Raw genomic sequence first — 167907 nt, 5'->3', positions numbered from 1 at the left:
ACTTCGTTTACGGAGTGCTCAAGTCAGGACTGCCATATGACCCGAAACTTGCGCTTGCCCGGTGAGGCTCAAGACGGTATCTACATCGGAATTTGCGTTTCCCTGTAGGAGCTGCCGCAGGCTGCGATCTTTTGATCTTAAGCGCGGAATTGTCCCAGGCTAGCCTTCAATTGCGCAGCCAGGCCATCCAGCACCTTGCCACTGGCCGTGGTCTCCACCACTGCCTGCGCCGCTTTCTCGGCCTGTGCATGAATCGTCTCGACCCGCCCACGCACTGCCTGTGCACCCTGCGCCTGATGCGCTGCTGCTTGCGTCGCCAGACCGATCGCCGCATGCACCTGCTCAACCGAAGCCTGCACCGACTGCTGCAACCGCGCACTGTCGCGCAACACCAGCAAACCTTCGCTGGCCTGCCGTCCGGCCTGACCAATCGCCTCGACCGCCTCACGTGCGCCCTGCTGCAGAGCGACGATGTGCGCTTGAATATCACCCGTCGAGCTCTGCGTTTTGCTCGCCAGCGCACGCACTTCATCGGCGACCACGGCGAAACCACGCCCGGTCTCACCGGCCCGCGCCGCCTCGATCGCAGCGTTCAACGCCAGCAGGTTGGTCTGTTCAGCGATGCCATGAATCACCGTCAACACCACCTCGATTTGCTCACTCTGCTGCGCCAGTCGCTCGATGACCTTCGCCCCGGTATCGACCTGCCCGGCCAGCGCTTCGATCAGGCTGCCGACCTTGGCGGAAGTACGAGTGTTCTCATCGGTGGCCTGACGAATATCGACAACCTGCTTGAGCGCCGCCTGCATCGCCTGACTTTCCGACTGCGCCTCGTCTGCCATTTGCGACAGCGCGCGAAGGCTTTCTGCAACTTCATCGCGCTGCATTCCGGCAGCGGCATCGGCGCCAGCGTTGCGCAAAGTCATCGCGCCGATTTCCACGCCAGTGCGCTGAGCGACATCGCCGGCCTCGCGTACGATCGGCTGCAACTTGTCGACGAAGCGATTGACCGCCGCCGCCATGTCGCCGATTTCATCCTTGCTGTTGATCTGCACACGCTTGGTCAGATCGCCCTCGCCTGCCGCCAGATCGTCCATCGCCGCGTTGAGCATTTTCAGGCGATTGACTACACGATGACCGAGGACCACCGCCAGCAACAGCAACACGCCGCAACCGACCAGCGCCAGGCCAAGGCCGATACGCCAGCGCAGTGTCGCGGCAGCGTCTTGAACGGTTTGTGCGGTGTTGGCTTTCATTTCACCAGCGGTGCCCTGCGCCGATTGCAGGCGCGCCTGCATTGCCTTGGCGCTGTCCGCCGCTGCGCCTTTGAGGCTGTCGCCGACCAATTGATCGCTGCTGGCAATCAGCGCGAGGAAGCGCTTGTCGAGCTCGGCCAGATCGGTTTCCACCGAGGCCGTGGACACGCCCATCAGCACTTTGCCGATTTCCACGCCATTGGGATTGATCGAGGCCTCGAGGTAGTAGACCGAAGGATCATTCTTCGCCGCATCCAGCACCTTATCCAGCGCACGCTCGCCCTGACCCTTTTCCAGCAAGGCCTTGTTGATCGGGTTTTCACGGTTGAGATAACGGGTCAGGTGCTGGCCGGTGGCGTCGTCATACACCACGAACAGCACGTTGGGGTTGCGCTGGGCGCGACGAGCGAACTCCGACAGCGTCGGCACGTCGCTGTCCCACATCGCACGCGGCGCTACGGATGCAAGCAACTGCGCCATGTCGTTGGCCGAATCCTTCAGATCCTTTTCCAGCGTCGCCCGCAGTTGCGCCTGCTCATCTTTGAGGCGTGTGGACAGGCCAGCCGTGAGGCGCTGACGAGTACTGGCTGACAGCGCATCAAGACTCGAAGTGACTTCACGCCCGGCCTGCTCCAGCTCACCGGAGAGTTTCTGGCTGTCGGCACCCAGGCGCACGGCCAGATCGGCTTCCAGCGCGGTCACCGTGCTCCGCGTCAGGGCAACCGCCACCAACACCTGCACCAAAAGGGCGATACCAAGGGTAACGAACACCGGCCGCAACAAACGGCTTTGTAACAGTGAGAGAACGGCTGACACTTTAAATCCCTCTACTTCTGACGCCATTAATTTGATGGCACTCTTGTAGACAGATTCACAGCAAAGGTCATGCCGTCCAACAGGCATAAACGACAAAGGCCCCGATTAAGGGGCCTTTGTTTTTTACATCAACGACTTATCAAGCGAACGGATGACGCAGAACGATGGTTTCGTTGCGGTCCGGGCCCGTCGAAATAATGTCGATCGGCGCGCCGATCAACTCTTCAACGCGTTTGATGTAGGCACGAGCATTGGCCGGCAGCTCTTCCAGGGTCTTGGCACCCACGGTCGATTCGCTCCAGCCCGGCACTTCTTCGTACACAGGCTGCAGGCCGACATAGCTGTCAGCGTCGGTCGGCGCAACGGCGTTGCCCTGCGCATCTTTATAGCCAACGCAGATGTTGATGGTTTCCAAACCGTCGAGTACGTCCAGCTTGGTCAGGCAGATGCCCGAGATGCTGTTCACATCGATAGCGCGACGCAGGATGACGGCGTCGAACCAGCCGCAACGACGGGCACGGCCGGTGGTGGCGCCGAACTCATGGCCTTGCTTGGCCAGGTGTGCACCGACGTCATCGAACAGCTCGGTCGGGAACGGGCCGGAACCCACGCGAGTGGTGTAGGCCTTGGTGATGCCCAGGATGTAATCGAGGAACATCGGACCAACGCCCGAACCGGTCGCCACGCCACCAGCGGTGGTATTGGAGCTGGTCACGTACGGGTAGGTGCCGTGGTCGATGTCGAGCAACGAACCTTGCGCGCCTTCGAACATGATGTCCTTGCCGGCACGACGCAGGTCGTGCAGCTCGGCGGTCACGTCGAGCATCAGCGGCTTGAGCAGCTCAGCGTATTCCTTGCACTCGGCCAGGGTCTTTTCGAATTCGATGGCCGGCTCTTTGTAGTAACCGACCAGCATGAAGTTGTGGTAATCCACCAGTTCACGCAGTTTGTCTTCGAAGCGCGGCATGTTCAGCAGGTCGCCGACACGCAGGCCACGACGGGCAACTTTATCTTCGTAAGCCGGGCCGATGCCGCGACCGGTAGTACCGATCTTCAGCTCGCCACGGGCCTTTTCACGGGCCTGGTCCAGCGCAACGTGGAAGGACAGGATCAGCGGGCAGGACGGGCTGATACGCAGGCGCTCGCGCACCGGTACGCCTTTCTCTTCCAGCTTGGTGATCTCGCGCAGCAGGGCGTCAGGCGCAACCACCACGCCGTTGCCGATCAGGCACTGTACGCCTTCGCGCAGCACGCCCGAAGGAATCAGGTGCAAGACGGTTTTCTCGCCGTCGATCACCAGCGTGTGACCCGCGTTGTGGCCACCCTGGTAGCGCACTACGGCGGCAGCATGTTCGGTCAGCAGATCAACGATCTTGCCTTTGCCCTCATCACCCCACTGGGTGCCCAGGACTACGACATTCTTACCCATAACACTTGTCCTCATTCGCGCAAACTTGGTGCCGGCGATGGCCGGCAGGAAAACTCAAGAAGCCAGTGGCGATACTTGCCAAAGCCCGTTCTGCTGAATCAATTGCCGGTCGCAGTCCGCATCACGGGCGGCGGCCAAAGGTTGTCCAGGCAAGGCCTGAACGACACGCTGACCCTCACTGCGCAACTGGCAAACCTGCTGCCAGAGTGCCGCATCCGTACTGTCAGGCATCCAGATACCGCCAGACGGTAGCTCGATCTCAGCACGCCCCAGGGTCACCAGGGTTTTCAAATCGGTAGAGAAACCAGTCGCCGGACGGGCGCGACCGAAGTCGGCGCCGATGTCATCGTAACGACCGCCCTGAGCGATGGACTGGCCAACGCCGGGCACGAACACCGCGAACACCACGCCAGTGTGGTAGTGATAGCCGCGCAGTTCGCCGAGGTCGAAATACAGCGGCAGCTGCGGGAAACGCACGGACAGACGCTCGGCGATCGCCAGCAGATCTTCCAGCGCCGCCAGCACCGGCGCCGGCGCATTGGCCAGACGCTCGCGGGCAGCGCTCAACACTTCCCGGCCGCCGCACAGATCAACCAGTGCGCGCAGCATGCCCGACAGGTCGGCCGGCAGGCCTTCGGTCAGGGTAATCACTTCATCGATGGCCTTGCGCTGCAGCGCGTCGAACAACTGCTGCTCGACTTCACCGGACAGACCGGCGGCGCGCGCCAGACCACGATAGATGCCGACATGCCCGAGGTCCATGTGCACATCCGGCACGTCGGCCAGTTGCAGCATGGCCAGCATCAGGCTGATGACTTCGACGTCACTGCTCGGACTGGCGTCGCCGTACAGCTCGGCGCCCAGCTGGATCGGGCTGCGCGAGGACGACAATGCACGCGGCTGGGCGTGCAGCACGCTGCCGGCGTAGCACAGACGGCTTGGGCCTTCGCGACGCAGGGTGTGCGCATCGATGCGCGCGACCTGCGGCGTGATGTCGGCTCGGAAACCCATCTGCCGGCCCGATTGCGGGTCGATGACCTTGAAGGTACGCAGATCCAGGTCCTGGCCCGCGCCGGTCAGCAGGGATTCCAGGTACTCGATATGGGGAGTCACGACAAACTCGTAACCCCAGCTCTGGAACAGATCCAACACCTGACGACGCGCGACTTCAATGCGCGCCGCCTCCGGTGGCAGTACTTCTTCGATGCCATCTGGCAGCAGCCAGCGGTCTACCGTTGCCATTACGCCATTCCCCTTTGATCCGGGCGGCCAGCACGAGGGCGAGCCTTGAGTGAAGCAGAAAATGACCGGGGCGTTCAAAACGCACGCGCATGAACGACGCAGCGAAAGGCCTTACCGGCTTCGCCCATCACTTTCCTCGAAAAACGCTCGGGCCGTACAAACCCGAAGCCTGCAACAAAAACAGCAATCAAACGTGCAGACGCAAAAAAGCCGGGAATTTCCCGGCTGCCGCATCATACACACGTTTTCCGAAAGGATCACCCCGCCCGAGGTTTTAGCCGCCGGGCGGACTGATTCAGGTCAACGTCGTATCAAGGTTTGGCTTTTTCCAGATAACGGAAAAAGTCGCTGCTTGGGTCGAGGACCAGGACGTCGGATTTGTTCGCGAAGCTTTCACGGTAGGCACGCAGGCTACGGTAGAAACCGTAGAACTCCTGATCCTGGCCGTAGGCCTTGGAGTAGATCGCAGCAGCCTGGGCGTCACCGTCACCGCGAACCTCTTCGGATTCACGATAGGCTTCGGCCAGCAGCACGCGGCGTTGACGATCGGCGTCGGCACGGATGCCTTCGGCCAGCTCGTTACCCTTGGCGCGGTGCTCGCGAGCTTCACGCTCACGCTCGGTGCTCATACGTTCGAACACGCTGCGGTTCACTTCCTTCGGCAGATCGATGGCCTTGACCCGGACATCGACCACTTCGATACCCAGCTCTTTTTCCGCCATCTTGTTCAGCGACGCAGTGATGTCAGCCATCAGCGCGTCACGCTCACCCGACACCACTTCGTGCAGGGTGCGCTTGCCGAACTGGTCACGCAGGCCCGATTCGAGACGACGGGACAAACGCTCGTCGGCGATCTGCTTCAGACCCGAAGTCGCGGTGTAGAAGCGCTCGGCATCTTTGACCCGCCACTTGGCGTAGGCATCGACCATTACGGCTTTCTTTTCCAGAGTCAGGAAGCGTTGCGTCGGTGCATCCAGCGTCAGCAGACGCGCGTCGAATTTGCGCACCTGGTTGACGTAAGGCACTTTCACATGCAGACCCGGCTGGACATCGGCCTGAACCACACGACCGAATTGCAGCAGCACCGCGCGCTCGGTCTGAGCGACGATGTAGAAGCAATTCCAGCCCACCAGTACCACAACGACGCCAACGATCAGGGCGATCAGCGATTTATTGCTCATCAGCGGGTCTCCCTTGTACGCGTCTGCGGCACGTCGGTGACATGCGGCGTGACGTCCGTGTTGTTGCTGGCGGCCGAACCGGTCACCGGTGCATTACCCGAACTGTTCTGGATCATCTTGTCCAACGGCAGGTAGAGCAGATTGCTCTGGCCGTTCTTGTTGCCGGTCACGAGGACCTTGCTGGTGTTGCTGAAGACTTCCTGCATGGTGTCCAGGTACAGACGCTCGCGTGTGACTTCAGGTGCCTTGCGATACTCGGCGACCAGTTTGGTAAAGCGATCGGCCTCACCCTTGGCGCGCGAGATGGTCTCGTCGCGATAACCGTTGGCATCTTCGATGATGCGCTGGGCCTGACCACGGGCTTCCGGCACCACGCCGTTGGCGTAGGTTTCGGCCTGGTTGCGCGAACGCTGCTCGTCTTCACGGGCGCGGATCACGTCATCGAAGGCTTCCTGTACTTCACGCGGTGCCGCTGCGCTCTGTACGTTGACCTGGGTGACGGTGATACCGGTGCGATAGGTATCGAGGAAACGTTGCAGACGCTCCTTGATTTCGCTGGCCATCAATTCACGACCTTCAGTCAGCACCTGGTCCATGGCGGTGGAACCGACCACGTGACGCAGCGCACTTTCAGTCGCGTGCTGCAGGCTGATTTCCGGCTGATCGACGTTCAGCACGAAGTCCTGCAGGTTGCTGATCTTGTACTGCACGGTCAGCGGCACTTCGACGATGTTCTCGTCTTCAGTCAGCATCTGGCCCTGCTTGGTGTACGCACGCTCACGCGTCACGTTCTCCATGTACTTCTTGTCGATCGGCGGGAAGTAGATGTTCAGGCCCGGGCCGACAGTCTCGTAGTACTTGCCGAAGCGCAGCACCACGGCTTGCTCCTGCTCGTCCACCACGTAGACCGCGCTGTACAGCCAGACAGCCGCCAGCACCACCAGGCCGATGCCGAGCAGACCGCCGAAGCCGCCACTGCTGCGCCCCGATCCGCCGCCGTCATCACCGCGTTTCTTACCACCACCGAACAACCCGTTCAGGCTTTCCTGCAGCTTTCGGAAGGCCTCGTCGAGATCCGGTGGTCCCTTGCGGTCGCCGTTATTGCGGCGCTTGCCACGCCAGGGATCCTGATTATTCGAGTTGCCACCCGGCTCATTCCAAGCCATAGCGCTCTCCATCTGATAAAGCAAAGACGCACCCACGGCGCGCCGACCAATGCTACAGAATGCCTGCCGTTGCGGCACAACCGCTTTGTCAGGCTTTTATTGCAAAGTGTGTTGCTCGATGAATTCCATCGGCTGCAATCCTTCGCGGCTTACCAATCGATTCAGCTCGATCCGGGGCAAACGAACGGCCAGCAGGCTGACACCTTCTTCATCGTATTCTTCTTTCTGCACCGCACCGAGTTCGAAGAACTGCGCACGCAGTCGAGCGAAGCGTTGCGGCAAGCGCAAGGTACCGACGAACAGATCACTGCCGAGCAACTCGGCGATGGCCTGTTCAAGCAACTCCAGACCGCTACCATCACGCGCCGAGAGCCAGACCCGTTGCGGCTTGCCATCGGCATCGCGCTGGATCTGCGGCTCGACGCCCTCAAGCAAATCGAGTTTGTTATAGACCTCGAGGATCGGCAAGTCCTGGGCACCAATCTCGCCCAGCACCACCATTACCTGCTCGATCTGCAACATGCGATCCGGTTCGGCCGCATCGATCACGTGCAGCAGCAGGTCGGAATTGCTCGACTCTTCGAGCGTAGACCGAAATGCCTCGACCAGCTTGTGCGGCAGGTGACGAATGAACCCCACGGTGTCGGCGAGGACAATCGGACCGAGGTCGTCAAGCTCCAGCCGGCGCAGGGTCGGGTCGAGTGTGGCGAACAGTTGATCGGCCGCGTACACGTCGGATTTCGTCACGTTGTTGAAGAGTGTCGACTTGCCGGCGTTGGTGTATCCCACCAGCGAAACGGTCGGGATATCCGCGCGGGACCGGCCACGGCGCGACTGCTCGCGCTGACTGCGCACCTTCTCCAGCCGCCCCTTGATCTGGCGCAGGCGAACCCGCAGCAGACGGCGGTCGGTTTCCAGCTGGGTTTCACCCGGACCGCGCATACCGATACCGCCACCCTGACGCTCAAGGTGAGTCCAGCCGCGAACCAGGCGCGTGCTCATGTGGTCAAGCTGGGCCAGTTCGACCTGCAGCTTGCCCTCATGGGTACGGGCGCGTTGGGCAAAAATATCGAGAATCAGCCCGGTACGGTCAATCACGCGACACTCGAAAACACGTTCGAGGTTGCGTTCCTGACTGGGCGTGAGGATGTGATTGAAAATCACCAGATCGGCTTCTTCAGCCTTGACCAGGTCGCGCAGTTCTTCGACCTTGCCGCTGCCGATCAGATATTTGGCGGTTGGCCGATGACGCGGCACGTTAAAAAACGCGACGGTCTCGGCGCCAGCCGAATTTGCCAACTCCTGAAACTCCTGCGGATCTTCGCGCGCCTCAGGGTCCTGTCCATCCAAGTGAACGAGGATGACTCGTTCACCACCACCGTGGCGCTCAAAGAACAAAGGAGACTCCTATCAGGCGTTACCCGGCGCTGCATCGGCATCGCCCTGTTCGTTTTCGGTTGCGCTAGGCAGACGAATTGGACGAACCGGCACGACGGTCGAGATAGCGTGTTTGTAGACCATCTGGCTTACGGTGTTTTTCAGCAGGATCACGAACTGGTCGAACGACTCGATCGTCCCTTGCAGCTTGATACCGTTGACCAAGTAGATGGAAACCCCGACTTTCTCTTTACGTAAAGTGTTCAGGTAAGGGTCTTGTAGCGAATGCCCTTTTGACATGTGCCGCACTCCTTTAAGGATTCAATAATGAAAAACAGGTGAATTCAGATGGCTTCGGCCGTCACACCCCCAAGGATAGACGGCAATTGCAAGGACTCAGCTCAATATGGAGATGGTCCCAAGGTATTTCAAGGCGCGTGGCAGATTGTCGCAATCAAGACTGTCCAGCCAGTGCAAATCGTCCCAGCTGCGCAGCCAGGTAAACTGGCGTTTGGCCAATTGGCGCGTGGCGATGATGCCCCGCTCCTGCATCTGGGCCAATGTCAGCTTGCCGTCCAGGTAATCCCAGACTTGGCGGTAGCCTACCGCACGTATAGACGGCAACCCCGAATGCAGGTCACTTCTCTTACGCAGGGCTACGACCTCGTCGATGAATCCCTGTTCCAACATCTTTGTGAATCTTTGTTCAATTCGCTGGTGCAGAACCTGGCGATTCGCCGGAGCAATGGCCAGGTTCGCGACAGTATAGGGCAATTGTTGGCGTCCCGAAGCGGCTGCTTCAGTACTTTGCGCAGATTGTTGCTCGCGCAGGGCGGTCATGCTCTGCCCGCTGACTCGATACACTTCCAGCGCCCGACTCAAGCGCTGCGGGTCATTGGGATGAATGCGCGCCGCCGACACCGGATCGATTTGCGCCAGTTGATCGTGCAGGGCTTGCCAGCCGAGGCGTGCAGCTTCTTCCTCGATCTGCGCACGGACCTCGGGATCGGCCGCCGGCATGTCCGCCAGACCTTCGACCAGAGCCTTGTAATAGAGCATGGTGCCGCCGACCAGCAGCGGGATCTTTCCTCGCCCAGTGATCTCGGCCATGGCCTGCAACGCGTCGCGACGAAAATCGGCAGCGGAATACGCTTCAGCAGGATCGAGAATGTCGATCAGCCGGTGCGGATATTCGGCGAGCAGTTCTTTCGAAGGTTTGGCCGTGCCGATGTCCATGCCGCGGTAGACCAGCGCCGAATCGACACTGATCAATTCGCACGGCAGCACCTTGGTCAGCTCGATGGCCAGATCGGTCTTGCCCGCAGCGGTCGGGCCCATCAGGAAAATCGCTGGAGGAAGCTGGCTCATCAACGACCGCGCAGGAACAGTTTGTCCAGATCGTCCAGGCCCAACTGGGTCCAGGTCGGTCGGCCATGGTTGCATTGACCGCTGCGCTCGGTGTTTTCCATGTCGCGCAGCAGGCCGTTCATTTCCGGCAGGGCCAGACGCCGGTTGGCGCGGATCGCGCCGTGGCAGGCCATGGTGCCGAGCAGTTCGTTGAGGTGCGCCTGGATACGATCGCTGGTGCCGTATTCCATCAGATCAGAGAGCACGTCGCCGACCAGTCGATTGGCTTCGGCTTGCTTGAGCAAGGCGGGAATCTGCCGGATCGCCAGGGTTTCCGGCCCCAGCCGCTGCAATTCAAAACCAAGACGCTGAAACCACGCGGCGTGTTCTTCAGCACAATCGGCCTCGCGCTGACTCACGGCCAGCGACTCCGGCACCAGCAACGGCTGGCCACTGAGACCTTCGCTGGCCATGGCGATTTTCAGGCGCTCATACATGATTCGCTCGTGCGCGGCATGCATGTCCACCAGCACCAGGCCATGGGCGTTCTCGGACAAAATATAGATGCCCTTGAGCTGCGCCAGTGCATAGCCGAGCGGCGGGATATCTTCCTGACCGGTCGGCAGCGCGCTGGCATTGGCTTCAGGCAGCGGCGCGAAGAACTCCTTGTAAGCAGCTTGCGCCTCGGCAGCGGGCACCACCGATTGCGGACGCGGCGTGTATTGATACTGATAAGCGCCGCCAGCGCTGGCACCAGACGCAGTGTTGAACGCCGGTTGCGCCTGCGGCTGCTCCAGCAGCGCATTGGCGGCCAGACGCATCTCGCCTTGCGGGCCGAACTCACCCGCCTCGATGCCAGTTGGCCGAACAATCGCCGTGGTGACCGAGCCGGCCAGTTGATCTTCCGGACGCACATCGCCCAACGCGCGGTGCAGCGTGCCATACAGGAAATCGTGGACCATGCGCCCGTCACGGAAGCGCACTTCGTGCTTGGTCGGGTGCACGTTGACATCTACCGCCGCCGGATCGACCTCGAAAAACAGCGCGAAGGTCGGGTGCCGGCCATTGAACAGCACATCGCGATAAGCCTGACGCACCGCGTGGGCGACCAGTTTGTCGCGCACTGCCCGACCGTTCACAAAGAAATACTGCAAGTCAGCCTGGCTACGGTTGAAGGTCGGCAAACCGACCCAGCCCCACAGATGCAAGCCATTGCGTTCGATCTCGATCGGCAACGCCTGCTCAAGAAAACCCGAACCGCAGATCGCCGCCACCCGCCTTGCGCGGGCTGCATCATCGTGGGCCTCGTGCAGGCTGAGGATGGTCTTGCCGTTGTGGCGCAGATGAAAAGCCACGTCGAAGCGCGCCAGCGCCAGACGCTTGATCACTTCTTGCAGGTGATCGAATTCGGTTTTTTCGGTCTTGAGGAATTTACGCCGGGCCGGAGTGTTGAAGAACAGGTCGCGGACTTCCACCGAAGTGCCGACCGGATGCGCCGCCGGCTGCACGCGCGGCGCCATGTCCCGGCCTTCAGTCTCGACCTGCCAGGCCTGGTCGGCATCGCGGGTACGCGAGGTCAGGGTCAGACGCGCCACGGAGCTGATCGACGCCAGCGCCTCGCCCCGGAAACCCAGGCTCATCACCTGTTCGAGGTCTTCGAGGTTGCGAATCTTGCTGGTGGCGTGACGAGCCAGGGCCAGCGGCAGGTCATCGGCGGAGATGCCGCTGCCGTCGTCGCGCACGCGCAGCAACTTGACGCCGCCCTGCTCGACATCGACGTCAATACGCTTGGCGCCAGAGTCGAGGCTGTTTTCCAGCAGCTCCTTGATCACCGAAGCCGGGCGCTCAACCACCTCTCCGGCGGCGATCTGGTTCGCCAGCCGTGGGCTGAGCAGCTCGATGCGCGCCGTGTTCATTACCTGGTTCATTCTTTCGACGCCAGTTCGGTGCCGGGAATGGTCAGGTGCTGACCGACTTTCAACTCGTCACTTTTCAGGTTATTGGCAGCACGCAAGGTGGCCGGCGAAACCTGATAGCGCACGCCGATCATCGCCAGGGTTTCACCCGGGCCGACACGGTGGTCGCGCGGGCCTTGGGCAATCTTGCCGGAATCACGCAGCCAGGCGATGTAGGTGCCCGGTGGCGGATTCTGCTGGAAGAACTGGCGCACGCCGCTGCTGATCGAACGGGCCAGCGCCTGCTGATGGCTCGACGCGGACAGTTTGTTCGCTTCGTTGGCGTTGGAAATGAAGCCGGTTTCGACCAGGATCGACGGGATGTCCGGCGACTTCAGTACCATGAAGCCGGCCTGTTCCACGCGCTGTTTATGCAGCGGCGTGACGCGACCGATGTTGGTCAGCACCTTTTGCCCGACATTGAGGCTGGAAGTCAGCGACGCGGTCATCGACAGGTCGAGCAGCACGCCGGCGAGCATGCGGTCCTTGTCATCAAGGCTGACGTTGCCGGCACCGCCGATCAGGTCGGAACGGTTTTCACTGTCGGCCAGCCAACGGGCGGTTTCGGACGTAGCGCCACGATCGGACAGGGCGAACACCGAAGCACCGAACGCGGCTGCGGACGGCGCGGCGTCGGCGTGGATCGAGACGAACAGGTCGGCGCCCTTCTTGCGTGCGATTTCGGTTCGCCCGCGCAATGGAATGAAGTAGTCGCCGGTACGGGTCAGCTCGGCGCGGAAGCCTTTCATGCCGTTGACCTGACGCTGCAACTCGCGAGCGATCTGCAGTACCACGTCTTTCTCACGCTGGCCGCGCGAACCGGACGCGCCCGGGTCTTCACCACCGTGGCCGGCGTCGATCACCACAATGATGTCGCGCTTGCCGGCCGGGGCTGGCGGCAACTTGATCGCCGGCTCAGTCGGGGTAACCGGCACTGCCGGCACAGTCGCCACCGACGGCGTCGGGGCCGGCGGCGGCGCGGCATCGGCCGGGTTGTCGAACAGATCGACCACCAGACGGTTGCCGTACTGCGCGTTCGGCGCCAGCGAGAAGCTTTTCGGGGTGACGGCTTTTTTCAGGTCGATGACCACGCGCAGGTCGGTCGGTGTGCGCTGAGCCGAGCGCATCGCAGTGATCGGCGTGTTCGCGGTCTGCACGTTCAACGGCGCGCCGAGGGTGGCGCCGTTTATGTCGATGACCAGCCGGTCCGGGGCTGTCAGGGTGAAAACGCTGTGCTGCACCGGGCCGCTGAGGTCAAAGACCAGTCGCGTGTTGTCCGGCGCCCGCCACAGGCGCACGCTGTTGACCTTTGAATCGGCCACAGCGTTGACGGTTACTGCCATCAACATCAGTCCAGCGGCAGCCACCAACGCGCGAAAGCGCATACCAAACCCCATCATTTAATTGGATTCCAATGCCAAAGCGGCACACCAGGCCTCGCCACGCGAGCCCTGGGCTAAAATTTTCAGCGAACGCCCGCTGTCTTGCGGGCCAATGGTAATGGTCAGGTCAGGCTTTGGCAAAAAGCCTGCACCTTTATCGGGCCACTCGATCAGGCACAGGGCATCGTCTTCGAAGTAGTCGCGGATACCGAGAAACTCCAGTTCCTCGGGATCGACCAGGCGATAGAGGTCGAAGTGGAAGGCACGAATGTCACCGATCTCGTAGGGCTCGACCAATGTGAAGGTCGGACTTTTTACCGCGCCAACATGCCCCAAACCGCGAATGATGCCCCGCGACAGCGTGGTTTTGCCCATACCCAGATTGCCTTCGAGAAAAATCAGGCCATGGCCCTGGGTGACGCGGGCGATCCGTGCGCCAAAGTCGCTCATCGCCTGTTCATCGGCCAGGTACAGGGTTACTTCAGACACGGTGCTTGCTCCTCCAACAACTGACGAATGGCTGGAATCAGATCACTGGCCGCCAGCCCACGGCCGAATTTGCCTTGTTGCATACCCGCGTTGGCATGCAGCCAGACGGCCAGGCATGCCGCATCGAACGCGTCCATGCCTTGGGCCAGCAATGCGCCGGCCAGACCGGCCAGCACATCGCCGAGCCCGCCCGTGGCCATCGCCGGATGGCCCTGATGACAGAGGGCCAGACGCCCGTCTGGATGGGCGATCAGACTGCCGGCACCTTTCAGAACCACTACCGCTGAATACTTTTTGCTCAACGCCAGAGCAGCGGCCGGGCGATCGGCCTGCACCTCGGTGGTGCTGACGCCAAGCAAGCGCGCCGCTTCACCCGGATGCGGGGTGATCACGCAATCCTTGGGCAACTGGACAAATCCGCTGGCCAGCAGGTTCAACGCGTCAGCGTCCCACACTTGCGGCAACGTGGCATTGGCGGCTGCCGACAATAGGGCACGGCCCCAACTGGCCTGACCGAGTCCCGGCCCGACCACCAATACCGAAACCTTTTCCAGCAGACCCATCAGTTGATTGGCTGACGAGGTGCCGAGAGCCATCGCCTCCGGCACGCGGGTTAGCGCCGCAGGGACATGTTCGGGACGGGTCGCCAGCGAGACCATGCCCGCGCCGCCGCGCAAGGCCATTTCCGTGCTGAGCAGAATCGCCCCGCCGAAACCATGATCGCCACCGATCAGCAGCACATGGCCAAAGCGGCCCTTGTGCGAGGTCGCCGCGCGCGGCGCAAGTGCTGGAAGATTAGCGGCGCTCAGGCGTTGAGCGCAGACGGGAATGTCACTGAAAATTTCGTCGGTGGCTTGCAAGTCGTTGAACACCAGTTCGCCGATATGATCCGCCGCATCGCCGGTCAACAGCCCGACCTTCATACCAATGAATGTCACCGTGAGATCGGCGCGGACCGCGACACCCAGTTCACGCCCGGTATCGGCACATAGCCCGGAAGGAATATCGACCGCCGCTACCGGCAAACCGCAGGCGTTGATCGCCTTGATCGCCGATGCATAGGGCTCACGCACTTCGCCGCTCAGGCCTGTGCCGAGCAAGGCATCGAGGACGACACCGTGCAGCTCGCTTTGCGCCTGCCAGCCTTGCACCACAACACCTGCGGCCACCGATTCGACATGGGCCAGCGCGGCATCACCCTGCAAACGCTGCGGATCGCCGACGGCGAGAACGCGCACCATCCAACCGGCCCGCAGCGCCAGCCCGGCCACCAGATAACCGTCGCCAGCGTTGTTGCCGTGCCCGGCGAGCACGGTCAGTTCGTTCGCTGCCGGCCACTTGCGCACCAGTGCGCGCCACGTCGCGCGGGCGGCGCGTTGCATCAATTCGAAGCCCGGCGTGCCGGCGGCGATCAGCCGCGCGTCGAGTTCGCGCACCTGCGCGGCGCGGTACAGCGCGTCGGGTAATTCATCTTTCGTCTGCGGCATGCGTCTTCGGGCTCCGATGTCTGGCAGAATTATACGCACCTCAGCTCCGGTTTCTCTCGCCTCATGTCCGCCATCACCACAGACCTGCCCGCCCTCGCCCAATCGATCAAGGATTGGGGCCGCGAGCTGGGCTTCCAGCAAGTCGGCATCAGCGGTCTGGACCTGGCCGAACACGAGCAGCATCTACAGCGCTGGCTTGAGGCCGGCTATCACGGCGAAATGGACTACATGGGCGCCCATGGCAGCAAACGCTCGCACCCCGACGAACTGGTGCCGGGCACGTTGCGCGTGGTTTCCCTGCGCATGGACTACTTGCCGGGCGATACCGAAATGGCCAAACGCCTGGCTGAACCGGAAAAGGCTTACGTGTCGCGCTATGCCTTGGGCCGCGATTACCACAAATTGATCCGTAAACGTGTTCAACAATTGGCCGACAGGATCCAGGCAGAGATCGGCCCGTTCGGTTTTCGTGCCTTTGTCGACAGCGCGCCGGTGCTGGAAAAAGCCATCGCCGAACAGGCCGGGCTGGGCTGGATCGGTAAAAACACCCTGGTCCTCAACCGCAAGGCCGGCAGTTATTTCTTCCTCAGCGAGCTGTTCGTCGATCTGCCGCTACCGGTGGACGAGCCGCATAGCAGCGAACATTGCGGGCGCTGCACCGCGTGTCTGGATATCTGCCCGACCAACGCTTTTGTCGGCCCGTACGTGCTGGACGCCCGACGCTGCATTTCCTACCTGACCATCGAACTGAAAACCGCGATTCCCGAAGAATTGCGGCCATTGATAGGCAATCGGGTGTTTGGCTGCGATGACTGCCAGATCGTCTGCCCGTGGAACCGTTTCGCCAAGCCTTCCGGGGAAAGCGATTTCAAGCCACGGCACAACCTCGACAATGCCGAACTGGCGGAGTTGTTTTTGTGGGATGAAGATAAGTTTTTGAGCAGCACCGAAGGTTCGCCGTTGCGGCGGGCGGGATATGAGCGCTGGTTGAGGAATCTGGCGGTGGGCCTGGGCAATGCGCCTTCAACGATTGTGGTGCTGGAAGCGTTGAAGGCGCGACGGGATTATCCTTCCGATCTGGTGCAGGAACACGTCGAGTGGGCGCTCAGGCAGCATGCCGAGCGTCAGGGCGCGTCGTTGTAGACAAACTTGGGCATTTCCCAATGAAAACGGATCGCCAGCAGGCGTAGCAAGAACCCACCGAACAGCGTGATCAGAATCGCCTGCTCGCCTGGCACGTTCAGGTACAGGCAAAGCATGTAGCACCACGCAGCGGCAAACGAAACGCTGGCGTAAAGCTCACGACGAAAGATCAGCGGAATGTCGTTGCAGAAGATGTCACGAAGGATGCCGCCGAACACCCCGGTAATGACGCCGCTGACAGATGCCACCAGCATGCCGTGGCCCATCTCCAGAGCGGTCATGCAACCGATCAAGGTGAATGCCACCAGGCCCACCGCGTCGAGTACCAGAAACAACGAGCGCAGGTGGCGCATCCAGCGTGCGGTGAACACGGTAAACATTGCCGCCACCGACGTCAGCACCAGGTATTCCGGGTGCTTGACCCAAGTCAGCGGGTAGTGCCCGAGCAACACGTCGCGCACTGAACCGCCACCGAGCGCGGTGATGCAGGCGATCAGCACCACGCCAAACCAGTCCATGCCGCGTCGCCCGGCAGACAGCGCGCCAGTCATGGCTTCGGCGGTGATGGCGATCAGATAGAGCATCAGCAACATGATGGCAGTCCAGGCAGGAAGGCGCGCAGTCTAGCCATTTCGGTGCCGCACCAGAAGAGGGCGCCTCAGCAAACACAACTCCCTGCAGGAGCCGCCGAAGGCTGCGATCTTTTAGTTTTGCTTTTTAAGGTGCAAAACCAAGATCAAAAGATCGCAGCCTGCGGTAGCTCCTACACAGGGATCGCGTCAGAACTTGATGAAGTGCTTGCGGTAGTGCTGCAGCTCGGCGATCGATTCGCGGATGTCGTCCAGCGCCAGGTGGGTGCTGCCCTTCTTGAAGCTGTCGCGCACGTCCGGCGCCCAGCGCGCGGCCAGCTCCTTGAGCGTGGAGACGTCGAGGTTGCGATAGTGGAAGTAGCTTTCCAGCGCCTTCATGTGGGTATAAAGGAAGCGGCGGTCCTGGCAGATGCTGTTGCCGCAGATCGGCGATTTGCCCTTCGGCACCCACTTTTCCAGGAAGGCGATGGTCTCAGCTTCTGCCTCAGCCATGCTGATGCGGCTGTCGCGTACACGCTGGGTCAGGCCGGAATTGCCGTGGGTGCGGGTGTTCCACTCGTCCATGCGCGCGAGCACTTCGTCGCTGTGATGGATGGCGATCACCGGGCCTTCGGCCAATGTATTCAGCTCACTGTCGGTGACGATGGTGGCCATTTCGATGATGACGTCGTTGTCCGGGTCCAGACCGGTCATTTCCAGGTCGATCCAGATCAGGTTCTGCGGGTTTTGCATATTCGGGCTCCTAGGCAATGCTGCGCAGTTTAGCCTAGGCCGGTGGCCGGGCGTGCTAAACTCGCGGCCGTTTTACCTAATCGCTGCATTCTTCAGACGGAACACCCATGGCCAAACGCCAACTCAATCGTCGTCAAAACTGGCGCATCGAAAAGATCCAGGGCGAGCGCGCCGCACGCGCCGCCAAACGCGAGTCCTCGGCGGTCGAAGCCCTCGAGGGCGGCGACCTTGGCCCAGAGCAACACGGCCTGGTGATCGCCCACTTCGGCGTGCAGGTCGAAGTCGAAGCCGTTGACGGCGAACTCGCCGGTCAAGTGTTCCGCTGCCACTTGCGCGCCAACCTGCCAGCGCTGGTCACCGGCGACAAAGTCGTCTGGCGCGCCGGCAACCAGGGCATTGGCGTGATCGTCGCGCAACTGCCGCGCAGCACCGAGCTGTGCCGCCCCGACAGCCGTGGTCAGCTCAAGCCGGTTGCCGCCAACGTCGACATGATCGTCATCGTTTTCGCGCCGCTGCCCGAGCCTCACGCCAACCTGATCGACCGCTATCTGGTCGCCGCCGAACATGCCGGCATCCGCCCGCTTCTGCTGCTGAACAAATTCGACCTGATCGACGAGCAGAACGCCCCGGCGCTGAACGCGTTGCTGGCGGTGTATCGCACGCTGGGTTATCCGGTGCTGGAAGTCTCGGCTCACCACGGCGATGGCATGGAGCAGCTGCAAAAGCAGCTCGACGGGCGCATCAGCGTATTCGTTGGTCAGTCCGGCGTCGGCAAGTCGTCGCTGGTCAACAGCCTGCTGCCGGAAGTCGAAACCCGCGTCGGGCCGTTGTCCGAGCTATCCGGTCAGGGCACGCACACCACCACCACCGCGCGCCTGTTCCACTTCCCTGGCGGCGGCGAACTGATCGACTCCCCGGGCATCCGCGAATTCGGTCTGGGCCATGTCAGCCGCGCCGACGTCGAAGCCGGTTTCATCGAGTTCGACGACCTGCTTGGCACCTGCCGTTTCCGTGACTGCAAGCACGATCGCGAACCGGGTTGTGCGCTGCTCAAGGCACTCGAAGACGGACGCATCCAGCAGCAGCGGATGAACAGCTATCGCTCGATCATCGCCAGCCTGCCTGAAAACGGCTATTAAACAGTCACGCCGGCGGCCCTGCACTATGGGCCGTTGGCTGTCGTACTGCATCTGACTCACGCCTCTCGCTGTTAAACATCAGTCTCTTCTGTAGGCTTTTGCGCACCTGCTCGCAGGACCTTTCTGTTTTGCCACGCAGACCTTGTAGGTCTGCGCCAGCGGCCTACATTCGCTTCCTCCTTCGCTTACCGCGATCTCAGAGGAATCCAATGCAAAGCTGTCATTCATTCATCAGCCATTCGTCTCGCTGCGCCCACTTGCGTTATCCCCACAGAATCGTCAGCGCGTTCAGCCTGCTCACGGTGGTGTAACCATGCGCAAGGCACTGTTCATCGGCATCAACGATTACACGCATATTGGCGGGCTCAGCGGCTGTTGCAACGACGCCATGGCCATGGCCTCGGTACTGAAAACCAACGCCGATGGCGACCCCAACTTCAAGAATCTGATACTGACGTCCGCCGAGGATTACCTGAGCCGGCAAAAACTCGAAGACCAGATCCGCGAGTTGTTTTCCGGCGACTGCAACGTCGCTCTGCTGTATTTCGCCGGTCATGGCGGTTTCGACGCCGACACTGACGAAGGCATGCTGATCCCGCAGGATTACCGCAACGCCAAGGACGGCATCCGCATCAGCGACATTCTCAACTGGGCGGACAAAGCCACGCGGATCAAAAACAAAATGATCATCCTCGACTGCTGCGAAAGCGGTTCGGCCGGCGAAGTGCGCGCCTTGCGCAGCGAGAGCAGCATGGTCAGCGAAGGCATGACCATCCTCACCGCCTGCAAAAAAGCCGAGCCGGCACTGGAGGGCGCGCAGCACGGCGTGTTCACCGGCCTGCTGCTGCAAGCGCTGCATGGCGGCGCGGCGAATATCCTCGGCAAAATCACCCCCGGCAGCCTGTACTCCTTCGTCGACAACGCGCTCGGCCCGTGGGAGCAGCGTCCGGTGTTCAAGACCAATGTGTCGCAGTTCATTTCCCTGCGCGAAGTCTCGCCGCTGATTCCCAAGGAGATCCTGCGCAAATTGCCGAACTGGTTCGCCGAAGCCGAATCGGTCTTCCCGCTCGACCCCAGCTACGAACCCACCGAAATGGCGTTCATACAGGAGCACGGCGAGATCTTCGCCCAGTTGCAGAAGTGCAACCGCCACAGCCTGATCGAACCGGTCGACGCCGAGCACATGTACTACGCCGCCATTCACTCCACCGGCTGCCGCCTGACGGCACTCGGTGCCTATTACCGCGAACTCGCCCTCAAAGGACATTTCTGATGCCAGTCTTTATCAGCTACCGCCATGTGGATCGCACTCATGCGATCGCCATCAACACCCGTCTGACCCAAGCGAAGATCAGGACTTACCTCGACGTGCTGGATCCGGAATCGCAGACCACCGACGACATCACCGGGGTCATTACCCGCAACATCACCGAGTGCACGCATCTGCTGGCGGTGGTATCGGAGAAGACTGCACTGTCGTGGTGGGTGCCGTTCGAGATTGGCGAGGCGACGATCAGCAACCGGCGGATCTGTACGTTCAAGACCGGGCCGGCACAACTGCCGATCTATCTGGACAAGTGGCCGAAGCTGAGCACGGCCAGCGACCTGGATTTCTTTATCGATGCGTATCGTGATGAGGTGTCGAACAAGCGGTCGATGGCGCTGGATTCGATCAGCGAATCGGTCAAGGGGGCTTACAAGCGCGATGCGGAGATGTTTCATGAACAGTTGAAGAACCGGATTCGTCGCGGGTTTTAGAATTTTGTCACTTTCGAAAAGCCCCTCACCCTAACCCTCTCCCAGAGGGAGAGGGGACTGACCGAGGTGAATGTTCCAAGTACACCGACCTGAAATACCGAGTCGAACTCGAATTCGAAAAGCACACAAATCGGCTCCCTTTCCCCCTCGCCCCCCTTGGGGGAGAGGGCTGGGGTGAGAGGGGGTTGTTCTTGGCAACGCACCAAATACAAAGCCGAAAATCAGCCCAAAAAAAACCGACATCACTGTCGGTTTCTTTTTAAATCACTGCTTCGGCGCTGGCGCTGCCCCACCCGGCTCAGCCGGCTTCGGCGCAGCGTCATCAAAGAGATTCAAGCGTTCGCGCAACTCATGAGCCGGCACTGGCTGCTTGTCCGCCGGCAACGCATCCGGATCAACCGGGGCTGCCGGAGCAGCACCGTTCTGCCCCTGATCCGCCGGTTTCGCCGCCTCAGGGCCCTGCGCACCTTCAATCGCCGCCTGGGCTTTTTTGGTCAGCACGACAATGTCGATCCGGCGGTTAACCGGGTTGAACGGGTTTTCCCGGTCGAACAACGCCGACGAGGCATAACCGACCACCCGCGCCACCTGCGCGTCCGGATAGCTGCCGGCGACCAATGCGCGACGCGCGGCGTTGGCACGGTTGGCCGACAGCTCCCAGTTGCCGTAGTCGCCAGTGCCGATATACGGCTTGGCGTCGGTGTGGCCGCTGATGCTGATCTTGTTCGGCACCGCTTTGATGGTGTCAGCCATGGCCAGCAGAATGTCTTCGAAGTACGGCTTCAGGCGTGCGGAACCTGAGTCGAACATCGGTCGGTTCTCGGCGTCCATGATCTGGATGCGCAAGCCGTTCGGCGTAATTTCGAAGAGGATCTGATCCTTGAACTTCTGCAGTTGCGGGTTCTCGTCGACCTTGTTCTGCAGTTCTTGCAGGAGCAGTTCGAGACGCTCCTTCTCGACCTGCTCGGCCATGCCTTCAACCTGATCGGTGTCGACCGTGACCTTGTCCGGCTGTGGCTGCGACTTCACTTCCGGGTTGAGGGTGTTTTCCGGCGCCAGGGTCGGCGTGCCACCCAAGTCGATGATGTACGGCGTGCCGCTTTCGGAGAAGCCGACCGGGTCCTTGAAATAACCGGCGATGGCGATCTTCTGTTCCGGCGTAGCAGTGGACAGCAGCCACAGCACCAGGAAGAACGCCATCATCGCCGTGGCAAAGTCGGCGAAGGCGATTTTCCATGCCCCGCCGTGGTGCCCGGCGGCAATGCGCTTGACGCGCTTGACGATGATCGGCTGATTATTTTCCATGACTTAGCGACCGCGAACCGCTTGTTCCAGCTCGGCGAAGCTTGGACGGTGCGCCGGGTACAGAACCTTGCGCCCGAACTCGACCGCCAGCGACGGCGGCATGCCGGACGCCGAAGCCACCAGCGAGGCCTTGATGGCTTCGTAGACGTTGAGCTCTTCCTTGGCATCGTGGGCCAGGGAATGTGCCAGCGGACCAAAGAAACCGTACGCCGCGAGAATACCGAAGAAGGTACCGACCAGTGCCGCACCCACGTGCAGACCGATCGACGCCTGGTCGCCCTCGCCCAACGAAGCCATGGTCACCACGATACCGAGTACCGCCGCAACGATACCGAAACCGGGCATGCCGTCGGCGATGCCGTTGACTGCGTGGGATGGGTGCTCGAGGTCTTCCTTGAGGCTGTACAGTTCCATGTCGAACAGGCCTTCCAGTTCGTGCGGAGCCATGTTGCCGGAGGACATGATGCGCAGGTAATCGCAAACGAACGCGGTCATGCGTTCATCCTTGAGCACCGCCGGGTACTTGGCGAAGATCGGGCTCGCGGCGGCATCTTCGATGTCGCCTTCGATGGCCATCATGCCTTCGCGGCGGCTCTTGTTGAGGATCTCGTAGATCAGCCCGAGCACTTCCAGGTAGAAGGTGTGGGTGAAGCGCGAACCGAACATGCTCAGGGATTTCTTGAGCACGTGCATCGTCATGTAACCGGGGTTGGCCTGAAGGAACGCGCCGAGGGCCGCACCGCCGATGATCATCACCTCGAAGGGCTGGATCAGGGCGGCAATCTTGCCGTGGGAGAGCACGTATCCGCCGAGCACGCTCGCGAATACGACGATGATGCCGATAATTTTAGCCATAGGTAGAAGGTACTTGTTTAAGTCGGGTTCAAGGTCATATTCGGAAGTTAAAAAATCTCTTCTTCTACTTATCGGCAAAACTGCGCCAGACTATAGCCAGTTCAGGCGAAAAGCCAATTTAGCCCATGCCGGGCGCGTCTACAGTCAGTGAAGATCTCGTCCAGACATGGCTAATGAAACGAACGTCCCACACGCAAAACCGACCACCCTCGACGGCTGGGTCAAGCTGCTCGACAGCGTCCGCCTGCCCGTACCACAAGAGGCTCACGACAAAGTCTGCCGGGCGATCCGCGACAACCGCAGCTCGCTGCGTGACATCGCCGATCTGATGCAGGACAGCCCGGCGCTGGCCTTGAGCATCATCCGTGAGGCGAATCGTCATACCCACGGCACCATGGCCGCGCCGGCGGAAAATCTCGAGGTGGCGATCAATCGCCTGGGCCTGGCGCGAACCGAAGAACTGCTCGCGCGCCTGCCCGCCGAACCGCACCGGCAGATCCCCAAGGCTTTGCGCCAGTTGCAGCTGATCAGCCAACACGCGACACAGCAGGCCAACGGTTTTTTTGCCAGTCGTCTGGCGCGACTGTGGCAGGACATCCACTGGGGCAGTCTGCTGTTTTTGTCGCCGCTGTGGCCATTGGCACTGACCTATCCGCAGTTGCTTGAGGAGTGGGAACTGCGGGTGATCCACAAGGGCGAGTCGGCGCGGGTGGTCGAAAAGCAATTGTTCGGCGTGCGCTTGCTGAAGATTGCCGAGGCTCTGGTCGAGGCCTGGCATCTGCCGATCTGGGTCGAGCAAGGCTACAAATTGCTGCTCGGCGAACAACGCGAACTGGTCAAAGTGCTGCGGATTGCCCGCGACAGCGAACACCCGCTGCGCCAGCAGAATCGCCTCGACGATGATCCGACGCTACGCCGCTGGCTCAACCAGCCGGCGAATACCGTGCTGCTCGCCAACGGCCTGGCGCTGTCGGCGCAACAGGCCTGGGACAGTCCGCACAGTAAGCGCTGGCAGTATCTGACCAGCCTGTATCTGCAGATTTCCATGGACGAAGTGCAACAACAGTTGCACCAGCAAGCAGCGAACAGCGCGCGTCAGCATGCGATGCCCGATCTGTGGCACCCGGCGGTTTCGCTGATCTGGCCTTGGGGCGTTCGTCGCTTGCCGGCCGGCATGCTCCCGGCAGCAGCGCCGAATGCAGATGATCTGGGCCAGTGGCGTCGGCAATGCGCCGAACTGCTCGCCGAGCCCAGCCGCTTCACCAATGCCATGAGCCTGACCGTCGCCGCTCGCGAGGCACTGGTGGCCAGCGGCATGCGCCGGGTGATGATTCTGATGGCCGACCGCACGCACTCGACCCTGCGCGTGCACCAGACCGCCGGTTTGCCGAAGGATGCGGCGGCGCTGAGTTTTGTCGTCAGCCAGAGCAAAGTCCTGCAACGCCTGCTCGCTCAGCAGGCGCAGGTGCGGATCACACCGGAGAACAACGGGCAATTCTCTGCCTTATTGCCAGCGAGCCTGCGCACGCTGTTTCGCGGTGAAAATCTGTTCCTGCGTTCGCTGGTCAACAACGGCCGGGTGATCATGATCGTCGTTGCCGATCAGGGTGGCGGGCCGTTCGCCGACATCACTGTGCAAGCCTTCGGCAAAACTGCGCAGTGCATCGAAAAAGCCCTGCACAGCTTTAGCAGCCGCGGCCAATGAGCCTGCGCTACAATCCTCCCCTTTGTGCTCTGGAGACCTCACATGTCTGACTTCTCTGGCTTGCCGCTTGTCATCGAGCCGAGCGACCTGCTGCCGCGCCTGGAGTCCCCGGAACTGATCCTGGTGGACCTGACCAGCCCTGCCCGGTATGCCGAAGGTCACTTGCCCGGCGCACGTTTTGTCGACCCGAAACGCACCCAGCTCGGCCAGCCACCGGCGCCGGGGCTGATGCCGGCGAAGGCCGATCTGGAAGCGTTGTTTGGTGAGCTCGGTCATCGCAAAGACGCGGTCTACGTGGTGTATGACGATGAGGGCGGTGGCTGGGCCGGGCGCTTCATCTGGTTGCTCGATGTCATTGGCCACGACAAGTACCACTATATAGACGGTGGTCTGCCGGCCTGGCTGGCGGAGGGTATGCCGATGTCGATCCAGGTGCCCCCCGCCGTCGGTGGCCCGGTGGCGCTGACCCTGCACGACGAACCGACCGCCACCCGCGAATACCTGCAAAGCCGTCTCGGCGCCGCCGATCTGGCGATCTGGGACGCGCGTGGGCCGCTGGAATATTCCGGCGAGAAAGTCCTCGCCGCCAAGGGCGGCCACATCCCCGGCGCGGTCAATTTCGAATGGACCGCCGGCATGGACCAGACTCGTCAGTTGCGTATCCGCAGTGACATGCCGCAGATCCTCGAAAACCTCGGGATCACCAAGGACAAGGAAATCATTACCCACTGCCAGACCCATCACCGGTCGGGCTTCACTTATCTGGTGGCCAAATCCCTCGGTTATCCGCGGGTCAAGGGCTACGCCGGTTCCTGGGGCGAATGGGGCAACCACCCTGACACGCCAGTCGAGATTCAAGGTTTTTAAGGACAACTAATGAAAGAGCGTCTGTTTATCCTCAGCCAGTACCTGCTGCCGCATCACCTGCTGTCGCGCCTGGCCGGCTGCATCGCCGAATGCCGCGTGCGCTGGTTCAAGAATGCGTTCACCCAATGGTTCGCCAAGCGTTATCAAGTGGACATGTCGCAAGCACTGGTCGAAGACCTGACCGCTTACGAGCACTTCAATGCGTTCTTCACGCGTGCGTTGAAAGACGGCGCGCGTCCACTGGACGAAACTCCGGGCGCGATCCTCAGCCCGGCCGACGGTGCGGTCAGCCAGCTCGGCCCGATCGAGCACGGTCGCGTGTTCCAGGCCAAGGGCCACAGTTTCAGCGTGCTCGAATTGCTCGGCGGTGATGCGGCCAACGCAGCGCCGTTCATGGGCGGCGATTTCGCCACGATCTACCTGTCGCCGAAGGACTACCACCGCGTGCACATGCCGCTGGCCGGCACCCTGCGCGAAATGGTCTACATCCCGGGCCGCATTTTCTCGGTGAACCAGACTACTGCCGAAAACGTCCCGGAGCTGTTCGCCCGCAACGAGCGCGTGGCGTGCATTTTCGACACCGAACGCGGGCCGATGGCCGTGGTGCTGGTTGGCGCGATGATTGTCGCTTCGATTGAAACCGTATGGGCCGGTCTGGTCACACCACCGAAGCGCGAGCTGAAAACCTTCCGCTACGACGAAGCCGCACGCGCACCGATTCATCTGGAAAAAGGCGCGGAACTGGGGCGCTTCAAGCTCGGTTCAACGGCGATCGTGCTGTTTGGTCCGGATCAGGTGAAGTGGGCCGAAGAACTGGTGGCCGGCTCGCCAGTGCAGATGGGCCAAGGTCTGGCACTGCCAAAAGCGTGACCCTGTTCGCGGAAGCAGCCGAGGCTGCTTCCGCAAACTGCGGCATTTGCTGCTATGGTTTTGGTCATGAGCCAGACCCTCTTCTCTCCCAAGCTGCGCGCTCCGACTCCCACGCAAACACGCCTGTCGTTTTGCGATGCCAGCCCGCGCGACCTCAAGCGCTGGATCGCCGGCCTGCCCAAGGCCAACATCGGCGAAACCGCCCGCCTGCTCTATCAAGGCCTCGGCGAACTGAACCTGTTGCTCACTCCCAGCGACAATCGTCTGCAATTGTTGGAGTTGCTGCGGCCCGAGGTGTATTTCGTCTGCCAGCACCTGGAACGGCACTTTCTGCATCAGGCGATCATGCTCGACGAGCGCTCGCGCAAGGTCAGCAACCTGTGCCAGGCGCTGCAAGGTCAGCTGGCCATCGGCTATAAACAGATCGTTCTGCGCATCCTGCCCAAATACAGCAAGGATCGCGCGCCACTGGTCAGCACCGCTTTGCAACGTGCCGCGCACGCGCTGAAGGCGCAACTGGTGCGTGCGACGCAGTTGTACAGTTCTCCACCCGAGCATGTGTGGTTCGAATTGCACCAGCTGTATCGCAGCGCGGCGCAATTGCAGCTGCAACAACGGCGGCTGCGCGATGATCTGGCCTTTTTGACCAGCGAACTGAGCGTCGAACAGACCTACATCGCCGCACTGCTATTGGGCAGTGCCCGTTGCAATCAATTGCGTCAAAGCCAGATTGCCCGGCTGGCCGAGGTGATCGAGCCGTGGAGCGCCCTGCTCAAACTGCATCCCGGCAGCGCCGACGACGGTTTGTTCGCCATCAGCCCGGAACTCGATGTCGGCCCGCGCTACCGCAAGATGTTTCGCAGCGAACAACAGAACGGGCTGCTGGGCTTCGATCCGCAACCGCTGGTCAAACAGCTCGAAACGCACTTGCTGCACCAGTCCACCTCGACGCCCCTGCCCGTTTCCGCCGGCCTCAGCGTCGACACCCTGCAACATCTGCACGCTACCTGGGGCCAGGCTGCGGAACGCAGCTTTCAGCGCATCGCCGGCCAGGGCACGCTGACCGTGTGCGTTGGCATGAGCGCCCTGCACTTCTACCTCGGCGGCGAACGCACCTTCAGCGAGTTGCTCAAACATCCCGGTGCTCGCGCGGCGAATTTCAGCAGCGTGGTGGCCAACGGCGAAAAGGACAGCTGGAGTCAGGCGTTCGACGCTGCGCCGCAAAATAACGATGAGCTGTTGCCGTACGAGGAAATCCAGTACGACCAGTTGAGCGAAGAAGAAGGCCCAGGGAACGCGCCGAATTATCCGACTTACGCCTTGCCGGTGATCAACCATAGCCCCGGCGGCTATTGCCTGGCCTGGCCGAGCGAAGTGCCGGCCGAATTGCAGGCCGGGGAAATGCTCGGCATTCAGGACAGCGAGGGCAAAGGCTGGAGCATTGCGGTGATTCGCTGGATCCGCCAGGTGCGCGGCAGCGGCACGCAGATAGGCATTGAACTGGTCGCGCCACACGCGCAGCCGTGCGGCTTGCAACTGGTGCGAACGAAAGATGATCACAGCCAGTATTTGCGCGGTTTGCTGTTGCCGGAAATCAGTGCGATCGATTTGCCAGCGACCGTACTTGCGCCGCGCCTGCCCTTTCAGGAAGGCAACAAGGTGTTGATCAACACCCAGGGCGAAGAACACCGCGCCGGGCTGGATCGGCGGGTGGCGAGTACGCACAGCTTCAACCAGTTCGCCTATCGCTCGCTGGATCCTGCGCAGAATGGCGGGGGCGAAGAGGATTTTGATTCGTTGTGGAATTCGCTCTAGACCGAGGCGCGGCCTTCGCGAGCAGGCTCGCTCCCACATTCAAATGCAGTTCAAATGTGGGAGCGAGCCTGCTCGCGAAGAGGCCAGATCAGCTTATGGAGATCTCAGAGCTGCCCGTCGCGATCGCGGAAGCCCAGCAGATACAACACGCCATCCAGCCCCAGCGTTGAAATCGCCTGCTTCGCCGACTGCTTGACCAGCGGCTTGGCGCGGAACGCCACGCCCAGCCCGGCAATCGCCAGCATCGGCAAGTCGTTGGCGCCATCGCCGACGGCAATGGTCTGCTCCAGACGCAGACCTTCCTTGTGCGCCAGTTCCTTGAGCAAGTCAGCCTTGCGCTGCGCATCGACAATCGGCTCGATCGCCACGCCGGTGCACTTGCCGTCGACCACTTCCAGCTCGTTGGCAAACACGTAGTCGATGCCAAGCCTGGCTTGCAGCTGCTTGGCGAAATAAGTGAAGCCGCCGGACAGGATGGCGGTTTTGTAGCCGAGGCGCTTGAGTTCGGCGAACAGGGTTTCGGCGCCTTCGGTCAGGCGCAGCGAGGCGCCGATCGAGTCGAGCACGCTGACGTCGAGGCCCTTGAGCAGCGCCAGACGCTCCTTGAAGCTGGCGCGGAAATCCAGTTCGCCGGCCATGGCGCGCTCGGTGATTTCCGAAACACGATCACCCACACCGGCCGCCTTGGCCAGCTCATCGATGACTTCCGCTTCGATCAGCGTCGAGTCCATGTCGAACACGGCCAGTCGCCGGTTGCGACGGAACAGCGAATCTTCCTGGAAGGCGATATCGACGTTCAATTCCTGGGCAACGCTGAGGAATTCGGCGCGCAAGGCCTGCGGATCGGCCGCTTCACCGCGCACGGAAAACTCGATGCAGCCCTTGCCCTTGTCGGCCGGTGTGTCCAGCGGCATGCGCCCCGACAGACGGTCGATATGGTCGATGTTCAGGCCATATTTGGCGGTAATTGCGCTGACTGCCTGCAATTGGCCGGCGGTGACTTTTCGCGTCAGCAGGGTAACGATGTGGCGCTTCTTGCCCTGATTGCCCACCCATTGCTGGTAATCCTCTTCGGATACCGGGGTGAAGCGCACTTGCTGATCCAGTTCGTAGCCCTTGAACAGGATGTCCTTGAGCACTGACTTGCCCTGTTCGGAATCGGGAATTTCAACCAGGATGCCGAACGACAGGGTGTCGTGGATCACCGCCTGACCGATGTCGAGAATGTTCACACCACCTTGTGCCAGAACACCGGTGATGGCCGCCGTCAGACCCGGACGGTCGACTCCCGTGATGTTTATCAGGACGATTTCGCGCAACGCGCACCCCCGCAACTGGAAAAAAACCGCATTCTACCCACTTTCAGTGACCATCGGGCACCGCGAGCGCTTTGCCGGTCTGGGGCCTGTCGCTATACTGCGCGTCAACTTCACGGACAAAGAGCCGAGCTCAAGTGAACCGGCCCACGCCAGTCAAAACCGATAACTTCTTCCTGCTGATCTTCCGTGCACTGCGCCATCGCCGTGTACCGATTGCATTGCGCATTGCCAGCCACAACGTGATCCTGGTCGCTCTGGCCCTGGTGATCTATGCCGGGGTGATGGGGCTGCAATTCAAGCAGGCCATGCACGAGCAGGCCGATGCGCTGGGCGAAAGCCTGACCACGCAGACCGCCACCTCCGCCACCGAGCTGCTGGTGTCCAACGACATCCTCAGCCTCAACGTGCTGCTCAACAATCTGACCAAGAACAAACTGGTCGCCCACGCGGCAATCTACAGTGTGGACAACCGCATCCTCGCCGAGTCCGGTCAGCGTCCCAAGCACAGCCTGCTGGGCGAAGCGGAGGGCATGTACGAGAGCAAGATCACTTTCCAGGACGTGACGGCCGGGCAACTGCGCATCAGCCTGGACATGGATCAGTTCCAGCAGCCAATGACCATCAGCCTGCAAAGCATGGGCATTCTGAGCGCGATTCTGCTGGCACTGTCGCTGGCCCTGAGCCTGCGCATGGGCCGTTATCTGTCGACGCCGTTGCTGCAATTGCGTGTGTGGCTGCGCCGCATCGACGCGCATACACCGGGCATCGATCGCCAGGATGAAATCGGCGATCTGGCGCGCCAGCTGCACGCCAGCTACGCCCCGGAACCGGAGCCTGAGCCCGAACCCGAGCCGGAATTCGCCGAGGAAGAAGACGAGCCGGAATTCGAAGTGCGTAACCTGCGCGATCCAAGTTTCGACGAAAGCCGCCCGCTGGCCGCGAAGAAACCGGCGCCGCGTCATTTGGTCAGCACGGTCGAAGACGATGACGATGATGACGCCTTCGCCGAGCTGCGCGACGAATCGCTCAATGGCGCCGTCCAACCGCTCACGCGCAAACCGAGCCCTGACGTGCCACAGCACACTGCCGTACTGGCCGTGCAACTGGGCTCGCAGGAACAATTGCGTCGTTTGCCTCGCGCACGTCTGGAAGAATTGCAGGAACGCTATCGCGACTGCCTTGAGCAGGCTGCTTCGCTGTATCAGGGCGAAATCGAAACCCTCAACGATGGCAGCACGCTGTTGCTGTTCCACACCGAAGATTGCGGCGACGATTACCTGACCAATGCCATCTGCTGCGGCGAACTGCTGCGCGCGCTTGGGCACCAGTTGCAGATCGAGGTCGCGGACAGCGGCATCACCCTGCAATTGCAGTTGGGCCTGACCTTGGGCGATGAGTTGTTCGGTCTGAGCCAGATTGATCTGCTGCTGACCGATTCGGCTCAGGATGCACTGGCCTTGTCGCAACACAGCCGCAATCTGCTGCTGGTTGAACGCAAGATCAGCGATGACGCGTTGATCCGCCAGCGTGCGCGGATCCGGCCGATCGCCAGCCCTGAGGGCGCTTGCTGTGTGGAGCGGTTGATGGAGCCGTATCCGTCGATGCTGGAACGGCAACTGGCGCGGATGCATGAGCGCCGGGCGTAAGGCTTAGGCCCGTACGCAAAAGCCCGCAGACGAGTGATTGTCTGCGGGCTTTTTTGTGCGCGGTGTTATTGGAATCGTGCGCATCCCTGAAAAGCCCCTCACCCTAGCCCTCTCCCGGAGGGAGAGGGGACCGACCGAGGTGTCTGGCGCCATATGTCGACCTGACAGATCTTGGCGATTATGGATTCACCTCCGCGCGTTCACGTCGGTGTAGCTCTCGAATATCCCCCAATCGGTCCCCTCTCCCTCCGGGAGAGGGTTAGGGTGAGGGGCTTTGGATCTTCCACCCCACCTCCAGACACAACAAAGCCCGCACAAGGCGGGCTCTGTTCTGACGCGTTCCAGCCTCAGAAGCGAAACACTTCCATATCGGTACGAATCGGCGAGGCCATCGGAATCTTCGGCTGCTTCTCGGCATCCGCCGCTGGCGCTGCGGGTTTCGGCGCGGCCTTGCGCGGTGCCTCGGCCACTGGCGGCTGGTTGGCCAGTGGCTTGAGCGCCACCGACAGCTGCTCGGCCAGACGCTGCAACAGAATCCCCTGCGCCTGCACCTGGGACGCGGTGCTGCCGGCGTGCGTTTCCTGCAGGTGAATGATGCGATTATCTCGCACCTTGCCGCGACGATCGATCAAACGCCACTGCGCATCGAGAATCGCCGGCTGTTTTGCCCCGGAATCCAGACGGGTGATGGTCAGCAACACCTGCACATCCGGCGTGAACCCGGCGGTAGCAGGCGCCAGTACCACACGCTGGCTGTCCAGGTGACCGGCGACCTGACGCATCAGCAACTGATCGATATCCGACGAAAGGCTGCCAGCCCAACGACCGTCGGTCGCCGCTTGCAGGCTGCCGTCCGGTTGACGTTGCAGCAGGGTCTCACGCTGAAGGTAATCGGCAACGACTACCGGCCCCAGCAAAACCGCCATGCCCGCGCTTTGCGCAGGCTGAACCGGACTTCCGCTGTCCAGTTGGTACAGCGACACCGGCTGGTGAACGCTGCAACCCGCCAGGCCAAGAACGCCGGCGAGCAACAAAATAAGGGGGCGTAGAGCAGTCATCATCCCGTCCAGGTGGCCGCCACAAGGCTGACCACAGTGAAAATACTCAATAAATATGAAGAACGCTCGGCCACGCCGGCGCTTGAAAGGCCATATCATCCGTGAATATGCGTTCCGACTCCAGCGCCAAAGCGTCGATCTACGCGTTTAATCGCAGATCGAACGCTCTAGTAAGGCGTTCTCGTCTAATTGAGGTTTTCGACGAGCAGCGCATCCACCCTCTGGAAGCCCCGCGGAAGTTTGTTTCCGCGCCGTCCACGCTCACCTTTGTAGTGCTCGAGGTCGTCGGCTTTCAGTGACAGGGTCCGTTTGCCAGCCTGCAACACCAGGGTGGCGCCTTCCGGCAGGACGGCGATGTCCGTGACATATTCTTCGCGACTGGCCACGCGCTCACCGGATATACCGATGATCTTGTTGCCTTTGCCCTTACCCAATTGTGGCAGATCGCTGATTTTGAAGATCAGCAGGCGACCTTCGGTCGTGACCGAGGCCAGCCAGTTCTGCTCACGATCGGCCACAGGGCGCGGCGCGATGACCTTGGCGTTGTTCGGCAAGCTCAACAGCGCCTTGCCAGCCTTGTTCTTCGCTTGCAGGTCTTCGCCTTTGACCACGAAGCCATAACCGGCATCGGAGGCAATCACGTACAGCGCATCGTCTTCAGGCATCAGCACGCATTCGAACGAGGCGCCCGGTGGCGGCGTCAGACGGCCGGTCAACGGTTCGCCCTGACCACGGGCCGACGGCAAGGTATGCGCAGCAACCGAATAGCTGCGGCCGGTGGAGTCGATGAACACGACAAATTGGTTGGAGCGCCCCGCCGCCGAGGTCTTGAAGCCATCGCCGGCCTTGTACGACAGACCGGTGGCGTCGATGTCATGGCCCTTGGCCGAACGCACCCAGCCTTTTTCCGACAGCACGACAGTGACTTTCTCGTTCGGCAGCAGATCGTGTTCGCTCAGCGCCTTGGCTTCGGCGCGTTCGACGATTGGCGAACGACGGTCGTCGCCGTAGGTTTCGGCGTCTTTGAGCAGCTCGGTGCGCACCAGTTTTTTCAGCTTGGCTTCGCTGCCCAGCAGAGCTTGCAGCTTGGCTTGTTCCTTGAGCAGTTCATCCTGCTCATCGCGCAGCTTCATTTCTTCCAGTCGCGCCAACTGACGCAGGCGGGTGTCGAGGATGTAGTCGGCCTGAATCTCGCTGAGGGCGAAACGCTCGATCAGTTTGGCTTTCGGATGTTCCTCGGTACGGATGATGTGGATCACTTCATCCAGGTTGAGGTAGGCAATCAACAAACCGTCCAACAGGTGCAGACGACGCTCGACCTTGTCGAGGCGGAATTGCAGGCGGCGGCGCACGGTCAGCACGCGGAATTCCAGCCATTCGACCAGCAGCGCGCGCAGGTTTTTCAGCTGCGGCTTGCCGTCCAGACCGATGATGTTGACGTTGACCCGGTAGGTCGACTCCAGCTCGGTGCTGGCGAACAGGTGCTGCATCAGCGCTTCGTGATCGACGCGGCTGTTGACCGGAATGATTACGATGCGGCAGGGGTTTTCGTGGTCGGATTCGTCACGCAGATCGGCGATCTGCGGCGCTTTCGACGGTTTGGCCTGCATCAGCGCGGCAATCTGCTCCAGCACTTTGGCGCCGGAGACCTGATGCGGCAGCGCGGTAACGATGATGTCGCCGTCCTCGACGTGGCACACGGCGCGCATGCGCACCGAGCCTTTGCCGGTTTCGTACATCTTCAGTAGGTCGGCACGCGGCGTGATGATTTCCGCTTCGGTCGGATAGTCCGGGCCTTGAATATGCTCGCAGAGCTGTTCGACCGTGGCTTTCGGCTCATCGAGCAGACGCACGCAGGCGGTGGCGACTTCACGCAGGTTGTGCGGCGGCACATCGGTGGCCATGCCCACGGCGATACCCGTGGTGCCGTTGAGCAGAATGTTCGGCAGGCGCGCCGGTAATACCAGCGGCTCCTGCAGGGTGCCGTCGAAGTTCGGCCCCCAGTCAGCGGTGCCCTGGCCCAGCTCGCTGAGCAGCACTTCGGAATAGCGCGACAACCGCGCTTCGGTGTAACGCATGGCGGCGAAGGACTTGGGATCATCCGGCGCACCCCAGTTGCCCTGGCCGTCGACCAGCGTGTAGCGATAGCTGAACGGCTGCGCCATCAGCACCATCGCTTCGTAGCACGCCGAATCGCCGTGGGGATGGAACTTGCCGAGCACGTCGCCGACGGTACGCGCCGATTTCTTGTGCTTGGAATCGGCGTCCAGCCCCAGCTCGCTCATGGCGTAGACGATACGCCGCTGTACCGGTTTCAGGCCGTCGCCGATATGCGGCAAGGCACGGTCCATGATCACGTACATGGAGTAGTTGAGGTAGGCATTTTCGGTGAAGTCAGCCAGCGATCGGCGTTCTACACCGTCCAGGCTGAGATCAAGGGAGTCGCTCATGCGGGCCTCATCGGTTCGTTGTCTGGCGCAGCAGCATGGTGCCACCGCGCTGGGTAAATTCAAGTTTGTTCAGAGCGCTCATGCCGAGCAGCACCTGATCGCCATGCAGCCCCGGCGCCACCAGTGCGCGGACATCGCGCAGGACGATGTCGCCCAATTGCAGGCGGGCAATCTTCGTTCGATAGCCCTGGCTCAGGCCGTTGGCCGTGCTCAGGGTCACGCCGAAACCTTCTTGCAGCTTCAAACGCTTGGCCAGATCCGCCGGGATCGCCACATCGGTCGCGCCGGTGTCGAGCATGAACTCGACCGGTTCGCCGTTGATCTGGCCGCTGGCGACAAAATGCCCTTGGGCATTGCTCGCCAGTTTCACTTCGATAAAACCTTCGCCCTGCTCCGACGTGACCACGATATTCGGGTTCTGCTGGCGCTGTTCCCACTGACCGAAAAACCGCGTCGCGAGAAACAGCGCCGCGCACCAGGCGAGGATCATCAACACCCGACCGGCACGCTTGCCCGGCGGTTGCTGGCTCATGGCCTGGCACTCCAGCCACCGTCCGGCGCGGCAAAGCGCCAGACCACCGGGCGGACTTCGCCATCAGCACGCGGGCCAAAATTGTTGTCGACGCCGATCCACGCACCTTCGGCATCAATGATCAGCGCTTCCTCCAGTCCGTAGTTCTGCGAGTAGCGACGTTGTTCCTGCAACAGTTCGCCGGCATACGACCAGCATTGCTCGACTTTGGCCGTCTGTGCATCGCGACGGCAGATCTCGAAAGCGTTGCGTTCAAGGGTAAACAGCTTGCCGTTAAACAACGAAATGTCGGAAAAGTCGCGATGAACCGCTTTCGCTTTCGGAAACTGTGGCGGCTGCATCTCCTTGCCGCCCTCACTGAGCAGCACACAGCGACCGTCACAATCCCACACCGTCTGCTGGCGCTTGATCAGCAGCAAACCGCGCTTTTGCCGTTCGGCGGCCAGCCATATCTGATCACCGGCCGGGTTGATCGCCAGGCCTTCGAAGATCGAATTGAACTTCAGCAGCAGGCCGCTCGCCCGCGCTTCGCGAACCAGCAGCGGCGAGATTTTCAGCCAGTTCGCCGGGCCACTGACCGGCACCTGCAACACCGCCGCATGGGCCTCACTGACGATGTAGCGATTGCCTACGCTGTCGCAACTGATGCCCTCAAAATCCAGATCGCCACCGCGAATGAACGATGCAGCCCAGGTGCGCGAACTCAAACCCCACGGCAAGCCGCTCTCCGGCACGGGCGGCACGTCGATGTGCACGGTTTGCGCCTGCCAGACCGGATCACGGGTATCGAGCCGATAGATCTGCTCGTCATCGCGATCGGAAACCGTCCACAGCTCATTGCCGCACATGGCCAGACCCGACAGGTTACCGCCGCGCATGCCTTCGACCGGGTGTTCGGAAAGCAGCCGCAATTGTTGCAGCGGCTCGGCCGACACGCTCAGCGCACTCAGCAGCAACGCACCCGCCAAGGCCCAGCCAAACTGCATCAGGCCAGCACCTCGGCGAGGTTGCCTTTGGATTCCAGCCAGGATTTGCGGTCACCGGCGCGTTTCTTCGCCAGCAGCATGTCCATCATTTCCGAGGTTTCGGCGAAGTCTTCGCCCAGCGTCAACTGCACCAGACGCCGAGTGTTCGGGTCCATGGTGGTTTCACGCAGTTGCGGCGGATTCATTTCGCCCAGACCCTTGAATCGGGTGACCTGCGGCTTGCCGCGTTTCTTCTCGGCCACCAGGCGATCGAGAATACCGTCGCGCTCGGCCTCGTCGAGGGCGTAGTAAATCTCTTTGCCGAGGTCGATACGGTACAGCGGCGGCATCGCCACATAGACGTGACCGGCATCCACCAACGGGCGGAAATGCTGGACGAACAGCGCACACAACAAAGTGGCGATGTGCAGACCGTCGGAGTCGGCGTCGGCGAGGATGCAGATCTTGCCGTAGCGCAGCTGGCTCATGTCCGCCGCGCCCGGATCGACGCCGATGGCCACGGCGATGTTGTGCACTTCCTGGCTGGCGAGCACTTCGCTGCCGTCGACTTCCCAGGTGTTGAGGATCTTGCCGCGCAACGGCAGGATCGCCTGGAACTCCTTGTCCCGCGCTTGCTTGGCCGAACCGCCGGCGGAGTCACCCTCGACCAGGAACAGCTCGGAACGCATCGGGTCCTGCCCGGCGCAGTCAGCCAGTTTGCCCGGCAATGCCGGGCCTTGAGTGACGCGTTTGCGCTCGACTTTCTTGCTCGCCTTGAGGCGACGACCGGCGTTATTGATCGCCAGTTCGGCCAGGGCCAGACCGGTTTCCGGGTTGGCGTTGAGCCACAGGCTGAAAGCGTCTTTCACCACACCGGAGACGAACGCCGCCGCTTCACGGGAAGACAGACGCTCTTTGGTCTGGCCGGAGAATTGCGGTTCCTGCATCTTCATCGACAAGACGAAAGCGATGCGCTCCCAGACGTCTTCCGGCGCGAGTTTCACGCCGCGCGGCAGCAGGCTGCGGAATTCGCAGAACTCGCGCATCGCATCGAGCAGGCCCTGACGCAGACCGTTGACGTGCGTGCCGCCCTGCGCGGTCGGGATCAGGTTGACGTAGCTTTCCTGCACCGCGTCGCCACCTTCCGGCAGCCACAGCAGCGCCCAGTCGACCGCTTCCTTATTACCGGCGAAAGCGCCGCAGAACGGCTCGTTCGGCAGACGTTCGAATTCGCTGACCGCATCAACCAGATAAGAACGCAGGCCGTCTTCGTAATGCCACTCGACTTTCTCGCCGGTGCCTTTGTCCTCGAAGCTGACCAGCAGCCCCGGGCACAACACAGCCTTGGCCTTGAGCACGTGCTTGAGGCGGCTGATGGAAAATTTCGGTGAGTCGAAGTATTTCGGGTCCGGCGCGAAGTACACGCTGGTGCCGGTGTTGCGCTTGCCGACGGTGCCGACGATTTCCAGCTCGGAGGCCTTGAAGCCGTCCTTGAAGGTCATCTGGTATTCGTTGCCGTCACGTTTGACGCGAACGCGCACTTCGGTGGACAGCGCGTTGACCACGGAAATACCCACGCCGTGCAGACCGCCGGAGAACTGGTAATTCTTGTTGGAAAACTTGCCGCCCGCGTGCAGCTTGGTGAGGATCAGCTCGACGCCGGACACACCCTCTTCCGGGTGAATGTCGACCGGCATGCCACGGCCGTCGTCGCTGACTTCCAGCGAATGGTCGGCGTGCAGGATGACCTGCACCGATTTGGCGTGGCCGGCCAGGGCTTCGTCGACGCTGTTGTCGATGACTTCCTGGGCGAGGTGGTTCGGCCGACTGGTGTCGGTGTACATGCCGGGGCGTTTGCGCACCGGGTCGAGGCCCGAGAGGACTTCGATGGCGTCGGCGTTATAAGAACTAGCGCTGGGAGTGGCCATAAGGTCTCGTCGTCAGTCATTCATGAAAGAGGGGCAAGACTTCACAGCGTGGTGAAATCGATTGCCTGATACATATCGGCAGCCATGCCGGCAAAACTCAGCAACGCCGGTAATTGCCCGGCAAAGCCCTGAAAACTGTGGTCGCCGCCAGCCTGGATGCGCAAGGCACAGGCGCGGTAATACTGTTGGGCGAGGCGATAATCCAGCGTTTCGTCGCCGGTTTGCAACCAGACCTGATAACGCTGCGGATCCTGCGGTGGTGGCACTTCCAGTTCGGCCAGCGCCGTGACGTGGTCGTGGGTCAGTTCCCAGGTTTCATCGGTGTAGAGGTTCTTCTGCGTGCCCAGATAACCATCGAACATCCGGTGCGGGCTGACCGCCGGATTGACCAGAAGAGCTTTCAGGCCATGGCGCTCGGCCAGGTGAGTCGCATAGTAGCCGCCGAGCGAACTTCCCACCAGCAGCGGCCGGCCCAGCTCGGCGATTGCCTGCTCGAGCTGACCGATGGCTTCACGCGGATGGTGATGCAGCGCCGGCACGCGCAATTGCTCGCTCAAACCCAGCCGCTCCATGACCGCGACCAGCTGACAGGCCTTCTTCGAGGCCGGCGCGCTGTTGAAACCGTGGATATAGAGGATCGAACCGGACATTTGAGCTCCCTGGCTGTCGGCGAAAGATAGCGGAGTTTACAGTGAGAAGAGCCGGATTGGGGGTGGGCTCGATAAATTGGTGTAACAGCAAGAGCAGCCCTCACCCTAGCCCTCTCCCGGAGGGAGAGGGAACCGATTGGGGGATATTCGAGAGCTACACCGACCTGAACGTTTTGCTGCGAATCCATAATCGATATCGCTGTTTCAGGTCGATGCACAGCCAAAGACACCGCGGTCGGCCCCCTCTCTCCCGGAGGGAGAGGGGACCGAATGGGGGATATTGGAGAGCTACACCGACCTGACGTTTTGCTGCGAATCCATAATCGATATCGCTGTTTCAGGTCGATGCACAGCCAAAGACACCGCGGTCGGCCCCCTCTCTCCCGGAGGGAGAGGGAACCGATTGGGGGATATTCGAGAGCTACACCGACCTGACGTTTTGCTGCGAATCCATAATCGATATCGCTGTTTCAGGTCGATGCATAGCGCAAGACACCTCGGTCGGCCCCCTCTCCCTCCGGGAGAGGGCTGGGGTGAGGGTTTTTGATTGTCAGTTCAGTAGCCGTTGGAGCCGTAATCGACGGTGAACTCGAAGTCGCTGACCCGCTCGACGCCAGTTTCCAGTCGCCCATCCGGCAACAGCCGCAACCACCGATACCCCGGCGCCTGCTCGCCCACTTTGAAATCCGCACTCCCCGGCTCGAACTGGATGCACGTCGAAGGCGAGGCCATCAAGCGCACGCCATTGCGTTCGCGATCGATTTGCTGATGCACATGCCCCCACAACACCGCGCGAACCTGGGGAAAGCGATCCAGCACTTCAAAGAACGCTTCCGGGTTACGCAGGCCGATCGACTCCATCCACGCGCAGCCGATCGACACCGGATGATGATGCAGGCACACCAGATGATGACGCTCCGGCGCCTCGCTCAGCGCGCGGGCCAGCAGTTGCAATTGATCATCCTGCAGATAGCCCGGCACCGAACCCGGCACCGCCGAATCCAGCATCGTCACCCGCCAATTGCCGATATCGACTACCGATTCGAGCAAGGTGCTCTGCACCGCCGCCTCGGCCATGACCATCGGCTCGTCGTGATTGCCGGGAATCCAGCGCGCCGGGGCATTGATCTGCGCGCTCATCTGGCGGAAGGCCCGATACGACTCCAGCGTACCGTCCTGGGAAATATCTCCGGTCGCCAGCAGCAGGTCGATCCGCGCCTGTTGCGCCAACACCAGGTCGATGACCTGTTGCAGGCTCTCGCGGGTCTTCATGCCCAGCAGCTTGCTGTGCGCTTCAGCGAACAGGTGGCTGTCGGACAACTGCACCAGCAGCGCCGGGTCGGCGCTGGTCAATGTCGATACGCTGGGCAAGGCGCTCTCCCGGGGCTAGGCACACAATGGATGGGTGCGGCAATTATGCTGGGGGATGACAAAAAGGGGAAACCGCCGAAGCGGACGCAGTTCACAACTAGCGAACGACTTCGTACTCGTGCCCCAACGCCAGGCAATGACTCAGCCATTCGCCCAGAAACACATTGAGCTGGGCCTTTTCATCGGGCTGGTGCATGGCGGCGTTCGGGTAAGGATAGATGCCGCGAAAGCGTCGTGCATGTTCGGCGCTGACCACTTCGGCCATGCGCGCGTCGTGGTAGACCTGCACTTCCAGTTGCGGCACCGGCAACCATGGCAGGCTGAGCTCCTGGCGTACCTGCAAGGTCGTGGTGTACGGGCAGGTCTGCAGCACTTCGAGGGCGAGCACGCCGAGCATCTGCTCGCCCTGGGTCACAGCGATACGCCGCGCTTCGGGTTCGTTGCGCATGTCCGGCAGCAGTCGCATCAGGCGCGCGTAGTTGGCCTCGCAGGCGGCTTGCAGCCCCACAAGGTCAACCCGATAACGATCGCGCAGCTTGTTTACGACCATAGCCCCCTCACTTCGGCGCAATTGAGCGCCAGCCACTGCAAGGCGATAATGCTCGCCGCGTTGGCAATCCGACCGTCACGCACGGCCTGCAAGGCATCTTCAAATGCCCAGACCGTTACGCGAATGTCTTCGGCCTCTTCTTCCAGCCCGTGCAGACCGCCGACACCGTCGGTGCTGCAACGCCCCAGATACAAATGCACGAACTCGTTGCTGCCGCCCGGCGATGGAAAGTACTTGGTCATCGGCCACAGGGCCTGGAAATTCAGCCCAGCTTCCTCCTGCGCCTCGCGGTGAGCAACTTCTTCCGGTTGCTCATCCTTGTCGATCAGACCGGCGACCAGTTCGACCAGCCACGGGTTATCGGTCTTGCCCATGGCGCCGACGCGAAACTGCTCGATCAGCACCACTTCATCGCGCTGCGGATCGTAAGGCAGGACGCACACGGCATCGTGGCGCACGAAGATTTCCCGGTTGATCTCGCGGCTCATACCCCCGGCGAACAGCTCATGGCGCAAGTGCACACGGTCGAGCTTGTAGAAGCCCTCGTAGCATTTTTCACGCCGCACGATATCGACGACGGTCGGAATGGCGTTGGCAAAATCAGTCATGATCATCCTCTTTACTGCATATCCTTTACGGGGTTTCCATGTACAACCGGCAACCTCGACTTCGCGCCATCCTAACGCGCCCGCACCGTTTGATGCAGCCCCTTTACCGTCAGCGGGATGGACGGTGACGGTGAAACACACTCTAATCAGCTTAGTGGCGAACTGACTGCTCCGTTGAGAGTCGAAGCGGTATCTTTTTGCCTTCCCCTGCTTTCGAAAGGACGCCCATGTCGCTTTTCAAAATTGCCTCTGTGGCCGCTATTGCCCTGACTCTGGGCGCCTGTGCCAGCCTGTTCCAGCCCAACTATCGCACGCCGCTGGAAGCCACCCGCGACGCCTCGGAACAACTCAAACCCGGCTGTTCCAATCCCGATTGCCCGCTGGTGAACATCGACACCCTGCGCTTCCCGGACGAGCCGGCACTGGACGGCATCATCGAAAAACGTCTGCTGCAAATGACCCGCACCGAGAAGAACGCACCGGTCGCGCCAACCCTGGCCGCCTACCGCGAGCAGTTCCTCGCCAGCGCCGGCCCGCGCAACAGCAGCTATCTGCAAGCGAAAGTACGCGAGCAGCATGACGGACTGGTGATCATCGAGCTGTCGAGCTACCTCGACACCGGCGGCGCCCATGGCACGCCGGGTCGCGGTTTCATCAACTATTCGCGCCAGCAGCACAAGGTGCTGAACCTGTCCGACATGTTGCTGCCGGGTCAGGAAGAGGCATTCTGGAAAGCCGCGCAAGTGGCGCACAACAGTTGGCTGATCAGCACCAAGCTCGATCAGGAGGCGGAATTCGTTGCGAACTGGCCGTTCGTGAAAACCCCGCACGTGGCGCTGACCTACGGTGGCGTGATCCTCAAGTACGACGTGACCACCATCGCGCCCTATGCGCTGGGCCACGTCGAACTGAAGATTCCTTACCCGCGCCTGAACGGCATTCTCAAGCCTGAGCTGTTTCCCGGCCGTAACTGAAGGCCCGGCCCAGCACCAGTTGTAGCAACCCTGCCAGCACCAGCGCCGGCAGGGTTGCGCCGACATCCGGATACAGATTCGCCAGCAAGTGGTAGGTGCTCACGCCACCCAGCCACGCCAGCAACGCCGGCCAGCGCAATGCGGCTGAGGCGACCTGAGCACTGCGCTTGCGCAGGATGAAATGATCCACCAGCACCACGCCGAACAGCGGCGCAAACACCGAGCCAATCAACAGCAGGAAATTCTGGTACTGCGCCAACGGCGCCAGCAGTGCGATCAGCGTGCAGATCACGCCGATGGCCAAGGCCAGATGCTCGACTTTCAGACGCAACAGAATCCCGCTCGAGACCGCTGCCGAATGTATATCGGCAAAAGCGTTTTCCGACTCGTCGAGCAGAATCAGCAACAGCGGAATGCCCAGACCGGCACCAGCCAAGGCCAGCAGCAACGCATTGACTTCACCGCTCGGCGCAAACGCCAGGGTGTAGGCCACGCCAAGGCTCATCAGCCAGAAATTACCGATGAAAAAACCCACAGCCGTGCCACCAAACACATTCTTCGCGCGCTTGCCGAAACGCGAGTAGTCGGCAATCAATGGCAGCCACGACAGCGGCATGGCGATGGCAATGTCGAAGCCCACCGCGAACGGCATCGAACCGTCACCGGCGCGCGCCCACAGCGCCGCGAGGTCGGCTTTGGCAAACAGGTTCCAGGTTAGCCACAGGCACGCCGCGAGCAACAGCCAGATGCCCCACTTGCGCAGGATCTGCCGCACAAATGTCAACGGCCCGCTGACCGCGAGCAACGTTGCCAGCGCGCCGAAAAACAGCGTCCACAACACCGGGTTCGACCACAGCGAACCTTCGCTGAAGGCGCGGGTGCCGAGCAGGCTGGCGGCGTCGCGCATGACGATGATTTCGAACGAGCCCCAGCCGATCAGTTGCAGCAGATTGAGCAGCGCCGGCAGGCTCGCGCCTTTGCTGCCAAGGCTGAGCTTCAGCGCGGCCATTGATGACAGGCCGGTGTCGCTGCCGATCACGCCAACGGCGGCCAGCAACAGCACGCCGACCAGCGTGCCGAGGAAAATCGCCAGCAAAGAACCGGACAGACCCAGACCCGGCGCGAGCAATGCACCGGTCTGCAAAACCATCAGGCCGATGCCGAGGGAGAACCACAGGGAAAACAGATCGCGACCGCCGAAGACACGCTTGTCAGCGGGCACGGCGAGGTCGGGGGAATAAGTGCCGGGTTGAATGCTCAAGGGTGTTATCTCAAAGAGGAGCAGGAAAAAGCTGCAAGCTGCGAGCTGCAAGCTGCAAGTTAAAAGCGGTACGCGGACTGCTTCTGATCTCGCAGCTTGTAGCTTGTAGCTTGCCGCTTGTGGCTAGACTTTCTTGTACAGCTGACTGCCTTCCTTCTTGAACCGCTCGGCCTGCTCCGCCAGACCTTTGGCGACGTCCACGTCGACCGCGTCGATGCGCTGGTTGGCCGCATACTCGCGGACTTCCTGGGTGATCTTCATCGAGCAGAATTTCGGCCCGCACATCGAGCAGAAATGCGCGACCTTGGCCGAATCCTTCGGCAGGGTTTCGTCGTGATAGGAGCGCGCGGTGTCCGGGTCCAGGCCGAGGTTGAACTGGTCTTCCCAGCGAAATTCGAAACGCGCCTTGCTCAGTGCGTTATCACGAATCTGCGCGCCCGGATGTCCCTTGGCCAGGTCCGCCGCGTGCGCGGCGATCTTGTAAGTGATGATCCCGGTTTTCACGTCATCCTTGTTCGGCAGGCCCAAGTGTTCCTTCGGCGTCACGTAGCAGAGCATCGCGCAACCGAACCAGCCGATCATTGCCGCGCCGATACCGGAAGTGATGTGGTCATAGCCCGGCGCAATGTCGGTAGTCAGCGGGCCGAGGGTGTAGAACGGCGCCTCGTCGCAGCATTCGAGCTGTTTGTCCATGTTCTCTTTGATCAACTGCATCGGCACGTGGCCCGGGCCTTCGATCATGCATTGCACGTCGTGTTTCCAGGCGATCTTGGTCAGCTCGCCGAGGGTTTCCAGTTCGCCGAATTGCGCTTCGTCGTTGGCGTCGGCAATCGAGCCCGGACGCAGGCCATCGCCCAGCGAGAAGCTGACGTCGTAGGCCTTCATGATTTCGCAGATTTCGTCGAAGTGGGTGTAGAGGAAGTTCTCTTTGTGGTGCGCCAGGCACCACTTGGCCATGATCGAACCGCCACGGGAGACGATGCCGGTCACGCGTTTGGCAGTCAGCGGTACGTAGCGCAGGAGCACGCCGGCGTGAATGGTGAAGTAGTCGACGCCCTGCTCGGCCTGTTCGATCAGGGTGTCGCGGAACAGCTCCCAGGTCAGGTCTTCAGCGACGCCGTTGACCTTCTCCAGCGCCTGATAGATCGGCACGGTACCGATCGGCACCGGCGAGTTACGAATGATCCACTCGCGGGTTTCGTGAATGTGTTTGCCGGTGGACAGGTCCATCACCGTGTCCGAGCCCCAGCGAATGCCCCAGGTCAGTTTCGCCACTTCTTCTTCGATCGAAGAACCCAGGGCGCTGTTGCCGATGTTGCCGTTGATCTTCACCAGGAAGTTACGGCCGATGATCATCGGTTCCAGTTCGACGTGGTTGATGTTGGCGGGAATGATCGCGCGGCCGCGAGCGATTTCTTCGCGGACGAATTCCGCGGTGATTTCTTGCGGAATGCTTGCGCCGAAGCTGTGGCCGGCGTGTTGCTGCTTGAGCAGGCCAGCCGCGCGGGCCTCTTGCAGCTTCATGTTTTCGCGGATGGCGACGTATTCCATCTCGGCAGTGATGATGCCTTTGCGCGCGTAGTGCATCTGGCTGACGTTGGCCCCGACCTTGGCGCGGCGCGGGTTGTTGACGTGGGCAAAGCGCAGTTTGGTCAGTTCGGCATCGGCCAGACGCTGCTGACCGAAGTTCGAACTCAGGCCCGGCAGGCGCTCGGTGTCGCCACGGTCATCGATCCACGCCGAACGCACATCGCCGAGGCCTTTGCGCACGTCGATCACCACGTTCGGATCGGTGTACGGGCCGGAGGTGTCGTAGACCGTGACCGGGGCGTTGATCTCGCCGCCGAAATCGGTCGGGGTTACATCGAGGCTGATTTCGCGCATCGGTACGCGGATGTCCGGGCGCGAACCCTGAACGTAGACTTTTTGCGAACGGGTGAACGGCTTGACCGATTGCTCGTCGACCTTGGCCGAGTCACTCAGGTTGATCGCGTTTTTTTCTTTTGTTGTCATCACAGGCTCTCCAGACAGCATCCAGCAGTGGATTGTCGGAGCAGAACCTGAAAGGCACGGACGCACCAGGACCGGTGCTGTGCATTCGTCATGGCGTTCGATTGTCGAACAATATCCCGGACGAAGCACAAGAGGACTCGCCGGGTGACGAGAAATCTTGTTCCCTACGCAGGCGCTAACCTGATCAGGTTCAACGGGATCCGAAATTATTCGATCTCAGCCTCATAGCAAGGCACCCCGACAAGAACCCGGCCAGTCTAGACACAACCACCGAGGAACGCCAACACCGCAGCAAACGCCATGATGAATGGCGTAAATACCCAGGCTGGCCGATTGTTGCCGGAGCAATGCGCAACTACACTCGCTTGGCCTGCTCAGCCTTGACGCTGTGCGGGCTGCGCCTTACCTTTGGCGCCCGGATTACTTCCATAATATTCATGCTAGGGATCGCCTCATGCTGCGCAAACTTTCACTGGCTGTTGCCGTGTCCTGTGCGTCCAACACAATGGCCTGGGCAGCGGAAGCACCCTTGTCGACCAAAACCGATCTGGTCAGCGTCTACCAGGAAGCGGTCGACAATAACGCCGACCTCGCGGCGGCCCGCGCCCAGTATGGCGCGCAAAAAGAAGTGGTGCCCCAGGCCCGCGCCGGTCTGCTGCCGAACCTGTCCGGTGGCGCCGAAGTCGCCGACGTGCGCACCTCGATCGACCAACCCTCGGCCATCGCCAACCGCAGCGCGCATTCCTACCAGGCGACACTCGCGCAGCCGCTGTTCCGCGCCGATCGCTGGTTCCAGTATCAAGCAGCCAAGGACGTCAACGAACAGGCCGCGCTGCAACTGTCGGCGACCGAACAGAACCTGATCCTGCAATCGGCCGAAAGCTACTTCAACGTGCTGCGCAGCCAGGACAATCTGGCCTCGACCAAGGCTGAAGAAGCGGCGTTCAAACGTCAGCTCGACCAGTCCAACGAGCGTTTCGATGTCGGCCTCTCGGACAAGACCGACGTGCTGCAATCGCAAGCCAGTTACGACACCGCGCGAGCCAACCGTATCGTCGCCCAGCGTCAGGTCGATGATGCGTTCCAGGCGTTGATCACCCTGACCAACCGTCAGTACAACTCGATTCAGGGCATCGTCCACACGCTGCCGATCCTGCCGCCGGCGCCCAACGATGCGAAATCCTGGGTCGACACGGCGGCGCGGCAGAACCTCAATCTGCTCGCCAGCAACTACGCGGTCAGCTCCGCCGAGCAGACGCTCAAGCAGCGCAAGGCCGGCCACCTGCCGACTCTCGACGCCGTGGCGAAATACGAGAAAGGCGACAACGACGCCCTCGGCTTCGCCAACCCCAACTCGTTCGGCGCGCCTTATGGCGGTAACGTCGAGCAGAGCACCCTGGGCCTGCAACTGAACATCCCGATCTACAGCGGCGGGCTGACCAGTTCGCAAGTGCGTCAGTCCTATGCGCAACTGGATCAGAGCGAACAGCAGCGCGAATCGCTGCGCCGGCAAGTGGTGGAAAACACCCGCAATCTGCACCGCGCGGTGAACACCGACGTTGAGCAGGTGCAGGCGCGCCGCCAGTCGATCATCTCCAACCAAAGTGCGGTGGAAGCCACGGAAATCGGTTATCAGGTCGGCACACGCAACATCGTCGACGTGCTCGACGCGCAGCGCCAGCTGTACACCTCGGTGCGCAACTACAACAACACCCGCTACGACTACATCCTCGACAACCTGCGCCTGAAGCAGGCGGCGGGGACGCTGAATCCGGGTGACCTGGAAGATCTGCGGCGCTATCTGAAAGCCGACTACAACCCGGACAAGGACTTCCTGCCGCCGGATCTGGCGTCGGCGGCTGAAGCGCAGCTCAAGGCCCGGCCATAAACAATCTGGATGAATCCCCTGTGGTGAGGGGATTTATCCCCGTCCGGCTGCGCAGCAGTCGTAAATCCTGCTTGTCAGATCTGACTGAATCACCGCGCTGAATGGTTTCGGGGCCGCTTCGCAACCCAGCGGGGATGAATCCCTGTGGTGAGGGGATTTATCCCCGTCCGGCTGCGCAGCAGTCGTAGATCCTGTTTGTCAGATCTGACTGAATCACCGCGCTGAATGGTTTTGGGGCTGCTTCGCAACCCAGCGGGGATAAATCCCCTCGCCACAGTATGGCCCGGCCATAAACAATCTGAATGAACCTCTGTGGTGAGGGGATTTATCCCCGTCCGGCTGCGCAGCAGTCGTAAATCCGGCTTGCCAGATCTGACTGAATCACCGCGCTGAATGGTTTGGGGCTGCTTCGCAACCCAGCGGGGATAAATCCCCTCGCCACAGTAAGGCCCGGCCATGAACAATCTGGAATGAACCCCTGTGGTGAGGGGATTTATCCCCGTCCGGCTGCGCAGCAGTCGTAAATCCGGCTTGCCAGATCTGACTGAATCACCGCGCTGAATGGTTTTGGGGCTGCTTCGCACCCCAGCGGGGATGAATCCCCTCGCCACGGTAATATTCCAGGCGATTATTGGATCAGCCGCGCCAAGCCATCCACCAGCCGCTGTAACGCGCCCTGATTGCGGCGCATCACCGCCAGCCCGGCCTCGGCCATGCGCTGCGCATCACGCGGCAGTTCGAACAAGCGCTGCACCTCGACTGCGAGGCCTTCGGCATCATCCACTTCGGCCAACGCCCCGGCTTCGCGCAACTGCGCGGCGATGTCGAGGAAGTTGAACAGGTGCGGGCCGCTGAGTACCGGTTTCGCCAGCGCGGCGGGTTCGAGCAGGTTGTGCCCGCCATTCGGCACCAGACTGCCGCCGACAAATGCGCTGTCGGCCAGGGCATAGAGAAACAGCAACTCGCCCATGGTGTCGCCAAGCAGCACGCGCGTCTGCGCATCGACATTGGCCCCGGTCGAGCGACGTACCGTGGCGAAACCTTCGCGCTGGCACAGGTCGAACACCGAATTGAAGCGCTCGGGATGACGCGGTACCAGAATCAGCAACGCATCGGGATGGCTGGCAAGCAATCGACGATGGGCGTCAAGCACCACTTCGTCTTCGCCTTCGTGAGTGCTCGCGGCGATCCATACCGGGCGATCCTGCGCCTGCCATTGGTTACGCAGTTCGGCTGCGCGTTGCAGCAGTTGCGGGTCGATGGTCAGGTCGAACTTGATCGAGCCGGTGACTTCAACCGTCTCCGGCCGGGCGCCCAGATCACGGAAGCGCTGGGCCTCGGCTTCGGTCTGCACGGCGAACAGGCTCATCTCATCCAGCATCGGCGCGGTCAATTTACTGAAGCGGCCATAACCGCGTGCCGAGCGCTCGGACAGTCGCCCATTGGCCAAGGCCACCGGAATTCCGCGCTTGGCACATTGATGAATATGGTTGGGCCACAGCTCGGTTTCCATGATCACCGCAAGTTTCGGCTGCACGCGATCAAGAAAACGCGCCGCCGCACACGGCAAGTCGTACGGCAAATAACAGTGCTGCATGCGCGGCTCGTTGGCGAACAGTGCCTGAATCCGCTCCGAACCGGTCGGGGTCATGCAGGTCACGGTGATCGGCAGCGTCGGATAGCGCTCCAGCAGCGCGCGGATCATCGGCGCGGCAGCAATGCTTTCGCCGACCGACACCGCGTGCACCCAGATGCCGCCGGGCTGCAAGGTCGGCATGCCAAGAGTAAAGCGCTCGCCAATGCGCTTGGCATAGGCCGGCGCCTTGCGTGCGCGCAGCCACAGCCGAATCGCCACCAATGGCAGCCCCAGGTAAAACAGCGCGGTGTAGAGAGTTCTATTCATGGCGGCGGAGTTTATCGGCTTTTGTCGCCGATCGCCCGCAAGTGCACGGCAAAACGTTCCGCCAGCCAGCGCGCGGCCGGGCCGAGCGGTTCGTCGCGGCGCCAGACCAGTTCCACCACCAGCGCTGGCGGCGTCCATTCGCTATCGAGTTCAACCATTTGGCCCTGATACGCCGAGTACTGCACAACGTGGCGCGGCAACCACGCCCAGCCGAGATCGCGCACCAGCCATTCGGACATCACGTAAAAGCTGTCGGCGCGCCACACCTGCGGGCTGGCCGGCTCGTTGCCGGGATAGACGCTGGTCTGCGTCGACATCAGCAATTGCCGGTGCTGCGCCAGTTGCTCGCACGTCACGTAAGCCTGCTGCGCCAGCGGATGATTGACGCCGCAGACCGTGACCATTTCCACTCGACCCAGCACGCGGCGCTCAAGGGCTTCGGGGATTTCATCGTGATAGAACAGCAGGCCGAGGTCGGCCCGACGCTCGACCAGTTTGCGTGCAACTTCACCTTGGGCGGCGCTAGTCAGTTGCACTTCCAGGCTGGGAAACTGCTCGGCCAGTTCACCGAAACTTTCCACCAGCGCCTGATACGGCATCGCCTCGTCCTGAGCCATTCGCAATTGCGCCTCCTGGCCGCGCAGCATGGCCATGGCCCTGCCGTTGAGGCGCTCGCACTGGCGCAACACTTCGCGGGCTTCTTCCAGCAACGCCGCGCCCGCCTCGGTGAGCATCGGCTGCCGACCGCTGCTGCGCTCGAACAGACTCACGCCCAAATCCTCTTCGAGCATCGCAACAGCACTGCTGATCGCCGATTGCGCCTTGCGTTGTCGGCGCGCCACGGCGGAGAACGAACGCTGCTCGGCGACGTCGACAAATATGCGTAGCTGCTCAAGATTCCATTGCATGCGCGCTTTCGACCTATCTCTAGAACAGATAGGTAATGACTTTACCCCATCTGAGCAGTCCCTAGAATGTCACCTCAGCAAGCAACGTTTTATTTGAGGATCACAACCATGAACGCCTACGTCTATCTGGCCATCGCCATCTGCGCCGAAGTGATCGCCACCGTTTCGATGAAAGCGGTCAAGGGCTTCAGCACGCCGCTGCCGCTGATTCTGGTGATTGTCGGCTACGGGATCGCATTCTGGATGCTGACGCTGGTGGTGCGCACCGTACCGGTGGGCGTTGCCTATGCCGTCTGGGCGGGGATGGGCATTGTCATGGTCAGCGTCGCCGCTCTGTTCATTTACGGGCAGAAGCTCGACGTACCGGCGATGCTGGGGATGGCGTTGATCGTGCTGGGGGTCGTCGTGATTCAGCTGTTTTCGAAAACCGCCGGGCATTAAAAAGCAGCAGCAAGCTTCAAGCGGCAAGCCGCAAGCATTGCTGATTTGCTGGTCCGGGTTGCAGCTTGCAGCTTGAAGCTTGAAACTTGCGGCTTCTTCAAGCTCCGAGGTCGCTGCATGCCATCCGTTATTTCCACCGACATTCTGATTGTCGGCGCTGGTGTCGCCGGCCTCTGGCTGAATGCGCGCCTGCGCGGTCAGGGTTTTTCGACCGTGCTGGTGGAAAGCGCCAGCCTCGGTGGCGGGCAGAGCGTGAAGTCCCAGGGCATCATCCATGGCGGCGCCAAATACGCGCTGCACGGTGCGCTGACTGGCGCCTCGGAAGCCATCGCCGACATGCCGCGCCGCTGGCGCGAGGCGTTGGCCGGCAATGGCGAGCTGGATCTGTCCGGCGTGCGCCTGCTGTCCGAAGCGCATTACCTGTGGTCGCCAGGCACACTGGCCGGCAATCTCACCAGTTTCTTCGCCAGTAAAGCCGTGCGTGGCCGGGTCGATCAGGTCAAGGGCGATGAACTGCCGCCGGCCCTGCAAGACAAGCGTTTCAAGGGCAAGGTCTATCGCCTCGCCGAACTGGTGGTCGACGTGCCGAGCCTGATCCAGCGTCTGGCCGAGCTGGCCGGCGACGGTCTGCTCGCCGGTCAGGTCATCGAGCCGCTGCTGGAAGCCGGTGTGCTGGTCGGCCTGAAAGTCGATGGGCGGGAGATCCGCGCCCAGCGCATCGTCCTCAGTGCTGGCGCCGGCACTGCCGAACTGCTCGAAGCGTTGGGCCTCAGTCGTCCGGCCATGCAGCGCCGACCACTGCACATGATCCTCGCGAAGGGCCCCGGCTTGAAACCGCTGTACGCGCACTGCCTGGGCGGCGGCACCAAGCCGCGCATCACCGTGACCGCGCACCCGGCCGCTGACGGCCAGTGGGTCTGGTACATGGGCGGCGACATTGCCGAAAGCGAAGGCGTGGCCCGCGAGCCGGCCGAACAGATCGCCACCGCGCAAAAGGAAATCGCCCAGCTGCTGCCATGGATCGACCTCAGCACCACGCAATGGGCAACCCTGCGCGTCGACCGCGCCGAGCCGCTGCAAAGCGGCCTTACCCGCCCGGACAACGCTTTCCTCGCCGAGGAGGGTCGCTTGCTCGTCGGCTGGCCGACCAAACTGGCACTGGCGCCAGACTTCGCCGACCGCGTTATCGCGTCGCTGCAACGCGACGGCATCCAGCCGCAGGCGACTGAACCGCTGCCGCCATTGCCGAAACCGCCGCTCGGCGTACCCGCGTGGGAGCAACTGCTGCCATGACCATCGCCACTCTGCACGAACTGCATCGCCCGCTGGGCAGCACCGGCCTGTCGGTTTCGCCGTTGGGCCTGGGCACAGTCAAACTCGGCCGCGATCAAGGGGTGAAATACCCCAACGGCTTTCAGATTCCCGGCGATGACGAGGCGCGCATGCTGCTGCGCCAGGCGCGGGATCTGGGCATCAACCTGATCGACACCGCACCGGCCTATGGTCGCAGCGAAGAACGCCTCGGCCCGCTGCTACGCGGCCAGCGACAGGATTGGGTGATTGTCAGCAAGGTCGGCGAAGAGTTTGCCGACGGCCTGTCGCGCCACGACTTCAGCGCTGCGCACACGCGAATGTCGGTCGAACGCAGCCTGCAACGTCTGGAAACGGATTTTATCGACCTGGTCCTCGTGCACTCGGACGGCAACGACATGGCCATCCTTGAGCACGAAGAGGTGTACGTCACCCTCGCGGCGCTGAAGGCCGAGGGCAAGATTCGCGGCTTCGGCTTTTCCGGCAAAACCGTCGAAGGCGGCTTGAAAGCGCTGGAGCAAGGCGACTGTGCGATGGTCACCTACAATCTGAACGAACAAAACGAAAAGGCGGTCATTGACTATGCTGCTGCCCACGGCAAAGCGATTCTGGTGAAAAAAGCCTTGGCCAGCGGTCATGTCTGTCTGAGTCCGGGAGTCGATCCGGTGCGCGCCAGCTTCGAGTTGCTGTTCACTCAGCCCGGCGTCGCCAGTGCTATTGTCGGCACCATCAATCCGCTGCACCTCGCCCATAACGCCGCGACCGTTGCCCAGGTCCTGCGTGGTCACTGACGCCGCCCCGCGGCCTTAAGCAGGAGCCGATATGCCGCGCACGCTCATCCGCAAGAACCCGAGCAACTTCAAGACGCTGCCGCTGTTCGTCGAAGCCACACCCGAAGGCCTGAGCTATCAGAGCGTCGGCATGCCGCTGAACTTCGCCCAGACCCTGCAACGGCGTAAACCGGTCAGCGTCGCCGACAGCGAGCGCTTCGCCCTGGAACTGGCCAACCTCGGCGTGTCCGTGCGCCTGACCCTGCATTGGCAGAATCGCGATTACTGGGTGCTGGTGCGCCAGCGTCGGCAGGATCGCGGCGACGTGGTACTGAAGCTGATTTCCGGCTACGTGCCGGCCCACGAATTGAATATTCCGCTGCACACAGCGATTCAGGAAATTGCCGAAGAGTGTCTGCTGGAAACCCCGGAAGGCTGGCTCGGCGGGCGTTTCAACGACACCTGGCTGCCTGCGCCCTACTCCGCCGCGCTGCATTACCGCGAAGCGCTGCCGTTCCGCCTTACGCCATTGTCCGGATCCGCACGGCCGGTGCGCTGCGCCAACCTGCAATTGCTGGAGCGGCCACGGGCCTACGTGCATTTGCCGACGGCATCACTGCAATTGATCTATGACTTGCGCCTGGACGTACCCAAGGAAGCGAAATCCCTGAGCCTGTTTCATGTCGATGAGCGTCTGGAAGGCGATCAACTGGTGGCGCGGCTCGATCGCAAACGGCCTGACCTGTACTTGATGCCATTGCACGACGGTCAGCCGCTGCCCGAGTTGTATACGCTGAAAAAGGATCAACTGTATCCGGCGAGTACGCGCGGTCTGTATCTGGCTGAAAGCTTTGCCCGACAGGATGGCTGGCTGGTGCGCGATGAGCGGATTCGCTGGAAGGACTGGTTGCGCCAACAGGGCCTGACGCCACCAGAGAAGGCCACTGGACTGGCACGCCTGCGCGGCAAGGCCAGGCAGTTGCTGAAGAAAATCGTACCGCGCAAGAAAGTGAATTCCTGAAAGCAAAAGATCGCAGCCTTCGACAACTCCTGCATTGGAATGTATTTCCCTGTAGGAGCTGCCGCAGGCTGCGATCTTTTGATCTTATCGGCCGCGGATCTTTTCCACGATCGCTGTCGTCGAGCTGTTTTCCACCAGACCCAAAACTTTCACGGTGCCGCCGTAAGCGGTAACGATATCGGCGCCGACTACCTGATCGATGCCGTAATCGCCGCCCTTGACCAACACATCCGGTTTGACCTCGCGCAGCAGGTTTTCCGGCGTGCCTTCAGAAAAGCTGATCACCCAGTCCACCGCGCCGAGACCGGCAAGTACCGCCATGCGTCGATCAACGCTGTTGATCGGCCGGCCCGGCCCTTTCAGGCGGCTGACCGAGGCGTCATCGTTGACCGCGACGATCAGACGATCGCCTTGAGCGCGGGCCTGCTCCAGATAGGTCACGTGGCCGGCATGGAGGATGTCGAAGCAGCCATTGGTGAAGACAATCCGCTCGTTGTGCGCACGGGCATCGTCAACCGCCAGCAGTAGTTGCTCAAGACCCAGCACACCTCGCTCCGAACCCTCTTCGCGCTGAATGGCGCGGCGCAGCTCCGGGGCGCTGATCGCTGCTGTACCGAGCTTGCCGACGACGATACCGGCCGCCAGATTGGCCAGCGCCACCGCGTGCGGCAGTTCTTCGCCAGCGGCAATGGCTGCCGCCAATGTCGAAATCACCGTATCGCCGGCACCGGTCACGTCGAACACTTCGCGGGCGCGGGCCGGCAGGTGCAACGCCGGATGATCCGGGCGCAACAAGGTCATGCCGTGTTCGCCGCGGGTCACCAGCAGTGCGCCGAGGTCGAGTTCCTGCATCAGCACGGCGCCTTTGCTCACCAGCTCGTGCTCGTCGGCGCAACCACCGACGATGGTTTCGAACTCGCTGAGGTTCGGCGTGATCAGGCTGGCGCCGCGGTAGATCGAAAAATCCTTGCCCTTCGGATCGGCCAGCACCGGAATGCCCTTGGCACGGGCGGCCTGGATCAGCGTCTGATGATTCTTCAGCGCGCCTTTACCGTAATCCGACAGCACCAGCACTTTGATGCCTTCCAGCAGCTCGTCGACCTGCGCGGTCAATGCCAGCGCATCGGTGGCAAACACTTCTTCAAAATCGATACGCAGCAGTTGCTGATGCCGGCTCATGACCCGCAGCTTGACGATGGTAGGTTGATGGGCGATGCGCTGAAACAGGGCTCGTACGCCCGCACCCTTGAGACTGTTGCTCAGGCTGTCGGCGGCTTCGTCATCGCCGGTCACGCCCACCAGCGATGCCGGTGCGCCCAGCGCGGCAATGTTCAGCGCCACGTTGGCGGCACCGCCCGGGCGATCTTCGATCTGCTCGACCTTGACCACCGGCACCGGCGCCTCAGGAGAAATCCGTGAGGTTCCGCCATGCCAGTAACGGTCGAGCATGACATCGCCGACCACCAAGACAGGGGCTTGATCGAATCGCGGCATCGACAATTTCATGGAGCAACCCACATACAAAATGAACAGGGGCGCGATATTAACAGGATCGCGCACACCGGGAATACACGAGGGTGAGGCTGGCTCACCCTGGTCTGCAGATCAGGCAATGTCTTCGGCCGGGGCATCCAGGCCCATCGCATGCAGACGCGCATAGTAGCCATTGTGGGCAAGCAGTTGGGCATGCGTGCCGCGCTCGACGATTTCGCCCTGATCCATGACCAGAATCAGATCGGCCTTCTCGATGGTCGACAAACGGTGGGCAATCACCAGCGTGGTGCGGCCCTTCATGACATGGTCGAGTGCCGCCTGAATGTGCCGCTCTGATTCGGTATCGAGGGCCGACGTCGCTTCGTCGAGGATCAGCAGCGGGGCATTTTTCAACAGCGCCCGGGCGATCGCCAGACGCTGACGCTGTCCACCAGACAACAGCACACCGTTCTCGCCGACCTGGGTATCGAGGCCCTGGGGCATCTGCGCGATGAAGTCCATGGCGAATGCGTCCCGCGCGGCTTTCTCGATATCTTCCCGAGGCGCGCCTGCCAGATCGCCGTAAGCGATGTTGTTGGCGATGGTGTCGTTGAACAGCGTTACATGCTGAGTGACCTGCGCCACATGGCGACGCAGATTGCGCAGGCGATAATCTTCGATCTCGACATCATCGAGCAGAATCTCGCCGGTCTCGTGGTGATAGAAACGCGGAATCAGACTGGCCAGCGTCGATTTGCCGCTGCCGGAACGCCCGACCAGGGCGATCATCTGACCTGGCGATGCGGTAAAGCTGATGTTTTTCAGCACTTCCCGTTCAGTGCCCGGGTAAGTGAAGCTGAGGTTGTTCACCGCCAGATGGCCACTGACCCGATCACGCTCGATCGTGCCAGTATCGATTTCCGGTTCAACGTCGAGTTGCTCGAAAATGCTTTCTGCACCGGCCACGCCTTTCTGGATGGTCGAGCTGACTTCGGACAATTGCCGGATCGGTTTCGGCAGCAGGCCCGCGGCCGTGATGTAGGCCACCAGATCACCGGCCGTTGCATCACCGCGCAGGAACAGCACCAGGAACATCAGCACGGCCATGGCGGTATAGATCACCAGTTGCAGCATCGGCGTATACACCGCGCCGGTCTTGGTCATACGCAATTGTTTGTCGGTGTTGCTCTGGCTGGCCGCGGCAAAACGCTGCTGCTCATAAGCCTCGCCACCGAAACTGCGCACAACGCGATAGCCTTGAATGGTTTCGGAAGCGACGTGGGTGACATCGCCCATGGCCACTTGAATCTTCTTGCTCTGCTTGCGGAATTTCTTGCTGGTGTTGCCGACCATGAACGCGATCACCGGCAGGATCGCCAGCATCACCAGGGTCAGCTTCCAGTTCATCCAGAGCAGATAGGCGAACAGGAAGACCACGGTCAGGCCTTCGCGGATCACCACTTTGATGGCATCGGTAGCGGCGCCGGTGACCATGGTCACGTTGAAGGTGATGCGCGAGATCAGATGACCCGAGTTGTGGGTATCGAAATAGCGGTTGGGCAATACCAACAGCTTGTTGAACAATTCGATACGCAGGTCATGCACCAGCCCCAACGAAACCCTCGCCAGGTAATAGTTGCCGAGAAACGAGCCGAGGCCTTGCCACGCGGCGATCAGGATGATCAGCAACGGCACAGCCATCAACAGCTGCACGTCTCGCAGATAGGGCACATTGGGGAAGAGCACCGCTTCAGGGTTGCTCAGGCCATCGACGAAATACTTGAGAATCCCGGCCAGCATCGGTTGCGTGGAGGCAAAGATCACGAAGCCCACGATACTCAGCAGGAAAAGACCGATATAGGGTTTTACGTACCCCAACAGCCGAAAGTAGATTTTCAGGCTGGATTCCTGTTCCGCTTTGGGCGGTGCGTCAGTCATCGTAGAGCTCACTGGTTAAGAAGAACGCGAAATTTTATCACAAGCGCCGCCATTGGCCCGCGCCCATACCAAAACGCTGGCAAGCCCCAACGGCAGCCAGCTGATGAACCACTCGGCACGAGGGGTGCCGGTCAGGCTGGCAGCGTCGAACTGCATCGCCAGTGTCGAGAACAGCCAGATACCGATAACCCCACGGGCATAAAGGGTCTCGCGAACTTTCCAAGCCTGGAGAATCACGCCGAACCAGACGGCAGCCCATAACAGCAGTCCCGGCAGACCCAGCACGATCGCAACATGCGTGAACAGATTGTGGGCGTGGTCGAAAGTCATGCCCGACCAGAAAACCCGATAGTCCCCACCCAGGCCCAACCCACCCCAGGGATGTTTGGCGATCATATCCAGAGAGGCCATCAGAATCTGCGGACGATACGAGACCCCGCGCGCCAGCACCAATGGTTCGAAAAACCACAGCGCAAGCATGGCCACCACCAGAGCTACGGCCGCGACGATGCGACTGTGGCGGTCACGGCACCACATCGGCATGGCCAGGATGGTGAGAAACAATGCCAATCCCGCACCACGACTCTGACTCATCAGCACAAATGTGCCCAGCACCGCCAGCGCCAACGCATAGATCACTTGCCATATCACACCGCGGGGCGCCCACAATGCCAGCCACACAGCCGCCACACCGATCACATAGCCACCGAGGATCGGATGCGCCAGCTCACCCAGCCCTTCCACCCGGGCGGACCAGACGTTGCCTTCTATGCCGTAGAACTTGACGATAGCCACCAGCGCAGTCACTGCCAGCCCCAGCCCGCCCCACTGCATGATGCGGATCAATCGCTCGGGACGCCCATTGGCAAACACCGGAAAAAACAGCAGAAACACCACGATGTACAACAGGCGCTTGGCTTCGCGGCCGGGCTCAGGTGCGTTTGTCCATGCCAGACTGATCAGCGACCAGATCAGCAGACCGAGCATTGGCAGGTAGATCCAGCGTTGCTCATGGAGCACTGCCATGACGCGATGGCGCGCCGGCCAACACAGCAACAGCGCCGGCAACCAGACGAGAGCGACCAGCCCTTGTTGGTAGACCTTGTTGGTGGGCGCTACGGCAATGGCCAGTAGAAACCACAAGAGCCCTGTCGCCATCCATAGTTGCGCCCAGCGTGTTTCCTGCATCAATCTGCTCCTGACAAGGGTTCGCCCATGCGACGCGGCATGGTTAAAATCGAAACTTTTCGGCATCATTGCCCGCTACAACACCCCGCACTTTCGACAAGGCTTCCTACGATGCGATGCTCCCGGCTTTCACAAGCCGCTCTAGACCAAATGATCGACGCTGCCAAAGTGCTGGAAGCGGACAGCTACGGGCCGAAAGTCTACCTGCTGCAGGATGGAAAAATTCTTAAACTGTTCCGTCGCAAACGGTTTTTTTCATCCGCTTTGTTTCGCCCCTATTCGAAGCGATTCATCGACAATGCCGTCGAACTGCAAAAGCTCGGCGTACCGACGTTGCAGATTCTCCAGTTCTTCCGCCTCGAGAAACCCGGCATGACCGCCGTGCTGTATCAGCCTCTGCCAGGGCAAACGCTGCGGCAGATCGCCAGCGAGCAAGGGTTCGACTGGAAGCAGGCATTGCCGGATCTGGCCGCCCTGATACGCAGCCTGCACCGCTCGGGCATCTATTTCCGCTCCCTGCATCTTGGCAATATCGTCGTCACACCAGACAACCGCATGGGCCTGATCGATGTCGCCGACATGCGCTTTACCCGTGGACCGTTGCCCGAACGCTTGATCAGACGCAACCTGCAACATTTCGCCCGCTATATTGCGCGCGAGAAGCTGAACGACAGCTTTCCGATGCAAGCACTGGAGCGCGCAGTGTTGTCGTCATGAAAACAATGCGCGGGCAGCCTGGCTGAAGCTCGACCAGGCCTCGTCCGGCGCAAGCATCCGGTATTGCTCGGCATTGATCGCCCGAGATGAGGCACTGAAGGCTCGGCCAATGGCCTCGGACCATGCTTGCGTGTCATTGACCGGGGCATACCAGCCAGCGCTGCCCAGCTGTTCGCTGAACACTTCCAGATCGCTGCACAGCACCGGTACGCCGGCCATCACCGCCTCCTGCATGACCAGCCCCAAGCCCTCTTCCAACGAAGGTATGGCAACCCAGTCGAATGCACGATAAAGCTGCGCTGCTTCGTTCAGATGCCCGGTCAGCAAGACCTTCCCATGCAAGCCAAGCGCTTCGATGCGCTGCTCCAGGGCCGTACGTTTGGAGCCCTCACCAATAATGACCAGGCGCAAGTCCGGGCGGGTGTCGAGTGCTGCAGCAAAGGCATCAAGCAGATAGCCGAAACCCTTTTCGGAGACCAGCCGCCCCACCGCGCCCAATACCGGCGTATCGCCTTGCGGCAATCCCAACCGTGCCCGGGCTTGCTCGCGGGTGAACAGCTCAGCGCGAAATGCCTCCGGATCGAACGCACTTCGCAACGGAGTGACAGGCATCTGCAGATCATGAGCCAGCGAATCGGCAAGGGTGCTGGAGACAGCAACCAATGTCAGCCGGGACGCCGGCAATGCCTGAAAAAGTGCCTGATCGCCGGCATTCAGACGTGCCGAGCCATGGAAAATCACCACGACGCGGATGTCTGGCAGACTCTTGAGGACCGGCAATAACGTGCGTGCCACCCCCATGCCGTCCAGCAGCAGCAATCGAGCGTCACTGTCCACTAGCGCCTGGCGAAACCTCGCCCGCATCAATGGCCTGGCGAAGCGCCAGAAATGCCGGCCTTTGAGGCGGGCCGACGATAATTGCCACTCCCGCACCTCGCCGACGTCCACGCCGCACTCGGTTCCTTGCCCCTGGAGCAGCCAGGTCTTGACCTCCGCCGAAGGCGAGGCCTGAGACAATATCTGCTGGTGCACTTTATGGATTGATGCGAACGGAGCACCACCGGCCCACATGATATTCAGGATATTCATCGGGCAGAAAGCCGTTGCATGGATTTGCGGGGACAAGCTGCGGCGTACTCGAACTCAGTTGATGAACCAGCCAATGCAGACTCCCAGCAATAGAAACAGGGCGAACTTGATCTGTTCGCGGCGATTGCGGCGCGCTTTGCGTTCACGCTCGACATCCGTTTGCACATGCAGGCCGAAACCGGTGTGCATGACCGCGTCTGCCTCGAGGATCAAGGCGTCCCTGTTCAATTGCGAGTAGCGCTGTGACAAGGCCTTTTCGCCACCGTGCCCGGCGAAAGGTGCACACAACCGATAGTCCTCGAGTCGGCGCAACCCCGGGTTCAGCGAGAACCCCTGCCACTCCGGCTTGTCGGAAATCAGCGGATAACACGCGACGCCATCGACAATCTCGCGCGCGCCCAAATGGATATAAGGGCTGTGAACACGCAGATCGTGATTATAGCTGCGCAACCAGATCTGCAGAATTTCCGGCCGGGCCTCCAGAATAGTCATGGAGTCTTCCACGAACCCCGGACGGTAGAACTCCCAGTCGTCTTCGCAATGGAAGATATAAGGCGTAGTGACCTGCCCGTAGGCCAGGTCGATCGATGCCAACTGGCCCAGCTTCGGACGATTGACGAAGATCGTGCAATGCTCTTTCCAGTGCGCAGGCAGAATCCCGGCAACGCCTTCGTCGCCGGCATCTTCGGTGATGAACACTTCACGAATGGGTGCCGTGTTGTATCGGTCGAAGCTGTCGAGAGTGGTCTTGAGCAGATCGAGTCGACCGCAGCTGGTAACCACCAATGTAATCTGGCTTTCTTTGGAAAATTGCACCGAAATCTCGTTAATCAGAAGTCGCCAGCAATATCACTGGCTATATGACACTTGTCAAATGCCCAGTTTCAGGCGGATTTTTTCCAGCAGACTCAGCGGCGCCCGCTCACGCAGCGGTTGCTCAAGCTCTTCAACGATGCGCTGACCGATCCGCGCAAAACTGAACTGACGTACCGCCAGCTCACGACCATTGTCAGCGATGCGCTGCGCCAGTTGCGGATCTTCGCGCAGCCTGGCCAGTTTTTCCTGCAACTGCGTGATCGTCTGATAGAACACCACGTTGTGCATGTCCTGCAAACCCAGCGCCGCGCCTTCGGCGGCGCCTTGATCATAGGCCAGCAGGACGCAGCCGCAAGCCATGGCTTCGAAGTTCTTGATCATGAACTCGCCCATGCCCACGTCCGCGCTGACAAAAAAGCGGATACGGTTGAGCGTTTCCAGATATTCAGCCCCTGACTTGGTCCGCGTTACCAGCAGCGGCTCGACCTGACCCAATTCATCCAGCAGTGCCTTGCGACCGCTGTAGGCCACACTGTTGGTACTGCCGACGAAGGCAAGTTCGATATCCCGCTCGCGCCCCAGGTCTTGCAATTGCGTCTGATCGTAGCCCTTGGGCACGAACACGGCGTCGAAGCCCTCCGAGCGCAGGCGCTCGGCAACCACGAAACCGGAACTGATCACGCGTGCCCACGGCAAGCGGCGGTAGTGCGCGCTGAACTTGCCAGTGTATTTGCAGGGGATGTAATTCTGATAGGCGTCGTGCTCCAGAATCACCAGATTGGGGATGGTGCGGATAAACCCGACTTGACGGATCTCCTGCTTGAAGCGCAAGAAAAACACGATGCGGTCATAGCGCGAAACGTCGACTTCGCGGCGGAAATATCGACGCAGATTGCGCTGCTCGTCACCACTCAACCAGCGCAAATCGCAATCGCAATGGGCTGCAACACCCTCGTACAAACGATCGAGTATGGCCCGTTGATCTTTCTGCACCAGAAATAGAACTTTCATTGTCTTCCTTGCCGCAACAGCAACCCGAGCAAACCTGAACATGCCCGCCCGCAAGAAGGTCTTGCGCGGGCGCCTGTGTCGTTACAAACGCCAGAACAGTTCATGTCGCCGAACCGCCTTGCGGAAAAATTCGTTCTCGCCATAAGGCGAACCGGAGCGCCCTGCCAGCAATCGCTGCAAGCCACGACGCAAGCGGCGCTTGAACGGCGCGGGCGGCTGCAGGTCATGCATCATCCCCAGGGCCATGGCCTTGTCACGCTGCTGCGCCACCGACAACGCCAGGCATACAGGCTGCACCGGCACGCCAGCATCAAAGGCCGGCGGCAGCGCCACGCCATCACCACTGTTACCCATCGGCCACCGATCGTTATCGTGCAGGTGGTTGGCATAACCGAGCAGCGTCGGCTGCCAGTCCAGACCTTTCAACACTTCAAGCACAGCCTGCTGCGCGCAGATGTGGTCAGGATGCGGGTCGAGCGCCGGATGCGGCAGCACGATGACCTCTGGACGCGCGCGCAGCATGGTTTCGCGCAGATCGGCCAGCAGATTGTTCCAGGTCGGCGCGCCGTCGGCGTCACCCGGGAGCACAAATGGATTGAATTGACGGAACAGGCGGGTATCGCTCAAATCCGCTTCGCGCGAGCCCACCGGTTGCTCCGGCTTGTCACGCATCGCGGCCAGTTGCAGGCAGAAATACCCGAACTGCACGCAACGCTCTTGGGCGACACCGGCCCACTGCGGAACCGTGAGACTGTCCCAGGCGCGCAAACGTCCCTTGAGCCGTGCGGCGTCGACCTTGCTCATGCCCATCTGTTGGTAATGTTCGGCCTCGATTTCGCCAGCGGTCAGGGTGACGATCCAGGCCTCTTCGGCCTGACTGTACAAGCCGAACGCCGCCAGTTCCGCATCATCCGCGTGAGGCGCAATGACCATGACCCGCTGGTGACGATACTCGGCGTGCTCCAGCGCCCACAGCACCGGCTCTCCCGATACGCGACAGAAGCGTCCGCGCAGGCGCAACACGCCTTCGGACAACGCTTGCGCCTGCCCGCTGAGGTTCAGGTAGCGCAGGCCACGGACACCGCGCTCAAAGGTTTGCACGTCAGGATTGGCGCCGCCCGACAACTCGACCCGAGGATCGAAGAAGCGTCCCAGCCAGGTGCCTTTGACCCGCACCGCCAGGATCAGCGTCGCGTCGTCGGCCAGCATCACACCTTCATCCAGACGCAACTGCTCGCCGTGCAGATGCACCTTCGGCTGCGGCGTATACGCCGGGAAGCTGTATTGGTAATCGTCGCCGGGCGCGTAGAACAGATGATCGGCAAACCACGCCTCATGAGCGATCCAGCCGCCAATCAGCAACACCGGGGCCAGCCACCAGGCAACCAGTACGCTCAGTGCGATGATGGCGGCCAGCGCAACCAACACAGCCACGCGCTTGTTGCGTCGATGGCGCTTGAGCAATTGCTGTTTGCGGCTCATGGTCTGGCTCATACGGTGAACACTGGCACAGGGTTGCACCAGCGGTCCTTGTATTCACGATCAGCGCGACCGAATGAAAAACGCAGCGGCTTGCCGAGTGCCCGTGCATGTTCCCAGGCGCTTTGCGTATTGAGAAAGCTCAGCACGCTGCCGGGGCTGAACTCACGGGTCTCGGGATCAACGCCGCCATTCACATATTCGACACTGATCCATTCCGGCGCCTCGACGCGGTAGACCAGTTGAATCGCAATCGGCGCATCGTTGAGGAAAATGACCGAGCCGATCAGCAACTCGCGCAGCAACTCGATGACCTCGGCCATGCGCGCCGCGCCGGTGGCCGGAAAACCCCAGCGGCGCTGGAACAGATCGCAATACATCGCGGCCAGCTCGACGCTGGAGAACTCGCTGACCGCTCGCACCACACCGCCCGCTTCTTCCAGCAGGCGCAATTCGCGACGCTGGTTGTAGCGGAACTTTTTCGACAATTCTTCCGGGGTGCGCGCCATGGCAAGCTGTTCTGCCTGCAACTTCAGGCCACTGAAACGGCCTTCGTTGAGTGCCGACAGATAGCGCGCCCGATGACGCAGCGGTGCCTGGGCATCAACGGCACCCGGCAGGATCAGCTCGGCATTGCCGAGGTCGAACAGGCCTTTCTTGCCATGGCGCTTGAGCGCGTCCTTGGACAGCGCCAGATCGCGACCCCAGGTAGCGATGGAGGCTTTGATGTCGCCTTGCTGCTGCCAGGCCAGATAACGCACCGGGATCCCGGCCAGGTCCGCCAAGCGCTCGATGACCAGCGGATGCGTTGCGACACTGCCGCCATAACGCTGCCAGGCAGTGGCATAGGTCGAGGCGTCAACGGGCGACCAGCCACGTTCGCGCCAGCCTTGAAATCGGTTGAGCATCAGCCCCTCGTTGCCAGATCGGTAACTGGCGGCAGGCGCCAGAAGGTCTCGCGCACCGCACGGTCGGAGAAACGCTCATGCAGTCGCTCGAGCATCATCTGCGCACATTGACGACGCTGCGGCTCATCCATCGCGGCCAGGTGTTGCAGCCCTTGAGCCAGATGTTCGGCATCGCCCAGCGGAAACAGAATGCCCACACCCTCCACCACTTCCTTCGCCCCGCCGCAGGCGGTGGCCAGCAACGGCACGCCGGCAGCCATGGCCTCCAGCAACACCATGCCGAACGGCTCGTGATCGGAGCTCAGGGCAAACACATCGAAGGCGCGAAAGTAGTTGCGAGCTTCAGGCACCTGACCGAGAAACAGCACTCGGTCGGCAATCCCCAGCTCACGGGCCAGCTCCTTGAGATCCTGTTCCAGGCGACCGCTGCCGAGAATGACCAACTGACTGTTGGCCGGCAGGCCTGGCAGCGCTTGGGCAAACCCGCGCAGCAACGTGGCCTGATCCTTGTCCGGGTGCAGGCGGCCGACGTTGCCGACAATCCAGGCATCCGGCGACAGCCCGAGGATCTGACGCGCTTCTTCAGCCGGGATTTGACGGGCTTGCAGTGCAGGCACATCGATGCGGTTGTACAGCGTCTGGATTCGGCTCGTCGGCCACTTCGGCAGGCAGTGACGCATGTCGTCACGCACCGCATCCGACACCCCGAGCAGGCTCAGGCGCTTGCGGAAAATATGCGCGAACAACTTGCGCGTGCCGCGCTGGTAATCGCCGAATGCGTGGTGCACGCCAATGACCGGCAGCGAGGTGCCGAGCAAGGCGATGTAGATCGGTTTGAAGCGATGGGCGATGCAAAGACTGAAATTGCGTGAGGCGACGATCTTGCGCAAATCGCCGATAGCCCCCAGTTTCAGGCCACGGATGGCCTTGGAGCTGTACTCCATGAACAACACTTCATCGGAAGCACACGCTGCGGCCACCTCGCTATCGGCCGCCCCGGTCAGAAACACCGTGGTCACCCGATAGCCGGTGCCGGCAAACAGGCTGGCGTACTGCCGTGCGCAGTCCAGGAACGGCCCGTCATAGCCGTGACAGAACTGCAGCACATGGCGTTCAGCCGAACGAGTCATAAGCGTTCGCGCCCTCTTTCACCACCAGGATGTCTTCCATGATCAGGTACTGCAGATCCGAGCCGAAAAACATGTTCAGCGCGTCGGTCGGCGAGCAGATCATCGGCTCGCCACGGCGGTTGAGCGAAGTGTTCAGCGACACGCCGTTACCGGTGAGGTTTTCCAGCGCCTTCATCATGTCGTAGTAGCGCGGATTGTACTCACGCTTGAGCACTTGGGCCCGGGAAGTACCGTCTTCATGGACGACTTCCGGCACGCGGGTTTTCCATTCTTCGGCGACTTCGAAGGTGAAGGTCATGAACGGCGCCGGGTGATCGATCTTGATCATCTGCGGCGCGACGGTGTCGAGCATCGACGGGCAGAAAGGCCTCCAGCGCTCGCGGAACTTGATCTGGTGGTTGATGCGGTCGGCGACACCGGCCACGCTCGGGCAACCGATGATCGAACGGCCACCCAGTGCACGCGGACCGAACTCCATGCGCCCCTGAAACCAGGCGACCGGATTGCCATCGACCATGATCTGGGCGATCTGCTCCGGCATGTTGTCAAGCTTGCGCCAGGTCGGCTTGTTCTCGTGGCGGGCACACGCAGCAATCACGTCTTCGTTGCTATAGGACGGGCCGAGGTAGACGTGTTCCATCTTCTCGACCGGTACGCCACGGGCATGCGACACGTAAGCGGCAGCGCCGACTGCGGTGCCGGCATCGCCGGACGCAGGCTGCACGAACAGCTCTTTGATGTCGTCGCGCGCGATGATTTTCTGGTTGAGCTTGACGTTCAACGCACAGCCACCAGCGAAAGCCAGCTTGCCGGTTTCCTTGAGGACGTCGCCCAGATAGTGGTCGATCATCTGCAACGCCAGCTTCTCGAACAGCGCTTGCATACTCGCGGCGTAGTGAATGTATGGTTCATCAGCGATGTCGCCTTCGCGCTTCGGACCCAGCCACTCGATCAGCTTCGGCGAGAAGTAGAAGCCTTTGCCCTTTTCTTTATAACGACGCAGGCCGATGACGTTGGCGTAGTCGGTATTGATCACCAGCTCGCCATTTTCGAACGAGGCCAGACGGGAGAAATCGTATTTGCTGGCATCGCCGTACGGCGCCATGCCCATGACCTTGAACTCGCCGTCGAGCATCTCGAAACCGAGGAACTCGGTGATCGCACCGTACAGACCGCCGAGGGAGTCCGGATCGAAGAATTCCTTGATCTTGTGGATCTTGCCGTTTTCGCCATAACCGAAGAACGTCGTGGCGTATTCGCCTTTACCGTCGATGCCGAGGATCGCGGTTTTCTCTTTGAAACCGGAGCAGTGATAAGCGCTGGAGGCGTGAGCCAAGTGATGCTCGACCGGCTCGATCTTGATTTTCTTCGGATCGAAGCCCAGTTGCTCGAGGCACCAGACGATCTTGTTGCGATAGCGCTTGTAGCGACGGTTGCCCATCAGGATCGCATCGAGAGCACGATCCGGGGCGTACCAGTAGCGCTTGGCGTAGTGCCAGCGGGCCTTGCCGAACAGGCTGATCGGAGCGAATGGAATCGCTACCACGTCAACGTCGGACGGCTTGATGCCGGCTTGCTCGAGGCAGAATTTCGCCGATTCGTAGGGCATGCGGTTCTTTGCATGTTTATCGCGTACGAAGCGCTCTTCCTCAGCCGCCGCGACCAGCTTGCCGTCGATGTACAACGCTGCGGAAGGATCATGGCTAAGGGCGCCGGACAGGCCAAGAATCGTCAATGCCACAGGGGTCTAGCCTCTTTAGTCTGCATGCAGGCGCGATGCGCCTTGAAAATTGATGTGCCCTCGCACAGGGCGAGTGGCAGCTAAAGGGCGGGATTATAGCGTAAACATGACGGGAATTACCTTGTGCGAATTGCCACCTGCACGATTGGTCCGAATCAACAGGTTCAACGACTCAATAGCCGTCTCTGCGCCAGTAAATACTCAGATTTGAATCGGTAATCTGCCGATATACCGTGTAAGGCAGCGAAAGCGTATCGAACACGGCGGACAACGGAAGATCGAACAAAACAAACGGCACCAGCATTCCCGTAGGATCAGGCGGCGCATTCAGAGTGCAAAAATCGAAGGCCAGACCACTGTAGATGCGCGGAATCGATTGGCAGTAGGTCTTCTTTTTGCGCAGGTCACGGGCAGCATCGGCGTCGCCCTGTAAAACGGTCGAGACACTGCCACAGCCTGAGAGAACTGCAGATATTACGCCCAGCGTCAGAAATTTCTTCATGTCCAAGATTTGCCCTCCGAGATCGTCAGGCAAATTAGCATCGAGCCCGAGCAGGGCACAGTTCATGGCTTCTGGAGAAGTTGTAGGACAGATCGCTGTATTTTGTCCGTTACTGCCCACAGACTCCGTTTCGCAGTGGACCAGGCCCATTGCAAGAACGAGCCTGCTCGTGAGAAGAACTCACCCTGCGCTGGAGACTTCCTTCGGCAACCGCTGATCAATGACTTGGTACAACGCGCTGCTTTCAGGCCAGTTACGCATGAACCGCGCGCGATCGCGGGCGTAGGCCTGGGCAAAACTGCCGACCGATGAGTGCTGACACATCGAGTCGAGGTCGATCAGCGCCCAGCGATCCGTCTGCCAGAACAGGTTGTGGCCCTTGAAATCGCCATGGCTGATGCGCTCGGCGATCAATCGGGCAAACAGCTGATCAAGCGCCAGCAACTCGGCTTCCGGTGCCTGGCCATTTTCCACGTACGGCGCAAAGCGCTCGATGATGTCCGGCCCGGGCAGGAATTCGGTGACCAGATAGGCACTGCGGCGCAGCCACAAAAAGCGTTTTTCCAGTACCGCCAGCGGTTTCGGCGTGGCGATGCCCAGGAACGCCAGGCGATTGCCTTCACGCCAGGAATGCCAGGCCCGGCTCGGGCGCCAGAAGCGTTTGAGCCAATGGGCGAAATTCTTGATGTTGTAGCGCTTGATAACCAGAGCCCGCCCGGCTATCTCGACTTTGCCAACGCTGGCCGCGCCGCCGGTCTTGTACAGGTGCCCCTGATCAAGCAAGGCGTCAGCCTGCTCAAGCACCGGCAGCATGGCCGCTTCTTCTTCACGGCGAACCGCGCGCAGGGCAAATGCGCCGCGCTGCACCGCAAACAATGTGCAGTCTCGGCCGACCTTGTTCAGATAATCCCTGAGTCGCCAGTTGCGCACCTTGTCGATCTGTTTTTGCAACGCCTCCAGCGGCAACGCATGTTCGCTGTTGCTCAGCAGGTAATACACCAGCAGCTCTTCGGTGAACGGCTCGAGTGATTTCGGTAGCTGGGCGAAAAACACGCCGAGGTTTTCCAGCACTTTCTGCCGGGACAAGGGCTGCCCCGCCGTTTCCCCACGAACGCCGGCGCCATCGATCAGATACAGCTGACCGCCGTGGCGCAGCAGATTGTCCAGGTGCAGATCCTCCTGCCAGAGTCCTTTGCCATGCATCCGTCCGATAGCATCCAGTGCTTCGGCCAGCACGGCGGTCTGCTCGTCGGCCAGCGCCGGCAGCGACTCGACCTCCGCCCAGGCATCACCGAGACTTTTGGCGCCCTCAAGAAATTCGAACAGCAGCCAGCCACCCTCGCCGTCCTTCAGTCCATCGGCCAACAGCAGCGGCGTGGTCAGGTTTTGCGCAGCGAGCAGGCGCACACCGTCCAGCTCCCGCTGGAAATGCCGGGCGGCCTTGCTGCCGACCAATAACTTTGCCAGCACCGGCCGACCGCGCCAGACACCTGCGCCAACGTAACGCTGCCCGGGCAACACCCGCAGCAGACTGAGCAACTGCAGATCCGCCGCACCGGCGGCGTCCGCGAGGGTTACGGTCAGTGGCAGTGAAGGTGCGCGCCCGGAGCGGGCCAGCTCGGACAATTGCATCAACGAGTCTCCTTGTGACTGCGCCGCGCGGTCAGTCGGCTCAGCCAGCTGTCGAGCAGCGAGCTGTCAGTCGGCTGATCGAGATAAGCCGCGAGCAATTGGCGCAAGTCGGCCTCGCTCCACTGCGGCGCGCGACGTTGCAACGGTTCCAGATCCTTGACCCGATCACGCATGCCGAACAGCAGCGGGCGGGTTTTCTCCAGATCGATCAGTTGCGCCTCATAGCCGTCGCCGGTGGCGCGCAGGAAAATATGCTTGGGATAGAAACAGCCATGCACCTGACGCGCGCTGTGCAGCCGCCGCGCCAGCAGACCGCAAGCCCTGAGGATGGCCGAATGTTGCGCGGCACTGAGCTGTGCCCAGCGCGCCAGCAACGAATCCAGGTCGCTCCAGCCATCGAGTGCGCGGGTGAGCAGAATGGCGCGCACTTCCCCGGCGACCTTGCGCTCACCGAAAAACGCCGCCTGCAACGCCGGAATGCCCAACTTGCGGTAACGGCTGATGTTGCGAAATTCGCGGGCAAAGCTCGGTTCGCCAAACGGCGCCTGCAAGGTCCGCGTCAGGTAATTGCTCTGTCGCTTGAGGTAATAGCCCTGGCCTTCAAGATCCAGGCGGAACACGCTGCTCCAGCCGCCACCGGCGGTGTTGGGCTCATCCACAGCTTCAAGCTGTTTAGCCCACAGTGCGTCGAAGTTGCCGAGACCGTGGCGCTCCAGCAGTGCGCGGTCCTGTTCGGCAAGAAAATCAGTCATTCGCGCCCCTCAAAAAATCTCACCACGTGGCGAATCCGTTTCTTGTCGGCGACATCGAGCCGATCACACTGGCGATACTGCTTGTAGAAGCGCAGGCGCTGGGTGTTGGACAGGTGATATTTAGCCAGCTTGTCGAGACAGGCGAGGTCCTTGGTGATCCGGTACTTGAGCCAGAAGCCGCGCCAGAATTCGCCGTTGGGGCAGTCGATGAGGAAGATGCGCGCCTGATCGTCGATCAACAGGTTGCGCCATTTCAAATCGTTATGCGTAAACCGATGGTCGTGCATGGTCCGGGTGTAGCCGGCCAGTTGCTGGCTGACACCGTCGACCCAGGCGCGATCCTTGAGCCTGGGATCCTTGCGCTCGGCCAGCGCCGAGAGGTCTTCGGTATTGGGCAGTTCACGGGTGATCATCGCACCCCGATCGTAGGCCGCGCCCCGCCGCTCCAGCCCCCAGGCCACCACCTCGGCAGTCGGGATGCCCCACTTGGCGAAGCGCTTGAGGTTCTGCCATTCCATTTTTACCCGCGGCTTGCCGAGGTAACGGCGCAGGCCCTTACCGGCGCCAACGTAGCGTTTGACGTAGTAATTGACGCCGTCGCGCTGCACGCGAAGGACCTCCGACAGCGGGTCGCGGGTCAGGCGCTCGCCCTGCAACGCAAACACCGCTTCGAGACTGCCGAAATCTTCGGCGAGGTCGCTGTACTGCGGTTCAAGTGTCCAGCCCGCCATCAGAGCGCATCCCCGTAACGCTGTTTACGCGCGTAGAGCTTGTCGGCCTTGCCTTGCAGCCAGCTCAGCAACGACGCCTCTTCTGCCAGAATCTGCCGCAGCGGTTGCTGGAAGTAGCCCTTGAGGAAACGCAGCTTGTCGCGGCGGGTCAGGCCGATGTCCAGCGCGGAGAAGTACAGCGCTGCCAGATCCTTGTTGCGCCAGCGCTGAGTGATTTTCGCGCGGGTCTGGGCACGGTGCAGATCGATCACCGAGAGTTTGAAATCCTGCGGCGTGACCGGTTTGTCGGTGTGCAGCAGGAAGTGGCAGATATAGCAGTCGCGGTGATTGACCCCGGCGCGATGCATCATCCCGGTCATCCGCGCGACTTCGGCAATCAATGCGCGCTTGAGTGTTGGCTCCGGCGGCTGTTTGACCCAATCGATGCTGAAGTCTTCAAGGCTGATGGTCGGCGCCAGTTCTTCGGTGACGATGAACGAATGCTGATCCGCCGGGTTGCTGCCCTTCTCGCCGTAGGCGACGGCGGTCATGGTCGGCACGCCGACTTCCTGCAGACGCTGGATGGCCTTCCACTCTTGCCCGGCGCCGAGCACGGGCAGCTTGGCGGTCAGCAGGTTCTTGAAGATTTCGCCCCAACCGATGCCACGGTGAATCTTGACGAAAAAACCATGGCCGTCGACTTCCGTGCGCAATGTCCGGCGCGCTTCCAGCTCGCGGTATACCTCGCCCTGCAAGCCCTCGACTGCGGCGAACGGGTCGCGTCCGGCCCAAAGGCTTTTGAACGGTTCAGCCAGCATCAACTTCATTAAGCGTGCTCCGCCAGAATCACATCCGCCGCGTGCTGCGGCATGCTGTAGAGGTCGGCCGTCTCGGCGAAGGCCAGACCGTTGCGGCTCCAGGCCGCACGTGCAGCGTCGTTGCTCAACATCTCGGTCAGGTATCGGGTCAGTTGCGCCTGCTCGAACGGCTCGTCCAGCACTCGCCCGGCATCGGCCTCGGCAATGTAATGGGCGTAACCGCAGACCGCGCTGACCAGCACCGGCAACCCGGCCACCAGCGCTTCAAGCAGCACGGTGCCGGTGTTTTCGTTGTAGGCCGGGTGGATCAACAGGTCGGCGCCGAGCAGGAAACGCGGGATATCGCTGCGCCCTTTGAGGAAGGTCACATTGTCGCCCAGGCCCAGCGTCGCACTCTGCATCTGGAACAATTTGGGGTCATCCTGGCCGATTACAAACAGGCGGGTGCGTTTGCGCAATTCGGCGGGCAGTGCGGCCAGTGCCTTGAGGCTGCGATCGACGCCCTTGGTCTTGAAGCCGGAACCGATCTGCACCAGCAGCAGCTCGTCGTCCTTGAGATCGAATTCGGCGCGAAAACCGGCGCGAATCTCATCGGCATTCGCCGGCCGCCGACGATCCTGGGCAATGCCCGGTGGCAGCAGGTGAAAGCGCTCGAGCGGCGTGTCGTAATGCTTGATGAACAGCGGTTGCTGCACTTCGGAAATCATCAGCACTTCGGTCTTCGCGTCCTTGGCGAACACCGCGCGCTCGTACTCGGCGAAATGGCGATAGCGGCCCCAGCGGCGATACAGCGAGTTGCGCAGGTTCTGCGCCTTGTCTTCGAAGCAGCCATCGGCGGCGTAATAGACGTCAAGGCCCGGCATTTTGTTGAAGCCGATCAAGCGATCGACCGGACGCTTGGCCAGATCCGCTGCCATCCACGCGCTGAGTTTTTCGTTGCGGCGGTGATTGAAGAACGCCTTGACCGGCGCCACCAGCACCTCGAAACCCGGGGGCACGTCGCCTTCCCAGATCAACGTGTAGACGCGAATCTGGTGGCCGCGCTTCTGGCATTCAAGGGCGATGCGCATGAAATCGCGCTGCAAGCCGCCGAACGGGAAATATTTGTACAGGACGAATGCCAATTGCATCAGCGCAGCTCCTCAGCCATTAACAACGTGCTCAGTCGGCTGGCGACACGCTCGGGGTTCACACGCGTGAAGCACAAAGGCTGCTCGCGTTTCAGGTCAAACTGACGGGCATCCTGCTCGGTCGGTTGATAGGTACATTTTTTCTGCATGCAGGGCGCGCACGGGAAGTCGCTGGCCAGATGAATCTGCAGCTTGCCGTAGGCGCCGGTGAGGCCCGGGTTGGTCGGGCCGAACAACGAAATCGTCGGTACATCCAGCGCAGCGGCCAGATGGCCGAGCCCGGTGTCCACTGCCACGCAGGCTTGCGCGCCGGCGAGGACTTTGCCGACGCCGGCCAGATTGAGTTTCGGCAGCACTTCGGCGTGTTTGAAGCCGGCAGCGATGCGTTCGGCGCGGGCCTTTTCCTGCGGGTTGCCCCACGGCAGCTTCACGCCAACGCCGAGGTAGCCGACCCGCTCGGTCAGCTCGCGCCAGTAGATTTCCGGCCAGTGCTTGGTGTCCCAAGTGGTGCCGTGGAGGAACACAACATAGGCGTTCTTGCGTGGCAACTCGACCAGGCGCTCGACGTTGAGGCCGTAATCGCCGAGGCCTTTGGGCAAGTCGTAACCCAGAGCGATGGCGAATAACTGGCGTACGCGCTCGACGGCGTGCTGGCCTCGGGCGACAGCGAGTTTACGATCGTAGAAGCGCGCAGCCATCGGCTCGCGCGCGGAGGTTTTATCGAGGCCGGCCACCGGGGCTTTGACGTAGCGGGTCAGCCAGGCACTTTTCAGCAGGCCTTGCGCGTCGATCACCAGATCGTATTTATTGGCGCGCACGCTTTGCTTGAAGCGTTTCCACTCGCCGCTGGTGATGGTTTGCCACAGATTCTTGCGCCAGCGGCGGATCGCCACCGGAATCACTTTATCGACCGCCGGGTGCCAGCTCGGAATCTCGGCGAAACCCTCTTCCACCACCCAGTCGAACTTGATGCCCGGGATCGCCCGCGCGGCGTCGGTCAGCGCCGGCAACGCGTGAATCACGTCGCCCAGCGATGAAGTCTTGATCAGCAATACCCGCAAGTTAATGAACCTCGACCACGGAGCCCTGCAACTTCTGCAAGGCATCGTTGACCGCGTCCGGCATCAGCTGGCGCAGGCAGTTGTAATGGCCGAACCGGCAAGTTCGATCGAAGCACGGGCTGCATTCGATGCCCAGGCGCACGATCTCGACCTGCTCGGCCAGCGGCGGGGTGAAGCCCGGCGAGGTCGAGCCGTACACCGCGACCAGCGGACGATTCAATGCAGCAGCGACGTGCATCAGGCCGGAATCGTTGGACACAACGGAATCGGCGCATGAGAGCAGGTCAATGGCCTCGGCCAGCGAGGTACCGCCGCTGAGGTTGACCGATTCTTCACGCAGGCCCGGGATCAAACGTGCGCGGATATCTTCGCCGACCGCGTGATCGTTTTTCGAGCCGAACAGCCACACCTGCCAGCCTTCGCGGATGCGCGCTTCGGCGACCTTGGCGTAGTGCTCGGACGGCCAGCGCTTGGATTCGCCGAACTCGGCGCCGGGGCACAAAGCCAGGACGGGGCGATCGAGAGTCAGGCCGAATTTGGCCAGTGCCGCTTCGCGGGTCACCGGGTCGATTTGCAGACTCGGGCGCGGGTACGGCTTCGGCAGCTCGGCGTTCGCTTCATAGGCCAGCGCCATGAAACGCTCGATCATCAGCGGGTAGCGTTCTTTGTCGAGGGTACGCACGTCATTGAGCAGGCCATAGCGAAACTCGCCGCGCCAACCGGTGCGTTTCGGGATGCCGGCGAAAAACGGCACCAGTGCAGATTTCAGCGAATTGGGCAGCAGGATCGCCTGATCGTACTGACCGCGCAGGGACTTGCCGATGCGTCGGCGCGTCGCCAGTTCCAGCGCGCCGTGGCCGAGCGGGAAGCTCAAGGCCTTGCGCACTTCGGGCATGCGCTCGAGGATCGGCCGGCTCCACTCGGGCGCCAGCACGTCGATTGCGCATTGCGGGTGGCGCTGTTTGAGACACTGAAACAGTGTCTGCGCCATCACCATGTCACCGACCCAACTGGGCCCAACGATCAGAATATTCATGTGGTTTCCAAAAACGAACCGGGGAGGCATTTACGCCTCCCCGCCTCGATAATTCTACAAACACTGTAGATCTACTGTGGGAGCGGGCTTGCCCGCGATGGGGTCTTCACATTCAACACTATTGTCGTCTGATACTCCGCTATCGCTGGCAAGCCAGCTCCCACAGGGTTTTGCATCTGTTTCAACATCTGCATTTCAGCGCAGATTACTGTGGGAGCGAGCCTGCTCGCGAATGGGCCAGTACATTCAAAACAAATGCCGACTGACACTCCGCCTTCGCGAGCAGGCTCGCTCCCACCTTTTGAATCTCATTGTCTTCATTGGCGCTTTTTCAGCTTAGCCCCATCTCTTTCCATATCCGCAAAACCTGCCGACGTTCGTCGGCAAACTGGTCGCCCGGTATCACCCCGGCGTCCTTCTGCAAGGCCTGCCGGTGGGCGGCGGAGCGGTAGGCCTTGTAGGCCTCGCGCAACAGACTGGCATCTTCGGCGGGCATCAGCCGTTCGTGTTCCAGCTCTTCCAGAATGCGGATGTTATCAGTCCAGCGCAGCAGCGGCGGATGGCTGTGCGACCACGCCAGGGCCGCGTATTGCACCATAAATTCAATATCGACGATACCTCCGGCGTCCTGCTTGAGGTCGAACGGCACGCCCCCGTCGAACGCATTCGCCGCCGTGCCGGCCGCGGTGCTGCGGGTGCCGAGGTTGTCGCGCATCTTCGCGCGCATCTCGCTGACTTCCTGTTGCAGTTTGGCCAGATCCCTAGGTTTGCCCAATACCTGCGCGCGGACTTTCTCGAAGGCCTGGCCAACATCCTGACTGCCCACCAGCACCCGCGCGCGCACCAAGGCCTGATGCTCCCAGGTCCATGCTTCGTTTTCCTGATAGCGCGCGAACGCGCCGAGGGAACTCACCAACAGCCCGGAAGCACCGGACGGCCGCAGGCGCATATCCACTTCATACAGCTGGCCGGAGTTGGTCTGCGCCGTGAGCAAATGAATGATCCGCTGCCCCAAACGCGTGAAGAACTGCGCGCCGTCGATTGATTTCGGCCCGTCGGTTTCCGCCTGCGGATCGCCGTCGTGGATGAACACCAGATCCAGATCCGAACCATGCCCCAATTCCAGGCCGCCGACTTTGCCATAACCGACAATGATGAAGCCGGGATCGCACAGCGTGCCATCGGTGCGCAGCGGCGTGCCGTACTTGGCCACGGTCTGCCGCCAGGCCAGGGCGAGCACCTGTTCGAGAATCGCTTCGGCCAGCCAGGTCAGGTAATCGCTGACTTTCATCAGCGGCAGGCTGCCTGCAATTTCCGAGGCGGCGACGCGCAAGCGGTGCGCCAGTTTGAAGTGGCGCAGGGCTTCCATTTGCTGCTCGAGGTCGTCTTCGGGAATTCGCGTCAGGCGTTCGCGCAACTCGGCCGCCAGTTCCGGCGCCAGCGGCGGCTTGAACAGCCGACCTTCGTTGAGCAATTCGTCGAGCAGCAGCGGGAAGCGCGTGATCTGCTCGGCAATCCACGGGCTCGCCGCACACAGGGTCAGCAGGCGGCGCAGCGCACCGGGGTTTTCCGTGAGCAACACCAGATACGCCGAGCGCCGCGCCACCGCTTCCACCAGCGGCAGCACGCGCTCGAGTACCAGATCGGGATTGTCATGCTCCACTGCTTGCGCAAGCAGTCGCGGAATGAACGCATCCAGACGTTCGCGTCCCAGCCGCTGCATCGCGCGCAGTTGCGGACTGCCGCGCAAACCGGCCAGCGCTTTCAGGGCTTTGCCGGCATCGACGAAACCGCCTTCCTGCAACTGCCGGCACGCGGCCTCCTCGTCCTGTTCTTCCTCCCACAGCGGCAGCCACTCACCACCGACCACCACTTCGCTTTCGCTGCCCTCTTCCTCATCGGGATCGGCGATCACCTGGGCGAAATGCCAGGCCACGCGCCCGCGCCAGTACATCAGTTGTTCATGGAACGCCGACCAATCGGCGAAGCCCAGCATGAAGGCGATCCGCGCCTGATCCTGAGCGCTGTCCGGCAGCATCTGCGTCTGGCGGTCGGCAATCGCTTGAATGGCATGTTCGGTGTAACGCAGAAACTCGTAACCCTCGCGTAACTCACTGACCACCGCCGGCGGCAGATAGCCTTGCCCTTCCAGCGTGCTCAGCACCTTTAATAGAGGACGCTGTTGCAGGCTCAGGTCGCGGCCACCGTGGATCAGTTGAAAGGCCTGCGCGATGAACTCGACTTCACGAATGCCGCCGGAGCCGAGCTTGATGTTGTCGGCCATGCCCTTGCGCCGCACTTCCTGCTGGATCAACTGCTTCATGGTGCGCAGCGCTTCGATCGCCGAGAAGTCCAGATAGCGCCGATAAACGAACGGCCGCAGCATATCGAGCAACTGCGCGCCGGCAACCTGATCGCCAGCCACCACCCGCGCCTTGATCATCGCGTAGCGTTCCCAGTCGCGGCCCTGATCCTGGTAATACTGCTCCAGCGCATTGAAGCTGAGCACCAGCGCACCAGAGGATCCGTATGGACGCAGGCGCATGTCGACGCGGAAGACGAAGCCGTCGACCGTCATCGGATCCAGCGCCTTGATCAGACGCTGGCCGAGGCGGATGAAGAATTCCTGATTATCCAGCGAGCGTTTCACGCCGACGGTTTCGCCGCCTTCGGGGTAGGCGAAGATCAGGTCGATGTCGGAAGACAGATTCAGCTCGACCGCGCCGAGCTTGCCCATGCCGAGAATGACCATCTGCTGCGGCTCACCGCTGCGCCGGCCGGTGGGTGTGCCAAATTGCTCGCAATGGCGGCTGTATAGCCATTGATAAGCCTGATCGATGGTGGCGTCGGCCATGTCCGAGAGGTCGCGGCAGGTCTGCACCAGATCGGCCTGACGGGTCAGGTCGCGCCAGATGATCCGCACCTGATGGCGTGCGCGCTGGCGACGCAAGGCGCGGCCGAGTTCTTCTTCGCTCTGCGCGGTGTTCACAGCGGCGGCGATCTGTGCGCACAGCTCCCCGGGCGCAAACGCTCGATCAAGTTCGCCGGACGCCACCAGCGACAACAACATCAAAGGGTCACGAATGCTCTGTTCAATGACAAATTCGCTGGCGGCGCTGACACGGGCGAATTGCGCCCAGCGCTCCGGCGTCCAGTTCGACAGGCCGTGATCGTCTTCAAGGGCGGCGACAGACGTACGGAACGACTGCTCGGATCGGCTGACCAACGGCAGGAGAATGGCGGGCAGTTCGGCAAGCACGGGCAGGGTCATGGTCTATCCTTGATCGGCGTATTGAGGGCCGCTTGTAGTGAATGATGAAAACCCGCTACGTGAAGGACTGTCGAACAAAAGTTAGAAATAGCTGAAATTTCTTCTTCTTTGGCATCCAGCATCAAACTTTCACCTTATTCGGATGGAAATCGACCCGCCTTAACGATTATTCTCACAACGCAGTCGGAGGCCACAAGCCTTTCATCTGTAGTTTTACTACTCGTCTATACATTCGAAAGGCTGAAATGCCGGAAGATTTGTAGTAAAACTACACGCCGCCGGAACAACCTGTCGGCAATCCAAGAATTTTAAATCGTCTGCCCACAAGGCCAGTCGCAAACTCAGGCAACCGATTCTGGAAGCCTTTCCGCCCTGGAGCAAGCCATGCAAGACCTCGATCCCGTCGAAACCCAGGAATGGCTGGACGCCCTGGAATCGGTTCTCGACAAAGAAGGCGAAGACCGTGCTCACTATCTGATGACCCGTATGGGCGAACTCGCGACCCGCAGCGGCTCGCAGCTCCCTTACGCGATCACCACGCCTTACCGCAACACGATCCCCGTTACCCACGAAGCACGCATGCCTGGCGACCTGTTCATGGAACGCCGCATTCGCTCGCTGGTACGCTGGAACGCGATGGCCATGGTAATGCGCACGAACCTGCGAGATTCGGACCTGGGTGGTCACATCTCCAGCTTCGCTTCCAGTGCGACCCTGTATGACATCGGCTTCAACTATTTCTTCCAGGCCCCGACCGACGAACACGGCGGCGACCTGATCTACTTCCAGGGCCACACCTCGCCAGGCGTTTACGCCCGTGCATTCATGGAAGGCCGCATCACCGAAGACCAGATGAACAACTTCCGTCAGGAAGTCGATGGTCAAGGCCTGTCGTCCTATCCGCACCCTTGGCTGATGCCTGACTTCTGGCAGTTCCCGACCGTATCGATGGGTCTGGGTCCGATCCAGGCGATCTACCAGGCGCGCTTCATGAAGTACCTGGAACACCGCGGTTTCATCCAGCCGGGCAAACAGAAAGTCTGGTGCTTCCTGGGCGACGGCGAGTGCGACGAGCCGGAATCCCTGGGCGCCATTTCCCTGGCCGGCCGCGAGAAGCTGGACAACCTGATCTTCGTCATCAACTGCAACCTGCAGCGCCTCGACGGCCCGGTTCGCGGCAACGGCAAGATCATCCAGGAACTCGAAGGCGTGTTCCGCGGCGCTCAGTGGAACGTGACCAAAGTCATCTGGGGCCGTTTCTGGGACCCGCTGCTGGCCAAGGATGTCGACGGCATCCTGCAACGTCGCATGGACGAAGTCATCGACGGCGAGTACCAGAACTACAAAGCCAAAGACGGCGCGTTCGTTCGCGAGCACTTCTTCAACACGCCTGAACTCAAGGCGATGGTTGCCGATCTGTCCGACGACGAGATCTGGAAACTCAACCGTGGCGGCCACGACCCGTACAAGGTCTACGCGGCGTACCACGAAGCGGTCAACCACAAGGAACAACCGACCGTCATCCTCGCCAAGACCATCAAGGGTTATGGCACCGGTGCCGGCGAAGCGAAGAACACCGCGCACAACACCAAGAAGGTCGACGTCGACAGCCTGAAGCTGTTCCGCGACCGCTTCGACATCCCGGTCAAGGACGAAGAACTGGAGCATCTGCCGTTCTTCAAGCCAGAGCCAAACAGCGCCGAAGCCCGCTACCTCGCCGAGCGCCGTGCCGCACTGGGCGGTTTCGTGCCGCAGCGCCGTGCGCAGAGCTTCAGCGTACCGACCCCGGATCTGGACACCCTCAAAGCCATCCTCGATGGCTCGGGCGACCGTGAAATTTCCACCACCATGGCTTTCGTGCGGATCCTCGCGCAACTGGTCAAGGACAAGGAAATCGGCCCGCGCATCGTTCCGATCATCCCGGACGAAGCCCGTACCTTCGGTATGGAAGGCATGTTCCGTCAGCTGGGTATCTACTCCTCCGTCGGCCAACTCTACGAGCCAGTCGATAAAGACCAGGTGATGTTCTACAAGGAAGACCAGAAAGGTCAGATCCTTGAGGAAGGCATCAACGAAGCAGGCGCCATGAGCTCGTTCATCGCTGCCGGTACTTCGTACTCCAGCCACAACCAGCCGATGCTGCCGTTCTACATCTTCTACTCGATGTTCGGCTTCCAGCGCATCGGCGATCTGGCCTGGGCTGCCGGCGACAGCCGTACCCGTGGCTTCCTGATCGGCGGCACCGCTGGCCGTACCACCCTGAACGGTGAAGGTCTGCAGCACGAAGACGGTCACAGCCACTTGCTGGCCGCGACCATCCCGAACTGCCGCACCTACGATCCGACCTACGGCTACGAGCTGGCGGTGATCATTCAGGACGGCATGAAGAAGATGACCGAAGAGCAACAGGACATCTTCTACTACATCACCGTGATGAACGAGTCGTACCAGCAGCCAGCCATGCCGGCCGGTGCCGAAGAAGGCATCAAGAAAGGCATGTACCTGCTTGAGGAAGACACTCGCGATGCGGCGCACCACGTTCAGCTGATGGGCTCCGGCACCATCCTGCGCGAAGTGCGTGAAGCGGCGAAGATCCTGCGTGAAGAGTTCAACATCGGCGCTGACGTGTGGAGCGTTACCAGCTTCAACGAACTGCGTCGCGACGGCCTCGCTGTAGAGCGCAGCAACCGTCTCAAGCCTGGCCAGAAGCCTAAGCTGAGCTACGTCGAAGAGTGCCTGAACGGCCGTAAAGGTCCGGTCATTGCTTCTACCGACTACATGAAGCTGTTCGCCGAGCAGATCCGTCAGTGGGTACCGTCCAAGGAATTCAAAGTCCTGGGCACCGACGGTTTCGGCCGCAGCGACAGCCGCAAGAAACTGCGTCATTTCTTCGAAGTCGACCGTCATTTCGTGGTGTTGGCAGCCCTGGAAGCACTGGCTGACCGTGGTGATATCGAACCTAAGGTTGTGGCCGAAGCCATCGCCAAGTTCGGCATCGACCCGGAAAAACGCAACCCACTGGACTGCTGAGGAGACATTTTGTGAGCGAACTCATTCGCGTACCTGACATCGGCAGCGGTGAAGGTGAAGTAATTGAACTGTTTGTGAAGGTCGGCGACCGCATCGAAGCCGACCAGAGCATCCTGACCCTGGAATCGGACAAGGCCAGCATGGAAGTGCCGGCCCCGAAAGCCGGCGTCATCAAGAGCCTGAAAGTAAAGCTGGGCGACCGTCTGAAAGAAGGCGACGAACTGCTTGAGCTGGAAGTCGAGGGCGCCGCTGAAGCGGCCCCTGCACCTGCCGCCGCACCTGCTGCGAAAGCCGAGGAGAAACCGGCTGCCGCCCCTGCTGCTGCCGCTCCTGCCGCTGCTCCTGCTGCTGCCTCGGTACAGCAAGTGCACGTGCCGGACATCGGTTCGTCGGGCAAGGCGCAGATCATCGAGATTCAGGTCAAGGTCGGCGACAGCGTCGAAGCTGATCAATCGCTGATCACCCTGGAGTCCGACAAGGCGAGCATGGAAATCCCGTCGCCTGCCGCTGGCGTGGTCAAGGCCATCAGCGTCAAGCTCAACGACGAAGTCGGCACTGGCGACCTGATTCTGGATCTGGAAGTGGCGGGTGCTGCGGCCCCTGCTGCTGCCGCTCCGGCTCAGGCTGCTGCGCCTGCTGCTGCCGCTGCGCCAGCCCCGGCGGCGGCTCCGGTGGCACCGGCCGCTGACACTGTTCAGGACATCCATGTCCCGGACATCGGTTCGGCTGGCAAAGCCAAGATCATCGAAGTGCTGGTCAAGGCCGGCGACACTGTCGAAGCCGACCAGTCGCTGATCACCCTGGAATCCGACAAGGCGAGCATGGAAATCCCATCGCCTGCCGCTGGCGTGGTCGAAAGCGTTTCGATCAAGCTCGATGACGAAGTCGGTACCGGCGACCTGATCCTCAAGCTCAAAGTCAAAGGCGCGGCCCCTGCTGCTGCCCCGGCTGCGGCTGCTGCACCGAGCGCTCCGGCACCTGCCGCTGCTGCTCCGGCTGCCGCTGCACCTGCTGCCGCTCCAGCCGCCGCACCGGCCAAGCCGGGCGCGAAAGTGCATGCTGGCCCTGCCGTGCGTCAATTGGCCCGTGAGTTCGGCGTCGAGCTGAGCGCCGTTGGCGCCAGCGGTCCGCACGGTCGCATTCTCAAGGAAGACGTGCAGGTTTACGTCAAGGCGATGATGCAGAAGGCCAAGGAAGCACCGGCCGCTGCTGGCGGCGCTACCGGTGGCGCGGGCATTCCGCCAATCCCGGTGGTCGATTTCAGCCGTTTCGGCGAAATCGAAGAAGTGCCGATGACCCGCCTGATGCAGGTCGGCGCTGCCAACCTGCACCGCAGCTGGCTGAACGTGCCACACGTCACGCAATTCGACTCGGCGGACATCACCGAGCTGGAAGCCTTCCGTGTAGCGCAGAAAGCCGTGGCCGAGAAGGCTGGCGTCAAGCTGACCATCCTGCCGCTGCTGCTCAAGACCTGCGCGCATTTGCTCAAGGAGCTGCCGGACTTCAACAGTTCGCTGGCACCAAGCGGCAAGGCGATCATCCGCAAAAAGTACGTGAACATCGGCTTCGCCGTCGACACCCCGGATGGCCTGCTGGTGCCGGTCATCAAGAACGTCGACCAGAAGAGCCTGCTGCAACTGGCAGCCGAAGCGGCTTCGCTGGCTGAAAAAGCCCGCACCAAGAAGCTGTCCTCGGACGAGATGCAGGGCGCCTGCTTCACCATTTCCAGCCTCGGCCACATTGGCGGCACCGGCTTCACGCCGATCGTCAACGCGCCGGAAGTGGCGATCCTTGGTGTTTCCAAGGCAACCATCCAGCCAGTCTGGGACGGCAAAGCCTTCCAGCCGAAGCTGATGCTGCCACTGTCGCTGTCCTATGATCACCGTGTGATCAACGGCGCTGCAGCTGCACGCTTCACTCAGCGTCTGGGCAGTCTGTTGGGCGACATCCGCACCATCCTGCTGTAACTCAAACGGCCCTCCGGCAACGGGGGGCCGCTTGCTGCACCCTTTCGAGCGCCACACGCTCGTACCTCAACCCCGCCAGTCTGGCGGGGCTTTTTTTTGCCTGAATGAAAGCGGCGGGCGTCTTTTTCCCACAACTATCGCTGACATCGGCCACAAACCCTGTCCACTTAGCGCCAATATTTTCCGCCGCTCGGCAACTAACCTCTGCTCTGGAAAGTTGCTTCAACGCGCTCCGATTATTTAACTCTTACTTCTCTGACTTTCGAACGGAATCGATCATGTTCAAACCGACCATAGGCCCCATTGTGGGCCACACCACAACTAACGAAGTGCGAATTTTCATTCGCGGTGAACAGCAGGACAGAAAACGTGTATTTGCCGGAGTCCGCGCCCGTAAAAGCGGTGCGGAGAAATGGTCGAACAGCGTATTTGCACTTTTGAATCCAGCCAATGATATGTCGGGTGTGCTCGTATTACAGGATCTGGATGCCGATTGTGAATATGAATACCAGGCTGGCTGGTTAAGCCCGATGAATCCAGTGCACACCGTCGACACCGTGGTGGAGTTTCCACTGCAATGGCCACGGCAGCTCTATCGCTTTCGCACCCGCACTGCGCAAGCGAGGCAGCCTCGAGGCTTTATTGTCGGTTCTTGCCGTTATCTGCGGATCACCGCTGGCATCGCCTCCTTGCCGCAGCTGGGCGACCGCATCTTTGGCTCGATCAATCAGCTCGTCGAGCAAAGTCATTTACCGGTCAGTGCGGTGATCATGACCGGCGATCAAGTTTATGTAGATGACTTGAATATCATTGCACCGGATCGCGCAGCCAAGGACATTCTGAAAAAGTACCGAACGGCATTCTCGCAACCGAATATTCAAAGACTGATGTCCAATACATCGACTTACATGATGCTCGACGATCATGAAATCGAAGATAACTGGCCCGCCAATGCCAAAGCAGCAGACAAGGACTTGTATCGCAATGCCATGGCCGCTTATGAACTTTATCAAGCCAGCCACAGCCCGGTTTACGCATGTAATGGCAAGGGCCAGCTAGACCGGAATACCTTGAAGCATTACTGGTATCAGTTCGGCGACAGCGATATCGCCTGGTTCGTCACCGACAGTCGCACCCGGCGCAACCTGTCGAAGGATGACCGGCGCATTCTCGACGCTGAGCAGGAACAGGCGTTGCTTGACTGGCTGATCCACAGCCCGGCACGGGTGAAGTTCGTGGTGACCAGCGTGATGTTCTATCCCGATCGCAAGTTCAACGGTGACGATGCCTGGAAAGCCTTTCCCGAACAGCGCCTGCGCCTGCTGGAAACCATTCGCACCCATCGGATCAAGAACGTGGTGTTCGTTTCCGGCGACGTTCATGGTTCTCTGACCAGTCGCCTGTCTCACAGCGAGGACGCCGGATTCGAAGTGCACACCATCGTGTCCTCGCCGCTGCACAACAGCAAATTGCTGCCGTATGCCAGAGCCTCGACATTCATCCTCAATCAACCGCTGGTGCGCACGGCGGCCGGGGATTATCGGCACGAGCTGACCAGTGCCGTAGTGAGTCAGGACAATTTTGCTCATGTGGTCGTTGAGGCTGATCAGATATTGGTCAATTACCATGACCGCGATGGCAAGCAGCTGCAGTCGATCAGTATGAAATTGCGTTGAAACACCCAAAGATCGCAGCCTTCGGCAGCTCCTACATGGCTACGTGGCGCCTGCAAGAGTTGTTCAAGGCTGCGATCTTCTGCTCATTTCAGTTGTGCACTGGAGAAATGTTCACTGCAGCCGACATATTCTTATAGCACTTGGCCTTCATCTCTCTTGTCAGTCGGTGCCGCAATGATGCAACCTTGCCGCAGCCAACAGACAAGAGGGCGAGAGCCCGGCGCATTCAGCATATTTCCAAGCGAGTTCCATTCATGAAGAGCCAACCCGATGCCGCCAGCCGTACGGCGGCCGAGGTAGTGACGCAGTTGCCTGTGCCCTCGCGGCTCGGCATGCTGCGTTTCGAGCGCTTGAATGAAGCCAGTTGGGCGATGTTGTTCCTCGACCCCAACTGTGAACGCCAGTTCGGCCAGCCCGCCGTCGAGCTCTGCGCGCTGGTCGGCTCGCCCTACGCCAGCCTGATGGAGCCGGAAGCGCGCTATCAACTGCATGACGCAATCCAGCAGCAACTAAGCAAAAGCGCGCATTACGTGGTGCGCTACACCCTGCACACCGCCGCCGGCGCGTTGAATATCCTCGAATTGGGTGAAGCCTACAAACAGCACAACCGGCATTTGCTGCGCGGCTACCTGCTGGCCGTCGACGAGGTGTTCGACCAAGCCCAGGCGCTGCCTTCGGTGGATCTGGAAACCCAGAACTCGCGCCTGCAAATCGCCCTTGAGCTGAACCAGCGTGCCCAACAGGAACAACTGCAGCATCTGGAGCGCGTGCGCGCCCAGCAGGATCTGATTCTGTTGCTCGCCCGCCAGCGCTACAGCACGCACAACTCGCTGCAGGAAGCCGCCGAACTGATCACCCGCTGCGCCTGCGATATCTACGAAATCGACTGCGCCAGCCTGTGGAACCTCGACGGTCAGCGCTTGCTGCCGATCTCCGCCTACCATCGTGCGACCCAGGAATACATCCTGCCGGAGCCGATCGATATCAGCGGCTTCCCCGACTACATGGAAGCGTTGCACAGCAGCCGCGCCATCGACGCAAACAACGCCATGCATGACCCGCGCACCCGCGAGATGGCCGAGGCGATGCGTCCGCGTGACGTCAATGCCATGCTCGATGCCAGCATCCGCGTCGACGGCCAGGTGGTCGGCGTGTTGTGTCTGGAACAGACCGGCGTCACTCGCGCCTGGCAGTCCGACGAAATCGCCTTTGCCGGTGAACTGGCCGACCAGTTTGCGCAGGTGATCAACAATCACAACCGGCGCACCGCCACCAGCGCCCTGCACCTGTTTCAACGCGCGGTCGAGCAGAGCGCCAACGCCTTTTTGCTGGTCAACTGCGACGGCGTGGTCGAGTACGTCAATCCGAGCTTCACTGCGATCACCCAGTACACCACCGAGGAAGTCCACGGTCAGCGCCTGTCGGAATTGCCGGCGCTGGAAAACCTCAGCGAATTGCTGTTCGACGCGCCCTCGGCGTTGGCCCAGAGCAACAGTTGGCAGGGTGAATTCAAGAGCCGCCGCAAGAATCTCGAACCGTACTGGGGCCAGTTGTCGATTTCCAAGGTCTATGGTGACAACCGAGAGCTGACGCATTACATCGGCATCTACGAAGACATCACCCAGACCAAACTCGCGCAGCAACGTATCGAGCGCCTGGCCTACACCGACAACCTGACCAACCTCGGCAATCGTCCGGCATTCATTCGCAATCTCGACGAGCGTTTCGCCCGCGACAGCGATACACCGATCAGCCTGTTGCTGGTCGACATCGACAACTTCAAGCGGATCAACGACAGCCTCGGCCACCAGACCGGCGACAAACTGTTGATCAGCCTCGCCCGGCGCCTGCGCAACAGCCTCAGCCCGAGTGGCAGTCTGGCGCGTTTTGCCAGTAACGAATTCGCCGTGTTGCTCGACGACACCGATCTTGAGGCCGGGCAGCAGATTGCCAGTCAGTTGCTGATGACCCTCGACAAGCCGATGTTCGTCGACAACCAGTTGATCAGCGTGACCGGCTCCGTGGGCCTGGCCTGCGCGCCGCTGCACGGGCGCGATCCGCAAACCCTGATGCGCAACGCCGGTCTGGCACTGCACAAGGCCAAGGCCAACGGTAAACACCAGTTGCAGGTATTCACTGAAGCGCTGAACGCCGAAGCCAGTTACAAACTGTTCGTCGAGAACAACCTGCGCCGCGCCCTGACCCAGAACGAGCTGGACGTGTTCTACCAGCCGAAACTGTGCCTGCGCAGCGGTCGCCTGCTGGGGATGGAAGCGCTGTTGCGCTGGAACCACCCGGAGCGCGGCATGATTCGCCCGGACCAGTTCATCAGCGTCGCCGAGGAAACCGGCCTGATCATTCCGATCGGCAAATGGATCGCCCGTCAGGCGTGTCGCATGAGCAAATCCCTGACCGCTGCCGGCCTGGGCAATCTGCAGGTGGCAATCAATCTGTCACCGAAACAGTTCTCCGATCCGGATCTGGTCGCCTCGATCGCCAACATCCTCAAGGAAGAAGCGCTGCCGGCCAGTCTGCTCGAACTGGAGCTGACCGAAGGCCTGCTGCTGGAAGCCACCGAAGACACGCACTTGCAACTCGACCAGCTCAAGCGCCTCGGGTTGACGCTAGCCATGGATGACTTCGGCACCGGGTATTCATCGCTGAGTTATTTGAAGAAATTCCCGATCGACATCATCAAGATCGATCGCAGCTTCATCCACGAAATTCCCGACAACCAGGACGACATGGAAATCACCTCTGCGGTGATCGCCATGGCCCACAACCTGAAACTCAAGGTTGTCGCCGAAGGCATCGAAACCGCCGAGCAACTGGCGTTCCTGCGCCGGCATCGTTGCGACGTCGGCCAGGGTTATCTGTTCGACCGACCGATTCCGGGTGATGAACTGATCAAAGCGCTCAAGCGCTATCCCCGTGGGCCGCTTTGCCTCTAACGCCTGCCTCTATGAAGATCCCTTGTGGGAGCGAGCCTGCTCGCGAAGGCGATAAAACCGTCGACATCTTCGTCGCCTGACACACCGCTTTCGCGAGCAGGCTCGCTCCCACAGTTTTGATAGTGCGAATTCCGGCATCATTCGGCACACTGGCGGTCTGACTTTTTACCTCCAACCTGACTGAGAGGAACGCTCATGGTTCTGCGCTCGGAAATTCTGGTGAACAAAAACGTGCTTCCAACCAAAGAACAAGCCCTGCCCGGCCGCGAAACCCCGATGACCCTGCCGGAGAAACACTTCGTCTTCGAAGACACCCCGCTGCTCGGTCCATTCTTTCAGGACGTCGATTTTGCGATCTTCGGTCTCGGTTGCTTCTGGGGCGCGGAACGACGCTTCTGGCAGCGCGAAGGCGTGGTCAGCACCGTGGTCGGTTATGCCGGTGGCTTCACGCCGAACCCGACGTACGAAGAAGTCTGCTCGGGCCTGACCGGCCACGCCGAAGTGGTGCTGGTGGTGTATGACAAAGCCAAAGTCAGCTACGAAGAACTGCTGGCGATGTTCTGGGAACTGCACAACCCGACTCAGGGCATGCGTCAGGGCAACGACATCGGCACTCAGTACCGCTCGGTGATCTATGCGACCACCCCGGAGCAGTTGGATGCGGCACTGAAAAGCAAAGACGTGTATCAGGCGGAACTGGCCAAGGCCGGTCTGGGTGAAATCAGCACCGAGATCGACCAGGCGCCGACGGTGTACTTTGCAGAGGCTTATCACCAGCAATATCTGGCGAAGAACCCTGAAGGTTACTGCGGGATTGGCGGCACCGGTGTGTGCATGCCGAACTAAAAGCTGCTAGCGGCAAGCTTCAAGCTGCAAGCGCTGTTTTCGCTTCAGCTTGTAGCTTGTAGCTTGTAGCTTCATTCCGCTATTAACCAATCCATCTGCCAGCCACCCTGGGTCTGCCCCAGCTTCTTAGACAACCACGGCAGCAACTCACGCAACTCTTCCTCAAGCCCCCACGGCGGATTGGCGATCGCCAGCCCGGAACCGTTCAGGCTGTTCGGCGTGTCCAGCGGATGCACCAGCAGCTCCACACGCAGCAACTTCGGTGCACCGGTGCCTGCCAGGTCCTGATAGAAACGCCGCAGTGCACGCTGATCCTTCACCGGATACCAGATCGCTGCCACAGTCTGGCGCATGCGGCCGATGGCTTCTTTCATCGACGCCGCGCAACGCTGCATCTCGTCCAGTTGCTCGAACGGCGGATCGATCAGCATCACCGCGCGCTTTTCCTGCACCGGCAACATCGCCCGCGCCACGTGCCAGCCCTCGCCCAGATGGACTTTCACTCGACGATCGCCGGCCATGTTGTCCTTGAGCAACACGCCATCTTCGGGGTGCTTTTCGTTGAGCATCACCCGATCCTGCGGCCGCGTCAGGCGCCGCGCCAGCTCCGGCGAACCCGGGTAATAGCGCAACTGGCCATCCGGGTTCATCTCGTGCAGCACCTTCATATAGTCGGCAGTCAGCGCCGGCAGGTCCGGCTGATCCCACAACCGCGCAATGCCTTCCAGGTACTCGCCGGTGCGATTGGCCTGATCGCCCTGCAAGTCATACAGACCGATGCCGGCGTGCGTGTCGAGATAGGCAAACGGCTGCTCCTTGCGCGACATCAGAGCGATGAGGCGTGTCAAGGTCAGGTGTTTGAACACATCGGCGTGATTGCCGGCATGGAAGGCGTGACGATAATTCATGGCTGCTCCTGCGAAGGGCGCAAAGTTTACCTTTTACCGGGCGGCAAGTCAGGGGTTCGCAGCCGAGTGGGCCTCAACATCAAAAGATCGCAGCCTTTGGCAGCTCCACGGGATAGGCGCTCACTCTGCCGGAGGCTGCGATCCTCTGATCTTCAGGCGGGCAAGCTGCGCAGGCGCTTGCCGATGACGTCCAGCACATCACAGCCATCCCGCAATGGAATCGCGCACAGCAGGGCAAAGTCGCTGAGGATCACGGAGTCGCATTCGATCGAGCCGCGCATGCACATGTTTTCCAGGACCTGGACCACGGCGCGGATGCGGTGGTTGGCAGCGTCCATGAGGATATCGAGGGGCACATGGGTGTCGACGAACAGGCTGGGCATGTCGCTGCAATTGCCGGTGAGGGCCATGAAGCGGTTGTCGGGGTGAGGCGTGATTTTCTTGTAGGGCGGATCATGTTTTGTCGTTGTCATTCTTGGCATCCCCGAAGTTCTGAGTGGAGCCGCCATTGACCTTCCTACGGGTTTGGGTGGCAGCCATGTGCGGGAGTAGGAACTGAGAACTCCAAATCAGCCACGTCGAAACGTGTCCCGCACAAAGCCGCCGTCAACTTGTCATGAATACGCTTTGACCCTTGTATTCAGCCTGCGGCAGTTATGCACTTCAGAGTTCGGGATCCTACCCCCTGCCACCGCTCTCGCAGTGACAACGAAAAGACTATCCCTGCAACCTACCGCGCACCAGTTCATGAAAACCGCCGCGATTCGAAGGAAACGTCCGAAGCGCTTGCCCCGAAATTTCACTCTGCCTCTGCCAGCAAAAACTCCAGAAGCGCCGATCGTGACGAATCTTCCGACATCGATAATTTGAAAAACTGCCCGACCTTGCAGCGCAAAACAGCCTCGGGAAACACCTCGAACACGGCCGGTTGCTCCTCGCTCAGCCATTGCAAAGCATTGGCGATGCGTACGCTTGCATCAGTCTGCGCCAACACTGATTTCGGCACGTTCCACCACGGAAAGATTCGCCCCGAAACCAGCGCACGGCCCCCGATTTCAATGGCTTGGCCATTGATCAAGGCTCGTGAAACGACCGGCAGCAATTGCGCGGGATTGACCTCGCCAGACTGCAAAACAGGCAGCAGAAAACGACCATCCCAAAAGCGAAAAAACACCGCTTTACCGTCCGGCATCAGCACTTGAGTCAGGCTGCGGAAATGTTCGACCAGCACGTCAAGATCCGCCGAAGACACCGCCAGCCACCCCCAGTCCCGCGAGTCGGTTTCCATCACCCAGCGTAAAAACTCACTGTCTGCAGCGACAATTCCCACATAGGGCATCACCGCGTCCCACTCGGCATAAATGGTCTCGGCCCAGACCGGAATCGCCGTGCCCTGCCAGGCTTTGAAAGCATCGGCATCGCTGGCGCGGCTGAAAATTGCGAACAATTGCTCCGACGCGTGCAGCGGCTGCCGCGCCAGCCAATTTTCGGGGGTCAGTACTTCAGGCTGCACAAACACCGTCCTTGCACCGCTCACACTCTTCGCAGAAAGGCGCATCACCTTTGAGACTCATGATCTGTGCGGCGGTGAGAACCGCCGCCGACGCAGCGATCAGTTTCTCCGGCAATCCCGGCACCACCGGTGCCGCACTCGTTGCCGCCATTGGCGAGCCACCCACAACAATCGGCACGCTGCTGAAAATTCCGCCGGGGCCGATGTTGATCCACTGCCCGCCAGCCTGAATCGTCGCACTCGCCCCGCCGTCGATAACCACCTGCTGACCAGCGCTGATGTGGATCTGCGCCGAGGCGCTGGTGGCCTGGCTGTTCACCCGAACCTGCTGATCGCCAAGCACGGACAAATGGTCATCCTGCCTGACCTCGGTCTGACGCTGGCCGTGGGTGATGCGCTGCTCGTCGGACTTGAGTTCATGCCGGGCAGTGCCGGTGACCACCACGCTGCGCTGGTTGTCGACCTGCAGCTGCTGGTCATTGAGCACGTGCTGGGTCCAGTTGCGCTGGGCACGCAGGTAGATTTCCTCGGCACCTTTTTTGTCCTCGATGCGCAGTTCGTTATAACCACCACCGCCGGGGCTGCTCTGGCTGCGGAAAATGCTGCGGGTCTTGTCCGCTGGCAAGTCCAGCGGGATCGGTGTCGCGGCGTTGGGCAGGCAACCCATGACCAGCGGCTTGTCAGCATCGCCATCAATGAAGCCGACCAAAACTTCCATGCCGACGCGCGGAATCAGCACGCTGCCGTAGTGATCGTGAGCCCAACCGGTCGCGACGCGCAGCCAGCAACTGGAGTGCTCGTTCAATTCGCCATCGCGGTCCCAGGCCAGTTGCACCTTGACCCGGCCATATTCATCGCAATGGATTTCCAGGTCTTTTGGGCCGGTGACCACGGCAGGTTGGTAGCCCGACATGCGCGGTTTTTCCGGGCACAGTGCCGGACGAAAGACCACGTCCCACGGTGTGGCGACGAAAGTATTGCGGTAGCCCTGGAAGGATTCGCCATCGCTGGTCACCGATTCCTCAAGCACTTGTGGCTGGCGGCCGCGATGTTCAACGGCGGTGAGCAACCACAGATCATTCCAGTCGCTGCGCGGATGCTCGGTGAGGTGCAGGAAATGCCCGCAGACCAGTGAGGATTCGTCGCTGCTGCCCTCGGCCTGGCGGTAATCGGCGACGTGCCTTTCAAGCGCGCGGCGCGTCAGGTGTTTGCCGGTTTCGCGATCATTGAATTGGCCAGGGAAGTGATAGTCCTCCAGCACCGGACGCTGCTCGCCGTCACTGCGACTTTCCAGCGACAGCCGTGGTTTTTCGAAGTTGTAGTCGCGCCGGGTGACGACGCTGGTGCGGGTTTCCACGCGCACATTGAAACGTTGAATCGCCGGCGCCCCCGCCGACATGCCGCTGCCCGGCAGATACAGCGTCGGCTCGGGCAGCTTGGGGAACACGGTCTGGTCGTCGCCGAATACCAGCAAATGGCCTTCGGGGCTGTGTTGAAAGTGGTAATGAATGCCGACTTCGGCACACAGGCGCTGGATAAAGGCCAGATCGCTTTCCGCGTATTGCACGCAGTACTCGCGCTCCGGGTATTCGCTGCCCAGGCGAAATTCAAAGGCATCGCGCAGGATCGAATGATCCTTGAGGATCTGCGTGATGATCTGCGGCACGCTCTGATGCTGAAAAATACGCTGGTTGATGCGATGCCCCAGATACGTCAGACGCGGGACAAGGCTGAGGTGATAGCGTGTCAGACGTTTCCCGGAATCGCCCTGCCCGACCTGATAGATCTGACCATGAATACCGCAACCCTGAGCATCGAAACTCAGAAACGCCTGACCATGCAGCAGGCTTTCCAGATCCAGGTCCGGCCGCTCGCTGACCAGTTCCAGCTCGAAGCGAAAGGGTTGGCTGATGGCTTCCCTGCCCGTGAACTCAAGGACTTTGAGGTCATGCCGGGCGCCTTCGAGTGTCAACGTGAAACGCGGTTGATTGGCAGGCGCGAACATCCGATGTCTCTCTGCAGTGTGAGGGCGGGCGATTCTGCATGAGGGGCAAGGGGTGCCGAGCAGGTGACGGGAAATTCAGATTTGCCCTACGTGGTTTGCTGAAACGACCTTGTTAATTCGGCCGTTCGACTACAGACAATTCAATCAAACCTGCCATCCACCCTGTGGGAGCGAGCCTGCTCGCGAAAGCGGCATGTCAGTCGATACATTCATTGAATGATCAATCGCATTCGCGAGCAGGCTCGCTCCCACAATGGATTTCCACAGGATTCGAGAAATCACAGGCACAAAAAAAACGGCCCGCTTCCTCTAGGAAGCGGGCCGTTTTCATGTGAGCCGAAGCTCAGTCCATCACTTGTTCAGATGGAAGTCTTTTTCCGCTGCCTCGAAACGCTCAACCATGCCGCGAGTCGGCTCACCCGCCTTGCTGACAAAGTAGATGGCCAGGCTGGCGAAGATGAAGCCCGGAATGATTTCGTACAGACCCAGCAGTTCGAAATGCTTCCAGACCACCACGGTGATCGCGCCGACCAGAATACCGGCCAGTGCGCCGTTGCGGGTCATGCCTTTCCAGACCACCGAGATCAGCACCACCGGACCGAACGCAGCACCGAAACCGGCCCAGGCGTAGGACACCAGGCCCAGTACGCGGTTTTCCGGGTTGGCAGCCAATGCGATAGCGATCAGGGCTACCAGCAGCACCATGGCACGACCGACCCAGACCAGCTCCAGTTGCGAAGCGGACTTGCGCAGGAAGGCTTTATAGAAGTCTTCGGTCAGGGCGCTCGAGCACACCAGCAACTGGCAGCTCAGGGTGCTCATTACCGCAGCCAGAATGGCCGACAGCAGCACACCGGCAACCCACGGATTGAAGAGGATTTTCGCCAGTTCGATGAACACGCGTTCCGGGTTCTCGGTGACAGGACCGGCTACTTCAGGGTGCGCCGAGAAGTAAGCGATACCGAAGAAGCCCACCGCTACGGTGCCGCCCAGGCACAGGATCATCCAGGCCATGGAAATGCGACGCGCCTTGGCGATCGACTTGACCGAATCCGCCGCCATGAAACGCGCGAGGATGTGTGGCTGACCGAAGTAGCCCAGACCCCAGCCCATCAGCGAGATGATGCCGATGAAGGTGGTGCCTTTGAGCATGTCGAAGTTGCTCGGATCTTGCGCTTCGATGGCCAGGAACGTGGTGTCGACGCCGCCGGTGGCCAGCAGAACGATGATCGGCGTAAGGATCAGCGCGAAGATCATCAGCGTGGCTTGGACGGTGTCGGTCCAGCTCACCGCGAGGAAACCGCCGATGAAGGTGTAGGCAATCGTCGCCGCCGCACCGGCCCACAGCGCCGTTTCGTAGGTCATGCCGAACGTGCTTTCGAACAGACGGGCACCGGCGACGATGCCGGAAGCGCAGTAGATGGTGAAGAACACCAGAATCACGATCGCCGAGATGATCCGCAGCAAGCCGCTTTTATCTTCGAAACGGCTGGAAAAGTAGTCCGGAAGAGTCAGGGCATCGCCGTTGTGCTCGGTCTGCACACGCAGACGGCCGGCGACAAACAGCCAGTTCAGGTAGGCACCGACGATCAGGCCGATGGCGATCCAGCTTTCGGACAGACCGGACATGTAGATGGCGCCCGGCAGGCCCATCAACAACCAGCCGCTCATGTCGGAAGCACCGGCAGACAGCGCGGTTACAACGCTGCCGAGGCTGCGACCGCCGAGAATATAGTCAGAAAGGTTGTTGGTGGAGCGATAGGCCATCAAGCCGATCAGCACCATTGCTGCGATGTAGATCACGAATGTGATCAGGGTTGGATTGCTTACGCTCATTGAGTTACGCCCTGGCTTTGTTTTTATGTAGCGGCGGTGGTGAACCGCTCGCAAACGACGACGTTTGGCAGACGATCCGGGATCCCGCGCATTTAAGACTGATGTTTCCCCAGGAAAGCCATCAGCCGATGCACCGGGTTATTCCCGGTTGCACCTTGGCGGCGAATGCTATGCAACAAAGCAAATAAGGTGCAACCAGTTTCGCGAGAATTAGTTGCACCCATTCGGATTAATCGACGAACACCCCGTTTTTGCTCCCTTTTGTGGCAGTCATGGCTCTTTGCTAGAAGCAAAAGCACCAAGCAGGAGCAGCACTTTCGTTCCAGAATTTAATTCCTGACGAGCTGCGTATTATTCCGGCAAAAAAAGGGTTGCACCCGGTTGCACCTCATTCAACGCACGGCTAATCTTGCGGCCAGCTGATGCCACGCAACTGTGGCAACCATGAGGATAAAAATATGGCTACCACCACCCTTGGGGTCAAACTCGATGACCCGACCCGCGAGCGCCTGAAGGCTGCCGCAACCTCGATTGATCGCACGCCGCACTGGCTGATCAAGCAGGCAATTTTCAATTACCTGGAAAAACTCGAGGGTGGTGCAACCCTGACCGAGTTGAACGGTTTGACCGCCAAAGACGCCGATGACGCAGGCGAAGTGCAGACCGATCACGCTCACCAATGCTTCCTCGAATTCGCCGAAAGCATCCTGCCGCAATCGGTTCTGCGTGCTTCGATCACCGCCGCCTACCGCCGCCCCGAGCCGGAAGTGGTGCCGATGCTGATCGAACAGGCGCGCCTGCCAGCCCCGATGGCCGAAGCCACCAACAAGCTCGCCGCGACCATCGCGGAAAAACTGCGTAACCAGAAAAGTGCCGGCGGTCGTGCCGGTATTGTTCAGGGCCTGCTGCAGGAATTCTCCCTGTCGTCCCAGGAAGGCGTGGCGCTGATGTGCCTGGCCGAAGCGCTGCTGCGCATCCCGGACAAAGGCACCCGCGATGCGCTGATCCGCGACAAGATCAGCACCGGCAACTGGCATCCGCACCTGGGCAACAGCCCTTCGCTGTTCGTCAACGCTGCGACCTGGGGTCTGCTGCTGACTGGCAAACTGGTCTCCACCCACAACGAAGCCGGCCTGACTTCGTCGCTGAGCCGCATCATCGGCAAGAGCGGCGAGCCGATGATCCGCAAGGGCGTCGACATGGCCATGCGCCTGATGGGCGAGCAGTTCGTTACCGGCGAAACCATCGCCGAAGCGCTGGCCAATGCGAGCAAGTTCGAAGCCAAAGGCTTCCGTTACTCCTACGACATGCTCGGTGAAGCGGCACTCACCGAAGTCGACGCGCAGAAATACCTGGCGTCGTACGAACAAGCGATCCACTCGATCGGCAAAGCGTCACACGGCCGTGGGATTTATGAAGGCCCGGGCATTTCCATCAAGCTCTCGGCGCTGCACCCGCGTTACAGCCGTGCGCAGTACGAGCGGGTGATGGACGAGCTGTACCCGCGCCTGCTGTCGCTGACCCTGCTGGCCAAGCAATACGACATCGGCCTGAACATCGACGCCGAAGAAGCCGACCGCCTCGAGTTGTCGCTGGATCTGCTCGAGCGCCTGTGCTTCGAGCCGCAACTGACTGGCTGGAACGGCATCGGTTTCGTTATCCAGGCTTACCAAAAGCGTTGCCCGTACGTGATCGACTACGTGATCGATCTGGCCCGCCGCAGCCGCCATCGCCTGATGATCCGCCTGGTGAAAGGCGCGTACTGGGACAGCGAAATCAAGCGCGCCCAGGTCGAAGGCCTGGAAGGCTATCCGGTCTACACCCGCAAGGTGTACACCGACGTTTCCTACATTGCTTGCGCACGCAAACTGCTGTCGGTACCGGAAGTCATCTACCCGCAATTCGCTACGCACAACGCCCACACCCTGTCGGCGATCTACCACATCGCCGGTCAGAACTATTACCCGGGCCAGTACGAATTCCAATGCCTGCACGGCATGGGCGAACCGCTCTACGAACAAGTTGTAGGCAAGGTTTCCGAGGGCAAGCTGAACCGTCCGTGCCGTGTGTACGCACCGGTCGGCACCCACGAAACCCTGCTGGCGTACCTTGTGCGTCGTCTGCTGGAAAACGGCGCCAACACCTCGTTCGTCAACCGTATCGCCGACCAGTCAATTTCGATTCAGGAACTGGTGGCCGACCCGGTTGCGCAGATCGAGCAGATGGCCACCGTCGAAGGCGGTTTCGGCCTGCCGCACCCGCGCATTCCGCTGCCGCGTGATCTGTACGGTGCCGAGCGCGCCAACTCCAGCGGCATCGACATGGCCAACGAACATCGTCTGGCCTCGCTGTCCTGCGCCCTGCTCGCCACCGCGCACAACGACTGGAAAGCCGCGCCGATGCTCGGTTGCGCGTCCAGCAACGAAACGCCGGTCGCCGTTCTCAACCCCTCCGATCACCGCGATGTGGTCGGTCACGTTCAAGAAGCCACCGTCGAAGACGTCGACAATGCCATTCAATGTGCGCTGAACGCCGCGCCGATCTGGCAGGCCACCCCGCCGGCCGAACGTGCGGCGATTCTGGAGCGTGCCGCTGACCTGATGGAAGGCGAGATCCAGCCGCTGATGGGCCTGCTGGCTCGTGAAGCCGGCAAGACCTTCGCCAACGCCATCGCCGAAGTGCGCGAAGCGGTCGACTTCCTGCGTTATTACGCCGTGCAGGCGCGCAACGACTTCAGCAATGACGCCCACCGCCCACTGGGTCCGGTGGTATGTATCAGCCCGTGGAACTTCCCGCTGGCAATCTTCAGCGGCCAGGTCGCTGCGGCATTGGCCGCCGGTAACCCGGTGCTGGCCAAACCGGCCGAACAAACCCCACTGGTGGCAGCTCAGGCTGTGCGCCTGATGCTCGAAGCCGGCATTCCGGAAGGCGTGCTGCAACTGCTGCCGGGTCGCGGTGAAACCGTCGGCGCCGGTCTGGTCGGTGACGAACGCGTCAAAGGCGTGATGTTCACCGGTTCCACCGAAGTCGCCCGTCTGCTGCAACGCAACATCGCCGGGCGCCTCGACAGCCAGGGCCGTCCGATTCCGCTGATCGCCGAAACCGGTGGCCAGAACGCGATGATCGTCGACTCCTCGGCACTGACTGAACAAGTGGTGATCGACGTAGTGTCGTCGGCCTTCGACAGCGCCGGTCAGCGTTGCTCGGCACTGCGCGTGCTGTGCCTGCAGGAAGATTCCGCCGATCGCGTCATCGAAATGCTCAAAGGTGCCATGGCTGAAAGCCGTCTCGGCAACCCCGAGCGTCTGTCCGTGGACATCGGCCCGGTGATCGACGCCGAAGCCAAGGCCGGCATCGACAAGCACATCCAAGGCATGCGCGACAAAGGTCGCAATGTTTACCAGGTGGCGATTGCCGACAGCGAAGAGGTCAAGCGCGGCACCTTCGTCATGCCGACTCTGATCGAGCTGGAAAGCTTCGACGAACTGCAACGCGAAATCTTCGGCCCGGTACTGCACGTGGTGCGCTACAAGCGCAAGGAGCTGGATCAACTGATCGGCCAGATCAACGCCTCCGGTTATGGCCTGACGCTGGGCGTGCACACGCGCATCGACGAGACCATCGCCAAGGTGATCGACAACGTCAACGCCGGTAACGTCTACGTCAACCGCAACATCGTTGGTGCCGTGGTCGGCGTGCAGCCGTTCGGCGGCGAAGGCCTGTCGGGTACTGGCCCGAAAGCCGGTGGCCCGCTGTATCTGTACCGTTTGCTGTCGACGCGTCCTAGCGACGCAATCGAGCAATCCTTCGCTCGCGGTGACGCCATCAGCGCCCCGGACGTGCGTTTGCGCGATGCCATGAGCCAATCGTTGAACGCCCTGAAAGCCTGGGCCGACAACAACAAGTTCGCTGACCTGAGCACCCTGTGCGTTCAGTACGCTGCGCAATCGCAGAGCGGTATCACCCGCGTGCTGGCGGGCCCGACCGGCGAGAAAAACAGCTACGCGATCCTGCCGCGCGAACACGTGCTGTGCCTGGCGGAAGTTGAAGGTGATCTGCTGACGCAACTGGCGGCGGTGCTGGCGGTGGGCGGTTCGGCAGTGTGGCCGGAAACCGAGCTGAGCAAGGCCTTGTTCGCCCGTCTGCCTAAAGAAGTGCAGGCGCGGATCAAGCGCGTTGCCGACTGGAACAAGGACGAAGTGGTGTTCGATGCCGTACTGCATCACGGCCACTCCGACCAGTTGCGCGGCGTCTGCCAGCAGATCGCCCAGCGTGGCGGCGCGATCGTTGGCGTTCAGGGCCTGTCTCAGGGCGAGACCAACATTGCCCTGGAGCGTCTGGTGATCGAACGGGCATTGAGCGTCAACACGGCTGCTGCTGGAGGCAATGCCAGTCTGATGACGATAGGTTAAGCAGCAGCGGCAAGTTGTAAGCTGCAAGCTGCAAGCTGCAAGCTGCAAGCTGCAAGTAGAAGCAAACTGCTCTTACTTGCAGCTTGAAGCTTGTGGCTTGTGCCGCCCCATCACCCTTATCTATCTTCCTTCCCCATTTTTATGGGCCTACCTAGACTGCGGCATACTTTCTTTAAGGTAGGCCGCCATGTCCGAGACGCTGCTCAGTTCCCGCAATCTGGCTTTCGAGCTGTACGAAGTCCTCGATGCCGAGGGCCTGACCCGGCGCGAGCGCTTTGCCGAGCACAATCGCGAGACCTTCGACGCCGCCATCGGCACCGCGCGCAACATCGCCGAAAAGTATTTCGCCCCGCACAACCGCAAGGGCGATGAAAACGAGCCGCGCTATGAAGATGGCCAGGCCATTCTGATTCCCGAAGTGAAACCAGCGGTGGATGCCTTTCTCGAGGCCGGCTTCCTCAACGCCGCACGCAGCTTCGAGGCCGGCGGCATGCAATTGCCGACCCTGCTGTCGCAAGCCTGCTTCGCGCACTTTCAGTCCGCCAACGCAGCGTCGACCTCGTACCCGTTCCTGACCATGGGCGCGGCCAACCTGATCGAGAGCTTCGGCAGCGAGGAGCAGAAACAACGCTTCCTGCAACCGATGATCGACGGACGTTTCTTCGGCACCATGGCCCTGACCGAGCCCCATGCCGGTTCGTCGCTGTCGGATATCCGCACCCGCGCCGAGCCTGCGTCCGATGGCACCTATCGCCTGAAGGGCAACAAGATTTTCATTTCCGGTGGCGATCACCCGCTGTCGGAAAACATCGTGCACATGGTTCTGGCCAAGCTGCCGGACGCCCCACCGGGGGTGAAAGGTATTTCGCTGTTCATCGTGCCGAAGTTTCTGGTCAACGACGACGGCAGCCTCGGCCAGCGCAACGACGTGCTGCTCGCCGGTTTGTTCCACAAGATGGGCTGGCGCGGCACCACATCGACGGCGCTGAACTTCGGCGATAACGGCGAGTGCGTCGGCTATCTGGTAGGCAAGCCACACTATGGCTTGAGCTACATGTTCCAGATGATGAACGAAGCGCGGATCGGCGTCGGCATGGGCGCGGTGATGCTCGGCTATGCCGGTTACCTGTATTCGCTGGAATATGCGCGTGAGCGTCCGCAGGGCCGGGTGCCGGACAGCAAGGATCCGACCACGGCGCCGGTGGCGATCATTCAGCACGCGGACGTCAGACGCATGTTGCTGACGCAGAAATCCTACGTCGAAGGTGCATTTGACCTCGGCCTGTATGCGGCGCGTTTGTTCGATGACACCACCACGCTGGAAACCGAAGCCGAACGCAAACAGGCTCATGAGCTGTTGGACCTGCTGACGCCGATCGTCAAATCCTGGCCATCGGAGTTCTGCCTCAAAGCCAACGAACTGGCGATCCAGATTCTTGGCGGCCACGGCTACACTCGTGAATACCCGGTGGAGCAGTACTACCGTGACAACCGCTTGAATCCGATCCACGAAGGCACCCACGGCATCCAGTCGCTGGATCTGCTCGGGCGCAAGCTGGCGCAGAACGGTGGCGCCGGGTTGAAGCAATTGATCCGCTTGATCGCCAACACTGCCGAACGCGCCACTGCGTACGACTCGCTGACCGCACTGCGCGAACCGCTGGAGAAACTCGTTGCCCGCTTGCAAACCGTGACCATCGGCCTGCTGACCGATCTGGCCCAAGGCAAGGTCAACAGCAGCCTGGCGAACTCGGCGCTGTACCTGAAGGTGTTCGGTCACGCGGTGATCGGCTGGCGCTGGCTGGAGCAGGCGATCCGCGCCGAGGAAGGCCTGGCCAAAGGGAACGCGGCGGATGTCGACTTCTATAAGGGCAAGTTGCAGGCGGCGCGGTATTTCCTGACATGGGAAGTACCGGGGTGCCAGCATGAGCTGGACTTGCTGGAGGCGCGGGATGATACGTGTCTGGGGATGCGGGACGCGTGGTTCTAAAAGCAAAAGATCGCAGCCTTCGGCAGCTCCTACAGGAAACGCATTCCAATGTAGGAGCTGCGAAGGCTGCGATCTTTTGATCTTGATCCTTTAGCTCAACTTGAACCCACCCATCTGCCGCGCCAGATCATCCGCCAGTTTCTGCAACATCTGGCAGTCTTCGCGACAAGCCCTGACCTCCCCCGCCGTCGCCCGTGCCAGATCGGAAATCCCCTGCACGTTGCGGTTGATCTCTTCAGTCACCGCGGACTGCTCTTCGGTTGCCGTCGCCACCTGATGGTTCATATCGCTGATGCGCTCGACCTGACCGGTGATCGCCGTCAGCGACGCACCGGTGCGCTGGCTCGATTCAACCCCGGTGCCGGTCGCGGCCTGACCGGTGCGCATCGATGACACGGCGTTCTCCGCACCTTGCTTGAGGCTGCCTATCATCAGTTGAATTTCGTCGGTCGAGGCCTGGGTTCGGCGCGCGAGGGTGCGCACTTCATCGGCGACCACCGCGAAACCACGGCCCATGTCACCCGCACGGGCGGCTTCGATGGCCGCGTTGAGTGCCAGCAGATTGGTCTGTTCGGAAACGCCACGAATCACCGCCAGTACCGAATCGATCGACGCCACTTGCTGCGCCAGCTCACCCACTGCGCCCGCCGCCACGCCGATTTCATCGGACATGCTTTCGATATGACGGATCGAGCCACCGACCACTTCCCGCGCCTGTAGCGCTTCATCACGGGCAGTTTGCGAGGCGAGCGCGGCGTTGCCGGCGTTTTGCGCGATCTCCTGCACAGTCAGGCCCATTTCGTGGACGGCAGTGGCTACCATGTCGGTCATTTCCTGCTGCCGGCCGGAACGCTCGGCGGTGTTGTCCACCACCGTCGCCACTTGCCCTACGGCCGTGCGCAAGCGCTCGCTGGTGGTCAGCACTTCACCGATCATTGCGCGCTGGCTGTCGAGGAAACGGTTGAAGCCGCGCGCGAGGTCGCCCAGCTCATCGGCACGGCTGGAATCTAACCGGTGAGTCAAATCTCCACCACCGCTACCGATGGCCACCAGCGCCCGTGTTACTTGTCGAATCGGTCGCACCAGCCCCTGGGCCAGCCACACCACCAACGCCAGGCAGACCAGCGCCACCAGCAGACCGATGCCGCCACTCATCCACATCGCTTTGCGTGCTTCGGCGTAGATCTGCGACTGCGGCACTTCGGCCACCAGCGTCCAGCCGAGATCGCGCAACGGCAGGCTGAAGGCGAGGAAGTCTTCACCGTCGCGCTGGAAGCTGCTGTTGACCGCATCCTTGTGCCCCATCAGCGCTTGTGCCGCATTGGCACCAATCTGCTCGGTCAAGGTGCGTTTGCCGCTGAACTGCGCCTCAGGATGGACCTGAATCAGACCGTCGGAACGCACGAGATAGACCTTGCCGCGCTCGCCGAAACTGAAGTTGTGGATCAGCTCCGACAGCTCTTTCATGCTCAGCCCAAGCCCGGCGACACCGACGACTTTGCCGGCCTGCTCGACCTTCAGATCGATGAACAAGGCCAGTTCGCCGGTGGCGCCGTCGTTGTCGATATTGAGGGTGCGCGGCTGATTGCTGTCGAGAAAGGAATAGAACCAGGCATCGGCCGGTTTGGCACGACTGAGGGTTCGATCCAGACCTTTTTCGGTGATGTAGTGATTGGATTCGGTGCCGATGATCAGCGCGGTGAACGCTCTGTGTTCGGCGCGGATGCCTTCCAGATATTGCGCGAAGAGCGCGGTTTTGCTGCTGTCTTCGCCTGTCGCCAGCCAGTCGCGCACCATGGTGTTGCTGGCGATGTCTTTGGCGGCGGTGAGTGGTTGTACGAGGATCCGCTCGATGTCGTTGCGCGTCGCTTCGATGCTCGACGGCAGCGCTTGCTCGACCAGATAGCTCTGGGCGAGGCGGTTGACCACCAGGGTATAAATGCCAACCACGATCACAATGCTGATCAGCAGGGCCGCGCCCATGCCGAGAATCAACTGCCATTGAATACTGCGTCGCCACCACTGCATGGATCACCCCCGAAGAATAAGAGCCTGAACCACTGCAACAGCCGTGCCGATTGTATACAAAGAGCATCAGAATAAAACACAACCTTCGGTACAGCCGTATCCTTACTAGCAAGAAGCAGGCCGTTATATCTAGGGATTCACTGTCAAGTCTGACAGGTTACAACTTGCATCGGGTGGCTTAGATTCACGGTTTCACGTCTGTGACAAGCATCCGCGTCGCAGATCCAAGCCGTCCATAGCAGGAGAAAGAACATGACTGACACCGGTCGACGAGAGAATTTTATTCAGGCAATGGCTGACAACGATACGTTTGTTAAATCGGCGCTCATTGGCGACTTTGTCGGGAGCTCGACTTCTCAATCGATGATTATTCGCAGGCACTTCACCGAGGTCATGGTTTTCCCGGTAATCCATTACAAAATTACGATCACCACCCTCGCAGGCACGACGTACAGCACAGCTCAGCCAATTCCGTCGGCAGAATATATCCACCTGCTTTCCAAGGGTGATGAAGTGACGATCGAAAATACCACCTATAGAGTTTCCCACTCAGAGTTCATCAAGCAATCCGATGGAGAATGGACAACAAAAGTCTACTGGCAGCCAATACTCCAAGCCTCATAGCAACAAGACCTCAGCATGTTCAGCGCCTCAATGTACCGAGGCGCTGCGAAAAGCGAGTCAACCCTGACTGATCGTCTTGGCAATGGTGTCGACCGTGGCGCTGACTTGCTCTTGATAACGGTCGAGCTCTTCCTGGTGCTGCTTCTTCATTTCGATCTGCTGCGAACACAGATTCATCGCCGCCAGGACCAGCAAACGGTCGCCGATCAGCGTCGGGTATTTGCGCTTGGTGTCTTCCAGCGCTGCCTTGAGCATCATCGCCGCGTCCAGCAGGGTCTGTTCTTCCCCGGCCGGTGCCTTGATCGAATAGTCCTCGCCAAGAATGGAGATGACTTTTACCCCTGCTGTGCCGTGGTTCATGCGCTGACAGGACCGGCATTGACGCGATCAACCAGTGCCTGGATGCGCGCGGCGGTGGCGCCGTGTTTTTCTTCCTGCTCCATCAGGTTCAGTTGCAGGCTTTCGTTTTCATCCTTGGCCTGGGCCAGTTCCGTGGACAGAGTCTGGTTGGTCTGCAGCAGAGTCTGGTTCTGTTGCACGAGGTCGCTGACGAGCTGTTCCAATTGGCTGAGGGATGCTTCCAACATTTTGATCTTCCAAGCGTTTTTCAAAGGGCGCGTACGATAAAGAAAAGTCACCACGGATGCCAGGCTTAAACCGGCGCAAGGCCTTGATTTTCCTGGGTGGCGAAGCTTCTCGCGAGTTTAAAAGACTGTGATTGGTCGATCTGGTTCCTGCACTTCGTCGCTCAAGCGTGTCTGCGACAAATACGCACACCACCTCAAGACTTTAGTCGTATGACCGATAAGTCACCCATACAGCAGTCTCAGCCCGCATGGATGCGGCCCTTTTCGGTATCCGCCCATGTCCCTTCGCAATATGAATATCGCCCCACGGGCGTTCACCGGCTTCGCCCTGATCGGCGGCCTGATGTTGATCCTCGGCGTGTTTGCGCTGAACCAGATGAGCAAGATCCGCGCGGCCGGCGAAGACATCGCTACCGCCAGCGTGCCGTCGATCAAGGCTCTGGACGAATTCACCCAACTGACCCTGCGCCTGCGCGTGCTCTCTTACCGCCTGCTGATCAACCGCGAACCCGACGTGCAGCAGAAAACCATCGAACTGTTCGACATGCGCAACCGCCAGATCGCGGATGCGCAACGCGCGTATGAGCCACTGATCGAAGGCCCGCAGGAACGTGCGGCGTACGATCAATACGTGCAATTGCTGGCGCAGTACCGTCAGCTTGAAGAGCGCATGAAAACCCTGTCGCGCAACAATCAGATCGACGAACTGCGGCAAATGCTCAACAGCGATTTGCTGAGCAACTCAGAGGCCGTCAACACCGCACTTGCGCGTCTGCTGGAGATCAATACCCAGCAAATTGCCGAGACTGATCAGGGCGCGAAGGATCAGTATTCGCTGTCGTTCAATCTGGTGGTGACCTTGCTGGTGATCGCCAGCGGCCTGACCCTGCTGTTCGCCTGGCTGCTGACCGTGAGCATTACCAAGCCGATTTCCAAGGCACTCGAGGCGGCGGAAACCATCGCCGAAGGCAACCTCACCCAGCCGATCCATGTCGATGGCGAAGATGAAGCCGGGCGCCTGCTGGCGGCGATGGCGAAGATGCAATCGAAGCTGCGCGACACCCTGCAGCGCATCTCCGGTTCGGCCACGCAACTGGCGTCTGCCGCGGAAGAGCTGAACAGCGTGACCGACGAAAGCGCTCGCGGCCTGACCCAGCAGAACAACGAAATCGAGCAGGCCGCCACTGCGGTCAATGAGATGACCAGCGCCGTCGAGGAAGTCGCGCGCAACGCGGTCAGCACCTCGGAAGCCTCGAAAAACGCCACCACTTCGGCGGGCGACGGCCGGGATCTGGTGCAGGAAACCGTCAGCGCCATCGAACGCATGAGCGCCGATGTGCAGAGCACCGCTTCGCTGATCGGCGACCTGGCCAATGAGTCCCGCGACATCGGCAAAGTGCTCGACGTAATCCGTGGCCTGGCCGACCAGACCAACCTGCTGGCCTTGAACGCAGCGATCGAAGCGGCCCGTGCCGGTGAGGCTGGTCGTGGTTTCGCCGTAGTGGCGGACGAAGTGCGTGCTCTGGCCCATCGCACCCAGCAGTCGACCAGCGAAATCGAACGCATGATCGGCAGCATCCAGAGCGGCACCGAACACGCCGTGGATTCGATGCGCAACAGCACCGAGCGCGCCGAATCGACCTTGAATATTGCCCGTGGCGCCGGGATGTCGCTGGACACCATCAACAGTGCCATCGTCGAAATCAACGAGCGCAACCTGGTCATCGCCAGCGCTGCCGAAGAGCAGGCGCAGGTGGCGCGGGAAGTCGATCGCAATCTGGTCAACATCCGCGATCTGTCGGTCCAGTCGGCGACCGGCGCCAATCAGACCAGCGCGGCGAGCAATGAGCTGTCGCGGTTGGCGCTGGATCTGAACAATATGGTTGGGCGGTTCAGCCTGTAACTTTTCAGATCAAGATCAAAAGCCCCTCACCCCAGCCCTCTCCCAGAGGGAGAGGGGGAAAGGGAGCAGATCTCTGTGCTGTTCAAACCTGAGTTCGACTCAGGAGCTTCAGGTCGATGTATCTCGCATGATCAACGCGGTCAGTCCCCTCTCCCTCTGGGAGAGGGCTAGGGTGAGGGCCGCAATCGTCCGCCTGCCGCAAATCCTGATGCCCTCCTGAAATCCTTTTTGACAGCATCACATTTCAACAGGTTAGAATCGCTGGCACGCAGACTGCATGGTCAGTTTGTGCCTCGTCTTTACGCTTCTGGAGTACTGCCTTTGAATGCGACGACCATCAACAGCCTGTTCTTGATCGGCGCGTTGCTGGTAGGCGCAAGCATTCTTGTCAGTTCTCTTTCTTCACGTCTCGGCATTCCGATTCTGGTCATCATTCTCGCGGTCGGCATGGCGGCCGGGGTCGATGGTGGCGGGATCATTTTCGATAACTACCCGACGGCCTATCTGGTCGGCAACCTCGCCCTGGCAGTGATCCTGCTCGACGGCGGCTTGCGTACGCGGGTGTCGAGTTTCCGCGTGGCGTTATGGCCGGCGCTGTCGCTGGCCACGGTCGGGGTGTTGATCACCACCGGGCTGACCGGCATGGCCGCTGCGTGGCTGTTCGATCTCAATCTGATTCAGGGCCTGCTGATCGGCGCCATCGTCGGTTCGACCGACGCCGCTGCGGTGTTCTCGCTGCTCGGCGGTAAAGGCCTTAACGAACGGGTCAGCGCCAGTCTGGAAATCGAATCCGGCAGCAACGACCCGATGGCGGTGTTCCTCACCGTGACCCTGATCGACATGCTCGCCAGCGGCCAGACCGGCCTGCACTGGAGCCTGCTGACCCACCTGATCCGCGAGTTCGGCATCGGTGGCGTGATCGGTCTGGGCGGCGGCTGGGTGATGCTGCAACTGGTCAACCGCATCAATCTCGCCGCCGGGCTCTATCCGATTCTGATTATCGCCGGCGGTCTGGTGGTGTTCGCGCTGACCAACGCCTTGCATGGCAGCGGATTCCTCGCCGTGTACCTGTGCGGCCTGGTGATCGGCAACCGCCCAGTGCGCAGCCGCCACGGCATTCTGCACATGCTCGACGGCATGGCCTGGCTGGCGCAGATCGGCATGTTCCTGGTGCTGGGCCTGCTGGTCACGCCCCACGATCTGCTGCCGATCGCCCTGCCCGCCCTCGGTCTGGCGCTGTGGATGATTCTGTTCGCGCGGCCGCTGTCGGTGATGGTCGGCCTGCTGCCGTTCAAGGCCTTCCATGGTCGTGAAAAAGCCTTTATTTCCTGGGTCGGCCTGCGCGGCGCGGTGCCGATCATTCTCGCGGTGTTCCCGCTGATGGCCGGCCTGCCGCAAGCGCAGCTGTATTTCAATCTGGCGTTCTTCATCGTACTGGTGTCGCTGCTGGTGCAGGGCACGAGCCTGCCGTGGGTGGCCAAATTACTCAAGGTGACCGTTCCGCCAGAACCCGCACCGATATCCCGGGCGGCACTGGAAGTGCACGTCACCAGCGAGTGGGAACTGTTCGTTTACAAGCTCGGCGCGGAGAAATGGTGCATCGGTTCGCCCCTGCGTGAGCTGAAAATGCCCGAAGGCACACGCATCGCGGCGCTGTTTCGTGGCCAGCAATTGCTCCATCCGTCGGGTAGTACGGTGCTGGAAGTCGATGATTTGCTGTGTGTTATCGGTCATGAACACAACTTGCCCGCCCTCGGCAAACTGTTCAGCCAGGCGCCGCAACGCGGCCTCGATCTGCGTTTCTTCGGCGACTTCGTGCTCGAAGGAGACGCCCAGCTTAAAGCGGTTGCAGCGCTGTATGGCTTGCCGGCCGAAGGCATCGATCCGGACATGACCCTGGGTGCGTTCATTGCGCAAAAAGTCGGGGGTGCTCCCATCGTCGGCGACCAGGTGGAGTGGAACAACACCCACTGGACGGTCGCGGTCATGGACGGGAACAAGATCGGCAAAGTGGGCGTCAGATTCCCCGAAGGAAGTCGCCCGGGCCCCGGACTCTTCCTCTAAACTGCCTCCACTCTCACTTGCTTGACCGGTCTCTATGCCTACCCTGCGCTCCTTTTTCGCCGCGGCCCTGCTGGGCCTCAGTCTTGTCGTCGGCCCGCTGCATGCTGCCGAACCACCGTCCAGCGATGCCGTGCAGGCCAGCCTCGACAAGCTGGCCGACAGCAAACTGCCGGACGCCGACAAGAAGACCCTGCAGACCGTGCTGCAGAACACCCTCAATCAGCTGAACAACCAGCGTGATTACGAGCAGAAACTGATCGATCTCAAGCGTCAGCTGGCCAACGCGCCGAAGCAGACGATTGAAAATACCCGCGAACTCAGCCGCCTCAAGGCCACCGCACCGGTGCCGGTCGCGCAGCGTTTTCCGAAAGAGTCGATCCAGCAACTGGAGCAGATCCTTACCGATCGCTCGACCCAGCAGAGCGATCTGCAAAAAGCCCTGGCCGAAGCCAACAGCCTGATCATCACCGCGCAGACTCGCCCCGAGCGTGCGCAGGCGGAGATCTCTGCCAGCCAGACGCGCATCCAGCAGATCAACACCATCCTCAAATCCGGCAAGGACACCGGCAAAACGGTCACCGCCGAACAGCGCGACCAGTTGAACGCCGAACTCGCCGCACTCAATGCACTGATTCCACTGCGCCGCCAGGAACTGGCCGGCAACACCCAGTTGCAGGATCTGGGCAATGCTCAGCATGACTTGCTCTCGGAAAAATCCGATCGTCTCGACCGCGAGATCCAGGAACTGCAAACCCTGATCAACCAGAAACGTCTGGCGCAGTCGCAGGAAACCGTTACCCAGCAATCGATCGAAGCGCAGAAGGCCGGCGGCAGCAGCCTGCTGGCGAGCGAGAGCGCGACCAATCTCAAGCTTTCCGACTATTTGCTCAAGAGCACCGACCGTCTCAACGAAGTCACGCAGCAGAACCTGCAGACCAAACAGCAACTCGACACCCTGACCCAGAGCGATTCGGCACTGGACGAGCAAATCAATGTGCTCAAGGGCAGCCTGCTGCTGTCGAAAATCCTCTACAAACAGAAGCAGGCGCTGCCGCACTTGAAGGTCGACCGCGACCTCGCCGACCAGATTGCCGATATTCGCTTGTATCAGTTCGATGTCAGCCAGCAGCGGGAGCTGCTGAGCAATCCGGCGACCTACGTCGACAATTTGCTGGCCACGCAGCCGCCGGAGCAGGTCACCCCGCAATTGCGCAAGAGCCTGCTCGATCTGGCCAACACCCGCGCTGATCTGCTCGAGCGGCTGAACCGCGAGTTGAGCGCGATGCTCAATGAATCGATCACCCTGCAGCTCAACCAGAAACAATTGCTGAGCACCGCGCAAAGCCTGCGCGCGACCCTCGACGAACAGATGTTCTGGATCCCCAGCAACAAACCGCTGGATGTGGAATGGATGCGCGGTGTGCCCGAGCGTCTCGAGCGACAGGTCAATACCTTGCCATGGGCGTCGAGCCTGAGCGAACTGGCTGACGGCCTGACCCAGCGGCCATTGCTGTTCTTGCCTCTGGCGCTGCTGATCGGCGCCCTGTTGTGGCGCCGCAAGGCCCTGTACGGACGCCTCAACAAAGTTCACCAGGACATCGGCCACTTCAAGCGCGACAGCCAGTGGCACACGCCGCAGGCGATTCTGATCAACATCCTGTTGGCGATGCCGGTGGCGCTGGGTCTGGCGCTGTGCGGCCTGGCCCTGCAGATCGACGCGCGCGGGCAGAACGCCAACATGGGCGCGGCGCTGTTGCAGATGGGCCAGGCCTGGCTGGTGTTCTACACCGCGTACCGGATTCTTGCGCCGGGTGGCGTGGCGGAATTGCACTTCCGCTGGGAGAAGCCGCAGGTCGAGTTCCTTCAGGGCTGGGTGCGTCGATTGGGCCTTGTGGTCATGGCGCTGGTGGCCGTGGTGGCCGTCGCCGAGTTGCAACCGGCGGCGCTGGCCGATGACGTGCTCGGCATGCCGGTGGTGCTGACCTGTTACGCCTTGATGGCGTGGCTGCTCAGTCGCCTGCTGATCAGCAGCCCGACGCACCAGAACGCTTCGCTGTTCCGCAAAGCCGTCGGTGTGATGTTCACCCTGCTGCCGATCGCCCTGTTTGTCGCGGTGTGCTTCGGCTACTACTACACCGCGCTGAAACTCAGCGACCGCTTGATCAATACCCTGTACCTGCTGATGTTCTGGCTGGTGATCGAGGCCACCTTCGTGCGTGGTCTGAGCGTTGCCGCGCGGCGTCTGGCTTACCAGCGCGCGCTGGCCAAACGGCAGGCGGCAAAAGAGGCCGGCGACGGCGAAGCGGTGATCGAAGAGCCGACGCTGGATATCGAAAAGGTCAACGAACAGTCCCTGCGCCTGATCCGTCTGGCCCTGCTCGGCGGTTTCATCGCGGCGCTGTACTGGGTCTGGTCGGACCTGATTTCGGTGTTCTCGTATCTGGACAACATCACCCTCTACGAATACACCAGCGGCACTGGCGCCAACATGAGCATGGTGCCGATCAGCATCGGCGACATGCTCGGCGCGCTGATCATCATCGGTATCACCTTCGCGCTGGCGCGCAATTTGCCCGGCCTGCTCGAAGTGTTCGTGCTGTCCAAGCTCAACCTGGCCCAGGGTAGCGCTTATGCGACAACGACGCTGCTGTCCTACGTGATTGCCGGCGTAGGTTTCGTCACCACCCTGTCGACCCTCGGCGTCAGCTGGGACAAGTTACAGTGGCTGGTGGCGGCGCTGTCGGTGGGCCTCGGTTTCGGTATGCAGGAGATCTTCGCCAACTTCATCTCCGGCATCATGATCCTCTTCGAACGCCCGGTGCGGATCGGTGACACCATCACCATCGGCAACCTCTCGGGCACGGTGAGCAAGATCCGCATCCGCGCCACGACCATCACGGATTTTGACCGCAAGGACATCATTGTCCCGAACAAAACGTTCATCACCGGGCAACTGATCAACTGGTCGCTGACCGACACCATCACCCGCGTCACGTTGAAACTGGGCGTCGATTACGGCTCGGATCTGGATCTGGTCAAGGAACTGCTGCTCAAAGCGGCTCGGGAAAACCCGCGCGTGCTCAAGGAACCGGAGCCGCACGTGTACTTCCTCAACTTCGGCGAAAGCACCCTCGACCACGAACTGCGCATGCATGTGCGCGACCTCGGTGACCGCAACCCGGTGCTGGATGAGGTCAACCGCTTCATCAACCGCGAGTTCAAGAAGCAGCACATCAACATCTCGTTCCGGCAGATGGAGGTCTATCTGAAGAACCTGCATGGCCAAGAATACAAAATGGTGCCTGTGGAACCGGAGAACAAAACCATCGTGCCGATCGTCGACGGGCAGAAACCGTTGCCGGAACCGCCAACGAGCAAACTCGACTAACCGACATGGTCCCAGCAGAATGCTCGGACATTCTGCTGGAGCCGGCCCGTGAAAGCCCTCGACGAACTGACTTTCGACAATCGCTTCGCCCGCCTGGGCGACGCGTTCTCCGCGCACGTGCTGCCCGAGCCGATCGACAATCCGCGCCTGGTGGTCGCCAGTCCGGCCGCCCTGGCTCTGTTGGATCTTGATCCGGCCAGCGCTGAAACCGAAGAATTCGCGCAACTGTTCGGTGGCCACAAGCTGTGGGCCGACGCCGAACCACGGGCGATGGTGTATTCCGGGCATCAGTTCGGCGGCTACACCCCGCAACTGGGTGACGGTCGCGGTCTGCTGCTGGGCGAGGTCTACAACAACGCTGGTGAGCACTGGGACCTGCACCTCAAGGGCGCCGGGCAAACGCCCTTTTCGCGCATGGGCGATGGTCGCGCGGTGCTGCGCTCATCGATTCGCGAATTTCTCGCCTCCGAGGCGTTGTTTGCGCTGAACATTCCATCTTCGCGCGCCGCCTGCGTGATCGGCTCCGATACGCCGGTCTGGCGGGAAAAACAGGAACGCGCGGCAATGGTGCTGCGTCTGGCACCGAGCCATATCCGCTTCGGCCACTTCGAATATTTCTACTACACCAAGCGCCCCGAGCAGCAGAAGCAATTTGGTGAGCATGTGCTGGCGATGCACTTTCCCGAATGCCTGGAACAACCGGAACCGTATCTGGCGATGTTCCGCGAGATCGTCGAGCGCAACGCCGAGCTGATCGCCAAGTGGCAGGCTTATGGCTTCTGCCACGGCGTGATGAACACCGACAACATGTCGATCCTCGGCATCACCTTCGACTTCGGCCCGTTCGCCTTCCTCGATGACTTCGACGCGCATTTCATCTGCAACCACTCCGACGATCAGGGCCGCTACTCGTTCAGCAATCAGGTGCCGGTTGGCCAGTGGAACCTCAGCGCCCTCGCCCAGGCACTGACGCCGTTCATCAGCGTCGAGGCCCTTCGTGAAACCCTCGGCTTGTACCTGCCGCTGTTCCAAGCGCATTACCTCGACCTGATGCGCCGCCGCTTCGGCTTCACCACCGCCGAGGACGACGATCAGCAACTGCTGGAAAACCTGCTGCAACTGATGCAGAACAGCGGCGTCGACTACACGCTGTTCTTCCGCCGCCTCGGTGAAGAATCAGCCGAACAGGCCGTCGCCCGCCTGCGCGATGACTTCGTCGATATCAAGGGTTTCGATGCCTGGGGCGAACGCTACGTCGCCCGGGTCGGCCGCGACGGCAATGCCGATCAGGAACAACGCCGCGCACGGATGCATGCGGTCAATCCGCTGTACATCCTGCGCAATTACCTTGCGCAAAAAGCCATCGATGCGGCCGAGCAAGGCGATTATTCCGAAGTGCGCCGGCTGCATGCGGTGCTGAGCAAACCGTTTGAGGAGCAGCCGGGGATGGAGGGTTACGCCGAGCGGCCACCGGAGTGGGGCAAGCATTTGGAGATCAGTTGTTCTTCGTAGGCGCTTCAGCTTAGCGGGTCGATTGCACTGATTACACGGTCGACGATGTCAGACATTGTCACATCATCCAGTCGCTCGATGAATTTGGCCGTGCCGTCTCGTACCCGTTGTTCTATGTCAAAACTGCGAACCTGATTACACACCGCTACACCATTGGTTTCGTGGCCAGTAATGGCGACCGCCAAACCCATATTCCGGCTGAAATTCCCACCGCTAGTAACAGGCACCGTCATGCTCACGCCCAATGCGTTGATCTCTCTGGGCGTAATCACCACAAAGCGATGTCTGTTCATCATCTCCCGCCCCGCCACTGGGTTTGGATCAATCCAGTAAACGTCACCCCGCTGAGGGGGCTGTCGGCGCACCATCAACCCAGCTCCCGGCCGACAGAATCACCTTCAAGAGTCTCGCTAGTCTGGGCGTTAAGTTTCTGCAATTCTTCTGCGCCTTCGAGTAGCTCTGACAAACTATAACGCTTACGCGTAGCGGCTACGGCTGGACGAGCAATCAGTTCGCCATCGACCACATTCAGCTCTAGCTGTGCGCCAACCTCCAGATGCAACAACTTTAAAAGCGTGGGCGGAATCGTAATGACGGCAGCGCCGCCTTGGCGGCGTATCTTGGAAGTTACGGACATTATGTCGCTCCGATTTGATGCATAGGAATCATCGATTCCTGGATTAGTGCAACAAAAGTAGCATGCAGATACAGACAAAGCGATCTCCTCACGACAAGCGTAAAACGCCGAATTGGTCTTCAGACTAGCCATCGATCCCGGAACGGTTTTGAGAAAAATGTGAGCAGTTGCGACATTGATAAGTTGGCAGATCGACTCCAAATCAGTTCTATAGACTGCCTATCAGAGAACCAATCATGACCACCCCACTCCTCATCCCCTGCCCCTCCTGCAACGGCGTCAACCGCATTCCAGCCGAGCGTCTCGCCGATCAACCCAAGTGCGGACGCTGCAAATCTGCGGTACTGCTGAGCAAACCCTTTGAACTCAAACAAGGCGATTACGCCAGTCAGATCAAGGGCGATCTGCCGTTACTGGTGGATGTGTGGGCGGACTGGTGCGGGCCGTGCAAGTCGTTCGCGCCGGTGTTTGAGCAGGCGGCGGCGCAGTTGGCGGGCAAGTGTCGGCTGGCCAAGCTCGACAGCGAAGCGAATCAGCAGTTGTCGGCGCAGTTGGGGATTCGCTCGATTCCGAGTCTGATTCTGTTTAAAAACGGCAGGGAAGTGGCGCGGCAAAGCGGTGCATTTCCATTGCCGCAGTTGATGGCGTGGTTGCGTAGCCAAGGCATCTGACCCAACACAGACCACCCTGTGGGAGCGAGCCTGCTCGCGAAGGCGGTCGATCATTCAGCGCCGATGGTGAATGTGCCGGCCTCTTCGCGAGCAGGCTCGCTCCCACAGGATTTGCGTGTGAGTCGGGGTATCAGTGGTCTTCCAGCAGGTTGTGCAGTTCCACAAACTGCTGCGTCAGCTTGTGCCGTGGATCGAGATGGATCAGCGGCATGCTGGCCTGGTGCGACTCGCGCATGCGCACCGAACTGCTCAGGTACACCGGCAACACCGGCAAGCCTTCGGCGATCAACTCATCGAGCATCTGCTGCGGCAGGCTGGCCCGGGCCTGAAACTGATTGACCACGATGCCTTCCACTTCCAGGCCTTCGTTATGGTCGTCCTTCAACTCTTCGATCTCGGCAATCAGCCCGTACAGGGCCTGACGCGAGAAGCTGTCGCAGTCGAAGGGAATCAGCACGCGATCCGCCGCAATCAGCGCCGACACCGCGTAGAAGTTCAGTGCCGGCGGGGTATCCAGATAAATCCGGTCGTAGTCCTCGGACAATTCGTCCAACAACTTGCGCAGCTTGTTGATCTTGTGTTTAGCCTCGAGCTTGGGCTGCAGGTCGGCCAGTTCGGCAGTGGCGGTAATGATGTGCAGGTTGTCGAACGGGGTTTCGTAGATGTCCGCCTGATTCTTTTTCGAGAACGGCCCGGACGACAGGGTCTGTTTGAAGAAATCGGCGATGCCCATAGGAATGTCGTCGCCGGTGAGCCCGGTCAGGTACTGGGTGGAATTGGCCTGGGCATCGAGGTCGACCAACAACGTGCGATAACCCTCGCTGGCGCTGACCGCCGCCAGATTGCAGGCGATGCTGGACTTGCCCACGCCACCTTTCTGATTGAACACCACGCGCCGCATGACCAAACCTCCGTGTATCAAAGAATGACCGAGTGTAGTTGGCGGTGGCCGCGCTTCGCTACCTTCACGGACATGGACTACGTCGTCAGGTGTAAAAATCGACGCCCAGACATGGAAAAAACCGCCAGCCATCCCAGAGACACCTGACAGACACGCCGCGTCAAATCTGGATAATGGCCAAGTGATAGCCATGCAGCGAACCGCTCGGTACATTTTGTTGGGCAAAATGTAACCAACATTTGCTACACACCCGTCGCACCGGGATAATGCGCGCCACCCGGCGCCCTGCGCCAAGCCAAGCCTGCTGCGGCGCTGGCGACTCAACGCGTCAACGAAAGCCCGCAGGGGCGGGATGAATGTCCGTGATCAACTTCAACATCGCCCAATGGCGCGCGTGGGCCCCGGGGCTCGACAGCGTGGACGCCTGGCAGGCCTGGAGCCGACAACCGGTCGTGCTGCAGAGCAGTGATGCCGCGCCCGATGTGTCGTTTCTGCCGGCCATGCAACGCCGTCGCCTCAGCCGCCTGGCGCGGATGGCCTTCAGCGTTGGCTGGCCACTGGCCGACGGACGGGAAAGTCTGCCGCTGGTGTTCGTCTCGCGGCACGGGGAAACCCCGCGCACGTTTGAAATCCTCCGCGACCTGGCCACCGAACAGCCCTTGTCGCCGACCCAGTTCAGCCTCTCGGTGCACAACGCGATCATCGGCCTGTGGTCGATCATGCGCGGTGAAACCAGCGAAATGACCGCCCTCGCTGCGGCTGGCGATGGCCTTGAACATGGCATGCTCGAAGCAGCCGCACTGCTCGAAGAAGGCGCCCCAGCGGTGTTGCTGGTGATCACCGAAGAACAACCGCCCGAGGCCTATTCGCAGTGGGTCGACGACGTGCCGTTCCCTTACGCGCTGGGTTTATTGCTCACGCCCGGTACCGACTGGCGGCTGACCCTGAACAGCAGCACCGAAACCCGGTCCAAGGCGCACTGGCCGCACGCGCTCAACCTGCTGCGAACCCTGCTCGGCCAACAACCTGATTGCCAACATGCGTGGAAAAATCGTGTATGGACCTGGCATCGCAACCCGTGACCGCCAAACACCGCGACGCCTACTACTGGCGCCTGCTGGCCACAGCTGCGAGCTTCGCCTTGTTCGGGCTCGGCGGGCTGTGTCTGCGCCTGCTGGTATTTCCGCTGCTCGGCTGCCTGCCCGGTGATGCACTTGAACATCGCCTGCGCGCGCGGCGTACGGTCAGCCGACTGTTCTGGTTTTTCGTGCGCTTCATGGCCCGCACCGGCGTGCTCACCTACGACATCGAGGGCGCCGAACGCCTCGGCCGGCCGGGGCAGATGATCATCGCCAATCACCCGTCGCTGATCGATGTGGTGTTTCTCATCGGTCTGGTGCGCCACGCCAATTGCGTGGTGAAGAAAACCCTCTGGGAAAACCCGTTTACCCGTGGCCCGCTGCGCCGCACCGAATACATCAGCAACGACGGCAGCATGGACATGCTCGACGCCGCCGCGCAGTCGTTGCAGGACGGCCAGACCCTGATCATCTTCCCCGAGGGCACGCGCACCCAGCCGGGGCAGGCGCCGGCCTTTCATCGGGGGGCGGCGGCGATTGCCCTGCGCGGTGCGAAAATCGTTACGCCGGTGATCATCAAGGTCAGCCCGACCACCCTGACCAAAGCCGAGCCGTGGTATCGCATCCCCCATCGCCGCGTGCACTTCAGTTTTCGCGTGGGGGCCGATATAGACCCACAGACCTTCGCCGCGCAAGGCCCCGCACCGCAGGCCTCGCGCAAGCTCAACGATTATTTGCATGACTATTTCATTAAGGAGCTCGCCGCAGATGAGCGAACTGAACAGCCCTAGCCTGGTGCGTGACATCAAACTGCTGATCATCGACGCCTTGGGTCTCGAAGACATCAGCCCCGAGGACATCGGCGACGAGCAGACATTGTTCGGCGAAGGCCTCGGCCTGGACTCTGTGGACGCGCTGGAACTGGGTCTGGCGATCCAGAAAAAATACGGCATCAAGATCGACGCCGATGCCAAAGACACCCGCAACCATTTCACCAACGTGGCCAGCCTTGCGGCATTCGTCACGGCAAAACAGGCAGCTTGAGAACGGACCATGCAAACTCGTGACGATATCTTCAACACCCTGCGCGATGCCCTGGTCGAGCTGTTCGAACTGGATCCGGCTCGTGTAAGCATGGACGCCAATCTGTATCAGGATCTGGAAATCGACAGCATCGATGCGGTCGACCTGATCGATCACATCAAACGCCAGACCGGCAAGAAAATCGCCGCCGAAGAGTTCAAATCGGTGCGCACCGTCGGTGACGTGGTCGAGGCGGTGTTCCGTCTGGTTCAACCGGCCGCATGAGCCGACTGATCGGCCTGGGCCTGCTGCTGGCCGGTCTGCTGTACCCCTTTGCGGTGTATTTCGGCATGGAGCATTTCGCCCCGTGGCAATTTGCACTGCTGCTGGGCAGCCTGTGGCTGGCGCGCGCTCTGACCGGCGAACGCAAGCCCGGCAGCCTGTGGATGGCCTGCGTGGCGATGGTGTTCTGCCTGTTGCTGGCGGTGTTCGACAGCCCGCAGCTGCTGCGCTGGTACCCGGTGCTGATCAGCGCGTTCATGCTGGTGCTGTTCGGCGCCAGCCTGAAATACGGCCCGCCGATGGTCGAGCGTCTGGCGCGCTTGCGTGAGCCGGAACTGCCGCAGGTTGCCATTCGCTACACGCGCAAGGTCACGCTGGCCTGGAGCGTGTTTTTCTTCTGCAACGGTTTGTGCGCCGCCCTCCTCACCCTGTGGGCGCCGCTGGATTGGTGGATGTTGTACACCGGCCTGATCTCCTATGGATTGATCGGCCTGATGTTTGCCATTGAATGGCTGATACGACAACGGGTAAGAGGCCGTACATGAATTGGATAAAACTTGAGCAGCTGTTGCTCAAGGCACTGCCGGCACGGGCGATCTGCCAGGCGCCGGCACTCGATCACACGCAACTGCGAGCGCAGGCCTTGAGCGTCGCCGCGGGTCTGCAAAGCCGAGGCGTGAAAAGCCTGGCCGTGCATCTGGAAGATGCCGCCGACCTCGCCATCGCCCTGCTCGGTGCCTGGCGTGCCGGCGTCAGCGTGTTGCTGCCGGCGGATCTGCAAGCGCAGACGCGTCAGCGCTGGTCGCAGCAAGTCGATCTATGGCTGACCGATCAACCCGGCGACGCCCGGTTGAACGACTTCACTCAGCCCGGCCTGCCCGGCGCAGAGCTGGATCTCGATCAATCCCGACTGAGCCTGTGCACCTCCGGCTCCAGCGGCGAGCCCAAGCGCATCGACAAGACCCTGCGCCAATTGGCCAAGGAGGTCGAAGCGCTGGAACAGTTATGGGGCGCAGACCTCGGTGAAGCCTGCATCATCGGCAGTGTCGCCACGCAACACATCTATGGCCTGCTGTTTCGCGTGTTGTGGCCATTGTGCGCCGGGCGTCCGTTCGTGCGCCGGCAACTGGCCTTTTCCGAAGACTTGCAGCGCGCCAGCCGCGAATACCCGGCCTTTGCCTGGGTTGCGAGCCCGGCGCTGCTAAAGCGCATGGGCGACAACCTCGACTGGCCGGCCCTGAGCGCGGTGCGCCGGGTGTTTTCCTCCGGTGGTGCGTTGCCGCCGGAAGCGGCGCAAAGCCTGCAACAGCGCTTGCAGCAATGGCCGACGGAAATCCTCGGCAGCTCGGAAACCGGCGGCATCGCCTGGCGCCAGGGCGAATCGTTATGGCAGCCGTTTGCCGGCGTCGAGCTGAGCCAGGACAGCGACGGCGCCCTGCTGATCGCCTCGCCTTACCTGCCTGCTGGCCATGTCGAGCACAGCGCTGACGCCGCGCGCATTGCCGCCGATGGTCGTTTCGAACTGCTGGGGCGACTGGACCGCATCGTCAAACTGGAAGAAAAACGCATCTCGCTGCCGATGCTTGAGCAGGCCTTGGCAGCCCATGACTGGGTCGCCGAGGCGCGCCTCGGTGTGGTCCAGGAAAACCGCGCCTCGCTCGGTGCGCTGCTGGTGCTCAGCGAATCGGGCCTGTTCGCCCTGCGCGAGCACGGCCGCCGTGGCCTGGCCGAAACCCTGCGCAAACATCTGAGCCAACATTGCGAAGCCCTCGCCCTGCCCCGACGCTGGCGCCTGCTGCGGCAAATGCCGTTGAACAGCCAGGGCAAACTGGCGCAAGCCGACGTCGAAGCGCTGCTGCTGGCCGCACGGCCGAAAGCCCCCGAAGTGCTGGAGCAAAGCGAAAGCGACGGCGAGTGGAGCCTGCAACTCAGCGTGCCGCCGGATCTGGCCTACTTCAGCGGACACTTTCCCAAGGCACCGGTTTTGCCCGGGGTGGTGCAGGTGGAATGGGCGCTGAATCTGGGTCGGCAGTTGCTGAAGCTGGACGGCGCGTTTGCCGGAATGGAAGTGCTGAAATTCCAGCAACTGGTGCGCCCGGGTGATGAAATCCAGCTGCATCTGCGTTTCGATGCCGAGCGCGGCAAGTTGTATTTCGCTTATCGCAATGACACCGCCACGTGTTCCAGCGGGCGGATTTTGCTGGGGCCTGCCCATGCATAACCCCTGCGCCGTAATCCCGGTGTACAACCACGAAACCGCGATCACCACCGTGGTCGATGCCCTGCTCGCACAAGGCCTGCCATGCATTCTGGTGGACGATGCCAGCGAGCCGTCCTGCGCGCGGGTGCTCGACACCCTGGCCCAGCGCGACAGGGTTTTTCTGGTGCGCCTGACGGCCAATCAGGGCAAGGGCGGCGCGGTGATGACCGGTCTGCGTGAAGCCTCGCGTCTGGGTTACAGCCATGCCTTGCAGGTCGATGCCGACGGCCAGCACGATTTGCACGACGTCGCGCGCTTCGTCGGCGAATCCCGCGCCCATCCCGAGGCGATGATCTGCGGCTATCCGCTGTTTGACGAGAGCGTGCCGAAAGGACGTTTGTACGCGCGCTACCTGACCCACGTGATGGTGTGGATCAACACCCTGTCGTTGCAGATTCGCGATTCGATGTGCGGCTTCCGCGTTTATCCGCTGGCGCCGACTCTGGCCGTGATCGACTCGGCCAAGGTCGGCAAGCGCATGGATTTCGATTCGGACATTCTCGTGCGTCTGGCCTGGCGCAATCAGCCGATGCGCTGGCTGCAGACCAGCGTGCATTACCCGTTGGACGGTGTATCGCACTTTCGCCTGTTCCACGACAACGCGCTGATTTCCAGCATGCACACGCGGCTGTTCTTCGGCATGTTGCTGCGTTGGCCGCTGATCCTCTGGCGACGGTGGAAGCCATGAGCGAAGAAGCTGACAAGAAGCACTGGGCCGACCGCGAAGAGCGGGGCAGCTTCCTGCTGATGAAATTTACCGCGTTCGCCGCCAAAGTCCTCGGCCGCCGCCTGCTCAGTCCGTTGCTGTACGGCATCGTCCTGTATTTTTTCCTCTTCGGCCGGATCGCCCGGCGCAGTGCCTGGCAGTACCAGCAGCGGCTGGCCGAGTGGAGCCGGCGCGACGACCTGCGCCCGAGCCACTGGCGGGTGTTCGGCCAGTTCATGACCTTTGCCGATTCGCTGCTCGACAAGCTCGACGTGTGGAATGGCAAGCTGAGCATCGAGCAGATCGAAATCATCGACCCGGCGCTGCTGCGCAAGCAGTTGCGCGGCAGTCGCGGGCAACTGCTGGTCGGCGCGCATCTGGGCAATCTCGAAGTGTGCCGGGCGCTGGCGGAGATCGGCGAAAAGGTCACCATGAACGTGTTGGTGCACACAAAGCACGCCGAACAATTCAACCGCTTGCTTGGCGAGGCCGGGGCGACCAATCTGCGCCTGATCCAGGTCAGCGAACTCGACCCGGTGATCATGCTGCAACTGCACGAACGGCTCGAACGCGGCGAGTGGCTGGCGATTGCCGGTGACCGCGTGCCACTGCACGGCGGGCGCAGCGTGACGGTGGATTTTCTCGGCCATCCGGCGCCATTTCCGCAAGGCCCGTGGTTGCTGGCCGGCCTGCTCAAGTGCCCGGTCAACCTGCTGATGTGCCTCAAGCAACCCGACGGCCACTATCGCCTGACCCTCGAACCGTTCGCCGACGCGGTGGTGTGGACACGCCGCGAGCGCGAGCAGGTCATTCATCAGTGGGCCACTCGCTACGCGCAGCGCCTGAGTCACTATTGCCTCGAAGCCCCGCAGCAATGGTTCAACTTTTACCCTTTCTGGAAGACCGATGACGACGCCAACCCATGAGCCGGTAACCTTCGGCGAACGCCCTTTGCGCATCGAAGACGTGCTGGCCCTGGCCAACCGTCAGGCGCCCGTGCAGTTGCAGGCTGATGCCGACTATCGCGAGCGCATCGCCAAGGGCGCGCGGTTTCTCGATTCGCTGCTGGACAAGGAAGGTGTGATCTACGGCGTTACCACCGGTTACGGCGATTCCTGCGTGGTCGCGGTGCCGCTGCATCACGTCGAGGCGCTGCCGCGTCATCTCTACACTTTTCACGGCTGCGGCCTGGGCAAACTGCTCGACGCGCAGGCAACCCGCGCGGTGCTGGCGGCGCGTTTGCAGTCGCTGTGTCACGGCGTCTCCGGGGTGCGCGTCGAACTGCTCGAGCGTCTGCATGCGTTTCTCGAATACGACATCCTGCCGTTGATTCCCGAAGAGGGTTCGGTCGGCGCCAGCGGCGATCTGACGCCTCTTTCCTATGTCGCCGCAACCCTGTCCGGCGAGCGCGAAGTGATGTTCCGTGGCGAACGTCGTCAGGCTGCCGATGTACATCGCGAGCTCGGCTGGACGCCGCTGGTGCTGCGCCCGAAAGAGGCGCTGGCGCTGATGAACGGCACGGCGGTGATGACCGGCCTCGCCTGCCTCGCTTTCGCCCGCGCCGATTATCTGCTGCAACTGGCCACGCGCATCACCGCGCTCAACGTCGTCGCGCTGCAAGGCAATCCGGAGCACTTCGACGAACGCCTGTTCGCCGCCAAGCCGCATCCGGGGCAGATGCAGGTCGCCGCGTGGTTGCGCAAGGATCTGGCGATCGACGCGCCAACCGCGCCATTGCATCGTCTGCAGGATCGTTACTCGCTGCGTTGCGCGCCACATGTACTCGGCGTGTTGGCCGACAGCCTGAACTGGCTGCGCGGCTTCATCGAAACCGAGCTGAACAGCGCCAACGACAACCCGATCATCGACGCCGAAGCCGAGCGCGTTCTGCATGGCGGGCACTTCTACGGCGGGCACATTGCCTTTGCCATGGACAGCCTGAAAAACCTCGTGGCCAACGTCGCCGATCTGCTCGATCGGCAATTGGCGTTGCTGGTCGACGAGCGCTACAACCACGGCTTGCCGAGCAACCTCTCCGGCGCCCCCGCCGATCGGGCGATGATCAATCACGGCTTCAAAGCGGTGCAGATCGGCACCAGCGCCTGGACCGCCGAAGCGCTGAAAAACACCATGCCGGCCAGCGTGTTCTCGCGCTCCACCGAGTGCCACAACCAGGACAAGGTGAGCATGGGCACCATCGCCGCCCGTGATGCGATTCGCGTGCTGGAGCTGACCGAACAGGTCGCCGCCGCCACGCTTCTCGCCGCCAACCAGGGCGTGTGGCTGCGCGCTCAAGCCGCCGATGCGCGTCCGCTGCCGCCGGCACTGGCGGCGATGCACGAAGAGCTGGGCAAAGACTTCCCGCCGGTCATCGAAGACCGCGCGCTGGAAGGCGAACTGCGCCTGTGCCTGCAACGCATCGCCGCGCAACACTGGAGGCTGCATGCGTAGTGCCGGAGTGCTTCACGCCGATACCGAGATTCTGGTGCCGTTTTTCGACGTCGACACCATGCACGTGGTCTGGCACGGCCATTACGTCAAATACCTCGAAGTCGCGCGCTGCGCGCTGCTGGACAAGATTGGCCACAACTACACGCACATGGTCGAGTCGGGTTACGCCTGGCCGATCATCGACCTGCAACTGCGCTACGTGCGCAGCGCGGTGTTCGGCCAGCGGCTGAACGTGCGCGCCAGCCTGATCGAGTGGGAAAACCGTCTGAAGATCAACTATCTGATCAGCGACCTGCAGACCGGCGAACGCCTGACCCGCGCAAGCTCCGTGCAGGTCGCTGTCGAAGTCAGCAGCCGCGAGATGCAACTGGCTTCACCCAAAGTCTTCACCGATGCCGTGGAAAGGATGCTGCGATGAATGTGTTTTTCAGAAGCCTCGGCGCACTGACGCTGCTGGCCGTGTCGTCATGGGCCAATGCCTTCGACCTGCAACAACTCAGTGAACAACTGGCGAAACCGGATGTTATCCACGGCCAGTTCATTCAGGAAAAACACCTGCGCGCCCTGCCGCAGCCGCTGATCAGCAAGGGCAGCTTCGTCCTCGCGAAAAATCATGGCTTGCTGTGGCTGTTGAAAACTCCGCTGCAACAGGATTACCGCATCACCGCCAATGGCATCGCCCGCCGTGACAGCAACGGCTGGCAACTGCTGCCGAACAAGAGCGCCGGCGCCGAGCAGAACCGTTTGTTCCTCGCCGTGCTGCAAGGTGACAGCAGCGGTTTGCAGCGGGATTTCGAACTGGCCCTGAGCGGCACGGCGCAGCAGTGGCAACTGACCCTGACGCCGCGTTCGATGCTGCTCAAGCAAGTGTTCAAGCAGATCAATATCGATGGCGGCGCCCTTGTGCAAACCATCGAGCTGCTGGAAACCCAGGGCGACAGCACCCTGCTGCGCATGCAGGACAGCACGGCCGAGCAACCCCTGAGCGAAGCGGAGCAACATGACTTTGCCGAGTGAACGCAGGCTGCCCTGGCTGTTTCTGAGCCTGCTGCTGGCCGTCGTCGCGCTGGCTGCCTGGCAGTGGCGCGACGGTGCGCCGCTGTCGGCCAATCTCATGGAGCTGGTACCCGGGACCAGTCCAGACGCGCTGGAAGTGCGCGCCGAACAGCGCATGCAAGAACCGCTCAATCGCGAAATGCTGGTGCTGGTCGGTCACGCCGATCGCCAGCAAGCACTGAACATGGCTCAGCAACTGGGCGAACAATGGCAGGCCAGCGGTCTGTTCGAAATCGTGCAGTGGAACCTGCAAGCCGACTTGCCGGCGCTGCGCAAGCAATTGCTGCAAGGGCGTTTGGCGATGCTTTCGGCGGATGACAGGCAGCTGCTCAGCGAACATCCCGAGGTTTTCATTCAGCAGCGGGTGCAGGCGCTGTTCGACCCGTTCAACGGCTTCACCCTGGTGCCGAGCCAGGACGACTGGCTCGGCCTGACCGCGCGCATCCAGAACAGCCAGCCGAAACATGGCGCAGTGCAACTGGACACTGGCAGCGGCGCACTGGTCGCCGATGCCGACGGCAAGAGCTGGGTGATGCTGCGTGCGCGCACCACCGGCAACGCCTTCGACATGAACCTGCCGCTGCAAGTGGCAGAGCTGCTCAAGCACAGCCGCGAGCGAGCGGCGCAAAGCGACGTGCAGTTGCTCGCCGCCAGTGGCCTGCTCTACGCCGCCAACGGCCAGCAACAAGCCACCCGCGAAATGACCTGGGTCGGCGGTGGCGCGACGGTCGGCATTCTGCTGTTGCTGCTGTTGGCGTTTCGCCGTTGGGGCGTGTTGCTGGCGTTCGTCCCGGTGCTGGTCGGCATGCTGTTCGGCGCGGTGGCCTGCGTGGCGCTGTTCGGTCACATGCATGTGATGACGCTGGTGCTCGGCTCGAGTCTGATCGGCGTTGCCGTCGATTACCCACTGCACTATCTGTCCAAGAGCTGGAGTCTCAAGCCCTGGCGCAGCTGGCCGGCCCTGCGCCTGACCTTGCCAGGCTTGACCCTGAGCCTGATCACCAGCGTCATCGGCTATCTGGCGCTGGCGTGGACGCCGTTCCCGGCATTGACGCAGATCGCCGTGTTCTCCGCTGCCGGCTTGCTCGGTGCCTATCTGTCGGCGGTCTGCCTGCTGCCGGCGCTGCTGAAAAATGTCCAACTGCGCCCGGCGCAATGGCCGCTGCGCCTGGCCGAACGCCTGATACATCTGCGTGAGGCGCTGCTCGGTTGCATTCGCACGCCCGCGCTGCTGGCCCTGCTGATCGCCTTCTGCGTCGGCGGTCTGATGCAGTTGCAGAGCAAAAACGATATCCGCCAATGGGTCGGCGCGCCGCAGCATCTGACCGACGAAGCGCAGACCATCGCGCGCATCACCGGCTATCAACCGACCAGCCAATTCTTCCTCGTCCGCGCGGCCAATCAGGAGCAATTGCTTGAGCGCCAGGCAGCGCTGAGCGAACGCCTGCAGCAACTGGTCAACCTCGACAAACTGCAAGGCTATCTGGCCCTCGATCAACTGGTCAGCGCGCCGAGCCAGCAACAGCAAGTGCGCGAATCACTGAACAAGCTGCCGTCATTCTGGCAACCGCTGCTCGATCTCGGCGTGCCAGTGACGGCGTTGCAAAATGAATTGCAGCAGTTGCAGACCCTGCCCGCCGAAGACATCGACGCCGCGCTGGCCGGCCCGCTCGGCGAGCCGTATCGCACACTGTGGCTTGGACCGACTGAAGACGGCGTCGCAGCGATGACCAGTTTGCAGGGCTTGAACAATCCGTCGTTGTTGCGCGTGCAAGCACTCGATTTGCCGGGGGTGGTGCTGGTCGATCGCCTCGGTGACCTGAACAAGATGTTCGCCGCCACGCAGATCAGCGCCGCCGAACTGAAACTGGCCTCCTGCGTGTTGATCGTGCTGGTGCTGATGCTGCCGTTCGGCCTGACTGGCGCACTGCGCATCGTCGCCCTGCCACTGCTGGCGGCGCTGTGCAGTCTGGCCAGCCTTGGCTGGCTCGGTCAGCCACTGACCCTGTTCAGCCTGTTCGGCCTGTTGCTGGTGACGGCGATCAGCGTCGATTACGCAATCCTCATGCGCGAACAGGTGGGCGGCGCGGCGGTGAGCCTGCTCGGCACCTTGCTCGCCGCCGTCACCACGTGGCTATCGTTCGGCCTGCTGGCGGTTTCCAGTACGCCGGCGGTGAGTAATTTCGGCCTGTCGGTAAGCCTCGGTCTGGCGTTCAGCTTCATGCTCGCACCGTGGGCCGGGCGCCATGAACCGGTTGCGGAGCCAGCGACATGATGGTCTTCGGCTTCTGGTTGCTAACTATGGCGCTGTTTGCCCTGGCGACCCGGGTCGGCCGTCACTTCGGCCTGATTCCGATCGTCAGTCAGTTGCTGCTGGCGAGCTTCGGTTTGCCGTTGCTGATGTACTTCTGGATCGAACCGGGCTGGCAGCTCAGCGGCGCACAACTGATAGCTCCGGACTGGCTGAAAAACCTCTACAGCCTGAGTTTCGCCTTGCTGCTCGGGCACATTCTCAGCGATGTCATCGATCTGCGTCTGGATCGCCAGAGCGTAAAAATCGCTGTGCCGAGTTTCGCTGTGCCGTTCGCTTGCGGGTTGGCGGTCGCGTATTGGTTGCTGCCGTCGCAGCCGTGGCTCAACGCATTGGCCATCGGACTGGTCTTCGCCATTACCGCGATCCCGGTGTTGTACCTGTATCTGCGTCACATCGATTACCCGCCCGCTGCCACCCGGCGTCTGGTGCAAACCGCGATCCTTATCGACCTGACCTGCTGGACGCTGTTCGGCCTCGCCCAGGGCAGCCTGCACTTGAGCAGCCTGTTGCTGCCTGTGGCCATGGCCGGCGTGCCGCTGCTTTTGCACCTGCTGCGCGTGCGTCGCCCGCTGACCTACAGCCTCGGCTTCTTCGCGTTGCTGGTGATGGCCGAGCATTACAAACTCAACGCGCTGATTTTCGGCATCGGCTATCTGCTGTGCATGGCGCTGCTGAAAGTGCCGTTGGTGCTGCCGTTGCCGGCACGCTGGATGAGCCGCTTGCAGACGTGGATCGCGATCCCGCTGATCCTCACCTTCGGCATCGTCCAGATCGACGTGCACAGCGCCCTCGCCAGCCTTGGCGCCGGGCAGTGGGCGGCGCTGCTGCTGTTGCCGATTGCCAGTAAACTGCTGGGCAACTGGCTCGGCCTCGGTTGGGCGGGCGCCTCGTTCGCTGGCGCCAGCCGCTGGCGCGAAAGCGTGCTGCTGAACATTCGCGGCCTGAGCGAAATCGTCTTTCTCAATCTGCTATTGCAACAACAGCTCATCACCCCGGCGCTGTATTTCGCGTTGATGCTGATGGGCCTGATCGCGACGCTGCTGCCGGCCCTGATCGGCCTGCATCGCGCGCCCTTGAATCTGAACAGTCCTCTGCCCCGGAGCTCACGTGCCAATCGTTGAAATGGAATCCCGTCAGGTCGTGATCATCGGTGCCGGTCCGTCCGGCGCTATCGCCGCCGCCCTGCTCAAACGCAAGGGCCACGATGTGCTGGTGCTCGAGCGCCAGCACTTCCCGCGCTTCTCCATCGGCGAAAGCCTGCTCAGCCATTGCCTGGATTTCGTCGAAGAAGCCGGCATGCTCGACGCCGTCAACGCCGCCGGTTTCCAGCGCAAGACCGGCGCAGCGTTTGCCTGGGGCGAGCGCTACAGCGCTTTCGATTTTGGCGACACTTTCACCGCCGGCAAGCCGACCACGTTCCAGGTGCAGCGCGCCGATTTCGACAAGTTGCTGGCCGATCAAGCGGCACTGCAAGGCGCGGAGATCCGTTATGGCGATGCGATTTTCAGCGTCGATTTCGATCAGGCGAAACCACTCCTTGATGTGCGCCGCGAAGATGGCAGCGAGTACCGCGTCGAAGCCGATTTCGTCCTGGACGCCAGCGGCTACGGCCGCGTGTTGTCGCGCTTGCTCGACCTCGAAGCACCTTCGAATTTCCCGGTGCGCCAGGCGGTGTTCACCCACGTTGAAGATCACATCGACAATCCGGCGTTCGACCGCGAAAAGATCCTTGTCACCACCCATCCCGAGCATCGCGATGTATGGTTCTGGACCATCCCGTTCAGCAACGGCCGGTGCTCGGTGGGCGTGGTCGCAGCTGAGGAACATTTCCGGGGCCGCGACAGCGACCTGGATGCCTGCCTGCGCAGTTTTATCGCCGAGACGCCAAGCCTCGCCGGGGTTCTGAACAACGCGGTCTGGGACACCCCGGCGCGCACCCTCGGCGGCTACGCAGCCAATGTGAAAACCCTGCATGGCCCGGGCTTCGCGCTGTTGGGCAACGCCGCAGAATTCCTCGATCCGGTGTTCTCCTCCGGCGTGACCATCGCCATGCGTTCGGCGAGCATGGCCGCTGGCGTGCTGCACCGTCAGTTGCAGGGTGAAACGGTGGACTGGCAAAGCGAATTCGCCGAGCCGTTGAAACGCGGCGTCGACACGTTCCGCTGCTACGTCGAAGGCTGGTACGCCGGCACCTTCCAGGACGTGATTTTCTACGAGGACAGCCAGGCGGAAATTCGCCGGATGATCTGCTCGATCCTCGCCGGTTACGCCTGGGACGAGCGCAACCCGTTCGTCAGTGAAGCGCGGCGCCGGCTGAAGATGATTTCCCAACTCTGCGCGCAGGACACCCCATGAATTACCTGAGCGACAGTTACGTCGAGGAAACCCGCTTCGGTCTCTGGTTCCTGCGCAGCCACACCTGGCAGCACCATGTGCTGCGCGTGGCGATCAACGATCTGCGTGGATTATTCAGTGAAGCGCTGCCGGAACACCCGGTGCTGCTGGACGCCGGTTGCGGTCAGGGCAAGTCCTTCGGCCTCCTGCGCCAGACCTTTGCCCCGCAGCGCCTGATCGGCGTCGACGCCGACCCGCACAGCCTGCAACTCAGCGCCGAAGAGGCAGCGCGCCTGGGCATGCCAGTCGAGTTGATCGGCAGCGATTGCGCCACGCTCAACGTCGCCGATGCCAGCGTCGATCTGCTGTTCTGCCACCAGACCTTCCATCATCTGGTCGAGCAGGAAAAGGCCTTGGCCGAGTTCCATCGCGTGCTCAAGCCGGGCGGCTATCTGCTGTTCGCCGAATCCACCGAGGCTTACATTGATACCTGGGTGATTCGCTGGCTGTTCCGCCATCCGATGCATGTGCAGAAGAGCGCCGCCGGCTATCTGCAGATGATCCGCGAGCAGGGTTTCGAGTTTGCCGAGCGCAATGTCTCCTATCCGTATCTGTGGTGGAGCCGGTCGAAGGATTTTGGATTGCTGGAGCGGCTGGGGTTGAGCAAACCCAAGCCATTCGGTGAGCGTGAAGAAACGCTGGTGAATGTCGTCGCGCGCAAGCCATTGCAGGAATCTGTCTGATGTACGGCTATCGATCTGAACACCTGAAACCCTGTGGGAGCGAGCCTGCTCGCGAAAGCGGTGTATCAGTCAGCAAAGGTGGCGAATGTCAGATTGCATTCGCGAGCAGGCTCGCTCCCACAGGGATTGCTGCGTGGCTGGTGATCGTTTTGTCAGCCTTGCTGCTCAGCGCCTGCGCCAGCCAGCCACCGCTGCCGGCGGCCAACCCGACATTGCCCCTGCCGCTGCAACTGCACATCGAGCGCGAGCAGGCCGGGCAACGTCAGGACTGGCTGCTGGTGATCCAGCGCGAAGGCGCCGGCACGCGCTGGTCGATGATGGATCCGCTGGGCATTCCCCAGGCCCGCCAGCAACTGATCGACGGGCATTGGCAGGCCGACGGTCTGCTGCCGCCGAACCCGGAAGCGCGGGAGTTGTTCGCGGCATTGCTGTTCGCTTTGACGCCTTCCGCCGAGTTGCTGCGCAATTATCCCGACGCCCGGCAACAGGCCGATCAGCGTTCACTGCCGGCGCGCTGGAACATCCGCTATTCACAACCGCTGAGCTTCCAATTGGACCTGCCTCAAGGCCCGCACTATCGCGTTTCCCAGTTAGGTGAATCGACGCCATGACCGCTTACCTGAATGCCCTCGGCGTGATCTGCGCTTTGGGCCGCGACAAGTCTGAAGTCGCGCGCAATCTGTTTGCCGGCGACTGTTCGGGCATGCGCCGCGAGTCCGGCTGGGTCGCCGAGCGTGAGCTGCCTGTGGCCGGCGTACACGGTGAATTGGCGGCGATCCCTGCGGACCTGGTCGAGCACAGCAGCCGCAACAATCGGCTGTTGCTGGAAGCCGCGCTGCAGATTCGTGACGACATCGATCGCGCGATCCAGACCTATGGCCGTGAGCGCATCGGCGTGGTGCTCGGCACCAGCACCTCGGGTATCGACGAGGCCAGCCGGGGTCTGGCGCATTACATCCGCGAACAGCAATTTCCCCCCGAGTACGACTATCGCCAGCAGGAACTCGGCGCCCCGGCGAATTTCCTCGCCGAATGGCTGCAACTGAGCGGCCCGGCCTACGTGATTTCCACTGCCTGCACTTCCAGCGCCCGCGCGCTGATGAGCGCTCAGCGCCTGCTCGATCTGGGCCTGTGCGACGCGGTGCTGTGCGGCGGCGTCGACAGTCTGTGCAAGCTCACGCTGAACGGTTTCTCTTCGCTGGAGGCCGTTTCAGATGAGCGCTGCAATCCTTTTTCCGCCAACCGCAACGGCATCAATATCGGCGAGGCAGCGGTACTGTTCGTGATGAGCAAACAGCGCGGCGAAGGTCCGGGCATCGCCCTGCTGGGGACGGGCGCGAGCTCCGATGCGCACCATATTTCCGCGCCGGAGCCGAGCGGCCGCGGCGCCCTGCAAGCGATGCAGAAAGCGCTTGGCCGCGCTGGTCTGCAAGCCGGGCAAATCAACTACCTGAACCTGCACGGCACCGCGACCCAGCACAACGACGCGATGGAAAGTCTGGCGGTCGCGGCGCTGTTTCCCGAAGGCGTCGCCTGCTCGTCAACCAAGCCGCTGACCGGTCACACCCTCGGCGCCGCCGGCGCGCTGGAAGCGGCGTTCTGCTGGTTGAGCCTGAGTGCCGAAAACCCTGCACAGGCGTTGCCGCCGCACATCTGGGATGGCCAGGCCGATCCCGCGCTGCCGCCGCTCAACTGGGTGACCGCGAGCGAACGCCTGACGTCCATTGCACCGCGCTACCTGATGAGCAACTCGTTTGCCTTCGGCGGCAACAACGTCAGCCTGATTATCGGAGACGCACCATGAGCCACTGGCCGCTCGCCGAACTGCTGCCGCATGCCGGCGACATGATCCTGATCGACGCCATCGAGCGCTTCGACGATGAGCAGATTTTCACTCGCCTCACGGTCAAGCCCGACGGCCTGTTCAACCTGCCCGACGGCAGCCTGCCGGCGTGGGTCGGCGTCGAGCTGATGGCACAGAGCGTCGCCGCTTTCGCCGGTTGCCACGCCCGGCAAAAAGGCAATCCGCCGGAGCTGGGCTTTCTGCTCGGCACGCGCAAATTCGAGTGCAACGTCGAAGCCTTTGCGCCCGGCAGCGAGCTGACCATCCATGGCCTGCGCTCACTGGAAGACGACAACGGCATGGGCGTATTCGAATGTCACATCCACGGCGACGGCATTCATGCCAGCGCCCGCCTGAACGTGTTCCGTCCGCCGCAAGCCAACCAATATCTGCAACAGACAAAGGAGTCGCACGATGACTGAATCCGTACTGGTCACCGGCTCCAGCCGTGGCATCGGCCGCGCCATTGCCTTGCGTCTGGCGCAGGCCGGGCATGACATCGTCCTGCATTGCCGCAGCGGCATGACTGAAGCCCAAGCGGTGCAGGCCGAAATCGAAGCACTGGGTCGCCGCGCGCGCATCCTGCAATTCGACGTCGCCGACCGTGAAACCTGTAAAAGCATTCTCGAGGCCGACGTCGAAAACCATGGCGCCTATTACGGCGTGGTGCTTAACGCCGGGCTGACCCGCGACGGCGCGTTTCCGGCGCTGAGCGATGACGATTGGGACGTGGTCCTGCGCACCAACCTCGACGGTTTCTACAACGTTCTGCACCCGGTGATGATGCCGATGATCCGTCGTCGCGCCGCCGGACGCATCGTCTGCATCACCTCGGTGTCGGGCCTGATCGGCAACCGTGGGCAAGTCAATTACAGCGCCTCGAAAGCCGGTGTGATCGGTGCGGCAAAGGCGTTGGCGATCGAGCTGGGCAAGCGCAAAATTACGGTTAACTGCGTCGCCCCTGGCCTGATCGACACGGCCATGCTCGACGAAAACGTGCCGGTGGAGGAACTGATGAAAATGATCCCCGCGCAGCGCATGGGCACCCCGGAAGAAGTGGCCGCTGCGGTGAATTTCCTGATGTCGGCGGAAGCCTCGTACATCACCCGCCAGGTGCTGGCCGTCAACGGAGGCCTGTGCTGATGAAGCGCGTCGTCGTCACCGGCATGGCCGGCATCACCTCACTGGGCAGCGACTGGCAAACCATTGCCGGCAATTTCGCGGCCAATCGCAGTGGCATTCGCCGCATGGACGAGTGGGATCGCTTCACTGAGCTGAACACGCGTCTGGCCGGGCCTATCGATGATTTTCTCGTACCGTCGCACTGGACCCGCAAGCAGTTGCGCAGCATGGGCCGGGTTTCGCGACTGGCGGTCGGCGCAGCAGAAAAGGCTCTGGCCGATGCTGGCCTGCTCGGTGACGAATCGATCAAGGACGGGCGCATGGGCGTCGCTTGTGGGTCATCTACCGGTAGCACTGACGAAATCAAAGCGTTCGGCAACATGCTGCTCAATTCGGTGGCCGAGGGCCTGAACGCCAACTCCTATGTGCGGATGATGCCGCACACCACCGCCGCCAATATCAGCATCTTCTTCGGCCTCACCGGCCGCCTGATCCCCACCTCCAGCGCCTGCACCAGCGGCAGCCAGGGCATCGGCTACGCCTACGAAGCAATCAAGTTCGGCCGCCTGCCGTTGATGCTCGCCGGCGGCGCCGAAGAGCTGTGCCCGACCGAAGCCATGGTGTTCGACGCGCTCTACGCCACCAGCCTGAAAAACGATGCACCACAGACCAGCCCACGCCCGTACGACAAGGGCCGCGACGGTCTGGTGATCGGTGAAGGTGGCGGCATGCTGGTGCTTGAGGAGCTGGAACACGCCCTCGCCCGTGGCGCGCACATTCACGCGGAAATCGTCGGTTTCGGCAGCAACGCCGACGGCCAGCACACCACCCGCCCGGAACAGGTCACGATGCGCCGCGCCATGGAACTGGCCCTGGAAGATGCCGGCGTCAGCCCGGACGCCATCGGCTATGTGAACGGCCACGGCACCGCGACCGAACAGGGCGACATCGCCGAAACGCTGGCCACCAGCAGCCTGTTCGGCGAACACATGCCGATCAGCTCGCAGAAGAGTTTCCTCGGCCACACCCTCGGTGCCTGCGGTGCGCTGGAGTCATGGTTCAGCATCGAGATGCTCAACAGCGATCAGTACGTGCACACCTTCAACCTCGACGAGGTCGACCCGCACTGCGGCAAGCTCGATTACCTGCGCGGCGAATTCCGCCAGATGCACCACGACTACGTGATGAACAACAATTTCGCTTTCGGCGGCGTCAACACCTCGTTGATCTTCCGCCGCTGGCCGTAACCGAATCAATCCAGGTCAAGGAGACCTTCATGCACTTCCACAAACTCGCCGCCGTCACCCTGCTGCTTTGCGCCCTGCCAGCAGTCAGCCAGGCCCGCGACACGGCGGTCTACCTGCCATTCGACAAAGCCGTCGCCGAGGCCACCCGCTCCGGCAAGATCGATGGCAGCGTGAAATTCTATCTGGCCGGCAACACCCCGGCCGGCAAAGTCACCGTGGTCAGCCCCGACGCCGTGACCAACAAGAAAACCAACGCCTTCAACAAATCCGACGAAGTCGCCTGCGAATGGGTCGCACAATCGGCAATCATCAGCCTGCACCAGGCCGCGAAAAACGCCGGCGCCAACGCCGTGACCAACATCGTCAGTTTCTACAAGCGCAACGAGCGCAAGGACGCGCAAACCTACGAATGCCACGCCGGCGCGATCATGGCAGGCGTTGCGCTGAAGGGTGATCTGGCGAAGGTTCAGTAACCGCCAGAAACGACAAAGGGCGCCATTCGGCGCCCTTTCACAGACAGGTTGGCTTGTCATCGCCGATTACCTGCCTGGCTCTGCGATGGCTGGTTGCCCAGGATCCTCAGAGTCTCACAAACCCCTTTCGGGAACGCAGGCAGTATTGCTTGAAATGCATTGGCAGACAACGGCTGGCGTTTCGCCTCTCGGCGCCATATTCAGTGCCATCACAGTCCCACCAACAGACTATTGCTGCGGTGTTTACGCAGAACGACAACGGGCCTGACTTTCACCATCTCAGGCACTTCATAGCCTCTGAAATCGCAAATCAGCACGCTGCCCTCCTTGGGCTGGTATCGAAGAGGCATCCGTGGCACTCACTGAAAAAGAGGCGATTTTGCGCAAAAATCGAGCGTTCCCCTAAGGCAGATCCGTAACGGGAAATGTAGCTCTCTGCAATCCCCTTGCTCCCTTCCACCATCTACACTCGCTTAAGCAGGTCCCGGCTCAGTACCTGCCCTCGCAGTTCTCTTTCACCGTCAAAGGAGATGACCATGCAAGTGAAAGCCCTGATGGCCGCTGCGCTTATCGCCCTGCTGCCAAGTGCCAGCCATGCCACCAACCTCATGTACATGCCTTTCGAAACCGTGCTATCGGACGCGATTCGCGCCGGTCGGCTGGATGGCAGTGTGAAGTTCTACCTGATCGGCAACGGGCCGCAGGGCACTCAGCAGTTGCTGCGCCAAGGGGTGGTCAGTGATTTGAAAACCAACGGCTTCAACAAGAGCGATCAGGCTTCGTGCGAATGGGTGCTGCAGTCGAATCTGATCAAATTGCAGGCTGATGCCAAGCGGGTCGGAGCGAATGCGGTGGTCAATATCGTCAGTTACTACGACCAGCGTGTACGCAAGGATTTGAATACCTACGAGTGCAGGGCAGGAGTTTTTGTTACCCGGGTGGCTTTGAAGGGGGATTTGGTGCGGTTGCCCTGAAATCTGTGATGTTTGGGCCGACGCCTTCACACCGTCAGAGGCTCAACCTTTCGCGTAAGCAGTTCGACAAACGCCTTGGCCATCGGTGATTTCTGATCTTTGCGCTGCACCAGCCAAACCGCCGAAATCGCTTCAGGATCGAGCAGCGGGCGGTAGACCACGCCGTCGATGCGCATGCGTTGGTAGGACGCTGGCAGCACCGATACACCCAAGCCCGCCGCCACCAGACCGATGATGGTCATCGCCTCACCAGCCTCTTGAGCGAAGTGCGGGCTGAAGCCAGCATCACGGGCCAGACTCAGCAGTTGTGCGTAGAGCCCGCTGCCATAACTGCGCGGAAAAAACACGAACGGTTCCAGCGCCAGCGCCGAGAGAAACAGGCCTTCGTCGCTGCCTTGGGCCAACGGATGCTTGGAACTGAGCACCGCCACCAATGGCTCGCGCATCAACTCCACAACACTCAGTGAATCCGGCAATCCGAGCGGGCGCATGATGCCCACCTCGATCGACTCGTCCACCAAGGCATCGGCGACCATGGTGCTGCTCATTTCGCGCAGATTCAGATGCACCGCCGGAAAGCGCTGACGAAAGGAAAAAATCGCCTGCGGAATGGTCGAATTGAACGGTGCCGACGAGGTGAAGCCAATCTTCAACTCACCCAGCTCGCCAAGTTGCGCACGGCGGGCGACATCCGCGGCCTTGTCGACTTGTGCCAGCACCAGCCGCGCCTCCTGCAGAAACAACCTGCCCGCCTCGCTCAATTCGACCCGACGATTGGTGCGTTCGAACAAGCGCGCGCCGAGCTGTTGCTCCAGCGCCTGAATCTGCTGGCTCAGCGGTGGCTGGGAGATGCCCAGCACCTGTGCGGCCCGGCCAAAATGCAGCTCTTCGGCGACGGCGATGAAGTAACGCAGATGACGCAGTTCCATAGGATTACCATTAGGTCGCTGAAGCTATCAAACAGGTCGAACAATATATTGGATAGAAACATTAGCCAGCTATATGATTTTTTCATTGCCTGCCCGGCTGTGCTTTCCGAGGTCTGAAGTGAAAACTGCTGTCGCGCCCCTTGCCCACGAAATCCCGCCCGCTGCCGACGACGATGCTCTCGCCGAGCTGCAGGAGATCTACATCGAAAAAGGCACGCCGGCGTTCATGCGCACAGTGCTGGCGCTGTTCTGTGGCGGCTTTGCGACGTTCGCGCTGCTCTATTGCGTGCAACCGATGATGCCGCTGCTGTCCCACGAATACGGGATCAACGCGGCGCAGAGCAGCCTGATCCTTTCGGTGGCGACCGGCATGTTGGCCTTCGGTCTGCTGATCACCGGGCCGATCTCCGACCGCGTCGGCCGTAAACCGGTGATGGTCGCCGCACTGTTCGCTGCCGCGTTGTGCACCATCGCCAGTTCGATGATGCCGAGCTGGCACGGCGTATTGATCATGCGCGCGCTGATCGGGCTGTCATTGAGCGGCCTGGCAGCGGTAGCGATGACCTATCTGAGCGAAGAAATCCATCCACAACACATCGGCCTGGCGATGGGTTTGTACATCGGCGGCAACGCGATCGGCGGGATGAGCGGACGCTTGATCACCGGCGTGCTGATTGACTTCGTCAGCTGGCACACGGCGATGCTGGTGATTGGCGGTCTGGCGCTGGTCGCTGCGGCGGTGTTCTGGAAGATCCTCCCGGAGTCGCGCAACTTCCGCGCCCGCTCGCTACACCCGCGCAGCCTGCTCGACGGCTTCACCATGCACTTTCGCGACGCCGGCCTGCCGCTGCTGTTTCTTGAAGCGTTTGTGCTGATGGGCGCGTTTGTCACGCTGTTCAACTACATTGGCTATCGCTTGCTGGCCGCGCCGTACAACCTCGATCAGGTATTTGTCGGATTGCTCTCGGTGGTCTACCTGTCGGGAATCTACAGCTCGGCGAAAATCGGTTCGCTGGCGGACAAACTGGGGCGACGCAAAGTGCTCTGGGCGACGATTGCGCTGATGTTCGCCGGACTGGCACTGACCATGTTCACTTCGTTGTTGCTGGTGATCGTCGGCATGCTGGTATTCACCTTCGGCTTCTTCGCCGCGCACTCGGTGGCGAGCAGCTGGATCGGCCGGCGCGCGTTGACCGCCAAGGGTCAGGCGTCGTCGCTGTATCTGTTCAGTTATTACGCCGGATCGAGCATTGCCGGGACGGCGGGCGGGGTGTTCTGGCATATGGGCGGGTGGAACGGGATCGGGCTGTTTATTGGTGCGTTGTTGCTGATTGCCCTGCTGGTGGCGTTGAAGCTGGCGAAGTTGCCGCCGTTGCAGGGCGTCAAAGCCTGACATAAAACCCTGTGGGAGCGAGCCTGCTCGCGAATGCACTGTGTCAGGCAACATCAGTTGAATGACACACCGCTTTCGCGAGCAGGCTCGCTCCCACAGTTGATTTGGGTACGACATTAGATCGTGCAAAAGAAAACGCCCGGCATTGGCCGGGCGTTTTTTATTGGGCGCTGATCACTCGTGATACTGCGCCGACAGCTCATGCACCGCGCGCAGGAACGCGCCGGCATGTTCCGGATCGACTTCCGGCGTAATGCCGTGGCCAAGGTTGAACACGTGGCCGCTGCCCTTGCCGTAGCTGGCCAGAATGCGCCCGACTTCAGTGCGGATCGCTTCCGGTTTGGCGTAGAGCACGGTCGGGTCCATGTTGCCTTGCAGCGCGACCTTGTCGCCGACACGGGCGCGGGCGTTGCCGATGTCGCAGGTCCAGTCCAGGCCAAGGGCGTCGGCGCCGGCTTCGGCGATGCTTTCCAGCCACAGGCCGCCGTTCTTGGTGAAGAGGATCACTGGCACTTTGCGTCCGTCGTTCTCGCGGATCAGGCCGCTGACGATTTTCTTCATGTAGGCCAGGGAGAATTCCTGATACGCCGCAGCCGACAGGTTGCCGCCCCAGGTATCGAAGATCTGCACCGCTTGTGCACCGGCCATGATCTGGCCGTTGAGGTAGGAAGTCACCGACTGCGCCAGCTTGTCGAGCAGCAGGTGCATGGCTTGCGGATTGTCGTAGAGCATCGCTTTGGTCTTGCGGAAGTCTTTCGACGAGCCGCCTTCAACCATGTAGGTCGCCAGTGTCCACGGGCTGCCGGAGAAGCCGATCAGCGGTACGCGGCCGTTGAGTTCACGGCGGATGGTGCTGACCGCATCCATGACGTAACCGAGGTCTTTGTGCGGGTCGGGGATCGGCAGGGCTTCGATGTCAGCGAGGGTGCTGACGACCTTCTTGAAGCGTGGGCCTTCACCGGTCTCGAAGTACAGGCCCTGGCCCATGGCATCGGGGATGGTGAGGATGTCGGAAAACAGGATCGCCGCGTCCAGTTGCGGGTAGCGGTCGAGCGGTTGCAGGGTGACTTCGCAGGCGAATTCCGGATTCATGCACAGGCTCATGAAGTCGCCGGCATGGGCGCGACTGGCGCGGTATTCCGGCAGGTAGCGACCGGCCTGGCGCATCATCCACACAGGGGTGACGTCAACGGGTTGCTTGAGCAGGGCGCGGAGGAAACGGTCGTTCTTCAGGGCAGTCATGTCGGCATCCGGGAAAAAAGTGCGGGCATTTTCTCAGAGCGCGAGGCAAAAGGCACGGATGTGGGTCAGCCTTTTGTCTATCGGGTCAATTTGTCGCGCTGGAACACGATTTTCCGCAACACCCTAAAACAACTGTGGGAGCGAGCCTGCTCGCGAAGAGGCCGGCACATCCAACATTGAAGTTGGCTGACAGACCGCTTTCGCGAGCAGGCTCGCTCCCACAGGAGTATTGCGTTTGGCTCAGGCGCCGGGGTTAGACACCCAGGTAATCGAGGATGCCTTCAGCCGCATTGCGCCCTTCGAAGATCGCCGTCACCACCAGGTCAGAACCGCGCACCATGTCGCCACCGGCGAAGATTTTCGGATTGCTGGTCTGGTGCTTGTACTGACCTTGCTCAGGCGCAACAACACGGCCCTGGCTGTCGGTCTGGATTTCGAACTGTTCGAACCACGGTGCCGGGCTCGGGCGGAAGCCGAAAGCGATGACCACGGCGTCGGCCGGGATGATCTCTTCGGAACCCGGGATCGGCTCGGGGCTGCGACGGCCACGGGCGTCCGGCTCGCCGAGACGGGTCTCGACCACTTTCACGCCTTCGACCTTGTCTTCACCGACGATCGCGATCGGCTGGCGGTTGTAGAGGAATTTCACGCCTTCTTCCTTGGCGTTCTTCACCTCTTTGCGCGAGCCGGGCATGTTCGCTTCGTCACGACGATAGGCACAGGTCACCGACTTGGCGCCCTGACGGATCGAGGTGCGGTTGCAGTCCATAGCCGTGTCGCCGCCGCCCAGGACCACAACCTTCTTGCCTTTCATGTCGACGAAATCTTCCGGCGACTTTTCAAAGCCCAGGTTGCGGTTGACGTTGGCGATCAGGAAATCCAGCGCGTCGTAAACGCCTGGCAGGTCCTCACCGGCAAAGCCGCCCTTCATGTAGGTGTAGGTGCCCATGCCCATAAACACCGCGTCGTATTCGGCGAGCAGTTGTTCCATGGTCACGTCTTTGCCGACTTCGGTGTTGAGCCGGAACTCGATGCCCATGCCGGTGAAGACTTCGCGACGATTGCTCAGCACGGTCTTTTCCAGCTTGAACTCGGGGATGCCGAAGGTCAGCAGGCCACCGATTTCCGGGTTCTTGTCGAATACCACCGGAGTTACGCCGCCACGCACCAGCACGTCGGCACAACCCAGACCCGCCGGGCCTGCGCCGATGATCGCCACACGTTTGCCGGTCGGCTTGACCTTGGACATGTCCGGGCGCCAGCCCATGGCGAATGCGGTGTCGGTGATGTACTTCTCGACCGAACCGATGGTCACCGCGCCGAAGCCGTCGTTGAGGGTGCAGGCGCCCTCGCACAGACGATCCTGCGGGCACACCCGGCCGCAGACTTCCGGCAGGGTGTTGGTCTGGTGCGACAACTCGGCGGCCTGGAGGATGTTGCCCTCGGCCACCAATTTGAGCCAGTTTGGAATGAAGTTGTGCACCGGGCACTTCCATTCGCAATACGGGTTGCCGCAACCCAGGCAGCGGTGGGCCTGATCGGCCGACTGCTGGGGTTTGAACGGTTCGTAGATTTCAACGAACTCTTTCTTGCGTTGACGCAACAGTTTCTTCTTCGGATCCTTGCGCCCGACATCGATGAACTGGAAGTCGTTATTCAGACGTTCAGCCATTACTAAAACCTCTTACACGACAGCTCCAAGCTACAAGCTTCAAGCTGCAAGAAAATCACATTAGTCCGGTACAACGCGTACTAGCTTCAGCTTGTCGCTTGAAGCTAGTGGCTTGCAGCTGCGTCGTTACTGCGGACTCGCACGAGTACTGGAGAGCAGAGATTTCAGACTCGCTGCCTTCGGTTTGACCAACCAGAAACGCCGCAAGTAATCGTCGAGGTTCTCGGCGAGTTCACGACCCCACTCGCTGTCGGTTTCGGCGACGTACTCGTTCAGCACGTTCTGCAGGTGGCTGCGGTAGGCTTCCATCGCCTCGCCGCTGATCCGCTGGATCTCCACCAGTTCGTGATTGACCCGGTCAACGAAGGCGTTGTCCTGATCGAGCACGTAGGCGAAACCACCGGTCATGCCAGAACCGAAGTTGTAACCGGTCTTGCCCAGCACGCAGACGAAACCACCGGTCATGTACTCGCAGCAGTGATCGCCAGTGCCTTCCACGACGGTGTGGGCACCGGAGTTACGCACGGCGAAACGCTCGCCTGCGGTGCCGGCGGCGAACAGCTTGCCGCCAGTGGCGCCGTACAGACAGGTGTTGCCGATGATGGCGCTTTCCTGAGTTTTATAGACGCTGCCCTTCGGCGGCACGATGACCAGCTTGCCGCCGGTCATGCCTTTGCCGACGTAGTCGTTGGCATCGCCTTCGAGGTACATGTTCAGACCGCCGGCGTTCCACACGCCGAAGCTCTGCCCCGCCGTGCCTTTGAAACGGAAGGTGATCGGCGCCTTGGCCATACCCTGGTTGCCGTGCTTGCGCGCGATTTCGCCGGAGATCCGGGCGCCGATCGAACGGTCGCAGTTGCAGATATCCAGCTCAAACTCAGCACCGCTGAGGTCGTTGATCGCCGACGCGGCCAGCTCGACCATCTTCTCCGCCAGCAGACCTTTGTCGAACGGCGGGTTGCGCTCGACGCCGCAGAACTGCGGTTTGTCCGCCGGGATGTGATCGCTGCCCAACAGCGGGGTCAGGTCCAGGTGATGTTGCTTGGCGGTCTGGCCTTCGAGGATTTCCAGCAGATCGGTGCGACCGATCAGCTCTTCGAGGGAGCGCACGCCAAGCTTGGCCAACCACTCACGGGTTTCTTCGGCGACGTAGGTGAAGAAATTCACCACCATGTCGACGGTGCCGATGTAGTGATCCTTGCGCAGTTTCTCGTTCTGAGTCGCGACACCGGTGGCGCAGTTGTTCAGGTGGCAGATGCGCAGGTATTTGCAGCCCAGTGCGATCATCGGCGCGGTACCGAAGCCGAAGCTCTCGGCGCCGAGGATTGCGGCCTTGATCACGTCGAGGCCGGTTTTCAGGCCGCCGTCGGTCTGCACCCGGACTTTGCCGCGCAGGTCGTTGCCGCGCAAAGTCTGGTGGGTTTCAGCCAGGCCGAGTTCCCACGGTGCGCCTGCGTATTTGATCGAGGTCAGCGGCGAAGCACCGGTGCCACCGTCGTAGCCGGAAATGGTGATCAAGTCGGCATAGGCCTTGGCCACACCGGCGGCGATGGTGCCGACGCCCGCTTCTGCTACCAGCTTCACCGAAACCAGCGCCTGCGGGTTGACCTGCTTCAAGTCAAAAATCAACTGCGACAAATCTTCAATCGAATAGATGTCGTGGTGCGGCGGTGGCGAAATCAGGGTCACACCCGGCACTGCGTAACGCAGCTTGGCGATCAGCCCGTTGACCTTGCCGCCGGGCAGTTGCCCGCCCTCGCCCGGCTTGGCGCCTTGGGCGACCTTGATCTGCAGCACTTCGGCGTTGACCAGGTATTCCGGAGTTACACCAAAACGGCCAGTCGCAACCTGCTTGATTTTCGAGCTCTTGATGGTGCCGTAACGCGCCGGATCTTCACCACCTTCGCCGGAGTTGGAACGCGCGCCGAGGCGGTTCATGGCTTCGGCCAGGGCTTCGTGAGCTTCCGGCGACAGTGCGCCCAGCGAGATACCGGCGGAGTCGAAGCGCTTGAGCACCGATTCCAGCGGCTCGACTTCACTGATGTCCAGTGGCGTGTCGAGGGTCTTGACCTTGAACAGGTCGCGAATCATCGACACCGGACGGTTGTCCACCAGCGTGGTGTATTCCTTGAACTTGGCGTAGTCGCCCTGCTGCACAGCGGCTTGCAAAGTGTTGACCACATCCGGGTTGTAGGCGTGATATTCGCCACCGTGGACGAACTTCAGCAGACCGCCCTGCTGGATCGGCTTGCGCGGACTCCAGGCTTCGACGGCGAGGGCTTTCTGCTCGGCTTCGATGTCGACGAAACGCGCGCCCTTGATGCGGCTTGGCACCCCACGGAAGCTCAGCTCGCAGACTTCTTCGGACAGGCCGATGGCTTCGAACAGCTGCGCACCACGGTACGAAGCGATGGTCGAGATACCCATCTTCGACAGGATCTTCAACAGGCCTTTGGTGATGCCCTTACGGTAGTTCTTGAACACCTCATAGAGGTCGCCCAGTACTTCACCGGTACGGATCAGGTCACCCAGCACTTCGTAGGCCAGGAACGGATAGACCGCCGAGGCGCCGAAACCGATCAGCACGGCGAAGTGGTGCGGGTCACGGGCGGTCGCGGATTCAACGAGGATGTTGGAATCGCAACGCAGGCCTTTCTCGGTCAGGCGGTGGTGCACGGCACCGGTCGCCAGCGAAGCGTGGATCGGCAGCTTGCCCGGGGCGATATGGCGGTCGCTCAGGACGATCTGGGTACGCCCCGCGCGCACGGCTTCTTCAGCCTGATCGGCAACGTTGCGGATCGCCGCTTCGAGGCCGAGGCTTTCGTCGTAGTTGAGGTCGATGATCGCCCGTTCGAAACCCGGACGGTCGAGGTTCATCAGCGAGCGCCACTTGGCCGGCGAGATCACTGGCGAGCTGAGGATCACGCGCGAGGCGTGTTCCGGCGACTCCTGGAAAATGTTGCGCTCGGCACCGAGGCAGATTTCCAGCGACATCACGATCGCTTCACGCAGCGGGTCGATCGGCGGGTTGGTGACCTGCGCGAACTGCTGACGGAAATAGTCGTACGGCGTGCGTACACGCTGGGACAGCACGGCCATTGGCGTGTCGTCGCCCATCGAGCCCACGGCTTCGTAGCCTTGCTCGCCGAGCGGACGCAGCACCTGATCACGCTCCTCGAACGTGACCTGATACATCTTCATGTACTGCTTGAGCTGATCGACGTCGTAGAAAGCCGAACCGTGGTCGTTGTCTTCCATGGTCGCCTGAATGCGCAGGGCATTCTTGCGCAGCCATTGCTTGTACGGATGACGGGATTTCAGACGGTTGTCGATCGCATCGGTATCGAGGATCTGCCCGGTCTCGGTGTCCACAGCGAAGATCTGGCCAGGGCCGACGCGACCCTTGGCGAGCACGTCTTCAGGCTGGTAGTTCCACACGCCGATTTCCGAGGCGAGAGTGATGAAACCGTTCTTGGTGGTGACCCAGCGCGCCGGGCGCAGACCGTTACGGTCGAGCAGGCACACCGCGTAGCGACCGTCGGTCATTACCACGCCGGCCGGGCCGTCCCACGGCTCCATGTGCATCGAGTTGTACTCGTAGAACGCACGAAGATCCGGGTCCATGGTTTCGACGTTCTGCCACGCAGGCGGAATGATCATGCGCACGCCACGGAACAGGTCGATGCCACCGGTGACCATCAGTTCGAGCATGTTGTCCATGCTCGAGGAGTCGGAACCGACACGGTTGACCAGCGGGCCGAGTTCTTCCAGATCCATCAGATCGTTGGTGAACTTGGTCCGCCGGGCCTGCGCCCAGTTGCGGTTACCGGTGATGGTGTTGATCTCGCCGTTGTGGGCGAGGAAGCGGAACGGCTGCGCCAGCGGCCATTTCGGCAGGGTGTTGGTAGAGAAGCGCTGGTGGAACACGCAGATTGCGGTTTGCAGGCGCTCGTCACTCAGGTCTGGATAGAACGCGGCCAGGTCGGCCGGCATCATCAGGCCTTTATAGATGATGGTCTTGTGCGAAAAGCTGCAGATGTAGTGGTCGGTGTCAGCGGCGTTGGCCACCGACGAACGGCGACGGGCGCTGAACAGCTTCACGGCCATGTCCTGATCGCTCAGGCCTTCGCCGCCGATGTAGACCTGCTCGATCTGCGGCAGGCGTTCAAGGGCGAGGCGGCCGAGGACGCTGGTGTCGATCGGCACTTTGCGCCAGCCGATCAGTTGCAGGCCTTCGGCGAGGATCTCGCGGTTCATGTTCTCGCGAGCGGCTTCGGCCTTGGCCGGATCCTGATTGAAGAACACCATGCCCACGGCATATTGCTTGGGCATTTCGACGCCGAAGCTTTCCCGGGCAATGGCTCGCAGGAAGGCGTCGGGTTTTTGAATCAGCAGACCGCAACCGTCACCGGTCTTGCCGTCGGCATTAATCCCACCGCGGTGGGTCATGCAGGTCAGGGCCTCGATGGCCGTTTGCAAAAGGGTATGACTGGGCTCGCCCTGCATATGAGCTATCAGGCCGAAACCGCAGTTATCCTTGAATTCATCTGGTTGGTACAGACCTGCTTTCATAGACACTTTCTCACCAGGCTGCCTCTATTCGAGGCAAATTTCTTTTCAATTCAACCACTTGCGATCCGCGCCGAACGTACGCCGGCTTAGCGGGGGCAAAAGGGTGGTCATTGTACACAGCGACACAGAGGCTCACAAATTTGACGACGAACTGTCGCAAATTCATGTCGCATTTGTGAAAGGTTTAAAACGATCTGCTGTGCTAGTCAAAACTTTTTTAAATTCTGACCGCAACGACTCAAAAACTACTGTGACGCAGACACCACAAGGCACGCATCCTTTTCAGAAAGCGCGCACTTATGGAGATTTTGAGGTGCCGGGAGAGGCGGCCTGGGTAAGGCCGCCGAATCTTCAGCGAGTTGTTGCCAGTTCCTGTTGGACGCTGGCGACAGTGCGAGGCCAAGGTTTACCAGCCTGAACCTTCGCTGGCAAGGCCTTGATGGCAGAAACGGCCGCATCACGATTGGCGAAGTTGCCGTAGGTGATCACGTAAAGCGGCTTGCCGTTGAGGACTTTCTTGAAATAACGGTACTCGCCGCCCTGCTCCTTGACGAAGTTCTGCGCGGCGGTTTCCGAGCTGGTACCGAGGATCTGCACCACGTAGTTGCTGGTCGGCTGACCGGCGTACCAGCTGCCACCGGCGGCTTTGGCCACGGTGACTGGCTTGTCGGCAGGCTTGGCCGGAGCAGGAGCCGGTTTCGCGGCTGGCGCCGGAGTGGCCGGAGCAGGCTTGGCTGTGGCGATCTGCGTCGGCGCCGGGGTTGGTGCCGGTTTGGCGGCAGGGGTCGGGACCGGTGTCGGCGCAGGACCGGCCGGAACGCCAGCAGGCGGCGCGGAGGTGGTTACGGTCGGCGGGGTATCGCTGGAGCCTTCCAGCGGCACGCCGTCGTCGCCTTCGGTAATGCCACCGGCGGCTTCAGCGAGCGGGCCACGCATGACCGGCTGCGAGTTGCCGACCAATGGCAGCGGCATCGGCTGGGTGTTGCCGGCGAATTCGACGGACGGGTTGGCGCCGTTCGCTGCACCCTGACCCAATGGCAGTTGCGCCTGTTCATTGGCCGGAGCACCGGTGGTCGGTGCCTTGCTGCGACCCGGCATCAGCCAGGCGGCGGCAACCGCGACCACAACGACGGCGGAAATCGCCAATACGTGTTTCTTCGGCATGTTGAACCCCATACTTGGACGCTTGACCGCGGAGCGGCTGGCAATCATGACTTCGATCAGTGCATCGCGAGCGACCTGGTTGATGTTGCCTGGCCAGCCCTCGGAGCTTTCGTGAATATCAGAGATCTGATCTGCGGTGAAAAGTTCGACACCCCGACCCGCGCCTTCCAGCCGCTGGTCGAGATATTCGCGGGTCTCTTCTTCGGTGTACGGCTGCAATTCGATGACGTGGAAACGCTCTTCTTCGAGCTGCAAAGCCTCGAGCTGAGCGATCAGCGACGACTCGCCGAACAGGAACACATGCGGACGACCTTCCGGCGTTCCGGCGCCGAGCGCCATCAACGCTTCCAGCGCGGACTCGTCGAGCTGCTCGGCATCGTCCACCAGCAGATAGACTTCCTGCCCGGTCAGACCCAGTTGCACCACCTGCTCGAGAATCGCACCGACTTCGGCCTGAGCGACATCCAGCGCCTGCGCCACCTGGCGCAGCACGCCGGCCGCATCACCGGCGCCACGGGCGGAAACCACCACGCTTTGCACCGATTGCTTGTTGGTACTGGCAACGAGCGCCTGCCGCAGCAGGGTCTTGCCGCTGCCTTGCGGGCCGGTGACCACCAGCAGCAACTGGCTGTAGCGCGCCAGGTGATGCAGTTGACCCAGCACCGGTTTGCGCTGGGCCGGGAAGAATTTGAAGCCCGGCACCCGTGGCGCGAACGGGTCGTGACTTAACTGGAAATGGCCGAGAAACGCCTCGTCGGCATGCAAACTAGTCATCGGAATCGTTTTAACCTTTAAGCTGAGCCAGGGCGCGGTAATCCGCTCCCAGCGTGGCCTGTAGAACCTCTTTCGGATAATCGTCGGTCACTACCGCTTCGCCCATCCGGCGCAGCAGCACCAGGCGCAGACGACCGTCGATCACTTTTTTATCAATTGCCATGTGTTGGAGAAAATCGGCTTCGCTCATCTCTTCAGGCGGAACGACCGGCAAGCCGGCACGCTGGAACAGACGAATGCCGCGATCACGCTCCTGCTCGCTGATCCAGCCCAGGCGCGCGGACATTTCCAGCGCCATCACCGTGCCCGCCGCCACCGCCTCGCCATGCAGCCAGACACCATAGCCCATGTGGGTTTCGATGGCGTGGCCGAAGGTGTGGCCGAGGTTGAGCGTGGCGCGCACGCCGGTTTCCTTTTCATCGGCACCGACCACCGCAGCCTTGGCCGCGCAGGAACGCTCGATCGCATAGGTCAGCGCGGTCTGGTCCAGCGCACGCAGGGCATCGACGTTTTCCTCGAGCCAGGTCAGGAACGGCTCGTCGCAGATCAGGCCGTACTTGATGACTTCCGCCAGGCCCGCCGACAACTCGCGCTCCGGCAGGGTTTTCAGCGATGCGGTATCGATCAGCACCACGTTCGGCTGATAGAACGCGCCGACCATGTTCTTGCCCAGCGGATGATTGATGCCGGTCTTGCCGCCAACCGAGGAATCGACTTGCGACAACAGCGTGGTAGGAATCTGAATGAAGTCGACGCCGCGCTGATAGCAGGCGGCAGCGAACCCGGCCATGTCGCCGATCACCCCGCCGCCCAAGGCGATCACGGTGGTGCGGCGGTCATGACGGGCGGTCAGCAGACCATCGAAAATCAGTTGCAGGGTTTCCCAGTTCTTGAAGGCTTCGCCATCAGGCAGCACCACCGAGATCACCGAGAACTGCGCAAGGCTGCGGGTCAGACGTTCGAGATAGAGCGGCGCGACGGTTTCGTTGGAGATGATTGCCACCTGCCGCCCATGGATATACGGCGCCAGCAGTTCCGGCTGATCCAACAGACCTTCGCCAATATGAATCGGGTAGCTGCGCTCGCCTAGATCGACCTTGAGTGTCTGCATGTGTCCCCACAGTGAAGATGGAAGCAGGCATCCTGCCCTGAAATTATTGGTGTTCTGCGGCCTGTAGCGGTATGACGCCGCTCGCCCGGCATCCGCCACACCCTCGGCGGACGCTGACAGGACGCCGAGGATAGCGCATTTCGGACGATGCTTTAACGGGGCGGCAACTGCGCGAGGCGGTCGAGAATGTCGAGCACCACCATGCGTGGCGGCCGCTCGTCGGTTTCCACCACCAGATCGGCGATTTCCCGATAAAGCGGATCACGGATCTCGAGCAGGTCGCGCAGGGTTTTCGCCGGATCGGCGGTACGCAGCAGCGGCCGATTGCGATCGCGGGAGGTGCGGCCGACCTGCTGCTCGACGGAGGCGTGCAGATACACCACGCGCCCGCCTTCATGCAGGGCCTTGCGATTGGCATCACGCATCACCGCGCCGCCGCCGGTCGCCAGCACCACGCCATCGAACGCGCACAGCTCGGCGATCATCGCCTGCTCGCGATCACGAAAGCCGGGCTCGCCTTCCTTATCGAAGATCCATGGGATATTGGCACCCGTGCGCAGCTCAATTTCCTTGTCGGAATCCTTGAACGGCAGGCGCAGCTCTTTGGCCAGCAATCGGCCGATGGTGCTTTTGCCAGCACCCATCGGTCCTACAAGTATCAAATTTCGCACAGAATCAACGACTCACAGCAATCGCCTGGTTATTCATGATACGCGGAGTGAGAAATACCAGCAGCTCGGATTTTTTCTCCGAAACCACATCACGCCGGAAAAGGCGGCCAAGATACGGCACATCGCCAAGAAATGGCACCTTATCTACGACCTTGCTTTGAGTATTTGAAAAAACACCGCCGATTACGATGGTCTCGCCGTCATTTACAAGCACTTTGGCGTTGACCTCGTTTTTCTTGATCGGCGGCACATCCTGCACTTTGTTCAGGTAGTCGGGCTCATCCTTGGTGACCTTGACCTCCATGATGATGCGGTTGTCCGGTGTGATCTGCGGGGTGACTTCCAGCGACAGCGAGGCCTCCTTGAACGACACCGAGGTCGCGCCGCTGGAGCTGGCCTCCTGATAGGGAATCTCGGTGCCTTTGAGGATTTTTGCGGTTTCCTTGTCCGAGGTGACCACCTTCGGCTGCGAGACGATTTCACCGTTGCCGGTCTTTTCCATCGCCGTCAGTTCGAGATCCAGCAGCACGTTGTCGGTGATGAATGCGATGCCGATCCCCGAAGTGTTATTGACCGTGCCCATGTCGACGAACGGCGAGTTGGTGCCGGTGCTGCCCGGCGTACCGATGGTGCTCGACGAACCGTTGACCCCGGAGGCGTTCCAGTTGCCCTTGTTCTGCACCGAACCGCCCCAGCGCACGCCCAGGCTCTTGTCGTAGTCGACGTTGGCCTCAACGATGCGCGCCTCGATCATCACCTGGCGTACCGGAATATCCAGCTGCGCGACGATCCGCCGGAGTTCGTCGAGGCGATCCTGGGTCTGGTAGGCAATGATGTTGTTGGTTCGCTCATCGACGGTAATCGAACCGCGCTCGTCGACCTTGGCCTCGGCACTGGTCACCGACTGGAACAACTTGGCGATGTCCGCTGCCTTGGCGTAATTGACTTGCAGCAACTCGCGACGCAGGGGCGCCAGCTCGGCGATCTGCTTCTGCGATTCCAGTTCCTGACGCTCGCGAGCGGCAATTTCATCGGCCGGCGCGACCAGCAGCACATTGCCGATCTTGCGCTTGTCCAGGCCCTTGGTTTTCAACACCAGATCCAGCGCCTGATCCCACGGCACGTTCTGCAGGCGCAAGGTGATACCGCCCTGCACCGTATCGCTTGCTACGAGGTTGAGGTTGGTGAAGTCCGCGATCAGTTGCAGCACCGAGCGCACGTCGATGTCCTGAAAATTCAGCGAGAGCTTGTCGCCGACATAGGCCTGACGGTCGGCGTTGCGCTTTTGCAGGTCGTCGATGCTCATCGGCCGCACGCTGACGGTGAGCTTGTTGTCGGTCTGAAACGTGGAGTAGTCGAAGGTGCCGCTGGGCTCGACGCTGATGACGGTGCGATCGCCGGTGAGCGCGGCGTTGACGAACTGCACCGGCGTGGCGAAGTCCTTGACGTCCAGGCGCACGCGCAGCTTTTCCGGTAATTGCGTGCGGGCGAAGCTGAGGATGATCTTGCCATCGTGCTCCTGGATATCCGGGGCGATGGTCGGATCAGAGAGGTCGATGACTACGTTGCCCTCGCCCTCGGTGCCGCGCTGGAAATCGACGCCGCGAATCGCCCTGCTGCGTTGCGCGGCTGGTCTGGCAGGTGCGGCAGCGGCCGTGGCGGCACGCGGTGCAACGGCAGCCGGGCGCGGCGCAGTCGCGGAAGCGCCCTGACCGACCACCACAAACAGATTATTGCCCTCGACCCGCGTGCTGTAAGGCGCCAATTGCGTCAGGCTGACAATCAGCCGCGTGCGATCCTTGGCTTCGGCCACCGTGGCCGTACGCGCGTTGCCGCTGCCCAGATCAAGATTCCTGTTGGCCAACTGGCTGGTCACGCCCGGCAGATCCAGTGCAATGCGCGCCGGCGACTCGGTTGTGTAGCCCTTGGGCTGTGGTGGCGGGCTGTCGAACGACAGCTTCAGTTCGACGCGGTCACCCGGCAGCGCGGCAACATCCAGCGCTTTCAGACTGGCCGCCATTACCATCGGTGACACCAGCGCTATCCATAGCGAAAAACCGAGGGTGGAGAAAATCCTGTTCATTGTTCGACTTCCACTATGAGTGCTCTTTCAAAGGAATGGTGCGCGGCCGCTCCAGCCAGGCGCCGGCGCCGTCGGGCACGATCTCGACGACATCGACCTGGGTCGCGCTGATGGCGACGATGCGGCCGTCGTTGCGGCCCAGGTAGTCGCCGACCTTGAGACGATGCACCCCGCCTGCGCCGCGCAGCAGCGCGAACGAGCCCGAGGCATTGGCGATCGTGCCAACCATTTCGAACTGCTCGATATTGAACCCTTCAAGGTATTGCTTGACGCGGTTGGGGTCGGGTTTGACGTTGCGCGACCCATGCTTCTGCCCGGCCAGATCGACCCGCGCCTGCCGCGAAAACGGACTGCGCAGGTTGGCGGCGCTGTAAGTGAATGTGGGGTAAGACCGGAATGTCGGCGTTGGTTCAATCTTGCCCGCCGGGCGCAGGCGCACTTCGTTGAGGTAAGCATCGAGGTCGCTGAAGTCATCGCCGCCACCGCAGCCGCTCAACGCCAGCATCATGGGCAGGACGAGATAACGAATCGGGGTCATTTCTCCAGCCCCTTGTCGTTATAGCGGTACGTCTTGGCAAGAATACTCATGCGCAGCTTCGTCCCGCCCTCGGGATTGGCCGGAGCCAGTTCGAAATCGTGCAGAGTGACAATCCGTGGCAGGCCGGCGACGCCGCTGACGAAGGTCGCGAGGTCGTGATAGGCACCGGTTACGGTGATCTGGATCGGCAGTTCGATGTAGAACGGCTGGGTCACTTCCGGCAGCAGCTTGATTTCCTCGAATTCCAGGCCGCTGCCCAGACCAGTGCGGGTGATATCTTCGAGCAGGCCCGGCACTTCGGTGTCGCTGGGCAATTGCCGCAGCAGCACGCCGAAGGTGTTTTCCATTTCCTTCATTTGCTGGGTATAGAGCTCAAGGTTCGCCGACAGCCGCGCCTTGCTGGCGAATTGTTCCTTGAGGGTGATTTCTTCTTCGCGCTTGAGGTCGAGCTGATTTTCCATATCGCTGATAAAGAAGTAATAGCCAAGCGCGAGGATCAACACCATCACCAGCGCACCGCACAGGGTTTTCACTGCCGGTGGCCAAGAGCCGATGTTGCTGGTGTCGAGGTCGTTGAAATCGATGTTGCGCAGGCCCTGCAGCCACTCGGAGGCTTTCATTGCTCGTCCTCCACAACCTTGGGCTGGGTCTGACGAACGGTCAGCTGGAAGATGTTGGCCTGCTCTACCTGATCGGCGCTGGTGGCCTTGACCTCATTCAGGCTCGGCGCGTCGAACCAGTCGGACGCGTCGAGATTGCGCATCAGCTCGGAGACCCGGTTGTTCGACTCCGCCGCGCCACTGATGGACAAGGTCTTGCCGGCCATTTTCACATCGGTGAAATACACGCCGTCCGGCAACGTGCGCGCCAACTGATCGAAGATTCGCCCGCTGATCTGCCGGTTGCCCTGCAGGTCCTGGATGATACGCATGCGCTCGACCAGTTGTTGGCGGCGCGCCTTGAGCTCGCTGATCTGCTTGATGCGTTCGTCGACCACGGCGATCTGTTTGCCGATGTAATCGTTGCGCGCCATCTGCCGCTCGATGGCTGCGGTGATGATCTGGTCGGCAATCAGCACCGCGCCGATAGAGCCGGCCAGCACGCCGATCAGCACCAGCAGAAAGCGTTTGCGCCGTTCTTCGCGGCGCTCCTCGCGCCAGGGGAGAAGGTTGATCCGCGCCATCAGTCGAAACTCCTGAGCGCGAGCCCGCAGGCAATCATCAAGGCTGGCGCGTCGCTGGCCAGCGCTCCCGCGTTGACCTTGCTGCCCAAGGCCATGTCGGCGAACGGGTTGGCGACCTGCGTCGGCGTGTCCAGACGCTGTTCGATCAGACGGTCCAGGCCGGGTACCGAGGCGGTGCCGCCGGCCAGCAGGATATGGTCAACCGCGTTGTACTGGCCGGAGGCGAAGAAGAACTGCAGCGAACGCGAGACTTGCTGCACCAGCGCCTCGCGAAATGGCTGCAAGACCTCGCTGACGTAATCGTCAGGCAGCCCGCCCTGCTTTTTCGCCAGCCCCGCCTGTTCGATGGTCAGGCCGTAGCGGCGCTGGATCTCTTCGGTGAGCTGGCGTCCGCCGAACAATTGCTCGCGGGTGTAAATGATCTTGCCGTTGTGCAGGACGCTGAGGGTGGTCATGGTCGCACCAATGTCCACCACCGCCACGGTCAGGCGCTCCTGGGAGGCCGCCAGATGCGCCGCCAGCAGGCCGAACGAGCGCTCCAGCGCGTAGGCCTCGACATCCACCACCCGCGCGGTCAGGCCGGCGAGCGCCAGCGCCGCTTCTCGTACCTCGACGTTTTCCTTGCGACAGGCGGCAAGCAGCACGTTGACCCGTTCCGGGTTGCGCGGCGAGACGCCCTGGACTTCAAAGTCGATGGCGACTTCGTCCAGCGGATAGGGAATGTATTGGTCGGCCTCGATCTTGAGCTGGTTTTCCAGTTCGTCGTCGGACAGCCCGGCGTCCATCTCGATGACCTTGGTGATCACCGCCGAACCCGCCACTGCCACCGCCACGCTCTTGACCCCGGTACGCGCCTTGACCAGCAGGCGGCTCAGTGCCTGGCCAACGCCCTCGAGTTCGGCGATGTTCTTTTCGACCACAGCGTTCGCCGGCAACGGCTCCACCGCGTAGGCCTCGACCCGGTAGCGCTCGCCCTGACGGCTCAGTTCCAGCAGCTTCACCGACGTGGAGCTGATGTCGATCCCCAGTAACGCATTGGTCTTTTTATTGAAGAGTCCCAGCACTACCAATTCCCTATGACTTTCCGTGAGTTACGGACTCTGTAATACGCATTGCGTTCCTTCACCCCCGTCTTGACAGAAGCGCCAATGACGCCTCCGACGGAAAAGTGCTTATAATGCCCAGCGATTTTTTCCGCTTTTTACTGCCCGCGCGGATGGCTCTGTGTGTAACCGCAGCCCCGTGCCAAATTCATTCTTTGCCCTGGATGTCCAAAAGCCTTGATTCGTCTGCTGAAATTTTTCGGTTGGTCCATCGTCGCCGTTTTCTGCGGACTGCTCTTAGGTCTCAGCGGCGCCTTTCTTTACCTTAGTCCGGGTTTGCCGTCTGTGGAGGCGCTGAGAAGCATTCAGTTGCAGATTCCTCTGCGCGTGTACAGCAGCGACAACAAGTTGATCGCAGAATTTGGCGAAATGCGCCGTACACCGATCCGTTTCGCCGACATTCCGCCCAATTTCATCAATGCGTTACTAAGTGCTGAAGACGACAATTTTGCCAACCACTATGGCGTCGACCCGAGCAGCCTGATGCGCGCGGCGACGCAACTGGTCAAGAGCGGACATATTCAGTCCGGCGGCAGCACCATCACCATGCAGGTGGCGAAGAACTTCTTCCTCACCAGCGAGCGCAGCTTCTCGCGTAAAACCACGGAAATCCTGCTGGCCCTGCAGATCGAACGGCAGCTGACCAAGGACGAGATCCTGGAGCTGTACGTCAACAAGATCTACCTGGGTAACCGCGCCTACGGCATCGAGGCGGCGGCGCAGGTGTATTACGGCAAATCGATCCGTGACATCAGCCTGGCGCAGATGGCGATGATCGCCGGTCTGCCAAAGGCTCCGTCGCGCTTCAACCCGCTGGCCAACCCGGCGCGCAGCAAAGAACGCCGCGACTGGATCCTCGGGCGCATGTACAAGCTGGGCAAGATCAGCGAAGCCGACTACACCGCGGCGATCAACGAGCCGCTGAACGCCAGCTATCACGTGCCGACCCCGGAAGTGAACGCACCGTACATCGCCGAAATGGCCCGTGCCGAAATGGTCGGTCGTTATGGCAGCGAGGCCTACACCGAAGGCTTCCGTGTCACCACCACGGTGCCAAGCAATCTGCAGGAAATGGCCAACACCGCACTGCACGAAGGCTTGATGACTTACGACCAGCGCCACGGCTACCGTGGCCCCGAGTCGCGCCTGCCGGGCAAGACCCGCGAAGCCTGGGCCAGCGAACTGACCAAGCAGCGCACCATCAGCAGTCTCGAACCTGCGATCGTCACCCAAGTCGATAAAACCGGCCTGCAGGTGTTGACCCGCACCGGTGAAGAGCACGTTGCCTGGGACACGATGAAATGGGCGCGACCGTTCCTCAATACCAACAGCATGGGCGCCAACCCGCGCCAGCCGTCGGATGTCGCGCAGGTCGGCGATCTGATCCGCGTGCAGCGCCAGACCGACAATTCGCTGAAATTCAGCCAGATTCCCCAGGCTCAGGGCGCACTGGTGTCGCTGGATCCGCAGAACGGCGCGATCCGTTCGCTGGTGGGTGGCTTCGCTTTCGAGCAGAGCAACTACAACCGCGCCATGCAGGCCAAGCGTCAGCCTGGTTCGAGCTTCAAGCCGTTCGTTTACAGTGCCGCGCTGGATAATGGCTACACCGCTGCCAGCCTGGTCAACGATGCGCCGATCGTGTTCGTCGACGAGTACCTGGACAAGGTCTGGCGCCCGAAGAACGACACCAACACCTTCCTCGGCCCGATCCGCCTGCGTGAAGCGCTGTACAAGTCGCGCAACCTGGTGTCGATCCGCCTGTTGCAGGCCATGGGCGTGGGCAAGACCATCGACTACATCACCCGCTTCGGCTTCAACAAGCAGGACCTGCCGCCGAACCTGTCGCTGGCACTCGGCACCGCAACGCTGACACCAATGGAAATCGCCACTGGCTGGAGCACTTTCGCCAACGGCGGCTACAAGATCACCCCGTACATCATCGACAAGATCGAAAGCCGTAACGGCGACACGCTGTTCATCGCCAACCCGCCGACCGTGCCACAGGGTGGTTCGGCGACCGACGGGATCGCTGCGCCAGCCACCGAGTCGTTCACGGTCAACGCCACACCGGTTGCCGGTGAAGCGCCCGGCAATCCGGCAGTGCCGCAAGCGCCGGCCGTGGCCGAGCGGATTGTCGATGGACGTACCACCTACATCCTCAACAGCATGCTGCAGGACGTAATCAAACTCGGCACCGGCCGCCGTGCACTGGCCATGGGCCGCAGCGACATCGCCGGCAAGACCGGTACCACCAACGAATCGAAAGATGCCTGGTTCTCCGGTTACAACGCTGATTACGTAACCACCGTGTGGACCGGTTTCGACCAGCCGGAAAGCCTCGGTCGCCGTGAGTTCGGCGGCACCGTGGCGCTGCCGATCTGGATGAATTACATGTCGGCCGCGCTGAAAGACAAGCCGCCACATGTGCAGCCTGAGCCGGAAGGTCTGCTCAGCCTGCGGGTGGACCCGGTCAGCGGCCGTGCAGCGACGCCGAGCACACCGGGGGCGTACTTCGAACTGTTCAAGGCCGAAGACACGCCGCCATCGGTGAACGAGCTGGGCAACGGCGTTGTGCCAGGCAGCCCGCTGCCGGCGGATGAACAGGCGCCGATCGATCTGTTCTGATGCTGAGCTAATGAAAAGCCCCGCCTTCGTGAGAAGTGCGGGGCTTTTTATTACCCGAAGATCAAAAGCCCCTCACCCTAACCCTCTCCCAGAGGGAGAGGGGACTTACCGAGTTGTCTGGGGTCAAACACCGACCTGAAAGTGTGGTGTCGATTATGGATTCAAAACCATACATTCAGGTCGGCGTAGCTCCCAAGCGTCCCCCAATCAGTCCCCTCTCCCTCTGGGAGAGGGTTAGGGTGAGGGGCTCTTGATCTTCAGACACAAAAAAACCCCGACTCTCGCGAGCCGGGGCTTTTGTTTGAAGCGCTACAACGACTTAGCCGTTGAACACGTCATCCACGCTTTTCAGCGGGTAGTTCTTCGGATACGGCAGGGTGGCCACGCCGGTCTCGATCGCAGCCTTGGCCACGGCGTCGGAGATCAGGGTGATCAGGCGCTTGTCCATTGGTTTCGGAATGATGTACTCACGGCCGAATTCCAGCGGAGCACCGCCGTAGGCATCGCACACGTCCTGTGGAACAGGCAGTTTGGCCAGTTCGCGCAGGGCGTTGGCGGCGGCGACTTTCATTTCTTCGTTGATGCGCTTGGCGCGAACGTCCAGGGCACCACGGAAGATGAACGGGAAGCCCAGTACGTTGTTGACCTGGTTCGGGTAGTCCGAACGGCCGGTGGCCATGATCACGTCGCTACGGGTGGCGTGCGCCAGTTCCGGGGAGATTTCCGGATCCGGGTTGGAGCAGGCGAACACGATCGGGTTGGCCGCCATCGACAGCAGGCCTTCGGCGCTCAGCAGGTTCGGACCGGACAGACCGACGAATACGTCAGCGCCTGCCAGTGCGTCTGCCAGGGTGCGCTTCTCGGTAGCGTGGGCGAACACGGCTTTGTACTGGTTCAGGTCGTCACGGCCGGAGTGGATCACGCCGGTACGGTCAACCATGAAGATGTTTTCGATGCGAGCACCCATGCTCACCAGCAGTTTCATGCAGGAGATGGCGGCAGCACCGGCGCCGAGGCAGACAATCTTCGCTTCCGGCAGGGTTTTGCCAGCGATTTCCAGGGCGTTGATCATGCCCGCAGCGGTCACGATCGCGGTGCCGTGCTGGTCATCGTGGAACACCGGAATATCGCACTGCTCGATCAGAGCGCGTTCGATCTCAAAGCACTCTGGCGCCTTGATGTCTTCCAGGTTGATGCCACCGAAGGTGATGGAGATGCGCTTGACGGTGTCGATAAAGGCCTGCGGGCTTTCCGAGTCGACTTCGATGTCGAATACGTCGATGCCGGCGAAACGCTTGAACAGCACGCCTTTGCCTTCCATTACAGGCTTGGAAGCCAGTGGGCCGAGGTTGCCCAGGCCGAGAATCGCGGTGCCGTCGGAAATGACTGCCACCAGGTTGCCCTTGCCGGTGTATTTGTAGGCCAGTTCAGGATCGCGAGCGATCTCGCGCACTGGTTCAGCTACGCCGGGGCTGTAGGCCAGCGACAGGTCGCGGGCGGTAGCAGTGGCCTTGGTGAGCTCGACACTCAACTTCCCCGGACGAGGATTGGCGTGGTATTCGAGAGCGGCAGTTTTCAGATCAGACATTTTGGCATTCCGCTTTTTTACTGTTGGACAGACTGGTCAGCGAGGATACGCGCCTCGCAAAGTCCCCACAAGACTGGGCAGTCACCGCTGTCAAGCGCCCTGCCCTACGACTTTGGGCCAAGAGCCACGGCGCACAAGGGCTGGACTGTTCACAATCAGCTGTAAAAATGTCTACAATTTTTCTTCAGCGCGGTACGTGCAGCATCGAAGGATCGGTCAACGGCAGCAACCAGCGCGCCTGACCTTTTTGCAAACCACCGCGCCGTGATCGGTCAACCACCCAGCCACGCGCCTCGATCTGCCTGCCTTTCAATGCTTGCAAACCAGCACTGTCAAATTGTCCGACCAGATTGGGTGCAACCCGCAATACAAGCGTGTCCTGCAACTCGATCCAGATTCCGCCGCGATTGCGCAGCACCTTGCTCACCCGACCGCTGACTACGGCGAAGCCCGAACGCTGGATCTGCTGCGCTTTCTGGACCGGCGATTGCCGCCAGAGACCAAGTCCGGCCTGTCGCGCGCTGCGTTCGGCGGCCTGTTGGCAGGCGACCAGATCGACGTTCGGCGCCACCGCGACCTGAAAACCCAGGCCAGCGGCAAGCATCTGCGCTTCGAGATTGGCACCGCTGACACTGTAAACATGCGCCAGCGTACGGCCGTAATGGTCTTTCGCCTGCTTGCCGGGTCGCAGACCGACCCGGCCGCCGCTGTCATCGACCAGCGCTTGCAGGCGTTTGCGCGCTGCCACGGCGAAGGGCTCGTCGCTGCGGCCCTGCTTGCCCAGCTCCGGCGTATTGAGGCCGATCAAGCGCACGCTGCGGCCATCGCTCAGGCGCAGGGTGTCGCCATCGACCACTCGCTGCACGGAAACGCTGGTCAGCCCTGCGGGTGCCGGACAAAAGGCCTGGGCGGCGGACAGCCAAATCGCAGACACAAAAAAGGCGCCCGCAAGGGACGCCTTTTTCATCAGTCTGGAGAAGTCGAAGCGACCTTCCAAAATGATCAGCCTCAGGCTTTTTTGCCGACGCCGAAAGTAGCGAAACGGTCTGCGAACTTCTGCACACGGCCGCCGGTGTCCAGAGTCTTCTGCTTACCGGTGTAGAACGGGTGGCATTCGTTGCAAACGTCGATCGCCAGGGCTTTGCCGTAGGTCGAACGAGTTTCGAACTTGTTACCGCAGCTGCAGGTAACAGCGATTTCCGGGTAGTTCGGATGGATTTCGGCTTTCATGGTGTCTTCCTCAGGCTAGCGTGCCGCCACCCAACACTATTGTTGAATACCGCACGTAATTAGGCCGCGGATTCTACCAGACCTTTTCAATCGCGCAAGCTGTCACCGAGACCGACCGTCTGCTAGGCTCCCGGCCTTAAACGCACTTCCCTGTGGCAGCGAGCCTGCTCGCGAAGACGCCATGGCAGTCGACACATGTGTTGCCTGACCCACCGCCTTCGCGAGCAGGCTCGCTCCCACAGGTCATGCATATCCGATCATTTTGCGTATCGAGATCCCCCCGCGTGCCCGACGCCATTCTGCGCCTTGCCCTGCCTTCGCCTTTACGCCGCCTGTTCGATTACCGGGCGCCGGCCGGGGTGCGGCGTGAGCAATTGCAGCCGGGCATGCGCTTGCGGGTGCCGTTCGGTCGGCGCGAGATGATCGGGATTCTGGTCGAGGTCACCGACTCCAGCGAAGTGCCGGCAGAAAAACTCAAGCCGGCGCTGGCCCTGCTCGACACGACTTCGCCACTGCCGCCAGCGCTGTTCAAGCTGTGCCTGTGGACCGCGCAGTATTACCAGCACAGCCTCGGCGACACCTTGAACTGGGCCTTGCCGGTGCTGCTGCGTCAGGGCGAGCTGGCCGAGGCCCGGCAGGAACGCTTCTGGTCGATTGCCCCGGGCGCGAGCGTTGACGACCCACGGGTCGCCCGTGCGCCACGCCAGCGCGAGGCATTGACCACGCTGGCCCAGCATCCTCATGGCGTCGCCCATCAGTTGTTGAGCAAACTGATGCTGAGCAAGGACAGCCTTGATCTGCTGCTGGCCAAGGGTCTGGTGCAAGTCGAAATCCGCCGCCACGCCCCCGGCGCTCGCCATGAACACTGGCTGGCGCAACCGGAGCTGCCGCTCAACAGTGAACAACGCGCGGCGTATGAAGCGATTCGCGCCGGCTTCGACAGTTACCACGCTTTTCTCCTGGCCGGCGTCACCGGCAGCGGCAAGACCGAAGTCTATCTGCAACTTATCCGCGAAACCCTCGAAGCCGGCAAGCAGGCCTTGGTGTTGATTCCGGAGATCAACCTCGGCCCGCAAACCCTGGCGCGCTTCGAACAGCGCTTCAACGCGCGCATCGCCCTGCTGCACTCGGCGGTGAATGATCGCGAACGCCTGGAAGCCTGGCTCGCCGCCCGTGATGGCGAGGCCGACATTATTATCGGCACCCGTTCGGCCCTGTTCACCCCGATGAAAAATCCCGGGCTGATCATCATCGATGAAGAGCACGACGGTTCCTATAAACAGCAGGAAGGTCTGCGCTACCACGCTCGCGATCTGGCGCTGGTACGCGCACGGCAGGAAAACATCCCGATCGTGCTCGGCTCCGCCACGCCGTCGCTGGAAAGCCTGCATAACGCTTACACCGGTCGCTATGGCCTGCTGCGTCTGAACGAACGCGCCGGCGGCGCCAAGCAACCGCGCTTTCTGCGTCTGGACGTGAAAAGCCGTCCGCTCGACAGCGGTATTTCCGGACCGATGCAGCAAGCCATCGGCCAGACCCTCGCCAACGGCCAACAGGTGCTGGTGTTCCTCAACCGGCGCGGCTTTGCCCCGACCCTGCTCTGCCACGATTGCGGCTGGATGTCCGAGTGTTCGCGTTGCGATGCGCGCATGACCGTGCACCAGCGTTACGGCGAGCTGCGCTGTCACCACTGCGGCAACGTCGAGCGCACACCGCGCCAATGCCCGAAATGCAGCAAGGTCGATCTGCGCCCGGTCGGTGCCGGTACTGAACGCGCCGAAGAACGCTTGGCGATTCTGTTCCCGGATTACCCGGTACTGCGCGTCGATCGCGACAGCACCTCGCGCAAGGACGCGATGAATCAGTTGTTCGCGACGATCCAGAAAGGCCAGCCGTGCATTCTGGTCGGCACGCAGATGTTGGCCAAAGGGCACCACTTCCCACGGGTGACGCTGGTGTCGATTCTGGATGCCGACGGCGGCCTGTTCTCCGGCGACTTCCGCGCCAGCGAGCGCATGGCGCAGCTGATCGTGCAGGTCGCCGGGCGCGCCGGCCGGGCGGAGGAGCCGGGCAAGGTGATCATCCAGACGCACCTCGCCGACCACCCTTTATTGGTGCAACTGACCGAGCAGGGTTATTTCGCCTTCGCCGAACAAGCCTTGAGCGAACGCCGCGCGGCCGGGTTGCCGCCGTTCGCCCATCTGGCACTGTTGCGTGCCGAAGCGCACAAGCCGGGGCAGGCGGAAGGCTTTCTCGATGAAGCGTGCAGCGAGGCCGAACGCCTGCTGGCCGAATTGAATCTGAGCGGCATCGAGCTGCTCGGGCCGGTGCCGGCACCGATGGAGCGCCGTGCCGGGCGTTATCGCGCGCAACTGTTATTGCAGGCGACCGCCCGGGCGCCGTTGCATCGCTTGCTCGCCAGCTGGATGCTGGTGCTGGAGCAGATGCCGAGCGGGCGGGCGGTGCGCTGGTCGCTGGATGTTGATCCGGTGGATCTGTATTGAGCTGAAGATCGCTTTCGCGAGCAGGCTCGCTCCCGCAGTGGATCAGCGCCGTACATACGTTGTGGATCCTGCGCAAAACCTTGTGGGAGCGAGCCTGCTCGCGAAAGCGGACTTTTTGTCACCACATATCCACATCCTGCCTGCTAAGGTTGGCAAGCCCGTCTTCGCAACGGATAATGCCCAGTTTTTCCACCCGCGCATCGATGCGCCCGCCGCGCTTGCGGTCGAAAGAGAAGACCATGAAAGACACCATTCGCCAGCTGATCCAGCAAGCCCTCACCCAACTCGTCAACGAAGGTGTGTTGCCTGAAGGCCTGACGCCGGCGATCCAGGTGGAGAACGCCCGCGACAAGACCCACGGCGACTTCGCCAGCAACATCGCCATGATGCTGGCCAAGCCTGCCGGCATGAAGCCGCGCGATCTGGCGGAGAAAATCATCGCCGCTCTGCCCGCTGACGAGAACGTCACCAAGGCCGAAATCGCCGGCCCGGGCTTCATCAATTTCTTCCAGAACACCCAGGCACTGGCCTCGCGCCTCGACGCCGCACTGGCCGACGCCCGTGTCGGCGTGCGCAAGGCCGGCCCGGCGCAGCGCACCGTGGTCGATCTGTCGGCGCCGAACCTGGCCAAAGAGATGCACGTCGGCCACTTGCGCTCGACCATCATCGGCGACGGCGTGGCCCGCGTTCTTGAGTTCCTCGGCGACGAGGTGATCCGCCAGAACCACGTTGGCGACTGGGGCACTCAGTTCGGCATGTTGATGGCTTATCTGCAGGAAAACCCGATCACCAGCGACGAATTGTCCGATCTGGAAAACTTCTACCGTGCGGCCAAGCAGCGTTTCGACGAGTCCGAAGAATTCGCCGACCGCGCCCGTGGCCTGGTGGTCAAGTTGCAGGCTGGCGATGCCGAATGCCTGGCACTGTGGACCAAGTTCAAGGACATCTCGCTGTCGCACTGCCAGAAGATCTACGAACTGCTCAACGTCAAACTGACCATGGCCGACGTAATGGGCGAAAGCGCCTATAACGATGACCTGATCAATGTGGTCAACGACCTGAAAGCTGCCGGCATGCTGGTCGAGAGCAACGGCGCCCAGTGCGTGTTTCTCGACGAGTTCAAGAACGCCGATGGCGATCCGCTGCCGGTGATCATCGTCAAGGCCGATGGCGGTTACCTGTACGCCACCACTGACCTGGCGGCCGTGCGCTACCGCAGCGGCAAGCTCAAGGCTGATCGCGCGCTGTATTTCGTCGACCAGCGTCAGGCCCTGCACTTCCAGCAGGTCTTCGCGGTGGCGCGCAAGGCCGGTTTCGTCACCCATCCGATGGAAATGGAACACATGGGTTTCGGCACCATGAACGGCGCCGATGGCCGTCCGTTCAAGACCCGTGATGGCGGCACCGTGAAGCTGATCGACCTGCTCACCGAAGCCCAGGAACGTGCCTACAACCTGGTGAAAGAGAAGAACCCGACCCTGGCCGAAGACGAGTTGCGCAACATCGCCAAGGTCGTCGGCATCGGCGCGGTGAAATACGCCGACCTGTCCAAGCATCGCACCAGCGACTACAGCTTCAACTTCGACCTGATGCTCAATTTCGAAGGCAACACCGCGCCGTATCTGCTGTACGCCTACACCCGCGTGGCCGGTGTGTTCCGTAAACTGGGCAAGGACTTCAGCGAAGTCGACGGCCAGATCGTCCTCGAAGCGGCGCACGAGCAAGAGCTGGCGGCGAAGCTGGCGCAGTTCGGCGAAGTGCTGAACAACGTCGCTGAAAAAGGCACGCCGCACATTCTCTGCACCTACCTGTACGACGTCGCCGGCTTGTTCTCCAGCTTCTACGAGAATTGCCCGATCCTCGCCGCCGACACCCCGGCGCAGATGCAGAGCCGTCTGCGTCTGGCCGCACTGACCGGTCGCACCCTCAAGCAAGGCCTGGAGCTGTTGGGTCTGGAAACTCTGGAGCGTATGTAAGTTGGCTGCCAAGAAAAAACCTGCACCCAAACGCGGCGCCAGCCGCTATCAGGCCCCGGCGAAACAACCGATTCCGGGCTGGCTGTGGATGGCCATCGGCCTGACCGTCGGCGCGTTCATCGTGTTTCTGATGAAACTGGAACCGGGCAAGGGCAGCGACACGGTCAAGCGCGAGAAAGTCGAACAGCAGCAGAAAGCGTCGAAGATCGCCGAGGCCAACAAGACTCCGCCGAGCCCGACCCAACCGGTGAAGCCGAAGTACGACTTCTACACCTTGCTGCCGGAATCGGAAGTGATCGTGCCGCCGGACGCGGTACCGGAGAAGACCCTGCCGACGCCGCAAGTGCCGGCCATCCCGACCACACCGGTAACCCCGGCCGAAGCGGCGAAGATCGACACCGCACGGGCTCAAGCGGCTCTGGCCGGGATCACGCCGCCGCCAGCGCCACCCGTGAGCAAGGCCGCGCCAGTGACCAAGTTCTTCCTCCAGGCCGGTTCGTTCCGCAAGGAAACCGATGCTGACAAGGTGCGTGCGCAGATCATTCTGCTCGGCCAAGCCGTCGCGGTGGAGTCCGGCACGGTCAAGGATGAAACCTGGTACCGCGTTTTGGTCGGGCCGTTCAGCAACCGTGAACAACTGACCACGGCGCAGAAACAACTGGCCGGCGCCGGCTTCAGCAACCTGTTGTTACAACAACGCCAGAGCCGCTGACTTTACGTAGACAACCGCTCCCACAGGTAACGCAAATCCCCTGTAGGAGCTGCCGCAGGCTGCGATCTTTTGATTTTGCTTTCAGATCAGGATCAAAAGATCGCAGCCTTCGGCAGCTCCTACAGTTGATCACCGCTCGTCTCCTCTCCCGCGCTACAGTTGAAATCCCCTCCAGCACCCCCATATGAATGGGCATAAGGCATTTTCGCCCCGCTGCGTGGAGACTCTTCCCTTGACCACCATCGTTTCAGTCCGCCGCCACGGCAAAGTCGTCATGGGCGGCGACGGCCAGGTTTCTCTCGGCAACACCGTGATGAAAGGCAACGCCAAAAAGGTCCGTCGCCTGTACCACGGCCAGGTCATCGCCGGTTTCGCCGGTGCCACCGCCGACGCCTTCACCCTGTTCGAACGCTTCGAAGGCCAGCTCGAAAAACATCAGGGTCACCTGATCCGCGCCGCCGTCGAACTCGCCAAGGAATGGCGCACCGACCGCTCCCTGAGCCGCCTCGAAGCGATGCTCGCGGTTGCCAACAAGGATGCTTCGCTGATCATCACCGGCAACGGTGACGTGGTCGAACCTGAAGATGGCCTGATCGCCATGGGTTCCGGCGGCGCCTACGCGCAAGCCGCCGCCAGCGCCCTGCTGAAAAAGACCGACCTGTCGGCGCGCGAGATCGTCGAAACCGCTCTCGGCATCGCTGGCGACATCTGTGTATTCACCAACCACACCCAGACCATTGAGGAGCAGGATCTCGCTGAATAAGCCTGTTGCGGCCCATGTGCCACGGCTTGTTTCTGCTTGAGGACCGTCAATTACTATGTCCATGACTCCCCGCGAAATCGTCCACGAACTCAACCGCCATATCATCGGCCAGGACGATGCCAAGCGCGCCGTCGCGATTGCCCTGCGCAACCGCTGGCGCCGCATGCAGCTGCCTGAAGAGCTGCGCGTTGAGGTGACCCCGAAGAACATCCTGATGATCGGCCCGACCGGTGTCGGTAAAACCGAGATCGCCCGTCGCCTGGCGAAACTGGCCAATGCGCCGTTCATCAAGGTCGAAGCGACCAAATTCACCGAGGTCGGCTACGTCGGCCGCGACGTCGAGTCGATCATCCGTGATCTGGCCGATGCCGCGATCAAGATGCTCCGCGAACAGGAAATGACCCGCGTACGCCACCGCGCCGAAGACGCCGCCGAGGATCGCATCCTCGACGCGCTGCTGCCGCCGGCACGCATGGGCTTCAGCAACGAAGAAGCGCCGAGCTCCGATTCCAATACGCGTCAGCTGTTCCGCAAGCGCCTGCGCGAAGGCCAGTTGGACGACAAGGAAATCGAAATCGAAGTCGCCGAAGTCTCCGGCATCGAGATCGCCACGCCGCCGGGCATGGAAGAGATGACCAACCAGCTGCAATCGCTGTTTGCCAACATGGGCAAGGGCAAGAAGAAGTCGCGCAAGCTCAAGGTCAAGGAAGCGCTGAAACTGGTGCGCGATGAAGAAGCCGGGCGTCTGGTCAACGAAGAAGAACTGAAGGCCAAGGCGCTGGAAGCGGTCGAGCAGCACGGTATCGTCTTCATCGACGAAATCGACAAGGTCGCCAAGCGCGGCAATGTCGGCGGCGCCGATGTCTCCCGCGAAGGCGTACAGCGCGACCTGCTGCCGCTGATCGAAGGCTGCACCGTCAATACCAAACTGGGCATGGTCAAGACCGACCACATCCTGTTCATCGCCTCCGGTGCGTTCCACCTGAGCAAGCCAAGCGATCTGGTGCCGGAGCTGCAAGGCCGTCTGCCGATCCGCGTCGAGCTCAAGGCGCTGAGCCCGGAAGACTTCGAACGCATCCTCAGCGAACCGCACGCCTCGCTCACCGAGCAATACTGCGCGCTGCTGAAGACCGAAGGCCTGAACATCCAGTTCCAGCCCGAGGGCATCAAGCGTCTGGCGGAGATCGCCTGGCAGGTCAACGAGAAGACCGAGAACATCGGTGCCCGTCGTCTGCATACCCTGCTCGAGCGTCTGCTCGAAGAGGTGTCGTTCAGCGCCGGCGACCTGGCCAGCGCCCACGATGACAAGGCGATTCTGATCGACGCCGACTACGTCAACAGCCACCTCGGCGAATTGGCGCAGAACGAAGATCTGTCCCGCTACATTCTGTAGAGCGGCAAGCTACAAGCTACAAGCGGCAAGCTGAGTTAAGCTTGCAACTTGTAGCTTGCAGCTAAAGGCTGTTTTTCATGATTCCCACCGACATCAAACTGCACAAAGCCTCGAAAACCCTGACGCTCAAATATGCGTCCGGCGAGGAATACACTCTGCCCGCCGAGTTTCTGCGCGTGCACTCTCCCTCCGCCGAGGTCCAGGGCCACGGCAAACCGATCCTGCAATTCGGCAAGCTCAACGTGGGTCTGAGCAAGCTGGAACCGGCTGGCAACTATGCACTGAAACTGACCTTCGACGACGGTCACGACAGTGGCCTGTTCACTTGGGAATACCTCTACGAACTTGGCAAACGCCAGAACGAACTCTGGGACGATTATCTTGCGGAGCTGCGCGCTGCCGGGAAATCCCGCGATCCGAACGAGTCGTTCGTCAAGCTGATGCTCTAGGCCGTGGCTCTCGCTCTTTAGAGGGCATTTTCTAACTTCATCTGTTTGAATGCTCCGCGCATACGGCCCCGGATCGGCCGCTTGCGAAAAAAATTAAACTCGGGTAACCAATGGAGCTGGCAAGTTCCCTGCAGTGCTCTACGACTGTAAAGCAGCTATGCAGAATCAACGGTCACCCGAGCAGTAGTACCCGGCATTGGCTGTGGAAGCGACAGCGTGAAACCGGGTACTCGTCTCAGGACAATGGAGCGTCGTAGATGAGTGACAAGAATAACGATGACCTGAAGTACCAAGCCTCGGAAAATACTCTGGGGCTTAACCCCGTCGTCGGGCTGCGCGGAAAGGATCTGCTGGCCTCTGCTCGGATGGTGCTGAAACAGGCCATCAGACAACCGATTCACAGCGTCAGGCACGTGACCCATTTCGGCCTTGAGCTGAAGAACGTGCTGCTGGGGAAATCCGCGCTGCAACCGGCCGGTGATGATCGCCGTTTTGCCGACCCGGCGTGGAGCCAGAACCCTCTGTACAAACGCTATCTGCAAACCTACCTGGCCTGGCGCAAGGAATTGCATGCCTGGATTGATGACAGCAGCCTGTCCCCCAAGGACATCGCTCGCGGCCATTTCGTCATCAACTTGATGACCGAAGCCATGGCGCCGACCAACACGGCGGCCAACCCGGCGGCGGTCAAACGCTTTTTCGAAACCGGCGGCAAAAGCCTGCTCGATGGCCTCTCGCATCTGGCCAAGGATCTTGTGCACAACGGCGGCATGCCGAGCCAGGTCAACATGGGCGCGTTCGAGGTTGGCAAGAGCCTGGGCGTCACCGAAGGCGCGGTGGTGTTTCGCAATGATGTGCTGGAGCTGATCCAGTACCGGCCGATCACCGAGCAGGTCCACGAGCGCCCGCTGCTGGTAGTGCCGCCGCAGATCAACAAGTTCTACGTCTTCGACTTGAGCCCGGACAAAAGCCTGGCGCGCTTCTGCCTGCGCAACAATGTG

The 167907-nt window shown here is 61.1% G+C and carries 137 protein-coding genes and 1 riboswitch (1 of these 138 running past the window's edge); of the genes, 60 read left to right on the top strand and 77 right to left on the bottom strand.

Going from position 1 to position 167907, the window contains the following annotated elements; genetic code table 11:
* Positions 1–137: 137 nt before the first annotated feature.
* The 12 genes from PspCFBP13508_RS17210 to PspCFBP13508_RS17155 form a co-directional block, all read right to left on the bottom strand.
* On the bottom strand, positions 138–2072 hold the full coding sequence (locus PspCFBP13508_RS17210) for a methyl-accepting chemotaxis protein (protein ID WP_137215202.1): 1935 nt from the start codon (positions 2070–2072) through the stop codon (positions 138–140).
* A gap of 139 nt (positions 2073–2211) precedes the next feature.
* The gene (locus PspCFBP13508_RS17205; RefSeq protein ID WP_039756860.1) at positions 2212–3501 is read right to left on the bottom strand and encodes an adenylosuccinate synthase; all 1290 of its coding nucleotides are present in this window, start codon (positions 3499–3501) and stop codon (positions 2212–2214) included.
* A 54-nt stretch (positions 3502–3555) separates the two neighbouring features.
* Positions 3556–4743 (bottom strand): ATP phosphoribosyltransferase regulatory subunit, encoded by a 1188-nt coding sequence (locus PspCFBP13508_RS17200; protein ID WP_016771944.1) that lies wholly within the window; start codon positions 4741–4743, stop codon positions 3556–3558.
* Positions 4744–5054: 311 nt separating this feature from the next.
* A complete protein-coding gene (gene hflC / locus PspCFBP13508_RS17195; RefSeq protein ID WP_016771945.1) occupies positions 5055–5924 on the bottom strand; it encodes a protease modulator HflC in 870 nt (289 codons plus the stop codon).
* Positions 5924–7090, bottom strand: a complete 1167-nt coding sequence (hflK, locus tag PspCFBP13508_RS17190) for an FtsH protease activity modulator HflK (protein ID WP_137215201.1) — start codon at positions 7088–7090, stop codon at positions 5924–5926. Before hflK ends, hflC begins: the two co-directional genes overlap by 1 nt.
* 96 nt (positions 7091–7186) lie before the next feature.
* Positions 7187–8488 (bottom strand): ribosome rescue GTPase HflX, encoded by a 1302-nt coding sequence (hflX, locus tag PspCFBP13508_RS17185; RefSeq protein WP_042607805.1) that lies wholly within the window; start codon positions 8486–8488, stop codon positions 7187–7189.
* A 12-nt stretch (positions 8489–8500) separates the two neighbouring features.
* Positions 8501–8767: an RNA chaperone Hfq gene (gene hfq / locus PspCFBP13508_RS17180; protein ID WP_016771947.1), complete on the bottom strand. Its 267-nt coding sequence runs from the start codon at positions 8765–8767 to the stop codon at positions 8501–8503.
* Positions 8768–8863: 96 nt separating this feature from the next.
* Positions 8864–9835, bottom strand: coding sequence for a tRNA (adenosine(37)-N6)-dimethylallyltransferase MiaA (gene miaA, locus PspCFBP13508_RS17175; RefSeq protein WP_137215200.1), 972 nt, complete (start codon positions 9833–9835; stop codon positions 8864–8866).
* The gene (gene mutL, locus PspCFBP13508_RS17170; RefSeq protein ID WP_137215199.1) at positions 9835–11742 is read right to left on the bottom strand and encodes a DNA mismatch repair endonuclease MutL; all 1908 of its coding nucleotides are present in this window, start codon (positions 11740–11742) and stop codon (positions 9835–9837) included. The genes miaA and mutL overlap by 1 nt, the downstream gene beginning before the upstream one ends.
* Positions 11739–13169, bottom strand: a complete 1431-nt coding sequence (locus PspCFBP13508_RS17165; RefSeq protein ID WP_024011366.1) for an N-acetylmuramoyl-L-alanine amidase — start codon at positions 13167–13169, stop codon at positions 11739–11741. The genes mutL and PspCFBP13508_RS17165 overlap by 4 nt, the downstream gene beginning before the upstream one ends.
* A complete protein-coding gene (gene tsaE / locus PspCFBP13508_RS17160; RefSeq protein ID WP_130910048.1) occupies positions 13170–13640 on the bottom strand; it encodes a tRNA (adenosine(37)-N6)-threonylcarbamoyltransferase complex ATPase subunit type 1 TsaE in 471 nt (156 codons plus the stop codon).
* Entirely contained in the window at positions 13628–15127 is a 1500-nt protein-coding gene (locus PspCFBP13508_RS17155; protein WP_137215198.1) for an NAD(P)H-hydrate dehydratase, read from the bottom strand. The genes tsaE and PspCFBP13508_RS17155 overlap by 13 nt, the downstream gene beginning before the upstream one ends.
* A 63-nt stretch (positions 15128–15190) precedes the next feature.
* On the opposite strand from PspCFBP13508_RS17155, the gene queG reads away from it, so the two are divergent.
* Positions 15191–16270, top strand: coding sequence for a tRNA epoxyqueuosine(34) reductase QueG (gene queG / locus PspCFBP13508_RS17150; RefSeq protein ID WP_137215197.1), 1080 nt, complete (start codon positions 15191–15193; stop codon positions 16268–16270).
* On the opposite strand, the gene PspCFBP13508_RS17145 is transcribed toward queG, so the two are convergent.
* Complete coding sequence (locus PspCFBP13508_RS17145) at positions 16252–16866, bottom strand: trimeric intracellular cation channel family protein (RefSeq protein WP_178081165.1); 615 nt, start codon at positions 16864–16866, stop codon at positions 16252–16254. The genes queG and PspCFBP13508_RS17145 overlap by 19 nt on opposite strands.
* 183 nt (positions 16867–17049) lie before the next feature.
* The gene (gene orn / locus PspCFBP13508_RS17140; protein ID WP_016771957.1) at positions 17050–17592 is read right to left on the bottom strand and encodes an oligoribonuclease; all 543 of its coding nucleotides are present in this window, start codon (positions 17590–17592) and stop codon (positions 17050–17052) included.
* A 107-nt stretch (positions 17593–17699) separates the two neighbouring features.
* On the opposite strand from orn, the gene rsgA reads away from it, so the two are divergent.
* From rsgA to PspCFBP13508_RS17125, 3 genes are all read left to right on the top strand, one after another.
* Positions 17700–18731, top strand: a complete 1032-nt coding sequence (gene rsgA, locus PspCFBP13508_RS17135) for a small ribosomal subunit biogenesis GTPase RsgA (RefSeq protein ID WP_024011360.1) — start codon at positions 17700–17702, stop codon at positions 18729–18731.
* Between the two features lie 313 nt (positions 18732–19044).
* Positions 19045–20004, top strand: a complete 960-nt coding sequence (locus PspCFBP13508_RS17130; protein ID WP_137215196.1) for a caspase family protein — start codon at positions 19045–19047, stop codon at positions 20002–20004.
* Complete coding sequence (locus PspCFBP13508_RS17125) at positions 20004–20489, top strand: toll/interleukin-1 receptor domain-containing protein (protein ID WP_137215195.1); 486 nt, start codon at positions 20004–20006, stop codon at positions 20487–20489. The genes PspCFBP13508_RS17130 and PspCFBP13508_RS17125 overlap by 1 nt, the downstream gene beginning before the upstream one ends.
* Before the next feature lie 264 nt (positions 20490–20753).
* Here the strand turns inward: PspCFBP13508_RS17125 and motB are convergent, their stop codons facing one another.
* Both motB and motA read right to left on the bottom strand, forming a co-directional pair.
* On the bottom strand, positions 20754–21794 hold the full coding sequence (motB, locus tag PspCFBP13508_RS17120; RefSeq protein WP_137215194.1) for a flagellar motor protein MotB: 1041 nt from the start codon (positions 21792–21794) through the stop codon (positions 20754–20756).
* 3 nt (positions 21795–21797) lie between these two features.
* Positions 21798–22649, bottom strand: coding sequence for a flagellar motor stator protein MotA (motA, locus tag PspCFBP13508_RS17115; RefSeq protein ID WP_024011357.1), 852 nt, complete (start codon positions 22647–22649; stop codon positions 21798–21800).
* 166 nt (positions 22650–22815) lie between these two features.
* On the opposite strand from motA, the gene PspCFBP13508_RS17110 reads away from it, so the two are divergent.
* From PspCFBP13508_RS17110 to PspCFBP13508_RS17095, 4 genes are all read left to right on the top strand, one after another.
* Positions 22816–24354, top strand: a complete 1539-nt coding sequence (locus PspCFBP13508_RS17110) for an HDOD domain-containing protein (RefSeq protein WP_137215193.1) — start codon at positions 22816–22818, stop codon at positions 24352–24354.
* A gap of 42 nt (positions 24355–24396) precedes the next feature.
* Positions 24397–25221, top strand: a complete 825-nt coding sequence (gene rhdA, locus PspCFBP13508_RS17105; RefSeq protein WP_137215192.1) for a thiosulfate sulfurtransferase — start codon at positions 24397–24399, stop codon at positions 25219–25221.
* A gap of 9 nt (positions 25222–25230) precedes the next feature.
* Positions 25231–26091, top strand: coding sequence for an archaetidylserine decarboxylase (gene asd / locus PspCFBP13508_RS17100; protein WP_024011354.1), 861 nt, complete (start codon positions 25231–25233; stop codon positions 26089–26091).
* Between the two features lie 66 nt (positions 26092–26157).
* Entirely contained in the window at positions 26158–27906 is a 1749-nt protein-coding gene (locus tag PspCFBP13508_RS17095; protein WP_137215191.1) for a molecular chaperone, read from the top strand.
* A gap of 104 nt (positions 27907–28010) precedes the next feature.
* On the opposite strand, the gene serB is transcribed toward PspCFBP13508_RS17095, so the two are convergent.
* Positions 28011–29225, bottom strand: a complete 1215-nt coding sequence (gene serB, locus PspCFBP13508_RS17085) for a phosphoserine phosphatase SerB (protein WP_041477650.1) — start codon at positions 29223–29225, stop codon at positions 28011–28013.
* Positions 29226–29359: 134 nt separating this feature from the next.
* Between serB and PspCFBP13508_RS17080 the strand changes: the two genes are divergently transcribed.
* The gene (locus PspCFBP13508_RS17080; protein WP_137215189.1) at positions 29360–30871 is read left to right on the top strand and encodes an AhpA/YtjB family protein; all 1512 of its coding nucleotides are present in this window, start codon (positions 29360–29362) and stop codon (positions 30869–30871) included.
* A 347-nt stretch (positions 30872–31218) separates the two neighbouring features.
* Here the strand turns inward: PspCFBP13508_RS17080 and PspCFBP13508_RS17075 are convergent, their stop codons facing one another.
* The 9 genes from PspCFBP13508_RS17075 to PspCFBP13508_RS17030 all read right to left on the bottom strand — a co-directional run bounded on the left by PspCFBP13508_RS17075 (position 31219) and on the right by PspCFBP13508_RS17030 (position 40983).
* Positions 31219–31929 (bottom strand): PqiC family protein, encoded by a 711-nt coding sequence (locus PspCFBP13508_RS17075; protein WP_137215188.1) that lies wholly within the window; start codon positions 31927–31929, stop codon positions 31219–31221.
* 185 nt (positions 31930–32114) lie between these two features.
* A complete protein-coding gene (parC, locus tag PspCFBP13508_RS17070; protein WP_137215187.1) occupies positions 32115–34379 on the bottom strand; it encodes a DNA topoisomerase IV subunit A in 2265 nt (754 codons plus the stop codon).
* A gap of 7 nt (positions 34380–34386) precedes the next feature.
* Positions 34387–34911, bottom strand: a complete 525-nt coding sequence (locus tag PspCFBP13508_RS17065; protein ID WP_071174225.1) for a TIGR02281 family clan AA aspartic protease — start codon at positions 34909–34911, stop codon at positions 34387–34389.
* The gene (locus PspCFBP13508_RS17060; protein WP_122881201.1) at positions 34908–35897 is read right to left on the bottom strand and encodes an esterase-like activity of phytase family protein; all 990 of its coding nucleotides are present in this window, start codon (positions 35895–35897) and stop codon (positions 34908–34910) included. The genes PspCFBP13508_RS17065 and PspCFBP13508_RS17060 overlap by 4 nt, the downstream gene beginning before the upstream one ends.
* On the bottom strand, positions 35897–37804 hold the full coding sequence (gene parE / locus PspCFBP13508_RS17055; protein ID WP_024011346.1) for a DNA topoisomerase IV subunit B: 1908 nt from the start codon (positions 37802–37804) through the stop codon (positions 35897–35899). Before parE ends, PspCFBP13508_RS17060 begins: the two co-directional genes overlap by 1 nt.
* 41 nt (positions 37805–37845) lie before the next feature.
* Positions 37846–38454, bottom strand: coding sequence for a YqiA/YcfP family alpha/beta fold hydrolase (locus PspCFBP13508_RS17050; RefSeq protein WP_076565352.1), 609 nt, complete (start codon positions 38452–38454; stop codon positions 37846–37848).
* Between the two features lie 555 nt (positions 38455–39009).
* Entirely contained in the window at positions 39010–39825 is an 816-nt protein-coding gene (cpdA, locus tag PspCFBP13508_RS17040) for a 3',5'-cyclic-AMP phosphodiesterase (RefSeq protein WP_137215185.1), read from the bottom strand.
* 97 nt (positions 39826–39922) lie between these two features.
* Positions 39923–40375, bottom strand: coding sequence for a DUF1249 domain-containing protein (locus PspCFBP13508_RS17035; RefSeq protein WP_130909844.1), 453 nt, complete (start codon positions 40373–40375; stop codon positions 39923–39925).
* Entirely contained in the window at positions 40366–40983 is a 618-nt protein-coding gene (locus tag PspCFBP13508_RS17030; protein WP_137215184.1) for an NUDIX domain-containing protein, read from the bottom strand. Before PspCFBP13508_RS17030 ends, PspCFBP13508_RS17035 begins: the two co-directional genes overlap by 10 nt.
* A 227-nt stretch (positions 40984–41210) precedes the next feature.
* Here PspCFBP13508_RS17030 and PspCFBP13508_RS17025 point away from each other — a divergent pair, with 227 nt between their 5' ends.
* Complete coding sequence (locus PspCFBP13508_RS17025) at positions 41211–41957, top strand: RsiV family protein (RefSeq protein ID WP_137215183.1); 747 nt, start codon at positions 41211–41213, stop codon at positions 41955–41957.
* Here the strand turns inward: PspCFBP13508_RS17025 and cytX are convergent.
* On the bottom strand, positions 41926–43218 hold the full coding sequence (gene cytX / locus PspCFBP13508_RS17020; RefSeq protein ID WP_137215182.1) for a putative hydroxymethylpyrimidine transporter CytX: 1293 nt from the start codon (positions 43216–43218) through the stop codon (positions 41926–41928). The two genes, PspCFBP13508_RS17025 and cytX, sit on opposite strands and share 32 nt — an antisense overlap.
* A 123-nt stretch (positions 43219–43341) precedes the next feature.
* Complete coding sequence (gene thiC, locus PspCFBP13508_RS17015) at positions 43342–45231, bottom strand: phosphomethylpyrimidine synthase ThiC (protein WP_137215181.1); 1890 nt, start codon at positions 45229–45231, stop codon at positions 43342–43344.
* A 144-nt stretch (positions 45232–45375) separates the two neighbouring features.
* A riboswitch (TPP riboswitch) is annotated at positions 45376–45481 on the bottom strand.
* Between the two features lie 204 nt (positions 45482–45685).
* Here thiC and PspCFBP13508_RS17010 point away from each other — a divergent pair.
* Positions 45686–47119, top strand: coding sequence for a TolC family outer membrane protein (locus tag PspCFBP13508_RS17010; protein ID WP_016771977.1), 1434 nt, complete (start codon positions 45686–45688; stop codon positions 47117–47119).
* 628 nt (positions 47120–47747) lie between these two features.
* Here the strand turns inward: PspCFBP13508_RS17010 and waaA are convergent.
* Both waaA and PspCFBP13508_RS17000 read right to left on the bottom strand, forming a co-directional pair.
* Positions 47748–49022, bottom strand: a complete 1275-nt coding sequence (gene waaA / locus PspCFBP13508_RS17005; RefSeq protein ID WP_137215180.1) for a lipid IV(A) 3-deoxy-D-manno-octulosonic acid transferase — start codon at positions 49020–49022, stop codon at positions 47748–47750.
* An 11-nt stretch (positions 49023–49033) separates the two neighbouring features.
* Positions 49034–49930 (bottom strand): LysR family transcriptional regulator, encoded by an 897-nt coding sequence (locus tag PspCFBP13508_RS17000; protein ID WP_137215179.1) that lies wholly within the window; start codon positions 49928–49930, stop codon positions 49034–49036.
* A gap of 108 nt (positions 49931–50038) precedes the next feature.
* Here PspCFBP13508_RS17000 and PspCFBP13508_RS16995 point away from each other — a divergent pair, with 108 nt between their 5' ends.
* The 4 genes from PspCFBP13508_RS16995 to PspCFBP13508_RS16980 all read left to right on the top strand — a co-directional run bounded on the left by PspCFBP13508_RS16995 (position 50039) and on the right by PspCFBP13508_RS16980 (position 53473).
* Positions 50039–50371, top strand: coding sequence for a multidrug efflux SMR transporter (locus PspCFBP13508_RS16995; protein WP_016771980.1), 333 nt, complete (start codon positions 50039–50041; stop codon positions 50369–50371).
* Between the two features lie 117 nt (positions 50372–50488).
* Positions 50489–51664 (top strand): FAD-dependent oxidoreductase, encoded by a 1176-nt coding sequence (locus tag PspCFBP13508_RS16990; protein ID WP_137215178.1) that lies wholly within the window; start codon positions 50489–50491, stop codon positions 51662–51664.
* Positions 51661–52473, top strand: coding sequence for an aldo/keto reductase (locus tag PspCFBP13508_RS16985; RefSeq protein WP_137215177.1), 813 nt, complete (start codon positions 51661–51663; stop codon positions 52471–52473). Before PspCFBP13508_RS16990 ends, PspCFBP13508_RS16985 begins: the two co-directional genes overlap by 4 nt.
* 31 nt (positions 52474–52504) lie before the next feature.
* A complete protein-coding gene (locus tag PspCFBP13508_RS16980) occupies positions 52505–53473 on the top strand; it encodes a metal ABC transporter ATPase (protein ID WP_073471655.1) in 969 nt (322 codons plus the stop codon).
* An 84-nt stretch (positions 53474–53557) separates the two neighbouring features.
* Here PspCFBP13508_RS16980 and hldE read toward each other — a convergent pair whose 3' ends face one another.
* From hldE to PspCFBP13508_RS16965, 3 genes are all read right to left on the bottom strand, one after another.
* Positions 53558–54979 (bottom strand): bifunctional D-glycero-beta-D-manno-heptose-7-phosphate kinase/D-glycero-beta-D-manno-heptose 1-phosphate adenylyltransferase HldE, encoded by a 1422-nt coding sequence (hldE, locus tag PspCFBP13508_RS16975; protein ID WP_137215176.1) that lies wholly within the window; start codon positions 54977–54979, stop codon positions 53558–53560.
* 99 nt (positions 54980–55078) lie between these two features.
* The gene (gene msbA, locus PspCFBP13508_RS16970) at positions 55079–56884 is read right to left on the bottom strand and encodes a lipid A export permease/ATP-binding protein MsbA (RefSeq protein ID WP_016771984.1); all 1806 of its coding nucleotides are present in this window, start codon (positions 56882–56884) and stop codon (positions 55079–55081) included.
* Between the two features lie 15 nt (positions 56885–56899).
* Positions 56900–58072, bottom strand: a complete 1173-nt coding sequence (locus PspCFBP13508_RS16965) for an O-antigen ligase family protein (protein WP_137215175.1) — start codon at positions 58070–58072, stop codon at positions 56900–56902.
* A 111-nt stretch (positions 58073–58183) separates the two neighbouring features.
* Here PspCFBP13508_RS16965 and PspCFBP13508_RS16960 point away from each other — a divergent pair, with 111 nt between their 5' ends.
* Positions 58184–58789, top strand: a complete 606-nt coding sequence (locus PspCFBP13508_RS16960; RefSeq protein WP_130912201.1) for a toluene tolerance protein — start codon at positions 58184–58186, stop codon at positions 58787–58789.
* Here the strand turns inward: PspCFBP13508_RS16960 and PspCFBP13508_RS16955 are convergent.
* The 17 genes from PspCFBP13508_RS16955 to PspCFBP13508_RS27765 all read right to left on the bottom strand — a co-directional run bounded on the left by PspCFBP13508_RS16955 (position 58784) and on the right by PspCFBP13508_RS27765 (position 77997).
* Complete coding sequence (locus PspCFBP13508_RS16955; RefSeq protein WP_137215174.1) at positions 58784–59878, bottom strand: glycosyltransferase; 1095 nt, start codon at positions 59876–59878, stop codon at positions 58784–58786. The two genes, PspCFBP13508_RS16960 and PspCFBP13508_RS16955, sit on opposite strands and share 6 nt — an antisense overlap.
* 54 nt (positions 59879–59932) lie before the next feature.
* Positions 59933–60694, bottom strand: a complete 762-nt coding sequence (locus tag PspCFBP13508_RS16950) for a glycosyltransferase family 2 protein (RefSeq protein WP_130912194.1) — start codon at positions 60692–60694, stop codon at positions 59933–59935.
* A gap of 54 nt (positions 60695–60748) precedes the next feature.
* Entirely contained in the window at positions 60749–61705 is a 957-nt protein-coding gene (locus tag PspCFBP13508_RS16945) for a glycosyltransferase (protein WP_137215173.1), read from the bottom strand.
* Positions 61706–61786: 81 nt separating this feature from the next.
* A complete protein-coding gene (locus PspCFBP13508_RS16940; protein ID WP_137215172.1) occupies positions 61787–63187 on the bottom strand; it encodes a PIG-L family deacetylase in 1401 nt (466 codons plus the stop codon).
* Between the two features lie 8 nt (positions 63188–63195).
* A complete protein-coding gene (locus tag PspCFBP13508_RS16935; RefSeq protein ID WP_137215171.1) occupies positions 63196–64092 on the bottom strand; it encodes an antimicrobial resistance protein Mig-14 in 897 nt (298 codons plus the stop codon).
* The gene (locus tag PspCFBP13508_RS16930; RefSeq protein ID WP_137215170.1) at positions 64092–65222 is read right to left on the bottom strand and encodes a glycosyltransferase; all 1131 of its coding nucleotides are present in this window, start codon (positions 65220–65222) and stop codon (positions 64092–64094) included. Before PspCFBP13508_RS16930 ends, PspCFBP13508_RS16935 begins: the two co-directional genes overlap by 1 nt.
* Positions 65206–66963, bottom strand: coding sequence for a carbamoyltransferase (locus PspCFBP13508_RS16925; RefSeq protein ID WP_130912190.1), 1758 nt, complete (start codon positions 66961–66963; stop codon positions 65206–65208). Before PspCFBP13508_RS16925 ends, PspCFBP13508_RS16930 begins: the two co-directional genes overlap by 17 nt.
* A 172-nt stretch (positions 66964–67135) precedes the next feature.
* Complete coding sequence (locus PspCFBP13508_RS16920) at positions 67136–67465, bottom strand: YceK/YidQ family lipoprotein (protein ID WP_178084499.1); 330 nt, start codon at positions 67463–67465, stop codon at positions 67136–67138.
* 180 nt (positions 67466–67645) lie between these two features.
* On the bottom strand, positions 67646–69097 hold the full coding sequence (locus PspCFBP13508_RS16915; RefSeq protein WP_137215169.1) for a lipopolysaccharide kinase InaA family protein: 1452 nt from the start codon (positions 69095–69097) through the stop codon (positions 67646–67648).
* Positions 69097–69849, bottom strand: a complete 753-nt coding sequence (locus PspCFBP13508_RS16910; RefSeq protein ID WP_137215168.1) for a lipopolysaccharide kinase InaA family protein — start codon at positions 69847–69849, stop codon at positions 69097–69099. The genes PspCFBP13508_RS16915 and PspCFBP13508_RS16910 overlap by 1 nt, the downstream gene beginning before the upstream one ends.
* Positions 69846–70580, bottom strand: coding sequence for a lipopolysaccharide kinase InaA family protein (locus PspCFBP13508_RS16905; protein WP_137215167.1), 735 nt, complete (start codon positions 70578–70580; stop codon positions 69846–69848). The genes PspCFBP13508_RS16910 and PspCFBP13508_RS16905 overlap by 4 nt, the downstream gene beginning before the upstream one ends.
* Entirely contained in the window at positions 70580–71386 is an 807-nt protein-coding gene (rfaP, locus tag PspCFBP13508_RS16900; RefSeq protein ID WP_137215166.1) for a lipopolysaccharide core heptose(I) kinase RfaP, read from the bottom strand. The genes PspCFBP13508_RS16905 and rfaP overlap by 1 nt, the downstream gene beginning before the upstream one ends.
* A complete protein-coding gene (locus PspCFBP13508_RS16895) occupies positions 71386–72507 on the bottom strand; it encodes a glycosyltransferase family 4 protein (protein ID WP_130912166.1) in 1122 nt (373 codons plus the stop codon). Before PspCFBP13508_RS16895 ends, rfaP begins: the two co-directional genes overlap by 1 nt.
* Positions 72507–73568 carry a lipopolysaccharide heptosyltransferase RfaC gene (gene rfaC / locus PspCFBP13508_RS16890; protein WP_130912165.1) on the bottom strand — a complete coding sequence of 354 codons (1062 nt, stop codon included), beginning with the start codon at positions 73566–73568 and terminating at the stop codon, positions 72507–72509. Before rfaC ends, PspCFBP13508_RS16895 begins: the two co-directional genes overlap by 1 nt.
* Before the next feature lies 1 nt (position 73569).
* The gene (gene waaF / locus PspCFBP13508_RS16885) at positions 73570–74604 is read right to left on the bottom strand and encodes a lipopolysaccharide heptosyltransferase II (protein ID WP_122881210.1); all 1035 of its coding nucleotides are present in this window, start codon (positions 74602–74604) and stop codon (positions 73570–73572) included.
* A gap of 331 nt (positions 74605–74935) precedes the next feature.
* Positions 74936–77875, bottom strand: coding sequence for a bifunctional [glutamate--ammonia ligase]-adenylyl-L-tyrosine phosphorylase/[glutamate--ammonia-ligase] adenylyltransferase (gene glnE, locus PspCFBP13508_RS16875; RefSeq protein WP_137215165.1), 2940 nt, complete (start codon positions 77873–77875; stop codon positions 74936–74938).
* Entirely contained in the window at positions 77872–77997 is a 126-nt protein-coding gene (locus PspCFBP13508_RS27765; protein ID WP_256205860.1) for a hypothetical protein, read from the bottom strand. Before PspCFBP13508_RS27765 ends, glnE begins: the two co-directional genes overlap by 4 nt.
* 262 nt (positions 77998–78259) lie before the next feature.
* Here PspCFBP13508_RS27765 and aceE point away from each other — a divergent pair, with 262 nt between their 5' ends.
* From aceE to msrA, 5 genes are all read left to right on the top strand, one after another.
* A complete protein-coding gene (aceE, locus tag PspCFBP13508_RS16870) occupies positions 78260–80905 on the top strand; it encodes a pyruvate dehydrogenase (acetyl-transferring), homodimeric type (protein ID WP_130912162.1) in 2646 nt (881 codons plus the stop codon).
* A gap of 11 nt (positions 80906–80916) precedes the next feature.
* Positions 80917–82872, top strand: coding sequence for a dihydrolipoyllysine-residue acetyltransferase (aceF, locus tag PspCFBP13508_RS16865; RefSeq protein WP_137215164.1), 1956 nt, complete (start codon positions 80917–80919; stop codon positions 82870–82872).
* A 278-nt stretch (positions 82873–83150) separates the two neighbouring features.
* The gene (locus tag PspCFBP13508_RS16860; RefSeq protein WP_130912160.1) at positions 83151–84548 is read left to right on the top strand and encodes an alkaline phosphatase D family protein; all 1398 of its coding nucleotides are present in this window, start codon (positions 83151–83153) and stop codon (positions 84546–84548) included.
* Positions 84549–84802: 254 nt separating this feature from the next.
* A complete protein-coding gene (locus tag PspCFBP13508_RS16855; protein WP_130912159.1) occupies positions 84803–87499 on the top strand; it encodes a GGDEF and EAL domain-containing protein in 2697 nt (898 codons plus the stop codon).
* A gap of 195 nt (positions 87500–87694) precedes the next feature.
* Entirely contained in the window at positions 87695–88345 is a 651-nt protein-coding gene (msrA, locus tag PspCFBP13508_RS16850) for a peptide-methionine (S)-S-oxide reductase MsrA (RefSeq protein WP_137215163.1), read from the top strand.
* Positions 88346–88416: 71 nt separating this feature from the next.
* On the opposite strand, the gene rlmJ is transcribed toward msrA, so the two are convergent.
* The 5 genes from rlmJ to putP form a co-directional block, all read right to left on the bottom strand.
* Positions 88417–89253, bottom strand: coding sequence for a 23S rRNA (adenine(2030)-N(6))-methyltransferase RlmJ (rlmJ, locus tag PspCFBP13508_RS16845; RefSeq protein ID WP_122508537.1), 837 nt, complete (start codon positions 89251–89253; stop codon positions 88417–88419).
* A gap of 152 nt (positions 89254–89405) precedes the next feature.
* The gene (locus PspCFBP13508_RS16840; protein ID WP_101156523.1) at positions 89406–89726 is read right to left on the bottom strand and encodes a hypothetical protein; all 321 of its coding nucleotides are present in this window, start codon (positions 89724–89726) and stop codon (positions 89406–89408) included.
* 326 nt (positions 89727–90052) lie between these two features.
* Entirely contained in the window at positions 90053–90766 is a 714-nt protein-coding gene (locus PspCFBP13508_RS16835; RefSeq protein ID WP_137215209.1) for a DUF4123 domain-containing protein, read from the bottom strand.
* A complete protein-coding gene (gene tssI / locus PspCFBP13508_RS16830; protein WP_137215162.1) occupies positions 90756–92771 on the bottom strand; it encodes a type VI secretion system tip protein TssI/VgrG in 2016 nt (671 codons plus the stop codon). Before tssI ends, PspCFBP13508_RS16835 begins: the two co-directional genes overlap by 11 nt.
* Before the next feature lie 351 nt (positions 92772–93122).
* Positions 93123–94607 carry a sodium/proline symporter PutP gene (putP, locus tag PspCFBP13508_RS16820; RefSeq protein ID WP_130912154.1) on the bottom strand — a complete coding sequence of 495 codons (1485 nt, stop codon included), beginning with the start codon at positions 94605–94607 and terminating at the stop codon, positions 93123–93125.
* A gap of 458 nt (positions 94608–95065) precedes the next feature.
* Here putP and putA point away from each other — a divergent pair, with 458 nt between their 5' ends.
* Positions 95066–99019 carry a trifunctional transcriptional regulator/proline dehydrogenase/L-glutamate gamma-semialdehyde dehydrogenase gene (gene putA, locus PspCFBP13508_RS16815; RefSeq protein WP_137215161.1) on the top strand — a complete coding sequence of 1318 codons (3954 nt, stop codon included), beginning with the start codon at positions 95066–95068 and terminating at the stop codon, positions 99017–99019.
* A 187-nt stretch (positions 99020–99206) separates the two neighbouring features.
* Entirely contained in the window at positions 99207–101009 is a 1803-nt protein-coding gene (locus PspCFBP13508_RS16810) for an acyl-CoA dehydrogenase (protein ID WP_137215160.1), read from the top strand.
* Between the two features lie 90 nt (positions 101010–101099).
* On the opposite strand, the gene PspCFBP13508_RS16805 is transcribed toward PspCFBP13508_RS16810, so the two are convergent.
* Positions 101100–103037, bottom strand: coding sequence for a methyl-accepting chemotaxis protein (locus tag PspCFBP13508_RS16805; RefSeq protein WP_137215159.1), 1938 nt, complete (start codon positions 103035–103037; stop codon positions 101100–101102).
* A 252-nt stretch (positions 103038–103289) separates the two neighbouring features.
* Here PspCFBP13508_RS16805 and PspCFBP13508_RS16800 point away from each other — a divergent pair, with 252 nt between their 5' ends.
* Positions 103290–103661, top strand: a complete 372-nt coding sequence (locus tag PspCFBP13508_RS16800; protein ID WP_137215158.1) for a hypothetical protein — start codon at positions 103290–103292, stop codon at positions 103659–103661.
* Positions 103662–103718: 57 nt separating this feature from the next.
* Here PspCFBP13508_RS16800 and PspCFBP13508_RS16795 read toward each other — a convergent pair whose 3' ends face one another.
* The gene (locus PspCFBP13508_RS16795; RefSeq protein WP_056787426.1) at positions 103719–104021 is read right to left on the bottom strand and encodes a cell division protein ZapA; all 303 of its coding nucleotides are present in this window, start codon (positions 104019–104021) and stop codon (positions 103719–103721) included.
* Positions 104018–104248: a hypothetical protein gene (locus PspCFBP13508_RS16790; RefSeq protein ID WP_122508526.1), complete on the bottom strand. Its 231-nt coding sequence runs from the start codon at positions 104246–104248 to the stop codon at positions 104018–104020. Before PspCFBP13508_RS16790 ends, PspCFBP13508_RS16795 begins: the two co-directional genes overlap by 4 nt.
* Before the next feature lie 277 nt (positions 104249–104525).
* Here PspCFBP13508_RS16790 and PspCFBP13508_RS16785 point away from each other — a divergent pair, with 277 nt between their 5' ends.
* From PspCFBP13508_RS16785 to PspCFBP13508_RS16770, 4 genes are all read left to right on the top strand, one after another.
* A complete protein-coding gene (locus PspCFBP13508_RS16785) occupies positions 104526–106151 on the top strand; it encodes a methyl-accepting chemotaxis protein (protein WP_076565279.1) in 1626 nt (541 codons plus the stop codon).
* Between the two features lie 321 nt (positions 106152–106472).
* The gene (locus PspCFBP13508_RS16780) at positions 106473–108215 is read left to right on the top strand and encodes a potassium/proton antiporter (protein WP_122611048.1); all 1743 of its coding nucleotides are present in this window, start codon (positions 106473–106475) and stop codon (positions 108213–108215) included.
* Positions 108216–108249: 34 nt separating this feature from the next.
* Positions 108250–111603, top strand: a complete 3354-nt coding sequence (gene mscK, locus PspCFBP13508_RS16775) for a mechanosensitive channel MscK (RefSeq protein ID WP_137215157.1) — start codon at positions 108250–108252, stop codon at positions 111601–111603.
* A 48-nt stretch (positions 111604–111651) separates the two neighbouring features.
* On the top strand, positions 111652–113115 hold the full coding sequence (locus tag PspCFBP13508_RS16770) for a YdiU family protein (protein WP_137215156.1): 1464 nt from the start codon (positions 111652–111654) through the stop codon (positions 113113–113115).
* A 5-nt stretch (positions 113116–113120) separates the two neighbouring features.
* Here PspCFBP13508_RS16770 and PspCFBP13508_RS16765 read toward each other — a convergent pair whose 3' ends face one another.
* Positions 113121–113483 (bottom strand): type II toxin-antitoxin system PemK/MazF family toxin, encoded by a 363-nt coding sequence (locus tag PspCFBP13508_RS16765; protein WP_041477600.1) that lies wholly within the window; start codon positions 113481–113483, stop codon positions 113121–113123.
* Positions 113483–113752: a hypothetical protein gene (locus tag PspCFBP13508_RS16760; RefSeq protein WP_008077592.1), complete on the bottom strand. Its 270-nt coding sequence runs from the start codon at positions 113750–113752 to the stop codon at positions 113483–113485. Before PspCFBP13508_RS16760 ends, PspCFBP13508_RS16765 begins: the two co-directional genes overlap by 1 nt.
* A 236-nt stretch (positions 113753–113988) precedes the next feature.
* Between PspCFBP13508_RS16760 and trxC the strand changes: the two genes are divergently transcribed.
* On the top strand, positions 113989–114423 hold the full coding sequence (trxC, locus tag PspCFBP13508_RS16755) for a thioredoxin TrxC (protein WP_130911754.1): 435 nt from the start codon (positions 113989–113991) through the stop codon (positions 114421–114423).
* A 130-nt stretch (positions 114424–114553) separates the two neighbouring features.
* Here trxC and PspCFBP13508_RS16745 read toward each other — a convergent pair whose 3' ends face one another.
* On the bottom strand, positions 114554–115324 hold the full coding sequence (locus PspCFBP13508_RS16745; protein WP_024011296.1) for a ParA family protein: 771 nt from the start codon (positions 115322–115324) through the stop codon (positions 114554–114556).
* A 356-nt stretch (positions 115325–115680) separates the two neighbouring features.
* On the opposite strand from PspCFBP13508_RS16745, the gene PspCFBP13508_RS16740 reads away from it, so the two are divergent.
* The 22 genes from PspCFBP13508_RS16740 (at position 115681) to PspCFBP13508_RS16630 (ending at position 135231) form a co-directional block, all read left to right on the top strand.
* Positions 115681–116406 (top strand): beta-ketoacyl synthase chain length factor, encoded by a 726-nt coding sequence (locus PspCFBP13508_RS16740; RefSeq protein ID WP_130911755.1) that lies wholly within the window; start codon positions 115681–115683, stop codon positions 116404–116406.
* Positions 116382–117194, top strand: a complete 813-nt coding sequence (locus PspCFBP13508_RS16735) for a lysophospholipid acyltransferase family protein (protein WP_137215155.1) — start codon at positions 116382–116384, stop codon at positions 117192–117194. The genes PspCFBP13508_RS16740 and PspCFBP13508_RS16735 overlap by 25 nt, the downstream gene beginning before the upstream one ends.
* Positions 117172–117447 carry a phosphopantetheine-binding protein gene (locus PspCFBP13508_RS16730; protein ID WP_130911757.1) on the top strand — a complete coding sequence of 92 codons (276 nt, stop codon included), beginning with the start codon at positions 117172–117174 and terminating at the stop codon, positions 117445–117447. Before PspCFBP13508_RS16735 ends, PspCFBP13508_RS16730 begins: the two co-directional genes overlap by 23 nt.
* Before the next feature lie 9 nt (positions 117448–117456).
* Positions 117457–117711, top strand: a complete 255-nt coding sequence (locus tag PspCFBP13508_RS16725) for an acyl carrier protein (protein ID WP_016772026.1) — start codon at positions 117457–117459, stop codon at positions 117709–117711.
* Positions 117708–118253, top strand: coding sequence for a hypothetical protein (locus PspCFBP13508_RS16720; RefSeq protein WP_076565270.1), 546 nt, complete (start codon positions 117708–117710; stop codon positions 118251–118253). The genes PspCFBP13508_RS16725 and PspCFBP13508_RS16720 overlap by 4 nt, the downstream gene beginning before the upstream one ends.
* Complete coding sequence (locus PspCFBP13508_RS16715; protein ID WP_137215154.1) at positions 118250–119929, top strand: acyl-CoA synthetase family protein; 1680 nt, start codon at positions 118250–118252, stop codon at positions 119927–119929. Before PspCFBP13508_RS16720 ends, PspCFBP13508_RS16715 begins: the two co-directional genes overlap by 4 nt.
* Positions 119922–120656, top strand: a complete 735-nt coding sequence (locus PspCFBP13508_RS16710; RefSeq protein WP_137215153.1) for a glycosyltransferase family 2 protein — start codon at positions 119922–119924, stop codon at positions 120654–120656. Before PspCFBP13508_RS16715 ends, PspCFBP13508_RS16710 begins: the two co-directional genes overlap by 8 nt.
* Positions 120653–121600 (top strand): glycosyl transferase, encoded by a 948-nt coding sequence (locus PspCFBP13508_RS16705; protein ID WP_137215152.1) that lies wholly within the window; start codon positions 120653–120655, stop codon positions 121598–121600. Before PspCFBP13508_RS16710 ends, PspCFBP13508_RS16705 begins: the two co-directional genes overlap by 4 nt.
* A complete protein-coding gene (locus PspCFBP13508_RS16700; protein ID WP_137215151.1) occupies positions 121581–123125 on the top strand; it encodes an aromatic amino acid ammonia-lyase in 1545 nt (514 codons plus the stop codon). Before PspCFBP13508_RS16705 ends, PspCFBP13508_RS16700 begins: the two co-directional genes overlap by 20 nt.
* Positions 123118–123543 (top strand): acyl-CoA thioesterase, encoded by a 426-nt coding sequence (locus PspCFBP13508_RS16695; RefSeq protein WP_056787385.1) that lies wholly within the window; start codon positions 123118–123120, stop codon positions 123541–123543. Before PspCFBP13508_RS16700 ends, PspCFBP13508_RS16695 begins: the two co-directional genes overlap by 8 nt.
* Entirely contained in the window at positions 123540–124142 is a 603-nt protein-coding gene (locus PspCFBP13508_RS16690; protein ID WP_130899554.1) for an outer membrane lipoprotein carrier protein LolA, read from the top strand. The genes PspCFBP13508_RS16695 and PspCFBP13508_RS16690 overlap by 4 nt, the downstream gene beginning before the upstream one ends.
* Positions 124126–126456, top strand: a complete 2331-nt coding sequence (locus PspCFBP13508_RS16685; protein ID WP_137215150.1) for an MMPL family transporter — start codon at positions 124126–124128, stop codon at positions 126454–126456. The genes PspCFBP13508_RS16690 and PspCFBP13508_RS16685 overlap by 17 nt, the downstream gene beginning before the upstream one ends.
* Positions 126453–127616, top strand: a complete 1164-nt coding sequence (locus PspCFBP13508_RS16680) for a sodium:proton antiporter (protein WP_137215149.1) — start codon at positions 126453–126455, stop codon at positions 127614–127616. The genes PspCFBP13508_RS16685 and PspCFBP13508_RS16680 overlap by 4 nt, the downstream gene beginning before the upstream one ends.
* Positions 127603–128850, top strand: a complete 1248-nt coding sequence (locus PspCFBP13508_RS16675; RefSeq protein WP_137215148.1) for an NAD(P)/FAD-dependent oxidoreductase — start codon at positions 127603–127605, stop codon at positions 128848–128850. The genes PspCFBP13508_RS16680 and PspCFBP13508_RS16675 overlap by 14 nt, the downstream gene beginning before the upstream one ends.
* Positions 128847–129572: a class I SAM-dependent methyltransferase gene (locus tag PspCFBP13508_RS16670; protein ID WP_137215147.1), complete on the top strand. Its 726-nt coding sequence runs from the start codon at positions 128847–128849 to the stop codon at positions 129570–129572. The genes PspCFBP13508_RS16675 and PspCFBP13508_RS16670 overlap by 4 nt, the downstream gene beginning before the upstream one ends.
* Positions 129572–130183: a hypothetical protein gene (locus PspCFBP13508_RS16665; protein ID WP_178084496.1), complete on the top strand. Its 612-nt coding sequence runs from the start codon at positions 129572–129574 to the stop codon at positions 130181–130183. The genes PspCFBP13508_RS16670 and PspCFBP13508_RS16665 overlap by 1 nt, the downstream gene beginning before the upstream one ends.
* Positions 130180–131376: a beta-ketoacyl-[acyl-carrier-protein] synthase family protein gene (locus PspCFBP13508_RS16660; protein ID WP_137215146.1), complete on the top strand. Its 1197-nt coding sequence runs from the start codon at positions 130180–130182 to the stop codon at positions 131374–131376. The genes PspCFBP13508_RS16665 and PspCFBP13508_RS16660 overlap by 4 nt, the downstream gene beginning before the upstream one ends.
* Positions 131373–131837: a hotdog family protein gene (locus PspCFBP13508_RS16655; protein ID WP_073471610.1), complete on the top strand. Its 465-nt coding sequence runs from the start codon at positions 131373–131375 to the stop codon at positions 131835–131837. Before PspCFBP13508_RS16660 ends, PspCFBP13508_RS16655 begins: the two co-directional genes overlap by 4 nt.
* Positions 131830–132558 carry a 3-oxoacyl-ACP reductase FabG gene (fabG, locus tag PspCFBP13508_RS16650; protein WP_016772040.1) on the top strand — a complete coding sequence of 243 codons (729 nt, stop codon included), beginning with the start codon at positions 131830–131832 and terminating at the stop codon, positions 132556–132558. Before PspCFBP13508_RS16655 ends, fabG begins: the two co-directional genes overlap by 8 nt.
* Positions 132558–133784, top strand: a complete 1227-nt coding sequence (locus PspCFBP13508_RS16645) for a beta-ketoacyl-ACP synthase (RefSeq protein ID WP_137215145.1) — start codon at positions 132558–132560, stop codon at positions 133782–133784. The genes fabG and PspCFBP13508_RS16645 overlap by 1 nt, the downstream gene beginning before the upstream one ends.
* Before the next feature lie 29 nt (positions 133785–133813).
* Positions 133814–134257 carry a hypothetical protein gene (locus tag PspCFBP13508_RS16640; protein ID WP_064363258.1) on the top strand — a complete coding sequence of 148 codons (444 nt, stop codon included), beginning with the start codon at positions 133814–133816 and terminating at the stop codon, positions 134255–134257.
* Positions 134258–134793: 536 nt separating this feature from the next.
* Positions 134794–135231: a hypothetical protein gene (locus PspCFBP13508_RS16630; protein WP_041477579.1), complete on the top strand. Its 438-nt coding sequence runs from the start codon at positions 134794–134796 to the stop codon at positions 135229–135231.
* Between the two features lie 26 nt (positions 135232–135257).
* Here PspCFBP13508_RS16630 and PspCFBP13508_RS16625 read toward each other — a convergent pair whose 3' ends face one another.
* Positions 135258–136160, bottom strand: a complete 903-nt coding sequence (locus tag PspCFBP13508_RS16625; RefSeq protein WP_024011277.1) for a LysR family transcriptional regulator — start codon at positions 136158–136160, stop codon at positions 135258–135260.
* Positions 136161–136278: 118 nt separating this feature from the next.
* Between PspCFBP13508_RS16625 and PspCFBP13508_RS16620 the strand changes: the two genes are divergently transcribed.
* A complete protein-coding gene (locus PspCFBP13508_RS16620) occupies positions 136279–137553 on the top strand; it encodes an MFS transporter (RefSeq protein ID WP_137215144.1) in 1275 nt (424 codons plus the stop codon).
* 174 nt (positions 137554–137727) lie between these two features.
* Here the strand turns inward: PspCFBP13508_RS16620 and hemE are convergent, their stop codons facing one another.
* The 11 genes from hemE to PspCFBP13508_RS16560 form a co-directional block, all read right to left on the bottom strand.
* On the bottom strand, positions 137728–138795 hold the full coding sequence (gene hemE / locus PspCFBP13508_RS16615; RefSeq protein WP_016772044.1) for a uroporphyrinogen decarboxylase: 1068 nt from the start codon (positions 138793–138795) through the stop codon (positions 137728–137730).
* 253 nt (positions 138796–139048) lie between these two features.
* A complete protein-coding gene (locus tag PspCFBP13508_RS16610) occupies positions 139049–140467 on the bottom strand; it encodes an FAD-dependent oxidoreductase (protein WP_007909438.1) in 1419 nt (472 codons plus the stop codon).
* 126 nt (positions 140468–140593) lie between these two features.
* The gene (gene gltB / locus PspCFBP13508_RS16605) at positions 140594–145039 is read right to left on the bottom strand and encodes a glutamate synthase large subunit (protein ID WP_137215143.1); all 4446 of its coding nucleotides are present in this window, start codon (positions 145037–145039) and stop codon (positions 140594–140596) included.
* 351 nt (positions 145040–145390) lie between these two features.
* The gene (locus PspCFBP13508_RS16595; RefSeq protein WP_039756683.1) at positions 145391–146977 is read right to left on the bottom strand and encodes an AAA family ATPase; all 1587 of its coding nucleotides are present in this window, start codon (positions 146975–146977) and stop codon (positions 145391–145393) included.
* A gap of 10 nt (positions 146978–146987) precedes the next feature.
* Entirely contained in the window at positions 146988–148088 is a 1101-nt protein-coding gene (gene aroB, locus PspCFBP13508_RS16590; protein ID WP_137215142.1) for a 3-dehydroquinate synthase, read from the bottom strand.
* A gap of 152 nt (positions 148089–148240) precedes the next feature.
* Positions 148241–148759 (bottom strand): shikimate kinase AroK, encoded by a 519-nt coding sequence (gene aroK / locus PspCFBP13508_RS16585; protein WP_024011270.1) that lies wholly within the window; start codon positions 148757–148759, stop codon positions 148241–148243.
* Between the two features lie 4 nt (positions 148760–148763).
* Positions 148764–150842: a type IV pilus secretin PilQ gene (gene pilQ / locus PspCFBP13508_RS16580; RefSeq protein ID WP_137215141.1), complete on the bottom strand. Its 2079-nt coding sequence runs from the start codon at positions 150840–150842 to the stop codon at positions 148764–148766.
* 13 nt (positions 150843–150855) lie between these two features.
* Positions 150856–151380: a pilus assembly protein PilP gene (locus PspCFBP13508_RS16575; RefSeq protein ID WP_122611069.1), complete on the bottom strand. Its 525-nt coding sequence runs from the start codon at positions 151378–151380 to the stop codon at positions 150856–150858.
* Positions 151377–152000: a type 4a pilus biogenesis protein PilO gene (gene pilO, locus PspCFBP13508_RS16570; RefSeq protein ID WP_137215140.1), complete on the bottom strand. Its 624-nt coding sequence runs from the start codon at positions 151998–152000 to the stop codon at positions 151377–151379. The genes PspCFBP13508_RS16575 and pilO overlap by 4 nt, the downstream gene beginning before the upstream one ends.
* Entirely contained in the window at positions 151997–152563 is a 567-nt protein-coding gene (locus tag PspCFBP13508_RS16565) for a PilN domain-containing protein (RefSeq protein ID WP_110602598.1), read from the bottom strand. Before PspCFBP13508_RS16565 ends, pilO begins: the two co-directional genes overlap by 4 nt.
* Entirely contained in the window at positions 152563–153627 is a 1065-nt protein-coding gene (locus PspCFBP13508_RS16560) for a pilus assembly protein PilM (RefSeq protein ID WP_137215139.1), read from the bottom strand. Before PspCFBP13508_RS16560 ends, PspCFBP13508_RS16565 begins: the two co-directional genes overlap by 1 nt.
* A 216-nt stretch (positions 153628–153843) precedes the next feature.
* Here PspCFBP13508_RS16560 and PspCFBP13508_RS16555 point away from each other — a divergent pair, with 216 nt between their 5' ends.
* Complete coding sequence (locus PspCFBP13508_RS16555) at positions 153844–156291, top strand: penicillin-binding protein 1A (protein WP_137215138.1); 2448 nt, start codon at positions 153844–153846, stop codon at positions 156289–156291.
* 319 nt (positions 156292–156610) lie between these two features.
* Here the strand turns inward: PspCFBP13508_RS16555 and PspCFBP13508_RS16550 are convergent, their stop codons facing one another.
* The 3 genes from PspCFBP13508_RS16550 to rpmE form a co-directional block, all read right to left on the bottom strand.
* Positions 156611–157879 carry a malic enzyme-like NAD(P)-binding protein gene (locus PspCFBP13508_RS16550; RefSeq protein ID WP_016772053.1) on the bottom strand — a complete coding sequence of 423 codons (1269 nt, stop codon included), beginning with the start codon at positions 157877–157879 and terminating at the stop codon, positions 156611–156613.
* Between the two features lie 184 nt (positions 157880–158063).
* Positions 158064–158846, bottom strand: coding sequence for a thermonuclease family protein (locus PspCFBP13508_RS16545; protein ID WP_130911791.1), 783 nt, complete (start codon positions 158844–158846; stop codon positions 158064–158066).
* Between the two features lie 41 nt (positions 158847–158887).
* Positions 158888–159109, bottom strand: a complete 222-nt coding sequence (gene rpmE / locus PspCFBP13508_RS16540) for a 50S ribosomal protein L31 (RefSeq protein WP_016772055.1) — start codon at positions 159107–159109, stop codon at positions 158888–158890.
* A 284-nt stretch (positions 159110–159393) separates the two neighbouring features.
* Here rpmE and PspCFBP13508_RS16535 point away from each other — a divergent pair, with 284 nt between their 5' ends.
* Positions 159394–161613, top strand: coding sequence for a primosomal protein N' (locus PspCFBP13508_RS16535; protein WP_137215137.1), 2220 nt, complete (start codon positions 159394–159396; stop codon positions 161611–161613).
* 118 nt (positions 161614–161731) lie between these two features.
* Here PspCFBP13508_RS16535 and PspCFBP13508_RS27760 read toward each other — a convergent pair whose 3' ends face one another.
* Positions 161732–161854, bottom strand: a complete 123-nt coding sequence (locus PspCFBP13508_RS27760; protein ID WP_016772057.1) for a hypothetical protein — start codon at positions 161852–161854, stop codon at positions 161732–161734.
* Here PspCFBP13508_RS27760 and argS point away from each other — a divergent pair.
* The 6 genes from argS to phaC all read left to right on the top strand — a co-directional run.
* Positions 161853–163589, top strand: coding sequence for an arginine--tRNA ligase (gene argS, locus PspCFBP13508_RS16530; RefSeq protein ID WP_024011262.1), 1737 nt, complete (start codon positions 161853–161855; stop codon positions 163587–163589). The two genes, PspCFBP13508_RS27760 and argS, sit on opposite strands and share 2 nt — an antisense overlap.
* A 1-nt stretch (position 163590) precedes the next feature.
* Positions 163591–164301 carry an SPOR domain-containing protein gene (locus tag PspCFBP13508_RS16525; protein ID WP_016772059.1) on the top strand — a complete coding sequence of 237 codons (711 nt, stop codon included), beginning with the start codon at positions 163591–163593 and terminating at the stop codon, positions 164299–164301.
* Positions 164302–164533: 232 nt separating this feature from the next.
* Complete coding sequence (hslV, locus tag PspCFBP13508_RS16520; protein WP_007968352.1) at positions 164534–165064, top strand: ATP-dependent protease subunit HslV; 531 nt, start codon at positions 164534–164536, stop codon at positions 165062–165064.
* A 55-nt stretch (positions 165065–165119) separates the two neighbouring features.
* Complete coding sequence (hslU, locus tag PspCFBP13508_RS16515; RefSeq protein WP_016772060.1) at positions 165120–166457, top strand: ATP-dependent protease ATPase subunit HslU; 1338 nt, start codon at positions 165120–165122, stop codon at positions 166455–166457.
* A 77-nt stretch (positions 166458–166534) separates the two neighbouring features.
* Positions 166535–166906 carry a DUF971 domain-containing protein gene (locus PspCFBP13508_RS16510; RefSeq protein ID WP_137215136.1) on the top strand — a complete coding sequence of 124 codons (372 nt, stop codon included), beginning with the start codon at positions 166535–166537 and terminating at the stop codon, positions 166904–166906.
* A gap of 257 nt (positions 166907–167163) precedes the next feature.
* Positions 167164–167907, top strand: partial view of a class II poly(R)-hydroxyalkanoic acid synthase gene (gene phaC / locus PspCFBP13508_RS16505; RefSeq protein ID WP_137215135.1) — the 5' portion only. Its footprint extends 936 nt past the window's final position; the window shows 744 of its 1680 coding nt (coding positions 1–744); its start codon is at positions 167164–167166; the stop codon falls past the right edge of the window.

The sequence above is a fragment of the Pseudomonas sp. CFBP13508 genome, assembly GCF_005233515.1.
GTDB lineage: Bacteria > Pseudomonadota > Gammaproteobacteria > Pseudomonadales > Pseudomonadaceae > Aquipseudomonas > Aquipseudomonas mercuritolerans.
Note: the sequence above shows the minus strand (reverse complement) of the source record. Positions and strands in the feature narration are given on the sequence as shown.

Excerpts from the sequence above, each read along its gene's own strand:
- PspCFBP13508_RS17205 (WP_039756860.1), bottom strand. The coding sequence starts at position 3,501 with ATGGGTAAGAATGTCGTAGTCCTGGGCACCCAGTGGGGTGATGAGGGC.
- PspCFBP13508_RS17200 (WP_016771944.1), bottom strand. The coding sequence starts at position 4,743 with ATGGCAACGGTAGACCGCTGGCTGCTGCCAGATGGCATCGAAGAAGTA.
- hflC (WP_016771945.1), bottom strand. The coding sequence starts at position 5,924 with ATGAGCAATAAATCGCTGATCGCCCTGATCGTTGGCGTCGTTGTGGTA.
- hflK (WP_137215201.1), bottom strand. The coding sequence starts at position 7,090 with ATGGCTTGGAATGAGCCGGGTGGCAACTCGAATAATCAGGATCCCTGG.
- hfq (WP_016771947.1), bottom strand. The coding sequence starts at position 8,767 with ATGTCAAAAGGGCATTCGCTACAAGACCCTTACCTGAACACTTTACGT.
- miaA (WP_137215200.1), bottom strand. The coding sequence starts at position 9,835 with ATGAGCCAGCTTCCTCCAGCGATTTTCCTGATGGGCCCGACCGCTGCG.
- mutL (WP_137215199.1), bottom strand. The coding sequence starts at position 11,742 with ATGAACCAGGTAATGAACACGGCGCGCATCGAGCTGCTCAGCCCACGG.
- PspCFBP13508_RS17165 (WP_024011366.1), bottom strand. The coding sequence starts at position 13,169 with ATGATGGGGTTTGGTATGCGCTTTCGCGCGTTGGTGGCTGCCGCTGGA.
- PspCFBP13508_RS17155 (WP_137215198.1), bottom strand. The coding sequence starts at position 15,127 with ATGCCGCAGACGAAAGATGAATTACCCGACGCGCTGTACCGCGCCGCG.
- queG (WP_137215197.1), top strand. The coding sequence starts at position 15,191 with ATGTCCGCCATCACCACAGACCTGCCCGCCCTCGCCCAATCGATCAAG.
- orn (WP_016771957.1), bottom strand. The coding sequence starts at position 17,592 with ATGCAAAACCCGCAGAACCTGATCTGGATCGACCTGGAAATGACCGGT.
- rsgA (WP_024011360.1), top strand. The coding sequence starts at position 17,700 with ATGGCCAAACGCCAACTCAATCGTCGTCAAAACTGGCGCATCGAAAAG.
- PspCFBP13508_RS17130 (WP_137215196.1), top strand. The coding sequence starts at position 19,045 with ATGCGCAAGGCACTGTTCATCGGCATCAACGATTACACGCATATTGGC.
- PspCFBP13508_RS17125 (WP_137215195.1), top strand. The coding sequence starts at position 20,004 with ATGCCAGTCTTTATCAGCTACCGCCATGTGGATCGCACTCATGCGATC.
- motB (WP_137215194.1), bottom strand. The coding sequence starts at position 21,794 with ATGGAAAATAATCAGCCGATCATCGTCAAGCGCGTCAAGCGCATTGCC.
- motA (WP_024011357.1), bottom strand. The coding sequence starts at position 22,649 with ATGGCTAAAATTATCGGCATCATCGTCGTATTCGCGAGCGTGCTCGGC.
- PspCFBP13508_RS17110 (WP_137215193.1), top strand. The coding sequence starts at position 22,816 with ATGGCTAATGAAACGAACGTCCCACACGCAAAACCGACCACCCTCGAC.
- rhdA (WP_137215192.1), top strand. The coding sequence starts at position 24,397 with ATGTCTGACTTCTCTGGCTTGCCGCTTGTCATCGAGCCGAGCGACCTG.
- asd (WP_024011354.1), top strand. The coding sequence starts at position 25,231 with ATGAAAGAGCGTCTGTTTATCCTCAGCCAGTACCTGCTGCCGCATCAC.
- PspCFBP13508_RS17095 (WP_137215191.1), top strand. The coding sequence starts at position 26,158 with ATGAGCCAGACCCTCTTCTCTCCCAAGCTGCGCGCTCCGACTCCCACG.
- PspCFBP13508_RS17075 (WP_137215188.1), bottom strand. The coding sequence starts at position 31,929 with ATGACTGCTCTACGCCCCCTTATTTTGTTGCTCGCCGGCGTTCTTGGC.
- parC (WP_137215187.1), bottom strand. The coding sequence starts at position 34,379 with ATGAGCGACTCCCTTGATCTCAGCCTGGACGGTGTAGAACGCCGATCG.
- PspCFBP13508_RS17065 (WP_071174225.1), bottom strand. The coding sequence starts at position 34,911 with ATGAGCCAGCAACCGCCGGGCAAGCGTGCCGGTCGGGTGTTGATGATC.
- PspCFBP13508_RS17060 (WP_122881201.1), bottom strand. The coding sequence starts at position 35,897 with ATGCAGTTTGGCTGGGCCTTGGCGGGTGCGTTGCTGCTGAGTGCGCTG.
- parE (WP_024011346.1), bottom strand. The coding sequence starts at position 37,804 with ATGGCCACTCCCAGCGCTAGTTCTTATAACGCCGACGCCATCGAAGTC.
- PspCFBP13508_RS17050 (WP_076565352.1), bottom strand. The coding sequence starts at position 38,454 with ATGTCCGGTTCGATCCTCTATATCCACGGTTTCAACAGCGCGCCGGCC.
- PspCFBP13508_RS17035 (WP_130909844.1), bottom strand. The coding sequence starts at position 40,375 with ATGGTCGTAAACAAGCTGCGCGATCGTTATCGGGTTGACCTTGTGGGG.
- PspCFBP13508_RS17030 (WP_137215184.1), bottom strand. The coding sequence starts at position 40,983 with ATGACTGATTTTGCCAACGCCATTCCGACCGTCGTCGATATCGTGCGG.
- PspCFBP13508_RS17025 (WP_137215183.1), top strand. The coding sequence starts at position 41,211 with ATGTCGCTTTTCAAAATTGCCTCTGTGGCCGCTATTGCCCTGACTCTG.
- thiC (WP_137215181.1), bottom strand. The coding sequence starts at position 45,231 with ATGACAACAAAAGAAAAAAACGCGATCAACCTGAGTGACTCGGCCAAG.
- PspCFBP13508_RS17010 (WP_016771977.1), top strand. The coding sequence starts at position 45,686 with ATGCTGCGCAAACTTTCACTGGCTGTTGCCGTGTCCTGTGCGTCCAAC.
- waaA (WP_137215180.1), bottom strand. The coding sequence starts at position 49,022 with ATGAATAGAACTCTCTACACCGCGCTGTTTTACCTGGGGCTGCCATTG.
- PspCFBP13508_RS17000 (WP_137215179.1), bottom strand. The coding sequence starts at position 49,930 with ATGCAATGGAATCTTGAGCAGCTACGCATATTTGTCGACGTCGCCGAG.
- PspCFBP13508_RS16995 (WP_016771980.1), top strand. The coding sequence starts at position 50,039 with ATGAACGCCTACGTCTATCTGGCCATCGCCATCTGCGCCGAAGTGATC.
- PspCFBP13508_RS16990 (WP_137215178.1), top strand. The coding sequence starts at position 50,489 with ATGCCATCCGTTATTTCCACCGACATTCTGATTGTCGGCGCTGGTGTC.
- PspCFBP13508_RS16985 (WP_137215177.1), top strand. The coding sequence starts at position 51,661 with ATGACCATCGCCACTCTGCACGAACTGCATCGCCCGCTGGGCAGCACC.
- PspCFBP13508_RS16980 (WP_073471655.1), top strand. The coding sequence starts at position 52,505 with ATGCCGCGCACGCTCATCCGCAAGAACCCGAGCAACTTCAAGACGCTG.
- hldE (WP_137215176.1), bottom strand. The coding sequence starts at position 54,979 with ATGAAATTGTCGATGCCGCGATTCGATCAAGCCCCTGTCTTGGTGGTC.
- msbA (WP_016771984.1), bottom strand. The coding sequence starts at position 56,884 with ATGACTGACGCACCGCCCAAAGCGGAACAGGAATCCAGCCTGAAAATC.
- PspCFBP13508_RS16965 (WP_137215175.1), bottom strand. The coding sequence starts at position 58,072 with ATGCAGGAAACACGCTGGGCGCAACTATGGATGGCGACAGGGCTCTTG.
- PspCFBP13508_RS16960 (WP_130912201.1), top strand. The coding sequence starts at position 58,184 with ATGCGATGCTCCCGGCTTTCACAAGCCGCTCTAGACCAAATGATCGAC.
- PspCFBP13508_RS16955 (WP_137215174.1), bottom strand. The coding sequence starts at position 59,878 with ATGAATATCCTGAATATCATGTGGGCCGGTGGTGCTCCGTTCGCATCA.
- PspCFBP13508_RS16945 (WP_137215173.1), bottom strand. The coding sequence starts at position 61,705 with ATGAAAGTTCTATTTCTGGTGCAGAAAGATCAACGGGCCATACTCGAT.
- PspCFBP13508_RS16940 (WP_137215172.1), bottom strand. The coding sequence starts at position 63,187 with ATGAGCCGCAAACAGCAATTGCTCAAGCGCCATCGACGCAACAAGCGC.
- PspCFBP13508_RS16935 (WP_137215171.1), bottom strand. The coding sequence starts at position 64,092 with ATGCTCAACCGATTTCAAGGCTGGCGCGAACGTGGCTGGTCGCCCGTT.
- PspCFBP13508_RS16930 (WP_137215170.1), bottom strand. The coding sequence starts at position 65,222 with ATGACTCGTTCGGCTGAACGCCATGTGCTGCAGTTCTGTCACGGCTAT.
- PspCFBP13508_RS16920 (WP_178084499.1), bottom strand. The coding sequence starts at position 67,465 with ATGAAGAAATTTCTGACGCTGGGCGTAATATCTGCAGTTCTCTCAGGC.
- PspCFBP13508_RS16915 (WP_137215169.1), bottom strand. The coding sequence starts at position 69,097 with ATGCAATTGTCCGAGCTGGCCCGCTCCGGGCGCGCACCTTCACTGCCA.
- PspCFBP13508_RS16910 (WP_137215168.1), bottom strand. The coding sequence starts at position 69,849 with ATGACTGATTTTCTTGCCGAACAGGACCGCGCACTGCTGGAGCGCCAC.
- PspCFBP13508_RS16905 (WP_137215167.1), bottom strand. The coding sequence starts at position 70,580 with ATGGCGGGCTGGACACTTGAACCGCAGTACAGCGACCTCGCCGAAGAT.
- rfaP (WP_137215166.1), bottom strand. The coding sequence starts at position 71,386 with ATGAAGTTGATGCTGGCTGAACCGTTCAAAAGCCTTTGGGCCGGACGC.
- PspCFBP13508_RS16895 (WP_130912166.1), bottom strand. The coding sequence starts at position 72,507 with ATGCAATTGGCATTCGTCCTGTACAAATATTTCCCGTTCGGCGGCTTG.
- waaF (WP_122881210.1), bottom strand. The coding sequence starts at position 74,604 with ATGAATATTCTGATCGTTGGGCCCAGTTGGGTCGGTGACATGGTGATG.
- glnE (WP_137215165.1), bottom strand. The coding sequence starts at position 77,875 with ATGACCCTGCCCGTGCTTGCCGAACTGCCCGCCATTCTCCTGCCGTTG.
- PspCFBP13508_RS27765 (WP_256205860.1), bottom strand. The coding sequence starts at position 77,997 with ATGCTGGATGCCAAAGAAGAAGAAATTTCAGCTATTTCTAACTTTTGT.
- aceE (WP_130912162.1), top strand. The coding sequence starts at position 78,260 with ATGCAAGACCTCGATCCCGTCGAAACCCAGGAATGGCTGGACGCCCTG.
- PspCFBP13508_RS16860 (WP_130912160.1), top strand. The coding sequence starts at position 83,151 with ATGTTCAAACCGACCATAGGCCCCATTGTGGGCCACACCACAACTAAC.
- PspCFBP13508_RS16855 (WP_130912159.1), top strand. The coding sequence starts at position 84,803 with ATGAAGAGCCAACCCGATGCCGCCAGCCGTACGGCGGCCGAGGTAGTG.
- msrA (WP_137215163.1), top strand. The coding sequence starts at position 87,695 with ATGGTTCTGCGCTCGGAAATTCTGGTGAACAAAAACGTGCTTCCAACC.
- rlmJ (WP_122508537.1), bottom strand. The coding sequence starts at position 89,253 with ATGAATTATCGTCACGCCTTCCATGCCGGCAATCACGCCGATGTGTTC.
- PspCFBP13508_RS16840 (WP_101156523.1), bottom strand. The coding sequence starts at position 89,726 with ATGACAACGACAAAACATGATCCGCCCTACAAGAAAATCACGCCTCAC.
- tssI (WP_137215162.1), bottom strand. The coding sequence starts at position 92,771 with ATGTTCGCGCCTGCCAATCAACCGCGTTTCACGTTGACACTCGAAGGC.
- putP (WP_130912154.1), bottom strand. The coding sequence starts at position 94,607 with ATGAGCGTAAGCAATCCAACCCTGATCACATTCGTGATCTACATCGCA.
- putA (WP_137215161.1), top strand. The coding sequence starts at position 95,066 with ATGGCTACCACCACCCTTGGGGTCAAACTCGATGACCCGACCCGCGAG.
- PspCFBP13508_RS16810 (WP_137215160.1), top strand. The coding sequence starts at position 99,207 with ATGTCCGAGACGCTGCTCAGTTCCCGCAATCTGGCTTTCGAGCTGTAC.
- PspCFBP13508_RS16805 (WP_137215159.1), bottom strand. The coding sequence starts at position 103,037 with ATGCAGTGGTGGCGACGCAGTATTCAATGGCAGTTGATTCTCGGCATG.
- PspCFBP13508_RS16800 (WP_137215158.1), top strand. The coding sequence starts at position 103,290 with ATGACTGACACCGGTCGACGAGAGAATTTTATTCAGGCAATGGCTGAC.
- PspCFBP13508_RS16795 (WP_056787426.1), bottom strand. The coding sequence starts at position 104,021 with ATGAACCACGGCACAGCAGGGGTAAAAGTCATCTCCATTCTTGGCGAG.
- PspCFBP13508_RS16790 (WP_122508526.1), bottom strand. The coding sequence starts at position 104,248 with ATGTTGGAAGCATCCCTCAGCCAATTGGAACAGCTCGTCAGCGACCTC.
- PspCFBP13508_RS16785 (WP_076565279.1), top strand. The coding sequence starts at position 104,526 with ATGTCCCTTCGCAATATGAATATCGCCCCACGGGCGTTCACCGGCTTC.
- mscK (WP_137215157.1), top strand. The coding sequence starts at position 108,250 with ATGCCTACCCTGCGCTCCTTTTTCGCCGCGGCCCTGCTGGGCCTCAGT.
- PspCFBP13508_RS16765 (WP_041477600.1), bottom strand. The coding sequence starts at position 113,483 with ATGGTGCGCCGACAGCCCCCTCAGCGGGGTGACGTTTACTGGATTGAT.
- PspCFBP13508_RS16760 (WP_008077592.1), bottom strand. The coding sequence starts at position 113,752 with ATGTCCGTAACTTCCAAGATACGCCGCCAAGGCGGCGCTGCCGTCATT.
- trxC (WP_130911754.1), top strand. The coding sequence starts at position 113,989 with ATGACCACCCCACTCCTCATCCCCTGCCCCTCCTGCAACGGCGTCAAC.
- PspCFBP13508_RS16745 (WP_024011296.1), bottom strand. The coding sequence starts at position 115,324 with ATGCGGCGCGTGGTGTTCAATCAGAAAGGTGGCGTGGGCAAGTCCAGC.
- PspCFBP13508_RS16740 (WP_130911755.1), top strand. The coding sequence starts at position 115,681 with ATGTCCGTGATCAACTTCAACATCGCCCAATGGCGCGCGTGGGCCCCG.
- PspCFBP13508_RS16735 (WP_137215155.1), top strand. The coding sequence starts at position 116,382 with ATGGACCTGGCATCGCAACCCGTGACCGCCAAACACCGCGACGCCTAC.
- PspCFBP13508_RS16730 (WP_130911757.1), top strand. The coding sequence starts at position 117,172 with ATGAGCGAACTGAACAGCCCTAGCCTGGTGCGTGACATCAAACTGCTG.
- PspCFBP13508_RS16725 (WP_016772026.1), top strand. The coding sequence starts at position 117,457 with ATGCAAACTCGTGACGATATCTTCAACACCCTGCGCGATGCCCTGGTC.
- PspCFBP13508_RS16720 (WP_076565270.1), top strand. The coding sequence starts at position 117,708 with ATGAGCCGACTGATCGGCCTGGGCCTGCTGCTGGCCGGTCTGCTGTAC.
- PspCFBP13508_RS16715 (WP_137215154.1), top strand. The coding sequence starts at position 118,250 with ATGAATTGGATAAAACTTGAGCAGCTGTTGCTCAAGGCACTGCCGGCA.
- PspCFBP13508_RS16710 (WP_137215153.1), top strand. The coding sequence starts at position 119,922 with ATGCATAACCCCTGCGCCGTAATCCCGGTGTACAACCACGAAACCGCG.
- PspCFBP13508_RS16705 (WP_137215152.1), top strand. The coding sequence starts at position 120,653 with ATGAGCGAAGAAGCTGACAAGAAGCACTGGGCCGACCGCGAAGAGCGG.
- PspCFBP13508_RS16700 (WP_137215151.1), top strand. The coding sequence starts at position 121,581 with ATGACGACGCCAACCCATGAGCCGGTAACCTTCGGCGAACGCCCTTTG.
- PspCFBP13508_RS16695 (WP_056787385.1), top strand. The coding sequence starts at position 123,118 with ATGCGTAGTGCCGGAGTGCTTCACGCCGATACCGAGATTCTGGTGCCG.
- PspCFBP13508_RS16690 (WP_130899554.1), top strand. The coding sequence starts at position 123,540 with ATGAATGTGTTTTTCAGAAGCCTCGGCGCACTGACGCTGCTGGCCGTG.
- PspCFBP13508_RS16685 (WP_137215150.1), top strand. The coding sequence starts at position 124,126 with ATGACTTTGCCGAGTGAACGCAGGCTGCCCTGGCTGTTTCTGAGCCTG.
- PspCFBP13508_RS16680 (WP_137215149.1), top strand. The coding sequence starts at position 126,453 with ATGATGGTCTTCGGCTTCTGGTTGCTAACTATGGCGCTGTTTGCCCTG.
- PspCFBP13508_RS16670 (WP_137215147.1), top strand. The coding sequence starts at position 128,847 with ATGAATTACCTGAGCGACAGTTACGTCGAGGAAACCCGCTTCGGTCTC.
- PspCFBP13508_RS16665 (WP_178084496.1), top strand. The coding sequence starts at position 129,572 with ATGTACGGCTATCGATCTGAACACCTGAAACCCTGTGGGAGCGAGCCT.
- PspCFBP13508_RS16660 (WP_137215146.1), top strand. The coding sequence starts at position 130,180 with ATGACCGCTTACCTGAATGCCCTCGGCGTGATCTGCGCTTTGGGCCGC.
- PspCFBP13508_RS16655 (WP_073471610.1), top strand. The coding sequence starts at position 131,373 with ATGAGCCACTGGCCGCTCGCCGAACTGCTGCCGCATGCCGGCGACATG.
- fabG (WP_016772040.1), top strand. The coding sequence starts at position 131,830 with ATGACTGAATCCGTACTGGTCACCGGCTCCAGCCGTGGCATCGGCCGC.
- PspCFBP13508_RS16645 (WP_137215145.1), top strand. The coding sequence starts at position 132,558 with ATGAAGCGCGTCGTCGTCACCGGCATGGCCGGCATCACCTCACTGGGC.
- PspCFBP13508_RS16640 (WP_064363258.1), top strand. The coding sequence starts at position 133,814 with ATGCACTTCCACAAACTCGCCGCCGTCACCCTGCTGCTTTGCGCCCTG.
- PspCFBP13508_RS16630 (WP_041477579.1), top strand. The coding sequence starts at position 134,794 with ATGCAAGTGAAAGCCCTGATGGCCGCTGCGCTTATCGCCCTGCTGCCA.
- PspCFBP13508_RS16625 (WP_024011277.1), bottom strand. The coding sequence starts at position 136,160 with ATGGAACTGCGTCATCTGCGTTACTTCATCGCCGTCGCCGAAGAGCTG.
- hemE (WP_016772044.1), bottom strand. The coding sequence starts at position 138,795 with ATGACTGCCCTGAAGAACGACCGTTTCCTCCGCGCCCTGCTCAAGCAA.
- PspCFBP13508_RS16610 (WP_007909438.1), bottom strand. The coding sequence starts at position 140,467 with ATGGCTGAACGTCTGAATAACGACTTCCAGTTCATCGATGTCGGGCGC.
- gltB (WP_137215143.1), bottom strand. The coding sequence starts at position 145,039 with ATGAAAGCAGGTCTGTACCAACCAGATGAATTCAAGGATAACTGCGGT.
- PspCFBP13508_RS16595 (WP_039756683.1), bottom strand. The coding sequence starts at position 146,977 with ATGACTAGTTTGCATGCCGACGAGGCGTTTCTCGGCCATTTCCAGTTA.
- aroB (WP_137215142.1), bottom strand. The coding sequence starts at position 148,088 with ATGCAGACACTCAAGGTCGATCTAGGCGAGCGCAGCTACCCGATTCAT.
- pilQ (WP_137215141.1), bottom strand. The coding sequence starts at position 150,842 with ATGAACAGGATTTTCTCCACCCTCGGTTTTTCGCTATGGATAGCGCTG.
- PspCFBP13508_RS16575 (WP_122611069.1), bottom strand. The coding sequence starts at position 151,380 with ATGACCCCGATTCGTTATCTCGTCCTGCCCATGATGCTGGCGTTGAGC.
- pilO (WP_137215140.1), bottom strand. The coding sequence starts at position 152,000 with ATGAAAGCCTCCGAGTGGCTGCAGGGCCTGCGCAACATCGATTTCAAC.
- PspCFBP13508_RS16565 (WP_110602598.1), bottom strand. The coding sequence starts at position 152,563 with ATGGCGCGGATCAACCTTCTCCCCTGGCGCGAGGAGCGCCGCGAAGAA.
- PspCFBP13508_RS16550 (WP_016772053.1), bottom strand. The coding sequence starts at position 157,879 with ATGTCTGATCTGAAAACTGCCGCTCTCGAATACCACGCCAATCCTCGT.
- PspCFBP13508_RS16545 (WP_130911791.1), bottom strand. The coding sequence starts at position 158,846 with ATGAAAAAGGCGTCCCTTGCGGGCGCCTTTTTTGTGTCTGCGATTTGG.
- rpmE (WP_016772055.1), bottom strand. The coding sequence starts at position 159,109 with ATGAAAGCCGAAATCCATCCGAACTACCCGGAAATCGCTGTTACCTGC.
- argS (WP_024011262.1), top strand. The coding sequence starts at position 161,853 with ATGAAAGACACCATTCGCCAGCTGATCCAGCAAGCCCTCACCCAACTC.
- PspCFBP13508_RS27760 (WP_016772057.1), bottom strand. The coding sequence starts at position 161,854 with ATGGTCTTCTCTTTCGACCGCAAGCGCGGCGGGCGCATCGATGCGCGG.
- hslU (WP_016772060.1), top strand. The coding sequence starts at position 165,120 with ATGTCCATGACTCCCCGCGAAATCGTCCACGAACTCAACCGCCATATC.
- PspCFBP13508_RS16510 (WP_137215136.1), top strand. The coding sequence starts at position 166,535 with ATGATTCCCACCGACATCAAACTGCACAAAGCCTCGAAAACCCTGACG.